Here is a 230,686-nt window from a genome sequence, read left to right on the forward strand (position 1 = left end):
AAAACACCGTAGTTTTCACCACTTTCGACAGATTTGAGCCAGCAGCTTCCAATACAGCCTGCAGATTATGAAGCGCTTGTGTTGTCTGCTCTTCGATTCCTGTCGCCATTTTTCCCGTTTCCGGATGCAAAGGAATCTGACCTGAAGTCATGACAAAAGGTCCTGCTGACACCGCTTGGCTATAAGGGCCGATCGCCGAAGGCGCCTTTTCCGTTACGACAACCATCTTTTCATTTTTTTCCATACTATCTCCGTTATCCAAAATTTCCAACAAATCAAGAGGCTTATCCAGCAATGCCTTGATTCCCCGCGAAAGCGTAGACTTTTCATCAAAGCCGAAACCATACCTTACAGCAATGAAATCTACCCCTGCACCCATTGCACCGGCAAAATCGTGAAGGGTGTCGCCAACCAGCACGGTACGCCTGTTTGGAATACCAAGCTCCCTGCAGACTTTATCAATTACCATTGCCTTATTGAGTTTTCCATCGGCATCAGAACCTCTCATAGCTGAAAAATACGGTGCAAGACCAAAATATTGCATCATCTCCCTTGCTACCGGTTCATATTTCATCGTCCCTACGGCACAGGTATAACCTCTTGCAACCAAGGTTTTCAGAAGTTCTTTGATACCCGGATACATCTTGGCCCGAAATTTTCCATCCTCTCCATAGATTGTCCGATAGATAGAAACCGCACGTTCAAGCTCACTGTCATCTTCCATGCCATAGGTAAGCCGGAAACAATCCTTCAACGGAGGCCCGACAAACTTTTTCAACTGTGCGAACTCATGTTCTTCAGGAAGTCCCATTTCCTTTCTCGTGGCATTTGCAGTGGCAAATATTCCTGGAGATGTATCCATCAGCGTCCCGTCGAGGTCAAAGACAATCAAATCATAGTCTTTCTTCATGCTTCATAGTTCCTTTGCTTCCTGAAAGGGAAATCCCTCCCTGTTCTAGTCATCTTCATCGGTATGTTTTCGTTCTTGGAACCGTTCGACCGTCGAGACAACAAATTTCCAGTCAATAGGCTGGAAATCATCTTTCGAGATTCCCAATTCAACTGCCCTCACAAGCTTGCCGCTCCGTCCATATTTCAAGGTCAACGCTGTCCATTCTTCACATCCATGTGAGTACATCACTGCGCCTACATTGTTTTTCCTATCCCAATTGCGAAGCAAATCATCCTGCCCCGTTGTCAGGACAATTGTCAGATCAGAGTCCGGCACGGTAAACATCTTGTCTTTTCCATCTGCCAATTGGGCAAGACGGACTTGTTCAAGAACCCGTGCCATTTCTGCTAGGAAAACCGCATCAGCTGCATCGCAAATACCATAGAATTTACTTGTTTCAGCCTTTTCGAGCTTGCTGAAAATTTCAGCAATCTTATCAGGCCATTTTGATTTTGGAGTATTCATATCTTGTTTTTCTGTCCTCTTTTCCAGAAGTATTCCGGAACCAGGTTCAGGAATTACAGCATCCAGTTCACTATAAGGATCATCACCTGCATTTCCATCATCTTCACTGGACTCACTCATAGTCTCTTCATTGTCATCGGATTCAAGATCCGCATCAAATGTTGCATTCAACTCCTTTTCCAATGGGTCGATTTCATCAGTCTCTTCATCATCCTTTGCTTTATTAGCAATATATGGATCAAGTTTCTTAGTATCGGAATCTTCGATGCTGCCTGCAACATCCCCGGCATCATCAGCTTCCATATCCTCATCAGCCAATGTCAATTGTACAAGTTCCTCGGAAAAAGGCATCTCAGGTTCCTGTTCATGTTCCTCTGCTTCATCAACCTGTTCATAATCCTTATTCAAGAGAAGTTCTTCATCAAGTCCATCATCATTGCCGGCAATATCCTCCGGGAATCGGGAATCATCGGCTTCGGCGGAATCCATATGGGTATTTCCAGGAAGAAAATCCTCATCCGGTTCATCTTCAGCCCGCTTGTAATCTTCCAAATCTTTTTCCAAGTCATCGGTGTCATCCTGATCATCATCGGATGCATCAGACGATTCGTCAACCGGTTGGGCACCAACCGGCTGTTTGCCGAATGCCTTTGCAAAAGAATATCCGGCTTCCTTGGGTAAATCATCATCAGATTCTTCTCCGTCGAGAATCTCCTCGTCATCAACATCTGCATAGGCATCTGCCTTGTTGCCTGACTCCTCTTTTGGGGCTGTAAACTCACTTTTGCCCTCAGCGACATTCTGCAGCAATGTTGCAAAACTAAAAGGTGTTTTCTTCGTCGATTCCGTTGCTTCTTTTTCCTTTGTCTTGACATCTGCATCAGCACTTGGCTTTTCATCAGAACCAGCTTCTTCTGCAGCAAGACCAGCAAACAAATCCTGTCCATCTCCATCCATTGTCCTAACCCGAGTTTTGTCTTCTAAGACATCAGGAATAGCAACAACGTCGTCAGCAGCAACAGTTCCAACAGTTTCTTCCGGGATAGCATCCGAAACTTCCCCAGCAAGGGGATCCTTTCCTCCTGCGACATTCTGCAATACAGTGGCAAAGGAAAAACCTGAAACCGTCTTTTTCGGCCGATCATCCTTTTCTGTAGCATCCTGTGGTTCCGTAAAGTCAGTTTTCTTCTGCTTGACTTCCATCGGCTGCAGTTCATCATCAGACTCTTGCATGGACTTCATACCCTCCTGCAGTTCTGTGGATTTCTGTTCGTCATGCTGGTTTTTCCCTGATTCTGAAACATCCTGAGGTTTCATAGCTTCCGTCTCAGTATCCTCTGCTTCCGCAGATGCTACGACTTCCTGTGTCTCTGTGCATTCCGATTCGTCCTGCTGCTTCATAGAGGCTCCGGATGCATGCGCTTTGACCTCCAGCTGAGGTAATCCCAACGTATCTTTGAACTGTCGAATCTTATCCCAGTCATTTACAAAGGTACAGAGTTGCAGAAGCGAAATTGTCAAAATTCTATCTGTATCAAGTCCCAAAGGATAGCAGATATCAGCGGTATCATCTACCAAGACAAGAGGGCCAGGTGCCTGACCGGCAAGTTGCCTGCATGATGTCTGCTGTTCCAGTATTTCGGCAGTTTTTGCAAGATCATCAAATGGATTCAAGGGCATGGCAGAAACATGGCATGAAGAGATACAGACATTGACTCTTCTTTCTCCCCGTTCAAAGACCACATCAAAATATGAATCACCACATTGCTGGTTGAAGGAATAATCAAGACCGCCCAAAACACCAGCAAGGATAGAAAAAGGCAACAACCGTTTTCTGGATATTTCGGTTTCTGCCCATTGCTTCATATATTCCGGATAGGAAGTCAAGACAGCGTGCTTGATGGCATCCCATGCCCGATCAAAGATAAACTTGCCTTCAAAAGAAAAAAAGACACCTCCGAAATTGATGAACAACGTTTCATCCAAGCCGGCATCTGCAGTCAAGAATGCCAGGTCCTTCTCACCTGCTGAACCAGCAAGGAGGGAAAGCAACCGGCAGTCATGGTCCGAAAGAGAACAATAGTCCTTGACCATAAAAAGACCCAGACCATCCCGTTTTTCCACAATACTACGGTCACGTTCCTGCCAACCTTTTTCCCTGATTATCAGCTTGATCAATTCTGGATCTTCCATTCCGGGATGGGTAGCCCTGGCCGCAGGAAGCATAGGAACAAGATCCTCCTGATATGCCTTGAACTCTTCAGAAAAACGAGCAATACCTTCATATCCCTGCAAAGCCAATTTACCAAGCTCTTCTATCAGATCCTCAAGCGGAGCATCAAAGACTTTGTTTACCATGGATGCAAAAGGTTGTAGCCTGTCCCGCAATTCTTTTTTCCGGGCTTCCAGAAGAGTGACATCGACCGGGCATGGCAGGCAGTACCCCCCACAGTATTCCTGCAACATACGGGCTTGGTCAGATGGCAATTGAAGGGAAAGGACCCTGTTGTCGACATAACGTGTAGTATGGCTTTCCAAGGCTGAAAAATATTTCAGGCTTTTCTTCCAATCCGCATCCTTTATGGCGATTTCTTCAGAGAAGCCTCCGGCAGGGGCAAATTCCCTGGACACCAACAGTTTTATCAAGAAGCGTGTGAAAGCATACGATTTTGTCCGTAGGAAAATTTCCGATGCTTTTGATGTACGTTCAACCTGCTCCATATTCCAACAGGCGGTCCTGATGTATGCCAGTGGATTATATTTCATGACAAGCATGGCAAGCCTGTGCACGTCATTCTGCATCAAGGATTCAGCCTGTAGTATATTCTTCCGTATTTTCTCGGATGAAATATGAATTTCATCTAGATTCCATGATTCATTGTTTCTCATGTCTACCTCATTTCCCAGTAAAATAACAGGCTCTCATGCATCTGATGATTTGCTTGGTATTGTTCGTTTGCCGCTGATGGACACAATTGTGATACCAACCACAGTTACAGAAGAAAAGAACCTGTCCATGTATGCATCAACTGCAACAGGCGGCTGCTGTGGTGCATATTTGCTGCAGGTTTTCCGTAATACTTCACGCTTCAATGCTTCGTTTCCAATTACATAAGCCTGGCCTTGGGCAACTACGGATTCGTACATCAGTGAAAAGCCACTCCCGCTTACAAAAGCTCTTCCGACTGCATGGATACAGACCTTGTCATCACGTTCCAGCAATTCCAATTTGTATCCTTCTGAAGCACAATGGAAATATACACATCCATCCAGCACTACAGGCGATATGGAAACACAATAAGGGAAACCATCAGGTCCTGCATTGAATGCAACATCAGCCCATTTGCATTGTTCCAACAACTTCCATGCTTCTGAAACAGGCATGCATCTATCCTGCCGCCTCAACTCTCTCATATCATACTCCTAAATTACATCAAAGGCAATTTTATCTTGACTCCGTAAGAACTTTCCAAAGATCAAGCCAATTATGACGGCAGCCAGGCTCACTGCTGCGTAGGTATAGAACATCCTCGCATAGCCAAATGCGTCGACCATATGTCCCCCTACCATTGAGCCGACGACAGAAGGCAAGCCACTGGCAAGAGAAAAATAAAGGCTGATCCCGGCTCCAAGCCTGTCCTTCCTTACATGCGAAGCAATATAATTCAACGCAGCGGGATGGAAAGCACCATAGCAGAAAGCATGCAACGTCTGTGAAAGTATCAATCCTGTCTTCGTCGGGAACCAGACATATAGACAAAGTCTCAACGCCATTGCAGCACTTCCGACCATCAGAAAAAAATAAGCACTCAGCTTCCTTTTCTTCATCAGCCAGCCTGCAAGCAACATAACAAAGAACTCACAGCCGGCAGCTACGGCATTGAGAATAGTAATATCGGGAACATGGGCGACATCAAGTGCATACAGAGAAAGGAAACTATATACGGCAGAAAGGGAAAAACGACTCATTGCAATGAGCAGAAGCATAAGGACAAAAGCATTGTCATACCATTTGCCGGTATTTCTGTCCTTTCCGATTTTCTCACAGCTCTTCAGATGGTCATACCGTACCGGCAACAGGATGATAGCCAACACACCGAGGCAACAGACAAGACCAAATGTGATGGCAATTGCCTTGTTGTCAGAAGGCGCGGGAATCCCTGCCACAGACATTGCAACAGAAAGGATGACAAATCCCATGGTACCTGCTGACCTGATTCCTGTATACTTTTGGCTGTCACCCTGGACGGCATCCATGGAAATACTGTCAAGCAAGGGAGCATTTGCACGGAAACAGAACCCAAGAGATCCAAGGATCAGAAAATAGAGCCAGCCAGGCAGCTTAAGGACAAAGCCGCCGAACAGCAAAGCAGAAAAAAACAGCGAAAGAGCATCGAAGGAACGGAATCGCCCGGTCCTCTCTGCCAGCAGGCCAACTGCCAACGGGCCTACGATTCCCACAGCTTCAAAGCACCCCATCCCTAATCCGACCTGAGAAACGGAAAATCCCAAGTTAGCAAGGACAACGGGCAAAAATGGAGTGATTACAGCAAAAGTTGCCTGTACGATGAAGTAGGTAAGATAGAACTGTATCATAAAACCATTGTATGTAAAGCTTGGGGAAGTCACAAGCCAAAAGGGAAAAAAGGATAAAAAAACAGCTACCCGAAAGCAGCTGCATAATCATAATGGCAACAAGTGAAGAAAAGTTCCTCAGACTCCCATTATATCCCGGCGATATACCTTGAGACCTTCTTCAAGACATTTGATGGCACAAGCCAACTCCTCCGTACTGCGTACATAGGCCAATCTGGCTTGGGTCCTGCCTATGCCTGCAGTAACATAGAAATCTTCGGCAGGAGCAATCATAACCGTATTTCCTTGCCAGTTGAACTGGGACAACAGAAATGTAGCAAAGGATTCCGCATTATCGACAGGGAACTGTACAACCATGTAGAATGCCCCTTTCGGCTTGGAACAGCGGACTCCATCAATCTTGGACAACCCATCATAGAGAAAATCCCTCCGACGCCTGTATTCTTCCTTGACCTCGAGCACATAGGAAACATCGGTATCCAAAGCAGCAAGCGCAGCAACCTGTTCGATATCAGGCGGGCAAAGCCTGGCTTGGGCAAGTTTCAATGCATTGTCCAGGACCTCATGGTTCCGGCAGACCAAGGCGCCTACCCTTGCACCGCACATGCTATAGCGCTTTGAAAAAGAATCGACACAGATTACCCTGTCTGCATATTCATCGAAGGACAAGACACTGGTGAATATACCCTCATAGCAGAACTCCCTGTAGACTTCATCGACAATAAGAAAGATATCATGTTTCTTTACCAATTCAAGAAGTTGCCGTATTTCTTCTGCCGTATAGATATGTCCGGTCGGATTATTAGGACTGCATAACAGGATGGCACCGGTCTTCCTTGTAATTCTTTTCTCGAATTCCTCAATCGGCGGCAAAGAAAAGCAATCTTCCATCCGGGAAGTAACCGGGACCAGATTTACCATTGCTATCTTTGCAAATGACGTGACATTGGTGTAATAAGGTTCCGGGATGATAACCTCATCGTATGGGTCGCATAAGGTCATGAAAGCAAATTGGATTGCTTCAGAGCCTCCAGTCGTGATAAGAATATCATCTTCGTTGACATCGACACCTATTGTCTTGTAGTAACGCGTCAGTCCTTTCCTAAGTTCAGGAAGCCCTTCGCTAGGGCCATAAGGAATCAACTCCTTGCTGTAATTATCAACGGCAGTAATAACTTGGGCAGGTGTCTTTATGTCAGGCTGACCGATATTGAGATAATGAACTTTGATTCCCGATGCTTCAGCCTTCCTTGCAAGAGGAGAGAGTCTCCTTATAGGCGAACAATTGAAAGCTGATATCCGATGGGACATATCCATGATTATTTCCTCCTTCCCAAACCTGTGGGAATATTTTGTTTCAGATGATTTTATTGTCATGATGCAAAAAAAGACTCTGCAGCTGCAGGGCCTTTTCAAATTGCATGCATCATAACGGCCAGGAGCTCAAACAAGAATCCTCCTCCCGGTGGGAAGAAGATACTAGAAAGCCAGACCCCGGATCCACTCCTATTTGGTGTGGTCCGGGCTCATAGCGCTTGGCTGCGCCTGAGCATTGGCAGCAGCGGCTGCAGTAGCAGCCTGCTGCGTATCTATGAGCCTTTGTATAAATTTTCTGTTATCAAGTAACGGGCTGATAGGTCTCCCATGGTGTAACCGGGAAATCGTCCGTGCAAACAGTTCTGTGATATCAGCTTGGATGTACCACGGCTTGTCAAGTAAGTCATGTCCATGCGCCACTGCATTGGTACCGATGATACGGTAGAACACACCTTCCTTGTATGCAGCATCGAAATTCTCTACACCGCCACCATTGAAGAAAGGCAGGGAAACCATACAGATGACACGTCTTGCCCCGAGTTTCGTCAATTCCCGCATTGCAGTAATCATAGTACCGCCGGTTGCAATCATATCATCAGCCATCAGCACGGTCTTTCCTTTTACATCGCCAAGAAGGACTATGCTCTTTATATTCGTATGCTTTGCATCAGTAGAAACGATGGAATAATCACGTTCCTTGTAGAGCATGGCAAGCGGTCTATGGAGCGCCTGTGCATAGAACTTGTTCCTTGAGATCGCTCCGGTATCCGGTGCAACGACAACAAGATCAGGATCAGACAGGTCAATGATCCTGCTCAGGGCAATCAAAGTCTGATAAGAACCATGTAGATTCTCCAAGTGTGTAGTCAAGAAACTGTTTTCTATCTCTCTGCTATGGATATCCAAGGTAATGACTCTTTCGACTTTCATCATTTCACAGATATGGCAGAACAGACTGGCAGTAAGAGCCTCCCTGCTGGTTTTCTTATGCTGACGGGCATAGGGGAATGTAGGAAGTACCAAGGTAACGGATTCAGCACCCGCCAATTGCAGAGCATCAATAGTGGTCAGCAAAAACATCAGATGGTCATTTACAGAAAGATGTATGGGATCTGAAGGACCAGCAACCTTTATCGGCTCCATATTCGACATATCATAGATGAAAAAGATCCTCAACCCCCTCACGGGATCAAGGATTTCTGCTTTTTCTTCCCCATTCGCAAATCTGGTATACTTAGCCTTGATGGTAAAATCAGGGCAATGGAATTCTTTCGGACATTTTCGCTGAGGGATGGTCTTGCTATTCATATCATCTACCAATGTGACCATCTGAAGAATCTGTTCTTCAGTCATATCATGACGTTTGGCCAAGGCAGCAGAAAGCTTCTCATATCGTTCCCGATATAGTATCCTCAAATGCTTTACTACTTTGCTTGTAAAATATTCACTACCAGGGCCAGCAATTACCCCAAGTTTATGTGGTTTGATAATGCTCATAGCCTACACCATACTGCAAAAGATTGCTTCATGCAATCCAAAATTCGAGCAAAAATGCATAAAATAGCACCATTTTTGCCTATAATCTCAGACAAGCACTGCTGCTATATCATCCAAGCCACAGAGATTTTTATAGGCTTGCGAATACTGGCCAAGGACCTTGTCGCAACCCTCTGCCAATAGCGAAACAAACAGCTTGTCTTCATCAAGACCGAGGTTACCTGTAGTGCCTTCACTGGTCCGTTCCTTGATTGCCTGGTAAGGATCATAAGCAGACAGTTCATCAAGGTGCATCCCCACATACCTGTAAGTATCCCGGAAATTCTCACCCTTCAGTACTTTTTTGAACACTTCGTCAGTGGCATAAAGTTCTTTGCTGCATCCAGCAACCAATTTGTCTTCATGTACCTCAATTCCTGCCACCATTTCCTGCATGATTGCAACCAGATTCCAAGTTGCCTTGCATCCTTCCAGCAACGGTTGCTTCGTATCCTGGAAATCCCTGTTGTAGCCTGAAGGAAGGCTCCTTATTATTGATTTTACCCTGAAAGCACAGGACGTAATCACGCTGCTGCGACTTCTTGCAAGCTCCAATCCATCAGGATTTTTCTTCTGTGGCATTATGGAACTGCCGGTACACAACTGCTTAGGCAAAGCAAAGTAACCGAATTCAGGCAACGTAAAGAGTATGAGGTCCTGGGCAAGCTTGCTGCAAGTCAAGCCAATATAATCACACAGGTCAAGAAGCATGGCTTCAAACTTTCCTCTGCTGTTATTGGCATACAGTACATTGTTCTGTACCCTTGAGAATCCCATTTCTGTTGCCGTAAAGTGACGGTCAAGAGGAAGAGGGACACCATAGGATGCTGCAGATCCCAGCGGACTCTGGTCAAGCGTCCATGAAAACTGCATCAGACGTTGGGCTTCATCATAAAGTTCTTCTGCAAAAGAGGTTGCCCATAAACCGACAGATGATGGCATTGCAATCTGCATATGGGTACGACCAGGCATCGGCACATGTTCATACTTTTTTGCAAACTCAAGCAAAGCTTCAGCAAAAAGAGCTGTGTGATGACAGAGTCTGACAGTAAATTCCCGCATCCACAGGCGCAGCGCAGTCTGGACCTGGTCATTGCGGCTCCGCCCTGTATGAATTTTCTTTCCTGCTTCTCCGACTGTACGTGTAAGGTATCCTTCTATGGCAGTATGGCAGTCTTCATCCTGCTTTGTAATGGTAAACTTTCCTTCAAGACGCAACTTGATGACTTCCGTAAGCCCTTTTTCCAAATCAGCAAGTTCCTTCTCATCAAGAATACCGATCCGGTGCAGGCCTCTGGCATGGGCAATTGAAGCCAAAGCATCACAGATAACCAGATCCTGATCCAACAGATAGTCATTGGAGACTGTGAAATCTTCCATCAGCGTATCCAGCGTATATTCCTTCTGCCATAGTTTAGCCATATGAGAAACTCCTTGCGGTTTTTGACCTTATCTTATTTGTTTTGGAAAAATCAAGCAATACAGCAGTCCGCTCCACTAACAAATCAATACCGGTAGGTCTGACATAGCAAAATGGCAAATTGCAATATAGAACAAAACAAGGACAATAGGTATATACCTCCCGTGGTTCCCATCCATAGTCAGAAATAATCAAAGAATCTACGAAATTCCTCAGGTAAGAAGTCTGTTTTTTCTGCCCCCTCTTGAATGAGGGCAATAACAGCAACAGGCATGTCTTCTTTTCTGATAAGAAGACCCTTCTGTATGCCGTTGAATATCTCCATATAATTCATTACTCGTGAACGTGAATAATCAACCCAGGATTTGTGCGTAATAAAGGGATGGCATCCCGCAGACAAAATGCAACTGTCATCTTGTCCTGGAAGTTCTTCATGCCACGTCGTTATGGACACAACAAGATAATCTCGGTTTTCGTCGGCATCTGTAATGACGACACGTAAGTGTCGATACTTACCATGATGAGTTTCTTCTGGCTCGCTTAGAAAAGTCTGATTTTTCCCCATTGTATTCTATTTGGCCATCAACTAAATCTCACTGGACAATTTATCAAGAAGTTCTTCTTCCTTCTTGTATACAGCAGACTCTTCCAAAATGGTTGATATTTCTTGCGGTGTCCTTCCAAGTGAGGTAAGGATGTTTTCTTCAGTAATTATTTTAGACGTATTTCCAGGATTGTGCCACTCAGGGCAATTCTCCGGGTTATGGACAAAACAAATCATTTCACGGAATGAATTATTATGAAATTTAGCTTCAATATCATCCAATACTTTTTTTTCAAAACGTGATAATTTACCCTCCGGTATTTTATCGGACAAAAGAATCAGGTCATATCCGTCACGAGAAAACCTTCCATTCCAAAAGCACTGAGACATCGCATCCGAATCCCGGTCCTTGATTAAATCGTATAATCTGCTCAACACAGGCCCATTGGGCATAGCAACATATCTATCACCGGTTATAGAATGGTTTATTGCCTTATAGGACTCCTTATCAGCCAGATAGAGAAGCTTTATTAATTTAGTGTAGTTTAATCTTCCATCATTTTTTTTGAGAACATAGCCAACTACTTGAACAATTTTCTCAATATCCATGCCATCTCCTACATACTGAAATTTACATGCATACAAGACACTTTAGAACGATATGAACTGAATCGTCTATTATAGTATGATCTTCCTTTGCTAATATAACACAACAAGAGGTTTTTGCATATACTAAAAATAATTCATATAACCAGTTATGAGTAACTCTATTGATGTGAATAGTAATATCAAACTAAAATCTCGCAGGCAGTTCTCAATTGTTTATAGAAAGAACTTCTCATTCTGTTTGTCAACAAGCTCCCTAAGAGTTTTGCTGACAGTAATCACATCACTCCTATCCACATATGATGTCCACTCCCAGGATTCACCCCACAAATATGAAAAACTATCTGGCATATATTCTTTTGATACGTCCAGTACTAACTTTTTGGGATTATCTCTATTCATAGATTCATCTCCACCAAGCAATACGCCCAAATATGACCTTTCCTTGTCATTCATTCCCTGCCATTCTATTCCTATTCCATAGCAAGGCTTGCCTTTTTCTGGAATTTCAGCATTGAAGACAAGGCCAATACATGGACCCAATTCTTCAACCACCTTGGATTGGAATTCCCTATCATCTGTACCCACAATTTTCTGGTTGCAAACATAGACCACTCTGGAAGATTCTTTTTCAGATAAAGATGCGCACATCTGTTGTCGTAAGGAACAAAAATACTTAAGCTTTGTACGAGTTTCGTTCATGCTGTGTATAGCTTGTTCAACTACCTTCATTTTATCCAAATCATATTCCAAAAATGATTCATACCAGTTTTTTTTGAGTTCTTCAGACTTGTCACTCATTTTCAGCACCCCTTGAATTGCAAGTTTATATTGCACAATGGCAGATGACACCAGTTCGTTAGTCAAGTTTTTCTTTGTGTCATCCAACCACGTAAGAATATCTTTTTTATAGGAAATAGAAGAATAATGAGCACCAAGCCCCTTAAGTTCATCCCTCGTAATTGAGTATTCTGAAGGATTTCTACCCTCAAATGTCAGATAACAAAAGAAAACATTTTCATTGCCATATTGTTTTTTAAAATATTCATAATATCGCTTCAATTGATTTTTTTGGTCAGATGCCCAAATCTTATTTTCAATGACAACAACCCGCTCATAAGAGGGTTTTCTCCTTAAGAACAAAACAAGATCAGCCCGACCCATTCCTTGCAATGACGCTTCACGTTTTGTTTCTATGATTTTGTAATTCCCAAATGCATTGTTGAATTTTTGATTAAGTAGCAATAAAAAACTTTCCCTGCTCTCGGGAATCTTCTCCAAAAACGATTGGATAATATCACTATGAAGATTTTCATAATGCTCCATACCTGTAAGAGAAAGCAATGAAATCCCTCCGTTACAAAGTTCAAAACTAGTAGCTTGTAACACTTAAAACTATTCCTTGACTACAGGATAAAGGCGCTTGAGTTTGATTCTGGCATCGCTTGTCTTGAACTGCCAGTCGATGCCTTTCTGCCTTGCGTTCCTGTCCCGGCACCAGGCTGGCACCTCCCTGGAAACCGTTGCAAGATCGGGCAATCTTCTTGTCTCGATGCATTGGGCGATCAATGCGGAAAATTCGCATTCGTCCATGTTCAGCCAACTGCCATGCTTCGGGGTATGGTGAATCTCCAGTCTGGATGCGATGCGGAAGGCCTCTTCCGGACGGAAGGTGTCGTACAGAGACCCGATCTTGTGGGTGTTGAGGTTGTCCATGACCAGGCGGATGACCTCTGCATCCGGATAGTCCTCGTCGACGAGCCGCTTGATCTGATGGGCCCAGTCTTCCTTTGTCCTGCGTTCCTTTGCATCGGCATAGCGGTACTTGCCTAGCGGTTCGTTGAACATGAAGATGCTGCAGGTCCCCTTGCGGACGTATTCAGAATCCTCCCGCAAGGGCTTCCCCTGTTCCATCGGGATGCTCTTCCTTTTGTGTGCCAGCAGCTGCAGTGGCTTCTCATCCATACATACCACCGGCCTGCGGCTGTCATATGGCTGTGCGTAGAGGTCAAGCACATCCTCCATGGCCGCCACGAAATCGCCGTTCTGCTTGGCCGGGATGGTCCAGCACTGCTTCAGGTGAGGCTTGAATCGGTTTTTTTTAATGTCCGCGAGACTGACATGGACGATATCTCATCGATATATTCCAGTTCCACCATCTTCTCGGCAAGCAACCTGACGGTCCATCGGGCATGGCCCTCGGGAACCGGACCGCAGCACAAGGCTATGAGATGGGCCTCCACCTCGCCGGTGATCTTCGTCTCCCTCGGCCCTTTCTCCCGCCGCTTGCGGTTGACCACGGCCTCGACATCCTTGCCGAGCTCATGGAATGCCTTCTTCACTGACTTTACTGTCGGGAGGCTTACCCCGACCCTTTCCGCTATCACCGGTTCCGTGTCCGGCCGCCGGGCTCCGGAAGTGTCGCATTCCAGCAGAAGCCTTGCACGTTTGACGGCCTGCACAGACCTGACCCCCCTGGAGATGAAATCCTGCAGGTATGTTCTTTGTTCCTCGGTCAATGTGATGGTTCTCTTTGTGTATCCCATGGCAGTATCCTCCTTCATTGTTCTCCAATACAAAGAATACTGCAAGTAGTATTAAAAGTCTATATTTAAGTGTTACAGACTACTAGAACTTAATTCAACCAATTTTTCCCATATCAAGTTTTCCATATTTATTGCATCAGACATTTCTCATTTCCTTATTTCTCTTAAAATGATAGTTTATTCTGTTACAAAACAAGTCGTCAACAGAACACCTCACAGGAAATTCTTTACTGTTTTTCGGCTTTTATCAGCCAGTTGCCACAATTATTAAAATTAGATCATAGCTTTCATGATAATCAAGCAATACAGCAATCTATACTGATAACAAGGTATGGACAAAAAAAGAAAAGTAGCTGTCATGGTTCTGACCTCAATGCTTATGACCGTTTCCTGCAGCGGTTGCCAAGAAGATGTGGCAGAAGCCTATGACCTGTTAAGCTACAGGGACAGCACCCCACCAGTCTTCGAAGATATGCAAGCACTGTCACCCACAAGCCTGAGACTTTGCTTCAATGAGCAACTGAAACAAGATACAGAATCAAAATTCAGACTCAACGGAACCATACATACCAACTATCGTTACCAAGGCCAGTTCCTATATATTTATACGACGATACCGATTTCTCCCGGTGCGGAAACAACCATAGAAGGTACAGTCAGTGACCTGAGTGGGAACACCACCAGATTCTCTTGCATCACCTATGGCGCCAATACAAATCCAGCCTCACTGCTTATCAACGAATTTACGACAAAAGGTACCGGAAAGTCACCTGACAGAGTAGAACTGGTTGCCACTAAATCAGGTTCCCTTGCAGGGATAACGCTTTCAGATGGTCCCGGCGCTTCCTATGATGATCGTTGCATACTACCTGACAGAAATGTCTGCGTAGGAGAATATGTAGTAATCAACTTCGGCAAAAAGATTGATGATGGTTCATTCCAATCCGACAAAGGCTTAGGCTTGGGAGGAAACAATGGTACGCTTGTCCTTGCTGAAGACCCTTCCATAGGAGCTGCAATCATGGACGCCGTAGTGTACTCAAATAAAAGTTCAGCCACCTGCCAAGGATTTGGTTCAACGGAAATACTTACACGGGCCAGTACATTGGCAAAACTCGGAGCATGGCAATGGCAGGAACCATTGTGCCAAGCCGCCATAGACAGCTCAACCTCTACAGCTACACGAAGCATCAACAGAAAGAGGAATTCCTATGGAGCGCCCCAAGATACTGACAGCAGCAATGATTGGTACATTACCATCACGGGTGGAAAAACCTTCGGCAATATCAACAACACTGCGACATACGAAACGGAATGATATAATAAAACGAGGCATCCAGACATACAGCCGGGATACCTCAAAAGCAAATGATACCGGAGGGGTATATAAGAAGCTTTTTCCTTTACCTCAGAAATCCATTGGTGGCTCACCTCCTTCGGGACAGGCTAGGGAATCCACAGGTAACGATTCCTTTTTCCCTGTACCTTTTGTCCGAAACTCAAGATGCTGGCAGCGGATAAAATGTTTCCTCGCAGTATTGCCATCCTTTGTCTGCCATATGTCGAGCCTCAGTTCTCCCACAGCCCGTATGGCATCTCCCTTTGAAAGATATCGCTGGCAATTTTCGGCGGTACCATTCCATACCTGAATATCAACATAGGTAGCTTCCCGCATCTCTTCACCATTTTTTCCTCTGAAAGAACGGTTTATGGCAATCGGCAGGATACACACCTTGTTTTCCGTACCGACAGCTTTCATTTCGGGATCACGGGTCAGGCGTCCTTCCACCAAGCAGGAATTCAAATCATTGTACATGGTTTTCTCCTTATAAAGCAGCATGGCAAAAGAACCAAAACTTTTTTGATTTTCCTGCTGCTTTATAACCTACTAATAGGTTTCTTTGCTATTTATGTTGATTTTTTCGTTGTGCATCAGGTTTTTCTTTGCTAAAATTGTCGTAATTAGGAGAAATTGACATGAGTAATCTGACAGTATTGTCACTCGGAGGGTCCATCATAGCTCCGAATACCCCGGATACAGCATTCCTTAAGGAATTCAACACAGCACTCAGAGCTTACCTGAGAGAGAATAGCAGCCATAAACTTATCCTTGTCTGTGGTGGAGGTGGACCTGCAAGAATCTACCAGGAATCATATAGAGAAATAACCAGCAACGCTGAGCCAGATGCCCAGGATTGGATCGGCATACGGGCCACACATCTCAACGGCATGTTGATCCAGGCCATCTTCAGCGACTTATGCAGCAACGACCTGGTGACTGACCCTACTGCACATATCAGCTTTCAAGGACAAGTATTGGTAGCAGCAGGGTGGAAACCTGGATTTTCAACAGATACGGATGCAGTTTTCCTCGCAGAGCGCTTCGGAGGCAAATTGATCGTAAATCTTTCGAACATAGCAAAAGTCTATACTGATGATCCAAGGAAAAACCCTGATGCAACGCCATTGGACTCAATCAGCTGGGAAAATTTCCGTAAAATGGTCGGAGATGAATGGGTTCCTGGCAAAAATTGTCCGTTCGATCCCATTGCAAGTAAGACGGCCCAGAAAGAAAATATGAAAGTCATCTGTGCTGACGGCAGAAATATCAAGAACACGTTGGCAATTCTCAGAGGACAGCCCTTTGAAGGAACAACCATAGGAGATTGAACCTGCAGATGAAGGGCTGTTGCCCTTCATCTAGCAAAAGGAAACCCGGAGGAATCAAACAGTCTCATCAACCCTCTGATGCTTCAATTCAAGAAAAAGAGGATTAGGATCACAGAAGGAAACAGGGAAAGGAACATCTTTCCTGAAATCAGGAATCCATTGGATATCATCACCAAGTTCCTGGATATATCCATCTTCGATACCTGCCTCGTCTGCCATATCAAGCAGACTCGTATATTCTCCTTCACTCATAGGAGGAAAATCAGGATCATCAGGACGTGGAGCTACAAACTGCACCATAAGAGAAAGCTCTGCAACTTTCGATAGACCGGAGTCTACAAAATAGCGCAACACACGGCGAGTCTGCCGCAATGTGCCAGGGAAGACAAGATGTCTGACCAAAAGTCCTGTCGGTGTATCATACGGACCTGTTTCCTTGTATGGCTTGCAGTTTTTCATCAGGAAACCAAAGACATCCTTGATGATATCGGCATACCGGGCAAGGCCGCAGAAACGTGCGGCCACAGTATGGCTGAGCGTCTTCAAATCGATCAGATACAGGTCAACATAAGGATTGATGAGTTGCAGGCCGACCTGCGACTCATACCCACTGGTATTCCATACAATGGGAAGATGCATACCCTTTTTTCGGGCCAGATCCAATGAGGCACAGATTGAAGGGATAAAATGGGTACCGGTTACGAAATTAATATTATTGGCCCCCATACGTTGCAAGGCAAGCATCAGATCGGAAAGTTCCTCAATGGATATTTCAATGCCGACACTAGCGGCAGTACTGGAAGTTTCCCCTGAAATCTGATGGTTCTGGCAAAATGCACAATGCAAGGGGCAACCACAGAAAAAAATCATACCGGAGCCCTTGCGACCAGTAACGGGAGGTTCCTCTCCCCTATGCAAGCCACTCCAGGCTATCCGCATCGCATCACGTTCGCCGCAACGTCCGATTTGTCCTTTGAGCCTGTTGACTCCACATGCATTCGGACAGAGCATACATGCCGCATATGCAGATCCCATACCATATCCTCCATAACCTTGACTCAGATGATAACTATATTTTCCCTTTTATTGAAGCATACTGTTCCCTAAAAACGCAAAAGGGTGGTTGAATCGTATGAAAAGTGTTATTTTATGGACACGGGAAGATAGGAGCAGAAATGATTCGCAACAAAATAAGGAAAAAGGCTGAAGTACAAGCTGAACAGCGATTTATACTTGCCATAGATGGCGGAGGCATGAGAGGTATCGTGCCGGCAGTATTACTCAGCAAACTTGCAGAAAGCCTAAAGGGAAAAGGCGACACGCTACCCTTCTATGCCCATTTTGATCTCATAGCAGGAACTTCAACCGGAGGCCTGCTTGCCTTGGCTTTGGGTGCTCCATCCTCCCTGGTCAATATAAAGGCAGAAGAAGGAAACAATGTATTGATTACATATCCGACAAAACCATTGAGCTGGTGGGCAAAGCTAGCAGGTAAAAAATCCGCACAGCAAAAAGAACCCTTGGTAATAGCACGGGGATGTGATCCTGCCGCATTGGTCGACCTTTATGCTTCCAATGGTCCCAGGATATTTCCAAAACAAAACCGCAGGATATTCGGACAAGTACTTAGAGAAAAATATGACGAGCGGGATCTTGTTTCATTCCTGGATGATACCTTCCGACTTTCCATGATGGAGGATTGCCTGGTCCCGACGATGGTTACGACCTATGATGTACGCAATGGTGAACCATACTGTTTCACATCTTGGAATAACAAAGGTTACTTCATAAAGGAAGCAGCCAGGGCAACCAGTGCTGCACCGACCTACTTTGCGCCATTCGAGATAAAAGACCATGACAGCGGACAAAGAAGAAGTTTTGTCGATGGTGGTATCATTGCGAACAATCCGACTCTGGCAGCTTATGCAGAAGCAAGGAAACTCTATCCGGACTGTACATTATTCCACATTATTTCACTGTCCACGGCAACCATTGAGTTCAAGCTTGACAGCCTCGACCTCGGTGGTGGAGTCATCGGATGGATTGATCCGGCAAAAGGTGCACCGATGCAGAAAATCTATGCTGCGAGCCAAATGCAGCTTGTTGATCAAATCGCCTCCCAGCTTCCGGATGTTACCTACACAAGACTGAATCTGAACATCAGTGCAGATGACAGGATCAAAATGGATGATACTTCTTTTCAAAGCATCGACAAACTTAAGAACTATGGAATATCCATCTTCAACAACCAACAGGAAGAAATTGAGAAATACCTTAACCTTCTGACTGAACGCACAGATTTCTCTCAGGTTCGGCAGCCACAGGTAAATGCCATAGATGATGCAGAATTGCTCAGGAAAAGGAAAGAAGAATCCGACAGATTGAAGCGACTGGAGGACGAACGCAGAAAGGAAGAAGAAAAAAAACAGGAAAATGCCATACAGGAGAATGAAACGAAAACAAATATACCTGTAGCTAAGAGTATTGGAACACATACAGCCAAACCGGGACGTTTTTCATTCTCACACCTGCTACAGAACTTCAAATCCGGAAATAAGGATGCTGGCACAGCCACAGCACTTCCTCTGCCGCCGTCAGATGACAGCAAAAACAAAATAGACAGCCCACAGCAAGCAGAAGCACTGCCTTCGCCCGATTATCAGGAACTACTAAAAAGTTATGGCCTTTCCGATGATGAAGGAGAAAATTGAGCAATGGCAAGCCATCCGAAACAGATTGCCTTGGAAACGACCATGAGGAAGCTCTGTGATGAACTTGATGAATTCCTCGAAGACAATTTCGGTACAATTTATCCGATTCATCCAAACAGGATGCAACGGGGAACAACAGCAAGTCCCTCCTATGACGGTTTGTTTTCAACAGGGACAAGGTTTTCCCTAGGATATGGATCAAAAGCCGGAAGGGGATACCTCGTTGACATTGAAATCAGGACTTTGTCAACAGTGCAGGAAGAAGACAAGAAAAAGATAAGGGGTGCCGCATTTGAAAAAATAAATGACCTCATTCCCAAGTATTTTCCCCAACGTAAAATTAAAATCGTCCAAGAAAATGGCATATTCAAGCTGGTCGGCGATTTTTCACTTGGGAACGTATAGGAATAAGCAAAGCAGCAAACACAGATGCCTGCATAAAAAAGTACCCCCAGGCTTTATCTCTACCCTTGCCTTGGCAGTTCATGAAATGAATCAAATGAGCCCCAGGCCAAGCGGTACAGGGCGCTCGGCATCCTCAAGTGAAAGATACCGGTCAGCCAGATGCAAGGCATGGCTGCCATCCGGAGCATAGATTCCTGACGAGCCTCCTCCGTCGAGATTAACCATCCACTCGGCTCCCAGATTACGGCACAGCAAGACAAATTCAGATAAGGAAACTCCTGCACTAAGCTTACCAGGTTCATAGAACCGCACATTCGTTCCACTGACCCAAAGCACTGCAGGCCTGTCCTTGATGATACCGACAGCCATCCTGGCAGCCCTCCCATGTTCCCATGAAAGCGGATATACCGTAGGAGGAAAAGCCGGTCCCTTGCCGGCAAAGAACGGAGTATCAAAAGTATCATACCCCTTCCCGGCTGCTATAAGGGGTGGTCCTACCTGGATACCAAATACAGTATCTTCAAACCCATGGAACGATACATCTCCTTCAATTTTTCCTTCATCCCGCGGGTAAGAAAGGACAAAGCCTCCCAAAGGAATCATAGTATCGCCGTCGGCATGTACGCAGGCAATGCCACCGTTTTCTATGACAAGGTCGATATACCCAGGGGCCACAGGAGAACGTTCCATGGCAGGCCGACTGAAGAATCTGGCATTCTTACCATCCTTAAAGACATATCTACCGACCTGGACACTGATATCACTGAGCCTTGGATGGGAAATCCTTACCTTGCCATCAAAGCCCACCATAAGGGCAGCTCTGCCTAACAGCGGCGGCTGCAGGATTTTCCCTTGGCATTGCAGGTATCCGTACGGTGTTCCAAGTTTATCCCATTCACCGGCACAGTCCAGAGGGTCCATCAGGAAAAAGTGTGAATTCAACATGAAGAAAAATCCTTTTGCCTTGCTCAGAAGTCCCATCGTAGAAGCAACTGGCTGGTATCTGACACCTACAGCCATACCTTCCTCAACATATAGCAGGGAACGTGCAGCAAGCGTATCAAAGAACTCCTGTACACGGGCATCAGTACAATGAATTTTTTTTCGGTCAACGGTAAGTCTTCCCTGTGCATACAAGCTTCGGAACCAATAGGCAACACAAAGTTGCCGGTCAAGGATAAGGCCAGCAGGTGTCTCCACCGCAAACGGAAAATCCAGATCATCCGGAACATAGGCCAAAATGAATGTAGGAAAATGTTCACGGTCCTTCGGAATGATGTTGACTGTGTACAACCTCATCAGTTCGGCGACACAAATAGAATCTGTCTTTCCGTACACAGGTCTGAGATCCGACCAGGAAAAACCATCAACTATCTGGTAATCGGCAAACTCTCCGTTTCCAAAATTCTTACGTCCGGTATAACTTTCCATAACTCTTACCCCTTGACGCCTGAGCCCATTGCACTTTCGATGATATAACGTTGGCAGAAAACGAATAAGATAAGCAATGGGAGTATTGATATGACACTGCCGGCCAACAAGAGGTTCCATTGCGTATCATACTGGCTTTGGAAAGCTGTCAGAGCAAGTGTCACCGTCTGCAGCTTGTCCGTCGAAATATACAGCATGGGACGAAGCAAGCCATTCCATGCATTCATGAAAGCGATGATAAACAAGGTTACAGTCGGGGAAGCAGTCAAAGGAAAGTAGATCCGTGAGAACATACCGAAGGCACCGACGCCATCAATGATACCGGCATCAAATAGTGGTTGGGGAACAACCTCAAAAAACTCTTTGTACATAAAGGTACCGAAAGCCCCTGCAAGGAATGAAGGGACAATCAAAGGGAGAAAGGAATCAATCCATCCGAAACTCATCATGAGAAAATATTCAGGGATGATAGTGACCTGGACAGGAATCATCATGGTCATCAGCAAAAAACTGAAAACAAAGTTCTTGCCTCTGAATTTCATCTTGGCAAATGCAAAACCGGCCAAGGAACAGACAAGTACTTGTCCTATTGCACAGGAAAGGCTGACAAACAGACTGTTGAGGATGTACCGGCTGAACTGAAACTCCTTGAGTACCACCTGATAGTTACGGAACATATCCTTCCTGAACAACATATCCGAAAAAAGACTAGGCGTAGCAGAAAAGACATTGGAATCAGATTTGAAAGAACTGGAAACCATCCAGAGAAACGGGAAAATACTTACCAAGGCAACCAATATCAGCAAGGCATACACACCTGTCGTCTGGATTCTGTTATTTTTACGCATGTTTGCTCTCCTCAGCCTTGGGTGACCCATTTCTTCTTGATATAGAAGTTCATAAGCGTCAGCACGCCGACGAAAATCAACAGGACAAAGGCAACTGCAGAGGCATATCCATTACGATAATTGACAAATCCATTGAGATATACATCATACACAAGCGTATCCGTTGCGTTCTGGGGTCCTCCCTTGGTCATGGTGTAGATCAACTCAAAATTGTGGAATGAATCAATGATAGCTACCGTCAGGACGAAGAATGTCGTAGGAGAGAGCAACGGCAACGTAACATGAAAGAACTTCTGGAAAGGTTTTGCCCCGTCTACAGTTGCAGCCTCAAGTACCTCATGGGGCATATTCTGCAGGCCGGCAAGGAAAAGTATCATATAATATCCGGCCATCTTCCACACCTGTACGACTGAAACCGACAGCAAGGCCAAACGGGGATCGCCCAACCAGTATGGAGGAGTAATGCCCAACTTCGTCAATATAATGTTCAGGATTCCGTATTGTGGTCCAAGAATCCAGTTCCATACAATGCCTACGGCTACTGCAGAGGTAATGACAGGCAGATAGAGTGCCGCCCGGAAAAAGTTGATACCCTTGAGTTTTCTGTTGATCAGCAAGGCAAAGGCAAGACTGACGACCATGACACCTACCACATAAATCAGAGAAAACACGACCGTATTGGTCACCACCTTGAAAAAGGTAGCGCTTGCAAACGCTTCCTTATAGTTCCGTAGGCCAATGAATACAGGATTGTTCAGCAGGGACCACCGGGTAAAACCCAAATAGAAGGCCGCTCCTACAGGAATTGCACGAAACACCAGCAATCCGATGACCGTCGGAAGCAGGAACAGCCACGGAGTCAACGGGCCATGCCAGCATAATTTTCTTCTTCTCACTTTATCATCCCTTTCTTTGCAGATAGCTTCTTTTTGAAAGGAATACCATCTCTCATCGTATACACAGACGGGGGTCGTCGGATCGGCAACCCCTGTCATCCATTCACTTTACATTCCGATCAATTATAATAGCGCGCAAGCACGGAGTTAATATTCTTGTCAGCCTTGGACATGCCCTCATCAAAACTCATATCTCCATTGATGATACTATCCAAAATTGAGTTGAGACCAAGGTTTGCAGCCGCGCCATACCCTCTCCATTCAGACCAGCCCATTGTAAAGGAAGTCTTCATGGTCTGGGCAGCCTGCTGTGTCAGGATGGAAATCTCGGCAGGCTGTTTGCTTGGGTCATTGAATGTAGACGAAGTTGCCAATGGCTTGTAAGACGGAATCTTACCTGCCATGAACATATCCGCTGTCTGCCCCTGTCCTGCAATATATTTCAACAGTTTCCAAGCTGCATCAGGATGCTTGGCATTAGGTGCAATCGCATAGTAATCAGGCCAACCATAGACAATGCCCTTCTGCCCATGAGGGCCGACAGGAACTGTCGTAATACCCCAGCGCATCGAGGGATCTGCTACATTGCGATTGTTGTCAATGAACCAAGAACCATCAACCCACATGGCAGCCAGTCCTTTCGGGAAAATATCCTGGTTACGGACATCACTCATTTCCTTCTGTGTCGGTGCTACATGGTACTTGAGTGTCAAATCCGTAAGGAATTTCAAGGTTTCCATTGCATTGGCATCTGGAGCAAAACGCATCTTGGAACGATCAATCAGGTTTCCACCGTCAGCATAGACCCAAGGTTCGACCTGAGCATACCGACCGTATCTCCAGAAACCCCATTGGTCGATTTTTCCATCGCCATCCTTGTCGATAGTCAGCTTCTTGGCAGCATTGAGAAAATCATCCCACGTCCAATCAGCAGTAGGATATGAAAGTCCGGCGGCATCAAACATACCTTTATTATAGAAAAGTACCGTCGTTACCAGGGCAAAAGGCATGGCAACATAACGGTCACCACCGCTGATGGTCTTGCCGGCATCAATGAGAGACTTATAGAAATCATTGATATCGGGGTCATTGTTGATATAGGAATCAAGATTAAGCATGAGGTTGGACTTTCTCCATTCCTCGATATATCCGGAACTCATCGTAAAGACATCCGGAAGCTTTTTCTGATTTGCCAATATTCGAATTTTCGTCCAATATTCAGAAGTACTTGCAGTGGCAAGGTTTACCTTTATACCAGGATTCTTGGCTTCAAACTGTTTGATCAAGGCCTCGTTTTTTTCCTTGAGGGAAGGATCCCATGACCACCATTCCAGAGTGACAGGGGTCGAAGTGTCAGAGGAAACAGGCTTGGTTTCCTTTGTTCCATTTGCAAAAACTGAAGCTGCCAAGCAGATGAATACCAGCAGACTGGCTACTGTCTTTTTCATGTAATCTCCTATTGAGTGGGATTCTATCTTATAGGCTTTTTTGCTGTCAAACCGCAAGACGTTAAAAAAATATTAAATTTTTGATATACCATAGAAAATCTATTAGGTAAGTGAAAAGAAAATAGACCACTTTTGATCATCTGTTATATTCATCTTTTTTTATCTATATGTTGAAAACATCAAGATTACATGGAACTATACCATACCATAAAGCGACGTTGAGATTTCCAAAACAGAGTATACAGCCGATAATCCAGCTATCCTTTGAGACTATCGCAAAAAGGAATTATGGGTGAGATACTGCAACAATGTATCAAATGCAAAGCTGAAGGATTTGTCAGCCTCTGACATAAACTTACCAAAAGACTTGGGACGGTGTCCTTCATAATCATCGCTGGCAACACGGTAGACATAAAGAGACACACCTAGTTTCAGGCAGGCAAAAGCCACAGCATAGCTTTCCATATCACACATGCCGATTCCCAAGTCTTCCAGCCAAGGATTTTCTTCACGGTACCTGCGAAGCAAGAAACGGTCGGCACAACCAAGCAGGACACCCTCGATTCTACCAGGCAAAGCCAAGTCCAACATTCCCTTTTGGCCACCTTTCCCATCCGGTACTATGCCTCTGCAAAACCCGAAAGCCTGCAAATCTATATCATATTGGATGCAACGATATCCCCAGCGCCCTTCGCCTATCCTGATTGAGGGTATGGTCGCTCCGCTCCATCCTACAAGGAATACTGCATCAGGCTTCGCTTCCTGAACAATCTGCATGGTATTGGCACATGCCTGGACCTTGCCTGTTCCGATAATCCCAGATTGCACCCCGTCCCGCTGTGAGCACCAACCTAGTTCACTTTTCGAAGCAGCCAGAACCAACACTTCATTTTGCATCATCACCTTCCTTGACGGCTTATCGACTCCTTGCAAGCCTACCAGACTGGAAAAAAGACTTCAATAGACATAGTAAGTCACAAAATGGAAATAAGTAGCTACCATTTTTGTACCTTATGACAGCATCGGGTTTCTAGAACTGAACATCAAGTGTCAACAGTAAAGAGGCATTATCTGACTCAAACAGAAATGACATACTTGAATAGCAGAAGTATCAGCAGTATCCTATGTTGCGAAAGTTGGATGCACCTATTCCAGTTTACTCCATGCAGAGAAAGGAGATCTGATAGTCCACTAGCAGGATATCAGCTACAACAACATGAAATTTATCGACAGCAGTACAAATCTTTTTATCGCAGATTCCCAAGGGGAACCCTTGGGACCGGAAATTCCGACATCAGCACAGTTACAGGAATCACTTGGAAATACTATCCTCTCAGCCTCTGGATGGAGAAAGGTCTTTGCAAGCTCAGGAAAAGAAGAAGACAAGGAACCAAGCATCTCAATCCCGGATCGATACCTCTGCTGCATGATGGCACTGAGCCTGGCCCATTATCTAGGTGCCTCCGATGACAACATGGCAATTTCAAAAGATAAAACCATACTTGTAGGCATTGACGCAAGGCCGACAGGACCTACAATCCTAGACCTGATGACCCGTACGCTTCTGTCATGTGGTTTCAAAGTACGTTCTCTTTTCATTGCTGCAGCACCTCAGATCATGGCTTACAGCGCCATGGAAAAAGCAGATGCCTTTCTCTACATCACAGCCTCACATAATCCCATAGGCCACAATGGAATTAAATTCGGTACCGACGGTGGCGTGTTTCCTGGTCCAATCACCGCACAGCTTGCAAAGGACCTTGTACAAATGGTCCACGATCCAAATACGGTAGTTTTCTGCAGAAAACTTATCCAGCAAACTGATATTTCTTCCTATGAACAGGTCTTGGCAGACATTCCCAATGAACATGAAAGAAGTTGTCTTGCCTACCGGAGCTTCGTATTGCAGACTGCTTCAATGGGAAAGGAAGAAAACAAGTTTCTGACACAGCTCAAGGAAAAACTGACCGCCTCTCCCATAGGTATTGTCGGAGAATTCAATGGCAGCGCAAGAGCTGCCTCAATCGACAAAGAATTTCTTGCTGAAATAGGAATCAAGACCTGTTTTATCAATGACATGCCACGACAGATTGTACATGGTATCGTCCCAGAAGGGATAAATCTTGAACCTTGCCGCAAGGCATTGGAAACGACCTATGCAAAGGATAAGGATTTCCTGCTCGGCTATGTCCCTGACAATGACGGAGACAGAGGCAACTTGGTCTATATCAAGGAATCAGACGGAAAAGCCTACATCCTCAAGGCACAGGAAGTCTTCGCCCTAGTGGCCTTGGCTGTTCTCAGCAAGATGCGTATGCTGCACCCGGATGCAAAACTGGCAATCGCCGTGAACGGACCTACATCAAATAGAATCGATGCCTTATGCCATACCCTCAATGTCGAAGTTGCTCGGGCAGAAGTCGGAGAAGCCAATGTCGTACAACTTGCACAGCAACTGCGGGACAAGGGTTACCTAGTCAAATTGCTGGGTGAAGGTTCAAACGGAGGCAATATTACCTTCCCTGCCAAAGTCAGGGATCCCATGAACACTCTGATGAGCCTTGTAGACCTGCTGACTGATCCGGATATTTTTGCGACATTTAGAAAATTATCAGGGTATAAAAACACAAACCTTACCATTGAAAACATATTGAACAGCCTGCCGAAATATTCAACCACTGATGCGTTCAGCAAACAGGCAAAGTTACACGTCACAAAAGATCACGGACTGCTGAAGACACGTTTTGAAGAGCTGTTCAGAGCATATTTTGAAAAACATAAGGAGATGTTCGAACAAAAATTCGGCATCACCAGTTGGGTAGAATATCAAATGGAAGGAACTGTCTGCAGGCAAGGTGTCGGTTCTACGTTCCGAACTCCCCCTTATAAAGGTGGATTGAAAATTTCTTTCTGCAATGAACTTGGAGTAGAAACGGATTTCATCTGGATGAGAGGTAGTGGTACAGAACCCATTTTCAGAATCTTGGTCGACTGTCGTGGATGTGACAGCGATCGGCATGATTTCCTATTGAACATGGAAAGGGAACTGATTACTCAGGCAGATACACAATAGTCCTGCAGAAAGGACACATCAATCTGCCAAGCAGAATGCATATGGCGTAGCACTAGGAAGAAAAGCTTTGCGTTTACATCAACCGGTGCTTACTTGCATATTCCTCAAAACTTACAATGATTGCGTCAGCAATATTGCCGGCCAGCAATCCAACCATTATTCCCCCGATTATATCTGAGGGATAATGTACATAAAGATACATTCGTGAAAACGAAATCAAAGCAGCCAAGACATATGCAGGAATCCAAAGCCTCAGATTCTTCCTTCCAGAAAGATACAACGCAGTAGCTGCTGCAAAAGAAGCTGAAGTATGTCCAGAAGGAAATGAAAAATCTGTCGGCCTGGGAATAAGAAGCTGTACAGCCCAATGTACATTGCAAGGCCTTATTCTCCCTACCAAAGGCTTGAGCAACAACGTACAGAAGGCCACAGAAAACAGCAACGCAAGAAGTAAAACATACCCCTGTTTTCTGTAGTCAGGCAGGAACAACAATATTACTGCACAAATAATCCAGATTGCTCCCCCTTTTCCAGCCAACGAAAGCAACGGCATAAGCCAATCCATGAAAGAAGATCGAAGATAGGTTTGGATACCATCAAGGAAATCAAATTCCTTGGTACTGCCTATTGAGGCAATCACAAAAAAGGACATCAAGGCCAAACAAATGACCAAAAGCAACAATTTCATAAATTCCGTGTTTCTTTTATGCCCCAGTCCCATACAGTGTTCCTTTCTTTTCCGCGTCCGGCTTACATGTCGCCAGGCATCGCTTTGTATTTTTTCCATAGCAAAGGCCCAAATATCGGTAGGCAGCATCCAGTTGACTGCTGACTGATTGAATACTATGACTGGCTGCAACGGCCTGTCCGTGGTTTACAAGTGATGGCAAACCATGGTTTAACAGCAATTCAATATGCCGTTGAAAATCCTCAATCCCATTTGCTTTGTATACATTCCTCCCATCTTTAAGCCAACCGTCATAGACTGGAATATCCCTGACAATGACATCGGTACCGCAAGCAAGCGCTTCCAAAACTACAATTCCTTCAGTTTCTTCATGGCTTAGAAATACAAAAACATCACTGCCACAATACGCATCTCTCAAGTCTTCCTGATCAACATAACCAGGGAACTGCAAATTATCAGGAGCTTCTGCAATTGCCTTTGTTATCTTCGAAGGTATGAGATAAGGTGCCGTGTAGCCAAACCAGAGGAAAGTGACCTGAGGCATGCTACGTGCAAGTTCAATAAATTCAACAATTCCTTTTCGTTCCATATAGTGTCCGACAGAAATCACGACTTTTCTGTCATTGCTGAAACCGAATTTTTTCCTGAAGCGCAGGCGGCACTCCCTATCCGGTTTGAAAAACTGCGTATCCACTCCATTGCTGACAACCTTTATTGGCTTAGTGATACCAGAATGTATAAGTAAGTCCCGAGAATAGACAGTAGGTGTAATGATGACATCAGCAAATCCATAGCAAAAGCAAATCCATTTTTGGAACAAGGGTGCAAGAATATCAGATCCTCTGAATGAATTACAAAAATCCTCCATTGTAGAATGAGCATAATAAATGATTTTTTTTCTTTTTATCCGTGCATATATAGCTACAAAAAGGGAATCCAAGAATATCGTGTTCACTTGTACAGCTTCAGCGTCAGCAAAAGCATATGCAAAAGGTATGCTGAGCCGGCTGATCATTTTTCTCTGATGAACGATAGCCTGTCCAATACCGCTCTTACCTACCAGACGCAAGCCACCTAGATATAGATATATACCCATCACTATCCTCCTTCTCAAACTATTTTCGGAAATATATGACGTGAAATCATGTAGAGTCCTAGGCTATAAGCCGCAATGGCAAAGGGTTTTCCCAAAAAAACAACGGCAGAAAACCTCTTCCATGACATTGAAGTAGTCCCAGCAAGATAACAGAGAATGTCATCAGGAGCTAGCGGCAGAAATATGGCAATGGCAAACATTTTGAAGAATCTCTCGGAATTTTCCGTCCATGAAGTATATTTGTCGATTAATCGTTTCGGAAACAAAGTCCCCATCAAAGGTTTCCCATAATTCCTGGCAATTCCAAATGCCAGCAGTGACCCTAGGCAAATGCCAACATAATTATAGAAAAAACCCTTTAAGGCACCAAAAAGAAGGACACCAGCAAGGCAACTGATGCCACCAGGAAGAATCGGGATGACAACTTGGACAATTTGGAACAGAATAAACAAAGCCATGCAGGCTTTGCCATATTTGTCCAGAAAAGCCTTAAGAGTATCCTGAGAAGTAAAGAGCCCTGCATGATACCCCCAGAAACCAATTAGCAGACAACTGAAAAAAGCAATAAGAGTCAGCCTTTTAATTGTTGATTTCATATAATAGTCTCTCTTGCCTTGGAAGTATGGGAGAAACCACGCGGAATAGCTAATTCCGACCTGTCAAACAATGGCATCAGTCCGATACCACTATAACTTTCATGCTGTAATTCTTTTTTAGGGATATTATATGAATTGTTTATATTTTCAAGGACAGTAATGACAATTGCCATACTCACGTTCAATGCCCATCGGATATCAGTTGTTGCTGATGGAAAAATCTCAAGATAAAGTTCATGTGCATTTGAAAACAACAATGGAACAGAATCACAAGAAAGTATAGGTATGGAACTCTTTTCCCCACTGATAGTAAAAAGAATAACCAAAAGAGAATCACCAAGCTTTTTTTCATAAGCCATATGTTCTTTCAGAGTCCCATGGAATGTTACATTATGAGGATAAGTGAAAGCGTCGGTTACGTAATGGATCAATCTGCCAAGGGCATAAAAAGTAAAAACAGAGGAATGCCGAAGTGTATCCATTTTCGTTGCAGTCCTTTGAATAGTTTTCCAAGAGTTGGCAAAATCATGTCCTCTGAAAGCTCTTGCATGTAATGATCCCTTCAAAAAAGTTCCAGGATTAAAATCTGGTTCCACACAGCCGAATCTGAATGCCTTACGTTCCAACTGTGACCTTTTTCCCAGTAATGATATATCTATCCAAGCTGCCAATGTTTTATGAGACATATATTTCATCTGTCTTCCGCTCCTATCATATTTACAGTGTAGAAGCAGAAGATTACATCAACTTAATGTATGCTTAAACGATTGTTAAACTAGTAGTCTGTAACACTTAAATATAGACTTTTAATACTACTTGCAGTATTCTTTGTATTGGAGAACAATGAAGGAGGATACTGCCATGGGATACACAAAGAGAACCATCACATTGACCGAGGAACAAAGAACATACCTGCAGGATTTCATCTCCAGGGGAGTCAGGCCGGTGCAGGCCGTCAAACGTGCAAGGCTTCTGCTGGAATGCGACACTTCAGGAGCCCGGCGGCCGGACACGGAACCGGTAATAGCGGAAAGGGTCGGGGTAAGCCTCCCGACAGTAAAGTCCGTGAAGAAGGCATTCCATGAGCTCGGCAAGGATGTCGAGGCCGTGGTCAACCGCAAGCGGAGGGAGAAAGGGCCGAGGGAGACGAAGATCACCGGCGAGATGGAGGCCCATCTCATAGCCTTGTGCTGCGGTCCGGTTCCCGAGGGCCATGCCCGATGGACCGTCAGGTTGCTTGCCGAGAAGATGGTGGAACTGGAATATATCGATGAGATATCGGCCATGTCAGTCTCGCGGACATTAAAAAAAACCGATTCAAGCCTCACCTGAAGCAGTGCTGGACCATCCCGGCCAAGCAGAACGGCGATTTCGTGGCGGCCATGGAGGATGTGCTTGACCTCTACGCACAGCCATATGACAGCCGCAGGCCGGTGGTATGTATGGATGAGAAGCCACTGCAGCTGCTGGCACACAAAAGGAAGAGCATCCCGATGGAACAGGGGAAGCCCTTGCGGGAGGATTCTGAATACGTCCGCAAGGGGACCTGCAGCATCTTCATGTTCAACGAACCGCTAGGCAAGTACCGCTATGCCGATGCAAAGGAACGCAGGACAAAGGAAGACTGGGCCCATCAGATCAAGCGGCTCGTCGACGAGGACTATCCGGATGCAGAGGTCATCCGCCTGGTCATGGACAACCTCAACACCCACAAGATCGGGTCACTGTACGACACCTTCCGTCCGGAAGAGGCCTTCCGCATCGCATCCAGACTGGAGATTCATCATACCCCGAAGCATGGCAGTTGGCTGAACATGGCCGAATGCGAACTTTCCGCATTGACCACCCAGTGCATCGAGACAAGGAGATTGCCCGATCTGGCAACGGTTTCCAGGGAGGTGTCAGCCTGGTGCCGGGACAGGAACGCAAGACAGAAAGGTATCGACTGGCAGTTCAAGACAAGCGATGCCAGAATCAAACTCAAGCGCCTTTATCCTGTAGTCAAGGAATAGTTTTAAGTGTTACAAGCTACTAGGACAGAAATGCATTGAATCTATATCCAGCACCTCTTACAGTCTGGATTAACTTCGGATTATTCGGATCAGCTTCAATTTTTTTTCGCAGTCTGTTGATATGCACGGCAACCGTAATATTGTCACCGTCACCATCCATTCCCCACAGCTGTTCATATAAATCTTCCCTGTTGAAGATTGTATCTGAATTTATCATGAGGAAACATAACAGCTCATACTCTTTGTTTGCAAGATCAATGGGTTTGTCTTTTACATACACACGGTGAGCTTGTGTATCAAGACGGATGCTGCCAATGCTAATCTGGGACTGTTCATGAAAAGAATTTCCACGCAACCTTTCAAACCTCGAAATATGCGCTTTGACCCGCGCCACAAGAACACTGGGAGAAAAAGGTTTTTCAATATAATCATCAGCTCCGAAACCAAATCCTCTGATTTTGTCTATATCCTCTCTACGTGCAGATACCATAAGAATCGGTGTATCAATCTTTTCCCGTAATTTTCTACAGATTGAAAAGCCATCCAGATCAGGCAACATCAAATCAAGAAGTATCAAGTCATAGTTGCCATTCAGACCTGCTCTCAAGCCAGTTTTTCCATTCTTTGCTATATCTACCACAAAGTCTGATAGTTCAAGATAATCTTTTTCGATTGCAGCTATGGCTTCATCATCTTCAATAATAAGTACTTGTTTCATAAAGTCTTCCCTTTCTTGAATCCCATCCTGATAACCAAACCGTGAGGTATCGCATTATAGGCTCGGGCACTCCCTCCCATTTTCTGGATTGCCTTTGCAACAAAAGCAAGTCCTAATCCACTGCCTGTTCCTGGGTTGTTCCTTGATCGGTCTGCCCGATAAAAGACATCAAACAGACGGGGCAAGTCAGTCTCCTTGACGCCAGGCCCGTCATCTGCAATCTCAACGATTATCTCTTGTTCTGTTTCTTGCATGCTGATATGCACATCAACTTGTCCACTCCGACAATACTTGATACTGTTCCCCAGTATATTTGACAGTATACGTCTTAGCTGATCAAAATCAAAAATTGCTACGGCAGGAACCAATTCCTCGACAATGTTTAAACCTTGTGCTGAGTAATGCTCCCTTTCCTCAGCCAAAAATCGGCTGATGATAACTGAAAGATCAGACGAAACAAGATGCAGGGGATATTCATCAAACTCCATTTGTGAAAAAGCAAGCAATTGAGATACCATATGGTCGATATCCATTGCTTTTGCCTTGATTGTCATAAGGTAGCTATGTTTCTTTTTTTCATCTGTTGCAACACCGTCAAGCAGTCCCTCTACATATGCCTGAATGGAAGTCAAGGGAGAACGCAAGTCATGGGAAATATCTGCCATAAGTTCTTTCCGGTCATTTTCATCTTGTATCAACTGTTTTTCAGAAGCTTGCAACCTCATGGCCATTTCGTTGAAAGCCCTGCAAATTGGCAAAAATTCATTTTCTTCTGTAAATTCAAGCCTGTATTCAAGATTTCCTTGACCTAATTGTTTTTCTCCTTCCGCCAGTAAATCAAGGGGATCCTTGATTTTTCTAAAAACAAATTTTGTCAGGAACCGATTGGTCAGCCTCACTGAAAAGAAAATGGTAAAAGCTAGGAAAATCAAGGCAAGGGCAACGACACTCTTTACAGAAGCATAGGATTTGTTACTCTGACTGCTGAACAACAGCAACCGATAAGGCTTGTTTCCTACAGAAAACGTATGAGAATAAAGATTTCTCTCTCCATTTGAGACCACTCCGTTATCATGGAAAAGAGATACAGCTTTGAGCAACTGCATATCTTCAGGTTTTTTTTCTCCGTAACTGAAATATTCCAAAGACCCTTCATAGATAACCAACGTCATCGAACTACGGTCAAGGATACGGCTCAACCGTGCAATTTTGCTTTTCATGTCCGCAGCAGAGCTGGAAAGCTCCTCTTCGACTAAGGTTGAAATGCCCTGGCTTGCAGAAAAAAAATCTTCACTATCCTCAAAACCAACTCCAGTACTGCGAGTAATCGTAAACCAGATACCAGCAACACAGAGACCAGCAATAAGAAAGGTAATGAGTACTGGTACGAGTATCATGTAAAGATTGGAAAGAGCCAATCGTTTCTCTATAGTCATTGCATACTTCACTCCTGTCTACAAAAAATGAACGATCCTAGTATAGCATGCAAATCAACGCAGATGTTTAACTCCCGTTAAATTGCCACATAGACAGATCGTTCCTTTCCTATTTCGTTTTGTCAGGATTGATTTTTACCAAAATTGTTTCAGAACAGCACCCTCAAGGCATTGCCATAGAACAACTTGTCCAAGACAGACATACTCAGATCAGTATGCTCATGCAGATAAGTATAGAAATCAGGCATCCCTGAAATATCCTTCGGTTCATAGGAACCGTCGATACCGTCATAGTCTGGACCTATTGCCAGGATATCCTCTCCACCGACTTGGTACAGATGAAGTATATGTTTGGCCAATCCCTGATATGTCGCCTTGGGTTCAGGTCCTTCTTCAACAAACGGAGGGAAGAAATTGATTCCTACGACTCCTCCGGTATCTGCTATACCCTTTATCTGTTCGTCAGTAAGGTTCCTCTGATGATTGCATAAACTACGGCAATTGGAATGTGAAGCAATGACTGGACGCTTTGCCCTTTCCAGCAGATCTGCAATCCCCTTGTCATTGAGATGACTGACATCAATGAGCACCTTGCAGGCTTCCAATGCCTCGGCAATCTCAAATCCCTTGTCCTTCAAGCCCATGGACATGACATTCCGATCCGTACTGGTAGGATAAGCCAAATCATTTTCAAAGTTCCAGGTAAGTGTTGAAATCCTTACGCCCCAGTCATAGAATTTTTTTACATTTGCCACATCACCTTTGTAAACAGCACCTTCTTCAATGGAAAGGATTGCACTCGTCTGCTTGCTTTCATAGCCAGCTCTGTCCGAAATAAGTGAAATAAGATCCTTGTTCTCATCGAATTCCCGCTTCTGGATCCCATGAAGCTTTTCAAGGTAGGAAAAAGCATCCGGATGTTTGTCCAGCGGGACAAAAAAGGCAAATGTAGTAAGGCTCTTGAATCCACTTAGTTTTTCAAGTGAGAGATCAAAATCATTAGACCTAAGGTTTCCACCTTCCTGCTCAATTTTAAAAATCGTATCCGAATGTAAAGTAACCAGTTGTTTCATAAAGTCGAATTCTACTCCTCATATATTAGCTTTACGACAGGGCAGGACATCAACGTCTGCGCCTTGCCGGCCTAGGATCCTTGCCCTCAAGCCCCTGCAAATCATAAATTTCATTTACCAGTCCCTGGAGAGTCAATTCACGGCGTTCCTTAGTCGCTAGTTCACACTCCCAGACAATGAATACACGATAGCCCATTTGCTGCAGTTTCTGTCGTACCTGCAAGTCTCTTCTGCGATTCCTTTCAATTTTCTTTTGCCAGAACTCCGTATTGGTTTTCGGCAAAACAAACTTCGGGCAACCTTCATGCCCGTGCCAGAAGCAACCATTGAAAAAAATAACTGTCCTATAGCGTGGCAGGACAATATCAGGACTCCCAGGCAAAGAACGGTCATTCTTCCTATAACGGAAACCATGGGCAAACAGATATTTTCTCAGGAGTACTTCACCTTTGGTATCCTTACCTCGGATGCGGCCCATCATCCATGACCGCCATGCACTCCCATTCCTATCCATGGTCAGTCCCTGAGCCCCAAGGCCGCAATAGCAGCTCCGATGGTAGGTGAATTATCAATATGGACAAAAGTCACGTATCGGTGGTGTACCTTCGTAAGGAACTGCTCAAGATAATATTCGGTATACTTTTCCAAATAGGCAGTCTTGTAGTAGGTAGTACCGTCTGCATTGATACAGACAGGATGCAGAGGGTCCATTCCTATATCTGTCTTGAGAACAGCACTGGCAAGGTTCGCCGCCGTTTGTTTACCGGCCCGTTCAATAATTGATTCAAGTATATGCCAAAGGGCAATTGCATCCTTTTCATTTCCCTCTACACAACGAACAAGCTTATAGTCATGGTTGAACGGCATCTCCAGATAATGGCTCATCTGTGTGGTATCTACATCACCTTCAGCCTCAAAGCGTTTACCGAAGGCTTCAGACAACACCTTGCATTCGACAGCCTTGCGCAAGACAAGGGAACTCATTGCTCCCAGATAGGCACCGCTGATCATTTTTTCAAAATGGTAGGCATCCGGCTCCTTGGTTCCCGCTACGAACAATTCATCTATCTTTCCTCCGGGACTGTCAAAATTTCCGGATTCCACATTGATGACCTGACGGCCGGAGGGCAGACCGCTGACCTTGGTAATCTCTTTATTGTCTTCTACATAGGCAGTATTCGTACCCGTTCCAAGGATAAAACCGACATATCCTCCATAATGGCTTCTGGAGCCCTCGGCCATGCCAGCAAGGAGCGTCGTAACTGTATCATTGACTACAGCCAGCCTCTTGTTCTGCACCGCATGGCCTCTTCTTCCCAACTCTTCCAGCAAGCGCCGACCAATCCTTGTTCCGATAACCTGAGGAGCTTTTATTTCTTTTGAGAACTTTACAGGAATACCGTCATGGTCTGCTGTAATGGTAGCAGCGTAACTGAAACAGAAACCTATATAGTCTGATTTGTCGATGATAGGTTCAACCTGATTGGCAAAGATGGAAAAGAATTCATCAGCTGTTACTTCCCGGTCACTGCCAGGCATGGTAGTTTTTCTGAAATCAGTAATCTGAGGTTCAAAATGCTCATCGAAAGTTACCAGGCATGTCCTGAGATTGGTACCCCCGGCATCAATGACAATGACCTGTTCACCAGGCACAATCTTGATTGATTCACTGACATAGGTAGGTATCATATCAAGGGAACTTTCCTTCCCCTGCAATCCTTTTTTCATTTCGTCAAGAAAGCTGTCACAAAGCACCTGCATATCAACTTTCTCAGGCAAGATGCCCCATGTATTCAGAAAATCATATGTCTTTTTGTCCATAACCTCATCCTTTCTCCTGATTCCCCGTATAACGGATATGATTTAAAATCATTGTCGAGTATAGTAAAAAAAAAACTTGTTTTCAATTGAACGAAGGAAGCCCCATCCGTCAAGTTTCCATTTTCTTTCCGTTTACTGAAAATTCCACAGGGGTAATGTCCAAGTTTCCATCTGCATCACCAGCAAGTATGAAGACTCCTTCCACATGGACTTGTACAGTTACCCGGATACCGGAGACAGTCATATCCATTGCAAGTGCCGCTTTTGGATATGTACCTGTCAGTACGCCGCTCATCATCTTCCCATATGTCATCCCTGTCTGGTACTTGATGGCACAGGTGCCATCGAGTATGGCTTCTCCTTCTTTCCAATCGTGTACGGTCAGCCTTTTCCTTATGATTGGAGCCAATGGATCTGAAGCACGGGAAAGCAATAGCTGCAAGGAATTTCCATTCTCCGAAGTATCACTGGCTTCGGGAAAATAAGCAAGAAAAGATGAAAGATCTGCATGATCAAAAATAACGGCAGAAGGTAATCCTGTAGAGGCATCCGATTCCATGCCTATGGTTGGGATTTCCCTGTCCTTTGTCGAAATGAAATTCCCACAAGCAACAAATGCAGCATCTTTGATAGCTCCCATGGCTACAAGTACATCATCCGATGTCGGATCAGAAGCAGATAATGCCATCGGCAGACTTAGCAAACCTATCGCTATAAAGGTCAATATCCTTCTGTTCATGGCAACTCCCTTCCGGTATCTTACAGGTCACCCCAGCGGGTAACAAAACAACCGGGATTATGCTATACTTTCCTCTATGAACAAGGAACACAATCGGCAAAGTTCAATCTTATGGTACGACTTGGAGACCTTCGGCCTCAAGTCCCACTATGACAGAATAGCACAGTTTGCAGCAATAAGGACAGACTTGGACCTCAACGTCATAGGCACACCGATTGTCTGGTACTGCAGACTCAGCGAAGATTACCTGCCAAGTGCCGAAGCCTGCATGGTCACAGGTATAACTCCGCAGGAAGCCAATGCGAAGGGAATGAATGAAAGTCAGTTCATCAGCAGGATCAGGGATGAATTCATGGTACCGAATACGACGGTAACCGGTTTCAACTCAATTAATTTTGATGATGAGTTCATCCGCAATGCCCTTTATCGCAATCTTTTCGACCCTTATGAGAGGGAATATGCAAATGGTTGCTCAAGATGGGATATCATCAATCTTGTCAGAGCGGCATATGACTTGAGACCGGAAGGAATCAGCTGGCCGCCAAAGACTCCGCTTGGCAGGCCGTCGTTCAAGCTTACAGAGCTTACGAAAGCCAACGGCATAGACCAGACTGGAGCCCACGATGCACTGGTCGATGTAAGGGCTACGGTTGAAGTTGCAAGACTGATCAAGCAGAAACAGCCGAAACTTTATAATTGGAGCTACCGGTTACGAGAAAAAAAGGTCATCAAGGACCTGCTTGCTCCAGACCCATTGCAAAGGAAACCCTTGCTATATACCAGCACGCATTTTCAAGAAGAAGGCAAGGAGTCCTGTACCCGGCTTATATTCCCTATTACAGCATCCTCCAGCAACAAGAACAATATCTATTGCTTTGATCTGAGCAAAGATATCTCAGCACTTGAGGAAGCAAAGGGAGAAGAGATCTTCAATGTGGACGGACTGATCAAGGTAGGCTTGAACCGTTGTGAATTTGTCAGTCCCTATGCCCATATACTTACGCCGGACATGGAAACAAAACTGCAGATCGATCGCGGCAACTGCATACGCAAGGCAAGGAAACTGTATACAAATCCTGCAATCTACCAGAAGCTGCGATATAATGAAAAAAATGAATTCGAAGTCAACAGTGACGTAGATTACCAGATCTACTGTGGTTTTTTCAGGGATCGAGACCAGCAGAAATTTGCCATGGTCAGGAATGCAGCACCGCAGGATAAAATGGAAATGCTAAAACTTGGTTTCGATGACAAACGTGCCCCTCAGTTGATCTGGAGGTATATCTGTCGTAACTGGCCGGAAACATTGACAGGAAACGACAAGGACAAATGGAAGATGTTCTGTCTTGAAAGGCTCTCAACCCCACCCAACGATATTATACCTGATCTGGAAGACTATGGCGAATTGGAAAAAATGCTGAAAGAAGGTACGATTGAAGAAGACAAGAGGCCTGTTGTCCAACAGCTGATTGCCTACAGAGATGAATTGCTGGAGAGGTTAAGGGAGAAATGAACATGGACAATCTGCCGCCAATAGGGAAAAACATCCAGAAGTTGAGAGCCAGCCGCCATTTGACATTGAACATCCTCAGTGAAAGATCCGGTGTCTCAAAGGCAATGCTCAGCCAAATTGAAAGCGATAAAGTCAATCCGACAGTAGCGACCGTCTGCAAGATTGCCAGAGGACTCAACGTCGACTTGCAGGACCTGCTGAATGATGACCTTACACCGAAGAGAGATTTTATCATGAATCCGACAATGAACTCGGGACACATGATAGAAATGGAAGAAAACGGAGTCAGAATCAGGATTCTGTCCCCATTGAACATGGTGGAAGACCTGGAAATGTATCTGATACATTTCCAGCCACATACAGTCCTTTCAAGTGATCCCCATTTTCCCGGGACACAGGAATTCCTAACGGTAATGAAAGGTACCGTTGAAGTCACTGCAGGGAATAACCATTGTACGATGAAGAAAGATGATTTCCTCATGTACCATTGTGATATAGAACATACTATTATTTGCAACAGCAATCAGGGTGCACTGGTGCATATGGTAGTCCGCTATAACAGAAACAAAGAATAAACAATCTGTTCAAACCCGAATGAATTCAATATACTACAGAAATTACAGGAATCGGAGACAAAGATACCCATGGCAGAATTGATAGATAAATTATCTGAATATACCCAGCAGCTTGCAGATCTGGATGCCAGATTGGCAGAGCCTGCTACGCTCAAGGACATGAAGCAATACAAAAAACTTATGGTTGAAAGATCCCATCTGGCACCAATTGTGGAAGAAATAACAAATATGTCCAATCTGTCTTCCCAAATCACAGAAACCGAAGAGATGCTGGAGGATGAGACAGATCCAGAGTTACTGAATATGGCAAAGGAAGAACTTGCTCAGCTGAAGGATGATTATATAAACAGCGAGAAGCATTGCAAGATGCTTCTTGTTCCTCCTGACCCCCTTGAAGGCAAGAATATAATCATGGAAATCAGAGCAGGAACAGGGGGCGACGAAGCTGCCCTTTTTGCTGCTGATTTGTTTCGCATGTATTATCACTATGCAGAGACAAAGAGTTGGAAAATCGAAATAATGAATTCCAATGCAACCGAACTAGGTGGTTATAAGGAAATCGTCTTTTCCATCAGCGGCAAGGATGTATATGGTTCCCTTCGCTGGGAAAGCGGAGTACACAGGGTCCAAAGAGTTCCGGAAACTGAAAACGGAGGTCGTATACATACTTCGGCAGTTACCGTGGCAGTTCTACCTGAAGCAGAGGAAACGGACATTGAAATCAAACAGGAAGATTTGAAAATTGATGTCATGAGGGCTGGTGGACCTGGAGGACAATGTGTCAATACGACAGACAGTGCTGTCAGGATAACGCATATCCCTACCGGCATCGTGGTCATCCAACAGGATGAGAAAAGCCAACTCAAGAACAAAAACAAGGCAATGAGAGTGCTTCGCTCACGCCTGTACGATATGGAAGAAGCCAGAAAACAAAAAGAAAGATCGGCAGAAAGGAAAAACCAAGTGGGAAGCGGAGACCGAAGCGAACGTATCCGTACCTACAACTTTCCTCAGAACCGTTTTACTGACCATAGGATCAACCTGACATTGTATAAGCTTGATTACATCATGCAGGGAAATCTGGATGAACCGATCGAAGCTCTGAAAATTGCAGCCGGCGAAGCTGCAATGAAGGATATCTGATATGGATCAGCAGGATGTAAATGTAAGAGGGCAACTTGTGTCGGCTACCCGCATGCTGGCATCCTGCAGTGATACTCCTGATCTTGATGCCCGTCTGCTTATGATGAAAGCTACGGGCTGGGATATGGTACAGCTTCTCGTCAATGACAGAGAAGTGCTTGCGGCACCTGCAAAGGAAACCTTCAGGGATCTTCTGAAAAAGAGGCTTGCCTCTGTTCCCGTAGCTTATCTACTTGGTGAAAAAGAATTCTACGGAAGGATGTTCAAGGTTTCTCCTGCAACCTTGATTCCCCGGCCTGATACTGAGACCTTGGTTGAAACTTCAATCGGATTCATCAAGAATGAACATCTTGAACGGGGTTTGGATGTGTGTACGGGTACCGGCTGTGTAGGCATTTCCTTGGAAATGGAAACCGGAATCCCGTTTACGCTTTCAGATATCAGTACAGAAGCCCTTCAGATTGCCAAGGAAAACCATCAAAGACTCATAGGTAATGATATTGATCACATACTAAAGACAGATTTGCTGGAGGGGTTGCCCACATATGACATCATAGTCTCCAATCCACCATATCTTACCAAGCTCTGGTGTAAGGAAGCGAATCAAGAAGTGCAACATGAACCGATATCAGCGTTGTTCGGCATGGGAAACGATGGACTGGATATAATCCGGCGCCTGATAGCACAGGCTCCGTCCCATCTGTCTTCAGGAGGCCGTCTGATGTTGGAATGTGACTATAGGCAGGTTTCTCTTGTTGCTGCCATGCTGGAAAAGGCAGGATTTACCGCTGTTGGCATCTGGAAAGATCTAAGTGGCAAGGACAGAGTCGTCGGAGGCAGGTTATGTACGAACAATTAATCGAAAGATTTTTGCTCAGAGCAAAGAGATACTCACCAGAAGCCCAAGAAAAGATACGCCAAGCCGTCCTATATTCTGCTCAGGAACATGAAGGCCAGAAACGCAAGAGCGGTGAACCATATATCATCCATCCTATTGCAGTAGCAGAAATCCTTATACAGCTTAATATGGACGCAGATACCGTCTGCGCAGGATTGCTTCATGATACGCTGGAAGACACAAGTGCAACCTATGACGTGCTGGAAGAGAAATTCGGTAAGACAGTTGCAGATCTCGTTGACAGTGTAACCAAGATAGAAATACTGAAGACAGACAGCAAATCTGTCCAGGAAGCTGAAACCATCAGGAAAATGTTCATTGCAATGAGCAAGGATGCAAGGGTAATCATCATCAAGCTGGCAGACAAACTGCACAACATGCGGACCGTCGAACATCTTTCTCCACAACGTGCAAAGGAATTCAGCAGGGAGACACTTGACATCTATGCTCCATTGGCCGACCGCCTTGGTATCTCATGGGTAAAGGATGAGCTTGAAGACCTGTCTTTGAAAACGATCAGCCCTGATACGTACACATATATCCAAGACTACATGCTCAGCAAAAAAAGCGAGCAGACTGCCTATCTGAAGCGAATTGAAAAATCAATAATGACCGCTTGTGCCGAAGAACATCTGGGAAATGTACTTATCTCCAGCAGGGCCAAACATGCCTATTCCGTCTACATGAAAATGAAGAAAAGGAAAAAGGATATTGAAGAAATCTATGACCTGCTGGGTGTCAGGATTCTCTGTGACAGTACTCCTGAATGTTATCAGATATTAGGTATCGTCCACAGGCTCTGGCCTCCGATAGAAGGTCGCTTCAAAGACTATATCGCCATGCCTAAGGCAAACAATTACCAGAGTCTGCATACAACGGTCATGGCTTTGGATGGTAAATTGCTGGAAATCCAAATCAGGACAAAAGCCATGCACCAGATAGCAGAATATGGTATCGCTTCCCATTGGAAATATAAAGTCGATAGCGGAAGTCAGCCTCAGCTAGGCAAAGGCCTGGATGAAAAACAATTCGGCAAATTGCTTCAACAAATGGAAAACTGGTCTGATGAAATTTCCCATAACCCGACATTTATGGATGACCTCAAGACTGAATTGCTCAAGGATACCATTTTTGTCTTCACCCCACAGGGACATCTGATCGAACTGCCATACAATGCAACGGCTTTGGATTTCGCATACAAGATTCATACGGAAGTCGGAAACCATACGGCAGGAGCAAAAGCAAACGGTTCCATAATTTCTCTAGGAGAAAGGCTGAAATCCACGCAGGTCATTGAAATACTTACAAGCCCGAATGCACATCCCCATCTTTCGTGGCTCCGCTATGCGCAGACTTCAAGTGCAAAGAAAAAAATCAAGGCATGGCTGAACAAGAATGATGCTTCAATCCTTATTGAAAAGGATATAATCGCAAAATCCCTTCCCAGCATGGATGTCCAGAACAGTTCTGCAAAACCTACGTTCGACAAAAATGAGATAATCAGAACCGTTGAAGATCAAAGCAAGATGACTTTGAAAGTCGGCGATGAGACAAACATGCTGATCCATCTTGCCCAATGCTGCCATCCGCAGCATGGAGATGCAATCGTAGGGTATGTAAGCAGGGGCAGAGGCATCATCGTCCACAAGAAGAACTGTCCAAACCTTAGGAATATGAAGGAAATAGCTGAGAGGACAGTAGAAGTTGAGTGGGATACGGCAACTGCAAAGGCCCATAGGAAATATAGGGTAACCAGTAAGGTTACCTATGATTTGTTTTCTGAAATTGAAGGTGCAATCAAGAAATACCAGGGACATCTGATCGAAGGACGTCTTTTTGACAGTGATGACGGCAAGCTTGTAGGAACTTTTACCATTGAAGTCGACCATGTCTCTGATTTCAGGTACATAACAAAAGCCCTCAAGCAACTTCCCTCAATCAACACAGTAAGTGCCATCAGCTAAAGGACTCCGATGTATTTTATTTTTCGTAACTTCACCCCCATATCCTTTGTTTACTTCGTTAGGACAAGAAAATGGTAGATAAGAATAGGTTGCTGACATGGCTATGTATTGTTGCAACACTTTTGCTCGCGGTTTCCTGCAGTACTGCTGCTGCAGTTGATCAGAAAGCAGAAGTTCCCCCTGTCGTATGTACAGGTCAAATTACTTCAATTGACAAATATGGGAACGTAACCTTGAATATCCCTACCAAGGCCATGCTTGACCAAGGCGTCTCATTCGGTGATACGCTCGAGGTCCGGTTTGACAATGGATTTCAGTTTGATGCACTTCTGCTACCCGAGTATTCAGTAAAAGATGGTGCATACATGGTCCTAGGTGGCGCAGGATCATTCCCGCTCTACCTTTCCATCAACCACGGTGACCTTGCCGACAAAGCTTCGGTCAGAATCGGCAACAGTGTCAGCATGACACTATTGCCAACAGCCATCACAAGGAAAACAGCAAATCAAACGACCTGATACCGTTTATTCCTCAATGACTCGAATTATTTCAGGGAGGAGTTGCTTCTTCCTGGAAAGAACACCAGGAAGGCTGTAGGTCTTGTCTTCTACCTTCTCATATGCCAGTTTATATTCGACGGTATCCAGACCTGTCGTCAGCAATATGCTGTTTTCCTTGATTACGTTGGTAATAAGGAAAAGAGCCCAGTCAAGGCCATTTGACTTTTTGACTTCTTCAAGTACAGCAAGATACTTCTGCCGATATTCCTCAAGGTCCCGAAGCGTCGTTACTTCACATTGCCCGATGCCAAGCCTCAGGCCTCCTTCCTTGTACATCTTGAAGTCCCCGTCGATGACCGCCCTAGGTTCTCTTTGGCTTAAAGTCAAGGAACTGGAGAACATCTGCTGACCGAAGGCAACAAGGTCATCGACTTCTCCGGCCTTGCACAGCACATCAGCAATTCTTTTATCCTCTTCTGTCGTAGTCGGACTCTTCAGGATCACTGTATCACTGACCAACCCTGAAAGCAGTATCCTGGCGCTTTGCTTGTCAATGCACACACCATGCCGCTCATAAAGCTGGGTGACCAAGGTACAGGTCGATCCCAACGGAGAACAGTAGATGGAAATCGGATTTTTCATCTTAGGAGCCCCGAAACGGTGGTGGTCTATGATACCCACGACCTCGGCTTCCTCAATGCCATTGACAGCCTGTTCAATCTCATTATGATCGACCAATATGACCTTCGTCCGCGGCTTTTCAAGGAAACACCGTCTGGTAACGAAGCCTTTCCATTCAGTGCCTTCAAATATGGGAAGACCACGTAATGTACTGCTTGTAAGAGCCGACTTTGCCTCATCAAACAACGCATTGATATCGACCGGAGCCGGACTGTTTTCAAGCAGTTCGCCTACGGGAATGCAAAGTCTGAGCAACCGTAAGGTCTCAGAAGTATCGGCATCACTGACAAATACAGCTCCTTTGAAAGCTGAGAAATCCACCAGCCGCGATATGCTGTCACTCATCTTTGTCAGAATGATCATAGGCACCTGCCGGACAATTGCCTCAAGGATAGGCTCGATACGGTCTCCTACGACAAAAATCGGCAGCAGGTCATCGCTGATGGTATCGAAATATTCCTTGAACCGGGCAAAGCTCATGGCACCGACGACAATCTGTGCCTTGATGGTTCCGGCGGTTCCTTTCTTGATGAAATGTCCCTTGAGCACCTTCGGCAGATTGTCTATGTCAATGTGATAAAAAGGCCGGGAAACGCTCACTTCCCGAAGGAAGTACCGGTTGATCTCATCAATGCTGAGCAATCCGGCAAAAACACCGTCTTTCAGGACAGGAATCACTGAAATACTATACTTCTCAAAGATTGATATCAATTCATGAAGAGGTTGCTGGTAATCAATTGTAATGGAAGAATTTGCCATCACTTTAGAAACTCTGCAACGGACATCCTTGATGAATGCAGGAGCAGGCACGCCTACCCTTTCAAACACATCCTTCGTAGCATCATTGAGATTACCACATCTGACAGGCTGGTATACATGTTGCTTGTCAAGTACATTCTGCAATTTGGCATAGGCCCATGCACTGCATACGCTGTCCATGTCAGGATTCCTATGTCCGCAGACATATATGATATTATCCAACGTTCTCTCCTTTTCTTGTGTGTATTACCTTATAGCATAGAAGTGTTGCTTGCAATAAAAAAAGATGCTGCAGGAAAAGATCCATTATCAACTTTTCATATCTCAGACAAATCAGTATGCTGGAACCATAACGCAAGAAAAGGAGTTTTTCAATGAATATTGTTATTGCAAATGATCATGGGGCAGTTGACCTGGCTGCCAGAATCGTTGACCATCTTGTCAAGAAAGGACATACGGTAAACTACCTCGGTGTAAAAACCACTGATTCAGTGGACTATCCTGACATGGCAGAACAAGCCTGCAAGGTCTTCAACGACGGAGGATATGACTTTGGTATTGTCTGCTGCGGAACAGGTATAGGGATTTCCATCAGTGCCAATAAGATCAAGGGCATCCGTTGTGCACTGCCACAGAATTGCTATGCTGCAGAAAAAGCCAAGCAGCACAATAATGCCAATTTCCTTGCCTTCGGCGGCAGGATAGACTATCAGGAAGATCCTTTGGATATGATTGATGCATTCATGGCTGCAAGTTTTGAGGGGGGACGTCACCTACGCAGAGTCAACAAGATCATGGCACTTGAAGGAAAATAAGCAATTGCCATGACAATACGACAAGCAATTCCTGGGAAAAGCCAGAAGTTGCTTTTTTTTTGCAGCCAGACAATCAGAACAGAAAGTTGCTGCAATTGTTCATCTGAAAAACAGAAACACTGGCTATATCGGTAGTTGCGTTGAGTATTATGGCAACGTATACTGGAAATATCTCTACCGTTTCCAAGGAGGAAAGAACCATGCTGGCTGACTACAAAATCAAGGAATCAGAATTCAGTGAAGAAGAATTGAAGGCCCTGGGAGAAAAAGTTGCAGTGCTTCAGCAGAAAGTAAAGGAACAGCAGTTGCCTGTGATGATTCTGTTCGATGGTTGGGGAGCAAGCGGCAAGGGTGTGGCTATAAGTGACCTCATCAACAACCTTGACCCACGAGGGTTCAAGGTATTTACAAACAGAAAACCGACTGCAGAAGAAATGCGTTATCCCGTGATGAGGAAATTTTGGCTTCAGGCTCCTCCAAAGGGAAAAATGGCAATATTTGACCGTAGCTGGTACAGGGAAGTATCAAACGCAATCTTTGAAAGGGAAGATGCAAAGAAGCATATAGAAGAGCGTTTCGAAGAAATCCTTGATTTTGAAAACCAAATGATTGCAGATGGCTATCTCATCATCAAGATATTCCTTGACATCAGTGCAAAAAAGCAGAAAGACAGATTCAAGAAACTGGAAGCTGAAGAATCTACAGCCTGGAGAATCACCGAAGAAGATTGGAAACAAAACAACCACTATGAGACATACAGCAAGATATTTTCCCAGATGATTGAAAAAACTGACATGCCGAGAGCTGAATGGTATGTCATCGAAGCAGGGAAAAGAAAACAAGTACGCTATGAAGTCCTGAAACTTGTAGCCGGCAAACTAGAAGCTGCCCTTGCGGAAAAAGAAAAGGGAATTGATATCGCTGCCATCACGCCTCCCTTGCTTAAACCGACCAGGCCGGCACCGATACAAAAGCTCAAGGATATCGATCCGAACAAGAAGCTTGACAAGGATTACAAGAAAGAACTCAATGAACTTTCTCAGCAGCTGTTTCTTCTCCATAATGAACTTTACCAGAAAAAAATCCCAATGGTCATCGGTTTTGAGGGCTGGGATGCTGCAGGAAAAGGTGGTGCCATCAGACGTCTGACCCATGCACTTGATCCAAGAGGATATGAGGTAATTCCCATCGCTTCTCCTACACCGACGGAAAAGAGCCATCAGCACCTATGGAGATTCTATGAACATCTGCCAAAGAACGGCCATATTACCGTATTTGACCGTACATGGTATGGAAGAGTCCTCGTTGAACGAATCGAAGGATTCTGCAGCCAGGCAGAATGGGAAAGAGCCTATGAAGAAATCAACAGGTTTGAAAAGCTCTTGACAGACAGTGACACTATCGTTGTCAAATTCTGGCTTCAGATTGATAAGGATGAACAGCTGAGACGCTTCAATGTGCGACAGAACACACCGGAGAAGCAGTATAAGATTACAGATGAAGACTGGCGCAATAGAAAGAAATGGGATATCTATGAAAAATGTGTCAACCAGATGCTGCAGAAGACCAATACGAAACAGGCACCATGGGTCATCGTCGAAGCGAACAACAAACAATATGCCAGGATCAAAGTATTGAAGACCGTCATATCCCATATCAAGCAACGGCTCAAAGAAAAGGACTAGGAATCCTATCATGCATGATTTGACATAGCCGTATGGTACTGTTATCATTCCAGCCAACTATGTCAAAGGAAAAAGCACTGCAGACTCTCCAAGCCTTTGGTTTGGCAGGAAAAAGTATATTTTTTGCAACTTCCACTGCTACTGTCCAGTTGGCAGCCGAAGCGTTATCGGTTACTCCAGGACAAATAGCTAAGACAATGGCCTTCTATGGGGATAAAGAAGGAAAATCATTACTCATACTCTTGGCAGGAGACATCAATGTCAACAGCGGGAAGTTCAAACGCAGGTTCGGCTTCAAGCCGAAAATGGTAAAATCAGAAGACCTTGAATCTTATACAGGACACATGGCAGGCGGAGTCTGTCCTTTTGGTAATCCGGAAGGTACAAAGGTCTATCTTGATATATCCCTGAAAAAATATACGATGGTATATCCCGCCGTCGGCACAGACAACTCAGCCATTCCGCTGTCTCTGGATGAATTGGGAAAAGCCAGCGGAAGTCTTGGTTGGGTTGATATAGGGAAAGAACCTACTGCGGTTTTGTAAGCACAAACGGGTGTGGCAGCAAATCCCTGAAATCATAGACTTCATGGGCTCCCTTGCCTGTCTCGACAAAAGTAGTGTCACATAGATGTATTTTGGTATCATGCCGGCAGAATTCACAGAGCATCTGCAGACAGATTGCACACGGAGGTGCCGGCGGATTATCTTGGCTGACAACTACCAAATGCGAGATTCCAGATGCACCTTCCTCACTTATCATCTTCATAAGTGCACCTCTTTCCGCACAGATTGTTGCTCCGTAACTACCGTTCTCAACATTGCAGCCACCGTATATCCTGTTCGTCTTGCTACTTATGATAGCAGCCCCTACTTTAAAATGTGAGTATGCAGCATATGCATTGTCCCTAGTGGTATAGGCCACTTTGATTGCTGCCCCAACAAGTTTGTCGGAACCGCCAAGGACTTCGTTTGCCACTGCGCCGAATACCTTTTTTTCTCCACCCTTGCTCCTCAGTTCCACCAATGCATCATTGAAACTCTCAAGGTCGGTAAAAGGAGGGAATCCGGTGTAATCATCCAGAATGAAATCAGCACCGGCCCCAGACAAGTCAATGGACTTGAACGAACTGGTAATAGCCATGACGGTGGCTCCGGCACGTTTGCCAGCTTCTACCCCTTTGGTGCTGTCCTCGATGACCAGACATTCTTCGAGAGGGAACCCCAAGCCCAAGCCGGCAAGCTGATAGATATCAGGAGCAGGTTTTGTACGCTTGACCTTGTCTCCGGTTACAATAAAGTCAAAATCATCCTCTGTATATCCCAAGGTAGCTAGATTCATCTGCAGTTTTATCCGGGGAGCACTTGTTGCCACTGCAAATTTCAAACCCGCACCACGGGCAGCAGTTATAAACTGCTTGACACCCCCTATGGGATTGGCCCTTGAAGCTACTTCACAATAAAACTCATACAACCTTTTCTTGACTGCAGCAAAGTCAACATCCTTGCCGCATAGGCCGGCGATACCATTGATAAACAGGCGGTCACCTACCCCGATATACGTAGAATACACAGCAGGATCCATATCTATGCCAAATTCTTTGAATACTGACACAGCCACATCTTTCATCAGGGGTTCACTGTCCACCAACACACCGTCAACATCAAATAAAATTGCCTTGATCACCTATCACTCCTTTCGCGGAAAAAATACCCAATGCAACTTAAGTTGCATCGGGTTCAATCTTTTATCGCAGGCAAACACTGTCAGTCAATTCCAGCGCTTGCCCTTTTCCATCAGGGCCTTTTGCCTGATGAACCGACCATCACCAGGAAGTCCAAGATACATACCCTCACTCATGACAAGTCGCCCACGCAGATATGTCGTCTTGACTCTACCAGTGACATTTGTTCCCTCATATGCAGTATAGCCTGCAGCAGAATGAACCGTCTTACTATTCAATTGCCAACTTTCATCCGGATCAAACAATACGATATCCGCATCCGTCCCTACTCGAAGGCTCCCCTTCGTCGGCCAGAGACCAAAAGCCTTGGCAGGTCCAGTAGAAAGCAAATTGACAATCTGCGATAGACCGAATGCACCATGGTCAAAGGCAAATGTATGAATCAGCGGCAACATTTCTTCTGTACCCGGGATACCAGGGAAAATCGTCCTGCAGTCATGGCTTTCCAACTTTTGTGCCCTTGTAAAGGAACAATGATCCGTTGCTACGACCTGAATCTCTCCATTGATCAAGGCTTCCTGCAGCGCAAGATTATCCTCCTTGTCCCTAAGCGGAGGTGTCATTACATACAACGGGCCATCTTTCCCTTCCAGTTTGCTTCTATCAAGGAAAAGGTAATGCGGTGTCGTCTCTACAATCATATCCAAGCCCTGGGAGCGAAGGGACCTTACCATTTCCAGGCCTTTCTTTGACGAAAGATGCACGACATAGAGACTCATGCCGACATCCAGGGCAATCTCTCCCACCGTCTTGATTCCAGCAGCTTCGACTTCACTGGGCCTCAGGTCCGCATGGGCACTGGGAGCATAACCTCCCTTCCAGTCCTTGCCGATGCTTTCAATGAGAGCATCATCCTCACAGTGGACCGTAACCATCATGCCAAGTTTCTTGCAATCTTCAAACAGCTTGTGCAGTTCTTCCGGATTATCAATCAGATAGCCGACATTCTTATAAGTCGTGAAAATCTTGATAGTCCTTACGCCCATTTTCTTGAGATCAGCCAACTCATTCTCAATGCCCGGCCGATAGGAATAGACACCCTGATGCAGGGAAAAGTCTATTGCCATTTCCTTTCTCATAGCAGAAATACGTGATTTGCAACAGGCAGAAAGATTTCCCTGCTTGTCATCATCTGCAAAATCCACGACAGTCGTGACTCCCCCGAACGCCGCAAGCTTGCTACCTTCACGAAATGAATCGGCAGTAACCGTTCCGCGGCTGACCAGATGATAATGGGTATGGGCATCGATCAGGCCAGGCAATATACAAAGACCATCGGCATGGACAATCTCAGTGCCTTGAGGAAGAGAGGTTTCATCTATTTTGTTTGCAATATGCACGATCTTGGAACCTTCCACCAAGATATCTGCATGTCGGGTCCACTCAGTGTCAACAAGCAGACCGCCTTGAATCAATAAAGTACTACTCATAGGTATATCATACAGCGAATCAGCATAATTGGAAAGACAAATTGCATCTGCAGAATAGAAAACGGCTATTGCACACAGACAATAGCCGTTGCTTTACATCAGAAAAACCATTAGCTCAGTTATTTTCCGTCAAAGGAAAGTGTTTCTCGAGAAAAGCAAGATCAAGGGAAGGATACAGAAGGAATCTTCCAAGCAGATCAAGGATATTATTCTTTGCCTCTTCGATTATCTGCTTATCACAGGTAGCCCGCGACTTTGAAATCTGTCCGGCTCTTTTTCCTTTTGTAATGGTTGCAGGTTTGCTATGGGAGAGCACGGAAGCAATCACATCCGCAATTTCTTTCATCTCAGGTGCTCCCATGCCAAGCGTAGTGACTGCAGGAGTTCCGATCCGAAGGCCACTGGTATACCAAGGACCATTGGGATCAAAAGGAAGGGCATTGCGATTGAGTGTCACCCCGCAGAGCCTCAGGATCTGTTCAGCCTGCCTACCATTCAATCCGAACTTACGCACATCAAGAAGCATGAGATGGTTGTCTGTGCCATCGGTAAGAATGGGAATACCATCATCAATGCAAGCCTGTGCCAGCGATTTCGCATTCTCTACAATTTTTTGGGCATATGTACGGAAAGCAGGAGAAAGAGCCTCAGTCAATGCTATGCACTTGGCAGCCATGACATGCGGCAAGGGACCACCGATGACAAGAGGACATCCTTTGTCCACGGATTCTGCGAATTCCTGCTTGCACAGTACCATGCCACCACGAGGTCCACGAAGCGTCTTATGTGTCGTCGTTGTGACGACATCAGCCCAAGCAACCGGTTCAAAATCACCTGTAAACACCTTTCCTGCCACAAGACCGGCAAAATGGGCCATATCAACCATAAATACAGCTCCGACACTATGGGCAATTTCACTCAATTTCCTGAAATTTACCTTCCTCGGATAAGCAGAATAACCTGCCAAAAGAATAAGCGGTTTTATTTCCTTGGCCATCTGTTCAATTTCATCATAATCCAACAGATTCGTTTCCTTGTTTACCTTATAGCTGTAAGCATCAAACATCTGTGCTGAAACATTCTGGCGATAACCATGGGTAAGGTGACCTCCGCTGTAATAATCCATTCCAAGCAGCCTTTGGTTTCCACAGGCCTTACGGACACTGTCCCATTGTTCCCGGGTCATTTCAGAAGGATTACTTATGCCGATTTCTTCAAATTTCGGCATCTGTACCTTATGGTTCAGGATTGCCCAATAGGCACACAGATTGGCATCGGCACCACTATGGGGCTGTACATAGGCATGGTCAGCACCGAAAAGCTCACAGGCAGCACGACAGGCCTCTGCTTCAATAGCGTCTACGTTGTCACATCCTGCATAGAAACGGTGGTAAGGATAGCCCTCGCTGTATTTGTCAGTCAGCAGGTTACCCATGGCAAGCTGTACAGGCAATGAAGAAAAATTCTCGCTTGCAATCAGCTTCAGGTAAGTCCTCTGATCCGCCAGTTCATGTACAATCCTTCCCGCTACCAAAGGGGAAACTTCACTTATCTTTTCCAAGGAAGCAACGTAAGCTACCATGCCTGCATCGAGCTTCTTGCCTTCCTTTTCAGATAGATATTCCGTCAAAATCCTGTTGTCTGCCATTCTTTTCCTCCTGCTGGTTTTCCTTTGTCGTACAAAGGAAAACTACTCCCTCTCAAACGGACGTCGTGTGTATTTTCATGACAAACTACAGTATTGTCAATGCAAGCGGGAAAGCAATGTCCCAAAGTATTCAAGCAGTGCAACAAAAAACAGCAGACCTCTCATCTTCAAACTTCATATTGCCTGGTTTGCAACAGCAAAAAGTGAACAAATTTGCTTTATATCAAATTTGTTCTTGCCAATCAGTTAGTTTCACCCTATCATGCCTGATGAATAAATAAATTGAAAAGGATCATCATGAGCAATCAGAGAGAAACATTAGGCAGCAGGCTAGGATTTATCCTGCTGTCGGCAGGTTGTGCTATCGGCTTGGGAAATGTCTGGAGATTTCCCTACATAGTTGGAAAATATGGCGGAGCTACATTTGTAGTCATTTATCTGGCCTTCCTGCTCTTGCTGGGAACTCCGATCATGGTAATGGAATTTGCAATAGGAAGGGCTAGCAAGCAGAATATCGGCATAGCACTGAGAACGCTGGAACCAAAAGGAACAAAATGGCATCTGTACGGACCGATTGCAATCATCGGAAATTATTTTCTCATGATGTTCTATACTACCATAACAGGCTGGCTTTTTGCCTATGTCTACCATACTGCAGCCGGACATCTGTCAAATCTCTCAGCCAATCAGACAGGTGCATATTTTACGGCCATCACAGCTTCTCCCGGCCCACAGATCTTTTGGATGAGCATAGCCGTCATACTTGGCTTTACCATAGTTTCATTGGGACTTCAGCGGGGAGTTGAAAAAATTACAAAATTAATGATGAGTGCTCTGATCGTACTGATGGCCCTGCTTGCCATCAATTCATGCCTGCTGAAAGGTGGCGCAGAAGGACTCAGATTCTATCTCAGACCAACACTCGCTCCTCTGCGCAACAATGGCTTCGGTACGGTAATCTTTGCTGCTATGGGTCAGGCTTTCTTCACTTTGAGCCTTGGTATCGGTTCAATGGAAATATTCGGTTCGTACATAGGAAAGGACCATACACTTACAGGGGAAAGCCTAAGGGTCATCGCCTTGGATACATTGGTTGCAATTGTCAGCGGGTTGATTATCTTTCCCGCATGCTCGGCCTTTGGCATCAACCCAGGCTCAGGACCCTCTCTCCTGTTTGTCACATTGCCGAATGTATTCAACCAAATGAACGGTGGCAGGTTCTGGGGAACTTTGTTTTTCATTTTCATGAGCTTTGCAGCACTTTCCACGTTGATTGCCGTCTTCGAGAATATAATCAGCTATTGGATCGATGTCAGAAAAGCAAGCAGAAAAAAAGCCTGTTTTTTCAATGCATTGGCTTTGATAAGTCTCTCTCTCCCCTGCGTATTCGGCTTCAACATCTGGTCAGGATTCAAGCCGTTCGGCCCTGGCACCAACATACTCGACCTTGAGGATTTCTTTGTTTCGACGACATTGCTGCCTTTGGGATCATTGATCTTCCTTCTTTTCTGCTGCAGCGGAAAATTCGGATGGGGATTCAATAAATTCGTTACGGAAGCAGACGAAGGAAAAGGCATAAAATTTCCCAAGGGCACAAGATTCTACCTCACCTATTTTCTGCCGATAATTATCCTGGTCATTTTCCTACAGGGTTATTTCACCACATTTGCATGAAGGTAGCCTTCTGCCAAGAAAGCTTCAACCGTGGCAGTACAAGGACAAGGGGCAAGGCAATCCCAATTGACACTACTCTTGCTCCGGCCTATACTTCTGAAAGCGAAAACATTATTCGGATGGAGGGCTATGTGGCCAAAGAAGAAGCAATAGAAGTAGAAGGGCTAGTACGTGAAGCACTTCCCAACACCATGTTCCGCGTTGAATTGCAGAACAATCACGTTATCCTTGCACATCTGTCAGGCAAGATGCGCAAACATTACATCAGAATCGTACCGGGCGACACTGTCCGTGTTGCACTCTCCCCTTACGACTTGACAAAAGGTCGTATCATCTACAGGGAGCATTGAACTGCCTGCTATAGAAGTACCTTCGGCATAGCTCTTTCGGCTATGCCTTATTTTGCCTTAAGGATTACCCAAATGGCTCCACTGCCACCATAGCGTTCTTTTGGTGTATAGGCTTCTCTTACCAAGCCGCTCAACCTTATTTCTGAAAGGACAATTTCCCTAAGTACGCTTTTACCTGTATCATTATGCAGGCCTTTACCTGTGATGATGCTGATTTTCCTAAGCCCTGAAGCTTTGCTGCGGGCAAGGAATTCATGCGTCTTCAGACCTGCGATATCAGCAGTTTCCCCATGGAGGTCAAGCTCTGCCTGAGGCATAAGCATACGTAGCTCTCGAATTGAAGACTCTTTTTCAATTTTTCCATCACTTATCTGTTCAGCCTTTTCCTGACAGGCATCTTCATGTTTGTCCTTTGTCCATAGTCTGTAGATATCGCTGAAATCCTGACCTACAGAAACATTTTTGTCCTCCTGCTGATGTTTCTTTCCCTGATAGTCACTGAGTATCTGTCCGAATGGTTTGCTTGGTGTATATACCTGGCTTTTTACTTTTTTCTTTTCTGACAATTCAGGTAAAACTGTTTTATCATCCGGCTTACGCACGGAAATCCGAGCACCACCGGCACTCCAAGTCACAGTCTCTCCCTCTGTAGTCAAAAGAGGTTCCTCTTTTTTCCCTTGGGGAACAGCAATATGAGCAGCTTTTTCATTTTTCATGGGAGCGCTCACATAACCTTCCTTTCGAGGTGTTCCATCTGTTTCATCATAAGTCTGTACAGCTGCTTTTCCCTCTCCTTCAAATTCAGAGAGAATCTCACCGAAATTCTTGGTAGGAACATAGGTACTGGCTTTTTGCTTGGCCTTACCTTGTCTTTCAGCAGATACAGCTGATACGGTTCCCGGTTGGGGAACCTTTCCTGTTTTTTCCCATGCAGAGAGAATTGATCCAAAATCCTGCGTACCGACAACTTCAGATGACTTGACCTTGGCATCCTTCCCTCTCGAACGATGACGAATATTTTTCAATTCCCGGCCATTTTCCCAACTGTCAAATATATCTGCAAATGTAATATCAGAAGCAAATGTTTCTACGACCTGCTCCGATTTTTTCTTCTGCTGAGGCTTGACATCATGTACTTCTGTTTTTTTCTTCTGCTTATTCTGAAAGCTATTTTGAGTTTTATCCAATGCTGAAAAAGGACGAAATGTATCAGTATCGTCCGTCAAGATGGAAAGGCGGCCGTTTCCAGCCGTCTTACCTATACTTGCATCAGCCCGTTTGTTTTTCTGTTTCTTTGACATCAGACCTCCTGGGCATCAAGAATCTCAGATACCAATGGCTCAATGATCTGAAGTACCTTTGCCTCACTTGCCCCTTGGACCTTGAGCGTACAGATAGCATTGGAAGGATCAGTACCCATAAAAGTCCCCAAGGTAATGATGTTGATGTTTTCCTTTGCCAAAGCTGCAGAAATACGTGCAATGGTTCCGATCTTATCTTCGACAAGAAATGATATCCTGATTCCATAATGACGGGCACCGAACAATTCAAGCAATATCTTGAACATATCACTCTTTGTAATGATACCGATAAGTTTTCCATTTTCTATGACAGGCAGACAGGAAAGATCCTGGTCTACCATCATCTTGGCAGCTTCTTCGACAGTAACATCCTTGGTAATGGTTACCACATCCTTAGTCATCAGCTTTCCTACGGTCAACCGGCTGAGCAAGTATGCCATTTCATGAATAGACAAGGAACTGGCAGGAGAAGGGGTAGCATACAGGATATCTTTTTCAGAAATAATGCCTATCAGGTGTTTTTCCTCGTCCAAGACAGGAAGCCTATGTACCTTTTCATGTTTCATAAGAGCTGAAGCATCGGCAATGGACATATCAGGAGTTGCTGTTACGGGATTGCGGGTCATTCTACGTTCTATGATCATAAGCACACCTCTTCATTTTTCGTCTAGCTATGCCAATGATAACATTAATTCGGAAAAAACAAAACAGATTTTGCAACAATCAGCAATGTTGCCAGCCAAATCACAGGAAATATCTACATTGCAAGGCTGATACACAGGCCCAGCAGCCCTCCTAGCACAGATATGAACCAATTTCCTTCATCTGTTTCATTTATAGCTCTCCGATTACTTCCTTGATATCAGGAAGGCCAGTCCATTGTACAAAGGAAAGCACAGCTGAAGATTGCCTTTCCTCCTCCATCACGTGCTGGGCTACGGAAGCTTCCTGTATGCTTGTTACTGCAGTTTCCCTGACGTTGTCCAGTTCTTCTGATATCAACTGCACAGCAGGCATCCTACACCATTGTAAAAAAGAAATCGGGCCAGAAAAACCTTTCTGTAGGGAGGCATCATCACCTTTACCTTCCATACAAAGGTCAGTAGAAGTCAGCGAATCATCATTTTCGTCTGGAATAAAGGTACTGTCATCCCTTTCCTTTTCTTCGATTTCTTTTTTTTCAATTTCGACAGACTCTGTAGGTAAAACCGCTTTCTCTATCTTTTTTGGTTCTTCAGCTCTAGCCGGTTCTGTTGCCCTTTCCGATAAAGGTGGAAGTATTTCACAAAGAGGAATAGGCCTGGGTCTGTTCCCTTTCACCGACTTGCCATTGGATTGCAACTTCTCCATTTTCACAAGAAGGCAAATCGCTCTTCAAGGAAAAACGCCGTTCTTCACCTGGCTGAAAGGCAAATATCCAGTACACAGCATATGGAACAGACTGTCCTTCCCTGATCACCATCCTTGCAATATCTACGATGTCACTGCTTTTGTTGGTCAATATGACAACCGGATTTACAGCAGGACTGTCAATGTCAATCGTAAAGGCAAGTTTCTTGCTGTCAGGCGTTTTTGAAACCGATTCTGTATTTGAATGAAATGAAAAGTGAGACATGGTACAACCCTCCCACTCAAAGCGGCAAACGCTGTTGGACATTGTACTGGACCAAGGCTTCATGCTGTTGGACAGTCCAATCAGTTCCAAAAATCTGCAACTGCATAGTCCCTGCAACATCTTTCATAAACGAAAAAGCTTTTTCCAACCCAGGTTTTTTTGAGAGCGCAGGAGGAAAGACAGCCCTATAGACAATCAGATTTTCCTCTTCTGCAGTCATGAATACCCCTATTGCGTTGTTTGCCGACGGGACAAACAAAGCCTCGGCATTCAGCCGTGCAACAGATGTCAGCACGTCTTTCGTACAAGGGAAAAACAGCCGACAGTCCAAGCTTTCGCCACCGGAAGCTTCTGGATTCAATTTCATTTCCAAAAGAGAAGTATCATCTCCGAAAGGAAATTCTACCGAAAGCTTGTCTTTTTTCCAAGCGGCATGGACAACAGGAAAAACCGTACCCAGTTTCTTAGGCATTTTCCTAAGCAATCCCTGTTTCCACAGATAGGCTTGATAAATCGAATGAAGAAGAAAATTCCTATACACGACTTCTGTTCCAGGACACATCTGTAACATCTGGGAATCATAAGCCGGTGCTGAAGCATGGCAATGTTCGATCAAGGTCTGTATACCTTCACCGCATCCGGCAATCTGAAGGGCTGCAGCATAGACAACATGCATCAGTATCATGTCCTCCGGTACTTCGGATGCCACAAATCTCGTTGCTGCAAGGACTCTTTCCCTTCCACCGTAGACAAAACTGAAGAAAACGGCTTTTTTATTCAGGGTATCCAATACTGCCAAATTTTCCTTGGTGACTGAGAAACCAACGGCAAAATCAGTCTGCACATATATCTGCAGGAGTGCAGTATCCGAATCAGCAGAGAATTCTTTCACCACAAGCTTCTGGGCAACACCGTTCACCAGCCAAAAGAAGCCATCTTCCAACGCTACAAAAGCCTCAGTACCTACACCAAAGAAGGAAGACATCTTCTCCCGTAACCGCGATATTGCTTCGTCCATACCCGTCTCCTTCATTCTGACAAATGTTACATATCAGCTATATCATACCACAAAATACTTTCTATGAAAAACATAAAGGCAATGGATCATCGAAAATCCAAAAGAAAAACAAAAACCCCTATCCGACAGGACAGGGGAAATACATCCAGATACGACAACAATAGTCATCAGCCACCCAGATATGCCTGCTGGACCGTTTTGTTATCAAGCAGTTCCTGGGAAGGTCCTTCAAGGACTATCCTTCCGTTTTCCATGACATAACCGCTTGTTGACGCCTTGAGTGCAATCTTAGCATTCTGTTCGACCAAGAATATCGTGACCTTTTCTGTCTCGTTGATATACCTTATCTTTTCAAATATATCCTGGATGATAAGAGGAGCAAGTCCAAGTCCTGGTTCATCAAGCAGGAGCAACCGAGGAGAACTCATCATTGCCCTCGCTATTGCCATCATCTGCTGTTCACCCCCGCTCAAGGACTGGGTCTTCTGTTTGCGACGTTCGCCAAGGATTGGGAAAAAGTCAAACATTTCTTCCTTTTTCTCACGTATCTGCTTGTCATCACGGATCAGGAAAGCTCCCATATCAAGGTTTTCCTCAACTGTCATTTCCGTAAATACCCGACGCCCTTCAGGAACCAAAGATATACCCTTGCCTGCAATAAGTTCAGTAGGCAAGCTGGTTTTCCTATGCTGGGAACAGATGACCTGTCCATCATAGGTTATAGTACCGTCCCCTAATGGTTCCAAGCCGACGATTGCTTTCAGCAATGTGGATTTACCTGCCCCATTGGCTCCTATAAGTGAAACTATATCACCTTTTGCAACATGCATGGAAACACTGGAGAGAGCTTTGATATTGCCATATGAGACACCGATACCTTCAATAGTCAAAAGATCACTCATCACTCCTCCTTTCCCAGATAAGCCTCAATGACTTTCGGGTCATTCTTGATATCAACAGGAGTTCCCTGGGCTATTTTCTGTCCATAATTCAGCACGGTTATATTGTCACAGATATTCATGACCAATCGCATATCATGTTCAATCAACACGACGGTAATACCCATATCCCGAATTCTTCTGATAGTTTCCATCAGATGCTCAGTTTCCTGAGGATTCATACCCGCAGCAGGTTCATCCAAAAAGATAATCTGGGGCTCACTGGCCATAGCCCTGGCAATTTCAAGTTCCCGTTGATGCCCATACGGCAGATTCTTAGCCAATTCGTCCGCTATTGTTTCCATGCCGAAGAACTTCAAATAACGCATTGCAGTCTCAACCATCTGGTCCTGCTCTTTTTCCAAACGGAAATAGCTTCTGAAAATATTCATAAGACGTCCGGTATGAGGGTCTGTTCCTGTTCTGAAATGCCTCCCGACCAAAACATTCTCCAAAACGGTCATGTCCTTGAACAATCGGATATTCTGGAATGTACGAGCTATACCAAGCCTGCAGATCTTATGTGCAGGCAGGCCGGTAATGTCTTTTCCGTTAAAAAAAACTGTTCCCGAAGTCGGTACATCCAATCCAGTCATATTATTGAAAAGTGTTGTCTTGCCAGCTCCGTTGGGTCCAATCAAACCGGTAATCAGTCCCTTGCGTGCAACAAAATCGACTTCATTGACCGCAACTACTCCTCCGAAAGCTTTGGTGAGACATTTGGTTTCAAGCAAATCCATCAATCAGCCTCCTGTACAGAATCCTTGCGCACACTGCCGATCTTTGATACATCTCGGCCAAGCAGTCCTTGGGGACGCCATATCATCATGATCACCAGAATCAATCCAAACATAACCTGCTTGAACTGCGGTGGGATAACTGAAGACAGACCAGTAAGCTGCGGAAAATAACTTATGAACTGGATGATAAAGGCACCTATGATGGAAGCCTTGAAATTTCCCATTCCTCCGAGAACCACCATGCACAAGACCATGATGGAAACCATGAACGTATAGGAACCAGGGGAAACCGACAAGGAAAAGGCTGCCTGCAGGCTTCCTGCGATTCCCGCTACGGAAGCACCTATTGCAAATGCCCACACAGAGTATTTCGTTACATTGATACCGGCAGACCTGGCTGCAATCTCATCTTCCTGGATAGCTTCAAGAGCACGTCCCATACGTGACCGGCCAAGCCGCTCAAAAAGAAAGTAAGCAACCGCAACCATGATGATAACCATGATAAGGAATGCTATCTTATGATAAGGATTGATAGTGAAACCGAAGATTTTCGGCATAGGAATCCGTTGGATGCCCATGGGGCCTCCAGTCAACTTATCCCAGTTGTTCAATACGTTCCTGACTATTTCCCCAAATCCCAAAGTGGCAATTGCAAGGTAATCGCCTTTCAGCCTGAGTGTAGGCAATCCTATCAAAATACCAAAAACTGCCGCTAAAAGCGCAGCAGCAGGCAAGGTCGCCCAGAATGACCACCCAAGCTGGGTAGTAAGGATAGCTGTCGTATAAGCACCGATGGCATAAAATCCAGCCTGGCAGAGACTGAGCATACCGCCATATCCGGTGATAAGGTTCTGCCCCATTGCCATAAGTGAATATATACCACTGTAAATGATAATCAACAGAAAGAAATTCAGCATCAGACTTTCTCCCTTGTAGCTTTGCCAAGCAAACCTTCCGGTTTGACCAGCAGTACAATGATGAGGATTACAAAGGAAATGGTATCCTTCATAGCCTCCGGAATACCGAAGACAGCGACACCGAAGGTTTCCAGCACGCCCAGAAGAATACCACCGAGCATTGCACCTCCGATATTTCCGATTCCTCCGACAACAGCAGCGACAAAGGCCTTGAGACCAAGCATCATGCCCATGGAGGGATAGCATTTGTAGTCAAGGGCTATCAGCATACCGCCACAGGCAGCCAATGCAGAACCAATGGCAAAGGTCATGCCGATGACTTTGTCGACATTGATACCCATCAGACGTGCGGTATCCTGGTCAAGGCTTGTCGCTCGCATTGCCTTACCGCTCCGGCTGTTGTCTACAAAAAGTTTCAGACAGATCATCACAGTCAGGGACATGACAAGAATCATGATCTGGTGGGGAGTAATGACTACCCCTTTGATGTTATACGGTGCATTGTTGAACGGATAATCCAACTTTCTGCTTTGGGTACCCCACAGCCAAGCAGCACTGTTCGAAAGGATGAAGGAAACACCGATTGCAGAAAGCAAGGGAGCAAGCCGGGAAGCACGTCTCAAAGGTCGATAGGCGACCTTTTCCACAATCATGCCAAGAATCCCCGTTGCAACCATCGATACAATCATAGCAAGAAGAAAAGCTATGAAAGTCCATGCACCAAGCGGAGCATTTCCCCTAAGGAAAGTAAAAGTAAAAAGACCTATATAGGCCCCTACCATCATGATATCACCATGGGCGAAATTGATGAATTTCAGAATACCATACACCATAGTATACCCGAGGGCAATCAGGGCATAGATACCGCCCAAAGTCAGTCCATTCATCAAATGTTGGAAAAACTCAGACAAAGAAACCACTATGGGACTCCTTATTATCATCCTGTATCAGGAAAAATGTCATTAGCCGTTTATACGGCACGGCTAAGCCTGAAGAAATGCATCGGGGACCGGCTTTAGCCGGCCCCCTACCGGAAAAGCCAAGTTATTCACTGACTTTTACGAGCTTTCCGTCCTGTACTGAGTAAGCTCCCAAATATTCGGGAGTCGTACCATTGACCTTGTAGATACCTTGGTAGGCAACCAAATCACCGTTCGATGCAAAGTTGACGGTACCAGAAACACCAAGGAAATCCTTGGTAGCAGCAACACCATCGCGCAGGGCGATGCGTTTTTTTGCAAGCGAATCCTTAGCAAAAGAAGCATCAGCAACACAATCCTTAAGAGCTTCCATCATGATATTTGCCGCATCATAGGCATTGGTGGCAAATGAATCAGGCTTTACATTGTATTTTGCATTGTATTCTTCGACAAATTTGGTATAGGCATCGCTGGCCTCGACCTTTGCAGGTCCGACATAGATGACGCCATCAGTAAAGTTACCGGCAAGGTTATATATCTCAGGATTTGAGAAGCCGTCGCAGGAAAGGAAAGGAGCTGTGATGCCAAGCTGTGAGGCCTGTTCAAGGATCTGGGCCATTTCTACAGTATAGTCCGGAATATAGATGGCATCAGGATTCTTTGCCTTGATCTTCGTCAGCTGGGTCTTGAAATCCTTATCGCCCACCTGACAGGATTCAGCAGCAATGATTTCTCCACCAAGTTTTTCGAATGTGGCACTCATGCTTTTGTAAAGCCCCTGCGAGTAATCATTCTTGGCATACAGTACGGCCAGTTTCTTATATCCGAGATAATCATGGAAATAGTAACCGGCAACTTCTCCCTGCAAGCCATCGGAAACTACCGTACGGAAGATATAGTCACCGATCTTGGTAATATCTGCATGCGTAGCACTGGGAGTAATAAGCACAATCTGTTCATTCTGGCAACGTTCACCGACTGCAAAAGTAGAACCAGTAAATACAGGTCCAAGCAAACCAAGTATCTTATCGGAAGAACTGAGTTTCTCAATTGCAGAAAGGGCTTTCTCATTATTTCCTTCACTGTCTTCAGCGATAATTTCAACCGGAACACCATTGATGCCACCGGCTGCATTGAATTTTTCAGCAGCAAGCTGTACAGCGTTGTTGCACAGCACACCATAGTTTGCATAGTCACCGGTAAGAGGACCGATAAAACCTAATTTATAACTGGAAACCTGCTCACTGTTGCCATTGGCAAAAAGTGCCATGGCTGAAACAGCAGCAACCGCCATCAAGGATAAGATTTTTTTCATCATTATTTCGGCAGAGAAACTTATCTAAGACAAGCAGACTGCCTTCCTCCTGTGAAAGTAATCAGGGATTCTCCGAAACCCTAAAGATGCGATTCTACGAATCCGATACAACCCAAAAAAGGCTCCCACTGTATCATAAATCCGTGAAAAAACGTATGATAACAGAACAACTTCGGTTCAGTCTGTCTATTTATACAATATCTCGTATTAATATTCAATTATTTTCCAATTTTTTTGAATGTATGGCAAAACAGTGATACACAATGCTTTAGTTACTAGTCATTTTTACCTTAATTTGTATCTTTTAAGGTAATTTTGGTTACTTGTTACATCAAAAATGTTACAGAATTTACTTTATAAGTATTGTTATCCAGAGAACAATTATCTGACAATATGTTTCAATTTGAATCAATATCGAACAGAAAATCTTTTCCAAAACAATATCTAACACAAATATATAAAGAAAAAAATAATTTACATTGAAAAATAGCTCCGCTTACCCAAGGGTCTGATAAAATATCTGAATCTATAGCTATGGTTTCCTGTTTCAGTAACCATGGAATTACAGATTAGCAACAGAATCCGACTGAGAAAAATATCGAAATTTTTCATTATTATATAGGAAAGGCCCGCACCTTCCCGCAATTTGTAAAAAGACTTAGGTTGTGGACCGTTTCACAAGCCAGACAGGCATGACGGTCTTGATCGGTACTGTTTCACCCTGAATTTTTCCGATGAGGATTTCTACAGCCTGTCTACACATCTGGTCAATAGGCTGGTGGACAGTCGTCAAGGTAGGATAGGTCAGCTGTGCAATCTCCACGTCATCAAAACCAACCAATTTCAGTTGTTGGGGAACCTGTTTACCATACTTCAGACAGTATTGCAATACCTGGGCAGCAATTACATCGCTTGTTGCGAAGATACCGTCAAGTTCAGGATGTTCCCTGAACATCTGGGCAATCAAGTCATGGTATTCCAAGTCATTGAACTGTTCCTCTTCAGTCTGATATAGCAAAGGTTCAATACCTCTTTCCATACAGCTATCAATAAAAGCCCGGGTCCTGTCATCTGCAGGTAAATTCACATGCTTGCTTCCGCTGATAATTGCTACATGAAGGCATCCTTTTGAAAGGAGTTCCTCCGTAGCCATTTTCCCTCCTTGGTAATTGTCACAAAGTATTGCGGGAATCTTATCTGAAACAGCCCGTTCCAAAGTCACCACAGGAAGCGTACCCAGATGCTTGTCAATGCCACCGGTCCTTGTGCAAAGAATCATACCTGAAACTTTGTTGGATTTCAGCATTTCAATATATTCCTGTTCTTTATGCACATCATGGAGAGAATTACATACCATAAGCTTGTAATGCTGTGCAGAAGCATATTTTTCAAAGTAATTCAGGCAAGCAGAAAAAAACGGATGTAGCAAAGCTGGAACAATTACCCCGATGATATGGGTATTTTTCTGTACCAAAGCCCTTGCTATGGCATTAGGTTGGTAATCCAATTCCTTCATCACCTGATAGACTTTCTGCCGGGTCTTGTCACTGATATATCCCCGGTTGTTCAACACTCGAGAAACAGTGGTAACGGTAATTCCTGCATGCTCCGCAACATCTTTGATTGTAGCCAAAACAGTCTGCTCCTTTTTATCAATTGCCAAAAGTGCTGATCTTCTTACAAAAAGGCATAATCATTTTTTAAAACACCATTCAAATCCATGATTTGGTACATATGCCCAATATAAAAGAAAGAAAAAAACTATAGGATTATCATTGACAGCAAAGTTGTTCCCCTTCTCTAAAAATATGGATCGTATCCTGAACTTCTGCAAGTATCCTCTTGCTTTCAATCAAGAAAATTTCATGTAGCCATACATTTTCCGATTATCGGAAACAAAATCCTCCCTTCATTAATGCGACATTAAGCTTACCTAGCAAAAAGAAAAATGATAACAGAAAATATGTATAGCTTTTAATATCAAACGTTTAACATATTTTTCCCCAAAAACAAGGCATGTTTTCTTTTGTACATCTCACTCTAATATTCTATTTCATAGGTCAAATTCTTGAAATCAGCTGTCAATGAAATGCAATCATTGCCATTCTTCCACATCAATTTCAATTGTGAGGGAGAAATAATCTCCTGAGAGAATTCCCCATCAAACGCAGGATGTTCATTCCTCAGTTCCATCAATGAAATCAATTTCTGTACTACAGGGCAATGTACTTGATCTGCAACTTCTTCATTGGAATAAGCATGCCTGTTAATGTTTCTTCCTTCTTTTGTCTCCTCCAAGAGACGTAGATCATTTTTTCCTGCAAGCATACCGACATAATACACTTGCGGAGTTCCTGGAGCAAAAAACTGGACAGCACGGGCAAGCAGATACGACTGGTCGTCATTACCAAGAGCAGAATAATAGGTACAGTTGATCTGGTAGATATCCAAGTTGTTGTAAGCCTCAGTGTTATATACACGTTTTACATTTGCACCATAAGAAAAAAGATGGTTCTTCGTTGCTTCAATTTCCTCATCGGAAAGCAATCCATATACATCTACGACACCGATTCCATCATGGGTATCAAGCGTTGTGTACTGGTTCCTTGGGCAAATGGAAAACCAATGATACAAATTGGCAGCCTGACCAAAATAAATGGCATGCAGCAACAGCATCGGAAGTGCAAAATCATATACAGCATAGCCTTTCTGAGCTATTTTCAATTGCATGGAATAGTGTTCATGTACCTCTGGCATTATCGTAGCACCATATGGCAAAACTATCTGCCTGCACATCTCAAGCAATTGCCAGATTTCAGGCTCAATGAAAAAACAAGAAGTATCAGCTTTCTTGATTGCATAGGCAAAGGCATCAAGCCTCATTATCCTTACCCCATGGGAAGCCAGGCGTATCAGATTTTCCTTTAGGAATTCCTTACCTGTTTCAGTTTCCAAATTCAAATCTATCTGTTCATCGCTGAACGTACACCACACATTCCGGCTACTCCCATCCTGCAGTGTTACTTGCCGATATGGCGCTTTCGGTTTCCTCTTGTAAATCTTTGCAATCTGGGCAGAAGTAGGTGTTTTTCCCCAAATATGATCGAAATCAATGAACAGATCGTTATAAGGAGAGGCATCTCCTTTCTGGATAAAATCCATAAAATATCGGCTTTTTGCTGAAATATGATTGATCATGTAATCAGCCATAAGCAGATAGTCGGCAGATAATTCTTCAACATCCTTCCAGTCTCCGAATTGTGCATCGACTTCCGTATAGGTTGTCGGAGCAAACCCATGGTCACCGGAAGAAGGGAAAAAGGGAAGAATATGGACTCCCCCAACAGCCTTTCTGAAATATGTATTCAGATTCCTATGCAGGTCCTGGATATTATTCCCCAGTGAATCAGCATATGTTATTAAAATAATCCTATTTTTATCCATGCCTCAAGATTTCCTTCCGAACCAGTATATGTTCCATATTTCATTATGTCAAACGTTTGTTATAATTTACCTGTAGAAACAGTAGCTATAAGCCAATACAGGACAAACCATCAAATTCTAAAATATCCAAAATCATTTTTCAGTGAAAAAACTACATATATTTTTTACATTATCCAGTTGCATTGAATACCGGAGGATGCTATAAGGAGAGTGTCGCGTTCCCGCATGGGAATGTCTGATTACACACAAGGAGGCCCTCAATGGACAACCCTAACGGTAGTAGAAGCCAGAATCAGGATCACCACTCGTGTGCAAGGATATGTACCGTCTGATGCAATGATTCGGCTTCACCTTTTCAAACCAACAAAATTTTGAGGTGTAGCCATGCAAGATTACAAATTTGACAAAGAAGCTTTGCTCGGGCTTGTCAAAGCCGGAAAGTATGCAGAGCTAAGAGAAAAACTTACTCATCTGAACGAAGTCGATGTCGCAGATTTCATGGAAGAACTCCAGACTCCGCAGGCAATGATTGTCTACGGCTTGCTTGAAAAGGAAGTCGCTGCAGACGTATTCGCAAATCTGCCAGTCAAGAGCCAACAGGCTTTGATTACGTCTTTGGATGACCATCAGCTTTCAGCTATCATAGGAGAACTGTCAGTCGATGATGCAGTAGATATGATCGATGAATTGCCTGCCAATATCGTAAGACGTATCCTACAACACGCATCACCGGAAACACGGATGCTCATCAACAGGTACCTACACTATCCTGAGGATAGCGTAGGTTCAATCATGACCAGCGAGTTCGTCGACCTTAAGAAAGAGTTGACGGTGCAAGAAGCAATTGAACGAATCAGGGCAATAGGCAAAGACAAGGAAACCATTTACACGTGTTATGTTACGGACAGCAAGCATCGGCTGGAAGGAATTGCAACCATCAAGGACCTCCTTTTCTCTTCCAATGAAACACTTGTCGCAGATATCATGGAAAAGGATGTCATCAGCATCCATACTACCGATGACCAGGAACTTGCAGCCCAGCTGTTCAACAAATACAATTTTCTCAGCCTTCCCGTAGTCGATACTGAGAATAGGCTGGTCGGTATCGTCACCGTTGATGATGCAGTGGATGTCATGGAAGATGAAGCTACCGAAGATATGGAAAAGATGGCAGCCCTTGCTCCTTCTGAACGTCCATACCTCAGCACAGGAGTCATGGAACATGCCCGGCATAGAATCGTATGGTTGCTCGCACTTATGGTCAACGGCATGATCACCGGTTCTATTCTCGGCCGGTTTGAAGATGCGTTCGTTGCATTGCCCATACTCGTAACATTTATCCCCATGCTTACAGACACCGGAGGCAATGCCGGCAGCCAATCCAGTACGCTGATCATCCGCGGACTGGCAACCCAAGAGCTGGAACCAAAAGATTGGTTGGCAATCGTATGGAAAGAACTGAGAGTAAGCATCGTCGTAGGACTGATTCTTTCTTCTGTAAATTTTCTACGGATTATTCTCACCTACAAATCAGTAAATATCTTGGTAGCTCTGACAGTTTCCTTTGCCATGGTCTGTACGGTGATGCTTGCAAAGCTCATAGGTTGCATGCTTCCTCTCATTGCACAGAAAATCCACACGGACCCGGCCATCATGGCTGCGCCACTTATTACGACAATCGTCGATGCCATGAGCCTCATCATTTATTTTTCCATAGCAAAGACATTACTGCATATATAGTGGACATTGGCAGAAGTATATGTAGCCCAAGTGTTATTGCAACAACGATGACAAACAACAGGAACTTTTCCTAGTCGAACATATATACTCCTCTTGTCCTCAATGATATGACTGGGAATTCCTTACAAAGGAATTCCCAGCCTCCTACGGCAAATGATGCCACTTATTCAACCATAAATGAAATAGCAAACCAAAGGAATGCAAAGGACATACAATCCAGGATGTATTTCCCTGAATTTACCAGTAGCCACTTTGATCAGCACATGGGCAAGAATACCTGATGCAATACCGACAGCAATATTTGCTGTATAAGCTCCGAAAATAATCATGATGAAAGGACCAAATGCATTGGAGAAATCAGAGAAATCAATCTGAGAGAATCCACTGATCATCAGGAATCCGACAAAGATAAGTGCAGGTCCCGTAGCAGCATCAGGAATAATAACGAACAGAGGAGCAGCAAAAATCGTGACAAGGAACAACAATCCGGTAACCAAGGCTGTCAATCCGGTACGGCCCCCAGCTTCGACTCCTGAAGAAGATTCAACATAAGTCGTAATCGTCGTACAGCCGGTCATAGCACCTACGCAGGTACCGATGGCATCGACAAGAAACGGTTTCTGAATATCAGGAAGATCCCCGTTCTCATTCAGCATCCCTGCTTTTCCAGCAACACCAAGCACGGTTCCCAACGTCGAAAAGAAATCTCCGAAAAACGCTATGAAAACCCACACGGCTGTCCCTGCGGTAAAGAAATTCTTCCAATCAAAATTGAAACAGACATTACTCAGATCTGCAGCACTGGGAATTGCAAACGGATGTTCCGGCAAAACGGTAATGCCAAGTGGAATACCGGCAATAGTAACCACTAAAATTCCCAGAAGGATGGCACCCTTGACCTTATAGGCAGTCAGAATGGAAATGACGGCAAGGCCACCTATGGCCAACAAGACCTTGGGGTCAGAAAAATTACCCATGGAAATACCATTGGTAAAATTGGCGATACCAGTATCCTTGAAACCCAAATAGGCAATAAAAAACCCGATGGATGCTGAAATTGCCACTTTGATATTCCTTGGTATCATCCGGACTATCAGGTCTCTGATACCAAATACAGTCAAAAGGACAAATATGATACCTGAAACGAGCGTAATGGACATAATCGTCCCAAATGACATATCTCCGGACTGGAGCAAGGCTCCCAACAGAAAATTCGAGCCCATACCTGTAGAAAGTGCAAAGGGCAAATTGGCATACAATGCCATAAACAATGTAATAAGCCCGCTTATCAATGCACACATAATGAGAATTGCAGATTTACTGATGATAAATCCATTGACATCGACAAGTGAACTTGCCGGGCCGAACCCTACGATGGCGCTTGGCTGTACTGCCAAAACATACGCCATAGTCATGAAAGTCGTCAGCCCAGCAATGACCTCCGTCCTTACATCCGTGTTATGCTTCTTCAACTCAAAGAAATCCGTTTTCATACCCATCCTCCGAAACTTAAAAAATTAGCAAAACTGAGAAATAATTCTCTGTGACAAACCATCCACAAGCCCTTTGTCAGTAATGACAGCACCAGGAACAGCAGCAAGCGAGATTATGGCAGCTGCAAGCAAGGAAAGTTTCTTGTTGCATATTGCATCAAGTGCTTGCTGTTCCTTTTCTATCAACAAAGCAATTTCCCTGCATGGTTTGAAAGACATCAAGCCTGCTACAGGCAAAGGTAAAAGAGCTATATTATGATTTGCATCGACGACACAAATGCCACCTCCACATTTTTCAAGTTCTTTTGCGGCGACATAGGCACATTCAGGATCCCGGTACACAACAGTCAGATTATGGCAATCATGGGAAATCGTACTGGCAAACGCACCTTCCGTAATACCAAAATCCCGAAAAACAGCAATGGTTTTGCCACCGGTTCCATACCGGTTTATGACAGAGACAAACTGGAAATCAGGATAATCAGAAATATTCACACATCTGTCTTTCAAAGGAAGGACTGTTTCCTCAAACTGACGTATGCCATTTCGTTCTCCCCTGGCTACTATCAGCAAAGAAACAAAATCATCATTGCATTTTTCCTCTGGCACCCTAAGAAGGAAATCCTGGGATGACTGTATCTGGGGAATATTGACAGTATTAGGAAAAGCCTGCCCCGTTGCCTGTACATCGGAACCTAGGTATACTCCATTCTTTGCAGCCAGCTTGCCAGAAACAAATACGGCAAACGGCATATTGCCATCCAATTGTCTTACCAACTGCATATCTGCTATATAACCAGGCGCAATTGCTCCCAAATCATTGAATTGGTATTCCCTTGCAGCATTGAGCGTAGCGAACTTGATTACTTCCTTTGGGTCCATCCCTGCCTGAATTGCTTTTCTGACTACCCTGTTGACATGTCCGCTTGTCAGCAAGTCCTTTGCATGGACATCATCAGTACAGATGGAAACAAAATCATTCCAACTGTCATGCTTCAGGCCCCCTATCAGATCCGTCAAGTCATCTACCAAAGAACTGGCTCTAAGATTCACATGCATGCCGTTACGAAGTTTCTCACTGACTTCTGCTGCACTCCGGCTTTCATGATCGCTTACAGGGCCGCCCTGTAAATATGCAGCCAATTCCCGACCTGACACACCAGGTGCATGTCCCTGTAGGAATACGCCGCGCTTGATACCTTCATCTATAATGGCATGCATACGAGAACTGTCATTGCAGACACCTACGAAATCCATCAGTTCCGCAATTCCTATTATGCCATCCGTATCCAGTAATTCTGCAATTTCATCAGCACCAAAACAAGCACCGGAACTCTCCAAATCAGGCACAGAAGGAACACAGGAAGGAGCCAGGATATATTGGCGAAGCAGAGATTTTTTTGCATTTTCCAACATGAATCTTACGCCTTCTTTACCCATGACATTCCCGATTTCATGTGGATCTGTACAGACTGTAGTTGTTCCCCAGGGAACGATGGCCCTGCTTAAATTTTCAGGAATCATCATTGTGCTTTCCACATGCATGTGGGTATCGATGAATCCTGGGATAAGGTAACAACCTTCTCCATCAAAAAAGACATCAGAAGGCATGCCGTTTTTCACAGGAGTTTCCCTGACACAAACGACAATCCCGTCCAATACATCAACTTCTGCAGGATAAATTTCTCCCGTAAACACATTGAAAAATTTAATATTACCGATTGTAAGATCACATTTTTCCTTTCCTAGCGCAGCTTTGATAAGTCGAGTTCGATTCTTTTTGTATATCTGTCTCATCTTTTTTCCCTTTTTCTGAAACAAAAAATTAAAAAGCACGAAAATATGTATATAAATACACATCTTCGTGCTTTTATGTAAAAGTGTACCCAAAGATTTTCATTCATGTCAATGTTAAACAGATTTTCAACAAAAATAGACATCTTTAGACTATCTCATTGTTCAAAAATCATATAATTATCAAAATTAATAGCTAGCCTTACAACCTCTGTTTTGAGACCGACAACGAATTCCCTTCGAGAGCCATATCTGTTAATAAAACTGACGAAATCATATAATGATCAAACGCAAGGACGCTACGAAAGAAATCGGCAAGAAATATATGGTACTTGAGAGAGAGAGCAAAAGCAGGTGTCGACACGATACTGTTTGCCTGTACAGACCTCCCGGTAATTCCGGCAAACTACAGAACCATCAATATCATCGGCTCTTTAAAGGAATTGGCAAAGGCCCTTGTTGAAGAATTCCTGGAGCTTTAGGCCTGTTGAAAGAAAAACGGACACAAGTCATACTGGATAAAAGATAAATGGACGAATTGAACGATTCTACCATAAGGGAAAATAAACTTCCCTTTCGTTTTTGAACCTCTATGCCAGCCGCATTTCCTCCCTTCGGGACAAGGAAAAACTCAGACAGGAATATCGTAAGCAAAGGAGATTGCCATGCAAGAAAAGCCAGTCAACCATAAAACGATGTTGGAAAGGATGCATGTCACCTTGAACGCTTTCAGCCCGATCCCTGATGAACAATGGCGGAAACTTCTACCTAAGTTGCATTTTCTAAGTGTAACGAAAGATACTTATTTCATCCGAGCCGGAGATATACCAGATAAGCTGGCATTCATAGCAAAAGGTTTTTTCCGAGTATTTTATCTTTCTGAAACCGGATCTGAAACAAACCTGGTATTCCGCGATGAAGGTAAGCTCCTTTCTGCTTACAGTTCCTTTCTGACTCATACCAAAGCCAAGTATTTCTTCCAAGCCATGGAAACAAGTACACTGATTTACATCAGCCTTGATGATTACATCAACCTATCGACGGAACATGTTTGCTGGATGGTTATTACAGCCAAATATTCTCAGTTGCTTTTTATTGAAAAGGAAAATAGAGAAACCGAGTTACTTTCAGAAGATGCTTTTACCAGATATCTGCATTTTATGAAAAGGTCTCCTGACCTTGTGAATAGGATACCTCAGTTTCATCTTGCCTCCTATCTTGGAATCACACCAGAAACTCTAAGCAGAATAAGGAAAAAAAGAAAGTCATTGATCTAAGTCAATGATTTCTTCAAATAGAAAGGGCATACTCAGGAAAATTACGAACAGAGGTGTTTTCCCATGAAATATGCTGCAGAACTCTTTGACAAAGTCCAATACCTGTTTAAGGAAACGGGCTTCAACGACCATCAGTTACATTGTATATTACAGTTCTCAGGACATCTGGATGAAAGGCTACTAAAACAGGCATTATACCTGCTCCTTCAAGCCTTTCCTATTCTTGCCTGTACCTATCAACAAAAAGGCTCCCGTACATATTGGCAGACCTGTGATGTTTCCTTATTGAAAAATCTTTTCAGAATTACAGAGGATCAAAACACTTTTGAATCATTTTCAGAATCAATGATAGATGAGACCATCGGTCCCCAGATACAAGCATGTCTATATCGGGAAAAAGGAAATGACAGTCTTTCCATCATCATGAACCACATGGTCTGCGACGGTGCAGACTTCAAACGCTCACTTTATGTCCTTTCCTCATTCTACACGCAGTTTATTAAAAACCCAAACTTTATCCCCAATATACAACCTTTTGAAAATCGTAGCCTCAAACCAGTGACCTCAAAATTACGATTGTCTACAAAAATCAAATCTCTTTTGTTCAACGGAAAAGAAAGCAACCAAAAAAGTGAGGTGACTTTTCCTCTAGCCACATCAGGACCAACAGCCCCTTTCATCCTAACCCATAAGTTATCTGAAAAAAGAACAAAAGCCTTGATAAATCTTGGCAAACGACACGGAGCGACCGTAAACGATGTCGTACTGACAGCCTATTACCGTGCTTTGTCAAAGCTGCTGCATAAAAACGGGAGCAAACTGTTCATCCCCATCATGATTGATATGCGAAGATATGCACCCCAGCTGAAAAACCAATCCCTTTCCAATATCTCTTCTACGATCATCACCCATGCAACAATCGAAACAAACGAAACATTTGAAGAGACTTTGGAGAAAATCAATTCAGAACTGACGGCAATGAAAAAGAAATATATGGGAGTGAACGGTTTTGTCAAACTATCAGTAATTGACAAAATCTTTCCAAAGAAAATCAGCTATCAAATCATCAAAAGGAATTTGCACAATCCAAACATCTGTATGACAAACATCGGTATCTTAGATGATCGTCAACTGGTTTTCGGAAACACTCCATTGATAGATGCCTTTGAATGCGGTTCCATAAAGTACCGCCCACATTTTCAAATTGCCCTGAGCAGCTTCAAAGGAACCATGACGTTCAGTTGCAACCTCTATGGAAATGAACAAGACAAACAAATCATCAGACAATTTTTCTCCCTGCTTGATAGTGAACTGCCAGGATAATATGGAAAGCCGTATGCTAAAACGAAAGAAAATCAGCAGCAACATCCAATGCATCTTCAATTTTAAAACCAAATTACCTAGAAAGGTAAAAGCCCCTGCAAATCAGAATGATTTGTACAGGGACCCCAGAAAATACCAGCAAAATCAAAGAAACCGTTTATATCTCTAATCCCAGAAAAATTACTTTACGACGATTCCAGAAGCAATAGACTTTGCACCATCATCGCCAATGAGAACTTCCTTCCCATTGAGCCAATAGTATGCTTGGTCAAAATCACTACTGATTTCCTTTCGGCCAGCTACATAGACATCATCGCCATCAAGGGCAATTGCCTGGGCAAATGAATCAGAGGAGTCAGTATCAAGAACATATTCTGTCCCATTAAGCCAGTAACATGCATGATAATTGGAATCAGCAGGTTGCTGAAAACCAGCAATGTAGACATTATCACCACCAAGGACAATCGCTTTTGCTCCAGAACGATAAGAATCAGTGTCCAAAACTACTTCATTCCCATTGAGCCAGTAACAGGCCTGTTTCTTCTCATCACTGTTTTCCAGTTCACCTACCACATATACATCACTGCCATCAAGGATGATTGATTCTGCATATGAATAAGAAGAACTATCATCAAGTGTAGACACCTTACCGTTCTTCCAGTAGCAGGCATGGTAGACAGAACCTGTGTACTGATAACCAGCCACATAGATGTCACCATTGGCGGTAACAAAGATTGCATTGGCTGCAGAATCGTTGGAAGCATCGCCAAGAGCTGTCAAGGTTCCGTTTTTCCAATAGCAAGCTTGAAGAACAGTATCATCGGAACTATTGGTAATGTATTGGGAACCTGCAATATACACATCCCCGTCATCCGTCACATCAATTGCTTCTGAATATGAAGATTTCTCAGAATCGCTGCCGATAACCGTCACAGTCCCGTTCTTCCAATAACAGGCTTGTTTAACAGTGCCATTGGATTGGGAACCTGCTATATACATATCTCCACTATCCGTCACGTCTATTGCGTCTGCAGAAGAGGAAACATCACTGAGCAACGTCTTCTCTCCGTTGGTCCACAGACAAGCCTTGAAACCACTGACAGATTGACTTCCGACTACATATACCGTTGCAGAATTTCCATTCATATCAAGTGAACAACCCGTTACTGACAGCATGGCACACATCACAAGGACAATAGACAGTCCTATCCAGCCCTTCAGATTCCTTTCTTTCTTTTTCATAGTTTTTTTCCTCAGATGTTATTTGTAAGCTTGTTGGACTTTTTTTAAGGGAAAAGGAGAAGGCAAAAGTCCAATGTGTTGCAAGTAAATCGTAATTTTAGGTACTTGGTCAAGAAAAAAACAACAGTAATCAAAATATTTATATTATTCTTATACTTTTTTGATTATTTAGATAATTAAATATACATATCTATATAATATATATATGCAACACACCTAACTTTCGAATTAAGGAACCAAACTAAGCATTGGTATATATGAGCATATAAACTCATATATCAAAGATTTTAGATAAAATACCAGTTATATTTATTATATCAAATATATTAATAATACTTATTAAATATTTTTTTTATAAGCATAAAATAAGATTTCGTAAATAATATTCAGTAATATATCGTAAAGCAATCATACAAAAACTACAACTGAATTTAGGTTACAGCAACTTTTACTTCCAAGGGTTGTGTTCGTCAGCAATTACTTTCATTTTTGGTTGTAACAAAGGATTTCAACTTGCTTCGTTGTAGACATCACAGGCAAATATCAAAGAAAGACAACCGACAGACAAGAACGTTTTCCCTACATTGCCCACGGGAATTTATGCGGCAAGAAAAACCTTTACAGTTTCAGTATAAGAGCAGTTGCATAAAGATATTATCCCTATAGCGCCTCATCTTTGGCTCTATGTAAAATTGTTTTTGTTTATACATAGGTATACTTTCCCACTTTTCAACCAGGTTGACACTTTCGTTGAAATGGGCTACAAATACGGTCGTTGTATAACCAACCTAATAAGGTTGGCAAGCTGAAATAAGAATTTTTTTCCGGCTCTGTTAGCTCAGCTGGATAGAGCACTTCCCTCCTAAGGAAGGGGTCGGGCGTTCGAATCGCCCACGGGGCAACAGCCTATGTTTCTGAGGGTAATCAGGACATAGGTTTTTTATTGCCCTTATAAAACCAAATCCTTTTATTTCATCATATCCATGCATTCTTTTTCAAATTCATCCCTAAGTCGGAGGTACTCTCTGGTAGGTTCCTGGCATGAAAGGGAAAATCCAAGTTGGGTACTCAATCTTGTCAAATACTGATATGAAAGGTTGTTCATTACGTATATTTCCCTAGGAATACCATCCCTGCTGAATACCCGATGGATCAGGGAAATCATTTCAGACTGATGTGTACGGTAATCCCAGACACTCCGCAGGTCCAGAAGGCTATTATGTGAAACAGAACAAATTGAAACGATATTCACATGCCTCAAATCAATGCTATCTGCATGTATGTTCTGTACTATCGGAGCGCGATAGACTTTCTTCATAAAATAAATATCAAAAATCAAGACATCAGCAGTCTTATGCTCCCGAAGTTTTGAACCAGTAAATTCATCAAAAGGTTCCAGCACAGGATACTGAGTCTCTTCATACTTGGGAAACCCAATAGCGGAAAACATTGCGGCATCCGCATCATAGCAAAGTATCTGCCTTGTAGGCTCAACACACATCTTGAACAGATACTGACGGGGCAACATGCCCCCAAGAGCTTCTATTGCCTGCAAGGCAACATCAAGTAATTTTCTGGTCGGTTCGTTTCCTGTAGGTCCAAGCAAAATCTCCACCCCACCTCTCCGGTACATATGGAATTCAGGAACAACAGCACTCCAATTACCCTTGCAAGGCATCAGGTTGCCACGACAATAGGGAAATATGACCTGCAGGGCATCCATGCCACATAACAGCTCCATCTGGCGACTCGATCCCTCAAAGGTTCCGGAAGTTTCTGTTTCTTGGAAACGACAATATTCGATATAGCGATTTAAAGTATAATCTTCTTCAAGGAAAAAAGAGGGTTCGGTTATTGACTGAAAAGTATGTTTTTCTGCCTCCAAAGGCAAGGCACAGCAACTCCGCATTCGTGAAGTTTTCAAAATCAATCTTTCCATATAATTGCAAGGCAATGTCTTCTGCCCGTTCGCCTACCATTGCTGGCCTCCGGATAAAATGATACTGCCGCAAAGAAAAAAAAAGCAAGTATCCCTACAGGTATCGACCAATCTATTCTGTCTTGCCCAAGCTTCAGAAGGTTGTTATCCTAAGACACAAAAGGAACACAGATGTATAGTTTCATGAATGATTACAGTGAGGGAGCACATCCTGACATACTGAAAGCACTGGAAGCAACTGGCTTCACGCAAGAAGAAGGCTACGGCCTGGACAAGCATAGCCTCAGGGCAAAGGATCTGATAAGGGAGCTTGTCAAAGACAAGGATGCTGAAGTCATCTTCCTTACAGGAGGTACCCAGACAAACCTGCTTGCCATCAGCAGTGCACTCAGACCACATGAAGCTTGTATGGGTGCAACGACGGCCCATATAGCCACCCATGAAACTGGAGCAATCGAGGCTACAGGTCATAAAATCGTCACTGCCGAAACAACCGACGGGAAACTTTCACCGCCCCTTCTCCAACCTTTGCTTGATGCACACTATTTTGAGCATATGGTAAAGCCCAGACTTGTCTATATCTCAAATCCAACTGAACTGGGCACGATATATACAAAAAAAGAACTTATTGAACTCAGGACATTCTGTGATCAGAAAGGACTGATACTCTACTGTGACGGAGCCAGGCTCGGCTGTGCGCTCGAAGCGGCAGGGAATGACCTTTCCTTGCAGGATATGTATATGCTTACCGATGCCTTTTCCATCGGTGGCACAAAAATCGGAGCTTTGTTAGGTGAAGCTTTGGTCATCAGAAAAAAAGAAATGCAGGAGGACATACGCTACCTTGCAAAGCAACGGGGAGCATTGCTTGCCAAGGGAGCAGTATTGGGCATACAGTTTGAACAACTCCTACAGGACGGTTTATACTTCAAGCTAGCCGGGCACAGCATTGACTGTGCCCAGAAACTTGCAGAGGAAATGGGAAAAATGGGTATCCCGTTCCTCATTGATTCACCTACAAATCAGATATTCCCTATTCTCGAAGATACAGTAATTGCACAGCTGGAAAAAGACTATTCCTTTTACACATGGCAAAAAACAGACAGCAACCACAGTGCCGTCAGGCTGGTTACCTCATGGGCAACACCGATGAAAACAGTCCATAACTTCATCCAGGCTTTAGGAGCATTATTGGAAAAGGACTAAAATACTACTGAGCAAGGAGGAAAGCCAAAAGTACCAGCAACGCGAAAGCAATACAAGCAGCAATCCTTCGTCTCTTCCTATAGGTTATTTTCTTACCGACGGTCATGGTATGACGCAACTTTTCTTTCTCTGCTTCAATCCGGTCAATTTCCTGTTGGCGAACCCGGTTCCTTTCCGCCTCAATTTCCTGAGCTTTCTTAGCTTCCTCATGCTGTTGTTTTTTTAGTTCCATGTGAGTAAGTACACAACGGGAGCAAGGAACATAGCCAGGATAATCACTCATTTCATCATAGTAGCTTTCCTGGCAGGACGGACAGATATAAAGCCGTTTGAGAGAGCCATCGTCCTCCAGTTTGCATACTTCCAACCGTTTCTTGATAAAATCAAGATCCTCTCCGCTATGGGTCAAACGATACCACAGACTTCTATGAGGAATCTGAAAACCTCTTGAAAGTTCATCATCCAAACGTACGACACGTTCGCTTAGTCCCCTGTCCTGGGTGATCAAAAGAATATTGAAATTTACCCCACGTTTCCTGAACAAAGAAATAAGATGATCATCAGCAATGCCGATGCTTCCGGTATCCCGTATCCTTATGAAACCTTTGCGAGCCAGATTCTTGATCAGGCTCGGCAGGATCATAGCCCTTATCTGTACTTCCCGGTCCTTCTCGTTGTTATTCTTCAGGCCATGGAGTTCCTCCATTGTCTTTTCCAAGATGACCAGGCGCATGCGCCTGCGTCTCAGCATGGGCATTACATTAGCCAGGAAATAGAAGAACCAATCTTTATGGATCAGAGGAGCCGTATCAACATAGATTTCATCAAAATCTTTCAGCTGCGCATCCAAAGTATCGGTAAAGGTACCGTCTTTTTTATACAGGTCAAATTTCAAAAGGCTGCAGCTCAGTATCTCACGGCAAAGGGGAAGATCCTCAAGAAGGATTCCCTCACCGACCTTGATACCTGCACCTTGAAGCAAGGTAGTTACCCGACTCTCACTGACAGAGAAATCGGAAGACAATTGTTTTACAAGTACATCACCACTTACTTTTGCTACCGGCTTTCTATGATGGAATACTGACATAAGCTATTTACCACTCTTATGAATGATCTCAGCAATAGCTTTTTTATCCAATTCCATTGCTTTTTGCTCCGTTTTTTTGAAACCAGCAGGAAGGCTCACGTTTTTAGTGCCCCATTTCAGATAAAACCCATACCTTCCGTTATACAGACCGACATCCTGTCCGTCAACCTTTCCGAAGCTTTTCAATGCAACGGCCTTGGTCCTGACACCTTTTCCTTTTCCCTTTCCGGCAGTTGCCGAACCAGCAGCAAGCAAATGCAAACCTTCATCAAGGTCTATCGAGAAAAGCTGTGCATCATGGTCTCTCCGGTCCAGTCTGGCAGTCTTTTCACCATCGCTGATGTAAGGGCCATATTTACCTTTGTTTGCAATAATCTGCCTGCCATCTTCCGTATTGCCGAGTATTCGGGGAAGACGAAGATAACGGGTAGCTGTTTCGATATCTGAAGCAGCTTCGCTTTCCTGCATCCATGTAGGGATACTTGCGCGTTTTGGTTTTTCTTTTCCTTTCATCTGACCAAGTTGCCAGTACGGTCCAAAACGGCCATTGCACAACAATACATCCTCTCCGTCAAGTTTTCCGATGACCTTCGGTTGATTTGACTGTTTGCCCTGCTTGATCAGATTCTTGACATCTTCATCGGTAATCGTGCCAGGCATCCAGTCCTTGGGCAAGTTAATATATTCCCTCTTGCCATCCTGCTCTTTTCCCAATACATACGGCCCATAAGGACCTATCATGATAGGATTTTCAGGACTGACTTGCGGCAAGCAGAGAGTCTTTGCAACTAGTTTATCATCTGCTTTCTTCTGATTTTCTATCCTTTTCTCCAATCCATCATTCCCAAAATAGAAATCAGTAAGAAGTGTCAGTTCATTTTCTTTTTCTTCTGCTATCTTGTCGAGATCGCCTTCCATCTTCCGAGTAAAGTCGTAGTCAACGTACTGGGGAAAACTGTTGTCAAGATATTGGCATACAGCAAAACCGACAAAAGTCGGAACCAACGCGTGCCCATCTTTCTCCAGGTAATCCCGTTTCAGCAATGTATCGATGATGGTGGCATAGGTTGAGGGTCTCCCGATACCTAGCTTTTCAAGTTCCTGGACAAGTGAAGCCTCAGTGAATCGGCTGGGAGCCTTTGTTTCATGTGCATTCTTCAGTAAGTCAAGAAGCGTAAGCTGTTGCCCTTCCTCCAGGGCAGGGAGAAGTTTCTCCTTGTCTTCAAGGGCGGCCTCAGGGTCTTCCTTGCCTTCTACATAGGCCCTGAGGAATCCTGGAAACACGATCTGCGTACCACTGGCCGTAAAGGTTCCTTCACCTGCTTTTATTTTCACCGTTGTAATGTTTTTCTTGGCGTCTGCCATCTGGGTAGCCATTGTCCGGGACCAGACCAGACGGTATAGAGCCAGATCTTTCCCCTTGAGGCCACTATCCTGCGGATTGCAGAAATGTTCACCTGCCGGACGGATGGCTTCATGTGCTTCCTGGGCCTCGGCACTCTTGGCCTTGAACTGACGGGGTGAAGGAGAGAGATAGGCTTTTCCGTAAAGGGCTTCGACTCCTTCGCGTGCTCCGTTTATACCTTCCTGGCTCAAAGTCGGGCTATCAGTCCTCATGTACGTAATCAGCCCATTTTCATACAGCCTCTGCGCGACGCTCATTGTCTCCTTCGAACTGAACCCAAGCTTCCTGATTGCTTCCTGCTGGAGCGTGCTGGTAATGAACGGAAATGCAGGATGTGAAATAGTAGGTTTCGATTCAATTCCTGAAACGATGTAGGGCTCCTTTTTAAGTTCGGCAACCAGGATATCAACTTCTCTCTCATCCAACCTGAGCACCGATGGAGATTGCTTATATACACCTGTCGTCGAGTCGAAGTCCTTGCTCCCTGCAAGGTTCTTTCCCTTGTAGGCAGTAAGTCGGGCCTCAAATGTTCCCTTACCGCTGTCAAGATCTGCCTTGGCATCAAAATATACACTTTTCTTGAAAAGAATCCTCTGTTTCTCACGTTCAACAGTCAGTTTCAGGCCAGGAGACTGTACCCTTCCTGCTGAAAGCTTACGGTTTGCAAGCTTGCTGCCGACAAGGGAAGAGACATCATAACCGAACAGACGGTCGATAATCCTCCGTGCTTCCTGGGCATGTACCATATTGATATCAAGCTCTCTGCCACCTTCCAATGCCTTGAGAATGGCAGACTTTGTAATTTCATGAAATACCATCCGTCTGTAAGGGACTTTTGGTTTGAGTACCTGGAGCAGATGCCATGAAATACTTTCACCTTCCCTATCTTCATCAGTAGCAAGCAGTAGGTATTGTGCATCTGCAAGCTCATCCTTAAGTTTCCTGACAATATCCTTCTTGTCACTGGACAATACATAATGAGGCTTGAAGCCATTATCTACGTCAACGGCATCGTTTGATGGATCAAGCTCCCTGATATGGCCATAACTGGCCACAACAGTACAGTTGCCCGGCAGGAATTTCTTTATGGTCTTGGCTTTTGTCGGTGATTCTACGATGATCAGCGTTTTCGGCCTTGGTTCATTTCCCATAATCTTCTCCGTCGTATTCTTGTAAAGTATACATAGTCTACATGTTATAAAAAGCAGTCAGGGTTTTGTCAACGTATAAATATCTCTTTATAGGTACGAAATTGCAATAAATGAGATAGCAAACGGATAAATTTGCTCCAGAAAGGATACCTTTGCGTTTTTTGCTTGTTTTTTTTGAAAAAGGCAGGCAAAGGTCTTTGCCTGGTCCCTTGGCCCCTTGCACGGAGAAAGTAAAACCGGGTACATTCACTAAAAGAAAGGAGCACCGCACGTGAAACATATAGGTATAGCTTGCTTGACAACTTTGGCAATCCTGACATTTTCTTCCTGTGTCGTGACAGAAAACCTGTCGATACAGCAAAATGGCAGCGGTTCATCTACGGCCGATATCGGCGTCCAGGATTTCTTCATTTCCGTTCTCAAGGACTTTTCCGACCTTTCGTCCCAGACCGACGCACATACGACTGTAATGGATGCTTCGATGCACAATCTTTCCTCAGCCCTGGAAAAAGGAAAAACGACAAGCAACGTCAAATTTACGAAAACTGACAACAACAATTATGTAGGAAACTTTGATTTTGCGCAGCTCAATGCCTTGATCACCGATTTGGGCGGAGACAAGGACCAGACATTGCTTACCCTTGACGGTACTACCTTGAAATTCTACCTGGACATCAACAACTATAACCAGCTGGTAAAAGTCATACCGTTCCTTTCCGACCCGAACTTCGAGACTTTCGGCCCTGCATACAACCAGGGCATGAGCGAAAAGGATTACCTTGATATGATTTCCTTCATGCTGGGTGATGAAGGACCTGATGCTATCAGGAATTCAACCATTACCATAAACATCAAGGCCCCTGCACCGATTACTTTCTGCTCAGGAGGTACCAAAGTCGATGCAACTACCTTCCGATTCCAGTTCCCGCTTATCGATTTCCTCTTGCTCAACAAACCGATGCAATTTTCTCTGAGTTGGTAAGCAAGGTACAGAAGCAAGCAGGGACTGTGGCTCAATTCACAGTCCCTGTTATTTTTCTCAAAAACATCTTTATTTATACATTGAAACGGAAATGCATGATGTCTCCATCCTGTACCAGATAATCCTTGCCTTCAAGCCGTAATTTACCGGCTTCTCTGACTTTCAGCTCACTTCCATAAGCAAAGAGGTCTTCGCAATTATATACTTCTGCCTTGATGAAACCCTTCTCAAAATCAGTATGGATGATCCCTGCAGTCTGCGGAGCCTTATAGCCAGCCTTGAAAGTCCATGCCCTGTCTTCGTCGCTGCCTGCGGTAAAGAAAGTCCGCATGCCAAGGATATGGTAAGCACTCCTGATAAGCTGATTGAGACCGGATTCCTCTAGCCCAAGGGCTTCCAAGAATTCCTTTCTGTCAGCTTCGCTGTCCATCTCCGCAATCTCTGCTTCAATCTTGCCGCAGATTACCACGACTTCAGAACCTTCTTTCTCAGCAATCTTTCTCACAGCCCGGACATAATCATTGTCTTCCAATACATGGTCTTCATCGACATTGCATACATAGATGACAGGCTTCAAGGTAATAAGGTGCATGTCATAGACAGCTTCAAGTTCATCATCATCAAGCTGCAAGCTACGGGCAAGTTTTCCCTCCCCGAGACATTCCTTCAACCGTTCAAGGATAGGCAACAGTTTTTCATTGGCTTTCTGTGCTTCCTTGTTGACTCTGGCCATCTTCGTAATTTTTGCATATCTCTTCTCAACAGTATCAAGATCAGCCAAAGCAAGTTCAATGTCAATCGTATCTATATCATCTGCAGGATCAATCTTGTTGTTGACATGGATGATATCAGGGTCATCAAAGCATCTTACTACATGTGCAATGACGCCTACTTCCCTGATGGAAGCCAAGAATCTGTTACCCAAGCCTTCACCTTGTGAAGCACCCTTCACCAATCCTGCTATATCTACGAATTCAAAGGTCGCAGGAATCACTTTGGCAGTGGGAATGAGTGATACGATATGGTCAAGCCTGGGATCCGGTACATTGACCATTCCGACATTGGGGTCAATCGTGCAGAAAGGATAATTGGCGGCTTCAGCCGGAGCACTCGTCAATGCAGAAAAAATCGTCGATTTACCAACATTCGGTAGCCCGACGATGCCACAGTTCAAACCCATGTTGTGCCTCTTTATACTTCAAGTTCATTCGGACGCACTATACCATAGATTGACATATCTGAAAACCCGCAGTAGAGTTTCGACGATGAAAAAAGACAAGCAGGATTTCCCGACAGATTATCGCGGACCTGCACAGATGATTGAGGTTCAGGAAGATGTACCTGCTGCATTTCTGGCAATCGTATTGAGAAAAGAGGAAACAGACCACCAGGCAGAACAAAGAGGACAGGAACTACTGTCCTTGGTAACGACAATGGGACTTAAAAGTGTCGGTTACATGTTCATTCCAATTCGATCAGCCAACAGTGCGACCCTTATAGGCAGCGGCAAGGTAACGGAATTGTTCGAAGAAGCTTCAAATACAGGTGCTGGGATCATCATCTTTGACTGTGATCTGAATCCACGGGTACAAAGGAACCTTGAACAGGCTACGGGACTTTGTGTAATCGACAGGCAGGAGGTCATCCTCCAGATTTTTGCAAACAGGGCACAGACAAAAGAAGCAAAGCTTCAGATTGAGCTGGCCAGGCTGGAATATTCCCTGCCACGTCTGACACGGGCCTGGACGAACCTGTCCCGTCAGCATGGCGGTGTCAAAGGAACAAAAGGTGAAGGTGAAACCCAACTGGAACTTGACCGCAGGATAGTACAGGCAAAGATCAGCCAGATAAAAAAGGAATTGCAAAAAGTCAAGACACAGCGAAACAGCCAGAGAAAGCAACGTATGGAACATCAAGTACCGAACGTCGCTATCGTCGGCTATACCAACAGCGGAAAAAGCTCATTGCTCAGGAGACTGACAGGAGCTGACGTACTGGTTGAGTTCAAGCTGTTTGCCACCTTGGATACCACCAGCAAACAAGTAAACCTTCCTGATGGAAACAGAATCATCCTTACGGATACCGTCGGTTTTGTCAGCGACCTGCCGCATCAATTGGTAGAGTCTTTCAAATCCACATTGGAAGAGGCAACCTATGCCGATGCTTTGCTGATTGTCTGTGACGCATCTCATCCTGACATGTTGGGATGTTACGAAACCACCAGACAGGTACTGGAAGAATTGGGTTGCAAAGACAAGCCGACCGTTACACTGATCAACAAGATGGATGCTGTAGAAGACACGTTTTCCATCAGCCGGCTTAAGTCAATGGTTCCGGATGCACTGGAAGTCAGTGTCAAGCAGGACAAGGACATGACAAAGGTCCTTGATGCATTGGAAGATGTCTGCTATGGAAACCTGCCTTTGGTAACCTACGTCATTCCTGCAGAAAAGCAGGATCTGATTGCCTATCTGCACCGTACGGCAAAGATAGAAGATATCATTTATGCAGACCGAACTGTCACGCTTTCCTGCAGGATCAAGCCATGTCATGAGGGCCCTGTCAAACAGTTCCATCAGCAATGATGCATAAAAAGGCAGCCCCTCAAAGGCTGCCCTATCGCATATATTTCAGCACAAACTATCAGATAAATCTCCAGTATGCACCGAGGCAAGCGCCGACCACAACCTGACTTTTCATGCTCGAATCATTATTAAAGACTATCCGATAACCAGGGAACACACGGAAATAAAAATCAATGGGCATGTTGTCATTCAATCCCCACTCAAGACCAAGATTTGCCAGTGGTGTCAGGGCAAATGTATTGCCGTCAGAGGCAATGTTGGCAATGCCACCTACACCGCCGAATACATGAAGGTCATCCCTGTCATCAAGTTCAAATGCATAAAGTTCAGTCATGGAATAGGCAGAGATATCAATCGTCTTATCGTTAAGGACATTGAATCCGACAGAACCTGCCATCGTCAACTTCTTGTTGACTACATATTTGGCAGAAATCCCTTCAGTCGTACCGACTTCAAGTCCAAGATTGAAATCAGCATCGGTATAGGTATGTTCCTTGATAGTTGTCTTAAGTGACTTTGCACTCACAGGCGCAAGTACCAGCGCACAAAAAACTGCAGCCAGCAATAATTTCTTTTTCATTCGTCTCTCCTTGAGGTATCCCTCAGATAGTTGATCTGTGCCCATCATACCATGCATCATGTCTCTGTGGAAGTAAAAAACTATTTGTTTTTCAACAAATATACCACTCAACTATAGAATTTCTTTCTGTAAAGAATGGGCAATGCTATCCAGAGCATCCCTTATTCAGTATGATGCAGTACGAGGAGCAATTTTATGGACGATACTACCAAACTGACCCCGCCATTGTCACTTTTCGGGCTTTCTCCTGAGGACATGGTCAAGGCACTTGGTCTTGAAAAACCCTTTCAGGGCAAACAGATATTCAATTGGATAGTCAAAGGTACCTCTACTTTCGAAGAAATGACAAACCTCAGCAAGGCCGAACGGGAAAGGCTCTCGGCATTGATGCCCAGCACCTACTCTTCCCAAGTCATCGATACCCAAAAGGATGAAACAGGAGCAACGAAACTCGCCATCCGACTTTTTGACGGCAAGGTAATCGAATGTGTCCTTCTCACGGATGAGGAAGGTCATCTTTCAGCCTGTCTATCAAGCCAAGTCGGCTGTGCCATGGGCTGTAAATTTTGTCGGACAGGTACCATGGGACTTTACAGGAACTTGGCAACAGAAGAAATCATCGAACAATTTGCACATTTGTCAAAGCTAGGAAATATCACGCATATCGTTTTCATGGGAATGGGTGAACCTATGGCAAACATGCATGCCGTACTGGCTGCAATCCGATATTTCCATAGGGAAGATACCTATAATCTGAGCTTGAGGAGAATTACCATCAGTACCTGTGGCATAGTAAGCGGTATCAATGAACTGGCAGAACTGGGTTTCCCCATCAAACTTGCTGTTTCCCTGGTCAGTGCAGAAGATACCACGCGCTCATCCATCATGCCGATCAATGACCGTTGGGGCCTTAAGCAACTCCGGCAGTCCTTGATTCATTTCCAAAACAAGGGAGGTAAGAAAATCACCCTTGAGTATTGCATGCTCTCCGGCGTCAACTGTGACGAAACCGCAGCAAAAGCATTGGCAGACTTTACAAACGGATTGCTGTGTGTCGTCAATCTCATTCCATGGAATCCCGCCGCAGAACTTCCATGGAAAACACCATCCACGGAAGAAATCAACAAGTTCTGCCTATTCTTGAATGATTTCGGCGTCTACTATGTAAGAAGATACACAAAAGGTCGAAACATCAACGGAGCTTGTGGTCAATTGGCTACACATATAAAGGAAAACAGCTAAATATCTTTTCCTTCAGACATCAAAAAGGAATCCAAGTGCAGATGACACTTGGATTTCCTTTTATAAACAGACCCTAATCAATAAGCAACAGCTTATTTTTCCAATACTGCCTTGATCCTGCGGACTCCGGCACTGGAAGATTGCTCCTTCAGTATCTTGAAATGTCCCATATCACCGGTATGGGTAACATGAGGGCCACCACAGACTTCCTTGGAGAAATCTCCGATGGAATAGACCGAAACCTGTTCGCCATATTTGCTGTCAAAGAATGCAATTGCCCCTTGGGCTTTTGCCTCATCAAGACTCATCGTCTCACACTTGACCGGCAAATCACGCTTGATCTGTTCATTGACGATATCCTCGACCTGCTGGAGCTCTTCGGAAGTCATCTTCCTCGGATGAGTAAAATCGAAACGGAGACGATCAACGGTTATGTTGGAACCTTTCTGCCCGACATGAGTGCCAAGGACCTGCCGCAATGCCTGATGAAGCAGGTGAGTAGCCGTATGGAGGGCTGTCGTCTCAGCCTTATGGTCTGCAAGACCACCTTTGAACTGCTGCTCTGCTCCGCTCCGGCTCAGCTGCTGATGCTTTCCAAAAGCCTTCTCGAAACCTTCCAAATCAACAGTAAGTCCATTTTCCTTTGCCAACTCACTGGTGAGTTCAATTGGGAAACCATAGGTATCGTATAGCTTGAACGCCAACCGTCCGGGAATCATCTTGGCATTGCCCTTCAGAAGGTTCGGAAGCATCTTTTCGAATTCCCGCTCTCCCTTCGAAAGGGTCGTACTGAATTTTGCTTCTTCAGCTGAAAGTTCCGAATAGATAAAATCCGTATGCTGGGTCAGTTCGGGATATGGTTTCTTGTAAAGATCAATGACAATGGCAGCGAGCTTGTTCAAAAACTCTCCCTCAATGCCAAGTTTCTTGCCATGACGTACTGCACGCCTGATCAAACGGCGCAGGATATAGCCCTGTCCGACATTGGAAGGGCCGATTCCCTTCTGGTCACCAAGGATAAAGACACTGGTACGGATATGGTCTGCAAGGATACGGATTGACATATCGGTCTCTTCGCTTTCTCCATACTTGACTGAAGAAATCGATTCTATGCCTTTTATGATAGGCTGAAACACTTCAGTTTCATAGACATTCTTCTTACCCTGAAGAATGGCGATAGTCCTCTCGATGCCCATACCGGTATCGACGCACTTGCGGTCCATTTCAACATAACTGCCATCTGCAAGTTTCTTGAAGCCCATGAACACATCATTCCAGATTTCAAAGTACTTGCCGCAGGGACAACCGGGCTTACAGTCAGGACCGCATTTCGGACGTCCGGTATCTATGAACATCTCACTGTCAGGACCACAGGGACCGGTTTCACCGGCAGGTCCCCACCAGTTGTCCGATCTTGGCATATAGAAGATTCTTTCCTTCGGAATACCATGGGACATCCATGCTTCTGCAGCTTCGTCATCACGTGGGACTTCATCATCGCCTGCGAAGACGGTAACCGAAAGTCTGTTCACATCGATCCCAAGGACTTTCGTCAAAAATTCAAAACTGTATGCAATTGCTTCCTTCTTGAAATAAGCTCCCAAGGACCAGTTGCCTAGCATTTCAAAGAAAGTCAGGTGATGCGGATCACCTACTGAGTCTATATCGCCCGTTCTGATACATTTCTGATAATCACACAGCTTGTTGCCTGAAGGGTGTTCCTGTCCCAGTATGTAGGGTACCAAGGGATGCATACCTGCCGTGGTAAACAAGACAGTCGGGTCATTGTCCGGAATCAGCGAGCCCCCGCTGATCTGCTTGTGACCCTTAGACACAAAGAAATCAATAAAGTTCTGACGCAAGGCGTCTGCTGTTAAGTCTGTATTCATAACAAGGATAGTACGCATTGCCTTATTTCCTGTCAAGTTTATCTCTGCAACAACAAAGCAAATGGAAGAAAAAAGAGCTACGTGTCATCAAAGAGGGAAAGCTGTACATCCCGTTCTGCAGCACTGCCTTTCTTTTTCCGGGTAATCTTTCTCCCGGATATCAACCGAGCCAGTTCCTGAGGTGTCTTTATGACCACGACACCGTCCTCCTTTGCATAGACTTTGGGCCATTGGAAATTCCCGTCATTGACCAAATGGATATACAGATATAGCTTTCTGCCATATCCAAGTGCAAACTTGGCTTGCCGTACCCCGTTTCCCGCTTCCCGGTCTTCGACGATGACCGAGCCGACTGTCAGTGCACTCATCAAGCGGTTACGGAACAACAGATGCCATTTCTCTGTCGGTGCAGAGGGAGCAAAACGGGTAACGACAACGCCTCCTTCCTCTGCAATGAAACGCTGGATCTTCTCATGTTCAGGAGGATAGTATTGCCCGAGCGAGGTAGCGATGACAGCCAAGGTAGGAGCAAAATCCCTGATGCATCTGGCCTGGGCATAGCCATCAATGCCAAGGGCAAGTCCACTGGCAACAAGGACGCCTTCTTTATTCAATGCATCGGCTGTTTTTTCTGCATATTCCTTGCCCCAAGGTGATGGTGCAAAGGTTCCCACTACCGCAAGGCTTGTCTGTGCAAGCAGTTCAGTCCTTCCTTGCACATACAGGAAGCGTGGGCAATAGGGAAAATCATTGACCTGTGATGGCCACAGGACATCATCCTTGTCCAGGACAATGGCATCCTGTGGCAATTTTTCAAAACAGGCACAGCAATGGTCATATGCTTTCTGTACTTCAGGAATCTCAACATTGAGCACTTCAGAGATGAATGGAAATTCTTGTACAATAGGTTTTGACAAGTCACAATAACCAGCAAGGACATCATAAGCATGTCCTGCAACATCTTCTTTTCTGCCACAGGCTTCCATCAGAATCTCATAGTTCAGAGCCTGTATTTTCCTTTCGTCTGCCATATGGACACCTTATCACAACAAAAAGGGCAAATCAACCGAACTATTACAAAGGAAGACACCAGCTGGAAATATATTATTTGCTTATATCAAAGAAAAATAAAGACATGTTTCACCAACAATCCAGGCTCCAGAGCCTACTATGTTTCTCTTCCTCAAAAGACCCAATGTTTTCTTACTTTTTCAAGAATCCATGTTGACACAACCTTTGATACAGTGTATAAACAACAACGTTGATGCCGCTTTAGCTCAGTTGGTAGAGCAAAGGACTGAAAATCCTTGTGTCCTCGGTTCGATTCCGAGAGGCGGCAAAACTTTAAAAGATTATCTTCTTAATAAAAATCAAATTACAATAAAGAATCAGTTCCTGAGATACCATTTTGGATACCAGATATCCAGAAATTTTGCATTTTCTCGTTAATTTTATACATAGTAAAAGCAAAAAGCTTACAGATCCAAAAAAAAGGAAAAAACATCAGAGCGGCTTTCAAAGAAGAGTCAGGCAAGTGATATTCCACCGGTACTGCTGATAGAACGGAGACAGTGCTCTGGGCTGAAGCACAGCTGAAAAATTACGGCCTCCCAACAACCAACGATTACGAACCTACTCTTGCAGAGTTTGCATCAGGATTCTTTACGCCTGAAGACCCTCATGGATTTAGAAAGCGCAATGAAAGGCGTCATCATGATTTCCCCGAAAGTTATTACAGCGGACTTCAGGCTCGGCTCGACAATTGGATATTGCCTAAACATGGACATTTTCTATTATCGGGACTCAACGATGTCATGATTGAAGACTTCATCCTTGACATTCCCCGCTCAGATGATACAAAGAGCAAGATACTTGTCGCATACCGCTACGTACTGGACACCGCACGACGCGAAGATTATCTCAACGAGAATCCGGCGGAACGGGTCAAAATGGTCACAGTAAGTGATGCAAAGGAAAGGCAGGTATTCACCTCGGAAGAACTCAGCAAGATGTCCGCTATTAACCTAGAGAGACTTCCTCCAACTTTCAGGAGATCAGGACATCTCTGAAAAATCTTCTTGACATTCACAGTTCTAAACCAGCAATTTTATCTGCGAAATTTCGTTTATACAGTACTATTTTCAGGAAGTTTCAGGTATTTTTCTTCTGAAGTAACAGTGATACTCCAGTTATCATATGCCAGTTGATAATCATTTTTTTCAAGAGGATGTTTAATCATAGTATTATAATCCCATCTGTTATGTTGACAGCATATATTCATATATGATTGACACAAAGTCCTTATACCCTTATAAACTTCCATCCAAGATTCAGTAGACCGAAAACAATTTGTCAGAATTTTAGATATATTCTCAGTCTTTTGTTGGAAATCCTCATCGTATGCATTCTTTCTAATAATTCTCCCTAAAAAAGAAATTATATAAAAAGGAGATATAAGCACTGATTGATCATGTATTATAATTTTCTTATTTTTATCTGCATAGTTAAATAATAAAGTTAGCAATATTAAATCATCATATGAGATATGATCTTGCAATTTCACAACATAATCTTTAAATAAATCAGTTTTTTGCTTCAGCAAGTGACTCTTTTCTTGAATGGCAACAGCAGGATCATTAAAAAAAGCAATAAAAACTTGCAAAACTTTTTCCAAATCAAATCTAAGCGCGGCAAAGTCATGCTGAGCACAAGGATTCTCAGAAATGGTTTCTGGAAAAAGTTTTCTATATTCTTCAAAATTATGAAAATAGTTAAGTTTATCTTCCCTTCCCATAGACCGAAATTTTTCCTTATCACTCATCTTGACACAAAGAAACAAACCTCTCTTTTTAAAACCTTCTTGCAGCTTACGAAAACTATCAAATTGGGAAACAGTAAAAGCTTTATCAGGAACAGCAGTTTGTCTATTAGTATATTTGACCACATTTCTATAGAATATATCATTCTCTTCGTTATCTGACGATTGTGGAATAACTAAAACTTTAAGTAAAACATAACTACGATCAAAAACCGAACGCTGTGATGCCGGTACTTCGCTTACTGCGGATTTTATTGAATTAACGGTTTGACATCCATTTACAATCTTTGGCTGAGGAAGTGAAAGAATTTTTTTATTATTATCAGTGTCGGTAGAAATTCGAGCACTACAATTAACTAATAGTTTCCCAAATCTCAACACTATATAATCTGGCCTGAAATGTCCGAATAATACGCCTGTCTGTCCAACAAATCAGTTGCAAGCCCTTGATACCAACATCTTTCTGCTGCAGATGTGTTCCCATGGAGGTCCTTTTCTTTGGGAAAAAGCTCCAGCTATGCCTCCAGCCCGTTGAAATATAGTTTAGATTATGCAATAATATAAACTATATAAACGAGGTCTTACAATGGCTGTACCGGAAGCTGTCAGAAAGGTCGAGAGACCGAAGAATACAATCGTCGTCGCGAACAGGGGCAACGGGATATGCAAGTACTCCGTCATCCAGAGGATCGGATGCAGGAGGGTGGACGGGCGGAACATCCCCGTCAACGGGGCGACCGTCGGCCACATCATCGGCGGCAGATTCGTCCCCGAAAGGACGGCTGTCTCAGCAAGGGCGATAGACCTGAAGGACTTTGCCGAGATCGAGCTCATGGACCGGCTGTCATCCGGCCTGCTGGCGGAGCTGGATGCCGTCTTCAGTGCGGCAGACGCGAGGAGGATCTATGTGCTGGCGATGCTTCGCGTCGCCTATGGGGGCATGCCCTACTACAAGGCCTGCCTGAAGTACGAGCTGAGCTGGGTGAGCATCCTGTTCCCGTCCCTGCCCATGGGCAAGAACAGCATCTGCAGCTTCCTGCAGGACCTGGGCAAGTCCTGTGCCCTCATAGCCACCTTCATGAGGACAAGGGCCGGGCGGATAGCGGCGGAAGAGCACATAGCCATAGACGGCACGCTGAAGACCGACAGCAGCACAGTGAACTCACTTTCGCATTATTCACGGAAAGCCAGGACAAAAGGCACGAAGGACATATCCGTCCTGTTCGCCTACGACATAGACACCGACGAGCCGGTATGCTCGAAGGTCTTCCCCGGCAACATCGTGGACGGACGTGCCTATGAGGCATTCCTGCGGGAAACAGGCATACGGCAGGGCATCCTCATGGGTGACAAGGGGTTCCCGAAGGGCCAGGCCGAAGAAGTGTTCAGGGAAAATCCCGGCCTCAGCTGGCTGAACCCGATAAAGAGGAGCGACAGGAGGATCGGGAACAACAGGATGTACGACTATGAGGGCGTGCTGGCAGACAGGGACCATGATGTCCTGTACAAGAAGGCAAAGGCCAGGGGCTGCTACCTTTATTCCTTCTATGACAGGAAGAGGGCGGCGAAGGAGGAAAGGGACTACTTTGCAAGGATAAAGGGCAGGGACGGCTACGACGCCCGGGCCATGGAGGAGAAAGGCAGGAAGTTCGGCACGGTGGTCTTCGAGTCTGACCTGGACGTCTGTCCTGGCCTTGTCTACAGGCTGTATGACCGGAGGTGGCTCATAGAGGAATGCTTCCGCTACTACAAGGTGGCGACGGAGTTCGACGACACCAAGGTCCATTCGGACTATTCGGTCATAGGGAGTGAATTCATCAACTTCATCTCCTCGGTGATGACCATGAGGTTGGTCAGGGAGTTTGATGATACGGGACTGTCACGGAAGATGAGCTATTCGGAGATAATGGGCGAGCTCAAGTCCGCCAAGAAGGCCAGGATCACCGACGGCGGGGACTGGCTGTTCGTCCGTTTCACTGCCCACACGGAAGAAACCCTCAGGATATTGGGCATCCTACCCCGGGACGTTTCTCCGGAACCCAAGAAAAGAGGAAGGCCCAGGAAGCCCGTCGATCCAGACAGGCCGAAGAGACGTCCGGGGAGACCGAGGAAGAACCCGTTGCCAGTCCAATAGGCTATGACGGTTTCCCTGTCTGAGGCACTATATAGTGTTGAGATTTGGGAAACCATTAATTAACAGTAATTCCATTATTATAATAAAGAAAAAATTTTCTTCTTTTCTCATCTCTTAACGTTTTAATAATTTCACCATTAATCCCGCTTTCACCTAAATATTCTCTAATGTTCTTATCAAAGATTGGATATTGTTTTGCTTCTGCCTCCTCTAATAATCTAAAAATCTCAAGTACAGGTGTAATAATATAATAGGCTTCATATGGTAAATCTAATTTATATTCTTCATTTATTGCTGCATAGCCTTTTCCCATATAAGTTTTCAACTTAAAAGTAAATGCTTGGGACTCTGTATAACTACGTTCATAATATCCATCATATAATTTCTTCAAATCCAAAAACTCAGCTTTATAAGTACATCCCTCATCCACAAATCGATTTCTATTGAAAGAATCAAACATTTTCAATGTACTCTCAGGTAGTTTTTTTTCAGTTGTGCAACAAAAAAATAAATGTACAACCGCATCGCTATCATTTTTTATATCGGTAAATATTTTTTGCAATTCTTTCGAACGCGAATAAGTGCCAGTCTGTAACGCTTCTAGCGGACTATTCAAAAAATAACTTACATCTTCACGCGAAATTGAAGTATTTTCCCCATAGTACTTACTTTGAATAAGAAACAACTCTTTGTCTTCTTTAAAATAGCCAAAACAATCAACACCCTTATCGTTGTATTCCTCGATAAGATCTTTACATTCAGAAATATCCTTATGAAGTAAGTTTATCAATATCCAATAATTAAACGCATATGATGTCCTTGAAAGCTTCGAATCAATCTCACCATATTCTTCCTGAATATCATGAATATCAGTTCCAATTTGTTTATTAAATAATCCTGGATTATAATCAATCATTTTAAATCCCTTCTAATTTTATATTCTAACAACTATTAATATTTGATTAAATTATTTTTTCAATTATATACTCACGATTAAGCCAGAAACTTCTTTTGCATTCCATTCTTCCAGATGGAGTTTCCTGTTTATCATTACCTTTTCTTGCATGAGTTCGGACATGAGCAATCCGATGTTCACTAATCTTAGGTAAGTTCCTAAAATCATCTTCGGCAATGCATCGCTTTGCATCTTCCCAGACTCCATGGACAATTTCGAGGTCTTTTTCTGGCATATTCCAAAACTTCACTTCAGACAAATAATAGTCAGAAGCATCCTTAATCTTTCTGAAAATAACAAAGATAAATTTGCTGACCAGCTCTTGGTAAAAATCGCTGTCTTCCCACTCCTCATTAACAATGTCAGTATACACGATGGGTCTAAAAGACATATGTTCTCTTATCTTTCCATCCCCTTCGACCCTGATAGTTTTGACTTGGATGTCTGCTGCATCAAATTCATAAAAGCTCTTGTCACCCTTTTTGTAACCAAGAATTGCCCGCGCAAGCAATGCATAACGGTTCTTTGCCGTCAAACTGATTTCCAATTCTTCTGCAATATCTTTGAAAGACCTGCCGATATAGGGAGCACACAAATTATTGATGTTCTGCTCAAAAGTGATATTCTTGTTTTTGACAAAATGAGGAATATTCAACGGAGCCTTTCGTTTTTTCTTCCGTACAGACAATATCTTATAGATATGGTTGATATAGGATTGCTTGAAACAAAGCGCCCTTCCTCGTGCTTTTACTGATGAATAGGGCTGTGACTGCATAGATGTTGCAGCAGTAGCACCCTTTGTGCAGGCACCTAAATATAATGTATCACCTTCAGAAATCTCTTCAGCCTTGCCGGCTTTCACTTTGTTGACAATAATCTGCCAATCTTCCCTGATTTGCTCCTCATCCTCTTTTAAACATTCCCACAAATCTACCAAATCAACTTTAAGTAACTGTAGCTTTATTCCCCTTTCATAGAAATAAAAAACAAGCAATATGAAAGCATCCTTCATCTTAAAATGGGAAGTTTCAAATGTTTCCTTGGCAATGTCAAAATATGTAAAATGATTGAGTACAAGGCGTTCTTTCACGCGTACCTGTCCATTCTTAAGGACTTTCAAGGGTGAAGCCTTCAACTCTAGGCCGACTTCTTTAAAATCTGGTCTGGATTCAGAATTGTTAGCCAAGCCGAAATACTGTTCCTCAAGAAATTGTCCAAATTGTCCTTTACCCTTGTATGATTTATAATCCGGGGCAAATTCACCTAAGGGACTGGAACCTTCATAAGTCCCGTATGTACCATTGGTTTCTTCTATGGTATGTCCTTCAAGTCTTCTTGCATAAGCAATGATAGAGTTTTTGCTTCTAGAATCATATTCCATTTTTACGTCCAATAGGTTGATCGATTTCCAGGATTCTGATACACTTTATCCTGCATTGGGTCAAGTATATCATACAAAATGCAAATTATGTTAGGTTAAGTAGGTTGTTTGATGGAAAAAAATACTGTAGTTGAGCTTTTTGCCGGTGTCGGCGGATTCCGTCTTGGTTTGGAAACCAGCGGATGGAAAACCATCTACGCAAACCAATGGGAACCAGGACAAAAAAAACAATGGGCATTTGATTGCTACAACACTCGTTTTTCCAAAGGAAACTGGACAAACATAGATATTGCTACGATAGATACAAAGGATATCCCAGACCATACGCTCCTGTGCGGAGGCTTTCCTTGCCAAGACTATTCTGTGGCAGCGACATTGGCAACTTCAAAGGGAATCCAAGGAAAGAAAGGCGTCCTCTGGTGGGAAATCAGAAGGATTGCAGAAGCAAAACGGCCCAAGTACATCTTGTTGGAGAATGTTGACCGTCTGCTCAAATCTCCTGCATCCCAGAGAGGAAGGGACTTCGGCATCATCCTGTCATGTCTCAATGCCCTAGGGTATGCCATAGAGTGGCGGGTTATCAATGCAGCTGAATATGGTTTCCCACAGCGCAGACGTAGGACCTTTATCTTTGCGACCAAAACAGGTGTTGCAAAAAGAATGTATACAAAGAAACTGACACCTGCAGATATCATTGGAAAGACCGGTCTTTTTGCAAAGGCCTTCCCTGTCCTGCAGGATATTAACCCACAACTCCCCTTGATAGATATTCCTGAAAATCTGGTCGAACTATCCAAGTCATTCTCTGCAGAGTTTGAGAACTCAGGCTATTGTAGAAACTTCTTGTGTTACACAGCAAGGACAACTCCTGATTATCATGGCCCGTTTAAATTCCTAGGAGATATTCTTGAGAAAAATGTCGATGACCATTATTACCTCAAAGAACAGGATTTGGACAAATGGGCATACATGAAAGGTGCAAAAAGAGAAAAGCGAATAACGAAATCAGGCTTTGAGTATAACTATGCAGAAGGACCGATTGCCTATCCCGATTATCTGGACCGTCCCAGCAGGACCATGCTCACCTCAGAGTCAAGCAAAAACCGTTCGACCCATGTTGTAAAGGACCCACAGACAGGTAAATTACGTTTATTGACTCCTGTCGAATGCGAAAGGCTTGATGGATTCCCTGACAACTGGACTAATACGATGCCAGAAAAGAAACGCTACTTCTGCATGGGAAATGCACTTGTAGTTGGACTAATTGAAATCATTGGAAAAGAAATCAATAAAATTTAGACAAACTATGTATTTGGAATTATTTATTTTCCATTCTGAATGTTTTTGTTTCTTTCCCAGATTGCAGGTTTCTTTTCAAGCTAATGTAAATGATACTTCCAGCACTATGAAAAAATCTCTATTTTGCTCAAGATATACAATTGATTAATAGCAAAAACTTCATTTACAATTTTAAGTTGCGAACATCATTTTACACTACAAGGGGAGATATTATGAAAAAATATATTTGTAGTTTTATTTTAATTCTTTGTATGGCATTTCCAATATTTGCAAATGACGCAGATAATAATCAAATGGATAGTTTTTCTACAGGTTTATACATGGGCCTTCCTTTTGTTGGTGGTGTAGTAACGTACCAAACATCTATAGTAGAAATAACCAGTATGGTTGGGTCAATGTGGTCATCCGGTACTTTACCCATAAAAGGAAACGCCATTGAAGTGATGCTTGCAGGTAAACTTTTAAGTAAAGAAAAACAATCAGTATATTTAGGAATATCAATGAGTATTGCTACTTATGATTTGTTTTCTTCTGATGGAGTTCAGAAATTTTGGGGCACAGTAGCCATACCTATTGGATTTGTTAAATTCTTGGGAAATTCTCCTTATTGGATTGATTTCAAAATTGCACCAACATTATATTATTATTCATATGTAGATGGGCTTTATGCTGTTTCTGCTGCAATATCATTTAACAGGAAACTTTAAAAAACCATCACAGAAACTCTTGCAATAGCTTTGTGCTATAATGCTTTTATTTGGTGCCCAGTTAATGCAATAATAATAAAACTAAACCTCTTTCTGACAAAAAAAGAAGCATATAAGCTTCAAAGTTATCATCCTAAGGAGCTTCACATGAAGTAATAAACCAAAAATTTTTATTTACCTATTCTTCCTCGGTTCAGTAAAAACGCCATACTCGTTCTTTGTCATTCCAACCCTATGCCACTGACCTCAACCGGATACAAAAGTACAAGCATACGTAACACTGTCCATTGTATCTGGATAGCTGGCACTTTCCCGATTGCCATTGGACGATAAAAAATATATCCTCTTCCCATGCAGTGGATTCCTTTTCTGACCTATGCCTTTGCCATGGCGTTTTCGCCAGGACCAAATACGTTGCTTGCCCTTTCAAGTGGCAATCGTTTTTCCACAAGACAGACGTTGATCCTCTTTGCCGGTATGTACAGCGGATTCTTTCTTGTCATGCTTCTCTGTGCCGTTTTTCTTTCCGGACTGAAAGCATTCCTCCCCGGAGCCGTATCGTTTCTGAAATGGTTCGGAGCCGCTTTCATAGTATATCTGGCTTACCAGATGGCAAAAAGTGGAAATCTTACAGAAGAAAAAAGTCAAAAATATGAAAAGGGCTATGGTTTCATGAAAGGCTTTCTCCTGCAGTTCCTGAATGTAAAGATTGCCCTCTATGGCGTTACAGCACTTGAAACATATCTGCTTGGAAACTTTTCCATCCTCTTTTCCTGTTTTCTGCTGACATTGTCAGGATTCCTGGCCGCAATCGTCTGGGGATTCGCAGGAAAGAGCCTTGCCCTCCTTTTTTCAACACGCGGAGTGTTGATAAACAGGATATTGGCAATAGCCTTATTAGGAGTTGCCGTCAGCCTTCTATTCACGTAAACAGGAAATTTCCTTCCTGTATTTACAACGTTTACTCAGTAGTTTTGCTTCCATCATGCAGAAATCCTCGGACATACCACAGGTATGCCATGCTGTTGTTTTCTTCCTGCCAGTCATATGCAAATCCTAGGCTTCCCGCTGTTTCCCGTGAATTTTTCCAAACACAATGAACTTCTTCGCGTCACAATTCCTTGACCCTATGCAGGCCTTCTGCAATAGTAACTACATAAGGATGGGAAATTAAAAAAACATGGAACTAAAAAGATGCAAATGGGCAGACAGCAACCCTTTGCTTATCACGTATCATGACAATGAGTGGGGAAATCCTGTACATGATGACAGAAAACATTTTGAATACCTTACGCTCGAAGTCATGCAGTGTGGGTTGAACTGGTTGACCGTATTGAAAAAACGGGAGGCATTCCGCAAGGTATTTGATGATTTTGACTTCTCCAAGATTGCCCGGTATGACGAAAAGAAAATCCAGGAAATAATGGCTGCCAAGGATATAATCCATTCAAAGAACAAAATTCAGGCTATAGTAAAAAATGCGAAAGGGTTTATTGCAATCGAAAAGGAATTCGGTACCTTCGATACCTACATCTGGGGTTTTACAAACGGAAAAACCATTGAATATCCTGGACATGCAACAGGGGAAGTCACCGTTTCAAGGAATGAATTATCGGATCGGATAAGCACAGATTTGAAAAAACGAGGCTTTTCCTATGTAGGCTCAATTACCATGTATGCCCATTTGCAGGCAGCAGGAATCATCAACGATCATAGGGACTATTGCTTCAAATATAAGTGCCTTCTCTGAATCGAAGTACAATACGCAAAGCTTCATTGAAAAGGAAATGCCTATGTTGGCAAAAAAAAAGCCACTTTCCTGATCAATATGCCTATATAAATTCCGCCTTGTATCATGATTTGCTAACCTTGGCTTATACAAATTGATTTTGAACTGGACCTGATGTTTGATCAGGAGTAGTATTATATGCAAATCGAGGAAAACAATGCCAGCCGGAAAACCATGGAACGAAAAAGAAACAATACTTGCACTCTGGCTGTATTATTGTATCCCGCCAGGAAAAGTTGATTCAAATAATCCTCAGATCGCCGGTCTTGCAAAGCTATTAGGGAGATCATCCAATGCAGTAGCATTGAAAATTGCAAACCTAAAGGCTTACGACCGGAATGCAACAGGAAAAGGCATGTCAAACGGAAGCCATTGGGACAGGGAACTGCCGGAAAAGTATTTGCCTGATCCCGAAAAGCTTTTCCAAGACTGCCAAACCATACTTCTGGATGATTTTCCTCAATCCTGCAACAGTATCCACGATTTTCCTCTTACTGATGCTGAACTACAAAACAACTCATTTACGACTTATCAGGATGACAAGACCGGTCTGATAAAAATCAGAGAAAGACAACAGGTGTTCCGGCAGATTCTCCTGACAAACTATCACTGGGAATGTTGCCTGTCAGGCATAACCAATCCCGATTTTCTAGTTGCCAGCCATATCGTCCCATGGGCAGCAGACAAGGCACACAGGGTCGATCCTCAAAATGGCCTGCTTCTCAATACGATGCTGGACAGAGCATTTGACAAAGGTTACTTTTCCTTGCATCCATCAACATACGAAGTCATGGTAGCTTCCGGCATCAGGGACGAAAAATTAAGGAATTACCTCAATTGTTACAACGGACGGGAAATAATGCTCCCGCAAAACAATTTCCGCAAGCCCAAAAAGGAATTCCTTGAATTTCATAACGAAAACATATTTGAACACTTCAATCAGGACGACAGCAACTCTTTCTTTACATTTTCCTGATTTCAGAAAATATCCACACTGCGTTATTCAGTTTCTGAAGGACAAACAGTCCATTTGCAACAGAAAATATCCTTTTCCCTCAAACTCAAACAACATCCGGAACATCAAACAAGGAAGTTGCACCCTGCCGTACAACCACCTGAGAAGCCAGGCTGTTTCCATCAGCCAACCATTGTCCAGGTTGGCTGTTTTTTAAAAAGGAAGCAAGGAACCCCGCATTGAATGCATCACCAGCTCCTGTGGTATCGACTACCTGTAGGGCATCTGCTCCTGCATGAAGTCTTTCAGTATCAGTAAACCTGCTGCCGACAACCGGTTCAAAGTCCTTCCTGACCAGTATGGAAGCCCCGGAAGCCCCTTGCTTTACAGCAATGCAGGGAATGCGATGGCTTACAGCCGTCAAACCTTCATCCAGAGAAGATTGCCTGGAAATGATGCCCAGTTCACGCTCATTGGGAAGCAGTACATCAGTAGCCTCAAGTATATCGTCAATAATAGACGGCGACACAAGGTCAATGGTCGGAGAAGGATCCAAAGCAACGATAACATTATGTTCTTGTGCAATGTGGGCCATCTTAATTGCAAAAAGAGACTGTCTGGCATCAGTCAGCAAGTAGCCTGAAAGCAGAAGGACCTTTGCTTTTGTTACCGCTGAGATAAGCCCGTTACTCGCGTCTGCAGATCCCTCGTTGCTGCCACGGTAGGAAAACATCGTCCTTTCTCCCTGGGCATCGATCATAGTCAAGGTATAGCCGGTCTTTCCGCCATACTGGACACAGGAACAATCTACCCCGGCCAGCTGCATCCTGGCAACTATCTTTCTCCCTATGTCGTCTTGGCCAACCCTTCCGCAGAAACTGCTTCCGACCTGCAGGTATGCAAGGGCAAATGCAGTATTGGCTCCGGAACCTCCAGGGTTCTCACAGTTACGGGAAATAAATACATCTTCACCTGCCGAAGGCATCTTCTGTATCCAATACTGGTAATCCATCATGGCATCACCGATGACTACGACTTGAGACTGCTGTTTCTGCATAAAGGACTCCTCACACATCTTTGAGAAACATGAACCGACGCACTGCAGTACGCCGGTAATCCAAAGCAAATATTACTGCCTATCCCCTATCTGTTTCTGATAATCTACAGCTATCTGTGCAGCAAGAGTTGCATTGTTATAGACAAGATGGATATTGGCATCAAGGCTTTGTCCTGCCGTTTCCTTCTGTATCGCATCCAAAAGGAAGGGTGTCAGTGCTTTTCCTACAATACCTTTCTGATTGGCTTCTTCAATTGCTTCGTCAATTTTTCTGTTGATATATGCTGCATCCATGGAATATGCCTCAGGAATCGGATCGGCAACAAGGATACCACCTTCAAGACCAAGCTCCTGCTTAGCCTTTAGTATCGATGCAAACTCCTTCGGAGAATCAACCCGACAGTTTGCCTTGTAGCCGCTTTGCCGGGTAAAGAAAGCAGGAAAATCCTCAGTGCCATAAGCAAGCACAGGTACTCCCTTCGTTTCCAGGTACTCAAGTGTCAGCCCTATATCAAGAATAGATTTGGCCCCCGCACAGACGACCATGACGGAAGTCTTTGCAAGCTCCTCCAAATCTGCCGAAATATCCATTGTATGGGTTGCTCCACGATGGACGCCCCCGATACCTCCGGTACAGAACACAAAAATCCCTGCCATATGGGCAATGATCATAGTCGCGGCAACGGTAGTTGCTCCATCACTGCCGGCAGCTACCAGTACGGGGATATCCCTGCGGCTGGTTTTTGTTACGGCAAGACCCTTTTTGCCCAGATAGTCTATTTCTTCCGGCAACAGCCCTACCTTGAGCTTGCCTCCGATAATGGCAATGGTTGCCGGGACGGCACCCTGTTCCCGTATGATACGTTCCACTTCAAGTGCTGTCTGCACATTCTTCGGATACGGCATGCCATGGGAAATAATAGTCGATTCCAATGCAACGACAGGCTGTCCTTCCTGCATAGCCTTCTTTACCTCAGGTGAAAAATCCAAGACATTTTTATCCATCATCATATATACACTCCTCAGAAACAAGATATGTTGCATCTGCTTCAGTCTGTCAGGCACATGCAGCTACCGATACTGTTTTCAATACATTGTTATTATTCTATTTCCATCAGCCAGAAAAACTGAAGGAACCATCTGCTTCTTTTTGTTTCATCAACGCAAGGAGTTTTTCTTCCGTAAGCGATTGATTTACGGCACCTCTGCCATCTGCACAGATACAGGCACTCGTCAAAGCGGCAACAACCGTCTTTTCCACTGAAAAGCCATTGATAAAAGCCCATACCAGTGCTGCAGAAAAGCTATCACGGGTACCAGTCAGGTTGACTATAGGAACCGCCTTGGAAATCACCGTCAGGATTTGGTTCTTGTCGCCATAGCAGACCATTTCCTGTCCAAGCGTCACATATACATGCTGGACACCTTTTCCTACAAGCAACCGTACACTTGCTTCCACAGTTTTCCTATCGATAGCTTTCTTGCCGATAAGCGACTGCAGATCCTCAGCATTCGCCCGCAAGGCATAAAGCTTATCTAAAATCCTACATAACTTTTTTGCTTTTGTACTCGAAACTGTCTCAGCAAAGACAGGTACCTTGCAGTTGCCTGCAATATATGCCAAGGCAGCTTCACTCAGGTTTGATTCCACTACACAGGCACATGATTTGTTGATGACCGGCATCCTTGACTTGATGATGGCAGGGCTGAGTTCTTCCATCGCTTCCATGTCAGAAATCCCATATTGCAGTTTTCCATCCTTGCCAATGACAGAAATGTACATTGAGGTCCTCCCGTTGGGGACAACGATGGATCCTGACGTATCCATGCCGACTTCACGGCAACTGCCATGGATCTTTTCCGCATTGACATCATCGCCAAAGACAGTCATGAACTTTGTCTGTATACCCAACAGGCAGAGATTTTCTGCCTGGTTCCTTCCTGCTCCACCAGGAGACATTTCAATATGTCCGGGATTTGAATCATGTGCGATCAAAGGATGCTCGGTACTGCCAAGTATATCCATGTTCACTCCGCCTATAACAGAAACATACGGATATTCAGGCAAGACATAGCCTTTGCCCAGAATAGCACCTTTTTTCATCAGGTTTGAAATATGTACGGCAACAGACGATCGCTTGATACCTGCCCGCTGTGCAATCTCAGCCTGGGAAATCAATGGATTTTCCTTTACCAGCCTGAGTATTTCTTTTTCCCGTTCTGTTATCATACTGTTCTAAACTTCTGCTTACATAGATAAACTTTTATTAATACAATGCATAGTGTAGACCTTTTCCGTAAGATGTCAAGTCGTAGCCATTGTAACTCTGTATAAGAAAAGCCGACAAACTTCTGAACCAATTGCTACTGAATGGACAATACTATTGCAAAATAATGAAACAATGTCCTATATTCTCATATAAATGCATAAAACAAGCATATAGATAAAATATAAGGATACAGATTAGAAGAAGTAAAAATATACCGATACGGTTTATGCTACCCTAAGGAACCATAAGGAAATCATATGGTTTTCTTATGAAGGCAACTTCAGTACAATACCAAGGACTGCTGCAATAGCAATCCAAATGATTGGATGCACCTTCTTGAACTTCACGATAAGGAACAGCATGACCGCAAACATTCCTGCTTCAATAGGTCTGACACGGTTACCATCAAGTATGGCAAGCACAAAGACTTGGCTACAGGCATACCCTATCAAGGCAATGACCGTCGCCCTGAGTCCGTAGAATGCGTAATTTACAAATTTATTATCACGGAATCTTTCCAAAGCTCTGGCAACGAGCAGGATGATAATCACGGAAGGTGTCACCAAGCCAAAAGTTGCTACCAAAGACCCCAACAGTCCGGCTGCCTGATGACCCGCAAAAGTTGCCATGTTGATTCCCATGGGACCTGGTGTCGACTGGCTGACAGCCACCATATTGGAAATATCGCCGGCACTGAGCCATGTAGGATTATTTGCCGAAAGCTCAAAAAGGAACGGTAAGGTTGCAAGACCACCGCCGATTGCAAACAAACCTATGCGAAAGAAATTGAAAAACAGTTCAAGATAAATCATCTGGAGCCTCTCTTTTCTTTCAACAAAGAAAGGACAAGGCCAAGACCAATACCTACGACGACAAAAATCACCGGGGAAAGGGCATAGAACAGCATTACAAGGAATGTTGCAATGGCAATGATTGCAGTCGGCACATCGACTATGCTCTTCTTCGACAGCTTGATGATGGCTGACAGGATCAAGGCACAGACGGCAACCCTGATACCGGAAAAAGCCATCTGCACATATACATTGCTCTGGAAAGCATCCAACACATAAGAAATGATGGAAATGATGACCAAAGAAGGAAATACCATTCCAAACGTTGACCAGATGCCACCAAGGTTGCCCCTTTGCTTGTAACCTATGAAAGTGGCAGTATTCACCGCTATGATCCCAGGGGTACATTGCCCGACAGCAAAGTAGTCAAGCAACTCATCCTCGGTACACCATTTCTTGTTTTCCACGATCTCCCGCTGCAGGATCGGAAGCATTGCATAGCCTCCGCCGAAAGTCATGCCGCCTATCTTTGCAAATGTTATGAACAGGTCTGCAAAAGAAGCATGACCTTTACCGCTTGGCATTTCCTAGCCTCCAGATATACCGATGATAGCGGGGCATATACGTCCTGTCAACAAACAGTGTATGATCATTGAAACCAAAAGAGGGCCGGAAAGTCCCGGTCCTCTTTTAGTAGAACAATTTTCCAGTTACTTACGTCCGGTACGCCCGAACAATGTCTGGTCATAATAACCAGTAAGCAGGTAAGGCATTACCTTGTCAGCCTCAAGGTCCATGACCTTGGTTTCTTTCTGAACCGTCAGGTCATTCTTGCTGTAAGCACCTCCGACAATCGTGGTAATCGGCAGTTCTGCCCAAGGGTCATCCAGACTCGATTGGAGCTTAAGCTTGGCAAATCCCGGTTTCCAAAGCTTGTAGTCATATTCGCAGAGATTGGTCAGCAACGCAGCATGTTGGAAACGGGACACTCCCTTTTCGTCAGGAAGACGGTCAAAATGGTAATAGAATCCGCCGCCATACGTTTTCTTACCCGGTTCCGGCGATTGATACAGCAATGCCGTAAGAGGACTGTTGTATGCACCTATTTCCAGTTCCAGGTCCACCAACTGCGTACCTCTCCTTACAACCGTCGCATGGACATTGTCTCCTTCCTTCCTGATGACGAACTCAGCACCAAGTTTCTTGGGCATGCTTCCATTGTCCCGGCCTGCAGCAACAGCCATTTCAGCTCCTTGCCCACCGAGAACAAGAGAAATCGGATATAGTCCAAGTTTGTCGCCAAGATAGGCATAGACACCAAGGATAGCTTCATAATAGTTGTCGGCAAATGACGGATCGGCAATATGACAGACGGAAAGCGTAACCACAGGAAGTGAGAATGGCTTGAGAGGTGGAGGAAGAATGCGACTGATCGCTTCCGGTTTTGTCAGATACGACATGTACACCCCCTCCTGTTCACGCATGACAGAAACAGGGGAAAACTTTTTCACACCTGCTGCATCAAGGTGAAAACTTGTCTCCGGCTTTTTCTCAAAGAGATGGTATACGAGGTCATACGCGGCATTGGTAGCTCCGGGGAAATTCCCACCTGCATCAACACAGGCACCGACTTCATATACATTGACAAAGTGCTCTTCCAGTTTTGCCGCCAAGGGTACGCTCGGGTTTGAGTCCCAGACATAATACCACGGCATCGCAAGGGACCTCTACATTTTCTTTCGTTGAGGTACGGGTCAGCACTACAGAACCATCCTTTATTTCTTTCAAGGCATGCCCCAGAAGGAAATTCGTACCCTTCGCCTTCAGATGCATGCAGTCATCAAGGACAATGGTCTGGTTTCCGCTGGGAGCAACAGCATCCAGCATATCGATGATAGTGACTGTACAATCTTTCTCATTGAGATATTCACCGCATTCGAGTCCTACTATACCAGCTCCGATGACGGCAACTTTTTTCCCACTAAGTCCTGATGTACCATTCAGCACGTCATTGAAAGTATATACATGAGCCTTGTCGATGCCGGGAATCTTCCCAGGGACAATGGGTCCTGCACCGGTAGCAACGATGATTGCATCAGGAGCAAGACCCTTGATGACAGTTTCCGTAGCTTCAATTCCCAATCTGACATCGACACCAAGACGTGACAGTTCTTCTTCATACCAATCAGTAAGGAACTTGGTATTGCCTTTCAAAGGAGCAGCAGCGGCCACAGGTACCAATCCCCCCAGATGGTCTTCCTTTTCCAACAGCGTAACCTGCATACCCCGCAAAGCCGCCGTCCGTGCTGCAGAAAGACCTGCAGGACCGGCCCCGATGATTACGACCTTATGATGCTGGGCATCGTACGGCAGCTCAGGGTACCAGCTTTCCTTGCACAGCCTGGGGTTGACTGAGCAATGAGGCGGCATGCATACCGGCGCACAGCTCTTGAGGCTGAAGAAACAATTGAGACATCCTATGCATTTTCTGATTTCTTTGTCACGTCCCTCAAAAGCCTTGAGTCCCCATTGTGGATCTGCAAGCCAAGCCCTGCCCAGTGCAATGAAATCCTGAGTACCATCTTCAAGCAACTTTTCAGCAACCTGCGGTTCCTTGATCGCATTGACTGCAATGACAGGAACAGACACATGGTCCTTCACTGCCTTGACAAGGGGTGTCCGCCATCCTTGTGGATACGTAACAGGTTCGATTATGGCTGCTCCGGTTTCATAGATGCCACAGCTGACATTGATGGCAGCAGCACCGGCTTTTTCCAATGCCATAGCTATTGCTACACCATCCTTGACATGTATGTAATCTTCACTCACTCCTGTCTTATCCAGAAACTCATCTACAGAAACACGCACACTGACAGGAAAATCTTCTCCGCAGGCTGCATGGATTCCCTTGATGATTTCTACAGCAAAACGCATACGGTTTTCAAAATTTCCGCCATAGGCATCAGTCCTTTTGTTGGTATATGGAGAAAAAAATTGTCCGATAAGGTAACCATGGGCTCCATGGAGTTCGACACCGTCAAAACCGGATTTCTGAGCCCGAACTGCAGCATTGATAAAATCCTGTACCAATGACTTGACTTCCTCTGTAGTCAGAGCCCGGGTCTTCTGCTTTTCAAACTTACAGGGAATGGCAGAGGCAGAAACGACCGGCTGTCCACCGATGAGCGCCGACATGGTCTGCCTGCCTGGATGATGAAGCTGACAGAAAATCTTGGTCCCGTGCCTATGTACTGCGGCTGTAAGTTTTCCCATCTGTGCAATGTTGCGGTCATGTGTCATAGAAAGCTGGCGAAGCATTGCAACACCGGTAACATCGTTGACCCGACAGACCTCGGTATAGATAAGCCCGGCACCTCCCATGGCCCGTTCTTCGTAGTAATCGATCATTGCTTCACCGGGGGTACCATCAAGTTCTGCGATACCAACACCCATCGGTGACATGACAAGACGATTCTTGATTCGTCACATTTCCGATTTTTCCCGGAGTGAACATCTTTTCGTACATAATACAATATTCTCCTTTCCCACCTATTGGAATAAACTACGTCTTATAGTATCTATAGTAATGTACTGAAAACGAGTTGGAAATGGATTCTATGACAGATTCTATGCTTGATGATTTGTGCACAATGCACTAAATTCATTATATGGACTTCAAACAACTGGTATGTGCCATCGAAAGAGAAATATCCTATCGACTATCCTACACAGTAGACCGAAGCTCATGGCTATCAGGGACATTGCCTTGATTGACGGCACTGAACAGACCTATGAGATGACATCCTATACTTTGGCTTGAAAGAAGGAAAATCTGTCCCGCTTCAACGTATCATAACTGTTTCAGAAAGCAATACTTCCGGCTGTATTGCAAATATTCCTTCTTCCTTTCTCTTTGCTGCATTCAACTTTGCAAGGGAGTTGCTGGACGAGGCAAGCGGACGAAAACTTTACGATGAACTGGTCAAGACTGCAGATACTAAACAGAGCATTACCGCAGTACTCAATGTAGCATCGCTGTCACTCCACAATCCTTTGATATTCTGCAACACAAACTTCAAGATCATCGGCTGTTCCACCGCAATTGCTGTTATTGACCCTTTATGGACTGATAACATCAGAAAAGGCTACTGCAGCTATGAATTCATCAATGCAGTACAGCAACTGGGACCGGTAAAAAATGCCGTCGATACCTGCGATGCCCTTGAAGTAACCTGCAAGGAATCCCCGTATGCAAAACTTTTCAGCAAGGTTCTTATGCATGGTTACCAGATAGGGTTCGTACTGTTGATCGCCAGTGAAACAGCAATACAACCGACCTACGCGGGCATGCTGAAAAATGTCAGCCAGGCCCTTTCCTACACTGTAGGACGATATGCAACCTACCTCTCACACTTTCCGGACCGAATGGAGCATCTGCTCTACGAACTGTTGGTCGGTGCACCGGTCAACGAAGTAGCCTATGAATTTCATGACTTGAAGCTTTCTCAACGGATGGCTGCACTATCCATCAAAAGTACGGAGGGCCAAGATCCCTCAGAGCTCCTTGAGACCTTAAGGAACCGATTGCCTGATGCGAAGATGGTTTGCTACGAAAATGCAATTGCGGCACTTATGCCTTTGGAACATGACATAGCATTGTCAGTGGCACAAGTTGCACATCTGGAAGAAACTGCAAGACAATACCGTGCAAACATAGGAATCAGCTACTCATTTTCCCGTATTGAGGAATTCGTTGACCATTACCGTCAGGCTGTTTCAGCCTTGTCTTTCATAACGACCCATAGCACACTTTCCCAAAGGTTAATGACTTATAAGGACATCATGGTCTATGACCTGCTTTCACGGCTGGATAAAAGGGATTCCGTTTCCTTATATGTACATCCTACGCTAGGGGTTCTCAGCGAGCACGACAGAAAACATCACACCCAACTGCACAAGACCCTTGCAGTATTCGCAGAGGAAGGAGGAAGCCTCAAGCATACGGCAGCAAGACTTTTTCTCCATCGTAATTCCCTGATGTATCGCCTTGACTGCATCAGGAAACTTACAGGCCTGGATATCGCTGATCCATCGATCCTCTTCATGCTCAGGCTTTCCTATTGCATTGAGACCCTTGCAACAAACAAGACATAGACAAAGCGATTCAATACATAATTCCGGTATTCGTCAGCTAAACCATCGTACAGGTTACTTCCGGCAACACGTTAATTTTTTTGGCTCATGCATTTTTCTTGGGGAATAGTTTAGAAGTGAATTGAAAGAGAGAGGGGTTCTTTTGTACTCTTTTGTTAACGACAACATAAGATAAAAAGGAACGCCCTCTCATGAACGACTATATCATAATACCCTCTGAACTTGAAGGGTTTAAAAATACTGGAACCAAAGAAGTCCCTACTACGACCAACCGTCGTATGTTCCTGTTGTCAGGGACCCTTGCAAGAACAGAGGAAGATGAGATATGCCCCTGCTGTGGAGCCAGGATGCATATTCATGATACCTACGATACCAAGCTGAGGCATCTTCCATTTGGGCCTGTCTTCTGTACTGTGCGTTTTGACAGGCATCGTCATCAATGTTCAAACAAGGAATGTCGGTGCTATCGACCTCAGGGGATACCTTTCAAGGCTGACAGTCATCGCATTACAAGGGAGCTTGAAACATATACGAGGGATTTGCTTGCCTATGGGCTCACCAATGTACAAGTATCCATGCTGACAGGGCTTGGCCGCAACACTGTGAAAGAAATCGACCTCAGGAGACTCAAGGACAAATACACTGAAGACGGTGTCCACCTGAAGAAACCGGAAAGGCAGGCAAGGCACCTCGGTATTGATGAGTTCAAACTCCATGACGGGCACCGGTATGCCGTAGTGATTATAGACCTCGATACAGGCCATGTGCTGTGGCTTGCCAGGGGAAAGAAGAAACAGACAGTGTTCGACTTCATCGACTTCGTAGGCGAAGAGTGGATGGATGGGGTTGAGGCTGTCGCTTGTGACATGAACTCGGATTTCCAGGAAGCATTTGAAGTGCGCTGTGAACACATACAGGTCGTATTCGATTTCTTCCATATCAAGAAGAATTTCGCCGACAAGGTTATCTCTGAAGTACGCAAGGGCTTGCAGAGGGAGTGCATTGCCAACGGGGATGAAGAAGGTGCCCGCAAGCTCAAGAAGGCAAAGTACATCCTTACTTCTTCAATGGGCACTCTGGAGAAGCATGACAAAGAAGCTGAAGAGCAGAAGATCATAAAGAAGTCCGGCACGATATTCGGAGGTGAGGAAGTAAAACGCAAGGGTGGAAAAGTTGCCGGATATAAGGAACTTATGGAGAAGAACGAACTCCTGTTTACTGCCGACCTGGTGAAGGAAAAGCTCTCTTTTGCATATACCCTGACGGATGAAGCCCTCATGGCAAAGGAAATCACTTCCATCATGGATATCTGCCATGGCACGGGGAACAAACACTTCATGTGGTTCGCAAGACTGCCCGACAACCACTTCGAAGGTATCATCGCCCATGCCACTTACAGGATATCATCAGGCAAGGTTGAGGGCTGTAACGCGATGATCAAATGTTGCCGAAGACAGGCCTACGGGTACAGAGATGACGATTATTTCTTCCTTAAAATCATGGATGCAAGCAGAAGAGACAGGTCTGCCTATAGAAAATCCCCCATTTTTTTCATGAGCTTATCAATCATAGCAAATGACAATTCACTTTTGTTCAAGAACTTATAGGAAAACTGATGTTAAGCAAAGCAGAAACCCAATCGTTGAAACAAGAACATCTTGCACGCAAAGTATCCATCCCGATCTTACGTACGATTGTATTGCCGTCTACGATTTTCTTGTATGACGGTTTTTGCTTCAGGAGAATTTTAGAAGGCGCAGTCAATGTATTGATTTCTTCCGGATCATCTGCATACTTCGCAAGAACAGACTTCAGTCCAGATTCAGGAACATCCAGATTGGATGCAAGAATAGAAATATCTGAGAAAAGCAGTGCTTCAAACTCATGCATAGAAAAATAAGGGACAAAACGATTGGCAACATCAAGTTCAGGAAAAGATTCTCTAAGGGCTGTAAGAGTTGATTCAACAAGTATCTTCTCAATTTCCAATTTTCCTATTTTTCCTCCAAGTGATTGTTGTTTTGCCTGTATATCAGCCATTCCAGGCCACTTGGAATCGAGTCTGAAATAATCCAGCATGGAAGTAACAATTGTACTATCGCGTTGCTTGAACAATGCGCCGGCATTCTGTACAAATCTTTCAAAAGTAACATTACCCCCCTTATGTCCTGTACGACCAATCAAAACTGGGGAAAGATACTGCTCATGTTCTGATAGAAACACAGCAAGGCAATCGCGAATAAAGGATTGTTCTGTCGGCCCCTCTACGATTGCATACAGTTCATTCATGCATGGGGCCTCCAGAAAGAACATTCTTCCGCCATAATTCACCAAGGGTATAGTTCTCCAGCCAAGCATCAAGCTCAGAGGCTTCCAAACGGGTGAAAGTAGATTGACCATCCTTTCTGTCACAAACCACTACATCCTCCGGATCAAAACAATCAATGAACTCAGAAGACTGCGTAGCAAGAACAAGTTGGGTATCGATTGCCCGTGATTTGACCAGCTCCGCAAGAATACTGATTGCATAAGGATGCAGACCCAGTTCAGGTTCATCTATAAGGATCATCTCTGGATGATGGGGCTGCAGTAGAACAGTTGCAAGACAAATGAATCTCAATGTTCCATCTGAAAGGGCCTGAGGCTTCAGCGGATAATCAGAACCTTTCTGTTTCCAAAGTAGCCGGATCTTATCGTTTTCTCTTGGTATCAACACAAAATCATCAAAAAAAGGTGCTACCTGTTGAATAGTCTTTACAATATCAGCATAAGATTGTCTAAGAGACAAAGTACCTTTCAGCTTATACAGGTAACTGGCAAGATTGGAACCATCAAAACGCAGGTAGGCATTGTCATCAACATCTTGAAAAGCCTTTATGGGAGACAACCTGCCTGTGTCATGGAAATGATACATCTGCCAACTTGAGATTGACTCATAGACATAATGGCTGATATTATTTCGACTTAACACTCCAGGCTCATCTTTATCCTCAAGAAGCCCAGGAGTGAAACCATCATGCGATCGTAGGGAATACCATTTGTCAGTAAAAGAATAATACGTGTGCTCAGAATCAATACGTAACGTATCATCCTGTGTGGGACGAAGAACAATTTGGTAGCCATTCTGGCCAAAGAGAAGCTTAATTTCAATTTGTTCAGTAACTGCACGTCCATTGAAAAGTAAATCTCCGGCACTGCCGGCATCAGCCACATATTTTTGCAGATCGGTCTTGTTGAATCCCGGAAGGGGTAGTTGCATCAAAGCTCGCAGGAATTTGAATATTTCGATGAAATTACTCTTCCCTGCCCCGTTTCCTCCGATTACCAGATTGATGCTCTTCAAAGGGAAGTCTTCCAATCGGCATATAGACTTGAAACCGGAAATATTCAATTTATCCAACTGAGCCATGTATACCACCTTTTCTACAATCAATCACAGAGTAGCACACTTTTTTCTTCCGTTCAATTAACTCCTGTTGCAGGAAAAAGACTGGATAGCCAGGAAATATAACTTATGCATGCAACACCTGTATATATTCCATACATATAAAGCTCCCAACCAGTTGCCTTGAAGAATGGACCACTGCACTTTTCTTTCTGTCTGCTCCGGCATATTACTTACATTGGTCAATTTTATGAAGCCAATCAGAAGGACTCATGTTTTCCATGCGTCTGAAGACTTTGCAGTATTGCTGGGGACGCAGGAACCCACTTTGGTGCGCCGTTTCTGCAATATTCATTTTTTTGTTAAACAAGATTTCCTTGGAATATTCGACACGTGTCCTATTCAGGAAATGCAATGGGGTTTCATTGGTAAATTCCTTGAACTGTGAACAGAAATAATTATAAGACAGCCCGGCTTCCATGCTGATTTCCTTTATTGTCAGATTCGGTCTCTTGAATTCCTGAAGGATATATCTTATTGCTTTTGAGAAAACATGGTAGTTGACCTGTCCGGGAACTTCTGTTTGGATTTCTGCAGCATTTGATGATATCGATATGAAATAACCAATCAACGTATGTACCAACCCATTGATTATTTCCTTGGATGCCTCTCTGTGCTTGGTCCATATCTTAACAAGCAGGCGTACCAAATGATTGATTTCCGGAATCAATTCAGGGGGAAGCACGGTTATGTCATTAAGGACAAGGTTATCAAGCGAATGAGACAGATCATAGAAATGAACGACGACCATGTCAACGTCAACAAGCCTTGTCAATGCATGCAGGTTATTCGGCTCAATCAGGATAAGTGAATTTTCAGCTATCTGATACATCCGGTTGTTTACCTGATAGGTAAATGATCCTGAAAGAATAACATGCAGTACATATTCTTTATCTATGAAAGAACCCGAATAGACAATGTCCTTATCCCTTCTGACTTTTTGAGTTTCTATTTCCATTTCATTCAACATCCATATCAGATAGAATATATTCCTCCGGCTCTGAAAACAAGGCAACCTTATGCCTTTTGGGAAAGTATAGTTACTAAGAAAATTTGACCTTACTTATCCGCATGCATCTTTGGTTACTTTCTGAAGTCCTTCCCAGAACCTTAGGTAAAACAAAGAAACCAATTCTTTTTATGACATCCATGATACAATGTAGCCATAAATTTTTTAAAATAATTTTGGATAATTATTCATAGATAGTTTTTATTGACCATCTACCTTTTGTGAAAGACAATTTACGTATTGATGGGAGAAATAACAATGAAATGTATTAGTTTTGAAAAACCTTGGTCAGCTTGCCTAGTAAATAAGGATAAGTATGCTAATGGTGATATTCTGCAAAATCTGTATTCAGTCATCAGTGCAGGCACAGAATTGGCAATTCTATCAGGAAAAGAATCTTGGGCGCCGCTTCCTTTCGTGCCAGGATACGGGGCAGTAGGCAAGATGGTCAACATTGCCCCGGAAAGCCCATATGAAGAGGACAAGGTATATTTCACCTACGGGAAACATCAGGAATTCATCAGACCGGAAACCATTTGCCTTCCCATGGACAGCCAAATGAATCTGATGCATGCGGTCTTTGCCCGGATGGCAGCTGTATCGATCACCTCCATACGTTGCTCCAACATAAGTCTCGGAGATTCCGTCGCTGTTGTCGGAGGGGGGTTGGTAGGTAATTTCGCAGCACAGCTTGCGAGGCTGTCAGGAGCTACGGTGTCATTGATCGACCCATTTGCTTCCAGAAGGCATATAGCACAGCAATGCAATATCACAGATACATTCAAGGACAGCAACGAAGCAATTGAAGCAAAAGGCATAGATCTGTTTGACACAGTAATCGATGCTACAGGCGTACCCTCCGTTGTCATGGATTCGTCACGGCTTGTCGGAAAACACGGAGAATTGATCATATTGGGATCTCCCCGAGGCTCATATACAGCCGATATAACTCCATTCCTTAACCGGAGCCATCTCAGTCCTACGAACATGACAGTAAAAGGTGCACATGAATGGCGCTATCCACTTCATGCAGATACGCAAAAGACATATAAGTTTTCCATTGAGGGAAACCTGAACTATCTGTTCAACGCCATCATAAAAAAAGAATTGCTTATCGAACCTGTCATTACACATGTGATAAAGCCAAGTGAAGCACCCAGAATCTATATTGATTTGAAAAATAATCCTGATGCTTATCTCGGGATAGTCATAGATTGGAGTAAAAAATGAAAAAAGCAACATTGGGAATTATAGGAGCCGGATGGATCGGAGATTGGTATTTTGATGCTTATTCAAGATGTACAGACAGATTTCATTTGGTAGGAGCAGCCGGAAATCCTTCACCGGAAGGATTTGCCCGTTTGGAAAAGAAATGTGCAAAATGGGGTAATATACGACCGTATGCAACGGCAGAGGAACTGATAGCTGATCCTTCGATCCAGGCCATTGCCGTTTTTTCGCCCAATTCCCTTCATTTTGAACAAGTCAAAATGGCCTTGGAAGCCGGAAAACATGTATTGGTGGAAAAACCTGTCACACTGGATGTAAAGCAAGATCTGGAACTTGAAAAACTTGCAGAAAAAAAAGGATTGATCGTATTTCCCGGACATAATTTTGTATATCGGCCCGTAGACGTAGAAGCGAAGAAAATAATTGAAAGCGGCAGATTGGGAAACATTTCCTATGGCTCTTTCCGGGCTTGTCATTTCATTCCTCCGGAACATTCAGCCGGTTGGAGAAAACAAATGCCACTTGCCGGAGGCGGCGCGATGATGGACAGCGGCACACATTTGGTCTATCAATCAATCTACCTGCTCGGCCTGCCAAAATATATCAGTTGTTTCAGCACGAAGAAACATTACCTTGAAATGGACGGTGAGGACACCTGCCTGATTACAGTCCAATATGCATCAGGAACCGTTGCCCAGATATTCCAGTCATGGAGTACCGCAGATGACAGCGCCGCAGAAGTACGTATACAAGGTGACAAGGGTGTCTTGCTGATCAGCGATGCACTGTACTTCAATGGAAAGAAAATCACGGATGACTGTTCATATGCCAATTCTTTTTATCATACGCTTGAAGCATTTTACAACAGCATCGAAACCGCTGAAGCGCCTGTATCAACCATACATGACGCGGCAAACACACTTTCAATGATACAAACAGCTTATCAGGTATCCGGTACAAGAAAAATTGCCGAATACAAGCCTATATAAAGCATGAAATAAAAAACTTAATCAAAGAAAAGGAGGAATCTATGAGAAAAGTTTTTGTTGCCCTTTCAGTTCTTCTGATAATACCTGCTATGGTATTTGCAAACGGTACAACGGAAAGTACAAAGGAAAATGATAACAATTCTGTTACCATGTTGCATTTCAGCAGCCCTGACGTTGCCCATGGCGATGCCAATGCAAAAGCCTTCGCTGCAAGTATGGCTACTTTCCGGAAAGAAAATCCGACCATAACTATCAATGACGAATATATTCATCATGATAATTATGAAATGAAGCTAAAGACTATGATTGCTTCCCAGAGCCTGCCTGATGTGTATTATTCGAAACCGGACCAATTCAGTGTACTTCAGGAAAACAAATTGATTCAGCCAATAACAGACTTGTTGGATGATGACCCTCAGTTCAAGGCAAAATTCAAGGACGGAGCATTCAACGACTTCACTGTTGACGGACAGATATGGGCCATACCATTCCAACTGTCATCAAACCATGTAATCTACTATAACAAGAAACTGTTGAAACAAATCGGCTATGATTCTTTTCCAACCACCATGGATGGTTTCATAGAAATGGGGAAAAAACTTAGGGCGGCAGGAATCGTGCCATGGGTACTTGGAAACAAAGCAGGATGGCCGGCACCTTCCTGTATCCTGAACACCTTGGTATATCGCTATTGTGATGCTTCATGGTTTGACAGCCTCTATCACAATACGGGAGCAAAGTTTACTGATGCATGTTTCGTCAATGCAGCAAAAAAAATGAAAGAGTTCGTAGATGCGGGTCTGTTCAATGCTGATATGAATTCCCTCACTACCAATGATCAGCAGTCAATGTTCAACAACCAAAAGGCGGCAATGTTTGTTGAAGGAGTCTGGGCACTTACACCTGTCATCCAAGGTTTTTCCGGAGATCTCAGTGATGTCGGACTGGCAATTCTGCCACCGGTCAAAGGATATGAAAAATATGGGAACATCGTCGCCGGCGGTGCTGGTTGGGGCGTCTGCATGAATGCACAGATGACGGATGCACATAAGAAAGTAGTCTGGGACTTCATCAAGAAAATGTACAACAGTGAATATGCCCAGGTATCTGCCAGCAATGGAGGTTTCCCTGCAATGAAGGTTGATCTTGACTCCTTGGATGTAAATCCACTGATTGCTGAAATCAACGAGATGGATGTCAAAATGGCTCCGATATTCGATGTCCAATTCACAGGGACAATAGTCGATGTATACTACAATGATTTTCAAAGTATGTTACTTGGCATGATTACTCCTGATGAATATGCAGAACACTGTGAAAAAGCACGATTATCTACCCTTTAGCATAGGGGTATCCAACACCCGTATGCGAGCAACTCGCATACGGGAAGGAGAATAAAGTTGAGTCAAGTATTAAAGACACCAAAGAAAAGTATCCTGATCAGGGTTTTCGCGCCGATACTTATACTTTATTTTTTTGTATTTGTATTCCCTATTTTTTTCTCATTGCGATTCAGTTTCCTGAATTGGACCGGTGGAAGCCGGAAAGATTTCATCGGACTGAAGAACTATGCTGTTTTATTCAAGGACAAGGGTTTTTGGTCTTCCGTCCTGATTACCCTGAAAATTACTGCCATTGTAACTATCGGCCAGGTAGGTCTCGGCCTTATCGTTGCCATACTTCTGGTTACGATGTACGTAGCATGGGGTAGCTTCCACAGGACTGTCATCTTTCTGCCTGTCGTCATCTCACCGGTTGTCGTCGGTTTGGTCTGGTCAATCATCTACAACCATCGTTTCGGTGTACTGACAGCAATATTGACGCATGTATTGCATATACCGGTAGATGCAATTCCCCTATGGCTTGACAACCCTTCCCTGGTCCTATATTCAGTGTGCGTTCCGGTAATCTGGCAATATGTCGGCCTCTATATGATCATGTTGCTGGGAGCCTTGGAAAGCATCCCCAAATCCATCCTGGAAAGCGGACAGATCGATGGCACAAATCAATGGCAGCTGTCTTTCAAGATCATGCTCCCATGTATTTACCCGACTTTCAAGGTTGCCGTCATACTTTGTGTATCAGGGACTTTAAAGATATTTGACCATATTTTCGTCTTGACCGGTGGTGGACCAGCACAAAAGACAATGACTATGTCGCTTTACAACTATCGGCAAAGTTTTGATATGATGAAATTAAGTTACGGCTCGGCCATGGCAATAATCATGATCATCATTTCACTTGCGATAACCTATCTGACCCTGAAAGGCTTGGGAGGGAAACGCTATGAATAAAAGATTTTCATTGTCAAAGCTGATAATCAACATTCTGGTCTTTGCCTTTTCACTATCGTGCCTGTTCCCGATAGTCTGGATGGGGTATACCTCATTGAAGACAAACAAGGAATATATCGCAAGCAGCCTTGCTCTACCAAAGAAGCCAATCATAACCAACTATCAGGAAATATTGGTACAGGCAAAATTCGGACGATACTTCAAGAACAGTTGTATCACAGCCAGCATTACCATCGTCGCTGTCTTGCTCCTGGCTTTTCTTGCCGGTTACTTCTTGTCTCGTTATAGGTTTTCGGGCAGGCGGTTTATTTACGGTTTCTTCATGCTCGGATTGGTAGTACCGACATATGCATGGCTGCTCCCTGTTTTTATCCAGTTCAAGCAAATGGGATTGCTCAACCACTATTGGACACTTTCCCTGCCGTACACTGCGTTTGCATTACCTACCTCGATATTTCTTATCGACAGCTTCGTCCAGAGCATACCCTGTGAGATGGAAGAAGCTGCAATGATCGAGGGAAGCAGCATTTTCCATACAATCCTGGCCATAATATTTCCTTTATGTAAGCCGATTTTGGTAACGGTACTTATACTGACATTCAATAGCTCCTGGAATGAACTGCCTTTCGGACTTGTCCTCATCAACTCAGACAGACTGAGAACCGTTCCCGTTGCGCTGACAATGTTTTCAGGTACGTATACCATTGACTATCCTTATCTGGTCACAGCTCTGGTCATTGCAGTATTTCCTGTGATTATTTTTTACTGTTTCTTTTCAAAAAAGATAATGGAAGGCATGACTGCTGGTGCAGTTAAAGGGTAATATAATCCATAGGAGGGAAAATGATTACGCAAAGCCTTGACGGAATTTGGACCATGCATCCATTGGACAAACCAGAAGAAGTTACCACCGGTACCATACCAGGATCAGTATATTCATTCCTCCTGGATGCAAAGAAAATGGCGGATCCTTTTTTCAGGGACAATGAATCGGAAGCACTGCACTTGATGCAGGAAGATTATGTCTTCGACTGTTCCTTTCATTTGGAAGAAGCAATAAGCCAGTGCAAAAGAAAATTCCTTGTCTGTTACGGCCTCGATACCCTTTGTGATATCTATATCAATGGCAAACAGGCAGGAAAAGCCGACAATATGCACAGAACCTGGAAATTTGAAATTTCCCGTTATGTACTTCCAGAAGAAAACACTATTTCAATCGTATGCCATTCCCCTGTCAAATATATCCAGCAACAAGACAGGAAGAAACACTTCGGAGGTAGCCTCGAAGCTATGCGGGGATTCCCGTATTTGCGAAAAGCCCATTGCATGTTTGGTTGGGACTGGGGACCTCGCTTGCCTGATGCAGGAATCTGGCGCAGTATCTGTCTTATCGGAGAAAATTCTTCTTCCATCAAGGACATGACGATCAAGCAAAGGCACAGGGCAGGACAAGTCTTTGTTTCCGTAGCGGTAGAACAAACAGGGAATTCATCAATCCAGATTTCTCTTGCGGATCCGGAAGGAAAGACCTTCTCACTCAAAAACAAGGAATGGTTCTGCATTCAAAATCCACAGCTATGGTGGCCAAATGGACTCGGATCCCACCCACTGTATACCGTAACAGCTGAACTGAAGGAAGATGGAAATGCAGTAGCTTCTGCATCCAAACGAATAGGACTGAGGACCCTGTATCTGAAAAGGAAAAAGGACCGATGGGGCGAAAGTTTCTGTTTTTGTGTCAACGGTGTAGATTTTTTTGCAATGGGAGCCGATTATATCCCTGAAGATTCGATCTTCAGCAGGATGACGGATGAACGGACCAGATGCCTGCTGACACAATGCATACAAGCCAATTTCAATTCAATCCGTGTGTGGGGGGGAGGGATATACCCTTCGGATGGATTCTATGACGCCTGTGATGAACTGGGGCTCGTCGTGTGGCAGGATTTTATGTTTGCCTGTGCAAATTATCCCTTTGACACTGAATTTGAAAACAACATAACACACGAAATCGAAGACAACGTAAAAAGGATCCGTCATCATGCATCCTTGGGCCTCTGGTGTGGGAACAATGAGATGGAAATGTTCGAAGCCCAGGGTGGCTTTGAAAGCAATGACGAAACCCGGGCAACCTACATCAAGATGTATGAATATCTCATCCCCCACATACTGCAGGAACTGGACCCTGTGACTTCCTACTGGCCAGCATCCCCCTCTTCAGGAGGAAGCTTTGACAAGCCCAATGATCCAGACCGGGGAGATGTCCATTACTGGGAAGTCTGGCATGGGAACGTACCATTTACAGAGTTCAGGAAATATTGGTTCCGATTCGTTTCCGAATTTGGATTCCAATCATTTCCTGATGAAAGGACCGTCGAATCCTTCACTTTGCCGGAAGATCGTAATATTTTCTCCCGGATTATGGAAATGCATCAACGAAACGGCAGTGCAAACAGTAAGATATTAGCTTATATGTCAAAGGAATTCCTGTATCCTCATTCACTGCCGATTTTTATTTATGCTTCCCAGATATTACAGGCAGAAGCAATCAGGTACGGGGTCGAACATTGGAGACGTAACCGTGGCCGGTGCATGGGGGCTATATATTGGCAGCTGAATGATATCTGGCCTGTAATTTCATGGGCTTCAATAGATTACTATGGACGTTGGAAGGCCTTGCATTATTTTGCAAGAAGATTCTTTGCTCCGGTATTGCTCAGCTGTGAAGAAAAAGGAGAAAGAGAAGTATTGTCCAGTCCTGTCGATGAACATGAAGGGAATATTCCTGCAACGGTACATCTGTCAGTTGCAAATGAAACACGGCATGACATAGAAACTTCCATCAGATGGTATCTGCGTGATGCACAATCAACTATATCGAAGGAAGGAACAGAAAATGTTTCTGTACCGGCGATGTCTGCAAAATGGTTTTCCAAGATTGATTTCACGGGCATTGATATCTATCAATATCATTTTCACTATGAACTCCTGCAGGAAGGCAAGACCATATCTGCTTCTACGCTGTTCACAGAACCAAAATATTACCAGTTCCAGGATCCCCATCTGAAAATCGAACGGCATGGGAATGATATCTTCATCAGTGCGGAGGCATATGCAAAGTATGTGATGGTCTATAGCACGGATTCAGATTTTTTGCTTGATGACAATTTCTTCGATATGGAATGTGGCACAAGGCAATTGAAGATCATAAAAGGTAATCCAAGTACAATCCAGGCAAGGAGTGCCTATGATATCCATTGAAACATACATTTACGGCAGAAACCAACCTTCGTATCCCATCGGCTTTCCATAAGAAAAGTCCTTCAATCAAATTTTCCTTTTCATCCGGCAACAAGACATCTCTCAGGTTTCCTGCGCCACATCAAGGTCAACCGCAACTGAGACATCCACCTTGCTTCCTGCTTCAAGGACAAGTTCCTTTATCTCTTGGAACAGTTTCTCAATCTGCGGGACTTTTCCCTTTGAATGGTCAGAAAAGGTCCGCAGAAGCTTTATGTATGCCTCAGCGTCATAGACAAATACATGGGGAAACAACTGATGAGCCACAAGCTTGAAATATCCGCTGCACCCTATTTCATCCATTCGTCTCTGCATGTTCTCTTTCTGGATTTCTTCGACAGGTTCATCATAGACTTGCATACCGTGGCGAACATACACTTCTTCCACAACATCCTGCATGTTCTCATCTTTTAGCTTGAAATTGTTCCAATACATAGCCAACAGGCCATTATCTTTCAATAATGAGGCAGCCTTTTCATATTTTACTCCAGGATCAATCCAATGAAATGCTGTTGCAGAAAAAATACTGTCAAACAATTCCGTGGTTTCAAAATCTTCAAATCTTGTCTTGACCAGTTCAACGTTCCGATAGGTACGAAGACGTTCTTTCGCCTTCGCAATCAGATGGTCACCTGGTTCAAGTGCAGTTATCCTTGCTTTCCAGAAATCAGCAATTTCCCTTGTTGCTATGCCTGTTCCGCTTCCGATCTCCAATATATCGGAATCACGGCCATATGGTTTCAGAGTATGTATATAGGCATACACATCAGTACCATATCCTGGCCTGACATCATCATATACTCCTGCAATTCCATCGAACGATTGTCCATCAAAATCAAACTGAGACATCATTGTCTTCAGCTCCTGATACTATGCTGTATCGTCATGCACTTATACTTCGTTTTCAGCCCTGCGGCAAGACTCTTGATGAAATTCCCTCTTGTACGATAAACCTGTTTTTCCAAGTCAGATATCGTTTCCTTCATTCCAAGAACATCGCATGACGAAAAAAAACAGTCAAGGGTCGTTCCGGGCAAAATATATCCAGAAAGATGACAACATAAAAAATCGGAAAACAGATGAAGATTTTCCCCAAGTTTCTAAAGTCATAGTGCAAAGGAACAGGCATAAGGAAGACTCACCTATCCCCAGCCTTTTTTGACTATTGACAAACTGCATTCTTTTTCTTACGCAGATACGATCCTTGAAATTGGATTTCAAGCAAATACCCCATAAATCTGAGCACCGCAGGAAACACAATGGCCGCTTGCATCAAGATTCTTTCTAAATTCCAGGCCGGCGCTCCCGTCATAGCCATGGTCAGATGCAAGCATCTTGTGGCACGAAGGACAGTATGTTGCCGTCGTTCCACTGGTGTTGCCACCGTAGACAAACGGAATTCCAGCTCCTCTCGCCACTTTGAGCATATCAGCAAGGAAAGACTCGCTTGTTGCATGACGATCCTGCATTTTGTACATAGGGAAAAACCTGGACAGATGCCAGACTTGCACACCACGTTGATAAAGCTCTTTGCCAAGTCTGCTTACCATAGCCGCATCGTGGATACCTTCGACCAGCAATGTCGTCACTTCGACATGACATTTCTGTGCAACCAAGTAGGCAATCCCATCCAGTACAGGGGCAAGCTCTCCCTTGCAGATTGTCCGATAGTAATTTCCATCCCCCTTAAGATCAATGTTAAAAGCATCAATGAGCCTTGAAATCATAGGAAGCGTTTCAGGAGAAAAGCTGCCGTTGGTAACCATGACTGTCCGCAATCCCTTGGCTTTTGCCAATACGGCACAGTCAAGCATATAGTCTTGCCATACAATCGGTTCACTATAGGTAAAGCTGATGGAAGGAACTTGCTGCTCGATTGCAAGATCAACCAGTTTCTGAGGAGCAACAAACGTTGCCCCAGCAGCTCTTTCTTCCTGTGACAATTGCCAATTCTGACAAAAATCACAAGAAAAATTACAACCGGGTTCTGCAACTGAAAGAGTTCTGGTACCAGGTAGGAAATGATAGAGTGGCTTCTTTTCCATCGGGTCTACTGACAAAGCTTCCAGATAACCATAATTGATACTTACAAGTTTCCCCGCACGGACCTGACGGACCTTGCAGAAACCTCTTCCTTTTTCAGGGATACTACAATGCCGAAAACAAAAATTGCAATTCATGAAAAAACCTCCGCAGTGAATGTCTGGAAAATGGCATTCCTGCTTTTCCATGCATCAGCAGGCAAACCCGCCTTTCTGCTTAAGGCATCAAGCATTTCCTGCTTTGACCACCCTGTCTCATCGGCAACCTGAGGAAGAAATACGGCACGATACGAACCGACTGTCAGAATAATGCCGTCCCGGTGCAAGACGAATTCATCCAGTTCTGCAATTGTTCTGGGTACGGAAAGAATCGAAATCTCGAATGACAGAAGGGAATACTCTTCTTTTCTGACAGGGGGGAACCTCGGATCAGCAAAGGCAGCTTCTACGGCAAGCATGGGAATCTGCTTATACAGCGGCTTGATACCGATGATGTACCCGATACACCCTCTCAGGTCCTTTCCCTCATTGAGTGTCACGAAAGCTCCCCTTTTCTCTTCCAAGCCTTTGATCTCAGGCTCTTTGAAGGGCAATCCCAAGTGTTCTTTCACGGCATTCCTTGCAAGTTCAAGCAATACCTTTCTTTCCTCCGTCGTCATGCATGCCTCCACAGAATCGTTACGTACGATACGAAGTTGTTTTCACTACCGGATTTTTCCAATGAATCAGCCTGACCGGCGACCTGTCCCTCGTAACCGGCAAGTCTCGCAATTTCCGATACCACCAGCATCGGTGCAATGCCACAGATAGTAGAATGCTGTTTCTTGGCCAAGGAATAGGCACTGAGACCTTCACCTCTGCAAAACCGTTCTGCCATATCCCTGTCATACTCCCGTACCCGTTCCTCAACCTGTCCGTTGACCGTATTTCCATAGGGGACATAACCGAAGTTGATCCCATAGTGGGTAAAATCACTGCTTGCAAGTACAGCCGTATGTGTATCAATGGCAGCAAGAATTTTCTCAGCATATCCAGTCGCAATGGCAGCATCAGTGAAATCATTGACATGGGCAACACAGAGAAACAGCTTTCCCCTTGCCACTGCAAAGGGAAGAATCATCTCCACAGCATGTTCGGCCGCTGTCACTTCTTCATAGCCACCATCAAAACAAGAAAGAGAAAAACCCTCTACATATCCTAACGGAGTCTCAAAAGCGCTGAAACTGCCGCTACCAAGGATATCAGACGGCAGTGCAAAATAATGGGAAGGAGCAATGACTACCAATTTGTCTATGTCACTTTCCAATGCAGAAAAAAACAAACGAATCAACGGAGCCGAATAGAAAAGCCCTGCATGGGGAACAACACCAAAGCGTACTTTCGGGTCTTCCACTGCATCCAAATGTGTTATCTTTTCCAACGAAGCCCTATCACGAGGATACCACGTACCGGCAAATCTTTGTTTTCGTATCATGCAGGCAGTATACCACAAAATGTACAGACAAGAGCAAAAAGACCTAAGCAATTTACCGTACAAGACAAAAACTTTCTCCATAAGATTGCCGATTCAATTTTTTGTTGGTATTTTGGGAATACACGACTGTATCTACATTTGTATACATATTCGTAAAAAAGGGACATCATGAGAAAAAACGATATAAGATTGGTCAAGACACAGAAAGCTATAAGACTGGCTTTATTCCGATTGTTGGATAAGAAGCCAATTGAAAAGATTACCATAACTGAACTTACGGCAAAGGCCGGTATCTGTAGAAAAACCTTTTATCTGCATTTTCATTCAATCGGAGAAGTCCTGGAAGATTTCAACGCAGAACAACTGAAGAACATAGAAGACAGCATCAAGGAAATTCCTTTTACTGACCTTAGATCATTCCTTGTCAAGCTTGCAGAAAGCATTACCTCTGCGCCCCTTGATCTCGATTATATGCGAAACATTGCCGCTACAGCACAAAGTTATCGCTTGGAATTCAATCTTGTCGCTGCCACAGCCGACAGTGTTGCAGTGAAACTGAAAGAAGCCCTGCCGGTAGCAAAAAGAGAAGAAGCTGAACGCTATGCCCTGTTCATCAGTTCTACCATCAGTCTCATCATACTTTCATGGTTGAGACAACCATACGCTGCAGACAGCCTTGAAGAAACAGCACAGACAGCTATCGACCTTTGCTTAAATGGATTGCATGACAGATTTTAATCTGTAAAATATAACATAACAGAAAGTTTTTTCTTTCTGAAAATCACGTCTAGGAGGTTCTGGCAGGAAAATTTTTCTGTCATACGGCCATGAATGAAGTAAAGAAGCCTGACAACAACAAACTTATCAGATACTACATATGGGTACTGTTCGTAATCCTGCTGCTCAATCTGCTGGTTGTACCTATGGTAGCACAGCGCAATATAGAGACAGTTGACTACGGGACTTTCCTTTCAATGCTCAACAAAAAGGAAATCCAGACTGTACAGGTAGAAGAGAACGAAATCTATTTTACCAGCAAGACAGATACAAATTTGTCCGGAGTCCAATCAGATACCACAAAGCTCTACAAGACAACGACCTTTGAAGATCCTACACTGGTAGACCGGCTCTATGCCTCAGGCTGTTCCTTCGGCAGGGTAGCTCCAAAAGAACTTTCACCCCTTGCTTCTTTCCTGCTTACATGGATCTTCCCGATTCTCCTTTTCATCTTCATCGGAAGAATGATGGCAAACCGTATGGGCGGCATGGGAGGTCTTGGCAATGCCATGCAATTCGGAAAAAGCAATGCAAAGGTCTATGTCCCTTCCAGCACAGGTATCAAATTCAAGGATGTCGCAGGCGAAGAAGAGGCAAAGGATCTGTTACGGGAGATAGTTGACTTCCTTGAGCATGGTGACAAATACCGGGCAATAGGAGCAAATCTACCGAAAGGAGCTCTGCTGGTAGGACCTCCTGGAACCGGTAAGACAATGCTTGCAAAAGCTGTTGCAGGGGAAGCAAACGTACCATTCTTCTCCATAAGTGGCTCTGAATTCGTTGAAATGTTCGTTGGTATGGGTGCAGCGAAGGTAAGAGACTTGTTCAAGCAAGCCAATGAAAAAGCTCCTTGTATTGTCTTCATTGACGAAATCGATGCAATCGGACAGAAAAGGAACGGTGGCGGCCTGGGCGGTAACGATGAACGTGAACAGACTTTGAACCAACTGCTTACTGAAATGGATGGATTTGATCCATCCAAAGGTGTCGTCATCCTGGCTGCAACGAACCGTCCTGAAAGTCTCGATCCCGCCTTGCTGAGGCCTGGCCGTTTCGACCGAAGGATTCCTGTGGAATTGCCGGATCTCATCGGCCGTGAAGCCATTCTGAAAGTCCACGCCCAGCATGTGCATCTTGCTTCCGAGGTAGACCTCAAGGCAATAGCATTGGCAGCAACAGGAATGAGTGGTGCAGAACTTGCAAATATCATCAACGAAGCAGCTCTCAGAGCCGTAAGGAACAAACGGAATGAAGTCTGCCAACAGGATCTTGAAGAAAGCATTGAAGTTGTAGCAGCCGGTTACCAAAAGAAGAACAAAGTACTTTCGGATGAAGAAAGAAAAATCGTTTCTTATCATGAAATCGGACATGCACTTGTTGCTGCGCTTCAGACCAACAGTGCCCCTGTATCGAAAATTACAATAATACCACGGACCAGCGGGGCACTGGGTTATACGATGCAGGTTGATGAAACCGAACATAACCTGATGAGCAAGGAAGAACTTGAAAACAAGATCGCAACACTCACAGGCGGCAGGGTAGCTGAGGAAATCGTCTTCCATTCCATCACCACAGGAGCCTCAAATGATATTGAGCAGGCAACGAAACTTGCAAGGGCAATGATCACCAGATTCGGTATGAGCGATGCATTCGGCATGGTAGCCTTGGAAACCGTCACCAACCAATATCTAGGAGGAGATACCTCCCTTGCCTGTTCCGCTGATACAGCAGCTCAGATTGACAAGATGGTCATCGCAGAAGTACAGAAACAATATGAGAAGGCAAAGCAGCTACTTGCTTCCCATAGGCAGAAACTTGATGAACTTGCTGCTTATCTGCTGAAAGAAGAAACGATAACAGGCAAGCAGTTCATGGAAATTCTCAACAAGGAAAAGGAACTGCCGGATACAGAAGTCTCAGACAAGGCGCCTACGACCAAAGAAGAAGAGGCATAAATTCTCCTACTGCCAGAAAACATCTGGTTATCTCATTCTGCCGTGTATTCCGACATGAAAATCCCACTGCAGAATGAGTTTTTTTTATCTGGACATATCCTAGACATTGAAAATTTTCTAGTAGATTTTACTCAGTATAGCCAATATTTTTTCATAGTTTATACGTAAAAGTATTGATTTTTTGATAAAAGACCGTATGCTTGGCAGTATGATCGGTGTAAAAGAAATTGCAAAGCTTGCAGGTACTTCACCTGCAACAGTCTCAAATGTACTCAATGAGAAATCAAATGTCAGCAAAGCAATGAGAGAAAAAGTCCTGTCCATTTGCCGGGAAAATGGCTACAACCAAAGCAAAAACGGACGGCTTGCAAAAAAAGGAAAAACAAGGACCCTGCTCTTTACTTTCAGTGATTTCGATCGTTCCTTTTACCTTGAAGTCATCCATGGCATCCATGACTATGCATACGCCCATGATTATGAACTGCTCATCTGTACAGGACGGGTATGTGAAAAATACATGGAACCGTCCATGACCAGCGGGTGCATAGCCTTGGATGGCAAACTACCTTCACAGATCCTGGAGCGAAAAGCAAATGAAACATATCCTGTGGTAGTACTGGACAGGACATCTGCAAGTCCTTATATAAAGAGCATATTGGTGAATAATTATGATTCCATGTATGAGCTGGTCAATACACTTGCCAAACGGGGGCTCAAGACTTTTTCCTTCTTGGGAGGTATCGAAGGCAGTGAAGACAACAAAGAAAGATTTCAAGCATTTATCGATGCTCTCAAAGACAATGGGATCACTTTTACACGAGATGGATACATTGCCGGTGATTGGCATGAAAACAGCGGCATCAGAGCCGCGCAGATTCTTCTGCTGACAGAAAATCCGCCGGATGTGCTTGTCTGTGCCAATGACAACATGGCCATGGGAGCCATCAAGACATTCAATCAGAATGAACTGATAGTCGGCAAAGATATATCTGTCACAGGTTTTGATAACAACCTTATTGCAGAATACAATGATATTACGACAATAGATATTCCTGATTACGAACGTGGTTACCTGGCTGCACAAGCATTGGTAGGGAATATTGAAGGTGCCATGAACAGAGATACATTCCGAATAAAAGCAAAACTTATCTGGCGTGGTTCTACTACAAAACGTTAATCGAAGTATAGAACAATCCTTTTTTATAATTAATTCTATTCTATATATAGAGTAGAGTATAAAATCTCTCATTATGTAGTAAAATATCATATATTTGTTTTTCTTACATAACATTAATTTTACATAAAATATTTATTTATTTTATAATAAAATTACATAAATATAGGCTGTAAAAGCAAGTAAATTGAATTAATCTCCTTTTTTCACTTGACAGTATGTTAAATCAAGTTAAAATGAAAGTAAATTTTTATCAACATAAAAGGAGTTTTGGCATATGTTAAAAAAGTTATATCTAATTTTACTTGGATTGCTGACCGCAGGCTTCCTGTTTGCCCAAGGTACTCAGGAAACAACATCAACAAGCGAAACATCCCAGCAGGAAAACCAAAAAATAATCATCTTCCAGTCCAAGGTAGAGATTACTGACCAACTGCAGGCAGCAGTCAAGGACTTTACTGCAGAAACCGGCATACCAGTAGAAATCTGGGAAACTTCAGGAGACAGCTATGTGACACAGCTTCGCCTGAAACTTGCAGGAGATGAAGTACCGACTATCTTCACTGTGACTCCGGGTGTCCAAGCAGACCAGCTCAAGGACTATCTGGCCGATATCAGCAGCAGCAAGGTACAGCAATATATTCCGGACTCTTTGTCCCTGAAGGAAAATGGCAAGAATGTAGGAGTGCCATATAATGTAGAAGGTTTCGGCTTGGTAGTAAATGACAGCATGGTCAGCGATGATGACCTTGCATCCCAAGACGCATTCTTCAAAGCGATTAACAGACTTGCCGCTGAAGGAAAGAATCCACTCGGATTAAGCCAAGAATCTTATTTCCTTATCGGACATATTCTCAACACCCCGTTTGCCATTATGGACGATCCCGATGCTTTTATCGCCAAATATGAGAAAGGCGGCGTAAGACTTGCAGATCAAAAGGAATTCCAGGCCTTTGCAAAACTTATGGAACTGATCCGCAGCAAATGCACAAATCCGATGGAAATCAACTATGATCGCTCATGCGGAGACTTCGCTACCGGCAAGACAGCAATGATCCACCAAGGCAACTGGTGCTATACCATGTTCAAGGATTACAATGTCAACTTCAAGATGGACCTCAAGGCCTTGCCGTTGCTTGGCAACAAGAAACTTGCGGTTTCCGTCCCATACTATTGGGTTGTCAATTCCCAGGTCTCCGAAACAAAGCAAAAAGAGGCCCTGCAGTTCCTTGATTGGCTCTACACTTCCAAGAAAGGTATGGACTACGTAGTCAACCAGTTCAAGTTCGTTCCGGCTATGTCTAATATACCGACTGATTCACTTGATCCACTGAGTGCCGATGTTGCAAAGGCTGCTGGCTCAGGAAATACCATCCCCTGGGTACTCAATGATTGGCCGATGAATATCATCAATTCTGACTTTGCTCCGCTTACCCAAGAGTTCCTGACTGACAAGAGCATGAGTGGAATTGATTTTGTAAACAAGCTTGATGATGCATATCAGGCTCGCCTCAAGAAATAAATCTTTCAGTTCGACCCGCCCCGTGCGAGGCGGGTCTTTTTCCCCATTAGTTTTTCCGGAGCATGACCTATGATGGTAACAAACAAGAAACAGGAAAAATTCTGGTATTTCCTGTTCGTCTTTCCTGCATTGTTTGCATTTATTTTTGTTGTAATCATACCGTTCTTCATCGGTATCGGATATTCCTTCGTCTCTTGGAATGGACTGGCAACAAGCAAGACTACCTTCGTAGGATTGCAAAACTACCGACAACTGTTCTCTGATGTACGTTTCGGCAGCAGTGCCGTCCATACAATCATCTTCACGGTACTGTCAGTCCTGTTCATCAACATCCTCGGTCTATTGTTTGCCCTCATGGTAACGACAAAACTGAAAATCAACACAGTAGCCCGTACGCTTTTCTTCATGCCAAACCTGATCGGTGGCCTGATCCTCGGCTATATCTGGAAATTCATCCTTTCAGATACCTTCAAGGCAATAGGGGAACAAACAGGATGGACAAAACTGTTCTTCAACTGGTTGCTCGATCCCACGGCATCACTGTGGGCATTGGTCGTTGTCATTACATGGCAGATGGCAGGATATGTCATGATTATTTACATTACAGGTATCCAATCCGTACCTGATGAAGTCATAGAAGCCTCCATCATAGACGGAGCAGGCAGAGTACGGCGTTTTTTCTCCATCACATTGCCTCTGATCATGCCATCGGTAACCATCTGTACATTCTATACGCTTTCGAATTGTTTCAAGATGTATGATACCAACCTCTCACTTACAAACGGAGGCCCCGGTACTTCTACAGAACTCTTTGCCATGAACATCTTCAATGAAATATTCTCCTTCAGCCATTTCGGCTATGGGCAGGCAAAAGCTATCATCTTCTTCCTGTTTATCGCAGCTATAACACTTACACAGGTAGCAATTACCAAGAGAAAGGAGGTACAGCTATGACACGGTCACAACGGAATTTCGGGAAAATCATGTACTCCATATTCGTACTTGCCCTTGGTATTCTGTTCATTTATCCACTTTTCATCATGGCCATCAATTCATTCAAGAACCGTGCTGAACTATACATGAATCCGATTGCTCTCCCACATCATGCCCTATGGAAAAACTATGCAGAAGCAGCAAGAAAAATGAGTTTTCTCAACGCATTGGGAAATTCAGTCTTCATTACTGTCATTTCTTTGCTATTCATCATTACGTTTTCCGCCATGTGTGCATGGATGATCACAAGGAAAAATACCAAGCTAAGCCGCTTCCTGTTCTTTCTCTTTGTTGCCACTATGCTCATTCCATTCCAGACACTTATGATGCCACTGGTACAGATGATGAAATGGTCAAAGCAATTCCTTGGACTCCGTGTATTGAACACATACCGAGGCATCATTTTCATGTACATAGGATTCGGTATGTCCCTGGCAGTTTTTCTCTATAGCGGTTTCGTCAAGACCATTCCCGTTTCCCTGGAAGAAGCAGCAACCATCGATGGTTGTTCCAGTTTTTCCGTATTTTGGAAAATTGTCTTTCCAATGCTCAAGTCAACTACCATCACCGTCATGATCCTCGATATCATCTGGATATGGAATGATTACCTCCTGCCTTCCCTGGTGCTGAATGACAAAGCTTTGAGAACCATTCCTCTTTCCACAAGTTCATTTTTCGGTGTCTTTACCATCCAATGGAACGAAGCCATGGCAGGTTTGACCATGACCATCATCCCTGTCATCGTGTTCTACTTCTGTGCACAGAAATACATCGTAAAAGGCATCGTTACCGGAGCTGTGAAATGAAACGACATATATTTCGGAAAAGACAGGGAAAGCTCGACCAGAAAGAACTGGAGCTGGAAGAAACGTTGTTTCACAATGCCAACGGGTATCTGGGAGTCCGGGGTTCCATGGAAGAAGGGAGTTTTCATGAGACACTCAGGGGAACCTATCTCAACGGTGTATATGATATAGTCGATATGCCTCAGGCCGAACCACTCTATGGCCTGGCCAACAAAAAGGAAACTCTTGTAAATATTGCCGACATACAGACCGTCAGGTTATATGCGGACGGAGAACTCTGTACTCCGTCTACTGCTGCAGATTGGCATGGAGAACGATCGTTGGATATGGACGGAGGTTTTACCAAACGGACACTCACATGGAAAAGCAAGGCTGGCAAAAAAGTCAATGTAGCTGTAACCCGCATGGCATCGTTTACCCGGCTTCCTCTTTTTGTCCTTCAATATCGTGTCATCTGCGACCAGGCAACGCTTTTCCGCTTTGAGACAGAGCATGACTGCAACGTACATAATTTCAGTGATCCTGATGACCCACGCCTTGCATCAGTATCTGTCCAGCATATGCTGCCGCAGGAAGTCACCTACAAAGACGGCTTGTCCAAGATTGTCACCAGTACAGCAAGAAGTGGCATTACAGTAGCAACGATTGTATATGATACCTTCTCACTGCCGATTCTTTCTTCCACGGAAAAGGAAAGTACTGCTGCAATTTCGCGTGCTGTTTCCTTCAGTGCCAAGAGTAATGAAGAGTTACTGTTGACACGTCTGGTAGTATGTACTGACAGCCGTCGCTGGAAAGATCCCCTAAAAACTGCCGAAGCATTTCTCAGTGATGCCAGGCAGGCTGGTATTCCACAGCTCTTTGCGGAACAAAAGGCATACCTCTCCGCCTTCTGGAAATATTCTTCCTGCGAAATCGAAGGCAACGAAATCCTTGACGAAGGCTTGAGTTTCAATCTTTATGAACTTCTGCAGTCTGTCGGTAAAGACGGCATATCGCATCTTGCTGCAAAAGGACTTTCAGGCGAAGGCTATGAAGGCCATTACTTCTGGGATACGGAAATGTTCGTACAGCCGCTCTTTACGCTCACTCAGCCAAAGATTTCGAAGAATTTACTGGAATATCGATACACCATCCTGAACAAGGCAAGGGAGAATGCACGGTTCCTTGGCTATTCCAAGGGGGCCTTGTATCCCTGGAGAACCATCAACGGAGAAGAATGCTCAGGATTCTTTCCCGCAGGGACAGCTCAGTATCATATCAACGGAGCGGTTGCCTATGCATTGATTCTGTACTACCTTGTTACAGATGATATAGACTTCATGCAGGAAAAAGGTCTGGAAATGCTCCTGGAAATAGCTCGTTTCTGGTATGAGCTCGGCAACTTCTTCAAGGGACAGTTCATGATCAACTGCGTGACAGGTCCTGATGAATATACCTGTCTGGTAAACAACAACTATTATACAAATGTATCTGCGAAGTATGATTTCCACTGGGCGGTAAAGCTGTATCGTATGCTGTCCAAGGAAGGAAAGGCAACGGCAGCCATAGCGGCTACAGGTATCTGTGAAGAAGAAATAGCTGCATTCGAAAAAGCTGAACAGGCTATGTTCCTGCCTTATGACAAAGATCTGGATATCAACCTGCAGGACGATAGCTTCCTGCAAAAAAAACAATGGGATATCAAGGCTACCCCCAAGGAAAAGTTTCCCCTGCTGCTGCACTACCATCCGTTGACTTTGTACAACCACCAGGTCTGCAAGCAGGCTGATACAGTCTTTGCACATTATCTCTATGAAGAATACACAAGCTATTCCACCATGCTCCATTCATACGATTACTACGAACGTCTGACCACGCATGATTCTTCGCTTTCACCCTGTATCTTCAGCATCATGGCATCCCGGCTTGGGTTACATGAAAAAGCCTATGCCTATTTCAAGGATTCGATCGAAATCGATATCCACAATACCCACGGGAATACAAAGGATGGTATCCATACTGCGAACATGGGGGGCAGTTACCTTTGCATCGTCTTTGGATTCGCCGGTCTGCGTATCAAGGAAACAGGCATATACCTGTATCCATACCTGCCGACAGCATGGAAGGGATATGCATTCTGCCTTACGCTACGGAACTTGCATATGCATGTCCATATCCATCTTGATGAAATAGCTCTCTGGTTGGAAGAAAAAACAATTCAGAAGATTTTCCTTTATGACAAGGAAAGGACAATCACTGAAAAGAAAATTTCCTTTCAGCTTCAGCAAAGGAGCAACAAATGAACAAGGCATGGATCTTTGATCTGGACGGGGTCATCTGCCATACTGATGAATTCCACTTCCAAGCTTGGAAAAGGATATCCGATGAACTGCACCTGGATTTTGATCGGACACTGAACGACAAGCTACGTGGAGTAAGCAGACGCAACAGTCTGGAAATCATTCTTGAGGCAAATCACCGTCAATTGCCAGAGTCATCACTTGAAGAAGCCATGGAAAAGAAAAATGGGTACTATCGCGCATCCCTCATGCAGCTTACACCAGCAGATCTTGAACCAGAAGTCAAACACACATTGGGATCATTCCGATCAGAAGGACGGAAAATGGCCATCGGTTCCTCAAGTAAGAATGCCAGGCTTATTCTCGATCGACTGGAAATTACGGACCTGTTTGATGCCATCGTAGACGGTACCATGATCAGCAAGAGCAAACCGGACCCTGAAGTATTCCTCATTGCTGCTCATCTGCTTGGTTATCTTCCATCTGATTGTTTTGTAGTCGAAGATGCCGTAGCAGGTATCCAGGCAGCCCTAAGAGGCGGCATGCTTCCTATTGCCTATCGACTCCATGAAAAAGAACTGCCCAGAGATATACAGCATGCTGAATCATTTGCCGACATTCTTTCAATCGATAGCAAATTTTCCGCATTGAATTCATAATATTGACATCAATACCCATTATTGAGCCATTGCACTTATGGCAGGATATCTTTGTCTTTGTAAATTACCAGCTATATAGTACTGTATAGCCCAAAGAAAAAGGCAAACGGCTCTAGCTATCAAGTCATAAATTGTAAATAAATTTATAATATTTTTGTTTACAATTTAGCAAAATCTACTTGGACAGTCACGGGCAGCATGCTATAGTAGTCGCATGTCCCAGATAATCTTGGAAACCAAAGACTTATCCTTTGGTGTCAACAAAGGCACGTTGTTGCTACGTCACATAGACCTACATATTGAAAAAGGCAAGTGCTACATACTTGCAGGCTTGAACGGTTCAGGAAAGAGCCTCCTGCTCAAAAACATAAAAGGCCTGCTGAATCCGACATCAGGCAAAATATTCATCGAAGGACAGGATCTGACTCACTCTCCCAGTAAACGAAGAGCTCTTGTCGGACTTGTCTTTCAAGATGCAGATAGCCAAATCATTGGGCAAACAGTAGAAAAAGATATCCTGTTTGGCATGGAAAACATCGGAACTGCCCTTACGACACAACAAGACAGGTTAAAAGAAACAGCAAGATTTATGGGACTTACCGAAAAGCTTAGCCAAAGACCCCGGACACTGTCAGGAGGAGAAAAACGACGTCTTGCCATAGCAGGAATAATAGTCATGGAACCACAGATCATCCTTATGGATGAGCCTTTCTCAAACCTTGATTTTCCAGGGATAAGACAGGTGATCAAGACCTTGCTGCAACTGAAGCAGCAAGGATATACCTTGCTGATAGTCAGCCATGAAATTGAAAAGTTCGCGGCACATGCCGACCGTATTCTCTTGTTGGAACATGGTATGCTGGCCTTTGACAAGCCTCCTAAGGAAGCCGTAGAGCTTTTGCCTTCCCATGATATCTATGTACCGGCATCCATTCCGGTAGAGGAAATGACATGGCTGAGGCAATGATATTCCACTACAGGGTCTCAGGATCCTTATTGTCAAGGTGCAATCCGCTGATCAAACTTGGGAGCCTGATAACCCTGTGCATCCTGTTGCAGCAGGCTACCTTGACGGCCACAGTATTCTTTTCCCTGTGCATAGCAGCATTGATGCTGCAAGCAAAAATGCCGATCCGACGTCTTATACCTGAACTCATGTTTTTCCTGATCCTTACGGCCATAATTTTCCTGTCAGTCTATCTACCGCATAAGGAATTGCAGAAAAGCATGGAAAAATCAGCATCTTTCCTTGTTGCAGTACTGGGAAGCCTGCTGTTTGCCGATACTACCGATCCTTCAGATCTTGCAAGGTCATTGGGCAGTTTCCTTCACCGCCTGCATTTCAAGGACGGTTGGAAATTTGCCAATCAAGTTGAACTAACACTCACCTGTATTCCCCTTATCTATGACACCTATGCCCATGTCAGGGATGCGCGCAGAGCTCGTCTTGCATATATGGGGAAACATCCTATAAGATCGATATACATGTTTTCAAAAGAACTGATGGAACAGTTGCTGGACCAAATAGATGAAATGGCTTATGCCATGGACGCACGAAGCTTCGATGAAAACAAGCCGCGGGCCAGTCTTCCTTACGGATGGGCAGACCTGATGCTTGTCTGTGGGATGGTCATCTCAGCAATATTCGGGAGGATGCTGCCATGCTAAGCAAGAAAGAAGCACGCTTGATATGCCGAAAACGACAGGCACCTGTACATCCTGATTATACCGACGATGACAGGAAAACCTGTGAAGCCATAGCTTCAAGCACCATCTGGAAAGAAAGTTCTTTGGTCATAGCCTACCTGCCGATGCCGACAGAAACAGATATCACACCTTTATTAGATCTTGCAATTAAAGAAAAGCGGTTGCTCGCAGTCCCCATTACTGATAAGAACACAACAGGAATCATGCATTTCAGGCTATTGGAAACAAACTGGAGAAAAACAATTGGAAAAGGGCCATGGAACCTTCAGGAACCTCGTATCACAGAAACCAGGGCAATAGATGTCTGGAGCCAACAAGGCAATATTATCGTATTGGTCCCTTCCCTGGGAATTGATCGATATGGGAACAGGCTTGGACATGGGGGGGGATATTATGACAGGTTCCTTGCGATGAAAACCCCTGCTACCAGTACTGTCGCCCCATGCAGGGATTATCAACTTATAGAAGACTTCAAACCTGACAAGACAGACTGCAGGATTGATTTTCTTGCCACTGCAAACGGCTTCAAAAAGACTGACGTGCCAATTCTCTAAGTAAATCCTCACTCCGTTTCGGTTCAAAACCCGGGGCAAAGAGTGACAATACTTCCTTACGGATATCTGTGTCCCTGACATTACGCAGAATTGTAGCCAAGGCTTTTATATACTGTACCTGTATGCCAGGTGATGAAGCAATGACAAAGAGAATATGGACAGGCAATCCATCCTTTGCAGCAAACTCAACGCCATTTGCACTGATGCCAAGCCCTATCCTCACTTTGTCGATAGGAGGAATCTTGCCGTGGGCAATGGCTACTCCATGTCCGATTCCGGTCGTATCTATCAGTTCCCGTCGATGCACGGCTCTTCTGAAGCGCTCTTTATCCTTCAGTTCATTAAAAATGGTACAGCCATCTATTACTTCATCAATTGCCTTGAACTTATCGACTTCACAAATTGGACAAGCGGCAAATCCGAACAACAAATCCTTATTCATCTACTATACTTTCCAATGAAAATTCTCCGATAACAGATTATGGAAGGCAAAGGGTCCCACATGTGCCTTGTTCCCCTCTGAGACCAATATATCAGAATAACCTTCCAATAGCAAGAAACCGGCTATTTGCTGCAATATGTCCCATAAATCTCTGCAATAAGGCGAACACCATCCTCTACTTCCTTGTCAGGGCCCGCATAATTAAGACGAAGACATTTGTCAAAATGAGGGTGAGGATAAGGCAAACCATGTTTCTGGTCCTCATGTCCAAAGAAAGAATACTCTCCCGGTACGGTAATGACTCCATGATCCTTGAGCACCTTATAGAACTCTTTGGTCGGAATGGAAAGATCTGGTAAACAAAGCCAGATGAAAATAGATCCTTCACTCCTATGATAGCAATAGTTCATTCCAGCAAAATACTTTCTGATATACTGTTGCATCCTGAGGGACTTCCGTGCATAGAACGGCTGCACGAAATCATCTGCAAGCCGTACAAGTTCTCCACTTTCAATCATCGGACCAGCAAGAGCCTGTCCCATTGATCCAGAAGCCAATGCTGCAATGGCGTTGATATTGGAAAGGTCTTCGATGATTTGGGGAGCTGCCACTACGATACCTGTACGAACCGATGGAAGACCGATCTTCGACAAGCTCATCGACAGGATGATATGTTCGTTCCATATCGGCGTTGCATCAGCTGTAAATACAATATTGGGAAAAGGAACTCCGTAGGCGTTGTCTATGACCAACGGGATATCATAAGCTGCTGCAAGATCCGAAAGCCTGTTGATTTCAGCATCGGTAAGGACATTGCCTGAAGGATTTGTCGGCCTTGTTACACAAAGCGCACCGACTTGCCCATCTATCCCGGCCTTGCAATGGAGCTCCAAATAATTCTCAACTGCCGGAAAATCTATTGCATACTTGAATGTATGATCAGGAAAATATGTACAGACAGACGGTACGCTGACGAACATATCAGGGAAAATACCTTGGTCAGCATATCCTATATACTCAGGCATCAAAGGAAACAGTACGGTTTTGCAGCAACCATCATCAAATGGACCTGCAAGTAAATTGAACAGGTAAAACATGGCACTCTGGCTACCATTTGTAATGGCTATGTTTTTATCTTCCACTTGCCAACCATAGGTCTTTGCAAGGAAAGCCGCGACAGCATGGACAAATTCCATCCGTCCCTGCGGGGCATCATAGCGAGCAATCGTCTGCTCAAAGGCATCACCATCTGCCAGCATCTTTTCAAGCTGCCTGCGATAAGCCTGTTCAACTTCTGTTATTCTTGCAGGATTGCCACCTCCAAGACCATAGGAAGGCAAATCAGAGGAAATAGGTTTACCCAAGTCATCCATCAACTGCAGGATACCTGACCGCTGGGTAAGCTTTTCTCCAAATTGCGATATTTTCATAGAAAGCCTCAATGATAAAAAGAGTTCCCTTTACCATACAAAGGGCTCCTGCAAAATGCAAGAGCCCTATCTTTTGACAAATCAGCTTGTTGCCCTGATATCAGAGCTTTGCAAGATACTCGTTCATTGCCTTGGCAGCCTTACGTCCCTGACCCATTGCCAGGATTACCGTTGCTGCTCCCAACACGATGTCCCCGCCGGCATAGACTCCTTTGAGCGTAGTCTCACAGGTATCTTCATTGACGATGAAATTACCACGTTTGTTGGTATCAATGCCTTCTGTCGTCAGCTTGATCAACGGATTGGAAGTATTTCCGATGGAAACCACAACGGTATCGAACGGATATACTTTCTCAGTTCCGGGAATTTCCACAGGACTTCTTCTGCCGGAAGCATCAGGTTCGCCAAGCTTGCAGGTAATTACCTTGACACCGGTTACCCTTCCCTTCTCATCTGCAACAATCTCATGGGGCTGATGCAAAAGCATGAATTTTACGCCTTCTTCCTTGGCATGCCCGACTTCTTCCTTCCTGGCAGGCAATTCGGTTTCACTTCTGCGATAGATAACCGTAACTTCCTTGGCACCAAGACGAAGTGCAGTACGGGCCGCATCCATTGCAACATTGCCACCACCGAAGATGGCAACCTTTTCACTCTGCCATTCGGGAGTCATGCTATGTTCGGCATCATAGGCCTTCATCAGATTACTGCGGGTCAGATATTCATTGGCACTGAATACACCGACATTGTTCTCTCCGGGAATACCGAGGAATTTCGGCAAACCGGCGCCAGAACCGATGAATATCGCCTCAAAACCATCCTTTTTCATCAAATCTTCGATGGTCTGGGTACGTCCGACAAGAAAATTCAAATTGATTTCAACGCCCATCTTGGTCAAACCATCCAATTCTCTCTGAACCAGTTTTTTCGGTAGACGGAATTCAGGAATCCCATAGACAAGCACACCGCCGGCCTTGTGCAAAGCTTCGAACATAACCACTTCATGTCCGGCACGTCTCAAATCCGCCGCAGCAGAAATGGAAGCAGGACCAGAACCGACGACAGCTACCTTATGCCCAGAAGAAGGAGCAACTTCAGGAGTAACATCACAGTCATGTTCCCTGGAGTAATCAGCAACAAAGCGTTCAATCCTGCCGATTGCAACTGCCTGGTCCACATCCTTGTGCAATTTGCCCATGGTACAATACTTCTGGCATTGGTTTTCCTGTGGGCAGACGCGTCCGCAGATAGAAGGCAACAAGCTGCTTTCCTTGATTACTGCATTGGATCCCTTGAAATCACCTTCACTTGCCTTCATTATGAAAGCAGGGATATCAATACCGACAGGACAACCCTGTACACACGGCTTGTTCTTGCATTGCAAGCAACGCATGGCCTCGACCTTGACCTGAGCTTCGGTATAGCCCTCTGCGACTTCATTCATATTGTGGATCCTCACACCTGGATCCTGCGTAGGCATCTGCTGCACAGGTATCTCAGCCCTCATCTTGGGGGTAAGTGCAAGGTCTTTATATTTTTTAAGCAAATCCTGCGCCGTCTTGTCCAGTTCCTCTCTTGTCTGATACATGGCTTAGGCTTCTCCTTCCGGGATATGCAACCCGATATGGCATTTATGATGGGCTTCCTGCTCCTGCGGCTTATAGGTACCCAACCTGGTAAGCATGTTGTTCCAATCAACCTGATGTCCATCAAAATCAGGTCCATCTACACAGACGAACTTTGTCTTTCCACCAATGGATACACGGCATCCACCACACATACCGGTTCCATCGATCATAATCGTATTCAATGATACGACGGTTTTGATTCCATATGGCTTGGTCGTAAGGGCACCGAATTTCATCATTATCGGAGGACCGACAATGAAGACATAATCAGGCTTCCAAGTCTCGCAGAGTTCCTTCAGAGGTTCGGTAACAAGACCTTTGCGTCCAGCTGACCCATCATCGGTCATAAGAATCAATTCGTCGGCTAAGGCAGCCATCTCATCCTTCATGACATAAAGGTCCTTGTTCCTGGCACCCATGATGATTTTCACTTCATTACCGAGTTGTTTCAGTTTCTTGGCAATTGGATACAGGGGAGCTACACCAATACCACCTCCGACACATACACATTTACCGAACTTCTCCAATTCGGAAGGCTGGCCTAGCGGGCCAAGAAGATTTGCTACGTAATCCCCTTCCTTGAGCATGGCAAGTTTATGAGTCGTAGCTCCGACCGCCTGGAAAACAATGGTAATCGTTCCCTTTTCAGGATCCGAATCAGCGATGGTCAGAGGAATCCTTTCATTGAAATCTCCACCAAGCTGCAGGATTATAAACTGTCCAGGTTTATGTGCTTCAGCAATAAGGGGTGCTTCAATGACCATTTTGAAAACTTCACTTGAAAGTTTTTGCTTAAAAATAATCTTGTTCACGACTGCTCCTTTGCTTATACTATAGAGGTATATAGTCAAGCAAATAAAAATACTTTATAGCTTTTTTTTGCCAAACATTGACTTTATTACAACAAACATACTCTAATAGGGAGGAAATTTCAATGATTATTCATGAAAAAACCATGTCATTATCACAAAAACAGAACATGAGGGGAGGAAAAGGAACAATCCTGCTCAAGGATCTCATGGAAAAAGGAACAGTAGCTCACTGCAGGCTCTTCAGTCAGATTACCATCAGACAGGGTTGCTCCATCGGGCAGCATGATCATGTTGATGAAACTGAATACTATTGGATCCTCAAGGGAGAAGGCATTGTAACTGAGGCTGATGGCGAAAAGCAGGTAGCTGCGGGAGACATGGTCGTGACAGGTGGCGGAGCCAGCCATGCAATTCGCAACGACAAGGAAGAAGATCTCGTCCTGATGGCCCTGATCATCCTCGACTGAAAGTAACTGAGTATATACGACAAGGGCCGCAGGCACCTTCTCAGGTGTCTTGCGGCCCTTGGACCGGACATCTTATGTCTGTCTAGTCAGTCTCAATCTCAATCTTGATATCCCGCGGCTGGGCTGCAGGCACTTTCGGAATGGAAACGTTTAGGATTCCATCAGCGAAATTTGCCTTGATACCTGCTTCGTCAGCATCGCCAGGCAACTGGAATGATCTGGAAAACTGGCTTCTGCCATGGGATTCCTTCACCAAGTAATTTCGCTCTTCCTTCTTTTCTTTGTTATCCTTCTTATTGAAGGCATCGCTTGTAGCAAGTTTGAGCGTATGCTTTTCAACCTTGACGTCTACATCCCCATTGTCATATCCAGGAAGAATAACATCCAGCTGATATCCGGATTCACCTTCCGTTACATCGACCTTAGGCCATTTTCCAGCCTTGGTATTTGAATAAAAATCAAAAAAGTCATTCATCATCGAACCAAAATCATTAGCCATCATAACTCTATCTCCTCTTCTTTTCTTACTATTTACTTGATATCAATCATCTTCGGCTTCGCTTCTTCAGCTTTCGGAATCCGAATGTTGAGAATACCTTTGCTCAACTTTGCCTGAACTTTGTCGATATCAATACGTGAAGGAAGCTGGAAAGATCTGGAAAAGCTCATCTTCTGATCACATTCGCAGTAATGGCGGACGACATCATCATGCTCTTCCTGCTTTGCAAGTTCCTTATCAAATTTCTCTGAAGTGGAAATCGTCAGGACTTCTTTTTCCAATTTGAGCTTCAGATCATCAAGCGAATATCCTGGTACTTCAGCTTCAAGGGTAAATCCATCCTTGTCTTCCCAGATTGTCACAGGTGGAACTTTTGTTCCGCTGATCGGTGAGTAATCATTGAAAAAATCATCCAAAAGTGAATCTAATCCGTAATACATAATCCATATCTCCTCTTCTCGAATTTTATTAGTTATATGCAACTCCTAACGGAGCATCATGCAATTTCAATTTCCCGCGGTTGTGCAACTTCTTTCTTGGCTATCAGTACAGTAAGCACACCTTTCGCCAGGCTTGCTTTGATGTTTTCTTCATCAGCATCATCCGGCAATACAAGGCTTCTTTCAAACATTACCTTCGGATCTGCTTCCCTTAATACGGTCAGGCCATTGTCTGTAGGATTCTCAAACCTATCACTGGTTGCAAGCTCCAACTTATGGTCCTTGACTTGCATTGTGATCTCATCTGGTTTATAGCCCGGAAGCTCAACAGACAAACCGTAGCTGTCTTTGCCTTCCCATACATCCATCGGCGGAACCTTTGCTGTACAAGCATCAAAATATCCATCTCTTATCAGTGCATCTATATCTGTCAAGTAGTTCATTCTTTTCTCCTCTACCATTTCTTTCCTGGTCTTTTGTCATAAACAATATTGCACATACCATGCCAACTTTTTAAAACAGCAAAGAAGCAAACCTATATTACATTATTAGTTTGGAATATATTTATTTATATATAAAATAATTAAAAATTTTATCAACTATGAATCAGAATTAATATTCCTAGTCAAAAGAAAGAAAAAATAATCTAAAAAAGACAATCAGATGGTTCCTTTTCAAAGAGAACAAGGGTCAATCCTGACCCGTTGTAAAATCAAAGGCATCATATTGTGTCAAAATGACACGTATGAGTCTTCATTACCCTATACATGTGGAAATTTGGGACAGAAATACTTCAAATAGCTTTTGTCCAGTCGATCATTGCCATCTTGTTCGTACTTGGCAACAACAACTTGCCTGTAACCGGATCTTTTTCCAGATGCTTCTCAAGATACTTCCCGATTATCGCATAGGAATCCTGACCTTCAGCCAACGGCCCAAGGTTGGACTTCACAGAAAGGATGGCTTGTCCAACAGAATCATAGACAGCAACGGATGTATGATCAAAAATCTTGACATCGGCAAAAATTCCCATTTGATGAAGTATATTGACGATATAGATGTAGTCAGGATTGCTTCGATAGGGCTCGTTGCAAAGCAATTCCCACAGATTACGAAGATGGGTCCTACGATTTGCAAAGCGAAACAGATATACATGTTTTTTTGCCAAACTATCCATCTTTTCCAATGCAGAATGCATATCCGGCATTATAAGGCATTGGTAAGCCACGACAATATCATGAGGTATGACTACAGCATCTTCCCACAGGGCATTGACACTTGCAATATTGGTAATCCGTTCCGCTTTTGCGCGCTCTTGAAGGAAATCAAGCATCTGGTCTGCTGCGTCTAGTGCTGTTACAGACCGTGAAGTCTTTGCAAGCGGAATAGTCAGGGTTCCTGGCCCACATCCGATATCCAATATTGTGTCGGAAGCAGCATGGATAATCATTGATAGGATCTTTTCAATCGTCGGTTCTTCAAAACAAAGGGCATCCATGTAACCTTTGGCCCTTTTGTTCCAACATCCTGCGATATCAGTATCGTAACGGCGGACAGAGGCCTCCAGCATATCCTTTTCCCATTTTTTATTCCAATCAATATCCGTCATACCAGAAATAGTCCTCCCTGTTTCTGGTACTTTACATATATCCTTACAACAAAACAAGGCCACTGCTTTCGCAGTGGCCGAGGGGTCAGTACATTGTAATGTTATCTTCTATCGAAATCTCAATTACCTGCTTTCGTTACTTCAATCAGTTTCGGAGCTTTTGCCTTGGCTTCAGGCTTCTTAGGCAGTACTATCTTCAGTACGCCATCATCAAGTTTTGCAGTGATACCGTCCTCATTGACATCTTCTCCCAAGGAAACAGATCTGCTAAAACTACGTCTGGTGCTTTCCTTGACCAGGTATTTCTTGGACTTATCTTCCTTTTCTTTCGATTGGTCGGAAGACACAGTGAGCAAGTGTTTATCCAATTTGATGGATACATCCTTTATATTGACACCTGGCATTTCAAGTTCTACTTCATAGCCATCATTATTCTCTTTGATGTTCATCGGAGGGAATTTATCCTGAAAACCAGTAAAATTGTCCCATGCAGTATCCAATAACGTATCAAAATCTCTGTTCATCAAATAGTTCATCATAATTTCTACCTCCAACTCATTGATTTCTTTTATTGCCCTTTCGGGTTGCGACAAACATAATGCACAAAGCGTGCCAACCTTTGTAAGAATTGTAAAAATAACACATAAGTATTTACTCTAAAAGCAATTGATGAACAAATAGTAAATCAATACGGCCTCTAGACTCTATCAATATTTTAATTTCTTTTCGACAAGGAATGTCCAATTGACACATGAAATCGTGGTATATTGGCCGTTGCGTATCATTATGACCCAATATTTTGAGTGCAATCATTATCCATGGGACAACAGAAACACAAAGAGGGCAAACTTGCGTTTTTCCATAATCTACCAAAGCTTATTTAGCTGATTATACCAATTGATTATCCTGTCATAGACTTTTTTTATTGTTTCACTTGACATGTTTGTCGAAACACTGTAGGTTACCTCTTGTACTTCGACGCGGGGTAGAGCAGTTGGCAGCTCGTCGGGCTCATAACCCGGAGGTCGCAGGTCCGAGTCCTGTCCCCGCTATAGTAAAAACGGTTTCTAGATAATAACACTAGAGACCGTTTTTTTTGATAGTTACAGCCTCTTGCCAAGGCATTTTCAAACAAGCAACCTATTTCCTCCGGCTAAATATCTGAACATATGACAACTTACTGAAAATTTTATTTGGTTGCAGATTTATTATTTTAAACGTCAACATGTTAAAGTTAAGTTCCTAAAAAGGATTGATACAATTAACTAAATTATATACAAGTATTAAACAAATATATTTTCTAAATTATATAATTAAACTATCTTTATTTGTGCTATATTCTTACTTTGCTATTCGAAAAAAGAAAAAGACATATATCCATCACGTAGAAGAAAAAACAAAGTTTTATGAAAAACTCTATGCTGTAGAGTATAGCGAAACAAGCAGGAGCTATTAAATACCATCTGTTTCTGTTTTTATTTAAAGAAACATATAGTAAACCAGATGTTTTATCCCATGGTTTTTTCCAAAAATTATTGTGGTGTGCTTTTTCTTACCACCATAGAACCACCGACTTTGATTTTGACACAAGCAGGTTGATCTCCTTCTATTTCGTCAAGAAGCATCATGGTGGCCATCTTGCCAATCAAAGTGCGATATACATGGAAAGTAGAAAGAGGCGGAGCAGCAGTCTGGGCCAAGTAAATATCATCAAATCCAAATACAGCGACATCCTCGGGAACTCTGATATCAAATTCCGCCATTGCTTTTACTGCCCCGATGGCAATTATATCATTGTCAGAAAAAACCAACCGAGGCACTTTCGCACCGGACTCAAGGTAGGCCTTCATTTTCTGATAACTCAAAGAAATTGAAGGAACCAACATAAAACGGTCGGTTGTCTCATCATAGGAAAGTCCAAAGTCTTCTATAGCCTTTTTGAGCCCCTGTCCACGTTCAATAAAATTCTGAGTAGTCAGTCCTCCGCAAAAATAGCCAATTCTTTTTTCATTGGTCGATGCAAGATACTTTACAGCCTCATAAGCCATTTCTTCGTTATTCATTGTAATTGAATTACAGTCGAAATGGGACATAGAATTATCTATGACAACATATGGGACAGTAATGTGATCCAAGATAGAATAGTCAGCCACCTCAAGTTCTGTACCTAATACAAAGACTCCACAAAGTTTATGATACTCAACAGCAGCAAGTGCATGATCAAAATTTCCATGAACAACTTGTATCTGCAAAGAATATCCTTTGCCATTGCATTCCGCCTGAATCGAATCCATAATTTTTGCTATGAATCCTGCATTTTCATCTACAAGATATCCAGATTTTACCAGCTTGATAAAAAGCAAAGTTTTATTACCACTGCAACGAACTCTTCGTTTTTCCTTGTCAAAACCGATATCGTCCAGCAATGAAAGTATCTGGCGCCGTTTTTTTTCACCTACACCTGGTTTATCATTCAATACCAACGAAATAGTAGCAGGAGAAACTTTTGCAATTTTTGCAAGTTCACGTATAGTCATTTTATATTGTTTCCTTTCATACTGGCAATTGTTTACTAAACAATAAACCTAGACAAAAGTTTTGTCAATAAAATAAATATCAAAATAATACACATTAATCCAATAATATGTAAATTTATAAATATAAATAAAACTAAAAAAATGAAAACTTTTCATTGACAGCTGAAAAAAACCAACTGTATACTAGTTCCTGATAACAAAACTAAACAAACAAAATATAATTGTTTAGTAAACGGAGGTATAAAAGTGAAGAAATTATTGTCTATGATTCTTGCCATTTCATTGGCAGCAACTTCATTTGTAGTTGCAAATGGTACAAGTGAAAGCAACACTGCAGGAAGCACTTCTAGCAGTAAAAAGGATTATAAGATTGCTGTAGTACCTAAACTGACAAGCATCAGTTGGTTCCAGAGAATGGAAGTAGGTGTAAAGGAGTATGCAAAAGATACTGGCGTCGATGCATTTTATACAGGTCCCTCAGAGGGTGACGGTGCATTGCAAGCCCAAGTAATAGAAGATTTGATAAGCCAGGGCGTTGATGCTATCTGCGTTGTCCCTTTCTCGACCGAATCGCTTGAACCTGTCCTAAAGAAAGCAAGGGATGCAGGTATTGTCGTTATCACACAGGAAGCTTCAGGAATGAAAAACATTGATTACGATGTAGAAGCCTTCGACAATGCTGCTTACGGAAGACATTTCATGGAAAAATTGGGTAAACTGACAGGAGGACAAGGTGATTATATCCTAGAAGTAGGTTCTTTGACTTCTGAATCACATAACCAATGGGTCGATGCAGCAAAAGCACTGCAATTGAAAGAATTCCCCGGCATGCATCAATATGGAGATAAAATTGAAACAGCTGACAATCTCAACAATTCATACAACAAGGTAAAGGAAGTTTTAACAGCTAATCCGAACTTGAAAGGCATTGAAGGGTCAGCTATGTCAGATATTGCAGGAGCTGCATTGGCAGTGGAAGAACTTGGTTTGTCTGGAAAAGTGTCTATTGTTGGAACTTCTCTTGTTTCAGTTTCTGGGAAATACATCAAAGATGGCACAATTGCAATGGCTTCTTTCTGGGATCCGGCAGTTGCTGGGAAAGCAATGATACAGCTGGCTCTGAAAGTATTGAACAAAGAACCAATCGAAAATGGTTGCAATTTGGATGTCGCTGGTTATGACAATCTCGAGCTAAATGGAAAAGTCCTTAGCGGTCAGGCATGGATTGATGTCACAAAAGATAATGTAGATGATCCATCAATCAACTTTTAATCAATTTTAAACAACTAAAATTGTATTCAAGAGAAGTACAGACTACTTCTCTTGGATACAGAGCTACATGGAGAAACAGCTGATGCCACAGGAATTCATCCGTTTGGAAAACATAACTAAGACTTTCACAGGTGTACACGCTCTCAAAGGCGTAGATTTTTCCATTAACTATGGAGAAATCCATTGTTTGGCAGGAGAAAACGGATGTGGTAAGTCTACCTTGATCAAAGTAATTTCCGGGGCTCATCATCCCTCAGGAGGTAAAATTTTCTTCGAGGGTAAGGAAATATCCAATCTTTCACCGATTGACTCGATTCATCTGGGTGTTCAAGTCATCTATCAGGATTTTGCAGTCTTTCCTAATCTAAGTGTTGCTGAAAATATTGCCATGAACAAAAATCTCATGGAAAATAAAAAGAAAATGGATTGGGACAAAGCCCGGGAACTTGCACTCGAAGGCATGGCAATGATAGGAGCTAAAATTGATCCGGATGTCTGTGTTGAACGGCTTAGTGTATCAAACAAACAAATGGTTGCAATATGCAGGGCATTGGTCAATGATGCAAAATTGCTCATCCTGGATGAACCGACCACAGCATTGACTGCCTGCGAAGTCGGAATGTTAAACGAGACACTTAGAAAACTCAAACAAAAAGGAATGGCAATAGTCATAGTCAACCATAAGATTGACGAAATCTTTGATATTGCCGATAGGCTGACCATACTCAGGAATGGTGAAAATGTAGCAACAGGACTTATTAACGAATTTGATCGTAAACGTTTCATTTACTGTATGACAGGGAGAGAAATCAAAGATACTATCTATACTCCTGAACCAAGTGAGGAAATTGTATGTGAAGTTAATGACCTGAGTTTGAAAGACCACTTCCAAAAACTCAGTTTTACTCTTGCAAAAGGTGATGTACTAGGAATTACCGGTTTGTTAGGATCAGGGCGGAGTGAAATAGGAGAATCATTGTTCGGCATTACACCTGCAACTACAGGTTCTGTTACAATCAGAGGTCGAAAGCAATATATACACTCAATAACCGATGCAGTCAAGCACAGAATCGGTTACGTCCCTGAAGATAGACTTACACAAGGTCTGTTTCTATCCAAATCCATCAGAGACAATACAATTGTCGCCTCTTTAAAGGAATACATGGAAAAAGGCAAACTTAATCTAGAAAAAATGGATAAGGTTACCGCGGCATGGATTAAAAGAATCGGGTGTGTTGCTGCTTCTACAACAGTACCCATCAAAACACTATCAGGGGGCAATGCTCAGAAAATGGTAATTGCTAAATGGCTGAACACCCATCCTCAATTGCTTATTTTGAATGGTCCCACTGTAGGTGTCGATATTGGTTCAAAATCCGATATACATGCAATACTCCACAAACTGGCAAAGGATGGGATGGGCATTATCATTATTTCAGATGACCTGAGTGAACTCTACTATAATTGCAACAAGTTGATAATCATGAGCAATGGCAAAAGTTCTGGCGTTCTCAACATGTGCGATTTCGATGAAAATGATATTACAACTCTGATTCGCCAAGCAGCATCAACGGAGAACACAGATGACTAGTATACACAACAACAAACTGACAACAAATGAAGCTATCGTTACTTATACGATACTTATTCTCTGTACCTTGATTGGTATCGTAAATCCGGCATTTCTCAGTTTTTCGACAATAATTACCCTCTCACGTGCAATGTTGATAACATTGATCTTTGCTGGCATTGAAATGCTGGTAATCATAAGTGGTGGCATTGATGTTTCATTTCCTGCTATTGCCTGTTTTGCTTCTTATGCATCAATTAAACTGATACTCAAATATAATATTGATAGCATCCTTTTCTTCTATCTCTTTGCTTCTGTTTTGGGATTCGGCTTTGGATGTCTCAATGCCTTTCTTATTGCAAGGAGACATATGCCACCCCTGATTGCAACCCTTGGTGTCAGCAATATCGCAAACGGAGCAACATTGGCATTCCTAGGTACCAAAGAACTTTCTAACATCCCCACACATATAGACAGCCTTTCAAAGGCCTATCTTTTTTCCTTTACAAATAAAAGCCATATTACCTATGAAATGACTTCCCTGATATTAATTCCAATTATTTTCTTGGTAGTTTTGGCTTTTTTCCTCAAATTCACAACATTGGGCCGAGGAATCTATGCCATAGGAGGTGACAAAAACGCCGCAAGAATAGCGGGCTACAATGTAAAGAAGATACAATCCCTTGTCTATATCGCAGCGGGAGTGCTGGCAGCCGTCGGAGGTGTTACCTATACGATCCTCATGCGCCAGGCAAGTCCCCAGAACCTAATGGGATCAGAAATGATGGTCATCGCTGCTGTAGTTGTCGGTGGCACAAGGATTACAGGAGGCCATGGTACGGTTATCGGAAGTGTCTTGGGAGTCCTGTTGATTGCCATAGTCCAGAACAACCTGGTAATGGTCGGTGTACCGACACATTTCCAAACTTTTGTCGTCGGCCTGATAATTGTCTTGGGTACAAGCGTTACTTCAATTCGAGCAAAACATATTGCCAACAGTGCAAAGCTTTAGGAAAAGGAAGACAGTATCATGAAATATGACAAGATAAACAAAAACAATGCGATGCTGCTGCTTCTGGGCATACTCATCTTTGTAATCATGGGCATACTCCAACCACGATCTTTTCTAAGATCAGCAAATATCAGAGGTATGTTCATTCAGTTGCCGGAATATGGCATCCTTTGTTATGGGATGATGTTGGCCATGATTTCAGGAGGGATTGATCTCTCTTTGGTCGGTATAGCTAATTTTGCCAGTATAGTCGGCGCAACCGTCATGATTGCCAATGGCAATACAAGTTTTTCCATCATGTTGGGTATTCTTGCCGCATTGGTCGTTGGCATCGGTTGTGGCTTGTTCAATGGATTTTTAATTGGTTACCTAAAGATTCCGGCAATGTTGGTAACACTTTGCGGTCTACAATTGTATCAAGGTCTTGGCCTTGCAATCACGAAGGGACCTGCATTAACAGGTCTTCCAAGCAACTTTGCCAAAATTGCAAATAATAATTTTTTGGGAATTCCTATCCCATTCTACGTATTCATCGTTTCAACGTTGGTTATTGCCTATTTGATGAAATCGACTGTATATGGACAACAAGTCAAATTCCTCGGAGCAAATGAAACAGCTTCACGATATTCAGGAATCAACAATTTGAAAGTTACGTTGCTAACATATATGTTCAGCGGTATCTTAGGTGCCGTAAGTGGTATTTTGATTTCCTCCCATTACAATTCAGCAAAAAGCGATTATGGAAAGTCCTATACCTTACTTACCCTTCTTATTGTAGTGTTAGGTGGAACAAATCCTGATGGCGGTGAGGGAAATATCCTAGGAGTAGCTTTGGCAGTTTTTGTCCTTCAACTAATTTCAAGTGCCTTCAATATCCTGCGAATCAATTCTTTCGTAAAAACATTCGTCTTCGGTATAATCTTAATCGGCACTTTATTAGTTTCTGAATATCTTGATGAGAAAAAACAGAAGGAATAAGGAGTAAACATGAAAAAGATAAAGGCAAAGAAACTTTCAGTGGAAGGATTCAGCAATTTCGGCAGCTATTACAATCTGATTGATGTACAAGGAAATAATTTAGGCGATTTTTTTCCTGACCACATACTGAATCCGACTGAAGGAACTGTAACTGGTTTTTCTGCATTGAAAGTATATAAAAAAGAAAAAATGATTATTGAGGCAGTAGAATTCCATAACCATACAGGAGAAATCATATTGCCTCTTGACTCGGATATTGTCATTCATGTAGCACCGCCAAATATAAAACCAATACTTAATCAGACAGAGGCTTTTATTGTGCCAAAGGGTACTATAGTCAGACTCAATGTAGGTGTTTTCCATCTGGCACCTTTTTCGATTGAAAAAGAAACCGGACATGTAATGATTGCTTTGCCTGAAAGAACTTATATAAATGATTGTACTGTCATCACATATGACGAAAATTCAAAGATTGAAATCACATTGTAGGAGTAAGCATGAAAAAAATCATCAATAAACCGGAAAATTATGTCAAAGAGATGCTTGAGGGCCTATACGTTGCTCATCCCGATCTCATTACTTATACAGCAGGGGACCTTCACTGTCTCGTAACTGCCAACAAAAAGGAAGGAAAAGTCGGTATAGCTACAGGCGGTGGTTCAGGGCATCTTCCCCTGTTCTTGGGCTATGTAGGCAAAGGTATGCTTGATGCATGTTCAGTGGGTGACGTATTTCAAAGTCCAAGTGCAGAGCAAATGCTTGCCTGTACAAAATATATCAACAGTGGTGCTGGGGTATTGTACATTTATGGAAATTATAACGGAGATATCTTCAACTTCGATATGGCAGCAGAACAAGCAGATTTTGAAGAAGACATACGAGTTGAATCCGTTGTCGCAGGTGATGATGTTGCTTCTGCAGCACCCACGAAGCCAGGAGAAAAAAATACCAGAAGAGGTGTCGCTGGCATAGTCTTTGTCTATAAATGTGCCGGTGCTGCAGCTGATGCAATGCTGGATTTGGATGAAGTCAAACGTATAGCACTGAAGGCCTGTGCAAATGTACGGACCATGGGAGTTGCTCTTACACCATGTATTGTACCTAGAGTCGGCAAACCTGGTTTCTCCATTGCAGATGATGAAATGGAAATAGGTATGGGCATTCATGGTGAAACAGGTATCCGTCGTGGCAAACTGGAACCAGCAGATCAAATTGCAGAAGAAATGGTTGTCAAGATTCTGGCCGATATACCATTCTCCCAAGGAGATGAAGTTGCAGTCATGGTCAATGGCCTTGGCGCTACCCCGCTTGACGAACAATACATAATCGTCCGGAAGGTAGATGAATTACTCAAGAAAGCAGGTCTGAAAATACATAGATATTATGTAGGAGAATATGCCACGTCTTTGGAAATGGCCGGGATTTCCATCAGTCTATTAAAACTGGATGAAGAATTGAAAAAATATCTTGATGCGCCAGCCCAGACACCTTTCTTTGTACAGCTTTAGGAGAACAGATATGGATGCAACACTGATAAAGAACTTCCTGAATACGACAGCAAAAGTAATGATGGAGGAAAAAGACCATCTGATTGAAGCTGACAGTATTGTCGGAGACGGGGACCTAGGCCTGACAATGAGTGATGGATTCACAGCAGCTTCAGATGCCATTAAAGAAAATCCCATTCAAGATTGTGGCAAACTCCTTTATACCGCAGGCAAAGCCATGAGTACAGCAGTTCCATCAACAATGGGTACGTTGATGGCTTCCGGCCTCATGTCAGCGGGCAAAACGCTCAAAGGTAAAACTGAGCTGACCAGAGAAGATATCCTGTCACTTTTCGATGCATTTTTATCTGGGGTAATCCACCTTGGCAAGGCAAAACAGGGTGAGAAAACCTTCATAGATGGGTTTGCGCCAGGTTGTGATGCATTGCATGCAACAGCCGATGTACAACTGAAAGAAAGCGCAAAAGCAGCTGCAGATGCATCAATGAAAGGATATCTGGGAACAAAAGGAATGCTGGCAATTCATGGGCGTGCAGCAACCAGAGGAGAAGCTTCCAGAGCATTGTTGGATCCTGGTGCCTATGTAGGAGCTCTGCTGTTCAAGGGTTTTTATCTATCGCTAGAATGAAGCAACAAGAAAGAAACAGAATCCCCTACATATAACATTGCATAAATCTTATCTATTGCATAACGGTAATACCTTGTCATGCAATAGATTTTTAATCCAAGGGATATCAAGCCAGTGGATATTCTCCCCCCAAGAAAATTAGTTCTCCAGCTTACATCAAAGGTATTGATGGGAAGTCATGATAAGACCAAGACCCGGCGTAACTTCCCAATCTGTAAACAGATCCTTGTACGTCCCTACCAAGCAATCTGTGTAGACCCTTTCATCAGCATCACTGAAACTGGCAAAACACAGCAGTTCATGCCCTTGGAAAGTCCTTCTGACAAGCAGGACCTTGTCATTATGACAGTCCAACGTAGATACCTGCGCCTCAGTTAGGAAGCATAAATTGCTACATCTCATTCGCATCAAATCAGACAATCTTTCAAAAGGTTTCTGCTGATAAGTTTCTTTTTTATGTCTTAATTCAGCCTTTTCCCAATCAAAATGGCTCCTATGGATATTCCTGCTGTCATCGCACCGCAAAGGATCGTCCCTATATGACCAGTCGTTAAGTTGCCCGATTTCATCTCGGAAACCTTTGTGGAATACATTGCGCTGTGAAGCATAAGATTGCGTTGAATGCTTTCGCCGGTCAGAGCGGCATCATGCAACCAGACTCCTTTCTCAATGCCACATAAGCTTGGCAGCCGTACCACAGGTCCTCGCATCCTGTGAAACAGGATCATAGTTTTACAGTGCACCCAATGCATAGCCATAAGGAAATTCTCCTTCAAAAAAATGATAGACGAACTTCTTATGTTCAAGGGGATCAATACCGAATTCACGCTGTATGTTATCATCCATTGCCCAGCCAATATCATCATGACAGCGTAGGTAATAATTTACAAAATCACAGTGAGGTAGCAAACTGTCAATTGCGTTGAGCTGCCGTACCAAGAACCGAACATCCTGACTGGCAAGGGAATCCCAAAAGTTCGCCATGGTAGCAGCATTATAAAGAAGATGGCACTCAGGGTGTCCGGGAGTACCGAAATAAGCCTGCAACTCATTCGGAGCCATAACGACTTCACCTTTCAGGATCGTAGCAGGACAGACACTCTCCATCAGCAGACGTATCATCCGTATCAGCATATGCGCTTCAGGTAAATTCCTGCATTTTGCCCAGAGTTTTTCCATATATAAGGAACGGAATCCAATCGAAAAATCTCACAACCCCAATTTGCAAGATACAGCATACTGCATACAATTTCATTGGAAAAAGAGGGATTCGCATAGTCAAGGTCCTATTGGAACGGATAAAACGAAGTAAGGACCCACTGATTGATCTCATCACACCAAGTAAAATTACCAGGAGCTGTAGAGGGAAACACCTGAAGAACCATCGCATCATAGACATCGGGTATGGTCCTGTCCGGGAAAAAGTGTAAAAACCCATTGCCTTGCGGTTTCCTTTTTTTGCAGCCATAGCCCAAGGATGTGTACTTGCCATATGATTCATGACAAAATCCATGCAAAGGGAAATCCCGTTTTCACGCAATGCGGCTGTAAGATCGGCCAAGTCAGATACAGTTCCAAAACACGGGTCAATGGATTTGAAATCATCCACCGCATAGCCACCGTCGTTGTCAGGATGCGGCATCCTGAGCATAGGCATAAGATGCAAATAAGTGATACAAAGTTTCTTCAGATAAGGAATTTTTTCCCTGAGCCCTGCAAGGTCGCCTGCAAACAAATCTGTATACAAGGTAAGACCGGGCATTTTTGGATCAAGATACCATAACGGAGCAGCAAGCCGTTGCCGGTCAAGGGCCCGACGCTCCCCAGATATGCTTGCCTGGCTATTGACTTCAGCTCCTGGAACTTTGCCTCATCAGGGTATAGTCCCATATAAAGCGCATCAAGCTCCGGCTCTTTTTTGGCAATTTCTGCACAAACTCCATATTCTGCTCCTATCGAAGGCAACTGTATCCTCACACAATGATACAGCCCCCCCCCGACAATGATGATTCCAGGTATCAGGAACTGCGTCAAGAAAAACAAATCAAAAATCCTGATACTTTTGCTGACAATCAGCCTTCAACAAAGAGCAAACATCCAAGCAATCTATATACCAAGCCTCTGGTACTGTTCCGAAGGAGCATCATCTTCTTCCATCAGTCTGCGCATCAGTTTCAGCATCCGCTGCTCTACGGCAGAGTCTTTGATCGGATGTTCCTGCTTCGGATCGGTGACCAAGTCATATAGGACGGTCCCGGCATTGTCAGACAAGGCCAAGTCTGCTTTTCCTGACAAAGTGCTGCAGGATATTTCCATGACTGGACATTCCTTGGTAAAGGAAAACGGCTCATGCCATTTCATTGTCTTCATCTCATCTACAGAGAACATGGACCGCATATGGGTAGGCATGAGCGTATAGTTGTTCAAAGGAGCATTGTCCTTGCCGAAACCCCGCATATAGACATATCGCCCATCCGTTACATTTACCTGTCCGCCATGCATACCGAAAAGACAGGCTTCACGTACAGGGATATCAGTGGCTATGGTAGTTGCAAGATCCTTGCCCTCCATATCCTTCGGTACATTGATCCCAAAGAAATTCAACAAGGTCGGTGCAATATCTACGGAAGACTGGACCAAAGCCTTTCTCCTTTCCCCTTTTCTGCCAGATCTGGGATCCCAGACAAAGAAAGGAATATGCGCTACTTCATCATAGAAAGGATGGACACATTTTGCCCAGCAGTCATGTTCCCCAAGCAGGAAACCATGGTCGGTATTCACAATGAGCATCGTATCCTTCCACATGTCGTATCGGTCCATGTAGTCAATGATCTTGCCTAAATTGGCATCACACATGCTGAGCAAGGCTGCATACTCATACCTGACATGCCTGACCGCATCCTCGGGTTCATCGACTTTCTTGTAATCAGGCCAGTCAAACTGAGGACCGTCATAATGATGAGGATACAGCTTCTTATAGGCATCCATCGTATAGTATGGTTCATGAGGATCAAATGCTTCAATCTGCAGGAACCAGTTGTCCTGGTCCCGGTTGGTATCAAGGAATTCAAGTCCATCCCTGAAACAACGGGTCTGAGACTGTTTGTCTTCACAGTCCATTACCTGTCGGTTGATTATATCCTGCCGCCAGACACGTCCGTAATGGTCAGGGACAGCAGGATCCTTGACCTGAGCCTTCCAAGGATCTCCCTCCTGCCCCCTTTCTCCTTCCCATGAACTATATCTGGTATGGTAGGTACATCCTCCGTCTTCCCAGTAGTGGGCATGGTCTGAGATAAGATGCGAATATACTCCATGGCTTTTCAGCAATTCAGGCAGGGAATCATCATAAGGTTCCATCGGCCCCCATGAACGATGCAGGAAGTTATATCTGCCGGTGTGCATTTCCCGCCTTGCCGGCATACAGGGAAGACTACCCGCATAGCAGTTGTCAAAAGTCACTGCCTTTTCTGCCAACCGAAGAAAATTCGGAGTCTTTGTCCAATCGCAGCCATACGGTTGCAACATACCTCTGTTCAGGCTATCGAACATTACCATTATTGCTTTCATGTATCATCCTCTCTCCTTTTGTACTGCAGATATGGACAATCACGTCCGATGCTGCAACAAAAGTCATTGTTTTCTTTTTCTCTCATCTGCTACGGATTCTGCCAAAGCCCTGAATCTATCAAGCCTGTTGTCAAAAAGGTACTTGTAGCTTGTACAGAACCTGAAATGTCCGTCATCGTCCCGATACCTCCTGCAACCACCCCGGCACAGCCCTGCATAGGGACAGGTCCGACATTCATCTGCGGTATTGATAGAAGCTTCAATATATCTGATGTCCCTCCGTTTTCGGTCAATTTCCTCAATCGTGTCGGATTCGATGTTTCCCAGCCTATAGGCATCAAGACAGTAGAAATCACAGGGAAACACATCCCCATTGCCCTCGATCACATACTGGATCGAACAATGCCCCCTCATATCACAGGCCTCCGGTTCATAGCCGAGCAATATGCCAAGGAAATTATCAAACAACCTGTTATAGATTGGATATCCGCCATAGACGGCACTTTCCCATAGGTCGTAGAGCCGTACCAAAAAACGTCCATAGTTCTCGGAAGTAAGATATCTGTCGGTAGCACCTGAAATCGGATCAATACAAGGTATGTACTGCTGATAATACAAACCGTTGCTCATGAAAAAATCCCACATCCGGTCTATATTTCTGACTGTTACATCAGTTACTACAGTCAGTATATTGAAATCGGTACCGGCTTCGCGAAGAGCCTTGAGCCCGTCCATTACCTCATGGAAACTACCCGTCCCATCTACCTTGGTCCTGCAAGTATTGTGCAACCGTGAAAATCCATCCAATGAAACTCCCACCAGATATCCTTTCTCTTTAAAAAACACAGCCCATTGGTTATCTATATTGGTTCCGTTCGTCTGAAAGGAAAATCTGGCTTGTACCTTGCCACCGTTGTACTTGGCTTCCAGTTCATGGAATTTCCTGAACCAATCAAGTCCGACAAGGGAAGGCTCACCTCCCTGGAAAGCGAAATCAACAGTATCATAGGCTGCATAAAGCCTGCTGATAAGCTTTTCTGCGAGTGCAATAGTAAGGAACGGATATTTCCGTACCGTCCTATTTGCAGTTTCATCCAGATAGAAACAATAGGAACATCGCAGGTTGCAGGCAGAAGAAGCAGGTTTAATCAATACTGAACAGCTTTTCATGGCATCTCTCTTATTTTCGGCAAAAGCCTTTTTTCATAAGGTTAACTCATTTTCGAAATCTTCTACATTCTCCTTGAGCAAAATTTCTGATTTACTGAAAAAATTTGAGTTACGTTTTATGGAACCATTGATCAGGTGTTCCGCCATGACCTTCATGACAAATGTTCCCTGGAAAAAATCTTTCTCAACTACGGCAGCCTGGACCAAACCTTCCTTGAACCCTTTCTTGGTCATTTCGTTCATGCCGGTAGTAACCACCATCAGCCTCCGTTTTTTTTCTGCTTCAAGGACGGCCTGAAGCCCACCTTGCGTAGCTGAAGTAGCATAAATGACGGTATTGATAGCCGGATATGCATCCAAGCATTGCTTTACAGACAAGTAGGAATGAATCTCATCATTCGGAAGCTCCGAAACCACCCCTATCGTATTGTTTTTATTTTCATGCAACCTTTGCAACATGTAATCTAATTTTACATCATTGCTCAGCATCGTCTTGTTAGGAATAAAAATTGCAATGTCCTTTTTGCTGCAGCCAAGTAAATCAACGACAGCTCCAGAAAGCAGTCCTGCTTTCTTATAATCCCTGCCTACATAAGCAAGGTAATTCGTATGTTCAAGCATTGAAGTCAACAGAATCACAGGAAACTGCTGCTCATACAATTCATTGATCCTGTTTCTGATCTTGTCACTGTTAATCGGAATAATGATGATACCGTCACAATGCTCTTCAACGGCCTGGTCCAGCAATGCGAGCTGACGGTCACTGTCATAGTCAGGGCATTGCCTGATCGAGACCTCTATGCCGGATTCCTTCAGTTCTTTCTCAGCCGCATTGATGCCTTTTACAAGATTGGAAACGACATAATTATCCATGACATGGAGTATGACGGCAATCTTTCTTGTCCTTTTCCTTGCAGACAGAGAAATAGCAAGGCTATTGGGCTGGTAGTCCAATTCTCTGGTTATCCGCCGAATCTTCTCAGATACTTCAGTTCCGATCCTACCTTTGTTATTGAGAACCTTGCTCACAGTTCCTACGGAGACCCCGGCCAATTCCGCTATTTCCTTTAACGTAACGCTCATATTCCAACCTCATGAATATAATACCACGGTTATTTTCTAAAGTAAACGGTTTCTTTTTTTTTAATTTAAACAAAGTATTAAATAATATTAGCTACCATGTAAATATTATTAATAATTACCTGAACTACCCGAAATTAAAAATTTTAAAAAATTTAAGTTGACAAATATAGATTCTCATTTTAGAATTTTTCATGTTGGGAAAACGGTTTCTCAAATGTCTTTCTCCCATATTATCTGCCACAACTGACGCAAACCTATTCGGCAGCAGATCAAAACAAAATGGACAATGTCCAGCAAAAGGATACAATCATGAAAGCAGTACTCATCATGTATGATTCACTGAACAAACGATATCTCCCACCATACGGAAATAACAAAGTCGTCTGTCCGAATTTCACCCGTCTTGCGCAGTGTTGCAATACCTACGATAATTTCTATGCGGGAAGCCTTCCCTGCATACCTGCCAGACGAGAGATTCATACGGGTCGGTATAACTTCCTGCACAGGAGCTGGTCTCCAGGAGAACCGTTTGATGAATCAATGCCGGAATTGCTCAGCCAAGCAGGCATCTACACCCATTTGATCACTGATCACTGCCATTATTGGGAAAACGGAGGATTGAACTACAATACTCGGTTCACCACACACGAATACATCCGTGGACAGGAAGGTGATGCGTGGGCCGGTACTGCAAAGGATTTTACAGGCAACAAATATGGCAAACGTCAGGATAGCTTCAACAGATTGCTGGAAGCAGAAGAAAAGGATCATTCACATGTCCGTTGCTTTGAAAAGGGACGTCAGTTTCTCTACGACAACAAGGACAATGACAATTGGTTCCTGCAATTGGAATATTTCGATCCACATGAGCCCTTCTTTGCCCCAGACCGTTTCAAGAAGCTCTACACTGACAGCCCGAATCAAGTAGACTGGCCGGAATACAGGGTATATACCGAAGCTGAACAGGATATGGTAGACAGTTTCCAGACAAATTATAGTGCCGTCGTTTCCATGTGTGACGAGTACCTTGGCAAAATCCTGGATGTATTCGATGAACTTGACCTATGGAAGGACACCTTGCTTATCATCAATACTGACCATGGCTTCATGTTGGGAGAAAAGGGATTCGTCGGAAAGAACTACATGCCTGTCTTCGATGATATTGCAAATCTGCCCTTCTTCATGTATGTACCCGGCGAAGAAAAGGGAAAACGGAGAAAATCCCTCTGTCAGACCATTGATATAGCCCCGACGCTCCTGGATTGGTTCGGCATGCAGAAAGGAAAGCATATGCTCGGAAAATCCCTGCTGGAAACAAACAAAAATGACAGAAGCGTACATGAATGCATCCTCTACGGGTATTTCGGGATGCATGTGAATATCACTGACGGGAAGTATACGTACCATAGATGTGCAAAGACCAAGGACAACACTCCGCTGTTCCAATACACATTGGAACCTGCACATATAAAGAAATTCATGTCCAAGGAAGAAATCAAGCAGGCAGATATGCACCTGCATGATGAATTTACATGGACCGACCATGTTCCGGTCATGAAGATACCTGTCGACGAACGGTATGACCGTAAGAAATATTACACATACAGCAACCATGCCAAATACGGTGACTTGTTGTTTGACAGAGTCAATGACCCTGAACAACTGACACCTCTGCATGATGAGCAGATCGAGCAGCATTTCACTGCCAAAATGGTCAGTCTTATGAAAGAGAATGAAGCCCCTGAAGAACAGTATGTTCGTCTTGGACTGCAAAAGTAGAAAAAGGAGTACGGAGGAGGTCATAGGAGCCTAAAGGTAAGGTCTCCTATGAGGAGAAAACAAACGGAGCTTGATAGTTTCCGTAGAAACTATTGACTTTTTATAGGAGAAATATATGAAAAATTCAATCCTCAGGAAACAGCTGGCACTGCTGGTAATTGCACTGGTAGGAAGCACAGTGTTTGCAAACGGGCAGACAGAAAGTCCTGAAAAAGGCAAACTGGACTACCCGACGGAAAACATTACGATCACCAATCCTTACAAAGCAGGTGGAGCCGTTGATGTAATCTGCAGGGAAATAGCAAATCTGTCGAAAGGCGTCATTGCCAAACCGGTAGTCGTTACCAACAGAACAGGAGCAAGCGGTGTAATTGCCACAACGGAATTCGTTTCCAAAAAACCGAATTCACATGATATCATCATGATGAGCCGGTCTATAATGGTAACTGTACCCACGGCACAGAAAGTCAAGTATACCTATGCAGATATCAAGCCTGTGATAGGACTTGAGAATGTTGACTTCATTCTTTTCGTATCAGCCAAAAACAAAAACATAGACACCTTGGAAAAGTTGATGGAATATGCTGATACCCATACAGTCACTTATGGGACTTCAGGCGTTGGTACCGATATGGACCTGATCGAAAAAGGTCTGTTCAAAAATTCGAAGACTCCCGCAAAGGCTGTGGTATTCGGCGGTGCCGTCGATGCCCTGACAAACGTGGTAGCCGGCAACATAGATGTTACGGTTGCTCCCCCGGCAGGTGCAAAAAGCTTCTTTGAAAACGGAGACCTTATTCCTCTTGGGATTTTCTCTGACAAGCCATACACAGGCTATAAGGGAACAACCATCAAGACAATGAAGGAACAGGGAGTTGACATTTCATTCCCAGGATTGAACTTTCTCGCAGTACAAGCAGAAACGGACGATGCAGTCGTAAACTATCTGTACACGAAGTTCAAACAAATCTGTGATTCACCGGAATATCAGACTTTCGTCAAGAACTCAAACATCGACTATTGTCCGATGAGCCCATCGGAAATCGATGCCTATATCAAGAACCAACAGGCTGTCGCAGCAAAACTCAGCGATTAGTCAAGACTACCATGTCCGCCTTTTCCCAAAGGCGGGCATGATCGGAGGCTATCAACATGAAATCAGATATCGGAAGTGGTTTCTTTTTTCTCGTCTTATCCATCGTCATCTGGATTGCCATTCCTTTCCAGATCCAATCAACCAGCCAGGAAATGCTGAATGGGCAGTTCTTTCCACGGATTGTAAGCATCATTATGTTCACAGGAAGCATACTGCAGATTGTCTCAACCCTAAGAGAAAGACACAGGAATCAATCGGCAGATAATAAACTTGACTTTTCAGATGGAAAAAAAGTAGCCATTCTGCTTGGTATCATCATAGCTTATCTTATTCTGATGACCAACTTCGGTTTTTTGGTACCTTCACTTATCATCGGAGCAGCAATACTGCTTTTCTTCAAACAGAAAAAACCTGTCTATTATCTCAGTGTTGAGTTGGCTGTCGTGGCTATTTTCTTTGTGTTCAAGTACCTGCTCAACGTACAGTTACCCTAGAGGAGAACACTATGCTCGGAAATATCGGACAAGGACTGTTGCTGCTTACTTCAGTAACAAATTTCATCTGCATCAATGTCGGGCTTTTTCTCGGCATTATCTTCGGAGCTCTGCCGGGGCTGACTGTCACACTGGCAATTGCATTGTTCCTCCCCTTTACTTTCAATCTGAATTCAGTCAGTGGCATACTCATGCTGTTGGGAATCTACTGCGGAGGAACTTACGGTGGATCGATTTCAGCTATCCTGCTGAGGACTCCAGGAACCCCTTCTGCAGCAGCTACGGCAATTGACGGCTACGAACTTGCACAGAAAGGACATCCAAAGAAAGCATTGTTGATGGCACTTACGGCTTCTGCCATTGCCGGATTGATCAGTGCCTTCATATTACTGTTTGCAGGTCCTCAGATTGCAAAAGCTACCTTGTTCTTCGGATCCGCAGAATTCGCCACATTGGCAATATTCGGCCTGTCAATCGTTGCAAGCCTTTGTTCTGAAAATCTTCCGAAAGGCTTGATTTCCGTATCATTGGGGCTGTTCGTATCAACCATCGGCATCGACTCCTTCGAAGGTACCTATAGGTTCGTCTTCGACAACTATCATCTTTATGGCGGTATCGAGCTGATCCCAGCCCTGATCGGCCTGTTCGCCATTCCCGAAATACTGAAGAAAGGGAAGACAACAACCGAGGGAAGCAGTGGACAGCTAAAGTTGCGGAAAGATGACAGACTGTCATTGAAAGAAGTCAAAGACAACCTGAAGGTCATCGTACAATCATCATTGATAGGTACGGTAATCGGTGCAATTCCAGGAACAGGCGGAGGTATCGCGGCTTTCATAAGCTATGATCAAGCAAAGAAATCATCTACACATCCGGAAGAATTCGGAAAAGGGTGCCTGACCGGTGTTGCTGCACCTGAAGCAGGCAACAATGGTGTCACGGGTGCAACTTTGATCCCTTTGCTTGCCTTAGGCATTCCTGGAGATGCCTCTGTTGCCGTACTCCTAGGTGCTTTCATGATGCATGGATTGATTCCTGGAGCTTCTCTTTTTACAGACTACGGGCCGATAGTATATGCCTTGATGACAGGACTCATCGTCACGAATATCTTCATGTGGATCCAAGGACGGGTGCTGATCAAATACTTTGCGATGCTGACAGTAAAGGTACCGGAAAGGGTACTTACCCCGATATTGCTGTTCCTGTGTGTAGCAGGTACCTATTCCCTGAACAATACGATGTATGATATCTATGTCATTGTCCTTTTCGGTGCAATTGCATACACGCTCTCCAAGTTCGGTTACAGTATCATCCCGTTGCTGCTGGGCATCATACTCGGGCCTACATTGGAACAGAACATGAGGAGGGCACTGACAATTTCAAACGGCAGCCTCTCGATTTTCGTTACCAGGCCGATCAGCGTCGGTTTCATTGTAATCACGTTCCTGTCCATCGTATTGCCACTGCTACAGAAGAAAAAACAGACAAAGTAATTACTCAGTTTTTCTCTTTCAGAAATACAAGACTTCCCATCACTGTCATGCAGATATCGGTGATGGGAATGATTTGTCTTGGTACAGTACGTCAATATTTTCAGCCAAAGACCAGCAACGGAAACATTGACAATATCATAGAGACATATTATTATATAAGTACCTACGGGTTATCGATTGACGATGTAAAAAACTTACTGTGTGACGGAGTGCAAACCGTCCCAGAAATAAATTGCACAAATAAAGATGGTTGAACTTTCGACCATCTTTGCTTTGCAATAGCCTTGTCGGTTGCAATTACTGTACCTGAAAGAAAATCGAAACCAAAATGAATATCAGAACCAGATAAAAGATACTTTTAAGGCCCTGCAGATATCTATTACTCTCCTTTTGATGTATCAAAAAGACAAGCCTTGCCAAACTATGACAAGGCCTGTTACCTATAATACAATATCTAAGAAATTCTTTTTTATATTTGTCAACTCATAGTACTACAGGATTCCCAATCCCAGATAGATACCACCTCCGATGACACCGGAAAGAAGCAGCACGACAATAGGATTTGGTTTCTTCCAACGGAGAACAACCAATGTCACTGCAAAGATAGCCAAGGCAAGCGGGTTGAACTTCGACGTTCCTGTCCCAAAGACAGCCAATAGGAAAATAGTGACACCAGCAGAAGCAATCATAGCAACAACAGCCGGACGGAGGCCTGTAAGTACGCCTTGCAACAGATACATGGACTTATACTTCTTGTACAGGTAGCCAAGTACTCCTACAAAAATAATGGAAGGAATCAGAACACCAAGTGTTGCAACTACAGCTCCAAGCAAACCGGCAAGATGTATGCCTACGAAGGTCGCACTGTTGACGGCAATGGGTCCCGGAGTCATTTCAGCAATGGAAATCAGATCAGTGAACTGGGTAAGCGTCATCCAGTGGTTAAGAGTCACTACCTGTTCCTGAATCAACGGCAAGGCAGCGTAGCCACCACCGAAGCTCAGGGCTCCGATCTGCATGAAACAAAGGAAAAGATCAATCAGCTGCACCGCGTTCCTCCTTCTTCTTGCCAATGACGGCCATGATGCCTCCTACCAATGCACAGATAGCAAGGATAAGGATGATATTCAGCTTCAACTGGTAATTTGCAAAGAAAGCCAGAATCATGACAAGGATAAAAACCAGTTTCTTCTGTTTGATGATCTTGCCGCCGAGATCCACAACTACATCGGCGATTACCGCAGCAATGGCAGGTTGCATACCCGTCAGGAAGGCGTTGACGAACCGATTGCTCCTGAACTGTGCATAAAACATCGAAATGATGGACAGGATGATAAACGGAGGCAGGATAGTTGCCAAAATCGACACGGCAGCACCCAAGGGTCCTCCGACCTTTTCACCTACCAGCATGGCGCCGTTGACTGCTACGGCACCAGGGGATGACTGTGCAATGGCAACGAGATTCAGCATCTCATCATCATCGATCCATCCCAGCCGGTCTACAAACTCCTGTTTCATCAATGACACGATTACATATCCACCGCCAAACGTAAAAGCAGAAAGCGTGAACATAGTGCGAAACAGAGTCAGATATTCTTTTCCGGAAATCTTTTTTTCTTCCATACCATGACTATACTGTTTTTTCAATCAATAGTAAAATACAATATGTTAATAATACATATAAGGATTTGATTATATATGGAGCTGAGACATTTCAGGATATTCATCACTGTATGCGATACAGGAAGTACTGTTGAAGCGGCAAAGGTCCTAAGCATTGCCCAACCTACAGTCAGCCTTGCAATCAAGGAATTGGAGCAGCAGTATCACATCCAGCTGTTTGACCGGATATCCAGGCACTTGATCCTGACGGATGCAGGGAAACACTTCCTGGCTGCCGCAAACCAGATACTTGAAGATATGGACAAGCTGGAAACACAGATGCAGGGATATGAAAACATGAAAGAGTTGAAAATAGGCGCTTCCATGACCATTGCATCGACAATGTTGCCCAACATCCTGCTCAATTTCAAAAAACAATATCCAAGCACGCATCTCGTCGTAAAAATCAAAGACTCAAATTCCCTGGCAGATATGGTACAATCCCTCAAACTCGACCTGGCTCTGATAGAAAACACAGTCTTCAACAGCTGTCTTGAAACACAACTGTTCTGCAAAGACAAGTTAATTTTCTGCTGTGCGAAAGGCAATCCGCTATGCCAGAGAAAAAAGATCAGCCTGCATGATATCTGCAGGCAACATCTGCTCCTCAGGGAACAAGGCAGTGCCTCCAGGACTTTGATCGATTCATTGTTCAAGGCAAAAGGTTATGAAATGAAAGTCGATATCGAAAGTACCGATTTTGTTTCACTGCTTCCATTGGTAAGGAACAATCTGGGCATTTCCATTGTACCGCAGGCCTTGGTCGAACATGACAACAGGCTACAGATACTCCATGTCGAAGGTGCAGACTTCCAACGTGCTTACGCAATCATCAGGCACAAGGACAAGACATTGGGAACCCTGGCACATTCTTTCATCAACCTATGCATGGAAGAAGGCAAACAGGGACTTTTCTGAGAATTCAATCCTTTGGCTTCCACCAATCGGATTTCCACCACTCGACACGGCGAAGAGAAAGATCAAGGCCTTCGCGGAATTTCCCTGCCTTCTCATAAAAGACTTTCATCTCAACTACATAGCGATTCCTGACTTTTTCCAATTTGTCTATCATCTGCACGCGACTGAGTATCCGTCCAGGAACGACAGCAGGAACAAGGGACCTGGAATATACATCCACCACATGGCGTGCAAACTGCAGATATCCATAGTTCTCCTTCATCCTTTGCCTTGCGTTATCTCCTAGCTGGGACCTAAGTCCGTCATCGGTAACCAACTGCTGAAGATGAGAAGAAAAATCATCAAATCCATCAAATTGATAACCGTCAGTACCATCTATGATGACACCATCCAGACACGGATCCTTCTTACAGAGCGCAGGCAACCCACTGGCAAGGGCTTCCACATATGTCAATCCCTGGGTCTCACTGGTAGAAGCACTGACAAAGATATCGCCCAAGGTATAGTATGCTGCAACTTCTTCGGGTCTGATCATTCCTGTGAAAATGACATTGGAATCCAACCCCAGTGCATGTGCCTGGGTTGCCAAGGTATCCTTATAGGGACCATCCCCTACAATGACAAATCTCAGGGATGTCATGTCCATCTTTGCCAGATAATCCAGCAACCTGTCAATATGCTTTTCCTGTGCAACACGCCCGACATAGAGAAGTACTTTGGCATCAGCCGGTATAGACAGTCTGGACCGAAGTTCCATACGTATCTCTTCTCTGTCAGTTGCAAAAAAACGTTCCAGATCCAAGCCTGTCGGTATGACTTCAATCGGTTGCTTTACATTATATCCCTGCAGCATCAGCTTGACTTTTTCTGTCGGAACAATCACATAACGGGTCTGTAGGAGTATCTGTCTTGAAAACAAAGCAATGACATTGTGCCCAAGATATTCAAGAAACGGAAAATACTGGATATAATCCTCATAACTGGTATGGTAGGTATGGACAATCGGCGCCTTGGTCTTTTCTGCTATTCTCAGTGCAATCTGGAACGTGCTGAACTCACATTGAGAATGGATGATATCAGGTTTCCACGCTATCAGCGGCTGCAGGTCAACACCCGTCATTGGTTTTATGATACTGGCCCCAGGATAAATATAGTCTGCCCTGATTGCTCCGCAGTAAGTAACATCGCCTTCTACATGAAAATGCGTGGTCCGGGATAACGTCAATACCTTTACCTCATGTCCAAGTTCCCTAAGACCCTTCTCAAGGTTCAATACGGAAGTCACTACTCCGTTGACCTGAGGTTTGTACCAATCAGAAGTTATCAATATCTTCACAGTTGCTTTCCTTCTTTCCTTTCAGTGGTTGCAGTATAATTGAAATACTGTTGACCAGCAAATAAAAAACAATGCCTACAAATGCTTTCTGCTACATTTCATCAAATACAAACACAAAAAACATCATAGTAGCACAGACTTTCAGCCATTATACACATTTTCAAAGACGAAAGCTGGATGGCAAGCGCATTTTTACAGATGGGATGCTGACTACCTGGGAAGCCATGACAGCCAGGAATACCAAGCTGCAGCCCAGGATATCCCTTCCTGAAAGCTGCTGATGCAAGACAAAAAATCCTGCCAAAAGTGCAAATACAGATTCCAAGCTCATCAGCAAGGAAGCAACTTCTTCTTCCACACCTTTCTGTCCTATTACCTGGAACGTCATGCCTATGCCACTTGAACAGATACCGGCATACAGCAAAGGTATTGCACCTTGTCTGACCATTTGCAAAGTAGGATGTTCGAATGGCATGCCGACCAGACTGAAAACAGCAGAAAAAAGAAATTCAATGAAAGCAAGGGCAAGTACATCGTATTCCCTGGAATATTTGCCTACCAGCAAAATTTGGAGCGTAAAGAACAAAGCTCCGGCCAATTCAATGAAATCTCCTCCTGAAAGGGTAAAATCACTATCAATACAAAGGAAATACATGCCAGCCAGCGCAACAAAGACAAAGACATAAAAAATCCGAGGGACTATCTTTGATAGGAACAGTACACCGAACAATGGAACAAAAACAATATAAAGCGTCGTAATAAAACCAGCTTTCCCGACTGTCGTAAAAAGCAATCCATAAGTCTGCAATACATAACCGGCACAAAGACAGGAACCAAGTTGAAAGCCGACCTTTACAACTGAAGCAAGGCTATGGTGGTGCAGTTTCTTCCTATTGAAGTATAAGAAAGGCAACAGTACCAAGGCAGCCAGCAAATTCCTATAAAAGGTAAAAATAAAAGGCCCCATGCTGTTCATTCCAACATTCTGGGCAACCATACCAAGTCCCCAGATCATGGCAGCACCTACCAGCAACAAAGATTAAAAGACTTTCTGCATCGGCACCTCCTCACGTCGGAGGCATCCTAGCACTCCCATAACCTTTTGGCAACAAGAGGAAGAAAATTGTAAATCTCAGGAAATTTTCATCCATCCCATTGCGTTTGAAACAATTACCTTGTTCCTATAGACAAGGTCTTCCCTGACAGCAAAACCAAGATGCTGCCAAAAGGCATTGCCTCCGACATTATCCTTGAATACGACAAATGAAACCTTTGCTATGTCTTCCTTTTGCAATGCAGCGATGGCAAGATTGACCAACTGCGTTCCGATACCGCACCTTTGCTTTTCCGACAAGACGGCAAGATGGTAAATATGACCCCTACGCCCATCATGTCCACACAGAATGCTTCCTGCAACTTCAGTATCTGCTACTGCTACAAAACAAGTCTTCGGGTTACGCAGCAGGAAACGGGAAAATCCCTCAAAGCTGTCATCAACAGCATTGAGTCCCATACCCTTTGTCCGCATCCATAGTCCACGTACCTGACCATAGTCAGAGATTGTCATTTCTCTATATGCCAGCATGATATCAGCATATGCTCCTTTTCATCTTTTCTGTCTATGGGACTTAGGTTTCTTATACAACTGCAGATATGCAACTTTCGTGAAACCAAGTTTCTGGTACAGATGTAAAGCTGTCTTATTTGATTTTTCAACTTCAAGACGCATCAATACGACTTTATCATGATAGGTACTTTCAAGAAAAGTCAGAAACTCTGCGCCAAGTCCCTGACCTTGGAATTCTGGAAGTATATAGACTTCTTCGATTAAGAGCACAAGGCCACCTGCTTCGTTTGAATAGGTAAATGACAGAAGTACGTAGCCTATGGTTTTCCCTGCATCCTCGAATATATAGCCCTCGACATAGGGACTGTCTGCAATAATATGTTTAAATGTAGTTTGGAAATGCTCTTCTGGAATCGTATGCAGAACAGCATCTGAACGATAAAATGCCTTTGACATTGCAAGATAAGCATCCCTATCTTGCAAGCCTATTTTCCGTATCATGATTACTCCTTGACTTGATTGGTTTCATGTTACCATACAAACGCCTCCTGTCAAGCGACAGACAATACGACAAAGTACGGCCTACCAGACTGTACAAACACATCTGATGACTATATGCTTCCCATATAAGGAGAAATCAGCAATGAAATTGGTATTGCTCAGACATGGAGAAAGTATTTGGAACCAAGAGAACCGTTTTACAGGCTGGACAGACGTCGATCTTTCTGAGACAGGGAAAAAAGAAGCAACCGCCGGCGGTATGGCACTGAAAGATGAAGGTTATGATTTTGACCTCTGTTATACATCTTACCTGAAAAGAGCAATCCACACATTGGATATTGTATTGGATGCCCTTGACCGCAGCTGGCTTCCTGTCATAAAAACATGGAAGCTGAATGAACGCCACTATGGGGCACTGCAAGGTCTCAACAAGTCTGATACTGCTGCAAAGTATGGAGAAGACCAAGTACATATCTGGCGCCGTTCCTTCGATGTCCGGCCTCCGATGCTCTCTGAAACTGACGAAAGGAATCCAGCACGGCAACCGCAGTACAGAAACATAGAAAAAGCTCAGCTTCCACTGGCTGAAAGCCTCAAGGATACCATAGCAAGGACTGTGCCTTATTTCGAAGAAGAAATCAAGCCGAAGATGCTTTCCGGCAAACGGATACTGATTGCCGCCCACGGCAATTCGCTCAGAGCCTTGGTCATGTACTTTGAGCATCTGGATAACAAGGCGATCATGGATGTCAACATTCCGACAGGTATTCCTCTTGTATATGAATTCGATGAAAATCTTTCAATCATAGGCAAGGAATATCTAGGAGACCCGAAAACCATTGCTGCAAAAATGAAAAAGGTCAGCAACCAAGGAAAAGCCAGCCACTGATATAGTTTCCTGAAAATTGATATACATAGTCAGAAAGAATCTGCAGACAACTCCTCAGCATTTGCCGTAGGGACATCCTTCAGGAAAATGCCATGTGCTATTCTTGCAGAAGGCACATGGTCCATTTGTCCGCTGCAGATGCCCGCTAGGTGAGTCAATGACAAGGGTGCCCTTACGATATTCATCACTCAGCGCATCGGCAATAAGTCCATAAGGGTCGTAAAAACGGGAAATCAAAATCTGCCATGCGGCACAGCCTAGTTTGCTTTCAATCGGGTCATCTTTCCTGATACCTATCGGTACCATATCGTTCCGTGTCACCTGGCCTATTCTGCCTCCTGATTCAAGGACTTGCGCATCACAGGGAAATTCAGTACAAAATCCTTTCCATGCATCGCGGGAAAACCTGGCATGAGGCACAAAATTCTCAGCATAGGAAAAATGCGGAGTAACGATTACCCGAGCACGGTACGAAACATCGCCATTTTCGTATATAAAATAGTGGCAACGAAGACACGTTTCCTTCAACAAATCATATACATCACGATTCTCTGCAGAAAATGTAAGATGCCCTCCTTTATCTGCAAAGCTTTGGGTAAACATCTCCAAAGCACTGGTACTGACAAGCAGCAGGACCGCAGGACGGCTCTGCAGCAACTGGCGCAATACGTAGTCTTTTTCTCCGACACACCGGGCCGCAATGGAAGAACGGGGAATATCATATTTGTCACTCCATCCAGGAGAAGCACAACCGACCATATCGTACATGCTTATATCTTCACCAATCGAAAAGTCAGGAGCCGTGTCGGGCAAACCAAAACGTCGCTTGCATTCAGCCAGTACAGGAAGCAGACGCAGGTAGTATCCAGACCCCGTCACATAGACAGGAACTCCGGCCTTCGGTTTGCTCTGTATTTTTGCAGCAAGTACCGTTCCTTTACTGAATGCAGGCGTACCACTTTCAACAATATCCTCACGGCTGACAGCAGTAAGGACAACAGCCCTCATGCCGGGTTCCCATGTCATTTCATAATATACAGGCGTTTTTTCTCCCACATATCGGACAGTAAGGCAAAGCCAACGATGATCAGTACCTCGTTCCACGGCAACAAGCCATCCATCCGACCGGGCTTTCAGTTCTGTTCCCTCTACGATCCACGAATGGATGGTCCCCTCATCAAGACATTCCTGAAAAACACTGGCATGGCGATAATAATAGGCATAGTTTGCAGCCCTTGCAAAAGAAGGATAGCATCGGACAGCCCCACCGGGACCCGCAAAATACGCTCCAAGGTTCGGGTTGATGCCCAGTGTCATGATAGGAGCTTTCCTGCATCCCTTGAGCACGGCAGGTTCCGGCAACCTGTCGCCTACGGCATCTGCCTCCGTCCACTTTACAGGAGTCGTTTCAGAAGAAGATGGTTGCGAACAGCACAGGCCTTTCGGCAGCAACCCTTTCCAGTCAATTGCCGGATAAGGCCCATAAGGCGGTATACCTCCCCAAAACCATGGGCAGTCATTGCATTTCTTTACCTCATTGACCAATGACACTTCCACAGGCAATGTTTTCTGTTTCATCGTAGCCTCCGACAAATAAGTATACCATACCATATCATCTGATGGCATATTTTATTTCATGTTCTTACACATCTGCATATAAATCTAGCTGCTTTCTTTCAAACAATTTCCAATCCACTCAAATAAAGGAACACAACATATATTGCATATAATTCTTTATTTAGTTTTAAATAATTTTATTTATTATCCCTAGATATCAAATTCCTAATCAAAAAATATAAAAAATTTTATCAATTTGTATTGACTTTTTATATTGCCTTAGGTATCTTCTTTATAAGAATAATAGATTTTTAGTAGGAATGGTAAAAAAACAGGTTCGATTCCTGTTCCTATAATAGAAATGCGATGGTTAGGATCAGTGAGTGCACAAAGGTGGCCACTGAGACAGCAGTTCCGAAACATCCATAAAGTTGGCAACTCGTTTTAGCCTCATTGGAGAGCAAAGTGGGTTGCCTTTTTTTTGTGCAAGCAAAAAGTTCTTGAAAATTAAAGGTTACCTATAGACTCCAATGAATTTTCTCTGAAAAAGTTTTTTTTAGAACATAACACAACTTTTAACCAGTCTTAAATCGCTTGCAGACTTTCCTTTCTACGTCTAAAGAATTTCTGTCTCTGATTCAAAATTTTGCTTGACAAGCAAAAAATATAAATCCTAGAGTTTTTTGCAAAACTTGAAACTGATTGAACATAGTTCCTGAAGCATAGCGAAAGGCAAGAAAAAAACACATAACCAAAATGCCAAGGACAGAAAGGAATGGACAGGAGCAAACCACCTGGGCAGATATCCATCAGACGTGTGTGCACAGACTTATACAAACAACGGAAGCAACATGATGATACGGTCCGTTTTCATCCCTTTGCAGGTGTTCGGTATGCCTCCTGTATATATGTACTGTCCATGACTATTCATTCAGACATCCGTAAGTTTTGCAAAGCCTCATCAATATATCAGTTGTTCCAAATTTTATAACTGAAAAAATCTTCCTTTTTGTCTTAAGATACTTGAAAGACTATTTTATTAATGAAATACTAAATATAGGCATACTTAAGTATGCATATAATTATTGTTTAATAAAGAGAATATATTAATGATTGACGAAAAAGAATTAATCTATAAATATTTAGTCGATATTTCCCGATTTGCTATAGCTGGTGACATAGAGAATTCAAGATTATATATTGCCCGTACATCAAGAAAACTTCGGAACATTTTTCCAAACTTATCAAAACAGCTGGCAACATTGTTAAGTAACTCAAAAAATGATTCTATACTTCGTCATGTCGCTTCTACAAAAGACGTAAGACAAAACAATTTAAACGAAAATTCATTATCGTCTTTTATATCAGGTCCAATCAATTGCACCACAGCAGAAAGGCCAATACTCCAAGCTGGCTTACAAGGAATTTTTCAACGAATTATTTTAGAACGACAATCTATTGCCAAACTATCAAAATCAGGATTAAAACCAACAAGTACATTATTTTTTATTGGAAAACCAGGAGTAGGAAAAACACTTTCTGCATACTGGTTAGCAAAAATTCTTAATCTTCCGTTATATAAAATCGATCTTGCAACAGTAGTTGGCAGCTATCTTGGTCAAACAGGTAATAATCTGAAAGCCGCATTGGCTTTCGCCCAAGAACAACCAATGGTTCTTCTTCTTGATGAAATCGACGCCTTAGCGAAAAAAAGAAATGATGACTTTGATATCGGAGAAATCAAACGAATTGTTACCGTATTGTTACAAGAAATTGATAGCTGGCCAACAACAAGTATCCTTGTTGCGGCAACAAACAATCCAGAACTTGTTGATCCTGCCCTATGGCGTCGATTTGATGAAGTTCTTGAATTTCCATTACCAGATAAAGAACAAACAGAAGAAGCAATCATACGTTTTTTAGGCAAAAATTATGGACCATTCCAAAACTATAAAGAAATCTTTACTATTCTATTTCAAAAACAATCTTTTGCCGATATTGAAAACCAGATTTTAAAGCTTCGGCGCACCTTTATTGTTGAAAATTTTTCCGTTGAAGAAATAATGGCAAACTTTATTAAAAATAATCTTGAAAAACATAATCGGATTGAAATGGCTAAAGTTTTGTTACGTAATGGGAAATTTTCTCAAATAAAAATAAGCAAAATAACAGGCGTTAGTCGTGATACAATTCGAAAATATAAAAATCAATTATTGCTCGAATAGGAGGGTTTAATGGGAAAACGTCACTTTATCCTTGGTAAAGGAGAATTACTTACTTCTCCAATCAAAATCAAGCATAATTATCCAAACAAAAAAGCTTATCCATATACTTTTGAAGAATCACTTGCCCAATTAAATTCAAAATTTGTCACAATAGCAAACAATGTCGACAAGCTTCCAGCCCTTGCATGCCCAGCAGACTATGCTGTCGAAACTATAACGTTGAACCCTGCTTTCATTGCACGTTCTTACTATCCCTCTGCTTTATTCGAAAAATTAAATGTAATTCCCATAGGCAGTCGCAACATTAGTATCGTACCTCGTAAATGGAATAGGAAAATTGTTCCTAAAAAAACAACAACATCCCAGTTATTTATAGCAGGAAAACGTAAAATCCTTCGTAATATTCCTCATATCACCGAGCAATTAGATCCCAATAGTATAGAGGCGCTTGATTTTTCAAAAATTGAAGATGTGGGACTACACAACCCAATTCTTGATTCCGTAAAAGAAATAAAACAAGAAAACATATCTATGTTTTTTGAGATTGCATTGCAGCTTATTCCCTTTGATTCCCAAGCTCGTATAATTATGAATTCTTTTTGGGACTTTTCACATAACCTTTCCATTGAATGTTTACAAGATTACTCTTTTAAATCTGGCAATCTTTTATTTGTTCCTGTCCGTGGAACAAAGTTGGAAATAATGCAACTTTCTAAATTTTCGTTCATTAGAGTAATTCGGCTTATGCCTAAAATCAGAGATATTCCCTCTTCGACTACAAGGGTTAGCCTTCCTGCTATCAAAGTTTCATTACCTTCTGTTAAGCAACCAATTTCCGACACTATTCATGTTGCAATCATGGATGGTGGATTACCACAAGATAATCCGATAAAGCCATGGCTTTACCGCTATTTAAAAGGAGATGAAAATGCAAAAGATATTATAGAGAGGTTTTTGCAAAATTCACGGATGCCTGAATAAATATTCACGGATGATGCATATCCATGCAGAAGCCAGGCCTGACGGCTGCAGGAGATGGGAACCGGCCGCATCACGTAGCCCTTATGGCCTGCCGCAGGCCTGCGCGCACACGCAGGACGGACGCCCTTCCGGACACAGGCCGGGAATCCTGCTGAGAAAACTGCATATTTATGCACACTGACCAATCAGTTTCGAGTTTTGCAAAAACCTCTAGAATACAATAATCATGGCTTGGAAGTTTCTTCAGCATTCTTATTTGGCCCGATATCTCCAGGAAATGCAATAATGTCACCCTATGCTCCGATTACACATATTCGCATACTGGATAAACTTAGCAACAATGAAAGTCCTCTTGTCTCATATCGAACATTAGGAATGATCCAAGATGTATTGCTATCAAGACAATATGAATTTGTCAACTTAAGCATTGGACCTGATTTACCAATCGATGATCATGAAATTCATGCATGGACTTCTGTTATTGATGATGCACTTGCAAATGGAAAAACATTCATGACAATTGCTGTAGGAAACAATGGAGAAGCTGACAGATCATCAGGAAATGCAAGAATTGAAGTCCCATCAGATTGCGTAAATGCCGTATCCGTTGGAGCGTCAGACTCAACTGATAGCAAATGGAAAAAGGCTTCATATAGTGCAATAGGACCAGGAAGGCAACCTGGTATCGTTAAACCAGATTTAGTTGCTTTCGGAGGATCTCCTCAAGAATATTTTCATACTCTCACAAAGGGACAAGTACCTATAATTGTACCTCAGATGGGTACTAGTTTTGCAGCTCCACTCTTGTTGAGGACTGCTGTTGGTATCCGAGCTTATCTCGGAAATGAGTTTTCCGTTCTTGCAATCAAAGCATTGTTAATTGATAGTGCTGAACGTAATGGAAATGACCGGATTGATGTTGGATGGGGAAGAATCCCTGATAATCTTCTATCCCTTATCACTTGCGGAGATGGTACATCAAGAATTGTTTACCAAGGAGAACTAATAGCAGGAAAATATTTACGGGTACATATACCTCTACCCAAACAACTGCAAGGAATGATTTCTCTAAAAGCTACTATCTGTTATACTACAGAAATTGACCCAGAAAATTCCGATGCATATACAGAAGCAGGAATCGAAGTAACTTTTCGTCCAGATAAAACAAAGAATGAAGATGGAAAACAAGCTACATCAAAAAGCTTTTTCTCAAAAAAAATTTTCGCAACAGAAAAAGAACTAAGAAATGATGCCGGAAAATGGGAAACTGTTCTGAAAGGAAAAAGGAAGTTCAGGGCAAGTTCTCTCAAAGAACCGTGCTTTGATATTCATTATAATGCAAGAGAAAATGGTATGACTACTTCAAAGAAAAACAGACTTCACTATGCACTTATTATTACTATCCAAGCTACTAAAACAACAAATATAACAGAAAAAATCATGGAATCCTATCCAGAACTAGTACCAATAATACCGAAGTCTACTATACCTGCTACAAAAATTAGGATTTAATAGTTACAGTAATTATCAAAACCAATTACAGTTTTTTCTGTCCTGTCATTTTGATGATATAATAAATTCTATTTTGTAATATCCAAGGGAGCAGCCAACAAATTTAGGAAAAATTTTTATCAAAGTTATTGACATATGCCGAAAACTAGTATAGATTGTTTCTTGTAAATGGCATATGCCATAAATTAATTTCATATACAGGAGGCATACATATGATAATCGCAATACCAACTTTCAATTCACAAATCGTACCACACCTAGGACGGAGTATGGAAATCACCTTGTTTGAAGTCGAAGGAAAAGAAATCAAATCAGAGCGAAAAGTTCCCGTCCAAAACAATGGCCCTACAGATATCCTTGGAGCACTCAAGGATGCAGGAACCGAAGTCCTGATCTGTGACTTCGTCGGAGAAAGGGCACTGCCCTACTTACAGCAGATGCAAATCAAACTGGTCACTGGAATACAGGGAGATGCAAAGACAGCCTTGCAGTCCTATCTTGATGGTCATTTGACAAGCATCCCTGTACAGATGCAGGACATTCCTTATGGCTTAGGCCAGGGATTCGGATACGGTTGCCGTGGCAGAGGAAACGGCATGTATGGTCCTGGCCGTTCTTGCAGACAAGGGCAAGGTCGCAGCCACGGACGTGGCTTCGGGGCCGGAAACAGGGGATTTTCAGCAGGTGGTGGCAGACGCCGCAGGGACGGCAGTTGCCGGTACTGTTGATTTTCAGATATTTTCCATTTCTACTTGGTCCTTCCGGTCGGAAGGGCCTTTTCCTTCCATAGCCCTACATCATTATTTCAAGATTGCTACGATGACGGTCTTTCTTATAGTTGACCCTCACTTGGGCTACTACCTCGGCAATGACAGGCAGGTATAGGGCAACGAAGAATACTGCAATGCCAATGCGTGGAGACACCGGGGAAAAATAACAGATAAGGAACAGCCCGATGCTCACGAGCATGAACAGCCTGCCCCAGTTCCGTGCCTGCTGATGTACCTTTACTTCCCGAAGCGTACCGATGACAATAAAAGCACAAAACAGAAATATAGCAAGCGGCAATGTATAGTGTTCAAGGACAAAAGCATAGATGACCTGCATATCCCCGAGTATCAGCGTCCTCATCACCTGTGTACCCAGCAAACAAAGCAAAAAGTCCATGACCGCGTGCCCTACAGTCCAAAAACCAATGGATACCAATGTATCATGCGGCCTTTCAAGAGGAACCAGATCATAGTAGATCCACCAGATTGCAATGACAACCCACATGCCTATGAAAGCTTTCTTGAAGTTTATGGCCAGCACTTTTTCAGAAGAATAGACACCTGCAACCAGTTGTGCGACCATCTGTCCGAGAATAATCAGGACCAACCGGCTGAAACGATCCTTCAGCGCATGGGTAATACCGTACCGGACAGTTACATCCAATCCTTTCTTCCTGTTCACGGCATACACGATGAAATAGATACTGAACTGCAGCAACAAAGAGAAAATCCAAAGCATGAGACGAGCTGAACGATCAACATAGACTGAAAGTACAAACAGCAGTCCGACGATAAGACAGACCAAAGCATAAGGCTTTGAATATGGTTCGTGATCGACATCATAGACACCCGTCATCAACCAGATAAGCGCAAACAGGAACATCAGGAATGCATAGGAAAAAGCGAATCCCCTGAAATTGACTGCCAAAGGATCGGATGCATAGACGGCAACACTTCCCATACCAAACATCTGAGCGAAAGTAAACACCCTGGTCCTGACATCCTGGTTGCCATGCAGGTCGTGGTAGATACAGCTGTTGAACCAGACCCACCATCCAAGTGAAAAGATAAGGAAAAAAGTAAAAGCATGTATCCACGTCAAGGAAGCATAGGCATCCCATCGGGTAATCCGCGCAAGATAAATCGAAAAAACTATGTCATAGAACAGTTCCAATGCCGAAACTTTCCGCTCTTCTTCAACATCACTTGCCTTCCGTGGCTCCTGCCACCAGTATTTGATGCTCTCAGACAATCTCATATCTATACCGGTCCTTCCTCAAAGCAATTCCATCGTACCTGTCGGAAGGCATTTTGCTCAAGTCCCTGCACCATTTTTTGCATACAAGAAACCGGCAACAATTGCCGTAAGAGGAGCAGTAAGAACCAAGCCGAAGCTACCTACCATCGTATTGAGGATTTCGGCAGCAACATAATTGAGATTCAGCATCTGTACCATAGGCGTCCCCTGTGCCATGAAAACCATCAGGAGTCCCATGTAGTTGCTGGAGTAAGCAAGCAACAGTGTAGTAGTCATCGTGCCGATCACAGAACGACCGACACGAAGTCCCGAGAAGACCAGCTCCTTCCTTGCCAAAGTCGGGTTATGCCGCTTCACCTCTTCCATGGCTGCCGCCACGTCCATCGAAATATCCATTACCGCTCCCGAAGCTGCCAGGAATACACCGGCAATGAAAATTTTCGTCAGGTTCAGGTACGCATACCCGCTGTACAGCAAAGTCTCAGTAAAAGGTTTCACGGCTCCGCTGAGACGGAAAAGCCTGGTAAAGACCGTTGCAAGCAGCCAGGTCACTATAATTCCGGAAGCTGTGCCGAGAAAAGAAGCCAATCCCTTCTTTGTCATCTCTCCTATGAGAAAAAGGATGACAGCAGAAAGCAACAGGACTACGATCATGGACACAAGTACAGGATCGAAGCCCTTGAGAAAGACAGGAAGCATGACCTTCCAGATCATCGCGCCGGAAAACAGGAAAGAAACCAAGGCCTTTATTCCTGTCATACCGGCAAACAAAGCAAGAAAAATCGAAAAGAGTACGAGCAGCATACATTCATAAGGTAACCTGTCATAGCCTACCAACGTGGCCCCCATGAGTTTACCGTCCTTGACATAGGGAGTTGCAAGCACTTTCATTCCAGGTTCATATACAGTATCAAGCTCCATCTTGCCAAGGAGCCTGTTGACACCTTTTATTTCTTTCCCGGCATAGGTTCCCGAAAGTATCCGCACCATAACAGACTGCTGCCCGACTTTTGTAATGCCATATTGTTCCATATGTGTATCGTCAACGCTGAGTACCAGGGCTTTTACCGCTGACGGGACGGTAGGTTTACTCGTGCCCAGCGAAATCGGCAGGAAAACCATGACAAGACTCAGCACTGACAGCAACACGGTGAATGACAGGTCAAAACGCTTGCCAAGGGCAGTCTTCATCATGATCTTCCTCCTCATCGTGTACTACTACTTCCGGATGCCAAGGGCATCCGCCATTACCTTGTAGATGTCCACATTGTCCATCATTCCATTGACCAGCTGGCTGTCAGGTCCTTCTGCATAGGTTGCAACAGGAACTGCAGTGTGTGAGTAAGTCGTCCAACCGATACCGGCGCGGCTGTTGAGGACATGGGTAATCTCCATGACAAACGGTTCGTAGCCACCATAAAGCAGGTAATCATCAGTATAGGCCGACTTGATCACTTCTCCGTCCATGCTCCTCTTGAGAGCCGCAGCAAGCTCAACGCTTTCCTGGGCGGTAAGGTTGTCAAGTCCGAAGTAATTCTTCAGATCACCTTTCAAATCATCAAGACTGCAGTTTGCTGCAGTATGGGTTTCCTTATACTGGGCAAAGGCATTTTCCGTATAGTTTTCATAGGAAATATCCTGCCCTTCCAAAGCCTTGAATGCACTCTCATATTCAGTCCCGGCAAATCCAAGGGTCAAGCCACCGGTTTCGTGGTCAGCAACAATGATTACCAATGTGTCGCCGGAATGCTGCTTGTAGTAGTCTATGGCCTTCTGTACGGCATCATTGAAAGCAAGCGTGTCAATTATGGATGTCTTGGCATCATTGGCATGGCAGGCATGGTCAATCCTGCCACCTTCGACCATAAGGAAGAATCCGTCATCATCCTTGCTCAAAAGCTGGATTGCCTTGTCGGTCATCTGGGCCAAGGTCGGTTGGTCAGCTTTGTCTATGGCATAGCTCAGATGGGAAGCAGAGAACAATCCCAGTACCTTGTCACCGGCTTTGGGTTGGTATGCAAGGAAATCAGCAGTCTTTCCATCACCGACAAACGTGGTATAGCCCTTGGCACTCATTTCCTTGGTCAGGTCCCTTCCGTCAGTTCGCTTTGATTTCAAGCTTCCACCTTGTCCGACAAAGTTACGGTAACCACCACCTGCAAGGAAATCGACACCAGAAAGGCTTTCATCTATGGCAATGGCATTCTCGTCGTCCCTGTCGACATTATGGGCAAGGAACACTGCAGGAGTTGCATGGGTCACACGGGTCGTAGTCAGTACACCTGTAGCTTTTCCTTGTTGCTGGGCTTCAGCAAGAATGGATGTAAGAGGAGTATGGTTGTCATCGACTGAAATTGCACCACAATAGGTCTTATGGCCAGTAGCAATGGCTGTTCCTGCTGCAGCGGAATCGGTAATCAGCCTGTCGCTTGCATAAGTAGTGGTCATACCTTGGTGAGGGAAATCCTCAAAACTCAGCTTGCCCATCCAATTGCCGTCCTCTGCTCCGAGATAGGCATCGGCAGCAGCAATCTGGGGTACACCCATTCCGTCTCCGATCAGCAGGATCACATGTTTTGCACGTCCTGCCTGGCTTCCGTTCGGCTGGAGTACCGCCGATGTTTCAACTTCCCCTTCTGCAACCAGCAGACAGCTGGCAGTAAGCAGTACGGATACGATACTTAAGATTCGTTTCATATATTTCTCCTAATTGAGGTACTTCTACCGTAGGAGAAAAAAATAAGACAAATGTTAAGCACACATTAGAAAACCATGAAATACAGACAGATATACATCGGGTACAAGTGATGCACATGACCTATTTGCCGGAAAACCTGATCTTTTGCCAGATATCATTGTACTTTTCCAATCCTGCACCGACATCATCCTTGATCTGGCAGGAAGCAAGCTGACTGGTAGCATACATGGGCACAGTCGTCATATACGCAGCTGCAGCCTCATTGACACTGGGAGGAAAACGGAACTCATCAAGAAATTGTGCATATACGTCAGGTCTATGGATAAAATTCATGAACAGCATGGCAAGTTCAGGATCCTTGGCTCCCTTTGGGATACACATGGAATCAATATACATCGGGCCGCCTTCCTTGGGAACGAAATAATCGACCTTGTCCCAATCACTTTCCTTCAGTTCACCGAATACAATTTCAGGATACCCTTGAACCACATAGAAATCACCGGAAGCAAAACTTTTCCCGAACCCTTCACTGTCAAACTTGGCCAAGTTCGGCTTCCAGACCTTGTTGACGACATACTCTGCCTGTGCAAGCTGTCCATCATCCAGTGTATTGACACTATAGCCCTTGTACGCCAAGGCATCACCCAAGACTTCCCTCATATCATCCATCATGCTCATATGCCCGGCAAGATCGGTACGGGAAAAGATATCCCAACTGTGATCATAGCCATGGACCTTTTCCTTGTTTACCGAAACGCCGGCTGCACCCATGAAATACGGAACCGAATAGACAAACCCAGGATCATATGTCGCCTTTTCCTTGACCAAGGCAGAAAGGTATTTCACATTCGGAATCTTCGAAAGGTCAATTTTCTCCAGCATGCCAAGTTTGATCAAGATGGAAACATAATCCTGTGATGGAAAGATAACATCGTACCCTGTCGCACCACAGAGGAGCTTTGCAAACATTTCTTCATTTGAAGCAAAGTTGTCAACTTCAACATTGACATCATAGGTATTCTCAAATTCCTCAATCACCGATTGCGGGGTATAGCAGGTCCAATTGAACAAATACAATGTCTTTTTCTTGCTTGAACAGGATACCAACAGACAAGAAGTCAGGACAACGGCAAAGATAGACAGCAGATCACGCTTCTTCATAAGGTTACCTCGAGGATGCCAGCGTCTTCAGAAATTTCCTCAACGTGAAGACAACCAGGCAGATTGACAGAAGAATAAACAGGGCCAAGGCATTGACTGCAGGAGTAATGCCGAAACGAATCAAGGAATAGATATAAAGGGGAAGAGTCGTCGACCCAGGTCCACTGACAAAAAACGTAATGACAAAATCTTCCATGCTAAGGGTAACTGCCATCAAGTAACCACTGAGAATGCCAGGCATGATGATGGGTATGACAATCTTCAGCAATGTCGTCCTTTCATCAGCACCAAGATCTTTTGCAGCTTCAATGACGGAAACGTCAAACTCATCCAATCTGGTCATGATTGTCAGGAACACAAACGGAAGACAAAAAGTCACATGGGCAAGGAAAATGGTAAACAGTCCCAACTGCAGGCCTATCTTGGCAAAAAACAGGACTGTAGAAACACCGATGATGACTTCTGGCATTACCATAGGAAGGTAGGAAACAGTCTGGATAAAACGTCTGCCAGCAAAACGGTACCGGCTTACTCCTACGGCAGCAAGCGTAGCAAGTACCGTAGAAACTGCAGCAGAAGACAAAGCAATGATAATGCTGTTCAACACGGCCTTCCACAGAGCTGGGGAATCAAAGAAAAGTTCCTTATACCATTGCAGGGAAAAACCAGTAAATTGTGCCCCCTTATCTTTGTTAAAGGAATAAACAATGATCAGAACAAGAGGCAACAGCAGAAACAGGAGACTTATCACCAACATTACCTTTGAAAAAGAAAATTCTTTCCGTCGCTTGAAACTTTTGCGTGCATCCCGCCCCATCTGCGTCCTATTGGGTCTTTTCCGTAACAAAGAAGAAAGGAATTCCTTGAAAAACAAAGATCTCATCTTTTTCCTTCCTTTCCATCATCTTTCAGCAGATAAAGCACACCGACAGTTGAGATCAAAGCAATAAGCAAGGAGAAAGCTGCCGCAAGCGGCCAGTTCCTTGTCTTTGTGACCTGGTCAGCAATCAGATTGCCAAGCAGATAAGAATCCTTGCCACCGACCAAAAGCGGGACCGTATAGTTGCCGAATGCCGAAATGAACGTAAAGACTACAGAAGTTTCTATTCCTCCTTTTATTGAAGGGAAAAGCACTTTTCGTGTCGCAGTTGCACGGGAGGCACCCAAGTCCCTGGCAGCTTCCAACAGGGCAAAGTCAAAACGGTCAATCGATGCAAACACAGGGAGAATCGCATAGGGAAGGAACATATAGACAGATACAAGGACAACGGCAAAACTGTTATATAGCAAACTCAGATGGTCACTTGGAACTCCCAGCAAGGAAAGCAGATAGACGATGATACCGTCACTGCCAAGAAGGGACATCCATGCAAAGATACGAAGCAAGGAATTCGTCAAGAACGGAATCAATACCAGGGCAAGCAACAAAGTCTGATGCCGGCTTTTGACAATGGCATATGCTGTTGGGATTGCAAGTATCATCACGATGACCGTAATCAAGACCGACAGCAAAAAAGTTCTCAAAGCAATAAGCCCATAGGCTTTGTCAAATAACCGGGCATAGGCCTGAAGGGAAAAAATTGGTTCAACCCCACCGTAAAGAGCCTTCTGCAGGAAACTGTAGCAGATGATCACAGCCATGGGAGCAAGGAAAAATATCAAAAGCCAGGCTCCCATCGGATAAGCATAGGCACCACCGAGATTTTTTTTACGCCCATGGGACTCCTGTAATTTCATTTGAGGATATCCTCCACTATATAGCCGTCATTGTCTGTCCAGGAAACGAAAACCTTATCCTGCCACTCAATCTCGGGTCCATCATCAAGGAACACCTTATGCTGCTTATATACCCTGACCAATTGATTGTTTCTCAAACGGACATAGAACTTGGATTGGAAGCCAGAATACACGACTTCTTCTACGACTCCAGGAAAAACATTGAGCCCTTCCCTAAAAGGAGGCATTTCATGGGAAATATAGATTTTTTCCGGTCTGACAGTATAGCAGACTTTTTGCCCTGCTGCTGTCATTTCATAGTCAGTTACCAGAAGCGGATCCTTGAAATTACCGATCCGAAGCCTACAGGCATACTCTTCAGGACGATCAGGGACATCAGGGAGCTTGTTACAGGTCTCGACTGTCGCCACAAAACTGTTGGTTTCTCCGATGAAACGTGCAACGAACTGTGTTGCAGGACACTCATAGATTTCAAAGGGAGTGCCGATCTGCAGTACTTTGCCTTTGTTCATGACTGCAATACGGTCAGAAACAGAAAGTGCTTCGTTCTGGTCATGGGTCACATAGATGAAAGTAATGCCTATCTTATCATGGATGGTATCCAAATCAACCAGAAGGTTAGATCGCAGTTTTGCATCCAAGGCAGAAAGAGGTTCATCAAGAAGCAATACGCTCGGTTCCCCGATCAAGGCCCGGGCTATGGCAACCCTTTGGCGTTGCCCACCGGAAATCTGATCCGGCATCTTTCTTTCCTGCCCTTCAAGTTGAACCAACCGTAGGTACTTGATGACTTTCTCTCTGATTTGCTTCTCAGGGACTTTTTTCAGTCTCAAAGGAAAAGCAATGTTTTCATAGACAGTCATATGAGGAAAGAGAGCATAACTTTGGAACACAGTATTTGAACGACGTTTTTCCGGAGGCAACGGCAAGACATCCTCACCGTCAAAAAGCACGGTTCCATCGTCAGGAAACTCAAAACCGGCAAGAATTCGCAACAACGTCGTCTTCCCACATCCAGAAGGTCCTAGAAGAGAAAAGAATTCCCCACTTTTGATTGTGATACTCACATCATCCAAAGCACAAAAACCACCAAATCGCTTGGATACATGGTCAATGACCACTGCACTGCCTTTCATCTCTCTGAAAAACTCCACAGGAAGCGTACTTCCAAACCAGCAAGGAAGTGGACGACCCCACAGAGACCCGCCACTTGATAATTTCCGTAAAGGAATCACTACAAAATTCTCAAAAAACGAATATAGCACACTTATAATACTACATGGGTTGTCAGTCAATATATCAAAATCACTTGGAATCGATTATTTTTCTCTTAATAAAATAAAAGTACTGGAAACCAATAGTGAAAATTGATTGATAAACATGGCTGTTGTGTTTATCATAGTGACAAATACGACTCAGGAGAAAAGACACAGACTCATGAAAAATTTCATCTTGATTCCCGATTCATTCAAAGGGACCATGAGTTCCATGGAAATCTGTACCATCATGGAAAAAGCCATCAAAGCAACCTACCCGGATGCCCATACAATAAGCCTACCCGTAGCAGACGGAGGAGAAGGAAGCGTTGATTCGTTCCTCCAAGCCTTAGGTGGAGAAAAAATCACGCTTAAGGCTACTGGGCCTTATAGAGAGCCTGTAGAAGGTTTCTATGGGATTCTTCCCGGTAACGTTGCTGTCATTGAAATGGCAGCAACCGCAGGGCTTCCACTTGTCCAAGATCAACTTGACCCCAGCCTTACAACTACCTATGGAGTTGGAGAACTGATGATTGATGCAGCAAAAAGGGGTTGCAAGACTATCATCATAGGACTTGGCGGTTCTGCAACAAATGATGGCGGCTGTGGCGCAGCAGCAGCTTGTGGTGTGCGTTTCCTTGACAGCAAAGGCAATGAATTCGTCCCTACGGGAAGTACATTGGATAAAGTTGCCAGCATAGATAAAAGCAAAAGAAGCTCACTTCTTGAGGGCATCCAGATCAAGACAATGTGTGACATTGACAATCCATACTATGGCAAGACAGGAGCCGCCTATATATTCGGTCCCCAGAAAGGAGCTGATGAGAAAATGGTTGAATCCCTCGATGCCAAGATGCAGGCATTGTGCAAAGTAATGGAAAGGGATTGCAACGTAAACGTCCAAACCATACCTGGCAGCGGTGCCGCAGGAGGCATGGGTGGCGGTATGATAGCTTTCTTCGATTCAAAGCTGCAAATGGGTATCGAAACAGTCCTTGATACCGTAGAATTTGACAAAAAGCTTGAAAGTGCCGATGCGGTCTTCACAGGGGAAGGCAAAATAGATGGGCAAAGCCTGAGAGGCAAGGTAGTCATAGGCATTGCACGCCGGGCAAAGAAAAAACACGTACCGGTATTTGCCATTGTCGGTGATATCGGCGATGACGTGGCACCGGCCTACGATATGGGAGTAACCGGAATCTATTCAATCAACCGTGTAGCCAAAGATTTCAACAAAGTCAAGGGAAGGGCAAAGGACGACATGTACCTGACCATGGATAATCTCATGAGAACATTCAAGAGATTGGGTCTGTAAGCATTGTCCATCATATCAGGAGCAACTGCAAGTGAAGAAGCCTGAGCTGAGAAAATTGCTTGGAAACGGAGATGAAAAACTTGCACTTTTCAACAGCAGGCTGCAAGTCAGTCCGGTTCGTCCTGTCCTAGGCATACGGACTGCCGAGCTGCGGAAATTGGCAAAACAGCAGGCTAAAGTGAAAGGCATTGCGTTTGTAGATAACCTGTTGGAAAATACGGAAGGCCTATACTATGAAGAAGTACTGCTCTGTTACTTTGCTTTTGCCACTCTTGCTGCAAAAATGCAGCAAGAAGATGTTTTCCATTACCTTGACCGATTGTTACTCCTGAATGACAGCTGGGCAACCAACGACAGCCTTGCCAGTTCACTCAAATGTATCTCAAAAGCTTCTGATAAGTACTGGGAATACCTGAAAATAAAATTGCAAAGCAAAAATCCATGGGACCAGCGTTTTGCCATCATATGTTTCATGGATTACTATCTGGATGACACACATACAGCCACAGTCCTGGAACAGCTTTCAAAGTGTAGAAGTAATGAATATTACGTCAATATGGCTCTTGCATGGGCTTTTGCCACGGCACTTGCAAAACAACGGGAACTAACTGCAAAATACTTTTTCACCCAGGATGCACTTACACCGGAAGTCTGGGCCATGTCAGCATCAAAGGCCATTGAAAGCTTCAGGATTTCAAATGCTGACAAGCAGCGGTTAAAGACACTCCGCCATGAAAAACAAAAGTATGGAAACTGTCTTCAACAATCCTTTAAAGGCAGTAAAGGAAAGTGCAAGACTTAGGTGACAATGTCACCTACCTGTAGGAACTTTCTTTGTATAGTATAGATGTAAGCAAAAAGCTAAGGCACAAGCCAAGGAGATAAAAAAAATGATCAAACATACGACAACCGCTAGTTTTCAGGATGACGTAATCAACTCAAAGGTACCTGTCCTCGTAGATTTCTGGGCAGCATGGTGTGGCCCATGCAGGATGCAGGGTTCAATACTTGAAAAATTTGATGCAAAGGAAGACAACTCAAAATTTACCATCTGCAAAGTAAACGTAGATGAAGAGGGACACCTTGCACAGCAGTTCAGTGTCATGTCCATCCCGACCCTCCTGGTCTTCAAGGACGGCAAGGTAGTACAGCAAGCTGTAGGTGTACGCCAGGAAGACGCACTTAAGAGCATGCTCGGACTCTGACCCCATAAGGAACCACAGAATAGGTATATACCCGAAGACTATCCATCTGAAAGGAAGGGTAGTCTTTTAGTGTTCGGACAAAGCCAGCAGGGCTGATGGGTTTACCAGTACTATCTTACCTCTGCCCTGAGTAATCCATCCCTCATTCTGGAAATATTTGAGCATTCTCGATATTACTTCCCGGGCAGTTCCGATATCTTTTGCAATGGCATCATGGGTAATAGGAAGCTCATCAGACTGCAGGATAGCCCGTTGCTCTATCAGATAAGATGCAACACGTCTATCCATACTGCTGAAGGCGACCTGTTCAAGAGTCCACATGACATCAGATAATCTGGCAGCCATCATGGAACCGGTAAAAGCCGTTACTTCAGGGTATTGGTTTTCCAAACGATGATAGAGTACAGTCGGAATAGTCAGGAGTTTGGTAGGGGCTTCTGCCTTGACCAGAACTTCAAAGGAAATATTCTTCAGTCCACAAGAACCTGAGAGTACGCATATATCATTGTCAAACAACCGGTACAAAGTCATTTCCTTGCCATTCTCGTTTATGATATATACCCGTAGACGGCCGGAAAAAACACATAGGACACCACTGCAACGCGGCAGGAGATTTCCTTCTTCATACATTTTGATCGGAAGGGAATCAAGTGCCAGTTGGTCTGAAGTACGCAATACCTTATAAAAAGGTAACATAGTATCTAATTCTTGGTTCATGATTCAATGATATGCAAAAAAAGCCCAAAAGAAAAGTAAAAAAAGAATTCTAATCCCTTTCCATGATTTTTGATACCTCCGAAAAACAAATGGCAGGACACTCAGCAAAAAAAGAGTATAATAGGTTGACAAATGTTTCTTCAGAAAGTAACATAAGCCTAAAGATTCTATATAAAGAAACATAGGAGCAGCTATATGACATTCTTCTGGAGTTGGCGACACTAACTTTTAATCAATTACACGTATTTATAAAAAGGGGCATAGCCCTATAACCACTGAGAGGGAATTTCCCTAAAGACAATCAACAAGGAAAAAAATGACAAACTATATAACAAAAGACTTGGATATGACAGGCTTACCGGGTAAGGATGGTTTTTTCGGTGAATACGGCGGAGCATTTATTCCACCAGAACTCGCAAAGATAATGAAAAATGTTGCAGACCAATATCAAAGGGCTGTTTCTGATCCGAGTTTCTGTGAAGAATATGAAGACCTGCTTACACATTTTGTCGGGAGACCTTCTCCCGTCTATTTTGCCAAAAGACTTTCCCAGGCAATCGGCGGAGCAGATATCTACCTGAAGCGGGAGGATCTCAACCATACAGGTGCTCACAAAATCAACCACTGCGTAGGAGAAGCATTGCTTGCAAAACGCATGGGTTACAAGAAAATCATTGCAGAAACCGGGGCCGGACAGCATGGAGTTGCTCTTGCAACTGCCGCTGCATTGCTGGGACTTGACTGTGACATCTACATGGGTGCCGTCGATGTAGCCAAGGAAGCTCCGAACGTCACACGCATGAAGATATTAGGAGCAAAGGTAGTTTCCGTTACACAGGGAACACAGACATTGAAAGATGCTGTCGATGCTTGTTTCACAGCTTACCTCAAGGATCCGATCAACCAACTTTACTGCATCGGTTCCGTAGTAGGTCCCCATCCCTTCCCCATGATGGTCAGGGATTTTCAGAGTGTAGTAGGACGTGAGGCAAGAGCCCAGATGATTGAAATGACCGGCAGATTACCTGATGATGTAATTGCCTGTGTGGGTGGCGGTTCCAATGCAGCCGGCATCTTCAGCGGTTTCCTTGCTGATAAGGATGTGCGTCTGCACGGTGTCGAACCGGCAGGAAAGGGACTCGATACCCCCTACCATGCTGCTACCCTCGCAAAGGGTACAAAAGGTATGATACACGGTTTCAAGTGCTATGTACTGCAAGATAAGGAAGGAAATCCACTCCCTGTCTATTCCATTGCCAGCGGCCTTGATTATCCAGGCGTCGGCCCACAGCATTGCTATCTGAAAGACATCGGAAGGGTCCAATACCATACGGCAACAGATAGGGAATGTATAGAAGCTTTCTACGGACTTTCCCGGATGGAAGGTATCATTCCTGCATTGGAGTCCAGTCATGCCGTTGCCTATGCCGTCAAGCTGGCTGAAGAACTTGGAAAAGGAAAGAATATCCTGGTCAATCTCTCCGGGCGTGGTGACAAAGATATTGACTTTGTCATTGAACATTATCCTTTGAAAGACTATGAGCCTTCTGCAATCGATGAAAACGGATATCGTGCCTTCCTTGAACAAATCCAGGAAAAAGCGCAGTAACAGCTAGGGAAAAGTAAAATTCAGGTTTAAAAAGGCAACCATGTACGGTTGCCTTTTTTTCGTTGAATAGGAACCATTTTGTCCTGCTCCAACCATCTTCCATTAGTTTTGAAAACATGCAATGGAAATAAAGTATACGCAGGAGCAATTTAATTAGTTTTCTTTTCAATATATAATAGTAAAAACTCTTTAATTAATAATAAAACACACCTTCATATAGAGTTATAATCGCAACATACCGCAACAACAAGATTGACAGCTCAAATATTCATAGCTATACTGGAAGCGGTATAATGAATATAAATCTCACGGAACAGACAGTTTCCTTTCCGTGCACCAAGAAATTAATTATCCATCCTATGGCCCATAGGTTAATTCCAAGAATCCAGGAGGAATAAGATGGTAATCGGGAAAAGGTTAAACCGAGTTGATGCCAGGGAAAAAGTCATGGGTACTGCCAAATATACCGGTGACTTCAGACCGATCAGACCTTTGTTTGCAAAAGTGCTCCATAGTACGATTGCCAATGGCAAGGTCCTTGCAATCGACACAAGCGAAGCAGAAAAAGTTCCGGGAGTAGTAAAGATACTTACTTGTTTCGAAGTGCCTGACCGTCAGTTTCCGACAGCAGGTCACCCTTGGTCGACACAAGCGAAGCATCAGGATATTGCAGATAGGAAACTGCTCAATACGAGAGTACGGTTTTATGGTGATGACATTGCAGCCGTCATTGCGGAAACAGAACTTGCAGCAAAACAGGCTGTCGCAAAGTTGAAGGTCTCCTATGAAACATATACACCGTTCTTTACATGTGAAGATGCCCTCAAACCTGAAGCCACCCCTCTTCATGAAGATATCCGTCCGACAAACCTGTTGGTGCACTCATCCTATGAAATAGGTGATTTCAACAAAGCAATCCAAGAAAAAGGACTGGTCAAGGTAGAAGGAGATTATGAAACTCCCATGGTCAAACATTGCCATATTGAACCGGCCAATTCTTATGCTTATATGGAAAAAGACAAAATAGTCGTCGTCAGTTCGACACAGATTCCTCACATCATCCGCAGAGTCTGTTCACAAGCCCTTGGCGTCGGTATGGGACAGATAAGGATCATCAAACCCTATATCGGCGGAGGTTTCGGCGATAAGCAGGATGCTCTGACAGAACCTCTCAATGCTTATCTTACCACATTGGTAGGAGGTAGATGTGTCAAGCTGGCCTATACAAGAGAAGAGACTTTTGTCTGCACACGGGTCCGCCATGCCATGAAATTCCATATCACGACCTATGTACGTAAGGATGGAACTTTCGTTGCAAGGGATGTCGTAGCATTCTCCGGCCAAGGTGCCTATGCTTCCCATGCACATGCACTGGTAGCGAACGCAGTAAATGCTTTCAGGATGATGTATCCCTATGGAGCTATACGAGGTGAAGCTTCAACTGTCTATACAAATCTCCCTACAGCAGGAGCAATGAGAGCCTATGGTATACCACAGATAGCCTTTGCCTTGGAAAGTCATCTGGAAGAAGTTGCAAAAGCAATTGGAATGGATTCCATTGCATTACGTCGGAAAAACATGATGAGACTTGGCTATGTCGATCCACCGACTACCATTACCTGTCATTCCACCGGGTTGGATGAATGCATACAGAAAGGAATGGATTACATCCATTGGAATGAAAAAATAAAAGAGTATGCCCATCAGACCGGAAACAAAAGACGTGGTGTGGGTATGGCTATATTCTGCTACAAGACAGGTGTATATCCCATTTCTTTGGAAACTTCAGCCTGCAGGATGATCCTTAACCAAGATGGTTCGATCCAACTGCAGATGGGAGCAACTGAAATCGGACAAGGTGCTGATACCGTATTTACGCAGATGGCGGCAGAAACTACAGGCCTGAGCATCGACAAAGTACATATCATTTCCACACAGGATACAGATATTACCCCATACGATACCGGTGCCTATGCTTCAAGGCAGACCTACGTAAGTGGCATGGCTGTCAAGAAGACTGCCGAAAAGCTAAAGCAACAGATCGTAGCATACGCAGGTTTCATGCTGAACAAGGACCCTGGCGACCTGGATATTGCAGAAAACCGGATCATACACAAAACGACCAAGCAGGATATGGGCCTGTCAGTCGGAGACGTGGCCATGGAAGCTTGCTATAGCCTTGATCAGTCAAAGCATATAGCTGCAGAAGAAACCCATCATTGCACTGACAATACCTATTCATTCGGCGTATGTTTCACTGATGTAGAAGTAGACATACCGCTTTGTCAGATCAAGATTCTGGACATCATCAACATACATGATTCAGGAACCATCATCAATCCACAGACAGCGGAAGGTCAGGTCCATGGAGGTATGAGCATGGGCATGGGTTACGGTCTATATGAGCATATGATTTACGATCCGAAGACCGGACGGATCCTCAACGACAATCTGCTGGACTACAAGCTGATGACTGTCATGGATACTCCTGATCTCCATGCCGACTTTGTCGAACCGAAAGACCCCAGCGGTCCTTATGGCAACAAGGCTCTGGGAGAACCCCCGATCATTCCGGAAGCCCCGGCTATCAGGAATGCCGTTTACAACGCCACTGGTGTTGCCGTCAATTCCATCCCCTTGAATCCGGAAAAACTGTTTTTCGCATTCAGGGATGCAGGACTGATCAAATAGGAGACAACGGAAATGTACGATTTCAACAATTTATATGAACCAAAGGATATCCGGGAAGCACTCCAAATGAAGATGGAATATCCGAATGCACTTATTCTGGCAGGAGGCAGTGATATACTGATCAAGATCAGGAGTGGCAGACTGGCAGGATGTGACCTGATCAACATCTATGGCCTGGAAGAACTGCGAGGTATCTGCATGGAAGACGACGGTACCATCCTCATACGCCCCTTGACCAGTTTTTCTCATGTAACGGCACATCCTCTCATCAAGCAGTACATACCGACATTGGGAGAAGCAGTTGATCAAATAGGAGGTCCCCAGATACGGAATATCGGTACAATAGGAGGCAATATCTGCAATGGAGTTACTTCTGCTGATTCAGCATCTACGCTTAAGGCTTTTGATGCCATGCTTGAACTTTCCAGCATCAACGGTGTACGGATCTTGCCTTATGCAGAATTCAGCCTCGGCCCTGGAAAAGTTGATCTCAGGGAGGGAGAACTGCTGACAGGCATCAGGATTACAAAAGACAGTTATGAAAATACGTATGGGCAATACTTGAAATACTCAATGAGAAAGGCCATGGACATTGCTACCCTTGGCTGTAGCGTCAATGTCCGACTGACGAAAGACAAAAAGGCAATCGACAGACTACGGATCGGTTTTGGCGTTGCAGCTCCTACCCCCATCAGGGCAACTACTGCCGAAACAGCAGGCAATGGACACGTACTGGATAGCAGCCTGCTTGATCTCGTTGCAGGAAAAGCCTGCGAAGACGTAAATCCCAGGACCTCATGGCGTGCATCCAAAGAATTCAGGATGCATCTGATCAAGGAACTGGCAAAACGGGCTTTGAAGACTTCAATCGAAAAGGCAGGAGGAAAAATCGATGGCTAAGAAACTCATCACCTGTACCATCAATGGTGAAAAAGTAGAAAATTATGTTGATGTAAGAGCTTCCCTTACCGATATGCTGAGAAACGATTATGAGCTTACAAGCGTCAAGAAAGGATGTGAAGTCGGTGAATGCGGTGCCTGTACTGTGCTCATAAATGGGGAACCTTTCAATTCATGTATCTATCTAGCCATCTGGGCAGATGGAAAGGATATCCTTACGCTTGAAGGATTGACGGATAAAGAAGGTACTATTTCCGATATCCAGCAGGCATTTATCGATGAAGGTGCAGTGCAGTGCGGGTTCTGTACACCAGGATTCATCATGTCGTCACTCCCCATCATCAACAGTGACAGAGAGTTCACCAGAGACGAAATCAAAAAAAATATTTCAGGCAATTTCTGTCGCTGTACCGGCTACCAGAATATTGTCAATGCAATAGAGAAAACAGCAAAAGCCAGGAAGGCAAACAAGACAAGGCAAAAGTAAATCTGGAAAGATAGACTCGATATTTTATTTTGCGACGTCCCATAACTTATGAGGACGTCTTTTTCTTTTTGGCAACAGCAATATCCATGCTCTTGTTACCTTCCAAGACCTTCTGCATAGGTACGAATCCAAAACCAAGGACCTGATAGGTCTCCAGCACAAACATAAAGGCCTGGGCATCTTCTTCGTGGACAATTTTTGTCAAATGTGTTATCTCCATATTAGGCACGACAGCCATGAGAAGTTTTCTGTTTTGCCCTGTAAAAATGCCTACACCATCGATGACAGTTCCTCCATGATGAAGTTCCGCAATAATACGTTTACCTATTGTTTCATAGGCAGGACTTACAATATAGGCTGTCTTTGCATAACGATTCCCCATATTCATGACCACATAATTGACCATCTGGCCTGAAATATACAACGTGCATAAGGCAAACAAAGCTCTTTCGAAACCAAAAGCCAAGCCCCCTGCAACTACAATCAGTCCATCACAGAGAAAAAGTGCGTTACCCAACGGTATACCGGTATATCGGCAAAGAATCTGTGCAACGATATCAGTTCCTCCGGTATTTGCACCAGCTTTCATCACAGTACCTACGCCACCACCAAGCAGGACGCCTCCGAAAATTGCCGACAAAAGGATATCAATCTTATCTGAGTAATCAAGAAAACCTCTATAGTCGGTCAGTTGCCCAAATAGTGTCACGAAAAGAGAAAGAAGCAACATACCAAAGAAACTCTTGGCACCATACAATGGCCCGAATATCTTGATTCCGATAAGAAAGAGAGGAATCGACACCACGAGCATCGTAAGACCCTGTATCAAGTCCAAGCAGATAATAGACGATCGTCGCTATACCATTGACTCCACCAGGGGCAATTTTAGCGGGTGTAACAAAACAGGCAATGCCAAAACCAGCAATTGCCGTTCCTAGGATAATGAAAAAATAATCTCGCAGATATTTCAAAGCCGGCCTCTCCATGCAACAAGGTCAGCCCTGTTGCTACAGAATTTGATTGAATTCCAAAGTTTCCTTGTTAGGTCCTTGAATCATAAAGAATTTGACACCGTTCTTAAAAAAAGGCAAGAACTGAATACCAGGTTCAAGTATATTGCAACCTTTTCTTTTTACAAATGCACAGACTTCCTCAATATCATCTACATCGAGTGAAAGATGAGCAAGGGCTCCTGTCACCATTGCAGGATTATCATCTTCGTAAATTTCAAGCTGAAGATCGCCCAAAGAAAGGAAATTAACCCGTGACTTACCATTGATCGTTGAATAGTCAGATGTAAACCCGAGTTTTTCATAGAACTCAATTGTTTTATCATAGCAGCTAGTCGGAAGACCGACGTGCTGTAATCCCATGATTCTCATAGTAGGTTCTCCTTATCAAAATCATGATACCATGGATACTCACGGGACACAAACAAAATCATACTCTTATTTCTTTGTCATTTTCTTTACAAAAATTTTAGGAAAAGATAATACAGAGAACCTTTTTCAGTATCTTTGCCTGAGATCACCAAAAACCAACATAGAAGAAGGAAGGTCAAGGAACAGGCTGCACTCTTTCTTTCTGCGAAGGACTGTACAAGGTTGCAGGGGATTGATCTGACCAAAAAGACAAGTCGCTACCCCTCTGGCCTTCCTTTGGTCAGGACATGAAACAATGATACTGTCTGATGACAACAGTTTGTGTATAGAAAGTGTCACTGCATGTTCAGGCACATCTTCAAATTTTTCGAACCAGCCCTCACCAGCAAGTTGCTTGCGCGACCTTATTTCGAGATTGACTTCAATATAGGGATCCCTGGTAATGAAATTGGCAGGAGGATCATTGTATCCTAGGTGTCCGTTTTCACCTATGCAGGCAAAAGCAACATCAAAATCCCTTTCAGCCAATAAACGATTCATCGCAGGTATACCCTGGCTATCAGAACTGAGAGAATGAAAAGCCTTCGGATGCTGACTGAGCAAATCAATAAATCTATTTTGTAAGAAATACCGATTGCTCTTGGAAGATTCCTGGTCGATACCAAGGAACTCATCAAATTGGAAGACTTCAACTTTACTCCAATCAATATCATCATAGGTAGCAAGACTATCCAATGTCGCGATTTGGCTTGCACCTGATTCCAATACAATTGCAGCTTCACCTTTCAGCTCAATTGCATCCTTTATCTTTGAGGCACCCAACTTGGCGGCCTCTATTCCCAGGTCCTGCTTATCATCGCAAATCGTAATTCTCATATGCCAACTGCTCCTTTTTTGATTTTAGCGCTTTCCTTTACAAGGAGCAATACAAAGCAAAATATCAACATTTTTCGTTTTGTGGCAATTCTACACTTATTTATGCACTTGGCAATAGTCAAAGAGCTGGGTACTGAGCCCACCTACTCGCATAAGCTGAGCATCAGTAACATGTGTATAATGTTTTTCCATACTTTCGGACCTATGTCCCATAATCATCATCCTATCTTCCATAGAAATTCTCTCATCTTTGCCAATGGTTGAGAAACTATGTCGCAGAGAGTGAAAAGTCAGATTCCTTTTCTTACGTTGCCTACTGTCGATTCCAATTGCATCCAATACCTTGTAAAAAGTTTTCCGGATAGTTGTATCAGTCAGCACACCCCTGCTACGCGAATTCCAAAATACAAAACCAGACCTACCAGGATCCTCCTGTGCCCTGAGACGCAGTTCTTCGCCCAGAGAATGAGGTATGCAAAGGTAACGGTTATATTTACCCTTTGTCCCCTTAAGTCCCGTGTACGGGGCAATGGATGCACATACATTGACTTTATCCAGCAAGTTGCCGTCCTCATCTTTCATACCAGTCTGTAGGATATCCTTGGCTTGTAAAGCTCTCACTTCTCCCATTCTCATTCCGGTAGATAAAGCCAATGAAATAGCCAATGCATATGCTTTATCCAAATCTTGGACCTTTTTCCCAATTTCTTGGAGTTCTTTCAAGGTAAAGGTTCCCTTTTCTTTGGTTTGACGGGCAATTGATTCAATTCTTGCTGCAGGATTTATTGGTATCATCCCCAGTCGATGTGCTTCTCTAAGAGGAATTGAGATTGACAGTAACACTTGCGCAATGGTACCGCTTGACAGTTGTTTTTCACTGAAGAGACAAGAAATCATATCTTCTATATGACGAGTCCTTACTTCGCATAATCGAATTCCCTGAGGCAGAAAAAGCGCTGCATTGTGCACATAGTTGCTCAGCATATTGATACAGTATTCCTTTCCAATAGTGTCGGGTTTGTGTTGGTTCTTACGCTTGACATACCCTGAAGTGTCATAGTCCCAGAAGGTTTTGCAATACGTATCAAAAGGTTGCTGGCTGTCACTGGCAAAGACCAATCCAGCTTCCAGTGCTTTCTGAGCAATGATGCAGGCATCATCACGATAAACTACCGGTTCAATGGAGACAATGCCAAGCCTCTCCCTGAGCACTTCAACACTTTTGGCCGTCATTTGTTTTCCTGTTTCCAAATTGATGTAGGAAACATACCAGTATCGGCCATGTTTTTTTGTTCGTCGAGAGAGATAAAATGCTTTTCTACGTGCCATCATTTCCTCACTTATTTATTCACTCATAATATCTATATTTAATCAGTACAATCTTTTATATACCCCATTACACATGGAGGAAGTATGAAGAAGAAAGTACTACTTACTACTACTGCTATGGCTCTGATCGCAGCCATGACTGTTTCTGCAGACGTAAACTTCAGCGGAAAATTCAGACAAGGCTACAAATTCTCTTGGACAGGAAGCGATTATACTGCTGATGCTTATCGCTCCAGTACTGCAAGCAAGAAAGAAGGCAAATTGACCTTCAAAATCAATGATGCAGATGGGTTGTGGAGTGTTTCATTCGGTGACTTGAACGGGACCCTTGATTCCAATGATAAGTTGGGTGCTACAGCAACCATCAATTTCAGTCAGGCTCTCAAGGCTCAGAAGGGTATTGAACTTCCCGTAGGTGTTGTCCTTGGTATCGGTAATACTGACAATGATACCCAACTGACTGCATATGATGATGTAACTGGCAACGAATACTACAAGTTCAAGAACTATGCAGCAGGAAGTGTCTATACCGGTGATGCAATCATCTCTTATGAGAATCTTGCATCTGTAAAACTCTCGGTAAACCCAGTTAACGTTTCTTATGGAGAAGGTGAAGACGCTGTTTCCTATAGGCCTTCCATGGCTGTCAGTGCAAAGATTTCTCCTGTTGATGGTATTTCTGCTACTGCAGGCTATGCATATCGTGGCTTTACCTATGACCAGGCAGGAAATACACTAAGCACTGAAGATTATGGCTTCAACGGATCTGCTTTAGTTGATGTTGCCAAATTTGCTGGTCTTGATAGTAGCTATAAGTTGAGTGTATCAGCTTATGAGTCATATCTGAGCGGAACCGTTACGAAAACTACAAGCAGTGGAACTTCTACTGGTGATGGCGCCAATCAATTTGCAATCAATGTCGACGGTGGCGTCGGTGATATTTCCGCTTATGCTGAATTCTTGATTGGAACACTTGATAGTGACAGTACTTATGCTATGAATACCTGTGTTACTTATAGTGGTATCGAAGATACTAGCCTTGACATCTATCTTGATGTTGCAGACTTCGACAATTTTGCTGATACCATTGCAATTGGCGGTGATGCTGCCTATACCTTGGGTGGTGCTACGTACAACCTCAATATGGAGTATGATACAGCTTCAGGCGATGATACATTCAGTGTTACACCTAAAGTTACCATTTACTTCTAAAAGAGAATTTATAAGCAAGGCTAGTAATGGCCTTGCTTTCTTTTACCATAATATGTACACAATTTATACATATTTTTGTCAAAAATCACGATTTATTAACAAATCTGATGAAATATACTGCTTTAATGAGGAAATATTCAATTAATAAATGAAACAATTCTAATTATAATCACGTAATCAACATATTTGTGTTAAAGTAAATTACAAATATATTTAAATGGCAATTGATTTTAATAATATCTAATTTGTTTAGTTATCAAGAGAAATATGATAAAAAAATTTTAATATACATATTTATAATGAATATGTATATTAATTGATGTCTTGCATAGCTATCCAATATGATATAAGCAATTATGACTATTAATCCAATACTATCAAGAATGATGTTTTTTAGGATAATACATAAATTTCAATGAGGAAGTTGCGATGAGAAAAAAAAGCTACTATAGATTAAATCTACAGTAGCTTAATAACCTAATCTGAATCAAGACTAGTAGGAAAGCCCAATTTGCGGTGTAATGCTGAATGTATCATCACCCTTAGCAGTTGCATATTCCATGTTGACCTTATAGGTTATGCCACCCATTGTATAAGTTGCATCAGCACCGAATACCTGGTTGTCAGCAACCTTTGAAAGTTTGAGGATTCTATAATAACCGTCAAGGCCGACCTTCTCAATACCAGAATAGGCAGCACCAAACCACAGTGACTGCTGTGAATCTTTGTCATCCAATTTGTAGCTTGTCATAGCAAACTGTACATAGCCAGTAATATCCTGTGCACCGCCCTGTACGTTTACTGCGACTGTATTCTGATTGTTGTCAGAATCATCGCCATCATTCAGGTAGGTATCCATTACAGAAGCTTTTGCAGTGTAACCAGTCAACTGGGCAAGTTTGGCAATATCAACTGTAGCAGCACCATTGAAGCCGTAATCATATGCCAAGGATGTGCTGGCCAAGTAACTATTGTAATCTGCATCAGTCGAAGCTGTTGTATACTCAGCACCCTGTTCTGCCTTTGCATAGTCATAACCGGTGACATAACCGCTCTTACCATGTCCATAGGCATATCCAGCAGAAACAGATACACCATCAATTGGATTTACGATTGCACTGATACCAAGGCACTGTCCGCCACTGATAGGTCCACCAGCCAACTTTGCTGTGATGAGTGTTGCCTCGGTGTTCGGATCTGCATAGGAAACAGTCATGTTTGAAACATTCTCGTTACCATGTGCCTTCAGTTTATAGAAGTCCTTGCCAGTCACATTGTTGTAAGCAGAAAGAGCAGTGTCAGAACCACTGTTGCCAATTGTGAATGATGCATCAAATGGTAAAGTAATATTCTCATCTGCTGCCAAAGCCTTTGTCAAGCTCACGGTAGCTGATGCTCTCAATGCATTGTCACTTCCAAAGAGATCAAAAGGTGCATCATCATCATCATCATCATCACCCGTCTTACCCTGGTTGCCGATATCAACACTCCACAGACCATCGCTGTCTGCAAAGTTAACATACATGCTTGCTTCAAAGTTATCATCACCAGAAGTCAAATCTTCCTCATTGCTGACAGTAAGATCGTCACCCTTCCAAGCAAATTTATAGCCTTGGTCAAAGCTTCCGCTGAAGTTGACATCTGCAGAAACAGTCATGGCTGCAACCAGAGCCATAGCAGTAGTAGTAAGTAGTACTTTCTTCTTCATACTTCCTCCAAATAGTTCGGGGAGCCACTCCAAGAATAGCTTTTTCCCCTTTTTTCCATTATATGACTTGAATTCTAACAGTGGTCATATAATATGTCAAGATAAAAATAAGCCGTTTTCCTTTGCTAAACTATGTTGAAAACCGCCTTTTCCATCTTTAGACTGACGGAATCTGTTGCACTGTTACAATAGAAACAGCAGGTCTGATTCCATCTATTCCTATATATCCAAACATCAAGACTAATTTTAGATTTATAGGTTACAAAAAGTCTATCAAACTTCCAATAATTCAGTTGAAATTCTATTTTCATTCCAAGAAGCCGGCGAAATTGCCAATCTTCTGGAATCACAAAGGACCTTTATGTCGTCAAACATCCGGGTAAGGCATTCTCCATTCGTCGAAAAATCAATAATGATAGCAGATACCCCTTTCCTTGCCATAGTGCGGGAAAAACGGTCAAACAGCAAATGGAATACCCCTAAATCAGTAAATTCCGCAGCAACCCCATAGCAAATCAATTCAACGACGTCTGAAGCCAGATATCCATATTCCAGAAAACCTACCAACATACGCTCAGGTGTCAATGCATAAAACTTATCCGTCTCTGTAAAACTTGCTATCTGTTTTTCCACCATCAGACGGTCAAGCCTTGGCAATGTAGCCAATACGCTGTCTTTCAACTTTTTGAATTCTGGCCGGAGAGAATCATCAATAGTCTCTTCGATGGAAAAGTCTTCAATAAGCAAGTCATCCGGCAATTCTTCAAATTCTTCCTCTAGCTTGACTACGGAAACCGTTCCTTGATTCCTTGTATACCAGTTTGTAGCAACAGCTTTCATCTTGGCATCTTTAAATGCATACCATTGTTTCTCCAATAAAGGCTGGTCACGCAGCACATCCTTGAATTTACGGAACACACCTCGGCCATGATGCAATGCTTGGTCAAGTTTCCGTGCATAGATGTCATTTTTTACCGTAGAAGCAAAGAGTTCCATCAAATGGAAACCATCTGCAGGTCCCCAACCAGGCAAAGCCAAATAACGCCCCTTTTTCTGCAAAGGAGCTTGGTTTTTGTCAAAAGCAACGACCTTGCCATCTTCCAGATCTAAAAAACTTATCTGCTTTTGATTTTCCATGGCAAATATAATCGACTCCAAAAGCATATCGGTCAATAACGGCATCGTAGGCTTTTTCACTGAAACATTGTCAGACATGAAGATTCTCTCCCAATATAATCATCCACTCCCAGTGTAAAGGAGAAAGTGTAATTTGAAAAGCAACAGATTACAAATGCTGCAATTGCAGTCTGTTCTCAACATTAACAAAAACTCATTCCAACCTGAACTACTGAACCTACAAAAACAACATGTTTATTCCTTGACTTAATTGCCGTTTTTGATGATATTTGTGGTATGAATACAAAAACTAGGAGTGTATCATGAGCGCAATTGACTACATTGAAGGACGAGAAATCCTTGATTCACGTGGCAATCCGACAGTCGAGGTCGATGTCATTCTCGACGATGGTTCTATGGGCCGTGCCGCAGTACCCTCAGGTGCTTCTACAGGTGTCCATGAAGCAGTAGAGCTTCGTGACGGTGATAAAAATCGCTATATGGGCAAGGGAGTTCTCAAGGCCGTAGCAAATGTAAACGACACCATCGCTCCAGCTCTTGAAGGTCTCGATGCTCTTGATCAGCTTTCAATTGACCGAACCATGATTGAAATGGATGGAACCGAAAACAAAAGCAAGTTAGGCGCCAACGCAATACTTGGAGTTTCGATGGCAGTTGCAAGAGCTGCTGCAGATTCATTGGGTCTGCCGTTGTTCTCTTACCTCGGATCCTTCCACGCCTGCACGCTTCCCGTACCGATGTCCAACATCCTCAATGGCGGAGCACATAGCGACAACAAAGTGGATTTTCAGGAATTCATGATCATGCCTATCGGAGCACCTTCCATCAGGGAAGCAATCCGAATGAATGCTGAAGTCTTCCACAATCTCAAGGCTGTACTGAAGAAGCGTGGTTATAACACCAGCGTCGGTGATGAAGGTGGTTTTGCCCCTGATCTCCAGTCCAATGAAGAAGCACTTGAAGTCATCATGGAAGCTATCAAGAAAGCAGGATACAAGACTGGCCGTGATGCTGATTACATGATTGCACTTGATCCGGCAGCTTCAGAACTCTATGACGAAGACTCAAAGACCTACACTCTCAAATGGTCCACAGGTGAAAAGCTCACCAGCGACCAGATGGTTGACATGTGGGAAGACTGGTGTAACAGATATCCGATCATTTCACTGGAAGACGGCATGGCTGAAGACGATTGGGAAGGCTGGAAGAAACTTACCGACAGACTAGGCAAGAAAATTCAGCTGGTAGGCGATGACTTGTTTGTTACCAACACCCAGAGACTGAAGAAAGGCATTGAAATGGGTGTAGCCAATTCCATTCTGATCAAGCTTAATCAGATTGGTACGCTTACCGAAACCTTTGAGGCCATCGAAATGGCAAAACGCAACGGCTATACCGCTGTTGTATCTCACAGATCCGGTGAAACAGAAGACAATTTCATTGCAGACCTTGTAGTAGCACTCGAAACTGGGCAGATCAAGACCGGTTCAATGAGCCGCTCAGACAGGCTTGCAAAATATAACCAGCTGATGAGAATCGAAGACTATCTCGGTGATTCTGCAAAATATGCAGGAAAAGATGCTTTCAAGATTCTTTAGTCAATCATTGAAAACAGACATTGCAACAGGGGAGAAGCAAAACGCTTCTCCCCTGTTTGTATTCAAATCTCTATTTTTTAATTTTACTTGTCTTTCAATTGCAAACTACCCCATGAAGTAACTTGCAATTGTTCCGGCAATATAGGCAACAAGAAGAACCATACCGACAGGCCTTTTCAATGTCTTTTTCGAAAGAAGCACTGACCCTTTGAAAATAATGAGCACAAAGAGCATGACAGGAAACAGGAGCCGGAAAAAACGGGCATCTACAAGCAGGCCACCTTTGGTTACCGACGCTGCACATCCAACTACAAAAAGGACATTGAGAATATCAGCTCCCATAATATTGCCAATTGCCAAATCTCCATGGCCCCTCCTTGTAGAAGCTATTGCCGTCACAAGTTCAGGAAGGCTGGTACCGAAGGCAACAAGCGTAGCCGCGATGACAGTCTGAGGAACATGCAGCCGTATAGCAACTTCCTGGACCGCAGGGATCAGCACCTTGGAAGATATGATGACCAGAAACATTCCTAACAACAGTTTGACCATGATCTGCCACGTAGAAGCTACCGGCCCAGCCGATTCCCCTGCCGTATCCTCACTGTTTTTCACATGTCTGTCTTTTCTTGCCTGTCTGATGGAAAACCAGATATACAAGGCAAGCAGCCCAAGATATATCCACCCGACAAATTGTGGAATCTGACCACCGTCAGTAAAGATATTCCCGTTTCGTCCGGCCAAAAAAGCAGTAAGGACAAGCAACAGACCTGCAGCGAACTGCATCCAACTCTGTCTGTTGATTACTTTCTTCTCAAATGGCAGAGGCTTGATCAAGGCCGCAATACCCAATATCATACCGGTATCACAGATTATTGAACCAACGGCATTTCCCATGGCAAGATCAGGAATCCCGTTCAAAGCAGACACAACCGATACCGTCACCTCGGGAAGCGTCGTTCCCAAGGAAACTATCGTAGCACCGATAATCATCTTGGGTACTCCCCAACGGACCGAAAGGGAAACCGCTTCATCAACCAACATGTCTGCAGCCTTGCTCAGGATGACCAAGGAAACTGCAATTATGGCAAACAGAGCAACAATACCCCAGATTCCATCAGGAAGTGCTACTATGATCCGTCCCATCAGATTTTCTATCACACATCCTTCCTTTCCGATAATTCAGACAATTCTCGCTTTGCCTTGGCGTAGGGAAAACCACTCCGGACCAAGTACGCCAATTGCTTCTGGCAATCCTTGCCATACTTCTTGATTGCAAGCCGGACAGCCCTGTCCAGTAGACTGGCTTCGGTAGCTTCGTCCACTTCCTCTTGCCATGCTGCATCACAGACAGCCCTACAGACACCCTTTTGTTTCAACCTTTCCAAGACAATGGCTTTTCCTTCCGGTTTCCTTCGTAATCGGGAACGAATGAATACCTTGGCAAAACGAAAATCGCTCACATAACCCTTTTCCTGCAGATATGCCAAGGTTTTTTCAATTTCCATGGTCCCGAATTGCCTTTTGCCCAATTTCAGGCGAAGTTCAAAGACAGAATGTTCGCGTGCCGCCAACAATTGCATAGCTTTTTTCCTGCATATAAAACAATTATACAAAGATTGCAGATCAGCAAGCTTATGTTCGTCAATCGCTTCGCCATCATATACAGATAACCCTGTGTGTTCAGATAGTAACTTTTCTGAAATAAAAAAGGAAGCCCCTTCCGCAGGAATGATATAAAAACCATCCCCGGAAGCTCTCCCTTTGACCACGGCAGCAGGCATTTGTCAACGCTTGCTGAACTGGAACTTGCGTCTTGCTCCCTTCTGGCCGAACTTTTTCCTTTCAACCATACGGGAATCCCGTGTCATGAATCCATTGGAATGCAGGACAGGACGATAGTCCTCGCTTTTATTGCAAAGCGCACGGGCAATACCATGACGTGCGGCACCAGCTTGGCCGGCAATACCGCCACCGGAACATCTGATGATAACATCATATTTGTCAAGTGTCTCTGTTACGACAAGCGGCTGCTTGAGCATGTCAACAAGAAGAGGTCTGGTAAAATATTCATCGGCACCTTTTCCATTGACAGTAATCTTTCCATTACCAGCACGCAGATATACGCGCGCAGTTGCAGTTTTCCTATGGCCGACGCCACGGCCGAGATTGATGGTATCTGAAATTTCTTTAGCCATTTTGCTCCCCCCCTTAAAGTTCTACCTTGATAGGTTGCTGTGCTGCATGCGGATGATCTGCACCTGCATATACTTTCAAATTGGTAAAAAGCTTTCTGCCAAGAGGTCCATTGGGAAGCATACCCTTAATGGCATGTTCCATAGGGAAACAAGGCTTTCGAGCAATTACATCTGCATAATTCTCAGCTTTGAAACCACCAGGATAATTGGAATGCCTGTAGTACATTTTGTCAGTATACTTCTTCCCTGACATTGCAGCCTTTGCTGCATTTACGATAATAACATAATCCCCCATATCCTGATGAGGTACATATTCAGGTTTGTTCTTGCCACGGAGGATACGTGCAGCAGCAACGGCAACATGTCCAAGCTCCTTGCCTTCGGCATCAATAAGATACCATTTTTTCTCCATTGTCAGTGGCTTTACAAAAATAGTCTTCATAAAATCTACCCTACATATTCATAAAATTTGACAGTACAGGCAATACTACCCGCACTTACCCGACAGTCATTAATTTTCATGGCCTTCTTCCTTATCCACCTCGCTGTCATCTCTGTCAGTACTTCTCTTCAGTGAGCAACCTGAAGATTTCCGTCCAGGAAGGCAACAACGTGTCCCGGGCTACCAGTACCAGGCCATAGGCAAAAAGGTAACTTCCAAGAATGTCCCAGGGAAAGTTCGGGTTTGCGGGACAGACCGAAACAATGCGGCCTTACTTGGATATATGACCTCTTGTCAAATGGATGGCTACCGGCTGCAAGAAAAAAAGCAATCCAGAAATCCATCGATCGGTTTGAGAAACCAGCAGATAGACTCCCATGTACTTTTCATCCTGCTCTTTGACGTCATTGTTCACCTTAACGTCAGAGAAGCCAGAAAAACACCATGGCATTGACATGATATATTGCCTTTCAGCAACACATCCTGTCACAGATTCATTTCAAATGACACACACTCTGACCTCTCTTGGCCGACTATGCGACAGTCCTCATTTTTATCACAGTAACAATTCTTTGTCTAGTAGGGAACTCAATCCTTTGCTATTTTTTCCAACATAGCGAACTGAGCCCTATATTTTGCAGTTTTCCCTGTATCATACACGACGAAAAGGACCATATGATCGCCACTTCCATCAATTTTTCTAATCCAGCCTTTCCCATTCCTGTCACTGTATACTCTGTCCCCGACCTCAAAGTCAGAGCCGGCAGCATCCTCTCTTTCAGGCTGTTGGTAGGTAAAAGTCCTTGGCTTTGATGAAAAACCTGTAGTGACTAAATTACTATGCTTACGAGTCCCACTTCTATAATCAGAACGGTAAGATGATCCTCCGTTCCATTTCCTTTTTTCCTCCAGTCTGCTCAGACCTGCATAACCGGAAAACCTGTCTGTTTTCTTTTCCACAATCTCATAAAGCCCTTTATCGATCTCACTGAGGAAACGGGAGGGGAGCCTGCCATATTCAGTATGGCCCCATACTTTACGGGATTGCGCAGTAAAAAGGTGAAGCTCACTGCGGGCTCGAGTCGAAGCAACATAAAAAATCCGCCGTTCCTCTGCCTCATCATCACTGCCGGTTTCACATCCATACCCAGGGAAAAGATTCTCTTCCAATCCCACCATGAAAACCCTGTCAAATTCCAAGCCTTTCGTATTATGCATCGTAATCAAAGTTACTCCAGGCTTTTCTGAAGGGTCATCATGCCCTATCTTTGTATGGTCAAGAGAAACTTCTTCAAGGAATGAAAGCAAACCATCTTCAGAAGAATCATAGTTGCTGAGGGCATTGACCAGCTGGTCAAGGTTTGAGACCTTGTCGGTCTTGTCTGCAAGGTCTTTGCTCTGATAGAAGTCTTTCAGTCCGGACTGTTCAATCAGGTAAATAGCAGCATTGACCAACGAATCTGCTGAAATCATATCATAAGCTTTCAACATCATATCCAAGAAACCCAAGGCATTGGCCTTGGCTCTGGCTGAAATGAGGTCACGGTCACAGGCCGCTTTGAGCGAAGCAATGACATCGCCATTGAATTCCTCTGACAACGATAGGATCTTTTCCTGTGTCATATTTCCTATACCTCTCGGAGGTTTGTTTATCATGCGGGAAAATGAGACGACATCCCTGCTGTTCTCAAACAGATAAAGCAAGGAAATCACATCCTTGACCTCTTCCCTGTCATAGAACTTGAGCGCTCCGACAACTTTATGAGGGATACCCATCCGCGTAAAAAGTGTTTCAAAAGGTACAGATTGGGCATTGGTCCTGTATAACACGGCAGATCCATCAAATTTGCCATCTTTCATCAGTATGTCTGCAACCTGTCTGGCTTCTTCCGTTTCGTCAGAAACAATATGAAGTACGGGTTTTTCTCCCCCCTTCCGATCAGTTCTGAGCGTCTTGTCATATCGTTCCTTGTTATGCTTGATGACACAGGAAGCCAATTTCAGGATTGCATCGGTAGACCGGTAATTCTGTTCGAGCTTGACGGTCCTGGTACCAGGGTAATGTTCAGGAAACGACAGGATATTCCTCACTTCCGCGCCACGGAAACGATAAATGCTCTGGTCATCATCGCCGACTACACAGACACGTGTATCAGGACCTGCCAATCGTCGCAGAAGCTGGAATTGTGCAATATTGGAATCCTGATATTCATCGACAAGAACCACCTTGAACCGATTCCAGACATGATTCCTCGCATCAACACTTTGATCCAGCACCTTGATGGAAAGTTTGATCAAATCTCCGAAATCTACATTGCCGGTATTGCGAAGCATATCTTCATATCCCCGGTAATATCTTTTGATCTCATACATATGGGAATAACTGGACAAATCGTCATCAGGTCCCAAGCCTATATCCTTGAGCTTGCTGATCAGCTTCATTATGGGAGCAAGATCTTTCTTACGTTCATTAGGAAAAGCACGGGAAAGCACAGCCAAGGAATCTGCATCATCATAGATGGAAAAGCCATGGTCCAGTCCAATGGTATCTCCATGAAGCCTAAGCAACCATACTCCGAATGAATGAAAGGTCTTGATGAAAAAATCATTCGTATCATAGTCAGGAAGCATCTGTCCGACCCTATTTCTCATCTCACCGGCAGCTTTGTTGGTGAAAGTCACTGCAAGGATCTGCCAAGGCTTTATGCCGCACCGTTCGACACAATAAGCAATCTTTGTCGTGATGACCCGTGTTTTTCCTGACCCAGCCCCTGCAAGTACAAGCAGAGGATGTTCCATTTCCAATACAGCTTCTTTCTGAGCTGGGTTCAAGTCATCGAGCCATTTATCAAGATCAGCCATTGTATTGCTCCAAAACTGCAGCATCCAAGTCTACACCGTTGACTCCTCTGATTCCAGCTTTTACCAACATACCAGGCAACAGGTCCCTACCCATGACGACAGTTGCCCCATCAACCTCCGGTGCTTGGCTGTATATCCTACCGATGGAAAGGTCTTCTCCTTCTATTTTCTCTTCAATAAGTACATCATAGACATTCCCGACGAATTTCTTTTCAAGAAGTTCTGCAGTAATAGCCTCCTGTACGGACTCCAACTCTTTTTTCCGTCTGGCAGCTTCCTTTTCATTCTTCTTTTGCGTCTCTGCACTTACCAATGCATATGCCTTTGTATTTTCTTCCCTGCTATAGACGAAACAACCAAGCCAATCAAACCGGGCTTCTTTCACAAATGCAAGCAATTGCTTGAAATCATCTTCCGTCTCTCCTGGATAGCCCAGCATCATGGTGGTCCTGATTACTGCATCAGGAAGGCCGGAACGAATCTTATTGACCAGGCTCAGATAGGTATCGGCATCCCCGGTCCGTCCCATGGAACGGAGGACAGGTACTGCTACGTGTTGGATAGGAATATCAAAATAAGGCAAGACCTGTCTGTGGGACTGTACAAAAGCAACCAACTCAGGAGGAAAAGCATCAGGATGAATATACAGTAACCGATACCGATAATTCCCTTCTATCTTACAGAGATCATCCAACAGTTCCATGAAATGGGATTTACCATCCATATCCTGGCCATAGGCAGCCAGATCCTGGGCAATGATATCTATTTCTTTTACACCCTTGTCATGGATCAAGAACCTGGCATCATCCAATATACGATGAGCAGGACGGGAACGAAGGGGCCCTCTGATTATCGGAATCGCACAATAGGCACAGCGATGATCACATCCTTCACTGATTTTAAGATAGGCACTTCCCTTGAAATTGAGCAGTTCATTACGCTGATCATCTTCTCTGTCTGGATCAGGATATGAAGGAGTCAGGACAACCTGTCCGTCATCCTGTTCCATTTCATCCAGCAATTCATTCAACCTTCCCAAATCTCTATTTCCGAAAATTGCGTCAGCCTCCGGAAGTTCCAATTGATCTGCATACCTTTGTGCAAGACAACCTGAAAGTATGAGCTTCGCCTTTGGGTTGAGTGCTTTCAAAGAAAAAAATGCATTGATGGATTCCACCCTTGCAGGTTCTATGAAACCACAGGTATTTACGATGATAAGATCAGCCTGTGAAGCATCCAAGACATGTTGCCACCCACGGTCTGAGAGCAACTTGAGCATAACTTCAGCATCGACTTGATTCTTAGCACATCCCAGATTCTCCAAGTATACTTTCTTGGACATATGATGTTCACCTCTGCAAAATAGATTCTCTGCCACACAAGGCAAAGGTCAAAGGACGACAGTGCCGGCCCTCCCTTGGAAAGACCGGCATCCTACGAAAAGAAAACTTATTTTTTCTCTGCAGGCACACGATGCTGCTGAAAATCCTGCATAGCTTCCTTTTCACTGACTTTACTATAATCACGTTTTTTGTCATATAGCCAACAGGCCACCTTATGCTTGTCATCAATATCAAAAAACGGAGGAATATGGCAAGTACACCAAGGCATACGCTTGGAACAGCGGGCTTCAAAGTAACACCCGATTCGTTCCTTGTCCGGCGAAGGCACATCACCATTCAGGATAATGCGCTGTCTTTTCCTTTCAATCTTGGGATCCGGAATGGGAGCAGCAGAAAGCAAAGCCTGTGTATATGGATGAGCTGGTGCATCATATAATTCGCCAGCTTCTGACAATTCCATGATTTTTCCCAAATACATAACGGCAACTCTGGTTGAAATATGCTGAATAACAGCCAAATCATGAGCAATGAACAGATACGTCAATCCCATATCTTTCTGTAAATCTGACAAAAGGTTCAGTATCTGGGCTTGAATAGAAACATCAAGAGCAGAAACAGGTTCATCAGCCAGAATGATTTTTGGCCGCAAAGCAAGGGCACGGGCAATACCGATCCTCTGACGTTGTCCGCCGGAAAACTCATGTGGATATCTGTTCTTGAAGACTTTATTCAGGCCAACCCGTTCCATTAAGTTCTCGACCCGTTCCTCAATCTGCACATCAGTCATCTGGGTATCCAGCATATGCATCTTGTTATAGATAACCATTGGCTCTGCAATGATAGAGCGAACAGTCATCCTAGGATCAAGAGAAGCATATGGATCCTGAAAGATCATTTGGATCTGACGTCTGGCCAACATAAGTTCTGATTCGGACGCCGTTACAAGATTATGTCCATCAAATATCACCGAACCACTGGTTGGTTTGTAAAGCTGGGCAATGGACCTGACTGTTGTAGATTTACCACAGCCGGACTCACCTACGATTCCCAGGGTCTCACCTTCATACACATCAAGAGACACACCATCAACAGCCCTGATATCTCCGACCTTGCGATTCAGGAAACCGCCTGTAATCGGAAAATATTGTTTCAGATCCTTTACGGACAACAAGGGTTTTCTTTCACTGCTCATCACTGCCCTCCTTGGTTGCCTGCTCCAACGCCTGGGCAATTTCTTCTTCACTTGCATAAAGCCAACAGGAAACTTCATGCCCTGGACCAATTGTCTTCATAGATGGTTTTGCTTTCTTACAGATTTCCATAACCTTATGACAACGTGGATGGAACGGGCAGCAAGGAGGCAAATCTATGACATTCGGAGGCTGTCCTTCGATGGAAAACAACCTTTCTTTCCTAGATGTAGTATCCATGCGAGGGACACTGGCAATCAATCCTTCAGTATATGGATGACAAGGCTTCTCAAACAAATCATCAGTACTTGCTTTCTCAACAATCTTACCTGCATACATAACACAGACTTTGTCACACATACCGGCAACGACACCAAGGTCATGGGTAATGAGTATGACAGCAGTCCCCAGCTTTGCATTGATGGATTGGATCAACTCAAGGATCTGCGCCTGTATAGTAACATCCAAAGCTGTAGTAGGTTCATCAGCAATAAGCAGATCGGCATCACAGGAAAGTGACATGGCAATCATGACTCGCTGTCTCATACCACCGGAAAATTGATGCGGATAATTGTCAATTCTTTTTTCGGGACTTGGAATACCTACAAGTTTAAGCATTTCAACTGAACGTTCCCTAGCCTGCTGCTTTGTAACGGAATCATCATGCAACATTATTGTTTCAATCATCTGAGTAGAAATTCTCAAGAAAGGATTGAGACTGGTCATAGGATCCTGAAAAATCATGGAGATTTTGTTTCCGCGTATATTCCTGAGTTCTTTTTCGGGAAGTTTCAGCACATCCACGGTCTTGCCGGTTGTTTTGTCAGTGAAAAGCACTTTGCCCCCGACAATCTTTCCAGGCGGTGAAGGAATCAGTTTCATGATGGAAAGATTCGTTACGCTCTTTCCGCTTCCAGATTCTCCGACAAGCCCTAGGGTCTCTCCCTTGTGAATCTTGAATGAAACCCCATCTACAGCCTTGACGACTCCGGCATCAGTTCTAAAATAAGTCTGGAGCCCTTCTACATCAAGAATCATATCATTGTCATCATGTATTGCGTTTTTTTCTGGCATCTGCATATCTCCTACAGCTGGTTCTTGCTCTGGGGATCAAAGGCATCCCGTAGTCCATCACCAAGAAAATTCATGGCAAAGAGAAAGGCAGTCATTGCAATCGAAGGGAAAATCAATCTCCACGGATACAAAGTCATACTTGCAACGCCGTCACTGATCAGAGAGCCCCAAGAAGCATATGGAGCTTGTACGCCTAATCCAAGGAAAGACAAGAAAGATTCTTCCATTATGAATCCAGGAATACGCAAAGTTGAATATACTATAATGATCGAAAGGGAATTCGGAATCATATGGCGGAATATAATCCGCCAGGTCTTTGCGCCCATCGAACGGGCAGCCTCGACATATTCACTGTTCTTGAGGCTCATTATCTGCCCACGGACCATCCTGGCTATTGTGAGCCAGCTGACCAGTGCCAATGCCACAAACAGATTTATGATATTTCTTCCGAATACTGCCATGCAGATAATGACAATCAGCATATAAGGCAAACCGTACAGTACATCAACGATACGCATGATCAGGGAATCAACTCTCCCGCCACGGTATCCGGCCAAAGCTCCCAGTACTATACCTATAAAGACAGAACACAATGTCCCGACCAAACCTATAAGCATCGAAATCTGACCGCCATAGATGATACGGGCCAGCATGTCACGTCCACTGTAATCCGTTCCAAGCAAATAATGCCTGCTGTCTTTTTTTGAAGCCTGCACAGAAGCCACCACATTATCGGAAACCTTCATGTCCTCAGAAAAAGGAAATTGCACTTCTCCGGTTTTATTCTTAGCCTTGATATCTTTTGTGGCGACCCGGATACTTTGTGCTTTGATTTTTCCAATAAGATTCAGCTTGACCTTTTCGTCATATTCAGATCCCATTGATTTTCTCTCATTCTTGATCATGAGCTCCAAATCAGCATCTGAAGGCTTTGAATCCGTACCGTTCTGAGCCAAGACTTCATTTTCTATAAGACTGTGCATTTCCTGGTCCAGCTGCTTGTTAACCTTTTCCACGTCGATTCCAAGCATATCTGCATAGACTTGGGACAGTGTCTTGTTGTTAAGTTTTGTTACAGATTCTTTCTTACCATTCCGCGTCACATACATCTTGCTGACATCTATGAAAAGATCTGTATCAATTTTTTTCTGAAGACGATCGATTGCCTTCTGGTCACTGTCACTCCAATGGAAAGTACCGGCTGCAAGTTGGGCTTCACCCTGAGCATAGCATATATTCCAGACTTCATTGGTCTTGTTCATCTTGATCAGCGTCTTGATCTGCGCATTCAGCTCATCCCCAACTACCAACCTGCCGTCCTTCCAAGCCTGGAAAAACAGGTTGTTGAGTTTATCCTTCATCATGAGATCCCCAGCTGTCTTGTTCCATGATGGGGGCAGGTTCTGGTGATCAAGAATGATTTCATCATAGGGATGAATAGGAAGCAACGGTGCGGAAAGTGCCAGGCAAGCATAAATGATTACGACAAACATACCGATGACAGCCATTTTGTTTTTTTTGAGACGTTTCCATGCATCTTTTGCCAAGCTATTGCCAACCATGACCTGATCAAACTCATTGACTGCAACTTCTCGCTTATGCTTATCTTTCAATCTATGTAAAATTTTCTTCATTTTTCCATCTCCCCCGTTCAATAGGTAATCCGCGGGTCAAGCAGGGCATATACGATGTCCACAAGGAAATTCATGAAGACAAGGATAACCGAAAAGACGATGACAACACCGACAATCAGGGTGTAGTCCCTGTTGAAGGAACTTTGTACAAAGAACTTGCCTATGCCAGGAACTCGGAATACTTGTTCGATGACTATTGAGCCAGTTACAATACCTGCAAAAGCAGGCCCCAGGTAACTCACAATAGGGAGCATTGCACCTTTCATGGCATGTTTCATAATGATTGTCGAATTTTTCATTCCCTTGGCTTTTGCTGTCCGTATATAGTCACTTCTCAGCGTATCCAGCATAGAAGACCTTGTCAGGCGTGCAATAGTAGCAAAATAGGCGAATGATAGAGAAAGAGCGGGCAATACGATAGTAGAATATCCCTCCCCCGTCGTATACCAGCCCGAAGTAGGAAACCAATGGAGGTTCATCGCAAAAACCAGTTGCAACACAGGACCGATAACGAATAGAGGAACAGAAATTCCGATGACAGCCAGCCCCATCGTCAGGTAATCAATCCAAGAATTCTGGTACACAGCTGCCAAGACACCGAACAGGATACCGAATATAAGAGCAAGTACCATAGCAATAGAACCAAGAACAACAGAATTCGGCAATGAATGGCCAATGTAATAATTGACGTTATAGTCTTTATATTTATAGGAAGGACCCAAATCACCTCTCAATACATCGAACAGGTACCTCCCATATTGCTGGACAAGTGGTTCATTCAGGTGATACTTTGCTTCTATGTTTTCTTTTATGGTCTCTGGAAGTACTCGTTCACCATCAAAAGGGCCGCCAGGTGCAACCCTCACTATAAAAAAACTTAGGGTAATGATCACCAATAAGGTAGGAATCATTCCCAATAGACGACGTACAATATATTTTGCCATGCCTTCCTCTTTTAAAATACCGACTGACCAGACACCAAAGAACATATTGGAACCTGTTTGAGCATGGTTACTGATAATACAGGAAAATGACATTTTATGCAATATATATACATTTATTTATTGCAAAAGCATATAACTCCAATTTCACCTCTGCAGGACGGTCAAACAGATCAAAGACTGTACATATTCTCTGCATGTTTATGACATTATCATTCCTTAAAGATCCCTAAAACCAACATGCAGATCCATATCCCGAGGGCGGTCGACATATAAAGGCAAACCGGTAAAACTGCTGATTTTCGCTGCACAGCTTTCACTATGACCTGCACTCCTATGTTCTGCGACAGCTTCAATCAAAAGCAGTTCATCATCTGACAACCGTATGCCAAACTTCAGATAGGCACGATAGCGCCTATGTTTCCGATCTTCCTTTTTTTCCTTTTCATATGTTCCCTTGATGAAATGAGTAACTTCAAGGGTGTTTATTTCATCATAGGGAACAGAACGTCTGCTGACAAACGGGAATACCCCGAATCTGGCAACGACTTGTCGATTTCCATTGTCAAATAACCAGTCTTCCTTGTAAAGCAAACCAATCAGAGCTAAAAAATCCATGATAAAGGGAACAAGAAGATGATCGCTTGTACCTATGGACAGGTAGTAAACAAGGTAGTAACTCAGGTAGATAAAGAAAAATAAACACATTATATGGACAGAACGTCCACCTCTGTAACTAATGGTATTCCGTTTTTGTTTGATATGCATAGCTATATAGTTCCTTAAGTACCAATAATATGAATAATCAGACGCCTTTTCTCCAATTGCTGATTTTCATACTTGACTGAATCGTTATTACATCGTTTACTTATACTAACGTATCGTTTCATCTTATTGCAACGATAAAGGAAACATAGCAAACCAAGTATCAAGGAGATTACCTATGAAGAAGACATTGTCCATTGCTTTATGCCTGCTTCTGACGGCAACCGTCTTTATTTCCTGCGGGAAAAAAGCAGAGACGGCTACTACAGAAACAGCTACAAAGACAGAAACAACGGCTACGGCTGCTCCTACGACAACAGCACCTGCTGCTGCAACAACTACTACAACCACTGCCACTACTACAACCACTGCTCCCGCTGCTACGACAACAGCACCTGCTGCTCCAGCAAAAGAAAGCGAAGGCGTAGTATTCCGTATTTCAAATGGTGCAGAACCAGAATCTCTTGACCCGGCCCTGATCCAGGGTGTCCCGGAACACAGAATCTACGACGCACTCTTCGAAGGCCTGGTCGCACCCGACCCCAAGACCTCAAACGCCATCCCCGGCCTGGCAAAGAGCTGGGAATCCAATGCCGACGGCACGCAGTGGACATTCCATCTGAGAAAGACCACATGGTCTGACGGCACACCGATCACCGCAAAAGACGTAGTCTACTCATGGCTGCGAGAACTCGACCCGAAGACTGCAGCCCCGTATGCATGGTTCCCATGCATGTTCCTCAAGGGTGCTTCCGACTATAACAGCGGCAAGGCCGGTGCTGACACAGTCGGCATCAGGGCCCTTGACGACTACACCTTCCAGATGGACCTCATCGGACCTATTCCGTATGCCATCGATGCCCTTACCCATTATTCCTTTGCGGTCGTCCCGCAGCATGCCATCGAGAAGTACGGCGACAGCTGGACGACTCCCGAGAACTTCGTAGGCGACGGCCCGTACGTATTGAGCAAGAGGGTCGCACAGTCCTACATCGAATGCGTGCCGAACGAGAAGTACTGGGACAAGGACAACGTCAAGCTTGACAAGGTCATCTTCCAGTCCTCCGACGACGACAACACGAACTACAACATGTACATCAACGGCGAGACCGACTGGGTCACGACCGTACCGAATGACATGATCAGCAGTGCCTCCATGAGAGACGACTTCAGCAAGTACCCGCAGCTGGCAACCTACTACTACACGTTCAACTGTACCAAGGCCCCGTTCAATGACGCCAGGGTCAGGAAGGCCTTCTCACTTGCAGTGGACCGCCAGGCATTGGTCGACGGCGTGACCAAGGGCGGGCAGATTCCTGCCTACGGCATGGTGCCCCCGCTTTCAGGCTACGACAAGATGGCAACCCCGTATGACAGCCAGGATGATGCGAATGCAGCAGCCCAGGATCTCCTGTCCCAGGCCGGCTATCCCAACGGCACAGGCATCGGTCCCATCACGATCCTCTACAACACCAACGCAAGCCACAAGGCAATTGCTGAGTTCATCCAGCAGGAATGGAAGAACAACCTGGGTGTTGACGTTACACTGGAGAACGAGGAATGGTCCACTTACCTTTCCGACAGGAATGCCGGCAACTTCCAGGTTGCAAGGGCAGGATGGGTCGGAGACTATCAGGATCCGAACACGTTCCTTGACATGTTCATCACCGGTGCCGGCATGAACGGCGGAAAATACAGCAACGAGACCTATGATACGCTGGTATCTGAAGCTGCAACGCTTCCGGCTGGTGAGGACCGCTTAGGCGTTCTCAAGACTGCTGAAGATATCCTCGTCAACGAAGACAGCGCAGTGATGCCTCTCTACTACTATGTCACCCTCAACATGATTGACACAAGCAAGTGGGGCGGCTGGTATCCTAACACGATGGATATCCATCCGGTAAAGGACATCTACCTGAAGAAATAGTTCTTCTCACGAGAATTATAAAGGCCATCTCCTCGGAGGTGGCCTTTTTCTGTACCAACTCTCCAATCATTCTCTATCTTTCAATGGACGAAATAGCGGGAAAACACTATCATGCAGAGCATGGATACTCGCATTACTCCTACAGACATACAAGGCACAATCACTATACCAGGATCAAAGAGCCAAACTATCAGAGCTCTGTTGATTGCTACTTTTTCAAAAGGCAAATCTAGGATTGAAAATGCCCTGTTTTCTCAAGATACCATAGCTTGTATAAAAGCTTGTGAAGCATTTGGCGCAAGGATTACAGAAAAAGACACGACGTTGCTTGTCAATGCAACAGACGTCGGCAGTGATGGCACACCATTGTCAATTGACTGTGCAAACAGCGGTACGACACTTTATCTGGCTGCAGGCCTTGCTGCTTCTCTGGGGAAAGAAATCACCTTTACAGGAGACGAACAGTTATGTAGACGCCCTATCGGTCCATTACTTAGGGCCTTCAGTGACCTTGGTGCCATTGTAACCTTATCCGATTACCCACCTTTCACTATCCAGGGACCATTGAAAGGTGGTTCAACCTCAATTGACTGTCCTACAAGCCAATATTTATCTTCATTGTTGCTGGCAGCAGTACTCAGCAAAGGTGATTGTGAAATCACGACACCTTTGCTCTATGAAAAACCCTATGTGCGCCTGACCTTGGCTTGGTTGGACAGCCAACACACCAATTATCACATCAGCAAGGACCTGCAACATAGCTGTGTTGCCGGAAACCAACAATTGTATCCGATCGATGTTACTATCCCCGGTGATTATAGCAGTGCCACATTTTTCTTCTGCCTAGCAGCAATCAGTGCAACGACTCTGACTATACAGGGTCTCGATCCTGATGATACACAGGGAGACCGCCATGTATTGGATATTCTTGCAAAAATGGGATGCACCTATAGTTGGAAAGGACATAGCATCACAATAACCGGCCCCCAAAAGCTCAAGCCATGTACTTTTTCCCTCAATGAAATGCCTGATGCATTGCCGGCTTTGGCTATAACAGCCTGTTTTTGCAATGGGACAAGTGAAATCATAGACACACCCCAGGCAAGGTTGAAAGAAACAGACAGAATTGCGACCATGCATGCAAATCTGAATAGACTTGGAGCAGAAACAGAAGAAAGACCAGCAGGATTGGTCATACATGGAACAGGAAAACTCAACGGAGGAACCGTAGAGGGATATGGTGACCACAGGATCATCATGGCAATGGCCATAGGTGGTATCAGGGCAGAATCACCTGTTACTATCAAAGGCAGCGATGCCTGTGCAGTAACTTTCCCGACTTTCTTTACTCTGCTTGAAAGCCTCAGGCAGAAACATTAGGATATTTCCAAGCATAGAACTGGGAGGGAAAAACACGAATGCCATCACAAACCGTTTACGATCTGAGAAGTGACACCATAACAAAACCGACAGAAGGTATGCGACAGGCAATGTCCGAAGCAGAAGTCGGTGATGATGTCTATAGTGAAGATCCTACAACCAATAAGCTTGAAGCTCTTGCAGCAGAACTGACCGGCAAGGAAAAAGCTTTGTTCGTTACCAGTGGAAGCCAGGCTAACCTGATTGCTTTATATCTCAACGGAGGCCGAGGCAATGAGGTAATATGTGCAGAAAGTGCCCACATCGTACAGCATGAGATAGCTGCCTGTACTGCCATTGCAGGGATACTTCCCATTACCATAGATGCTCCGCGAGGCCTGCTCAAAGCACAGGACATAGAAAAGAAAATCAAACCCACAGGTGTCTATGATATGGCCCATACAAGTTTGATTGAAATTGAAAACACCATTGCAGGCAATATCTATTCCCTTGAAAGACTATCAGATATCCATAACGTAGCAAAAAAACACAGTCTTCTTATACACATGGACGGAGCGAGACTTTTCAATGCCCAGGTTGCTACCGGAATTTCTGCAAGGGAATATGCAAGATATTGTGATAGTGTCTCCTTCTGTCTCTCAAAGGGATTGGGAGCACCGGTAGGTTCCATGCTATGCGGCAGTGAAACTTTCATACACAAGGCACGGACTCTCAGAAAAATGCTGGGAAGCGGTTTGCGGCAATCAGGTATACTGGCAGCTGCCGGAATCTATGCCTTGGAACATAACGTTGAACGGCTCAGGGATGACCACCAGCATGCAGCTCAAATCGCAAATGCACTGAGCCAGACAAATTGGGCTAAAGTGCAAGGACATATACAGACTAATATCGTGCTCTTCTCAGTAGAAGGAATTCCCGCTCCGACTGTTGTCAAAAGACTAGGAAGCACAGGCATACGCGCAACCACAGAAGGATCCTATGTCAGGTTAGTGACGAACCTCAACCTAAATTCACAAGCTATCGATGAAGCCTGCACGATTCTCTTCAGCTTTGATCCCTATAAGGAAGTACTATGACACACGTACTGCTTTGTTTCAGCGGGACGGGTAACAGTGCACACATGGCCCAATACTTAAGTCAAGCAATGGAAGATTGCAACATCATGCAGTTAACAGATGTGATGGAGGGGAAAAGGGATTTTACGGTTCCGGAAAAACTGGGATTTGTTTTTCCAACCTATGTCGAAATGCCTCCGGAAATAATTATCAGATTCATCAGGGAGCAACTTGCAACCCAGGATCTTTCCCCTCTGGGCTATCTCTATATCGTAACTGACGGAGGAGCAAGGCATCCTACCTATTGCCACAAAGCCATTGAAGCAGAACTGTCCAAAGCCGGCGCATATGCCTCCTATTATGGCTATGTCAGCATGCCTGACAATTATCTGCGAATCAAAGGCAAGGCAACAAACAGCAAAACAATTGCCAAAGCAGATAAAAAACTTAAGATAATTGCTGATGAAATCAAAAATGAAAAACTTAAGCCCCCGGCATTCAGGCCATTGCCTCGTCTGTTCATCAACCTCTTCGGCTCTCTGGCCTCTCGCTTTAACGTAGCAAGCCACTTTACTGTTACAGACCAATGTACCGGCTGTGGACGTTGCTACCGTAGTTGTCCGGCTGGTAACATCAGCATGCAGGATGGCAAACCCACGTTCTTGCAAGGTTGCCAAAATTGCTTTGGTTGCATCAGCTATTGTCCAGCAAAAGCAATCCTCTATAAGGGGAAAGAAAGGACTGCGAGATATACATTCCCGGATGGTCCTTTTTATATTGAATATAGGAAATGAATGGTATACAAAAAATGAGCACTACATATGATTTTGACACATTGGCACAAAGAAAAGGTACGCTGAGCGCCAAATGGAATGAAGATGACATCGAAAGTTTCTGCGGCAACAGAAAGGCAACCCCATTCTGGGTAGCTGATATGGATTTCAAATCCTGTCCTGCAATAATTGATGAAGCAACGAAAATTGCCCAGAGCGGCAGCTATGGATATCCTGCATTCAAGAATCTCAAAGAAGATTTTCAGGCATTTGTACTGAAAAGGCATGGCCTTTCCGTTGATACGGATGAAATCAGCATCAGCCAAGGGGTATTGAGTTCCATTGCCATCGTAATGTCCCTTGTAACTGCTCCCGGTGACGGAGTCATCGTCCCCTTTCCAGCCTACAAGCCTTTCGTCAGTATCACAGAAAGGCAGGAAAGGAAACTGCTGCCATGGTATATGAAACAAGAGGGCACTGCATTCAGCCTGGATTGGGACAGCTATGAAACACTATGCCGACAGGCAAAGCTTTTGATATTGTGTTCACCACATAATCCTACCGGTGTCGTCTTCACTGAACAGGAACTGGAAAAAGCATGCATGATAGCCAAGAAACATGGAGTGTTCATCATCTGTGATGAAATCCATATTGACCTCACATTCCCATCTGAAAAGCAAGTACCGTTCTTGGAGATTGCAAGGAAAATGCAAGCATCGGCAATGTCAGCAATGGCACCTTCAAAGACATTCAACATTGCAGGTGAACATTTTTCCATAGCCCTGTTCTCCGATCCGCAGGTAAAAGCTCGTTACGATGCTTTCTGTAGGAACTATTGGCTACAGGGAACCTCTTATTTTTCAACAGCACTGGCAAGTGCTGCCTATAGAAATGGTTATGAATGGCTGATGGAAGCAACTGATTATCTTGAGGGAAATGCACGGTTCATCGAACAATTCTGCAAATCCTCAATGCCATTGGTAAAGCCCCTTCATGCGGGATCTTCCTTCATCTGCTTATGGGATTGCACGGCCTTGTTACCTTATGTAGAACAGGATGCTCAAAACCATCCAGATTTCTATGCAAGAAGCAAGACAAGCCAAGCAGGACTCCTTTCTACTTTCTTTGGGAAAAAAGCTGGAATTGCCATGCACGACGGCACATGGTTCGGCGGTGAGCGATACAAAGGTTATGTCCGCTTTAACTATGGTACCAGACGCAGCGAAGTTGCAAGAGCATTGACCCAATGCAAAAAAGCAGTAGATGAATTGACTGTCAGCCTTTGAAACCAGGAAGGATCAACCATGCCGGCTGTCTTTCAGGTTGTCGCAAATAGACGACAGCACCTTTGACCCTTTTCCCTGGATATAATCTGGAGACAGCAAGCAAATAGACCAACAATTGTATCTGATGTCTGGCGGGGTCGCAGTTTGCATCCGTCTTGAAATCAATGACCTTGCACCATTCCTCATCATCTTCTGCCAACAGGTCAATTGCGCCCTCCACGACCTTGTCCTGTCCTCCATCTTCCAATGCAGAAAAGAATTTCACTTCGCATGACAGCTTGCAATCGGCAATTTCTTCCTTATATAAGGCAGAATCAAGGAAGGCTTTGGAAAAAGCTAAGGCATCCTTTTCAATCTGTAGCCCTTTTGCAGTCTTCCTTATTCTGTACAAAGCTGAGGACGCAGGCAAAACATCTGGAATAGATGGGATTGCCATATCCAAGACCGCCGATTCAACCACAGCGTGGCAATATGTACCGAAATCCACAAACACATCTTTTTCTCCCGCTTCCTGCAATTCCCTCACAATTGCATCAGAAGCACAGGAAGGTAATTCTTCTCCGCCTCCCAAGGATAATTTTTCTCCAAGAGAAGTCGCAGCAACTCTCACAGGCTCCAAGTCAAGTTGCTTCTCAGGAACTTCATACCAAGCCAAGCAAGCTGCAGCATCCGACCGGTCAAACGGAGAAGTCCGATCTGACGATGTATATAATTCCTTTTCAAAAGCCTGTGGAATCTCTGTTTTCTCTGTTATGGCCGATATACCTCCCTCCAAAGTATCCTTATCAATACCACAGGCAGATAAAAGCATCAGGAGAAAAGAATCATCAGGCCTTTCATTCTTCAAATTACGATTATTCTTGGTAAATGTACCAGTTATTACCAAATGGAACTCAGCCCGGGTCACAGCCACATAGAACAGTCGTTTCCGTTCTGCAAGCAGCTGTTGGAATTCTTGGTCCTTGTGCAACTCCAAAAGTATATTGCTATATCTGCCATTGCCATCCTTGAAATGGGCAGGCACAGGAATACCATGCCACAGGACATAAGCCGGTTGGATCACTTTCAATGATGATCCAGCAGCAGCAAGAATGACAATAGGAAACTGAAGGCCCTTTGATTTATGTATCGTCATAAGCTGTACGGCATCAGACTGTTCATCATAGATAGCCACATCCCCAAGTTTTTCCGCACTGCCTAAGACCAGACGTACACGATCAAGGAAATGTGACAGAGAATGCCCTGCTTCATCACTCTGACGAGCGAGGCGATTGAAGAAATCATAGCTTGAAAGATATGGTTGTCGCTCTTTATTGCATGTATATGCCATATATAGGCCACAGTCCCACCAAAGATAAGAAATAAGCTGAACAATGGACCTGGAATGTGAAAGACGCTTCAGTTCGGCAAAAGCCAAACATAGATGCGTATATCTGGCAGCATCATCTTCATCCAATCCTTCCACGGACGAAAAAGCCTCGACTCCTTCGTCAAGCAATTTCTCCAAGGCCTGGTCACTTACTTTGCAGAATGGCCCCCTCAGCACTGCAGCATAGGCAAGCCTATCATCAGGAAAAAGGAGCAACTGCAACATTGCATAGATATCATTTGCCATTGCTTCAAGCATCATTGATTTGTTGGCAACGACAGCATAGGGAATATTATAGCGTCTCAAGGCCTTCTCAAAGGCCATCTGATTAGTAAGCTTATCCATCAGGATGGCAATATCCGAAGGATGGGGACGTCTCGTGCCGCCATTTCCATCAGGAATGAGATAATCGTCACCCTCAAGCATAGAGCGGATTTTCTTTGCAACGGCAAGAGCCTCTGACCCCAAGCCTTCGGCCAGTTCAACATCAGCATCAGCAGACTTCTCGTAAGGCTTGACCAACAGACCGATTTGAGGAACTATGCCAGGTGTTGCAGCTCTATGTCCCAGTGGTTTGAAATCTGCCTCATATGATTCTCCCCCATTTTTCATCACAAATGGAAAAATCTGATTGATGAAATCAATCAATGCTGGTTCGGATCTATAGTTGCGCGCGATTGACAGCTCACTACCATCGGGTTGCAAATCCTTGGCAAGCGATTTGAAAACCGAAACATCAGCTCCTCTGAAGCGATATATGCTCTGTTTCTCATCTCCTACAAAAAACAGTTTTTTCGGCTCCAGATTTATTGCTTCAGGAATTCCATCTCCTTGGCAATCAAGTTTTTCACTAAGCAGATACAGCATCTGTTTCTGCAAGTCATTGTCATCCTGGAATTCATCAATCATGATATAGGAGAATTTTTTCTTAAGCATCTGCCTGATCGCCTTGTTTTTCTTAAGAATATCAAGGGCAAGGCCAGCTACATCAGCAAAGGTCAGGATTCCGCTACGACGTTTTTCCTCAGCCAATGCCTGTTGATAATGTTCCAATGAAGTAAAGATCATCTCAAGATTGTCACTTTGCGACAGACTGTTCTGCAACAAGGAATAAATCGGGTAAAAATTTTTGAATTCCTTGAAAATTTCATTGACATCTGCATCCTTTGATCGGCTTCCAGGAGCTCTACAGGCATACAGTTCATCCAAACAAGCTTGAAATTCCTGTTTCCCGTTTTGAAAGGCTACAGTAGCCTTTTCTGCAAGATCAATGATCCGTAACACAGTCTTGCCTTCACTCTGTGGCACTATATCGGCAAGATAGGAGACCAATTCATATAGCCTATCCTCGCTTTCCTTGTTCTTGTCCCTGATAAAGGCAACCAATGCTTCTGCAGATTCATGGGGATCATAGGAAAATGGAAGAAAAAATCCGTTGGATGCCATTGGTATCAACAGATTGTCAAACAAATCCTCGGTTCTGTAACAACTGGATAAATAAGCAAAACCAGCTTCCATCTGCTCTGTTTCTACAAAACGGCGACAACATCTGAGGGCATTGTCCTTTGCCTTGTCATCATCAATCGTGAAATCTTTCGGAATTCCATAACGGATACTGTCCATCCTGACAATCTGTGCACAGAAAGCATCAAAGGTAGAAATGGTAGCATCCGGGAACTTGGAAAGCTGCAGTGCCACCTGGGGATCATCACGATAGTCGACAAGCAAAGAATGAATTCGGTCATGCATTTCACCGGCAGCTTTCCGAGTAAATGTCAAAGTAAGTATTCTGTCGGCATCAACATGTTGCTCCATGACAAGATACAGGAAACGATAGGAAAGCACGGTGGTCTTGCCGGCACCAGCACCTGCAGCAACGACACAGTTGCCAAGATGGCAGATTGCTGCTTCCTGTTCCTCGTCAAAAGGCCGGCCTTCTGCTTTCCGTTTTTCCAAAACCTGTTTGAATTTCATACTACACCTTCGGCAATCAACCGATTACCGGTCTCCATATCGTAGGCGGCACACCTGACGATACTCACATTCGGTACAGCTTTTCTTTGAAGGCTGAGCCCTGAAGTCACCCTTCTGCACACTGTCCACCATAAAGGCAATCTGTTTGTCCAGGAGTTTATCAATTTTCTCAAGAAAATCTGCAGTACAGCCCTCGTCCCATAGAAAAATGAATTTGCCGTCCCTGATACTATAGTAAGCTGCCGTCTGTGCATTCCAGCCAAAATTCTTCATTATCAACCTGCGATAAATCGGAAATTGATAGGAATCAAGCCCCCCTGATTCAACCTGCTGAAGGAACTTGATTCCTGAAGCAATCGGCACCGCCCCTTTTTTATAGTCAATGACCGCATAGCCATTTTCTCCATCAGTATGTATGAACCGATCAATCTTTCCAGAGAGCCGGCATCCCAGTTCGGGCAAAGAACAGCTCAGATTTGCTTCTTCCCGACCTTTGCAACCATCAAAATACTCAGCTTCCTGTGCCAGAATATGAAGCAACTGATCTCCGCCATACAGGTTTTCCAACCAATGGCGTGTAGCAGGCATCGGAGCATCAGGAGAATTGCAGAACAACTGGAATTCCTGGTCAAATATCAGCTTCAGCAATTTTCGGTATTCTTGTAGATTTGCCCCCTGGAAGGTACCTCCTTCCTTTTCTACGGTCCGAAAAAATTTCTCATAGATCTTATGCAGGAACGTACCGATTTCCTTGTGGTCAACTTGGTCAATCTCAAAATCCTGCCTTTCAATCTTAAGCAGATACTTCAGTGCCCAAGCAAAACGGCATCGAAAAAACAGATCCATGCTTGTAGAAGAAAGATTCAGCAGCCCATCTTCTGTACAGAGCCTTGTCGCTTCATTTTTCAAAAAGCCAGCACCACAGGCTCTGACAGCACTGTCACAGCCTTTTCTTTGCCTGAGTACAGAAACCGATGCTTCTGCCAGCGCGTGTTCCTGGAATCTTGTACATCGTGCTTCCTGGGTAGAAATATGTCCACCAGTACTCCACATTTTTTCTTCCCAACGATAGGGATCA

Annotated in this window: 208 protein-coding genes, 3 tRNA genes and 3 pseudogenes (2 of these 214 running past the window's edge); 88 read left to right on the forward strand and 126 right to left on the reverse strand. The window is 44.0% G+C overall.

The genetic code is table 11. The features are described 5' to 3' along the window. The 13 genes and pseudogenes from LKE40_06580 to LKE40_06640 form a co-directional block, all read right to left on the reverse strand. On the reverse strand, positions 1-244 hold the 5' portion of the coding sequence (locus LKE40_06580; protein MCH3917114.1) for a RidA family protein. The gene continues 146 nt to the left of window position 1, outside the view; 244 of the gene's 390 nt are visible here — the first part of the coding sequence; the start codon lies at positions 242-244; its stop codon lies beyond the left edge, outside the window. A gap of 150 nt (positions 245-394) precedes the next feature. Continuing rightward, positions 395-862, reverse strand: a pseudogene (locus LKE40_06585) (HAD hydrolase-like protein). A gap of 93 nt (positions 863-955) precedes the next feature. Next, positions 956-4,306, reverse strand: coding sequence for a hypothetical protein (locus LKE40_06590; GenBank protein MCH3917115.1), 3,351 nt, complete (start codon positions 4,304-4,306; stop codon positions 956-958). Between the two features lie 33 nt (positions 4,307-4,339). Then, positions 4,340-4,831: a pyridoxamine 5'-phosphate oxidase family protein gene (locus LKE40_06595; protein ID MCH3917116.1), complete on the reverse strand. Its 492-nt coding sequence runs from the start codon at positions 4,829-4,831 to the stop codon at positions 4,340-4,342. A 9-nt stretch (positions 4,832-4,840) separates the two neighbouring features. Beyond that, positions 4,841-6,013, reverse strand: a complete 1,173-nt coding sequence (locus tag LKE40_06600; GenBank protein ID MCH3917117.1) for an MFS transporter — start codon at positions 6,011-6,013, stop codon at positions 4,841-4,843. Between the two features lie 117 nt (positions 6,014-6,130). Next, complete coding sequence (locus tag LKE40_06605) at positions 6,131-7,330, reverse strand: pyridoxal phosphate-dependent aminotransferase (GenBank protein ID MCH3917118.1); 1,200 nt, start codon at positions 7,328-7,330, stop codon at positions 6,131-6,133. Between the two features lie 189 nt (positions 7,331-7,519). Beyond that, positions 7,520-8,827, reverse strand: coding sequence for a ribose-phosphate diphosphokinase (gene prs / locus LKE40_06610; protein MCH3917119.1), 1,308 nt, complete (start codon positions 8,825-8,827; stop codon positions 7,520-7,522). 87 nt (positions 8,828-8,914) lie between these two features. Next, the gene (gene argH, locus LKE40_06615; protein MCH3917120.1) at positions 8,915-10,288 is read right to left on the reverse strand and encodes an argininosuccinate lyase; all 1,374 of its coding nucleotides are present in this window, start codon (positions 10,286-10,288) and stop codon (positions 8,915-8,917) included. 179 nt (positions 10,289-10,467) lie between these two features. Next, complete coding sequence (locus LKE40_06620) at positions 10,468-10,851, reverse strand: hypothetical protein (GenBank protein ID MCH3917121.1); 384 nt, start codon at positions 10,849-10,851, stop codon at positions 10,468-10,470. Between the two features lie 21 nt (positions 10,852-10,872). Beyond that, positions 10,873-11,439 carry a SocA family protein gene (locus LKE40_06625; protein MCH3917122.1) on the reverse strand — a complete coding sequence of 189 codons (567 nt, stop codon included), beginning with the start codon at positions 11,437-11,439 and terminating at the stop codon, positions 10,873-10,875. Positions 11,440-11,652: 213 nt separating this feature from the next. Then, on the reverse strand, positions 11,653-12,825 hold the full coding sequence (locus tag LKE40_06630; protein MCH3917123.1) for a PD-(D/E)XK nuclease family protein: 1,173 nt from the start codon (positions 12,823-12,825) through the stop codon (positions 11,653-11,655). A gap of 6 nt (positions 12,826-12,831) precedes the next feature. Next, entirely contained in the window at positions 12,832-13,497 is a 666-nt protein-coding gene (locus LKE40_06635; GenBank protein MCH3917124.1) for an IS630 family transposase, read from the reverse strand. Positions 13,498-13,511: 14 nt separating this feature from the next. Next, the gene (locus LKE40_06640) at positions 13,512-13,982 is read right to left on the reverse strand and encodes a helix-turn-helix domain-containing protein (protein ID MCH3917125.1); all 471 of its coding nucleotides are present in this window, start codon (positions 13,980-13,982) and stop codon (positions 13,512-13,514) included. Between the two features lie 331 nt (positions 13,983-14,313). Here LKE40_06640 and LKE40_06645 point away from each other — a divergent pair, with 331 nt between their 5' ends. Further along, complete coding sequence (locus LKE40_06645; GenBank protein MCH3917126.1) at positions 14,314-15,300, forward strand: hypothetical protein; 987 nt, start codon at positions 14,314-14,316, stop codon at positions 15,298-15,300. A gap of 90 nt (positions 15,301-15,390) precedes the next feature. Here LKE40_06645 and LKE40_06650 read toward each other — a convergent pair whose 3' ends face one another. Beyond that, positions 15,391-15,798: a single-stranded DNA-binding protein gene (locus tag LKE40_06650; GenBank protein ID MCH3917127.1), complete on the reverse strand. Its 408-nt coding sequence runs from the start codon at positions 15,796-15,798 to the stop codon at positions 15,391-15,393. Between the two features lie 161 nt (positions 15,799-15,959). Here LKE40_06650 and pyrH point away from each other — a divergent pair, with 161 nt between their 5' ends. Then, the gene (pyrH, locus tag LKE40_06655) at positions 15,960-16,652 is read left to right on the forward strand and encodes a UMP kinase (GenBank protein MCH3917128.1); all 693 of its coding nucleotides are present in this window, start codon (positions 15,960-15,962) and stop codon (positions 16,650-16,652) included. A gap of 54 nt (positions 16,653-16,706) precedes the next feature. On the opposite strand, the gene LKE40_06660 is transcribed toward pyrH, so the two are convergent. Next, positions 16,707-17,687: a radical SAM protein gene (locus LKE40_06660; protein MCH3917129.1), complete on the reverse strand. Its 981-nt coding sequence runs from the start codon at positions 17,685-17,687 to the stop codon at positions 16,707-16,709. A gap of 140 nt (positions 17,688-17,827) precedes the next feature. On the opposite strand from LKE40_06660, the gene LKE40_06665 reads away from it, so the two are divergent. Further along, the gene (locus LKE40_06665) at positions 17,828-19,363 is read left to right on the forward strand and encodes a patatin-like phospholipase family protein (GenBank protein ID MCH3917130.1); all 1,536 of its coding nucleotides are present in this window, start codon (positions 17,828-17,830) and stop codon (positions 19,361-19,363) included. A 3-nt stretch (positions 19,364-19,366) separates the two neighbouring features. After that, entirely contained in the window at positions 19,367-19,768 is a 402-nt protein-coding gene (locus tag LKE40_06670) for a hypothetical protein (GenBank protein ID MCH3917131.1), read from the forward strand. Positions 19,769-19,858: 90 nt separating this feature from the next. On the opposite strand, the gene LKE40_06675 is transcribed toward LKE40_06670, so the two are convergent. From LKE40_06675 to LKE40_06695, 5 genes are all read right to left on the reverse strand, one after another. Next, entirely contained in the window at positions 19,859-21,199 is a 1,341-nt protein-coding gene (locus tag LKE40_06675) for a phosphodiester glycosidase family protein (GenBank protein MCH3917132.1), read from the reverse strand. A gap of 5 nt (positions 21,200-21,204) precedes the next feature. Further along, positions 21,205-22,047, reverse strand: a complete 843-nt coding sequence (locus tag LKE40_06680) for a carbohydrate ABC transporter permease (GenBank protein MCH3917133.1) — start codon at positions 22,045-22,047, stop codon at positions 21,205-21,207. Positions 22,048-22,058: 11 nt separating this feature from the next. After that, a complete protein-coding gene (locus LKE40_06685) occupies positions 22,059-22,943 on the reverse strand; it encodes a sugar ABC transporter permease (GenBank protein MCH3917134.1) in 885 nt (294 codons plus the stop codon). A 119-nt stretch (positions 22,944-23,062) separates the two neighbouring features. Then, complete coding sequence (locus tag LKE40_06690) at positions 23,063-24,391, reverse strand: sugar ABC transporter substrate-binding protein (protein MCH3917135.1); 1,329 nt, start codon at positions 24,389-24,391, stop codon at positions 23,063-23,065. A gap of 270 nt (positions 24,392-24,661) precedes the next feature. Next, on the reverse strand, positions 24,662-25,288 hold the full coding sequence (locus tag LKE40_06695; protein ID MCH3917136.1) for a hypothetical protein: 627 nt from the start codon (positions 25,286-25,288) through the stop codon (positions 24,662-24,664). Between the two features lie 319 nt (positions 25,289-25,607). On the opposite strand from LKE40_06695, the gene LKE40_06700 reads away from it, so the two are divergent. After that, a complete protein-coding gene (locus tag LKE40_06700; protein ID MCH3917137.1) occupies positions 25,608-27,464 on the forward strand; it encodes a phosphoglucomutase in 1,857 nt (618 codons plus the stop codon). A gap of 73 nt (positions 27,465-27,537) precedes the next feature. Here the strand turns inward: LKE40_06700 and LKE40_06705 are convergent, their stop codons facing one another. The 4 genes from LKE40_06705 to LKE40_06720 are packed head-to-tail and all read right to left on the reverse strand — an operon-like array spanning position 27,538 to position 30,539. Next, entirely contained in the window at positions 27,538-28,185 is a 648-nt protein-coding gene (locus LKE40_06705; GenBank protein MCH3917138.1) for a phosphatase PAP2 family protein, read from the reverse strand. Beyond that, positions 28,169-29,248: a glycosyltransferase family 4 protein gene (locus LKE40_06710; protein ID MCH3917139.1), complete on the reverse strand. Its 1,080-nt coding sequence runs from the start codon at positions 29,246-29,248 to the stop codon at positions 28,169-28,171. The genes LKE40_06705 and LKE40_06710 overlap by 17 nt, the downstream gene beginning before the upstream one ends. Positions 29,249-29,262: 14 nt before the next feature. Then, a complete protein-coding gene (locus tag LKE40_06715) occupies positions 29,263-29,844 on the reverse strand; it encodes a TVP38/TMEM64 family protein (GenBank protein MCH3917140.1) in 582 nt (193 codons plus the stop codon). Beyond that, entirely contained in the window at positions 29,841-30,539 is a 699-nt protein-coding gene (locus tag LKE40_06720) for a zinc dependent phospholipase C family protein (GenBank protein ID MCH3917141.1), read from the reverse strand. The genes LKE40_06715 and LKE40_06720 overlap by 4 nt, the downstream gene beginning before the upstream one ends. Positions 30,540-30,660: 121 nt before the next feature. On the opposite strand from LKE40_06720, the gene LKE40_06725 reads away from it, so the two are divergent. Then, positions 30,661-31,176, forward strand: coding sequence for a helix-turn-helix domain-containing protein (locus tag LKE40_06725; GenBank protein MCH3917142.1), 516 nt, complete (start codon positions 30,661-30,663; stop codon positions 31,174-31,176). A gap of 14 nt (positions 31,177-31,190) precedes the next feature. Beyond that, positions 31,191-31,856 (forward strand): IS630 family transposase, encoded by a 666-nt coding sequence (locus tag LKE40_06730; protein MCH3917143.1) that lies wholly within the window; start codon positions 31,191-31,193, stop codon positions 31,854-31,856. Positions 31,857-31,875: 19 nt separating this feature from the next. Here the strand turns inward: LKE40_06730 and LKE40_06735 are convergent, their stop codons facing one another. The 6 genes from LKE40_06735 to LKE40_06760 all read right to left on the reverse strand — a co-directional run bounded on the left by LKE40_06735 (position 31,876) and on the right by LKE40_06760 (position 37,643). Next, a complete protein-coding gene (locus LKE40_06735) occupies positions 31,876-32,574 on the reverse strand; it encodes a response regulator transcription factor (protein ID MCH3917144.1) in 699 nt (232 codons plus the stop codon). Continuing rightward, the gene (locus LKE40_06740; protein ID MCH3917145.1) at positions 32,571-34,010 is read right to left on the reverse strand and encodes a HAMP domain-containing histidine kinase; all 1,440 of its coding nucleotides are present in this window, start codon (positions 34,008-34,010) and stop codon (positions 32,571-32,573) included. The genes LKE40_06735 and LKE40_06740 overlap by 4 nt, the downstream gene beginning before the upstream one ends. 149 nt (positions 34,011-34,159) lie before the next feature. Then, on the reverse strand, positions 34,160-35,083 hold the full coding sequence (locus LKE40_06745) for a dipeptidase (GenBank protein ID MCH3917146.1): 924 nt from the start codon (positions 35,081-35,083) through the stop codon (positions 34,160-34,162). A gap of 49 nt (positions 35,084-35,132) precedes the next feature. Then, complete coding sequence (locus LKE40_06750) at positions 35,133-35,597, reverse strand: very short patch repair endonuclease (protein ID MCH3917147.1); 465 nt, start codon at positions 35,595-35,597, stop codon at positions 35,133-35,135. Positions 35,598-35,599: 2 nt separating this feature from the next. Continuing rightward, positions 35,600-36,904: a hexokinase gene (locus LKE40_06755; GenBank protein ID MCH3917148.1), complete on the reverse strand. Its 1,305-nt coding sequence runs from the start codon at positions 36,902-36,904 to the stop codon at positions 35,600-35,602. 109 nt (positions 36,905-37,013) lie between these two features. Continuing rightward, the gene (locus tag LKE40_06760; protein MCH3917149.1) at positions 37,014-37,643 is read right to left on the reverse strand and encodes a hypothetical protein; all 630 of its coding nucleotides are present in this window, start codon (positions 37,641-37,643) and stop codon (positions 37,014-37,016) included. Positions 37,644-37,719: 76 nt separating this feature from the next. Here LKE40_06760 and sbcB point away from each other — a divergent pair, with 76 nt between their 5' ends. The 6 genes from sbcB (at position 37,720) to LKE40_06790 (ending at position 44,254) form a co-directional block, all read left to right on the forward strand. Beyond that, positions 37,720-39,156, forward strand: coding sequence for an exodeoxyribonuclease I (gene sbcB / locus LKE40_06765; GenBank protein ID MCH3917150.1), 1,437 nt, complete (start codon positions 37,720-37,722; stop codon positions 39,154-39,156). A gap of 2 nt (positions 39,157-39,158) precedes the next feature. After that, a complete protein-coding gene (locus tag LKE40_06770; protein MCH3917151.1) occupies positions 39,159-39,731 on the forward strand; it encodes an XRE family transcriptional regulator in 573 nt (190 codons plus the stop codon). A gap of 69 nt (positions 39,732-39,800) precedes the next feature. Beyond that, positions 39,801-40,874, forward strand: coding sequence for a peptide chain release factor 1 (gene prfA / locus LKE40_06775; GenBank protein ID MCH3917152.1), 1,074 nt, complete (start codon positions 39,801-39,803; stop codon positions 40,872-40,874). 1 nt (position 40,875) lies between these two features. Beyond that, a complete protein-coding gene (gene prmC, locus LKE40_06780) occupies positions 40,876-41,733 on the forward strand; it encodes a peptide chain release factor N(5)-glutamine methyltransferase (GenBank protein MCH3917153.1) in 858 nt (285 codons plus the stop codon). Then, complete coding sequence (locus LKE40_06785) at positions 41,718-43,736, forward strand: bifunctional (p)ppGpp synthetase/guanosine-3',5'-bis(diphosphate) 3'-pyrophosphohydrolase (GenBank protein MCH3917154.1); 2,019 nt, start codon at positions 41,718-41,720, stop codon at positions 43,734-43,736. The genes prmC and LKE40_06785 overlap by 16 nt, the downstream gene beginning before the upstream one ends. Before the next feature lie 71 nt (positions 43,737-43,807). Then, the gene (locus LKE40_06790) at positions 43,808-44,254 is read left to right on the forward strand and encodes a hypothetical protein (GenBank protein ID MCH3917155.1); all 447 of its coding nucleotides are present in this window, start codon (positions 43,808-43,810) and stop codon (positions 44,252-44,254) included. A gap of 6 nt (positions 44,255-44,260) precedes the next feature. Here LKE40_06790 and LKE40_06795 read toward each other — a convergent pair whose 3' ends face one another. Then, on the reverse strand, positions 44,261-45,898 hold the full coding sequence (locus tag LKE40_06795; GenBank protein MCH3917156.1) for a putative manganese-dependent inorganic diphosphatase: 1,638 nt from the start codon (positions 45,896-45,898) through the stop codon (positions 44,261-44,263). Between the two features lie 152 nt (positions 45,899-46,050). Between LKE40_06795 and rpiB the strand changes: the two genes are divergently transcribed. The 3 genes from rpiB (at position 46,051) to LKE40_06810 (ending at position 48,721) form a co-directional block, all read left to right on the forward strand. Next, a complete protein-coding gene (gene rpiB / locus LKE40_06800) occupies positions 46,051-46,491 on the forward strand; it encodes a ribose 5-phosphate isomerase B (protein ID MCH3917157.1) in 441 nt (146 codons plus the stop codon). A 200-nt stretch (positions 46,492-46,691) separates the two neighbouring features. Beyond that, positions 46,692-48,176, forward strand: a complete 1,485-nt coding sequence (gene pap, locus LKE40_06805) for a polyphosphate:AMP phosphotransferase (protein ID MCH3917158.1) — start codon at positions 46,692-46,694, stop codon at positions 48,174-48,176. 32 nt (positions 48,177-48,208) lie between these two features. After that, positions 48,209-48,721: a YbaK/EbsC family protein gene (locus tag LKE40_06810; protein ID MCH3917159.1), complete on the forward strand. Its 513-nt coding sequence runs from the start codon at positions 48,209-48,211 to the stop codon at positions 48,719-48,721. On the opposite strand, the gene cdd is transcribed toward LKE40_06810, so the two are convergent. The 3 genes from cdd to LKE40_06825 all read right to left on the reverse strand — a co-directional run bounded on the left by cdd (position 48,705) and on the right by LKE40_06825 (position 52,998). Next, entirely contained in the window at positions 48,705-49,862 is a 1,158-nt protein-coding gene (gene cdd / locus LKE40_06815) for a cytidine deaminase (GenBank protein ID MCH3917160.1), read from the reverse strand. The two genes, LKE40_06810 and cdd, sit on opposite strands and share 17 nt — an antisense overlap. A gap of 84 nt (positions 49,863-49,946) precedes the next feature. Beyond that, a complete protein-coding gene (locus tag LKE40_06820) occupies positions 49,947-51,350 on the reverse strand; it encodes an amidohydrolase family protein (GenBank protein ID MCH3917161.1) in 1,404 nt (467 codons plus the stop codon). 115 nt (positions 51,351-51,465) lie between these two features. After that, positions 51,466-52,998: a glycine hydroxymethyltransferase gene (locus LKE40_06825; GenBank protein MCH3917162.1), complete on the reverse strand. Its 1,533-nt coding sequence runs from the start codon at positions 52,996-52,998 to the stop codon at positions 51,466-51,468. A 297-nt stretch (positions 52,999-53,295) separates the two neighbouring features. Between LKE40_06825 and LKE40_06830 the strand changes: the two genes are divergently transcribed. Together LKE40_06830 and infA are read left to right on the forward strand one after the other, a co-directional pair. Continuing rightward, positions 53,296-54,672, forward strand: coding sequence for a sodium-dependent transporter (locus LKE40_06830; GenBank protein MCH3917163.1), 1,377 nt, complete (start codon positions 53,296-53,298; stop codon positions 54,670-54,672). A 119-nt stretch (positions 54,673-54,791) separates the two neighbouring features. Beyond that, positions 54,792-55,022 (forward strand): translation initiation factor IF-1, encoded by a 231-nt coding sequence (gene infA, locus LKE40_06835; protein ID MCH3917164.1) that lies wholly within the window; start codon positions 54,792-54,794, stop codon positions 55,020-55,022. A gap of 47 nt (positions 55,023-55,069) precedes the next feature. On the opposite strand, the gene LKE40_06840 is transcribed toward infA, so the two are convergent. The 12 genes from LKE40_06840 to gtfA form a co-directional block, all read right to left on the reverse strand. Further along, positions 55,070-56,323 (reverse strand): Smr/MutS family protein, encoded by a 1,254-nt coding sequence (locus LKE40_06840; protein MCH3917165.1) that lies wholly within the window; start codon positions 56,321-56,323, stop codon positions 55,070-55,072. Next, the gene (locus LKE40_06845) at positions 56,323-56,967 is read right to left on the reverse strand and encodes a CBS and ACT domain-containing protein (protein ID MCH3917166.1); all 645 of its coding nucleotides are present in this window, start codon (positions 56,965-56,967) and stop codon (positions 56,323-56,325) included. The genes LKE40_06840 and LKE40_06845 overlap by 1 nt, the downstream gene beginning before the upstream one ends. A 190-nt stretch (positions 56,968-57,157) precedes the next feature. Then, complete coding sequence (locus LKE40_06850) at positions 57,158-57,673, reverse strand: hypothetical protein (protein MCH3917167.1); 516 nt, start codon at positions 57,671-57,673, stop codon at positions 57,158-57,160. Continuing rightward, positions 57,606-57,938 carry a hypothetical protein gene (locus tag LKE40_06855; protein ID MCH3917168.1) on the reverse strand — a complete coding sequence of 111 codons (333 nt, stop codon included), beginning with the start codon at positions 57,936-57,938 and terminating at the stop codon, positions 57,606-57,608. The genes LKE40_06850 and LKE40_06855 overlap by 68 nt, the downstream gene beginning before the upstream one ends. A 16-nt stretch (positions 57,939-57,954) precedes the next feature. Continuing rightward, positions 57,955-58,956, reverse strand: a complete 1,002-nt coding sequence (locus tag LKE40_06860) for a hypothetical protein (GenBank protein MCH3917169.1) — start codon at positions 58,954-58,956, stop codon at positions 57,955-57,957. Between the two features lie 167 nt (positions 58,957-59,123). Continuing rightward, positions 59,124-59,858 carry an ABC transporter ATP-binding protein gene (locus tag LKE40_06865; protein ID MCH3917170.1) on the reverse strand — a complete coding sequence of 245 codons (735 nt, stop codon included), beginning with the start codon at positions 59,856-59,858 and terminating at the stop codon, positions 59,124-59,126. Then, positions 59,858-60,634, reverse strand: coding sequence for an ABC transporter ATP-binding protein (locus LKE40_06870; protein MCH3917171.1), 777 nt, complete (start codon positions 60,632-60,634; stop codon positions 59,858-59,860). Before LKE40_06870 ends, LKE40_06865 begins: the two co-directional genes overlap by 1 nt. Beyond that, entirely contained in the window at positions 60,634-61,551 is a 918-nt protein-coding gene (locus LKE40_06875) for a branched-chain amino acid ABC transporter permease (protein MCH3917172.1), read from the reverse strand. Before LKE40_06875 ends, LKE40_06870 begins: the two co-directional genes overlap by 1 nt. Next, positions 61,551-62,492 carry a branched-chain amino acid ABC transporter permease gene (locus LKE40_06880; protein ID MCH3917173.1) on the reverse strand — a complete coding sequence of 314 codons (942 nt, stop codon included), beginning with the start codon at positions 62,490-62,492 and terminating at the stop codon, positions 61,551-61,553. Before LKE40_06880 ends, LKE40_06875 begins: the two co-directional genes overlap by 1 nt. 103 nt (positions 62,493-62,595) lie before the next feature. Beyond that, a complete protein-coding gene (locus LKE40_06885) occupies positions 62,596-63,789 on the reverse strand; it encodes an ABC transporter substrate-binding protein (protein ID MCH3917174.1) in 1,194 nt (397 codons plus the stop codon). A gap of 655 nt (positions 63,790-64,444) precedes the next feature. Then, positions 64,445-65,419 (reverse strand): LacI family DNA-binding transcriptional regulator, encoded by a 975-nt coding sequence (locus tag LKE40_06890; protein MCH3917175.1) that lies wholly within the window; start codon positions 65,417-65,419, stop codon positions 64,445-64,447. Between the two features lie 407 nt (positions 65,420-65,826). Next, on the reverse strand, positions 65,827-67,230 hold the full coding sequence (gene gtfA / locus LKE40_06895) for a sucrose phosphorylase (GenBank protein ID MCH3917176.1): 1,404 nt from the start codon (positions 67,228-67,230) through the stop codon (positions 65,827-65,829). A 384-nt stretch (positions 67,231-67,614) separates the two neighbouring features. On the opposite strand from gtfA, the gene mgtE reads away from it, so the two are divergent. Continuing rightward, the gene (gene mgtE, locus LKE40_06900; GenBank protein MCH3917177.1) at positions 67,615-68,970 is read left to right on the forward strand and encodes a magnesium transporter; all 1,356 of its coding nucleotides are present in this window, start codon (positions 67,615-67,617) and stop codon (positions 68,968-68,970) included. Positions 68,971-69,137: 167 nt separating this feature from the next. On the opposite strand, the gene LKE40_06905 is transcribed toward mgtE, so the two are convergent. Continuing rightward, on the reverse strand, positions 69,138-70,463 hold the full coding sequence (locus LKE40_06905; protein ID MCH3917178.1) for an NCS2 family permease: 1,326 nt from the start codon (positions 70,461-70,463) through the stop codon (positions 69,138-69,140). Positions 70,464-70,487: 24 nt separating this feature from the next. Then, a complete protein-coding gene (locus LKE40_06910; protein ID MCH3917179.1) occupies positions 70,488-72,260 on the reverse strand; it encodes an amidohydrolase family protein in 1,773 nt (590 codons plus the stop codon). A 329-nt stretch (positions 72,261-72,589) separates the two neighbouring features. Here LKE40_06910 and LKE40_06915 point away from each other — a divergent pair, with 329 nt between their 5' ends. The 3 genes from LKE40_06915 to LKE40_06925 all read left to right on the forward strand — a co-directional run bounded on the left by LKE40_06915 (position 72,590) and on the right by LKE40_06925 (position 74,857). Next, on the forward strand, positions 72,590-72,739 hold the full coding sequence (locus LKE40_06915; GenBank protein ID MCH3917180.1) for a hypothetical protein: 150 nt from the start codon (positions 72,590-72,592) through the stop codon (positions 72,737-72,739). A gap of 183 nt (positions 72,740-72,922) precedes the next feature. Beyond that, the gene (locus tag LKE40_06920) at positions 72,923-73,534 is read left to right on the forward strand and encodes a Crp/Fnr family transcriptional regulator (protein ID MCH3917181.1); all 612 of its coding nucleotides are present in this window, start codon (positions 72,923-72,925) and stop codon (positions 73,532-73,534) included. Between the two features lie 63 nt (positions 73,535-73,597). Beyond that, positions 73,598-74,857, forward strand: coding sequence for a hypothetical protein (locus LKE40_06925; protein ID MCH3917182.1), 1,260 nt, complete (start codon positions 73,598-73,600; stop codon positions 74,855-74,857). Between the two features lie 180 nt (positions 74,858-75,037). Here LKE40_06925 and LKE40_06930 read toward each other — a convergent pair whose 3' ends face one another. Next, the gene (locus tag LKE40_06930) at positions 75,038-76,099 is read right to left on the reverse strand and encodes a hypothetical protein (GenBank protein ID MCH3917183.1); all 1,062 of its coding nucleotides are present in this window, start codon (positions 76,097-76,099) and stop codon (positions 75,038-75,040) included. 827 nt (positions 76,100-76,926) lie between these two features. Here LKE40_06930 and LKE40_06935 point away from each other — a divergent pair. Then, a tRNA-Arg gene (locus tag LKE40_06935) sits at positions 76,927-77,000 on the forward strand. 66 nt (positions 77,001-77,066) lie between these two features. Here LKE40_06935 and LKE40_06940 read toward each other — a convergent pair. Then, the gene (locus tag LKE40_06940) at positions 77,067-78,038 is read right to left on the reverse strand and encodes a hypothetical protein (protein MCH3917184.1); all 972 of its coding nucleotides are present in this window, start codon (positions 78,036-78,038) and stop codon (positions 77,067-77,069) included. A gap of 171 nt (positions 78,039-78,209) precedes the next feature. Between LKE40_06940 and LKE40_06945 the strand changes: the two genes are divergently transcribed. Further along, positions 78,210-79,244 carry an aminotransferase class V-fold PLP-dependent enzyme gene (locus tag LKE40_06945; protein ID MCH3917185.1) on the forward strand — a complete coding sequence of 345 codons (1,035 nt, stop codon included), beginning with the start codon at positions 78,210-78,212 and terminating at the stop codon, positions 79,242-79,244. Positions 79,245-79,248: 4 nt separating this feature from the next. Here the strand turns inward: LKE40_06945 and LKE40_06950 are convergent, their stop codons facing one another. Then, on the reverse strand, positions 79,249-80,331 hold the full coding sequence (locus tag LKE40_06950) for a hypothetical protein (GenBank protein ID MCH3917186.1): 1,083 nt from the start codon (positions 80,329-80,331) through the stop codon (positions 79,249-79,251). A gap of 3 nt (positions 80,332-80,334) precedes the next feature. Continuing rightward, positions 80,335-82,887, reverse strand: a complete 2,553-nt coding sequence (gene topA, locus LKE40_06955; GenBank protein ID MCH3917187.1) for a type I DNA topoisomerase — start codon at positions 82,885-82,887, stop codon at positions 80,335-80,337. Between the two features lie 271 nt (positions 82,888-83,158). Between topA and LKE40_06960 the strand changes: the two genes are divergently transcribed. Next, positions 83,159-83,869: a hypothetical protein gene (locus LKE40_06960; protein ID MCH3917188.1), complete on the forward strand. Its 711-nt coding sequence runs from the start codon at positions 83,159-83,161 to the stop codon at positions 83,867-83,869. 73 nt (positions 83,870-83,942) lie between these two features. Here the strand turns inward: LKE40_06960 and ychF are convergent, their stop codons facing one another. Further along, on the reverse strand, positions 83,943-85,049 hold the full coding sequence (gene ychF, locus LKE40_06965) for a redox-regulated ATPase YchF (protein MCH3917189.1): 1,107 nt from the start codon (positions 85,047-85,049) through the stop codon (positions 83,943-83,945). Positions 85,050-85,134: 85 nt separating this feature from the next. Between ychF and hflX the strand changes: the two genes are divergently transcribed. Then, entirely contained in the window at positions 85,135-86,454 is a 1,320-nt protein-coding gene (gene hflX / locus LKE40_06970; protein MCH3917190.1) for a GTPase HflX, read from the forward strand. Between the two features lie 58 nt (positions 86,455-86,512). Here hflX and LKE40_06975 read toward each other — a convergent pair whose 3' ends face one another. Next, positions 86,513-87,034: a hypothetical protein gene (locus tag LKE40_06975; GenBank protein MCH3917191.1), complete on the reverse strand. Its 522-nt coding sequence runs from the start codon at positions 87,032-87,034 to the stop codon at positions 86,513-86,515. A gap of 195 nt (positions 87,035-87,229) precedes the next feature. On the opposite strand from LKE40_06975, the gene rlmN reads away from it, so the two are divergent. Further along, positions 87,230-88,276 carry a 23S rRNA (adenine(2503)-C(2))-methyltransferase RlmN gene (rlmN, locus tag LKE40_06980; protein MCH3917192.1) on the forward strand — a complete coding sequence of 349 codons (1,047 nt, stop codon included), beginning with the start codon at positions 87,230-87,232 and terminating at the stop codon, positions 88,274-88,276. Between the two features lie 92 nt (positions 88,277-88,368). On the opposite strand, the gene LKE40_06985 is transcribed toward rlmN, so the two are convergent. Beyond that, complete coding sequence (locus LKE40_06985; GenBank protein ID MCH3917193.1) at positions 88,369-90,165, reverse strand: alanine--tRNA ligase; 1,797 nt, start codon at positions 90,163-90,165, stop codon at positions 88,369-88,371. 77 nt (positions 90,166-90,242) lie between these two features. After that, positions 90,243-91,196 (reverse strand): DNA-protecting protein DprA, encoded by a 954-nt coding sequence (locus tag LKE40_06990; protein MCH3917194.1) that lies wholly within the window; start codon positions 91,194-91,196, stop codon positions 90,243-90,245. A gap of 235 nt (positions 91,197-91,431) precedes the next feature. On the opposite strand from LKE40_06990, the gene LKE40_06995 reads away from it, so the two are divergent. After that, positions 91,432-91,504 (forward strand) — tRNA-Phe (locus LKE40_06995). A gap of 232 nt (positions 91,505-91,736) precedes the next feature. Then, entirely contained in the window at positions 91,737-92,234 is a 498-nt protein-coding gene (locus LKE40_07000; GenBank protein MCH3917195.1) for a hypothetical protein, read from the forward strand. A gap of 56 nt (positions 92,235-92,290) precedes the next feature. Here LKE40_07000 and LKE40_07005 read toward each other — a convergent pair whose 3' ends face one another. Next, complete coding sequence (locus LKE40_07005; GenBank protein ID MCH3917196.1) at positions 92,291-93,361, reverse strand: AIPR family protein; 1,071 nt, start codon at positions 93,359-93,361, stop codon at positions 92,291-92,293. Positions 93,362-93,569: 208 nt separating this feature from the next. On the opposite strand from LKE40_07005, the gene LKE40_07010 reads away from it, so the two are divergent. Continuing rightward, positions 93,570-95,117 (forward strand): transposase, encoded by a 1,548-nt coding sequence (locus LKE40_07010; protein ID MCH3917197.1) that lies wholly within the window; start codon positions 93,570-93,572, stop codon positions 95,115-95,117. Positions 95,118-95,172: 55 nt separating this feature from the next. On the opposite strand, the gene LKE40_07015 is transcribed toward LKE40_07010, so the two are convergent. Next, on the reverse strand, positions 95,173-96,033 hold the full coding sequence (locus LKE40_07015; GenBank protein ID MCH3917198.1) for an AIPR family protein: 861 nt from the start codon (positions 96,031-96,033) through the stop codon (positions 95,173-95,175). Positions 96,034-96,079: 46 nt separating this feature from the next. Next, a complete protein-coding gene (locus LKE40_07020; GenBank protein ID MCH3917199.1) occupies positions 96,080-97,453 on the reverse strand; it encodes a DNA mismatch repair protein in 1,374 nt (457 codons plus the stop codon). Between the two features lie 111 nt (positions 97,454-97,564). On the opposite strand from LKE40_07020, the gene dcm reads away from it, so the two are divergent. The 5 genes from dcm (at position 97,565) to LKE40_07045 (ending at position 102,224) form a co-directional block, all read left to right on the forward strand. Beyond that, positions 97,565-98,752, forward strand: coding sequence for a DNA (cytosine-5-)-methyltransferase (gene dcm / locus LKE40_07025; GenBank protein MCH3917200.1), 1,188 nt, complete (start codon positions 97,565-97,567; stop codon positions 98,750-98,752). 212 nt (positions 98,753-98,964) lie between these two features. Next, positions 98,965-99,459 carry a hypothetical protein gene (locus LKE40_07030; protein MCH3917201.1) on the forward strand — a complete coding sequence of 165 codons (495 nt, stop codon included), beginning with the start codon at positions 98,965-98,967 and terminating at the stop codon, positions 99,457-99,459. 351 nt (positions 99,460-99,810) lie between these two features. Next, positions 99,811-100,389 carry a LysE family transporter gene (locus LKE40_07035; GenBank protein ID MCH3917202.1) on the forward strand — a complete coding sequence of 193 codons (579 nt, stop codon included), beginning with the start codon at positions 99,811-99,813 and terminating at the stop codon, positions 100,387-100,389. A gap of 250 nt (positions 100,390-100,639) precedes the next feature. After that, positions 100,640-101,209, forward strand: coding sequence for a DNA-3-methyladenine glycosylase I (locus tag LKE40_07040; GenBank protein ID MCH3917203.1), 570 nt, complete (start codon positions 100,640-100,642; stop codon positions 101,207-101,209). Positions 101,210-101,405: 196 nt separating this feature from the next. After that, the gene (locus tag LKE40_07045; protein MCH3917204.1) at positions 101,406-102,224 is read left to right on the forward strand and encodes an HNH endonuclease; all 819 of its coding nucleotides are present in this window, start codon (positions 101,406-101,408) and stop codon (positions 102,222-102,224) included. 85 nt (positions 102,225-102,309) lie between these two features. Here LKE40_07045 and LKE40_07050 read toward each other — a convergent pair whose 3' ends face one another. The 7 genes from LKE40_07050 to LKE40_07080 all read right to left on the reverse strand — a co-directional run bounded on the left by LKE40_07050 (position 102,310) and on the right by LKE40_07080 (position 109,774). Continuing rightward, on the reverse strand, positions 102,310-103,260 hold the full coding sequence (locus LKE40_07050; protein ID MCH3917205.1) for a carbohydrate kinase family protein: 951 nt from the start codon (positions 103,258-103,260) through the stop codon (positions 102,310-102,312). A 72-nt stretch (positions 103,261-103,332) separates the two neighbouring features. Then, positions 103,333-104,265, reverse strand: a complete 933-nt coding sequence (locus LKE40_07055) for a pseudouridine-5'-phosphate glycosidase (GenBank protein MCH3917206.1) — start codon at positions 104,263-104,265, stop codon at positions 103,333-103,335. Between the two features lie 109 nt (positions 104,266-104,374). Next, positions 104,375-105,490 carry a PfkB family carbohydrate kinase gene (locus tag LKE40_07060; GenBank protein ID MCH3917207.1) on the reverse strand — a complete coding sequence of 372 codons (1,116 nt, stop codon included), beginning with the start codon at positions 105,488-105,490 and terminating at the stop codon, positions 104,375-104,377. A 306-nt stretch (positions 105,491-105,796) separates the two neighbouring features. Then, positions 105,797-106,342: a chromate transporter gene (locus LKE40_07065; GenBank protein ID MCH3917208.1), complete on the reverse strand. Its 546-nt coding sequence runs from the start codon at positions 106,340-106,342 to the stop codon at positions 105,797-105,799. Continuing rightward, the gene (locus tag LKE40_07070) at positions 106,339-106,905 is read right to left on the reverse strand and encodes a chromate transporter (protein MCH3917209.1); all 567 of its coding nucleotides are present in this window, start codon (positions 106,903-106,905) and stop codon (positions 106,339-106,341) included. Before LKE40_07070 ends, LKE40_07065 begins: the two co-directional genes overlap by 4 nt. Positions 106,906-107,031: 126 nt before the next feature. Beyond that, complete coding sequence (locus tag LKE40_07075) at positions 107,032-107,994, reverse strand: acetoacetate decarboxylase family protein (GenBank protein ID MCH3917210.1); 963 nt, start codon at positions 107,992-107,994, stop codon at positions 107,032-107,034. Next, positions 107,954-109,774, reverse strand: coding sequence for an NAD(P)/FAD-dependent oxidoreductase (locus LKE40_07080; GenBank protein ID MCH3917211.1), 1,821 nt, complete (start codon positions 109,772-109,774; stop codon positions 107,954-107,956). Before LKE40_07080 ends, LKE40_07075 begins: the two co-directional genes overlap by 41 nt. 363 nt (positions 109,775-110,137) lie before the next feature. On the opposite strand from LKE40_07080, the gene LKE40_07085 reads away from it, so the two are divergent. Then, positions 110,138-111,475, forward strand: a complete 1,338-nt coding sequence (locus tag LKE40_07085) for a helix-turn-helix domain-containing protein (GenBank protein MCH3917212.1) — start codon at positions 110,138-110,140, stop codon at positions 111,473-111,475. A gap of 191 nt (positions 111,476-111,666) precedes the next feature. After that, positions 111,667-113,082 (forward strand): ISL3 family transposase, encoded by a 1,416-nt coding sequence (locus LKE40_07090; GenBank protein MCH3917213.1) that lies wholly within the window; start codon positions 111,667-111,669, stop codon positions 113,080-113,082. On the opposite strand, the gene LKE40_07095 is transcribed toward LKE40_07090, so the two are convergent. From LKE40_07095 to LKE40_07105, 3 genes are all read right to left on the reverse strand, one after another. Further along, positions 113,069-113,764, reverse strand: a complete 696-nt coding sequence (locus LKE40_07095) for a DUF4276 family protein (GenBank protein MCH3917214.1) — start codon at positions 113,762-113,764, stop codon at positions 113,069-113,071. The genes LKE40_07090 and LKE40_07095 overlap by 14 nt on opposite strands. Further along, positions 113,757-114,884, reverse strand: a complete 1,128-nt coding sequence (locus LKE40_07100; protein ID MCH3917215.1) for an AAA family ATPase — start codon at positions 114,882-114,884, stop codon at positions 113,757-113,759. The genes LKE40_07095 and LKE40_07100 overlap by 8 nt, the downstream gene beginning before the upstream one ends. Positions 114,885-115,089: 205 nt before the next feature. Then, positions 115,090-115,878 (reverse strand): AraC family transcriptional regulator, encoded by a 789-nt coding sequence (locus LKE40_07105; protein ID MCH3917216.1) that lies wholly within the window; start codon positions 115,876-115,878, stop codon positions 115,090-115,092. Between the two features lie 309 nt (positions 115,879-116,187). On the opposite strand from LKE40_07105, the gene LKE40_07110 reads away from it, so the two are divergent. From LKE40_07110 to LKE40_07135, 6 genes are read left to right on the forward strand one after another with little or no spacing between them, the layout of a single operon-like run. Beyond that, complete coding sequence (locus LKE40_07110; protein ID MCH3917217.1) at positions 116,188-117,159, forward strand: zinc-binding dehydrogenase; 972 nt, start codon at positions 116,188-116,190, stop codon at positions 117,157-117,159. Continuing rightward, positions 117,156-118,148, forward strand: a complete 993-nt coding sequence (locus LKE40_07115; GenBank protein MCH3917218.1) for a Gfo/Idh/MocA family oxidoreductase — start codon at positions 117,156-117,158, stop codon at positions 118,146-118,148. The genes LKE40_07110 and LKE40_07115 overlap by 4 nt, the downstream gene beginning before the upstream one ends. A gap of 41 nt (positions 118,149-118,189) precedes the next feature. Then, a complete protein-coding gene (locus LKE40_07120) occupies positions 118,190-119,491 on the forward strand; it encodes an extracellular solute-binding protein (protein ID MCH3917219.1) in 1,302 nt (433 codons plus the stop codon). Positions 119,492-119,548: 57 nt separating this feature from the next. Next, positions 119,549-120,442: a sugar ABC transporter permease gene (locus LKE40_07125; GenBank protein ID MCH3917220.1), complete on the forward strand. Its 894-nt coding sequence runs from the start codon at positions 119,549-119,551 to the stop codon at positions 120,440-120,442. Further along, positions 120,435-121,265, forward strand: a complete 831-nt coding sequence (locus tag LKE40_07130) for a carbohydrate ABC transporter permease (GenBank protein ID MCH3917221.1) — start codon at positions 120,435-120,437, stop codon at positions 121,263-121,265. The genes LKE40_07125 and LKE40_07130 overlap by 8 nt, the downstream gene beginning before the upstream one ends. A 20-nt stretch (positions 121,266-121,285) precedes the next feature. Beyond that, complete coding sequence (locus LKE40_07135) at positions 121,286-123,703, forward strand: glycoside hydrolase family 2 protein (GenBank protein MCH3917222.1); 2,418 nt, start codon at positions 121,286-121,288, stop codon at positions 123,701-123,703. 102 nt (positions 123,704-123,805) lie between these two features. On the opposite strand, the gene LKE40_07140 is transcribed toward LKE40_07135, so the two are convergent. From LKE40_07140 to amrB, 4 genes are all read right to left on the reverse strand, one after another. Next, entirely contained in the window at positions 123,806-124,591 is a 786-nt protein-coding gene (locus LKE40_07140; GenBank protein ID MCH3917223.1) for a class I SAM-dependent methyltransferase, read from the reverse strand. Positions 124,592-124,959: 368 nt separating this feature from the next. Then, positions 124,960-125,922 carry an AmmeMemoRadiSam system radical SAM enzyme gene (gene amrS / locus LKE40_07145; GenBank protein ID MCH3917224.1) on the reverse strand — a complete coding sequence of 321 codons (963 nt, stop codon included), beginning with the start codon at positions 125,920-125,922 and terminating at the stop codon, positions 124,960-124,962. Further along, positions 125,919-126,443: an AmmeMemoRadiSam system protein A gene (amrA, locus tag LKE40_07150; protein MCH3917225.1), complete on the reverse strand. Its 525-nt coding sequence runs from the start codon at positions 126,441-126,443 to the stop codon at positions 125,919-125,921. The genes amrS and amrA overlap by 4 nt, the downstream gene beginning before the upstream one ends. After that, positions 126,440-127,258, reverse strand: coding sequence for an AmmeMemoRadiSam system protein B (amrB, locus tag LKE40_07155; protein MCH3917226.1), 819 nt, complete (start codon positions 127,256-127,258; stop codon positions 126,440-126,442). Before amrB ends, amrA begins: the two co-directional genes overlap by 4 nt. A gap of 168 nt (positions 127,259-127,426) precedes the next feature. Here amrB and LKE40_07160 point away from each other — a divergent pair, with 168 nt between their 5' ends. From LKE40_07160 to LKE40_07210, 11 genes are all read left to right on the forward strand, one after another. Continuing rightward, on the forward strand, positions 127,427-127,996 hold the full coding sequence (locus LKE40_07160; protein MCH3917227.1) for a TetR/AcrR family transcriptional regulator: 570 nt from the start codon (positions 127,427-127,429) through the stop codon (positions 127,994-127,996). Positions 127,997-128,085: 89 nt separating this feature from the next. Further along, positions 128,086-129,990: an ATP-dependent zinc metalloprotease FtsH gene (gene ftsH / locus LKE40_07165; protein MCH3917228.1), complete on the forward strand. Its 1,905-nt coding sequence runs from the start codon at positions 128,086-128,088 to the stop codon at positions 129,988-129,990. Between the two features lie 196 nt (positions 129,991-130,186). Beyond that, positions 130,187-131,167: a LacI family transcriptional regulator gene (locus tag LKE40_07170; protein MCH3917229.1), complete on the forward strand. Its 981-nt coding sequence runs from the start codon at positions 130,187-130,189 to the stop codon at positions 131,165-131,167. A gap of 274 nt (positions 131,168-131,441) precedes the next feature. After that, entirely contained in the window at positions 131,442-132,686 is a 1,245-nt protein-coding gene (locus LKE40_07175; GenBank protein MCH3917230.1) for an ABC transporter substrate-binding protein, read from the forward strand. A 72-nt stretch (positions 132,687-132,758) separates the two neighbouring features. After that, positions 132,759-133,640 carry a sugar ABC transporter permease gene (locus tag LKE40_07180; protein ID MCH3917231.1) on the forward strand — a complete coding sequence of 294 codons (882 nt, stop codon included), beginning with the start codon at positions 132,759-132,761 and terminating at the stop codon, positions 133,638-133,640. Beyond that, a complete protein-coding gene (locus LKE40_07185; GenBank protein MCH3917232.1) occupies positions 133,637-134,485 on the forward strand; it encodes a carbohydrate ABC transporter permease in 849 nt (282 codons plus the stop codon). Before LKE40_07180 ends, LKE40_07185 begins: the two co-directional genes overlap by 4 nt. Continuing rightward, on the forward strand, positions 134,482-136,770 hold the full coding sequence (locus LKE40_07190) for a family 65 glycosyl hydrolase (protein ID MCH3917233.1): 2,289 nt from the start codon (positions 134,482-134,484) through the stop codon (positions 136,768-136,770). The genes LKE40_07185 and LKE40_07190 overlap by 4 nt, the downstream gene beginning before the upstream one ends. Further along, a complete protein-coding gene (gene pgmB, locus LKE40_07195) occupies positions 136,767-137,426 on the forward strand; it encodes a beta-phosphoglucomutase (GenBank protein ID MCH3917234.1) in 660 nt (219 codons plus the stop codon). Before LKE40_07190 ends, pgmB begins: the two co-directional genes overlap by 4 nt. Before the next feature lie 214 nt (positions 137,427-137,640). Continuing rightward, positions 137,641-138,393, forward strand: coding sequence for an energy-coupling factor ABC transporter ATP-binding protein (locus LKE40_07200; GenBank protein ID MCH3917235.1), 753 nt, complete (start codon positions 137,641-137,643; stop codon positions 138,391-138,393). Further along, on the forward strand, positions 138,378-139,094 hold the full coding sequence (locus tag LKE40_07205) for an energy-coupling factor transporter transmembrane protein EcfT (GenBank protein ID MCH3917236.1): 717 nt from the start codon (positions 138,378-138,380) through the stop codon (positions 139,092-139,094). The genes LKE40_07200 and LKE40_07205 overlap by 16 nt, the downstream gene beginning before the upstream one ends. Next, on the forward strand, positions 139,088-139,687 hold the full coding sequence (locus tag LKE40_07210) for a 5-formyltetrahydrofolate cyclo-ligase (GenBank protein MCH3917237.1): 600 nt from the start codon (positions 139,088-139,090) through the stop codon (positions 139,685-139,687). Before LKE40_07205 ends, LKE40_07210 begins: the two co-directional genes overlap by 7 nt. On the opposite strand, the gene LKE40_07215 is transcribed toward LKE40_07210, so the two are convergent. From LKE40_07215 to LKE40_07230, 4 genes are all read right to left on the reverse strand, one after another. Beyond that, the gene (locus LKE40_07215; protein MCH3917238.1) at positions 139,659-140,129 is read right to left on the reverse strand and encodes a PTS sugar transporter subunit IIA; all 471 of its coding nucleotides are present in this window, start codon (positions 140,127-140,129) and stop codon (positions 139,659-139,661) included. The two genes, LKE40_07210 and LKE40_07215, sit on opposite strands and share 29 nt — an antisense overlap. A 122-nt stretch (positions 140,130-140,251) precedes the next feature. After that, a complete protein-coding gene (locus LKE40_07220; protein MCH3917239.1) occupies positions 140,252-141,559 on the reverse strand; it encodes a valine--pyruvate transaminase in 1,308 nt (435 codons plus the stop codon). 100 nt (positions 141,560-141,659) lie between these two features. After that, positions 141,660-143,147, reverse strand: coding sequence for an NADPH-dependent glutamate synthase (gltA, locus tag LKE40_07225; protein ID MCH3917240.1), 1,488 nt, complete (start codon positions 143,145-143,147; stop codon positions 141,660-141,662). Between the two features lie 3 nt (positions 143,148-143,150). Then, a complete protein-coding gene (locus tag LKE40_07230) occupies positions 143,151-143,999 on the reverse strand; it encodes a sulfide/dihydroorotate dehydrogenase-like FAD/NAD-binding protein (protein MCH3917241.1) in 849 nt (282 codons plus the stop codon). A 143-nt stretch (positions 144,000-144,142) separates the two neighbouring features. Here LKE40_07230 and LKE40_07235 point away from each other — a divergent pair, with 143 nt between their 5' ends. Beyond that, complete coding sequence (locus LKE40_07235) at positions 144,143-144,466, forward strand: cupin domain-containing protein (GenBank protein MCH3917242.1); 324 nt, start codon at positions 144,143-144,145, stop codon at positions 144,464-144,466. 82 nt (positions 144,467-144,548) lie between these two features. Here the strand turns inward: LKE40_07235 and LKE40_07240 are convergent, their stop codons facing one another. The 5 genes from LKE40_07240 to LKE40_07260 form a co-directional block, all read right to left on the reverse strand. Further along, entirely contained in the window at positions 144,549-144,968 is a 420-nt protein-coding gene (locus LKE40_07240; protein ID MCH3917243.1) for an Hsp20/alpha crystallin family protein, read from the reverse strand. A gap of 29 nt (positions 144,969-144,997) precedes the next feature. Continuing rightward, positions 144,998-145,405, reverse strand: coding sequence for an Hsp20/alpha crystallin family protein (locus LKE40_07245; GenBank protein MCH3917244.1), 408 nt, complete (start codon positions 145,403-145,405; stop codon positions 144,998-145,000). A gap of 56 nt (positions 145,406-145,461) precedes the next feature. Then, the gene (locus LKE40_07250) at positions 145,462-145,848 is read right to left on the reverse strand and encodes an HSP20 family small heat-shock protein (GenBank protein MCH3917245.1); all 387 of its coding nucleotides are present in this window, start codon (positions 145,846-145,848) and stop codon (positions 145,462-145,464) included. Between the two features lie 350 nt (positions 145,849-146,198). Then, complete coding sequence (locus LKE40_07255; protein MCH3917246.1) at positions 146,199-147,014, reverse strand: class I SAM-dependent methyltransferase; 816 nt, start codon at positions 147,012-147,014, stop codon at positions 146,199-146,201. A gap of 119 nt (positions 147,015-147,133) precedes the next feature. Next, the gene (locus LKE40_07260) at positions 147,134-147,553 is read right to left on the reverse strand and encodes an Hsp20/alpha crystallin family protein (protein ID MCH3917247.1); all 420 of its coding nucleotides are present in this window, start codon (positions 147,551-147,553) and stop codon (positions 147,134-147,136) included. A 440-nt stretch (positions 147,554-147,993) separates the two neighbouring features. Between LKE40_07260 and LKE40_07265 the strand changes: the two genes are divergently transcribed. Beyond that, a tRNA-Met gene (locus tag LKE40_07265) sits at positions 147,994-148,066 on the forward strand. Positions 148,067-148,546: 480 nt separating this feature from the next. Here the strand turns inward: LKE40_07265 and LKE40_07270 are convergent. Beyond that, the gene (locus LKE40_07270) at positions 148,547-149,551 is read right to left on the reverse strand and encodes a LacI family DNA-binding transcriptional regulator (GenBank protein ID MCH3917248.1); all 1,005 of its coding nucleotides are present in this window, start codon (positions 149,549-149,551) and stop codon (positions 148,547-148,549) included. Between the two features lie 246 nt (positions 149,552-149,797). On the opposite strand from LKE40_07270, the gene LKE40_07275 reads away from it, so the two are divergent. From LKE40_07275 to LKE40_07305, 7 genes are all read left to right on the forward strand, one after another. Continuing rightward, the gene (locus tag LKE40_07275; GenBank protein MCH3917249.1) at positions 149,798-150,823 is read left to right on the forward strand and encodes an autoinducer 2 ABC transporter substrate-binding protein; all 1,026 of its coding nucleotides are present in this window, start codon (positions 149,798-149,800) and stop codon (positions 150,821-150,823) included. Between the two features lie 67 nt (positions 150,824-150,890). Then, the gene (locus LKE40_07280) at positions 150,891-152,414 is read left to right on the forward strand and encodes a sugar ABC transporter ATP-binding protein (protein ID MCH3917250.1); all 1,524 of its coding nucleotides are present in this window, start codon (positions 150,891-150,893) and stop codon (positions 152,412-152,414) included. Next, positions 152,407-153,405 carry an ABC transporter permease gene (locus LKE40_07285; GenBank protein MCH3917251.1) on the forward strand — a complete coding sequence of 333 codons (999 nt, stop codon included), beginning with the start codon at positions 152,407-152,409 and terminating at the stop codon, positions 153,403-153,405. The genes LKE40_07280 and LKE40_07285 overlap by 8 nt, the downstream gene beginning before the upstream one ends. A gap of 18 nt (positions 153,406-153,423) precedes the next feature. Then, complete coding sequence (locus LKE40_07290; protein ID MCH3917252.1) at positions 153,424-154,383, forward strand: ABC transporter permease; 960 nt, start codon at positions 153,424-153,426, stop codon at positions 154,381-154,383. A 9-nt stretch (positions 154,384-154,392) separates the two neighbouring features. Beyond that, a complete protein-coding gene (locus LKE40_07295; GenBank protein ID MCH3917253.1) occupies positions 154,393-154,872 on the forward strand; it encodes a DUF4867 family protein in 480 nt (159 codons plus the stop codon). A gap of 8 nt (positions 154,873-154,880) precedes the next feature. After that, positions 154,881-155,891 carry a dihydroxyacetone kinase subunit DhaK gene (dhaK, locus tag LKE40_07300; protein ID MCH3917254.1) on the forward strand — a complete coding sequence of 337 codons (1,011 nt, stop codon included), beginning with the start codon at positions 154,881-154,883 and terminating at the stop codon, positions 155,889-155,891. A gap of 10 nt (positions 155,892-155,901) precedes the next feature. After that, a complete protein-coding gene (locus LKE40_07305) occupies positions 155,902-156,519 on the forward strand; it encodes a dihydroxyacetone kinase subunit L (protein MCH3917255.1) in 618 nt (205 codons plus the stop codon). 156 nt (positions 156,520-156,675) lie between these two features. Here the strand turns inward: LKE40_07305 and LKE40_07310 are convergent, their stop codons facing one another. The 7 genes from LKE40_07310 to LKE40_07340 all read right to left on the reverse strand — a co-directional run bounded on the left by LKE40_07310 (position 156,676) and on the right by LKE40_07340 (position 162,342). Then, the gene (locus tag LKE40_07310; GenBank protein ID MCH3917256.1) at positions 156,676-157,044 is read right to left on the reverse strand and encodes a hypothetical protein; all 369 of its coding nucleotides are present in this window, start codon (positions 157,042-157,044) and stop codon (positions 156,676-156,678) included. A 207-nt stretch (positions 157,045-157,251) separates the two neighbouring features. Continuing rightward, positions 157,252-157,653 carry a hypothetical protein gene (locus LKE40_07315; GenBank protein ID MCH3917257.1) on the reverse strand — a complete coding sequence of 134 codons (402 nt, stop codon included), beginning with the start codon at positions 157,651-157,653 and terminating at the stop codon, positions 157,252-157,254. Positions 157,654-157,660: 7 nt separating this feature from the next. Further along, positions 157,661-158,254, reverse strand: coding sequence for an alpha-amylase family glycosyl hydrolase (locus LKE40_07320; protein MCH3917258.1), 594 nt, complete (start codon positions 158,252-158,254; stop codon positions 157,661-157,663). Beyond that, on the reverse strand, positions 158,206-158,553 hold the full coding sequence (locus tag LKE40_07325) for a hypothetical protein (protein ID MCH3917259.1): 348 nt from the start codon (positions 158,551-158,553) through the stop codon (positions 158,206-158,208). The genes LKE40_07320 and LKE40_07325 overlap by 49 nt, the downstream gene beginning before the upstream one ends. A 72-nt stretch (positions 158,554-158,625) precedes the next feature. Beyond that, on the reverse strand, positions 158,626-160,089 hold the full coding sequence (locus LKE40_07330; GenBank protein MCH3917260.1) for a sulfatase: 1,464 nt from the start codon (positions 160,087-160,089) through the stop codon (positions 158,626-158,628). Positions 160,090-160,152: 63 nt separating this feature from the next. After that, positions 160,153-161,259, reverse strand: a complete 1,107-nt coding sequence (locus tag LKE40_07335) for an SPASM domain-containing protein (GenBank protein ID MCH3917261.1) — start codon at positions 161,257-161,259, stop codon at positions 160,153-160,155. A gap of 33 nt (positions 161,260-161,292) precedes the next feature. Then, positions 161,293-162,342, reverse strand: a complete 1,050-nt coding sequence (locus LKE40_07340; protein ID MCH3917262.1) for a LacI family transcriptional regulator — start codon at positions 162,340-162,342, stop codon at positions 161,293-161,295. 309 nt (positions 162,343-162,651) lie between these two features. On the opposite strand from LKE40_07340, the gene LKE40_07345 reads away from it, so the two are divergent. The 4 genes from LKE40_07345 (at position 162,652) to LKE40_07360 (ending at position 167,204) form a co-directional block, all read left to right on the forward strand. Continuing rightward, positions 162,652-164,121, forward strand: a complete 1,470-nt coding sequence (locus LKE40_07345) for a sulfatase (GenBank protein ID MCH3917263.1) — start codon at positions 162,652-162,654, stop codon at positions 164,119-164,121. Between the two features lie 115 nt (positions 164,122-164,236). Beyond that, on the forward strand, positions 164,237-165,217 hold the full coding sequence (locus LKE40_07350; GenBank protein ID MCH3917264.1) for a tripartite tricarboxylate transporter substrate binding protein: 981 nt from the start codon (positions 164,237-164,239) through the stop codon (positions 165,215-165,217). A gap of 56 nt (positions 165,218-165,273) precedes the next feature. Continuing rightward, entirely contained in the window at positions 165,274-165,711 is a 438-nt protein-coding gene (locus LKE40_07355) for a tripartite tricarboxylate transporter TctB family protein (GenBank protein ID MCH3917265.1), read from the forward strand. A gap of 11 nt (positions 165,712-165,722) precedes the next feature. Continuing rightward, the gene (locus tag LKE40_07360) at positions 165,723-167,204 is read left to right on the forward strand and encodes a tripartite tricarboxylate transporter permease (GenBank protein MCH3917266.1); all 1,482 of its coding nucleotides are present in this window, start codon (positions 165,723-165,725) and stop codon (positions 167,202-167,204) included. A gap of 491 nt (positions 167,205-167,695) precedes the next feature. Here the strand turns inward: LKE40_07360 and LKE40_07365 are convergent, their stop codons facing one another. Next, complete coding sequence (locus LKE40_07365) at positions 167,696-168,253, reverse strand: chromate transporter (GenBank protein ID MCH3917267.1); 558 nt, start codon at positions 168,251-168,253, stop codon at positions 167,696-167,698. Then, positions 168,240-168,827, reverse strand: a complete 588-nt coding sequence (locus tag LKE40_07370) for a chromate transporter (GenBank protein MCH3917268.1) — start codon at positions 168,825-168,827, stop codon at positions 168,240-168,242. The genes LKE40_07365 and LKE40_07370 overlap by 14 nt, the downstream gene beginning before the upstream one ends. Before the next feature lie 75 nt (positions 168,828-168,902). On the opposite strand from LKE40_07370, the gene LKE40_07375 reads away from it, so the two are divergent. Continuing rightward, complete coding sequence (locus LKE40_07375; protein MCH3917269.1) at positions 168,903-169,784, forward strand: LysR family transcriptional regulator; 882 nt, start codon at positions 168,903-168,905, stop codon at positions 169,782-169,784. A gap of 4 nt (positions 169,785-169,788) precedes the next feature. Here the strand turns inward: LKE40_07375 and LKE40_07380 are convergent, their stop codons facing one another. The 4 genes from LKE40_07380 to LKE40_07395 all read right to left on the reverse strand — a co-directional run bounded on the left by LKE40_07380 (position 169,789) and on the right by LKE40_07395 (position 173,188). Continuing rightward, positions 169,789-171,120 carry a glycosyltransferase family 4 protein gene (locus tag LKE40_07380; protein MCH3917270.1) on the reverse strand — a complete coding sequence of 444 codons (1,332 nt, stop codon included), beginning with the start codon at positions 171,118-171,120 and terminating at the stop codon, positions 169,789-169,791. Between the two features lie 160 nt (positions 171,121-171,280). Beyond that, positions 171,281-172,153, reverse strand: coding sequence for a DMT family transporter (locus tag LKE40_07385; GenBank protein MCH3917271.1), 873 nt, complete (start codon positions 172,151-172,153; stop codon positions 171,281-171,283). A 99-nt stretch (positions 172,154-172,252) separates the two neighbouring features. Beyond that, complete coding sequence (locus LKE40_07390; protein MCH3917272.1) at positions 172,253-172,702, reverse strand: GNAT family N-acetyltransferase; 450 nt, start codon at positions 172,700-172,702, stop codon at positions 172,253-172,255. A 24-nt stretch (positions 172,703-172,726) separates the two neighbouring features. Beyond that, a complete protein-coding gene (locus LKE40_07395) occupies positions 172,727-173,188 on the reverse strand; it encodes a GNAT family N-acetyltransferase (GenBank protein ID MCH3917273.1) in 462 nt (153 codons plus the stop codon). 142 nt (positions 173,189-173,330) lie between these two features. Here LKE40_07395 and gpmA point away from each other — a divergent pair, with 142 nt between their 5' ends. Next, on the forward strand, positions 173,331-174,077 hold the full coding sequence (gene gpmA / locus LKE40_07400; protein ID MCH3917274.1) for a 2,3-diphosphoglycerate-dependent phosphoglycerate mutase: 747 nt from the start codon (positions 173,331-173,333) through the stop codon (positions 174,075-174,077). Positions 174,078-174,131: 54 nt separating this feature from the next. On the opposite strand, the gene LKE40_07405 is transcribed toward gpmA, so the two are convergent. Next, entirely contained in the window at positions 174,132-175,655 is a 1,524-nt protein-coding gene (locus tag LKE40_07405; GenBank protein MCH3917275.1) for a hypothetical protein, read from the reverse strand. Positions 175,656-176,743: 1,088 nt separating this feature from the next. Here LKE40_07405 and LKE40_07410 point away from each other — a divergent pair. From LKE40_07410 to LKE40_07430, 5 genes are all read left to right on the forward strand, one after another. After that, complete coding sequence (locus tag LKE40_07410) at positions 176,744-177,859, forward strand: ATP-binding protein (protein ID MCH3917276.1); 1,116 nt, start codon at positions 176,744-176,746, stop codon at positions 177,857-177,859. A 9-nt stretch (positions 177,860-177,868) separates the two neighbouring features. Then, positions 177,869-178,840, forward strand: coding sequence for a hypothetical protein (locus LKE40_07415; GenBank protein MCH3917277.1), 972 nt, complete (start codon positions 177,869-177,871; stop codon positions 178,838-178,840). 10 nt (positions 178,841-178,850) lie between these two features. After that, positions 178,851-179,021 carry a hypothetical protein gene (locus LKE40_07420; protein MCH3917278.1) on the forward strand — a complete coding sequence of 57 codons (171 nt, stop codon included), beginning with the start codon at positions 178,851-178,853 and terminating at the stop codon, positions 179,019-179,021. Between the two features lie 50 nt (positions 179,022-179,071). Then, positions 179,072-180,352, forward strand: coding sequence for a S8 family peptidase (locus tag LKE40_07425; GenBank protein ID MCH3917279.1), 1,281 nt, complete (start codon positions 179,072-179,074; stop codon positions 180,350-180,352). 212 nt (positions 180,353-180,564) lie between these two features. Beyond that, the gene (locus LKE40_07430) at positions 180,565-181,080 is read left to right on the forward strand and encodes a hypothetical protein (GenBank protein ID MCH3917280.1); all 516 of its coding nucleotides are present in this window, start codon (positions 180,565-180,567) and stop codon (positions 181,078-181,080) included. Positions 181,081-181,144: 64 nt separating this feature from the next. Here the strand turns inward: LKE40_07430 and LKE40_07435 are convergent, their stop codons facing one another. The 7 genes from LKE40_07435 to LKE40_07465 form a co-directional block, all read right to left on the reverse strand. Then, positions 181,145-182,380, reverse strand: coding sequence for a low temperature requirement protein A (locus LKE40_07435; protein MCH3917281.1), 1,236 nt, complete (start codon positions 182,378-182,380; stop codon positions 181,145-181,147). A gap of 57 nt (positions 182,381-182,437) precedes the next feature. Further along, entirely contained in the window at positions 182,438-183,574 is a 1,137-nt protein-coding gene (locus tag LKE40_07440) for a YibE/F family protein (protein ID MCH3917282.1), read from the reverse strand. A 24-nt stretch (positions 183,575-183,598) separates the two neighbouring features. After that, entirely contained in the window at positions 183,599-185,077 is a 1,479-nt protein-coding gene (locus LKE40_07445) for an alkaline phosphatase (protein MCH3917283.1), read from the reverse strand. 121 nt (positions 185,078-185,198) lie between these two features. Then, entirely contained in the window at positions 185,199-186,239 is a 1,041-nt protein-coding gene (locus LKE40_07450) for an extracellular solute-binding protein (GenBank protein MCH3917284.1), read from the reverse strand. 4 nt (positions 186,240-186,243) lie between these two features. Beyond that, entirely contained in the window at positions 186,244-187,122 is an 879-nt protein-coding gene (locus LKE40_07455) for an ABC transporter permease (GenBank protein ID MCH3917285.1), read from the reverse strand. Then, on the reverse strand, positions 187,119-187,976 hold the full coding sequence (locus LKE40_07460; protein MCH3917286.1) for an ABC transporter permease: 858 nt from the start codon (positions 187,974-187,976) through the stop codon (positions 187,119-187,121). The genes LKE40_07455 and LKE40_07460 overlap by 4 nt, the downstream gene beginning before the upstream one ends. Beyond that, a complete protein-coding gene (locus LKE40_07465; protein MCH3917287.1) occupies positions 187,973-189,112 on the reverse strand; it encodes an ABC transporter ATP-binding protein in 1,140 nt (379 codons plus the stop codon). The genes LKE40_07460 and LKE40_07465 overlap by 4 nt, the downstream gene beginning before the upstream one ends. 301 nt (positions 189,113-189,413) lie before the next feature. Between LKE40_07465 and LKE40_07470 the strand changes: the two genes are divergently transcribed. From LKE40_07470 to trxA, 3 genes are all read left to right on the forward strand, one after another. Beyond that, entirely contained in the window at positions 189,414-190,547 is a 1,134-nt protein-coding gene (locus LKE40_07470) for a glycerate kinase (protein ID MCH3917288.1), read from the forward strand. 31 nt (positions 190,548-190,578) lie between these two features. Next, a complete protein-coding gene (locus LKE40_07475; protein MCH3917289.1) occupies positions 190,579-191,349 on the forward strand; it encodes a DNA alkylation repair protein in 771 nt (256 codons plus the stop codon). 88 nt (positions 191,350-191,437) lie between these two features. Then, complete coding sequence (gene trxA / locus LKE40_07480; protein MCH3917290.1) at positions 191,438-191,752, forward strand: thioredoxin; 315 nt, start codon at positions 191,438-191,440, stop codon at positions 191,750-191,752. Positions 191,753-191,818: 66 nt separating this feature from the next. On the opposite strand, the gene LKE40_07485 is transcribed toward trxA, so the two are convergent. Then, a complete protein-coding gene (locus LKE40_07485; protein MCH3917291.1) occupies positions 191,819-192,469 on the reverse strand; it encodes a Crp/Fnr family transcriptional regulator in 651 nt (216 codons plus the stop codon). A gap of 316 nt (positions 192,470-192,785) precedes the next feature. Here LKE40_07485 and trpB point away from each other — a divergent pair, with 316 nt between their 5' ends. From trpB to LKE40_07505, 4 genes are all read left to right on the forward strand, one after another. Then, a complete protein-coding gene (gene trpB, locus LKE40_07490) occupies positions 192,786-194,078 on the forward strand; it encodes a tryptophan synthase subunit beta (protein MCH3917292.1) in 1,293 nt (430 codons plus the stop codon). A gap of 399 nt (positions 194,079-194,477) precedes the next feature. Beyond that, on the forward strand, positions 194,478-196,769 hold the full coding sequence (xdhA, locus tag LKE40_07495) for a xanthine dehydrogenase molybdenum-binding subunit XdhA (GenBank protein ID MCH3917293.1): 2,292 nt from the start codon (positions 194,478-194,480) through the stop codon (positions 196,767-196,769). 12 nt (positions 196,770-196,781) lie between these two features. Continuing rightward, entirely contained in the window at positions 196,782-197,669 is an 888-nt protein-coding gene (gene xdhB / locus LKE40_07500) for a xanthine dehydrogenase FAD-binding subunit XdhB (GenBank protein ID MCH3917294.1), read from the forward strand. After that, entirely contained in the window at positions 197,662-198,156 is a 495-nt protein-coding gene (locus LKE40_07505; GenBank protein ID MCH3917295.1) for a (2Fe-2S)-binding protein, read from the forward strand. Before xdhB ends, LKE40_07505 begins: the two co-directional genes overlap by 8 nt. A 46-nt stretch (positions 198,157-198,202) precedes the next feature. Here LKE40_07505 and LKE40_07510 read toward each other — a convergent pair whose 3' ends face one another. The 5 genes and pseudogenes from LKE40_07510 to LKE40_07530 form a co-directional block, all read right to left on the reverse strand. Continuing rightward, positions 198,203-198,991: a YitT family protein gene (locus tag LKE40_07510; protein ID MCH3917296.1), complete on the reverse strand. Its 789-nt coding sequence runs from the start codon at positions 198,989-198,991 to the stop codon at positions 198,203-198,205. A gap of 43 nt (positions 198,992-199,034) precedes the next feature. Further along, a pseudogene (locus LKE40_07515) lies at positions 199,035-199,142 on the reverse strand (YitT family protein). A gap of 21 nt (positions 199,143-199,163) precedes the next feature. Continuing rightward, entirely contained in the window at positions 199,164-199,538 is a 375-nt protein-coding gene (locus tag LKE40_07520) for a VOC family protein (protein ID MCH3917297.1), read from the reverse strand. A gap of 126 nt (positions 199,539-199,664) precedes the next feature. Further along, positions 199,665-200,414 carry a 6-phosphogluconolactonase gene (locus LKE40_07525; protein ID MCH3917298.1) on the reverse strand — a complete coding sequence of 250 codons (750 nt, stop codon included), beginning with the start codon at positions 200,412-200,414 and terminating at the stop codon, positions 199,665-199,667. Positions 200,415-200,510: 96 nt separating this feature from the next. Then, positions 200,511-201,647, reverse strand: a complete 1,137-nt coding sequence (locus tag LKE40_07530) for a tyrosine-type recombinase/integrase (protein MCH3917299.1) — start codon at positions 201,645-201,647, stop codon at positions 200,511-200,513. Between the two features lie 180 nt (positions 201,648-201,827). Here LKE40_07530 and LKE40_07535 point away from each other — a divergent pair, with 180 nt between their 5' ends. Next, complete coding sequence (locus LKE40_07535) at positions 201,828-202,955, forward strand: hypothetical protein (protein ID MCH3917300.1); 1,128 nt, start codon at positions 201,828-201,830, stop codon at positions 202,953-202,955. 493 nt (positions 202,956-203,448) lie between these two features. On the opposite strand, the gene LKE40_07540 is transcribed toward LKE40_07535, so the two are convergent. Next, complete coding sequence (locus tag LKE40_07540; GenBank protein ID MCH3917301.1) at positions 203,449-204,663, reverse strand: hypothetical protein; 1,215 nt, start codon at positions 204,661-204,663, stop codon at positions 203,449-203,451. 273 nt (positions 204,664-204,936) lie between these two features. Then, a complete protein-coding gene (locus LKE40_07545; GenBank protein ID MCH3917302.1) occupies positions 204,937-205,878 on the reverse strand; it encodes a UPF0158 family protein in 942 nt (313 codons plus the stop codon). Between the two features lie 224 nt (positions 205,879-206,102). Here LKE40_07545 and eno point away from each other — a divergent pair, with 224 nt between their 5' ends. Further along, positions 206,103-207,398 carry a phosphopyruvate hydratase gene (gene eno / locus LKE40_07550; GenBank protein MCH3917303.1) on the forward strand — a complete coding sequence of 432 codons (1,296 nt, stop codon included), beginning with the start codon at positions 206,103-206,105 and terminating at the stop codon, positions 207,396-207,398. 105 nt (positions 207,399-207,503) lie between these two features. On the opposite strand, the gene LKE40_07555 is transcribed toward eno, so the two are convergent. The 12 genes and pseudogenes from LKE40_07555 to LKE40_07610 form a co-directional block, all read right to left on the reverse strand. Then, entirely contained in the window at positions 207,504-208,556 is a 1,053-nt protein-coding gene (locus tag LKE40_07555) for a calcium/sodium antiporter (GenBank protein MCH3917304.1), read from the reverse strand. After that, positions 208,553-208,978 carry a recombination regulator RecX gene (locus LKE40_07560; GenBank protein ID MCH3917305.1) on the reverse strand — a complete coding sequence of 142 codons (426 nt, stop codon included), beginning with the start codon at positions 208,976-208,978 and terminating at the stop codon, positions 208,553-208,555. Before LKE40_07560 ends, LKE40_07555 begins: the two co-directional genes overlap by 4 nt. 204 nt (positions 208,979-209,182) lie before the next feature. Further along, positions 209,183-209,593: a 30S ribosomal protein S9 gene (gene rpsI / locus LKE40_07565; GenBank protein MCH3917306.1), complete on the reverse strand. Its 411-nt coding sequence runs from the start codon at positions 209,591-209,593 to the stop codon at positions 209,183-209,185. 13 nt (positions 209,594-209,606) lie between these two features. After that, the gene (gene rplM, locus LKE40_07570; GenBank protein ID MCH3917307.1) at positions 209,607-210,035 is read right to left on the reverse strand and encodes a 50S ribosomal protein L13; all 429 of its coding nucleotides are present in this window, start codon (positions 210,033-210,035) and stop codon (positions 209,607-209,609) included. A gap of 588 nt (positions 210,036-210,623) precedes the next feature. Further along, positions 210,624-212,897 carry an ATP-dependent helicase gene (locus LKE40_07575; GenBank protein ID MCH3917308.1) on the reverse strand — a complete coding sequence of 758 codons (2,274 nt, stop codon included), beginning with the start codon at positions 212,895-212,897 and terminating at the stop codon, positions 210,624-210,626. Further along, on the reverse strand, positions 212,890-214,239 hold the full coding sequence (rimO, locus tag LKE40_07580; GenBank protein ID MCH3917309.1) for a 30S ribosomal protein S12 methylthiotransferase RimO: 1,350 nt from the start codon (positions 214,237-214,239) through the stop codon (positions 212,890-212,892). Before rimO ends, LKE40_07575 begins: the two co-directional genes overlap by 8 nt. Positions 214,240-214,346: 107 nt before the next feature. Next, positions 214,347-215,432, reverse strand: coding sequence for an ATP-binding cassette domain-containing protein (locus LKE40_07585; GenBank protein MCH3917310.1), 1,086 nt, complete (start codon positions 215,430-215,432; stop codon positions 214,347-214,349). Beyond that, positions 215,422-216,504: an ABC transporter ATP-binding protein gene (locus LKE40_07590; protein MCH3917311.1), complete on the reverse strand. Its 1,083-nt coding sequence runs from the start codon at positions 216,502-216,504 to the stop codon at positions 215,422-215,424. Before LKE40_07590 ends, LKE40_07585 begins: the two co-directional genes overlap by 11 nt. An 11-nt stretch (positions 216,505-216,515) precedes the next feature. Beyond that, complete coding sequence (locus LKE40_07595) at positions 216,516-217,409, reverse strand: ABC transporter permease (GenBank protein ID MCH3917312.1); 894 nt, start codon at positions 217,407-217,409, stop codon at positions 216,516-216,518. Between the two features lie 546 nt (positions 217,410-217,955). Next, a pseudogene (locus LKE40_07600) lies at positions 217,956-217,997 on the reverse strand (hypothetical protein). 158 nt (positions 217,998-218,155) lie between these two features. After that, positions 218,156-219,082 carry an oligopeptide ABC transporter permease OppB gene (oppB, locus tag LKE40_07605; GenBank protein MCH3917313.1) on the reverse strand — a complete coding sequence of 309 codons (927 nt, stop codon included), beginning with the start codon at positions 219,080-219,082 and terminating at the stop codon, positions 218,156-218,158. A gap of 216 nt (positions 219,083-219,298) precedes the next feature. Further along, complete coding sequence (locus LKE40_07610) at positions 219,299-219,697, reverse strand: hypothetical protein (protein ID MCH3917314.1); 399 nt, start codon at positions 219,695-219,697, stop codon at positions 219,299-219,301. A 325-nt stretch (positions 219,698-220,022) separates the two neighbouring features. On the opposite strand from LKE40_07610, the gene LKE40_07615 reads away from it, so the two are divergent. The 5 genes from LKE40_07615 to LKE40_07635 all read left to right on the forward strand — a co-directional run bounded on the left by LKE40_07615 (position 220,023) and on the right by LKE40_07635 (position 226,265). Next, a complete protein-coding gene (locus LKE40_07615; protein MCH3917315.1) occupies positions 220,023-221,771 on the forward strand; it encodes a peptide ABC transporter substrate-binding protein in 1,749 nt (582 codons plus the stop codon). Positions 221,772-221,882: 111 nt separating this feature from the next. Then, positions 221,883-223,151, forward strand: coding sequence for a 3-phosphoshikimate 1-carboxyvinyltransferase (aroA, locus tag LKE40_07620; GenBank protein MCH3917316.1), 1,269 nt, complete (start codon positions 221,883-221,885; stop codon positions 223,149-223,151). A gap of 38 nt (positions 223,152-223,189) precedes the next feature. Then, positions 223,190-224,227, forward strand: a complete 1,038-nt coding sequence (gene ltaE, locus LKE40_07625) for a low-specificity L-threonine aldolase (protein ID MCH3917317.1) — start codon at positions 223,190-223,192, stop codon at positions 224,225-224,227. After that, the gene (locus LKE40_07630) at positions 224,224-225,000 is read left to right on the forward strand and encodes an EFR1 family ferrodoxin (GenBank protein MCH3917318.1); all 777 of its coding nucleotides are present in this window, start codon (positions 224,224-224,226) and stop codon (positions 224,998-225,000) included. The genes ltaE and LKE40_07630 overlap by 4 nt, the downstream gene beginning before the upstream one ends. Before the next feature lie 14 nt (positions 225,001-225,014). Beyond that, positions 225,015-226,265: an aminotransferase class I/II-fold pyridoxal phosphate-dependent enzyme gene (locus LKE40_07635; protein MCH3917319.1), complete on the forward strand. Its 1,251-nt coding sequence runs from the start codon at positions 225,015-225,017 to the stop codon at positions 226,263-226,265. On the opposite strand, the gene LKE40_07640 is transcribed toward LKE40_07635, so the two are convergent. Continuing rightward, entirely contained in the window at positions 226,255-229,608 is a 3,354-nt protein-coding gene (locus LKE40_07640; protein ID MCH3917320.1) for a UvrD-helicase domain-containing protein, read from the reverse strand. The genes LKE40_07635 and LKE40_07640 overlap by 11 nt on opposite strands. 24 nt (positions 229,609-229,632) lie before the next feature. Further along, positions 229,633-230,686 carry the 3' end of a PD-(D/E)XK nuclease family protein gene (locus LKE40_07645; protein ID MCH3917321.1) on the reverse strand. 1,658 nt of this gene lie beyond the right edge of the window, so the window shows 1,054 of its 2,712 coding nt (coding positions 1,659-2,712); the start codon falls outside the window, past its right edge; it ends in the stop codon at positions 229,633-229,635.

This window comes from Spirochaetia bacterium, from assembly GCA_022482625.1.
Classification (GTDB): domain Bacteria; phylum Spirochaetota; class Spirochaetia; order Sphaerochaetales; family Sphaerochaetaceae; genus Pleomorphochaeta.

Excerpts from the sequence above, each read along its gene's own strand:
- LKE40_06590 (MCH3917115.1), bottom strand. The coding sequence starts at position 4,306 with ATGAGAAACAATGAATCATGGAATCTAGATGAAATTCATATTTCATCC.
- LKE40_06595 (MCH3917116.1), bottom strand. The coding sequence starts at position 4,831 with ATGAGAGAGTTGAGGCGGCAGGATAGATGCATGCCTGTTTCAGAAGCA.
- LKE40_06600 (MCH3917117.1), bottom strand. The coding sequence starts at position 6,013 with ATGATACAGTTCTATCTTACCTACTTCATCGTACAGGCAACTTTTGCT.
- LKE40_06605 (MCH3917118.1), bottom strand. The coding sequence starts at position 7,330 with ATGGATATGTCCCATCGGATATCAGCTTTCAATTGTTCGCCTATAAGG.
- prs (MCH3917119.1), bottom strand. The coding sequence starts at position 8,827 with ATGAGCATTATCAAACCACATAAACTTGGGGTAATTGCTGGCCCTGGT.
- argH (MCH3917120.1), bottom strand. The coding sequence starts at position 10,288 with ATGGCTAAACTATGGCAGAAGGAATATACGCTGGATACGCTGATGGAA.
- LKE40_06620 (MCH3917121.1), bottom strand. The coding sequence starts at position 10,851 with ATGGGGAAAAATCAGACTTTTCTAAGCGAGCCAGAAGAAACTCATCAT.
- LKE40_06625 (MCH3917122.1), bottom strand. The coding sequence starts at position 11,439 with ATGGATATTGAGAAAATTGTTCAAGTAGTTGGCTATGTTCTCAAAAAA.
- LKE40_06640 (MCH3917125.1), bottom strand. The coding sequence starts at position 13,982 with ATGGGATACACAAAGAGAACCATCACATTGACCGAGGAACAAAGAACA.
- LKE40_06645 (MCH3917126.1), top strand. The coding sequence starts at position 14,314 with ATGGACAAAAAAAGAAAAGTAGCTGTCATGGTTCTGACCTCAATGCTT.
- LKE40_06650 (MCH3917127.1), bottom strand. The coding sequence starts at position 15,798 with ATGTACAATGATTTGAATTCCTGCTTGGTGGAAGGACGCCTGACCCGT.
- pyrH (MCH3917128.1), top strand. The coding sequence starts at position 15,960 with ATGAGTAATCTGACAGTATTGTCACTCGGAGGGTCCATCATAGCTCCG.
- LKE40_06660 (MCH3917129.1), bottom strand. The coding sequence starts at position 17,687 with ATGGGATCTGCATATGCGGCATGTATGCTCTGTCCGAATGCATGTGGA.
- LKE40_06665 (MCH3917130.1), top strand. The coding sequence starts at position 17,828 with ATGATTCGCAACAAAATAAGGAAAAAGGCTGAAGTACAAGCTGAACAG.
- LKE40_06670 (MCH3917131.1), top strand. The coding sequence starts at position 19,367 with ATGGCAAGCCATCCGAAACAGATTGCCTTGGAAACGACCATGAGGAAG.
- LKE40_06675 (MCH3917132.1), bottom strand. The coding sequence starts at position 21,199 with ATGGAAAGTTATACCGGACGTAAGAATTTTGGAAACGGAGAGTTTGCC.
- LKE40_06680 (MCH3917133.1), bottom strand. The coding sequence starts at position 22,047 with ATGCGTAAAAATAACAGAATCCAGACGACAGGTGTGTATGCCTTGCTG.
- LKE40_06690 (MCH3917135.1), bottom strand. The coding sequence starts at position 24,391 with ATGAAAAAGACAGTAGCCAGTCTGCTGGTATTCATCTGCTTGGCAGCT.
- LKE40_06695 (MCH3917136.1), bottom strand. The coding sequence starts at position 25,288 with ATGCAAAATGAAGTGTTGGTTCTGGCTGCTTCGAAAAGTGAACTAGGT.
- LKE40_06700 (MCH3917137.1), top strand. The coding sequence starts at position 25,608 with ATGAAATTTATCGACAGCAGTACAAATCTTTTTATCGCAGATTCCCAA.
- LKE40_06705 (MCH3917138.1), bottom strand. The coding sequence starts at position 28,185 with ATGGGACTGGGGCATAAAAGAAACACGGAATTTATGAAATTGTTGCTT.
- LKE40_06710 (MCH3917139.1), bottom strand. The coding sequence starts at position 29,248 with ATGGGTATATATCTATATCTAGGTGGCTTGCGTCTGGTAGGTAAGAGC.
- LKE40_06715 (MCH3917140.1), bottom strand. The coding sequence starts at position 29,844 with ATGAAATCAACAATTAAAAGGCTGACTCTTATTGCTTTTTTCAGTTGT.
- LKE40_06720 (MCH3917141.1), bottom strand. The coding sequence starts at position 30,539 with ATGAAATATATGTCTCATAAAACATTGGCAGCTTGGATAGATATATCA.
- LKE40_06735 (MCH3917144.1), bottom strand. The coding sequence starts at position 32,574 with ATGAAACAAGTACTTATTATTGAAGATGATGAAGCCATAGCTGCAATC.
- LKE40_06740 (MCH3917145.1), bottom strand. The coding sequence starts at position 34,010 with ATGACTATAGAGAAACGATTGGCTCTTTCCAATCTTTACATGATACTC.
- LKE40_06745 (MCH3917146.1), bottom strand. The coding sequence starts at position 35,083 with ATGAAACAACTGGTTACTTTACATTCGGATACGATTTTTAAAATTGAG.
- LKE40_06750 (MCH3917147.1), bottom strand. The coding sequence starts at position 35,597 with ATGGATAGGAATGGGAGTGCATGGCGGTCATGGATGATGGGCCGCATC.
- LKE40_06755 (MCH3917148.1), bottom strand. The coding sequence starts at position 36,904 with ATGGACAAAAAGACATATGATTTTCTGAATACATGGGGCATCTTGCCT.
- LKE40_06760 (MCH3917149.1), bottom strand. The coding sequence starts at position 37,643 with ATGAACAGAAGGATATTGACCTTTATAGCGATAGGTTTGCTAAGTCTG.
- sbcB (MCH3917150.1), top strand. The coding sequence starts at position 37,720 with ATGAACAAGGAACACAATCGGCAAAGTTCAATCTTATGGTACGACTTG.
- LKE40_06770 (MCH3917151.1), top strand. The coding sequence starts at position 39,159 with ATGGACAATCTGCCGCCAATAGGGAAAAACATCCAGAAGTTGAGAGCC.
- prfA (MCH3917152.1), top strand. The coding sequence starts at position 39,801 with ATGGCAGAATTGATAGATAAATTATCTGAATATACCCAGCAGCTTGCA.
- prmC (MCH3917153.1), top strand. The coding sequence starts at position 40,876 with ATGGATCAGCAGGATGTAAATGTAAGAGGGCAACTTGTGTCGGCTACC.
- LKE40_06785 (MCH3917154.1), top strand. The coding sequence starts at position 41,718 with ATGTACGAACAATTAATCGAAAGATTTTTGCTCAGAGCAAAGAGATAC.
- LKE40_06790 (MCH3917155.1), top strand. The coding sequence starts at position 43,808 with ATGGTAGATAAGAATAGGTTGCTGACATGGCTATGTATTGTTGCAACA.
- rpiB (MCH3917157.1), top strand. The coding sequence starts at position 46,051 with ATGAATATTGTTATTGCAAATGATCATGGGGCAGTTGACCTGGCTGCC.
- pap (MCH3917158.1), top strand. The coding sequence starts at position 46,692 with ATGCTGGCTGACTACAAAATCAAGGAATCAGAATTCAGTGAAGAAGAA.
- LKE40_06810 (MCH3917159.1), top strand. The coding sequence starts at position 48,209 with ATGGTACTGTTATCATTCCAGCCAACTATGTCAAAGGAAAAAGCACTG.
- LKE40_06820 (MCH3917161.1), bottom strand. The coding sequence starts at position 51,350 with ATGAGTAGTACTTTATTGATTCAAGGCGGTCTGCTTGTTGACACTGAG.
- LKE40_06825 (MCH3917162.1), bottom strand. The coding sequence starts at position 52,998 with ATGGCAGACAACAGGATTTTGACGGAATATCTATCTGAAAAGGAAGGC.
- LKE40_06830 (MCH3917163.1), top strand. The coding sequence starts at position 53,296 with ATGAGCAATCAGAGAGAAACATTAGGCAGCAGGCTAGGATTTATCCTG.
- infA (MCH3917164.1), top strand. The coding sequence starts at position 54,792 with ATGGAGGGCTATGTGGCCAAAGAAGAAGCAATAGAAGTAGAAGGGCTA.
- LKE40_06840 (MCH3917165.1), bottom strand. The coding sequence starts at position 56,323 with ATGTCAAAGAAACAGAAAAACAAACGGGCTGATGCAAGTATAGGTAAG.
- LKE40_06845 (MCH3917166.1), bottom strand. The coding sequence starts at position 56,967 with ATGATCATAGAACGTAGAATGACCCGCAATCCCGTAACAGCAACTCCT.
- LKE40_06850 (MCH3917167.1), bottom strand. The coding sequence starts at position 57,673 with ATGGAGAAGTTGCAATCCAATGGCAAGTCGGTGAAAGGGAACAGACCC.
- LKE40_06855 (MCH3917168.1), bottom strand. The coding sequence starts at position 57,938 with ATGTCTCACTTTTCATTTCATTCAAATACAGAATCGGTTTCAAAAACG.
- LKE40_06860 (MCH3917169.1), bottom strand. The coding sequence starts at position 58,956 with ATGGACGAAGCAATATCGCGGTTACGGGAGAAGATGTCTTCCTTCTTT.
- LKE40_06865 (MCH3917170.1), bottom strand. The coding sequence starts at position 59,858 with ATGAGTGATCTTTTGACTATTGAAGGTATCGGTGTCTCATATGGCAAT.
- LKE40_06870 (MCH3917171.1), bottom strand. The coding sequence starts at position 60,634 with ATGGATTTGCTTGAAACCAAATGTCTCACCAAAGCTTTCGGAGGAGTA.
- LKE40_06875 (MCH3917172.1), bottom strand. The coding sequence starts at position 61,551 with ATGCTGAATTTCTTTCTGTTGATTATCATTTACAGTGGTATATATTCA.
- LKE40_06880 (MCH3917173.1), bottom strand. The coding sequence starts at position 62,492 with ATGATAATAAGGAGTCCCATAGTGGTTTCTTTGTCTGAGTTTTTCCAA.
- LKE40_06885 (MCH3917174.1), bottom strand. The coding sequence starts at position 63,789 with ATGATGAAAAAAATCTTATCCTTGATGGCGGTTGCTGCTGTTTCAGCC.
- gtfA (MCH3917176.1), bottom strand. The coding sequence starts at position 67,230 with ATGGATAAAAATAGGATTATTTTAATAACATATGCTGATTCACTGGGG.
- mgtE (MCH3917177.1), top strand. The coding sequence starts at position 67,615 with ATGCAAGATTACAAATTTGACAAAGAAGCTTTGCTCGGGCTTGTCAAA.
- LKE40_06905 (MCH3917178.1), bottom strand. The coding sequence starts at position 70,463 with ATGAAAACGGATTTCTTTGAGTTGAAGAAGCATAACACGGATGTAAGG.
- LKE40_06910 (MCH3917179.1), bottom strand. The coding sequence starts at position 72,260 with ATGAGACAGATATACAAAAAGAATCGAACTCGACTTATCAAAGCTGCG.
- LKE40_06920 (MCH3917181.1), top strand. The coding sequence starts at position 72,923 with ATGCAAGAAAAGCCAGTCAACCATAAAACGATGTTGGAAAGGATGCAT.
- LKE40_06925 (MCH3917182.1), top strand. The coding sequence starts at position 73,598 with ATGAAATATGCTGCAGAACTCTTTGACAAAGTCCAATACCTGTTTAAG.
- LKE40_06930 (MCH3917183.1), bottom strand. The coding sequence starts at position 76,099 with ATGAAAAAGAAAGAAAGGAATCTGAAGGGCTGGATAGGACTGTCTATT.
- LKE40_06940 (MCH3917184.1), bottom strand. The coding sequence starts at position 78,038 with ATGGAAAGATTGATTTTGAAAACTTCACGAATGCGGAGTTGCTGTGCC.
- LKE40_06945 (MCH3917185.1), top strand. The coding sequence starts at position 78,210 with ATGTATAGTTTCATGAATGATTACAGTGAGGGAGCACATCCTGACATA.
- LKE40_06950 (MCH3917186.1), bottom strand. The coding sequence starts at position 80,331 with ATGTCAGTATTCCATCATAGAAAGCCGGTAGCAAAAGTAAGTGGTGAT.
- topA (MCH3917187.1), bottom strand. The coding sequence starts at position 82,887 with ATGGGAAATGAACCAAGGCCGAAAACGCTGATCATCGTAGAATCACCG.
- ychF (MCH3917189.1), bottom strand. The coding sequence starts at position 85,049 with ATGGGTTTGAACTGTGGCATCGTCGGGCTACCGAATGTTGGTAAATCG.
- hflX (MCH3917190.1), top strand. The coding sequence starts at position 85,135 with ATGAAAAAAGACAAGCAGGATTTCCCGACAGATTATCGCGGACCTGCA.
- LKE40_06975 (MCH3917191.1), bottom strand. The coding sequence starts at position 87,034 with ATGAAAAAGAAATTATTGCTGGCTGCAGTTTTTTGTGCGCTGGTACTT.
- rlmN (MCH3917192.1), top strand. The coding sequence starts at position 87,230 with ATGGACGATACTACCAAACTGACCCCGCCATTGTCACTTTTCGGGCTT.
- LKE40_06985 (MCH3917193.1), bottom strand. The coding sequence starts at position 90,165 with ATGAATACAGACTTAACAGCAGACGCCTTGCGTCAGAACTTTATTGAT.
- LKE40_06990 (MCH3917194.1), bottom strand. The coding sequence starts at position 91,196 with ATGGCAGACGAAAGGAAAATACAGGCTCTGAACTATGAGATTCTGATG.
- LKE40_07010 (MCH3917197.1), top strand. The coding sequence starts at position 93,570 with ATGGCTGTACCGGAAGCTGTCAGAAAGGTCGAGAGACCGAAGAATACA.
- LKE40_07015 (MCH3917198.1), bottom strand. The coding sequence starts at position 96,033 with ATGATTGATTATAATCCAGGATTATTTAATAAACAAATTGGAACTGAT.
- LKE40_07020 (MCH3917199.1), bottom strand. The coding sequence starts at position 97,453 with ATGGAATATGATTCTAGAAGCAAAAACTCTATCATTGCTTATGCAAGA.
- dcm (MCH3917200.1), top strand. The coding sequence starts at position 97,565 with ATGGAAAAAAATACTGTAGTTGAGCTTTTTGCCGGTGTCGGCGGATTC.
- LKE40_07030 (MCH3917201.1), top strand. The coding sequence starts at position 98,965 with ATGAAAAAATATATTTGTAGTTTTATTTTAATTCTTTGTATGGCATTT.
- LKE40_07035 (MCH3917202.1), top strand. The coding sequence starts at position 99,811 with ATGCAGTGGATTCCTTTTCTGACCTATGCCTTTGCCATGGCGTTTTCG.
- LKE40_07040 (MCH3917203.1), top strand. The coding sequence starts at position 100,640 with ATGGAACTAAAAAGATGCAAATGGGCAGACAGCAACCCTTTGCTTATC.
- LKE40_07045 (MCH3917204.1), top strand. The coding sequence starts at position 101,406 with ATGCCAGCCGGAAAACCATGGAACGAAAAAGAAACAATACTTGCACTC.
- LKE40_07050 (MCH3917205.1), bottom strand. The coding sequence starts at position 103,260 with ATGCAGAAACAGCAGTCTCAAGTCGTAGTCATCGGTGATGCCATGATG.
- LKE40_07055 (MCH3917206.1), bottom strand. The coding sequence starts at position 104,265 with ATGGATAAAAATGTCTTGGATTTTTCACCTGAGGTAAAGAAGGCTATG.
- LKE40_07060 (MCH3917207.1), bottom strand. The coding sequence starts at position 105,490 with ATGATAACAGAACGGGAAAAAGAAATACTCAGGCTGGTAAAGGAAAAT.
- LKE40_07065 (MCH3917208.1), bottom strand. The coding sequence starts at position 106,342 with ATGATTTATCTTGAACTGTTTTTCAATTTCTTTCGCATAGGTTTGTTT.
- LKE40_07070 (MCH3917209.1), bottom strand. The coding sequence starts at position 106,905 with ATGCCAAGCGGTAAAGGTCATGCTTCTTTTGCAGACCTGTTCATAACA.
- LKE40_07080 (MCH3917211.1), bottom strand. The coding sequence starts at position 109,774 with ATGGGTGTTGGTATCGCAGAACTTGATGGTACCCCCGGTGAAGCAATG.
- LKE40_07090 (MCH3917213.1), top strand. The coding sequence starts at position 111,667 with ATGAACGACTATATCATAATACCCTCTGAACTTGAAGGGTTTAAAAAT.
- LKE40_07095 (MCH3917214.1), bottom strand. The coding sequence starts at position 113,764 with ATGAATGAACTGTATGCAATCGTAGAGGGGCCGACAGAACAATCCTTT.
- LKE40_07100 (MCH3917215.1), bottom strand. The coding sequence starts at position 114,884 with ATGGCTCAGTTGGATAAATTGAATATTTCCGGTTTCAAGTCTATATGC.
- LKE40_07105 (MCH3917216.1), bottom strand. The coding sequence starts at position 115,878 with ATGGAAATAGAAACTCAAAAAGTCAGAAGGGATAAGGACATTGTCTAT.
- LKE40_07110 (MCH3917217.1), top strand. The coding sequence starts at position 116,188 with ATGAAATGTATTAGTTTTGAAAAACCTTGGTCAGCTTGCCTAGTAAAT.
- LKE40_07115 (MCH3917218.1), top strand. The coding sequence starts at position 117,156 with ATGAAAAAAGCAACATTGGGAATTATAGGAGCCGGATGGATCGGAGAT.
- LKE40_07120 (MCH3917219.1), top strand. The coding sequence starts at position 118,190 with ATGAGAAAAGTTTTTGTTGCCCTTTCAGTTCTTCTGATAATACCTGCT.
- LKE40_07130 (MCH3917221.1), top strand. The coding sequence starts at position 120,435 with ATGAATAAAAGATTTTCATTGTCAAAGCTGATAATCAACATTCTGGTC.
- LKE40_07135 (MCH3917222.1), top strand. The coding sequence starts at position 121,286 with ATGATTACGCAAAGCCTTGACGGAATTTGGACCATGCATCCATTGGAC.
- LKE40_07140 (MCH3917223.1), bottom strand. The coding sequence starts at position 124,591 with ATGTCTCAGTTTGATTTTGATGGACAATCGTTCGATGGAATTGCAGGA.
- amrS (MCH3917224.1), bottom strand. The coding sequence starts at position 125,922 with ATGAATTGCAATTTTTGTTTTCGGCATTGTAGTATCCCTGAAAAAGGA.
- amrA (MCH3917225.1), bottom strand. The coding sequence starts at position 126,443 with ATGACGACGGAGGAAAGAAAGGTATTGCTTGAACTTGCAAGGAATGCC.
- amrB (MCH3917226.1), bottom strand. The coding sequence starts at position 127,258 with ATGATACGAAAACAAAGATTTGCCGGTACGTGGTATCCTCGTGATAGG.
- LKE40_07160 (MCH3917227.1), top strand. The coding sequence starts at position 127,427 with ATGAGAAAAAACGATATAAGATTGGTCAAGACACAGAAAGCTATAAGA.
- ftsH (MCH3917228.1), top strand. The coding sequence starts at position 128,086 with ATGAATGAAGTAAAGAAGCCTGACAACAACAAACTTATCAGATACTAC.
- LKE40_07170 (MCH3917229.1), top strand. The coding sequence starts at position 130,187 with ATGCTTGGCAGTATGATCGGTGTAAAAGAAATTGCAAAGCTTGCAGGT.
- LKE40_07175 (MCH3917230.1), top strand. The coding sequence starts at position 131,442 with ATGTTAAAAAAGTTATATCTAATTTTACTTGGATTGCTGACCGCAGGC.
- LKE40_07180 (MCH3917231.1), top strand. The coding sequence starts at position 132,759 with ATGGTAACAAACAAGAAACAGGAAAAATTCTGGTATTTCCTGTTCGTC.
- LKE40_07185 (MCH3917232.1), top strand. The coding sequence starts at position 133,637 with ATGACACGGTCACAACGGAATTTCGGGAAAATCATGTACTCCATATTC.
- LKE40_07190 (MCH3917233.1), top strand. The coding sequence starts at position 134,482 with ATGAAACGACATATATTTCGGAAAAGACAGGGAAAGCTCGACCAGAAA.
- pgmB (MCH3917234.1), top strand. The coding sequence starts at position 136,767 with ATGAACAAGGCATGGATCTTTGATCTGGACGGGGTCATCTGCCATACT.
- LKE40_07200 (MCH3917235.1), top strand. The coding sequence starts at position 137,641 with ATGTCCCAGATAATCTTGGAAACCAAAGACTTATCCTTTGGTGTCAAC.
- LKE40_07205 (MCH3917236.1), top strand. The coding sequence starts at position 138,378 with ATGGCTGAGGCAATGATATTCCACTACAGGGTCTCAGGATCCTTATTG.
- LKE40_07210 (MCH3917237.1), top strand. The coding sequence starts at position 139,088 with ATGCTAAGCAAGAAAGAAGCACGCTTGATATGCCGAAAACGACAGGCA.
- LKE40_07215 (MCH3917238.1), bottom strand. The coding sequence starts at position 140,129 with ATGAATAAGGATTTGTTGTTCGGATTTGCCGCTTGTCCAATTTGTGAA.
- LKE40_07220 (MCH3917239.1), bottom strand. The coding sequence starts at position 141,559 with ATGAAAATATCGCAATTTGGAGAAAAGCTTACCCAGCGGTCAGGTATC.
- gltA (MCH3917240.1), bottom strand. The coding sequence starts at position 143,147 with ATGTATCAGACAAGAGAGGAACTGGACAAGACGGCGCAGGATTTGCTT.
- LKE40_07235 (MCH3917242.1), top strand. The coding sequence starts at position 144,143 with ATGTCATTATCACAAAAACAGAACATGAGGGGAGGAAAAGGAACAATC.
- LKE40_07240 (MCH3917243.1), bottom strand. The coding sequence starts at position 144,968 with ATGATGGCTAATGATTTTGGTTCGATGATGAATGACTTTTTTGATTTT.
- LKE40_07245 (MCH3917244.1), bottom strand. The coding sequence starts at position 145,405 with ATGTATTACGGATTAGATTCACTTTTGGATGATTTTTTCAATGATTAC.
- LKE40_07250 (MCH3917245.1), bottom strand. The coding sequence starts at position 145,848 with ATGAACTACTTGACAGATATAGATGCACTGATAAGAGATGGATATTTT.
- LKE40_07255 (MCH3917246.1), bottom strand. The coding sequence starts at position 147,014 with ATGACGGATATTGATTGGAATAAAAAATGGGAAAAGGATATGCTGGAG.
- LKE40_07260 (MCH3917247.1), bottom strand. The coding sequence starts at position 147,553 with ATGATGAACTATTTGATGAACAGAGATTTTGATACGTTATTGGATACT.
- LKE40_07270 (MCH3917248.1), bottom strand. The coding sequence starts at position 149,551 with ATGACTATACGTGAACTTGCAAAAATTGCAAAAGTTTCTCCTGCTACT.
- LKE40_07280 (MCH3917250.1), top strand. The coding sequence starts at position 150,891 with ATGGAGAAACAGCTGATGCCACAGGAATTCATCCGTTTGGAAAACATA.
- LKE40_07285 (MCH3917251.1), top strand. The coding sequence starts at position 152,407 with ATGACTAGTATACACAACAACAAACTGACAACAAATGAAGCTATCGTT.
- LKE40_07290 (MCH3917252.1), top strand. The coding sequence starts at position 153,424 with ATGAAATATGACAAGATAAACAAAAACAATGCGATGCTGCTGCTTCTG.
- LKE40_07295 (MCH3917253.1), top strand. The coding sequence starts at position 154,393 with ATGAAAAAGATAAAGGCAAAGAAACTTTCAGTGGAAGGATTCAGCAAT.
- dhaK (MCH3917254.1), top strand. The coding sequence starts at position 154,881 with ATGAAAAAAATCATCAATAAACCGGAAAATTATGTCAAAGAGATGCTT.
- LKE40_07305 (MCH3917255.1), top strand. The coding sequence starts at position 155,902 with ATGGATGCAACACTGATAAAGAACTTCCTGAATACGACAGCAAAAGTA.
- LKE40_07315 (MCH3917257.1), bottom strand. The coding sequence starts at position 157,653 with ATGCTGATACGGATGATACGTCTGCTGATGGAGAGTGTCTGTCCTGCT.
- LKE40_07330 (MCH3917260.1), bottom strand. The coding sequence starts at position 160,089 with ATGAAAGCAATAATGGTAATGTTCGATAGCCTGAACAGAGGTATGTTG.
- LKE40_07335 (MCH3917261.1), bottom strand. The coding sequence starts at position 161,259 with ATGAAAAGCTGTTCAGTATTGATTAAACCTGCTTCTTCTGCCTGCAAC.
- LKE40_07340 (MCH3917262.1), bottom strand. The coding sequence starts at position 162,342 with ATGAGCGTTACGTTAAAGGAAATAGCGGAATTGGCCGGGGTCTCCGTA.
- LKE40_07345 (MCH3917263.1), top strand. The coding sequence starts at position 162,652 with ATGAAAGCAGTACTCATCATGTATGATTCACTGAACAAACGATATCTC.
- LKE40_07350 (MCH3917264.1), top strand. The coding sequence starts at position 164,237 with ATGAAAAATTCAATCCTCAGGAAACAGCTGGCACTGCTGGTAATTGCA.
- LKE40_07355 (MCH3917265.1), top strand. The coding sequence starts at position 165,274 with ATGAAATCAGATATCGGAAGTGGTTTCTTTTTTCTCGTCTTATCCATC.
- LKE40_07360 (MCH3917266.1), top strand. The coding sequence starts at position 165,723 with ATGCTCGGAAATATCGGACAAGGACTGTTGCTGCTTACTTCAGTAACA.
- LKE40_07370 (MCH3917268.1), bottom strand. The coding sequence starts at position 168,827 with ATGGAAGAAAAAAAGATTTCCGGAAAAGAATATCTGACTCTGTTTCGC.
- LKE40_07375 (MCH3917269.1), top strand. The coding sequence starts at position 168,903 with ATGGAGCTGAGACATTTCAGGATATTCATCACTGTATGCGATACAGGA.
- LKE40_07395 (MCH3917273.1), bottom strand. The coding sequence starts at position 173,188 with ATGATACGGAAAATAGGCTTGCAAGATAGGGATGCTTATCTTGCAATG.
- gpmA (MCH3917274.1), top strand. The coding sequence starts at position 173,331 with ATGAAATTGGTATTGCTCAGACATGGAGAAAGTATTTGGAACCAAGAG.
- LKE40_07405 (MCH3917275.1), bottom strand. The coding sequence starts at position 175,655 with ATGAAACAGAAAACATTGCCTGTGGAAGTGTCATTGGTCAATGAGGTA.
- LKE40_07410 (MCH3917276.1), top strand. The coding sequence starts at position 176,744 with ATGATTGACGAAAAAGAATTAATCTATAAATATTTAGTCGATATTTCC.
- LKE40_07415 (MCH3917277.1), top strand. The coding sequence starts at position 177,869 with ATGGGAAAACGTCACTTTATCCTTGGTAAAGGAGAATTACTTACTTCT.
- LKE40_07420 (MCH3917278.1), top strand. The coding sequence starts at position 178,851 with ATGATGCATATCCATGCAGAAGCCAGGCCTGACGGCTGCAGGAGATGG.
- LKE40_07430 (MCH3917280.1), top strand. The coding sequence starts at position 180,565 with ATGATAATCGCAATACCAACTTTCAATTCACAAATCGTACCACACCTA.
- LKE40_07435 (MCH3917281.1), bottom strand. The coding sequence starts at position 182,380 with ATGAGATTGTCTGAGAGCATCAAATACTGGTGGCAGGAGCCACGGAAG.
- LKE40_07440 (MCH3917282.1), bottom strand. The coding sequence starts at position 183,574 with ATGATGAAGACTGCCCTTGGCAAGCGTTTTGACCTGTCATTCACCGTG.
- LKE40_07445 (MCH3917283.1), bottom strand. The coding sequence starts at position 185,077 with ATGAAACGAATCTTAAGTATCGTATCCGTACTGCTTACTGCCAGCTGT.
- LKE40_07450 (MCH3917284.1), bottom strand. The coding sequence starts at position 186,239 with ATGAAGAAGCGTGATCTGCTGTCTATCTTTGCCGTTGTCCTGACTTCT.
- LKE40_07455 (MCH3917285.1), bottom strand. The coding sequence starts at position 187,122 with ATGAGATCTTTGTTTTTCAAGGAATTCCTTTCTTCTTTGTTACGGAAA.
- LKE40_07460 (MCH3917286.1), bottom strand. The coding sequence starts at position 187,976 with ATGAAATTACAGGAGTCCCATGGGCGTAAAAAAAATCTCGGTGGTGCC.
- LKE40_07465 (MCH3917287.1), bottom strand. The coding sequence starts at position 189,112 with ATGAAAGGCAGTGCAGTGGTCATTGACCATGTATCCAAGCGATTTGGT.
- LKE40_07470 (MCH3917288.1), top strand. The coding sequence starts at position 189,414 with ATGAAAAATTTCATCTTGATTCCCGATTCATTCAAAGGGACCATGAGT.
- trxA (MCH3917290.1), top strand. The coding sequence starts at position 191,438 with ATGATCAAACATACGACAACCGCTAGTTTTCAGGATGACGTAATCAAC.
- LKE40_07485 (MCH3917291.1), bottom strand. The coding sequence starts at position 192,469 with ATGAACCAAGAATTAGATACTATGTTACCTTTTTATAAGGTATTGCGT.
- trpB (MCH3917292.1), top strand. The coding sequence starts at position 192,786 with ATGACAAACTATATAACAAAAGACTTGGATATGACAGGCTTACCGGGT.
- xdhA (MCH3917293.1), top strand. The coding sequence starts at position 194,478 with ATGGTAATCGGGAAAAGGTTAAACCGAGTTGATGCCAGGGAAAAAGTC.
- xdhB (MCH3917294.1), top strand. The coding sequence starts at position 196,782 with ATGTACGATTTCAACAATTTATATGAACCAAAGGATATCCGGGAAGCA.
- LKE40_07505 (MCH3917295.1), top strand. The coding sequence starts at position 197,662 with ATGGCTAAGAAACTCATCACCTGTACCATCAATGGTGAAAAAGTAGAA.
- LKE40_07520 (MCH3917297.1), bottom strand. The coding sequence starts at position 199,538 with ATGAGAATCATGGGATTACAGCACGTCGGTCTTCCGACTAGCTGCTAT.
- LKE40_07525 (MCH3917298.1), bottom strand. The coding sequence starts at position 200,414 with ATGAGAATTACGATTTGCGATGATAAGCAGGACCTGGGAATAGAGGCC.
- LKE40_07530 (MCH3917299.1), bottom strand. The coding sequence starts at position 201,647 with ATGACGGCCAAAAGTGTTGAAGTGCTCAGGGAGAGGCTTGGCATTGTC.
- LKE40_07535 (MCH3917300.1), top strand. The coding sequence starts at position 201,828 with ATGAAGAAGAAAGTACTACTTACTACTACTGCTATGGCTCTGATCGCA.
- LKE40_07540 (MCH3917301.1), bottom strand. The coding sequence starts at position 204,663 with ATGAAGAAGAAAGTACTACTTACTACTACTGCTATGGCTCTGGTTGCA.
- LKE40_07545 (MCH3917302.1), bottom strand. The coding sequence starts at position 205,878 with ATGTCTGACAATGTTTCAGTGAAAAAGCCTACGATGCCGTTATTGACC.
- eno (MCH3917303.1), top strand. The coding sequence starts at position 206,103 with ATGAGCGCAATTGACTACATTGAAGGACGAGAAATCCTTGATTCACGT.
- LKE40_07560 (MCH3917305.1), bottom strand. The coding sequence starts at position 208,978 with ATGCAATTGTTGGCGGCACGCGAACATTCTGTCTTTGAACTTCGCCTG.
- rpsI (MCH3917306.1), bottom strand. The coding sequence starts at position 209,593 with ATGGCTAAAGAAATTTCAGATACCATCAATCTCGGCCGTGGCGTCGGC.
- rplM (MCH3917307.1), bottom strand. The coding sequence starts at position 210,035 with ATGAAGACTATTTTTGTAAAGCCACTGACAATGGAGAAAAAATGGTAT.
- LKE40_07575 (MCH3917308.1), bottom strand. The coding sequence starts at position 212,897 with ATGGCTGATCTTGATAAATGGCTCGATGACTTGAACCCAGCTCAGAAA.
- rimO (MCH3917309.1), bottom strand. The coding sequence starts at position 214,239 with ATGTCCAAGAAAGTATACTTGGAGAATCTGGGATGTGCTAAGAATCAA.
- LKE40_07585 (MCH3917310.1), bottom strand. The coding sequence starts at position 215,432 with ATGAGCAGTGAAAGAAAACCCTTGTTGTCCGTAAAGGATCTGAAACAA.
- LKE40_07590 (MCH3917311.1), bottom strand. The coding sequence starts at position 216,504 with ATGCCAGAAAAAAACGCAATACATGATGACAATGATATGATTCTTGAT.
- LKE40_07595 (MCH3917312.1), bottom strand. The coding sequence starts at position 217,409 with ATGATCAAGAATGAGAGAAAATCAATGGGATCTGAATATGACGAAAAG.
- oppB (MCH3917313.1), bottom strand. The coding sequence starts at position 219,082 with ATGGCAAAATATATTGTACGTCGTCTATTGGGAATGATTCCTACCTTA.
- LKE40_07610 (MCH3917314.1), bottom strand. The coding sequence starts at position 219,697 with ATGGATTTTTTAGCTCTGATTGGTTTGCTTTACAAGGAAGACTGGTTA.
- LKE40_07615 (MCH3917315.1), top strand. The coding sequence starts at position 220,023 with ATGAAGAAGACATTGTCCATTGCTTTATGCCTGCTTCTGACGGCAACC.
- aroA (MCH3917316.1), top strand. The coding sequence starts at position 221,883 with ATGCAGAGCATGGATACTCGCATTACTCCTACAGACATACAAGGCACA.
- ltaE (MCH3917317.1), top strand. The coding sequence starts at position 223,190 with ATGCCATCACAAACCGTTTACGATCTGAGAAGTGACACCATAACAAAA.
- LKE40_07630 (MCH3917318.1), top strand. The coding sequence starts at position 224,224 with ATGACACACGTACTGCTTTGTTTCAGCGGGACGGGTAACAGTGCACAC.
- LKE40_07635 (MCH3917319.1), top strand. The coding sequence starts at position 225,015 with ATGAGCACTACATATGATTTTGACACATTGGCACAAAGAAAAGGTACG.
- LKE40_07640 (MCH3917320.1), bottom strand. The coding sequence starts at position 229,608 with ATGAAATTCAAACAGGTTTTGGAAAAACGGAAAGCAGAAGGCCGGCCT.